This is a genomic window from Bradyrhizobium xenonodulans (genome assembly GCF_027594865.1).
GTDB classification, from domain to species: domain Bacteria; phylum Pseudomonadota; class Alphaproteobacteria; order Rhizobiales; family Xanthobacteraceae; genus Bradyrhizobium; species Bradyrhizobium xenonodulans.
On the sequence record NZ_CP089391.1, the window covers coordinates 3956906 to 4187591 of the forward strand.

Genomic DNA, 230686 nt, shown 5'->3' on the forward strand with positions numbered 1-230686 from the left:
GCCATTCCGGCGTGTCAAACTACGGTTTCTTCGACCGGCTGTGGATCGGCATCATGGATCTCGCCGGCGTGTGGTGGCTGATCCGCCGCAAGAAGCCGACACCAGATGTGACTGAGGTGAAGGCATGATCATTCAATACGGTCAGGCGTTGAGCAATTATTTCTACGACGTGTTCGTCGCCAAGTTCGATTTCTGGCTCGCCTTCGGCCTGGTCGCGCAACTGTTCTTCACCGCCCGCTTCCTGGTGCAGTGGATCGCGAGCGAGCGGGCCGGCAACAGCGTGGTGCCGATCGCGTTCTGGTTCTGCTCGATGGGCGGCGGCCTGATGACGCTGGTCTACGGCATCGTGAAGCGCGAGCCGGTCATCATCATCGGACAGCTGTTTGCGACCATCATCTACATCCGCAACATCATGCTGATCTGGAAGAACCACGGCACCGCGTCGAAGACGCTGGATAGCTGATCTAGCGCGGCAACGCCGAGGCCGCGCTAGACACTGGCAGGGCGGCCTGTTCCGCCTCGCTCCGGCGATAGGGCTCGCCCGCGGCGTCCAGCACGGGATAGGCGACCGAGCAGATGTGCGAGTGGATGCGGCGCAGATCGCGCAGCACGTCGAGATGCAGCGAGGTGGTCTCGATGGTCTCGGGCCGGCCTTCGCGCAGGCGATCGAGATGGCGCTCGATGGCGGCAAGCTCGGTGTTCTTCAGCGCGGTCTTCTCCACCAGCAGCTTGCGCGCCTCGTTGGGGTCGCCCGACATGAAGACTCCGAAGGCGATGCGCAGCGAGTCCATCGTGCGCTTGTGGAAGGCGGCGAGCTCCTCGGCACCCTCGGCCGAGAACTGGAAGCGGCGCTTGATCTTCTTGGTGGCGAGCTCGCTCAGATTCTTGTCGATGATGTCGCCGATATGTTCGAGATTGATGGCAAAGGAGATGATCTCCATGGCGCGCCGGCCTTCGCTCTCGTCGAGGCTGCCGCGCGTCAGCTTGGTCACATAGAGCTTGATGGCTTCGTCGAGGCCGTCGACGATATTGTCCGTCTTGGAAACCTGGTCGACCAGCGCGCGGTCGCCGGTCATCATCGCGGCCATCACCTTGCGCAGCATGACCTCGACGAGGTCGCCCATCCGCAACGTCTCGCGGGCGGCGTCAGTGAGCGCCAGTGACGGCGTCTCCAGCGCGGTCTCGTCGAGATAGCGCGGCCGGGCCGGGTCGGCCTCCTGCACCCGATCCGGCAGGAAGCGGGTCAACAGGCGCGACATGGTGTCGAGCAGGCCGATGAAGAGGGCGGCCGTGCCGACGTTGAAGGCGATGTGGAAGGCCGCCGTCATCCTGGCGAGATCCGGCTGCCAGGCATGCATGTGCTCGGCGATCGCGCCAAGGAACGGCAGCACCAGCGCGATCCCGATCACGCGGTTGACGAGATTGCCGACCGGCAGGCGGTAGCTCGCGGGATCGTCGCGCCTGGCGCCCTCGAACACGGGATTGATGGCGCTGCCGAGATTGGCCCCGAGCACCAATGCGAGCGCTGCGTAGGGGGTGATGAACTGCGAATAGGCCAGCGACATGATCAGCAGCACGCTGGCGACGCTCGAATGCACGGCCCAGGTGACGAGCGCGGCGATGGCGATGCACAGGACGGGATCGCCCGTGATCGACGCCATCACGACGCGGGCGCCGGGCGCATTCTCCGCCGGCGCCAGCGTGTCGAGCAGGATGTGCAGCGACAGCAGCATCAAGCCGAGGCCGATGCAGACGCGGCCGATATCCTTGATCCGCGAGCGCGGGCCGGTGCGGAAGGCGACGAGGCCGAGCACGAACAGGACGGGAGCTATGGCCGCGATGTTGAACGACAGCACCTGCACGATCAGCGTCGTGCCGACATTGGCCCCGAGCATGATGGCGAGTGCCGCAGCGACGCTGACGAGGCCCTCGGCCGCGAAAGAGCTGGTGATCAGCGCCGTCGCCGTGCTGCTCTGGAGCAGTGCGGTAAGGCCGAGGCCGGCGGCAAAGGCGTTGAAGCGGTTGCTGAGTGCCTTGCCGAGCAGCCGCCGCAGGTCCGGGCCGAACGCGCGCAGAATCCCGCTGTGGACCATGTGCAGGCCCCACAACAACAGCGCAACGCCGCCCATCAGATCGAGCAGAACCAACGTTCCCATGCTCCGTGTCCGGATAAGAGTCGATCGGTGAGGCTAGCGCCAAATGCTTGAGGATCAAACCCTTTGTTGGTGCATCTGCGCTAACGTTTGCGCGGGTTGCTCGTTCCCGCGGCGCGATGCCTTGTGAGCAGGCTCACATTGCCGCCTTAAGGGCAGCAAAGCCGAGATCGAGATCGGCCTTGAGGTCGTCGACGCTTTCGAGGCCGATGTGGAGACGCAGCGTCGGGCCGCCGGGCGACCATTTGGTGGCAGTGCGATAGGCATCGCAGTCGAAGGGAATCGCAAGGCTCTCGAAGCCACCCCAGGAAAAGCCCATGCCGAACAGTTTGAGCGTGTTGAGCATGGTGTCGACCGCCGTCTGCGGCGCCGGCTTCAGCACGATGCTGAACAGGCCCGAGGCGCCGGTGAAGTCGCGCTTCCAGATGGCGTGGCCGGGATCCGTCTCCAGCCCCGGATGCAGCACGCGTGCGACCTCGGGACGGCCCGCGAGCCAGCGCGCCATGTCGAGCCCTGAGCGATGGTGCTGTGCCAGGCGCACCGACAACGTGCGCAGGCCGCGCAGCGCGAGGAAGACGTCATCGGGGCCGGCGCAGACGCCGAGCAGGCGGATGCCTTCCGCGATCTGCGGCCACGCCTTGGTATTGGCCGAGATGGTGCCGAACATGATGTCGGAATGGCCGCCGATATATTTGGTGGCGGCCTGCATGCTGATGTCGACGCCCTGCTCGAGCGAACGATGATAGAGCGGCGTCGCCCAGGTGTTGTCGTCGATGACGAGCGCGCCGCGCGCATGCGCGACCTCGGCGATGGCGCGGATATCGGGCATCTCGAACGATTGCGAGCCCGGCGCCTCCACCAGCACGGCGCTTGTGTTGGGCTTGAACAGTTTGTCGATGCCGGCGCCGATCATCGGATCGAAATAGGTGGTCTCGATGCCGAGGCGGGCGAGCATGCCGTTGCAGAAATTGCGCGAGGGCCGATAGACGTTGTCACAGACCAGGATGTGGTCGCCGGTCTTGAGCACCGAGAGCAGGGTGGTGGAGATCGCCGACAGCCCCGACGGCACGATGCCGACACCGGCGCATTGCGGCCCCTCCAGCGCCATCAGCGTCTCCTGGAACGCCTTGGTGGTGGGGCTGCCGTGGCGGCCATAGGTGAACTCGCCGCGATGGGCGTGCAGGTCCTCGGCGGTCGGATAGAGCACCGTCGATCCGTGGAACACCGGCGGATTGACGAACCCCTTCTGCGCCTTGGTGTCGCGGCCGGAGGTGACCAGCCGGGTCTCGGCCTGCTGCGGGGAGGGGGGCGAGGAATCCATGCGTCTGCTTTCAAAACCGCGTTTCCGCGCGGCGCCTGACGCCTGCGGGCCGGCCCGAAAGGCCGCTGCCGTTAATAACAGAACACAGAAGAGTCCCGTCAACCCCTTGACCCGGCTCGCCAGTCGTTCTGAGATGCGCAGGTGCTATTCAGTCGCCGCATGTTGAGGGGCAGCCGCGACCTTCGATCCATCGTCTGACCGGACCTTGCGCCACAGCCACAATGGCGGGCGCCTGCGGCGGGGATTAGGTTATGGCCTCTCGGGATGGGCGGGTGTTCGGCAAGGTTTTCCAGCATGACTCTTGCAAGGTTCACCCTGGCAGAGACGATCCTGAGACAACATTCCTGACCTTGAGACGACCTTGAAAGGCCCTCAGCCCATGAAACGCGTAACCCTGGCTCTCACTCTCGCTCTCGCCGCCGGCCTGACCGCCCAAGCCGCCGATGCGCAAACGCTCAAGACCATCAAGGACCGGGGCACGCTGTCCTGCGGCGTCAGCCAGGGCCTGCCCGGCTTCTCCTCGCCGGACGACAAGGGCAACTGGACCGGCCTCGACGTCGACGTCTGCCGCGCCGTCGCGGCGGCCGTCTTCAACGATCCGACCAAGGTCAAGTTCGTGCCGCTGTCCGCCAAGGACCGCTTCACGGCGCTGCAATCCGGCGAAGTCGACGTGCTCTCGCGCAACACCACCTGGACCATCTCGCGCGACACCTCGCTCGGCGCGAACTTCACCGGCGTGACCTATTATGACGGGCAGGGCTTCATGGTGAAGAAGTCGCTCAAGGTGAATTCGGCGCTCGAGCTCAACAGCGCCTCGGTCTGCGTGCAGACCGGCACCACCACCGAGCAGAATCTCGCCGACTACTTCAAGGCCAACAACATGAAGTACGAGGTGATCGCGTTCGGCACCAACGACGAAACCGTCAAGGCTTACGAAGCCGGCCGCTGCGACGTCTTCACCACCGACCAGTCGGGCCTGTACGCCAACCGTCTCAAGCTTGCCAATCCCAACGACCACATGGTGCTCCCCGAGATCATCTCGAAGGAGCCGCTCGGACCGATGGTACGCCACGGCGACGACCAGTGGTTCGACATCGTGAAATGGACGCTGTTCGCGCTGATCACCACCGAAGAGCTCGGCGTGACCTCGAAGAACGTCGACGAGAAGGCCAAGATGGAGAACCCGGAGCTGAAGCGCGTCCTCGGCACCGACGGCAATTTCGGCGAACAGCTCGGCCTCACCAAGGACTGGGTGGTCCGGATCACGAAGGCGGTCGGCAATTACGGCGAAGTGTTCGATCGTAACGTCGGCGCCGGCTCGCCGCTCGCCATCAACCGCGGTCTCAACAATCTCTGGAACAAGGGCGGTCTCCAGTACGCGCCGCCGATCCGCTGATCCCGCCTGACCCGCTGGCATCGGCGATGAGCAACGAGGCTCGAAAACCGCCGGCCCAGATCGCGCTGAAGATCAGGCGCATTCTGGGCGGCAAGACCGGCTGGAACGGCGTCGCCGTCCAGTTTGCCTTCGCGGCGGTTTTGGGCTGGATCGCTTACGAAATCGTCTCCAACACCCGCGCCAACCTCGAGAACCAGCACATCGCCGCCGGCTTCGGTTTCCTGCGGAACAACGCCGGCTTCGACGTCAACCAGACCCTGATCGCCTACACCGGCTCGGACACGTTCCTGCGCGTGTTCATAGTTGGACTCCTCAACACGCTCGTGGTCTCGGTGGTGGGCATCGTGTTCGCCACCGTGATCGGCTTCATCGTCGCGCTGTGCCGGCTGTCGCCGAACTGGCTACTGTCGCGCGTCGGCGAGATCTATGTCGAGATCATCCGCAACCTGCCGGTGCTGTTCCAGATCCTGTTCTGGTACCTGGCGGTGCTCGCGGCCCTGCCCAATCCGCGGCAGAGCATCTCGCTGCTCGGCATCGCCTTCATCAGCAATCGCGGCCTCGTCATTCCCAGCCCGATCGGCGGGAGCGGCTTCGCGCCTTTTCTGGCCATGCTGGCGCTCGGCATCGTCGCCTCGCTGGCGCTGCGCTTCCATGCCCGGCGTGCGCTGTTTCAGGAAGGGCGGATGATCCGGATCTGGCCCTATGTGCTGGGCCTGCTGTTCGCCCTGCCGCTCGCGACCATGCTGGTGTTCGGATTGCCCTTCACCTTCGAGCTGCCGCAGCTCAAGGGGTTCAACTTCGCCGGCGGCTCGCGCATCATCCCGGAGTTCGTGGCGCTGACGCTGGCGCTGTCGACTTATACCGCCGCCTTCATCGCCGAGATCGTGCGCGCCGGCATCCTGTCCGTCCATACCGGGCAGATGGAGGCGGGGTCGTCGCTGGGGCTCAGCCGCGGCACCACGCTGCGCCTGATCGTCGTGCCGCAGGCGATGCGCGTGATCGTGCCGCCGCTGACCAACCAGTACCTCAACCTCACCAAGAACTCCTCGCTGGCGGTCGCGATCGGCTATCCCGACCTCGTCTCGGTGTTCGCCGGCACGTCGCTGAGCCAGACCGGGCAGGCGATCGAGATCATCGCCATGACGATGGGCGTCTATCTCCTGATCTCGCTGCTGACCAGCGCGGTCATGAGCGTCTACGGTTGGCGCGTCAGCCGGAGTCTGGGCGCATGAGCGACATCACCTCGTCCGCCTATGTCCGCCGGGACCTGCTCACCGAGCGTCCCGCACCGGTCAAGACCACGGGCTTCATCGGCCTGATGCGCACGCGCCTGTTCAATTCGCCCACCAACATCCTGCTCACGATCGTGGGCGCGTTGCTGCTCTGGTTCACCGTCGTTCCCGCCGTCAAATTCCTGATGGTCGATGCGGTCTGGACCGGCCAGGACCGCGCGGCGTGCCTGACCGAGAATGCCGGCTTCGCGGTCGGCGCCTGCTGGCCCTACATCCAGGCCAAGCTGCCGCAACTGATCTACGGCTTCTATCCCGAGGCCGAGCGGTGGCGGGTCAATCTCACGCTGGCGCTGTCGGTGGTCCTGCTGGTGCCGCTGCTGATTCCGCGCCTGCCGGCGAAGGGGCTCAATGCCGGCCTGTTCTTCTTCGCCTTTCCGGTGGTCGCGTTCTTCCTGCTGCATGGCGGCGGCATCAAGGGCTTTGGCCTGAGCTGGACCGCCGACTTGCTGCAATTGTTCGATGACAGCATCGTCGGCGCCGGGCAGAGCCTGCTCAGTCTGAGCAAGACCTCAGCCATCGCGCCGCTGCTGTGGGTCGCCGGCAACCTCGTCATGCTGGTCGGCACGGCGATCCATTGGCTGGTCTTTCCGCTGACCTGGCTGCGCGACCAGATCCAGGGTTCGGGGCAGTCGGTGTGGGCCGACTTCGCCATCACGACCGTCGTGGTCTCCCTGATCGCGTTCTTTCTCGGCGGCGGCCTGCGCACCGGATGGCGTGCGCTCGCATCGAGCATCGCCACCTTCATCGCCATCGCAATCGTGATCAAGCTGATGGGCCTCGATCATGGCGGGCTGCCGATCGTGCAGACGAATTTGTGGGGCGGGCTCCTGGTGACGCTGGTGGTCTCCGTCACCGGAATCGTCACCTCGCTGCCGATCGGCATCGCGCTGGCGCTCGGCCGCCGCTCGACCATTCCGCTGATCCGGATCTTCTCGATCGCCTTCATCGAGTTCTGGCGCGGCGTGCCGCTGATCACCGTGCTGTTCTTCGCCACCTACATGCTGCCTTTGTTCCTGCCGGGCAATTTCACGGTCGACGGTCTCGTCCGCGCGCTGATCGGCATCGCCCTGTTCACGGGCGCCTATCAGGCCGAGAACGTTCGCGGCGGCCTCGCCGCGATCCCGCGCGGGCAGGGCGAGGCCGCCGCGGCCCTCGGGTTGTCCTGGTGGAAGACCACCTCGCTGATCGTGCTGCCGCAGGCGCTGCGCCATGTCATCCCGAACCTCGTCAATAGCTTCATCTCGCTGTTCAAGGACACCTCGCTGGTCTCGATCGTGGCGCTGTTCGACCTGCTCGGCTCGCTGCGGGCGTCGTTCTCGGATCCGAAATGGTCGACGCCGTCGACCGCGTTCACCGGCTTTGCCTTCGCCGGCATCATCTACTTCCTCTTCTGCTTTGGAATGTCGCGCTACTCGCTCTTCGTCGAGCACCGCCTCAACGCTCACCGTCGCAACTGATCGAGGTCACCATGTCCGACCCCATCGTCAAGATTTCCGGCCTCAACAAATGGTACGGCGAATTTCACGTGCTGCGCGACATCGACCTCGAGGTTCGCAAGGGCGAACGCATCGTGATCTGCGGCCCCTCGGGCTCGGGCAAGTCGACGCTGATCCGCTGCATCAATGCGCTGGAGGAATTCCAGGAGGGCGAGATCGTCGTCGACGGCATCGCGCTCGGGCCGAACCTCAAGCACATCGACGCGGTCCGGCGCGAGGTCGGCATGGTGTTCCAGAGCTTCAATCTGTTCCCGCATCTGACCGTGCTGGACAATTGCACGCTGGCGCCGATCTGGGTCCGCAACATTCCCAAGAGGGACGCCGAGGCGACCGCGATGAAATTCCTGGAGCGGGTCAAGATCCCGCACCAGGCCAACAAGTTTCCGGGACAGATGTCCGGCGGCCAGCAGCAGCGCGTCGCCATCGCCCGCGCGCTGACGATGAATCCGAAGGTCATGCTGTTCGACGAGCCGACCTCGGCGCTCGACCCCGAAATGGTCAAGGAGGTGCTCGACACCATGGTCGACCTCGCTGAGGAGGGCATGACCATGCTGGTCGTGACCCACGAGATGGGCTTTGCCCGCGAGGTCGCCAACCGCGTCGTGTTCATGGACGCCGGCCAGATCATCGAGGCGAACACGCCGAATGAGTTCTTCGCCGCGCCTCAGCATGCGCGTACGAAGCTGTTTTTGAGCCAGATCCTGCGGTGAAGCGATCTGCCGTAGGGTGGGCAAAGCGTAGTGTGCCCGCCATTCCGTCCGCGCTCGGAAAGCGATGGTGGGCACGGCGCAAGCGCACCGTTGCCCACCCTACGACACTTCGCCACTCGCTCCCTAAACGAACGGCGGCTTGATGTTGCTGCGCTTCTCGAGCCATTCCGGCACGGGCAGGTTCTTGGCGCGCATGAAGTCGGCATTGAACAGCTTCGACTGATAGCGGCTGCCGGAATCGCACAGCACGGTGACGATGGTCTTGCCGGGCCCGAGCTGTTTTGCCAGCCGCATCGCGCCCGCGATGTTGATGCCGGTCGAGCCGCCGAGGCACAGGCCTTCGTGCTGGAGCAGCTCGTAGATCACGGTGACGGCTTCGGCATCGGGAATGAGATAGGCCTCATCCACCTTCGCGCTCTCGACGATCGCGGTCGCGCGGTTGAGGCCGATGCCCTCCGTGATCGAGCCGCCGGGCGTCGCCTTCGCATCGCCGCTGCGGAAATATTCGAACATGCCGGCGCCATGCGGATCGGCGCAGGCGATACGGACGTTCTTGTTCTTCTCTTTCAGATAGCGGCTGGTGCCGGCGAGGGTGCCGCCGCTGCCGACCGAGCAGACGAAGCCGTCGACCTTGCCGCCGGTCTGCTCCCAGATCTCGGGGCCGGTTGACTCGTAATGCGCTTTGGCGTTGTCGAGGTTATTCCACTGGTCGGCGAACAGCACGCCGTTGGGCTCGGTCTTGCGCAGCTCGTCGGCGAGGCGGCGGCCGACATGCTGATAGTTGTTGGGATTGGCGTAAGGAAGCGCCGGCACTTCGATCAACTCGGCGCCGCACAGCTTCAGAAAGTCCTTCTTCTCCTGGCTCTGCGTCTCCGGGATCACGATCAGCGTGCGATAGCCGCGGGCGCTCGCCACGACGGCAAGGCCGATGCCGGTGTTGCCGGCGGTCGCTTCCACCACGAGGCCGCCCGGCTTCAGCTCGCCGCGCTTCTCCGCTTCCAGGATCATCCATTTGCCGGCGCGGTCCTTGACCGACTGGCCCGGATTCATGAACTCGGCCTTGCCGAGGATGGTGCAGCCGGTCGCCTCCGAGGCGCGCTTGAGCTTGATGAGCGGGGTGTTGCCGATGGCTTCGACAACGTCGTTTTTGATGGTCATGTCAGGCAATTACCGGCTGGTTCACAAGGTGGGCGCGACCCTAAAGTAGGGGGGCTGGCCTTACAAGCGACCCCTTGCAGGCCACCCCCGCAAACTCTTATTGCTGCTTTGCGAAGATGACCTGCCGGACGTCGATATTCCCGGACAGGAAGCCGGCCTCGCAATAGGACAGATAATACTCCCAGAGCCGCCGGAACCGGTCGTCGAAGCCCAGCGGCACGAGGCCCGGCCATGCGACGTGGAAGTTATTCCGCCAGGTGGCCAGCGTCTTGGCATAATCTTGCCCGAAGATGCGCTCGCGGATGACGGGCAGTCCGAACCTGTCGCCGAGCGACTTGAGCACGGCGGGCGAGGGCAGCATGCCGCCCGGGAAGACGTAACGCTGGATGAAGTCCACCTCGCGCCGGTAGCCCTGGAACAGCCGGTCCTGGATGGTGATCGCCTGGATGCCGGCAAGTCCGCCGGGCAGCAGCCGGTCACGCAACTGTGCGAAATATTTCGGCCAGAACTGCTCGCCGACGGCCTCGATCATCTCGATCGAGGCGATACGGTCGTAGCGATCGCGCTCGTCGCGATAATCCTGAAGACGGATCTCGACCTTTTCGCCAAGGCCTGCCGCGTGAATGCGCTTCTGCGCGAAATCGCGCTGTTCGGTCGAGATCGTCAGCCCGACCACGCGCGTGCCGAACGTCTTTGCGGCGAACTCGGCGAAGCCGCCCCAGCCGCAGCCGATCTCGAGCAGCGTCTGGTCCGGCTTCAGGTCGAGCGCCTCGGCGAGCCGACGGTATTTGTTGGTTTGGGCTGCCGCGAGATCGGAGGTGCTCTCCTCGAACAGCGCCGAGGAATAGGTCATGCCGGGATCGAGCCAGGCCGAATAGAACGCGTTGCCGATGTCGTAATGGGCGTGGATGTTGCGCCGGGCCTGGCGGCGGGTGTTGCGGTGGAGCCAGTGCTGCAGCACCTGCACGAAACGCATCAGCGGCTTGTCGTCTAGCATGGCCTGGATCAGATCGTGATTGACGCAGAACAGATAGAGGAATTGCGTCAGGTCCGGCGTGTCCCAGTCGCCGGCGAGATAGGCCTCCGCGATGCCGATGTCACCGGCGTTGATGAGACGCGAAGCGAAGCCGTAATTGTGCAGCCGCATCGCGGCATTCGGGCCCGGCTCCTGGCCGCCGAGGCGGATCACGCGTCCGTCAGGCAGCGTCACGTCGAGCGTTCCGCGCCGCAGCCGCGAGCCGAAGCTGAGTGCAAGGCGAACCACGCGCGGCAGATCGGCGAGCACTGTGTCGATGGTGTCTGACGTCACTGAAATGGTATGCGACATCGGCGGATCCATCACCTGAACGGATACTGTCCGGCCACAAGCCAGGCGCGCGCCTACACCTCATATCGCTGCACCCGAGCGCGCCCCGCAAACGGTCAGCATCGAATCATATAGGTGCGCGTTGCGCCGGCCGCCAAGATGCTCCCGGTGCGGGGATTGCGTGCGCCAGTGCTGCCACGGCCGGGCCAGCTGCGGTGCGCTGCGGCGCAGGTTTCAGTGGAGCGCTGCCGCGACCGGTGGTCCTGGCGCCGGCGCGGCGGCAATATCACATGAAATCTTGGTAAGCTTGAATGCGCCTCGGAGCGGCGCAGGAATGCGGAAAACCCCTGCGACACAGGCATATCTTGTCTTTTCGTGATCTCGTGATCGGCGTATTCGGGCGCGCATTTCGCACTTGCGGGACTGTCCCGCTGTTCCGCGCCCCGCTAGTATGGATGTCAGGTTCCGCAGAAAGCATCACCGCCGTGAGCGAGTTACATCAAGGCCCCCGGCCATCCGCCCGCGAATCGGTTAATCCGGCTCTGCGGTGGCGGCTCGATCTGCCCGGCGGGGGGTGGATGTGACACAGCACGGTCCTGCGGTCGCCATGCGGCGATCTCCTGGCCTGACGTCCCGGCCGCTGCGTGCGGCGCGCTGGATCGCGGTGCTGTGCGTTGCCGCCAGTTCAGGGGCCTGCGTGCTGACGCAGGATCTGCCTGATCCCGCGCTCGACGTTCCCACCAATTACAAATACGCCGGCAAGGTGGATGCGCCGCCGACGCTGGATTGGTGGCGCGGCTTCCGCTCGGCGGAGCTGACGCAGTTGATGGAGGAGGCGCAGACCGTCAATCTCGACATCGCCGCCGCGGTGGCGCGCATCGTCCAGGCCGACGCGCAGGCGCGGCAGGCGGGCGCGGCGCTGTTGCCGAGCGTGTCGACAGGCGGATCGGAGACGTATTCGCGCACCTCCGGCTCGAGCGCCTCGGGCCTGTCCATCGGCGGCCGCGAAGTCGTCAACTATTCGGCCTCGCTGAGCGCGAGCTATCAGCTCGATTTCTGGGGCCAGAACCGCGACGCGCTGCAAACGGCGGAAGAGACCGCAAACGCCAACCGCTTCGATCGCGACACGGTCGCGCTGACGACGCTCGCCGCCGTCGCCAACGCCTATTTCCAGGTGCTGGCCTCGCAGGACCGCTTGCGGACCGCCCAGCGCAATATCGCCAGCGCGCAGCGCATCCTCGATGCCATTCGCGAGCGCCGCAAGGCCGGCACCGGCACCGATCTCGACGTCGCGCAGCAGGAGAGCGTGCTCGCCAACCAGAAGGCGCTGGTGCCGCCGCTGCGCCAGACGCTGGACCAGAACGTCAATGCGCTCGCCGTGCTGGTCTCGCGCCCGCCGGAGAGCGTGCGCGTGCTCGGCGGCTCGCTGAACGGAATCGCGATTCCGCGCGTGACGCCCGGCCTGCCGTCGGAGCTTCTGACGCAGCGGCCGGACATCCGCCGCCAGGAGGCGCAACTCGCGTCCGCGACCGCCAACATCGGCAATGCCCGCGCGCAGTTCTTCCCGACCATCCAGCTCACCGGCAATGGCGGCTATCAGAGCTCGGCACTGGTGTCGCTGTTCCAGCCGCATGCGGCGTTCTTCCAGCTCGTCGGCAGCGCGACACAGCCGATCTTCGACGGTGGCAAGATCCTCGGCAATTTCGAACTCGCCAAGGCGCGGCAGGACGAATTGCTCCAGACCTACCGCAAGACCATCATCCAGTCGTTTGCCGACGTCGACAATGCGCTGTTCTCGATCAAGCAGACCACGATCAAGCTGCAATTGCAGCGTGACGTGCTCAACGCTTCGCGCCGCGCCTTCGACCTTGCCGAGCAGCAATTGCGCGCCGGCACCGCCGACATCGTGACCGTGCTCAACACCCAACTGACCCTGTTCCAGGCGGAAGACGCGCTGTCGCAGGCCCAACTCGCACGGCTTCTTGCCATCGTGAGCCTGTATCAGGCGCTCGGCGGCGGCTGGGAGCCGCGCATGGAGAAACCGGTCAATGCTCTTTAAGCCGGATACCAAGGAAGGCGCGAAGGAGGGCACGGCGAAGCGATCGCGCGGCCGCGGCTTCGTGATGACCCTGATCACGCTCGCGATCCTCGGCGGTCTCGGCTATTTCGGATGGACCGTCTGGCATCAGCAGCCGCAGCAGGCGAACGGCCGCAACCAGCGGCCCGATCTGCCGGTGCCGGTGCTGGCGGCAACCCCGCGCGTCCAGGACGTCCCGGTCTATCTCGACGGCGTCGGCGCGATCCGCGCGCTCAACACCGTCACCGTACGCTCGCAGGTCGACGGCAAGCTGATCGCCGTGAAGTTCACCGAAGGCCAGGACGTCAAGAAGGGCGACGTGCTCGGCGAGATCGATCCGGCGCTCTACCAGGCGACCTATGACCAGGCCGTCGCCAAGAAGGCGCAGGACGAGGCCCAGCTCGCCAACCAGCGCATCGACCTGACGCGCTACGAGCAGCTCGCCGCATCCAATGCCGGATCCAAGCAGCAGGCCGACACCCAGCGCGCGCTGGTGGCGCAGACCGAGGCACTGGTCAAGGCCGACCAGGCTGCGATCGACAATGCAGCGGCGACGCTGAGCTACACCAAGATCGTGGCGCCGCTCTCGGGGCGCGCCGGCCTGCGCCAGGTCGACCAGGGCAACATCATTCACGCCTCCGACACCACCGGCCTCGTGGTGATCACGCAATTGCAGCCGATCGCGGTGTGGTTCAGCCTGCCGCAGCAGCAGATCATGCGCGTCAATGCGGCGGCGTCGAAGGGCACGCTCGCGGTCGACGTGTTCGGCAATGACGGCATCACCGTGATCGACACCGGCAAGCTCACCGGCATCGACAACCAGGTCGACCAGACCACCGGCACGCTCAAGCTCAAGGCCGAGTTTCCCAACGCCAATTACCAGCTCTGGCCGGGCCAGTTCGTCAATGTCCGCCTCAAGGTCGAGACCCTGATGCAGGCGCTGGTGGTGCCGACATCGGCGGTGCAGCGCGGCCCGATCGGCACCTTCAGCTATGTCATCGGCGAGGACAATGTCGTCGCAGCCAAGCCGGTGACGGTGACGCAGCAGAACGAGCATGACGCCGTGATCGCCAGCGGCCTGTCGCCGAACGACAAGGTCGTCACCACGGGTTTTGCCAATCTGTCCGACGGCTCCAAGGTGGTCGTCGGCCGCGACGACCAGACCCCGTCGGCCGATCTCGCCCCACGCAAGCGTTCGCGCGGGCCGGACGCTCAGAAGAAGGATGGTGCCAAGGAAGGTCAGAAGGAAGGCCAAAAGGACGGTCAGAAGGACGGACAAGGCAAGGACGGCGAGTTCCGGGCCAAGCGGAAGAGCAGCGAAGGGGACCAGAAGGGGCAGACCGGGCCGGCACCGGGGCCGGGCGCATCGGGAAGTGGAGCCAAGCAGCCATGATCCCGACAACAGCCGCCTGAGCGGCAGGCATATCCCATGGGTGTCTCCGAACCCTTCATCCGCCGCCCGATCGCGACCTCGCTGCTCGGCATCGCGCTTCTGATCGGCGGGCTGCTGGGCTATTTCGCACTGCCGGTCTCGGCACTGCCGCAGGTCGATTTCCCGACCGTGCAGGTGACGACGCAGCTGCCGGGCGCAAGTCCCGACGTGATTGCCTCGCTGATCACCGCGCCACTGGAACGCCAGCTCGGCCAGATCCCGTCGCTGACGGCGATGAACTCGACGAGCTCGTTCGGCGTCAGCCAGATCTCGCTTCAGTTCGATCTCAACCGTGACATCGACGGCGCCACGCAGGACGTGCAGGCCGCGATCAACGCGGCGGCCGGAGTCTTGCCCAAGACGCTGCCTTATCCGCCGACCTACGCCAAGGTGAACCCGGCCGATGCGCCGGTGATGACGCTGGCGCTGCGCTCCGACACGATCTCGCTGCGCGCGATGAGCGACATCGCCGACACCATTCTGGCGCAACGCCTGAGCCAGATCTCCGGCGTCGGACGCGTCACGGTGCTCGGCGGATTGAAGCCGGCCGTGCGCATCCAGGCCGACCTCGCGCGGCTGGCCGCCTACGGCATCGCCATGGAGGACCTGCGCACCGCGATCGCCAATGCCAACGTCTCCGGGCCAAAGGGCTCGCTCGACGGCGCGCAGCAATCCTACATCATCGCCGCCAACGACCAGATCGCGGCCGCCGAGGCCTACAAGCCCATTATCATCGCCTACCGCAACGGCTCGCCCGTCGCCATCGCCGACGTCGCGCAGATCGTGGATGGCCTCGAGAACGACCGCACCGGCGGCTGGTACCAGGGCACGCCGGCCGTCATCATCGACATCCAGCGCCAGCCCGGCGCCAACGTCATCGATGTCGTCAGGCAGATCCGGGCTGAGATCCCGAAGGTCCAGCGCGCGATTCCGGCCGGCGTGAACCTCACCATCGTCTCTGACCGCACCGTCACCATCCGCGCCTCGGTCCGCGATGTGCAGTTCACGCTGATCCTCAGCGTCGTGCTGGTCACGCTGGTGGTGCTGCTGTTCCTGCGCTCGCTGCGGGCCACGCTGATCGCCGGCGTCGCGCTGCCGCTGTCGCTGATCACCAGCTTCGGCATCATGTATTTCGCCGGCTTCAGCCTCGACAATCTGTCGCTGATGGCGCTGACGATCGGCACCGGCTTCGTCGTCGACGACGCCATCGTCATGATCGAGAACATCGTCCGCCACATGGAGAACGGCGACAGTGCGATGGAGGCTTCGCTGAAGGGCGCCAGCGAAATCGGCTTCACCGTGATCTCGCTGACGGTGTCGCTGATCGCGGTGTTCATCCCACTGCTGTTCATGTCGGGCCTCGTCGGGCGCATGTTCCGCGAATTCGCGCTGACGCTGACCATCGCGGTCGTGACCTCGGCCGTGGTCTCGCTGACGCTGACGCCGATGATGTGCTCGCGGCTGCTCAAGCATGCGCATGAGGAGCTGGCGGTGCCGGGGCTGGCGGCGATCAGCCGCTTCATCGACCGCACCGTCGAGTTCTATCACCGGACGCTGCTGTGGGTGCTGGAGCGCCAGCGCGCCACGCTGCTCGTGACCTTCGCCACGCTGGTTGCGACGCTGGTTCTTTACGCCGTCGCGCCGAAGGGCTTCCTGCCGCTCCAGGACACCGCATCGATCACGGCCGTCACCGAGGCCGGGCCCGACGTCTCGTTCGCGGAGATGCAGAAGCGGCAGGCCGCGGCGGCCGATGCCATCAAGGCCGACCCCGACGTGGTCGGCGTCGTCTCCGTGATCGGCGCCGGCTCGGTCAACCCGACCACCAATGTCGGCCGCCTCGTCATGTCCTTGAGGCCGCGCGGCGAGCGGCGGGACGATGTCAGTGAGGTCGTGACCCGGCTGAAGCAGCGCGTCTCGGGCATTCCCGGCATGACCGTCTATTTCCAGCCGGTGCAGGACGTGCAGATCTCGACCCAGTCGAGCCGTTCACAATATCAGTACACGCTGACCGGGACCGATGCGGCGCAGGTGTCGGAATGGGCCGGCAGGCTGGTTGCGGAGATGCGCCGCGATCCGCTGTTCCGCGACGTTTCCTCCGAAGCGCAGGAAGGCGGCCTGCGAGCGCAGCTCACGGTCGACCGCACCCGCGCGGGACAGCTCGGCGTGAGCCTGCAAGGGATCACCGACACGCTCAACGACGCTTTTGCACAGAGGCAGATCTCGACGATCTACGGCCAGGCCAACCAGTACCGCGTGGTGCTGGAGGCGCTGCCGATGTACCAGCGCGATCCCTCGATCCTGTCGAAACTCTATCTGCCGGGCGCCGCGAGCAGCGTCGTGGGCGCGCCCAACGCGCAGGTGCCGCTCTCCGCCGTGGCGACGCTGACGCGCACCACCGCGCCGCTCGCGATCTCGCACCAGGCGCAATTCCCGGCGATCTCGCTCAGCTTCAACCTCGCGCCGGGCGCGGCGCTCGGCGATGCGGTCGAGGCGGTGAAGACGATCGAGACCCGGATCGAGATGCCCAACAGCATCGTCGGCGTCTATGCAGGCGATGCCGCCGAGTTCGCCAAGGCGCTCGCCGGCCAGCCCTGGCTGCTGCTCGCCGCCGTGATCACGATCTACATCGTGCTCGGCGTGCTCTATGAGAGCTACATTCACCCCATCACCATCCTGTCGACGCTGCCCTCGGCCGGCGTCGGCGCCATCCTGGCGCTGGTGCTGTGCGGGCAGGACCTCTCGGTGATCGGCCTGATCGGCATCATCCTGCTGATGGGCATCGTCAAGAAGAACGCGATCATGATGATCGACTTCGCGCTGGAGGCCGAGCGCGGGCAGGGGATGCCGCCCAACGAGGCGATCGTGCAGGCCTGTCTCCTGCGCTTCCGTCCCATCATGATGACGACGCTGGCCGCGCTGTTCGGCGCGCTGCCGCTGGCGATCGAGAGCGGCACCGGCGCCGAGCTGCGCTTCCCGCTCGGCGTCTCCATCATCGGCGGCCTGCTGCTCAGCCAGCTCTTGACGCTCTACACCACGCCGGTGATCTACCTCGCGCTCGACCGCATCAACCGCCGTCTCGAACAGGCGCTGCCGCCGGCCGCGTCAGGCGGCCCACCGGTCGCGGGCGCGACCGAGGGGATGCAGTGATGGCATCGATCTCGGAGCCCTTCATCCGCCGCCCGGTCGCGACCACGCTGCTGTCGATCGGGTTGTTCCTGCTGGGTGTCGTTGCCTACGATTTCCTTCCCGTTGCTTCGGTCCCGAACGTCGACTTCCCCGCCATCTTCGTCTCAGCCAGCCGGCCCGGCGCCGACCCGTCGGTGATGGCCGCAACGGTGGCTTCACCATTGGAGCGCCGGCTCGGCGAGATCGCCGGCATCAACCAGATCACCTCGACCTCGACGCTCGGCAACACCAGCATTCAGCTCCAGTTCGACATCGGCCGCAGCATCGACAAGGCCGCGCGCGACGTGCAGGCGGCGATCAACGCCGCCATGGTCGACCTGCCGAGCGACCTGCCGACGCTGCCGCGCTTCCGCAAGGCCAACACGGCCGGCGCGCCCGTCTTCGTGCTGGCGCTGACCTCCACGACGCTTGCTGCCAGCGCGATCTACGACGTCGCCGACACCGTGCTGGCGCAGCGCATCTCGCAGGTCCCAGGCGTCGGCAACGTGGCCATCAGCGGCGCCGATCAACCGGCGGTCCGCGTCCAGCTCAATCCGGTGGCACTCTCGAACGCAGGCATTGCCACCGACGACGTCCGCACCGCGATTATCAACGCCAATCCGCTCGGCCCGGTCGGGATCTTCAACGGCGAACGCCAGAGCGAAACGCTGGCGCTCAACAAGCAGATGCGCACGGCGAAAGAATTCCGCGACATCGTCATCAAGAGCTCGAACGGCAATTTCGTGCGGCTGTCCGACGTCGCCGACATCGAGGACTCCGTCCGCAACGCTCGTTCCATCGCCTGGTTCAACAAGCAGCCGGCCGTGCTGATCCAGATCACAAAGCAGGGCGATGCCAACGTGATCGACACCGTGGACCGCGTGAAAGCGCTGATCCCCGAGCTGAAGCAATGGATTCCGGCCGGCGTGGAAGTTTCCACCCTGGTCGACCGCACCAGCACGATCCGCGCCAGCGTGCTCGACATGCAGTGGACGCTGCTCGCGACGGCCATATTGGTGATGGTCGTGGTGTTCGTGTTCCTGCGGCGGCTGACGCCGACGATCGCGGCCGGCATTTCGGTGCCGCTGGCGCTGGCCGGCACCTGCGCCGGCATGTGGGTCGCGGACTTCTCGATCGACAATCTGTCGCTGATGGCGCTCGCGATCTCGGTCGGCTTCGTGGTCGACGACGCCATCGTCATGATCGAGAACATGTACCGCAATCTCGAGCACGGCATGCGGCCGATGCAGGCGGCGCTGGAGGGCGCGAAGCAGATCGGCTTCACGGTGGTTTCGATCAGCCTGTCGCTGATCGCGGCCTTCACGCCGCTGATCTTCATGGACGGCATCGTCGGCCGTCTCCTGCGCGAATTCTCGCTGACGCTGACCTTCGCGATCGTGGTCTCGACGCTGGTGTCGCTGACGGTCACGCCGATGATCTGCGCTCATTACATCCGGCAGACCACGTCCGGCACGGCAACGCTGTTCGATCGCATCATCGAGGGCTCGCTGTCCCGCATCGTCGCCTTCTACGCCCGCACCTTGCGCACCGCGCTGGAATATCCGTTGCTGACGCTGCTGGTGTTCTTCGCCACCATCGGCCTCACCGTGACGCTCTACATCAAGGTCCCCAAGGGCTATTTCCCGACCGACGATTCCGGCTTCGTGATCGGAGCGACGCGCGCCTCGGCCGATATCTCGTTCCAGTCGATGCTCGGCCTTCAGCAGCGGCTAGCCGACATCGTGATGAAGGATCCGGCCGTGGCCGGCATCGGTTCGACCGTCGGCGCGGGAGGCGGGCCGGGGGGAGCGACCTCCAACCGCGGCATCATGTATATCAGCCTGAAGCCGCCGGAGGAGCGCGACCACGTCTCGACGGAGGTCGTGATCGACCGTCTGAGACGCGCGCTCTACCCCGTGGCCGGCATCCGTCTCTTCATGTTCGCCGCCCAGGACGTCCGCGCCGGCGGGCGGCAGAGTGATTCCGACTACCAGTACACGCTGACCAGCACCGATCTCAGCCTGCTGCAGAAGTGGGCGCCCATCGTTGCCAAGCGCATGGAGAGCGTCGAGGGCATCACCGACATTTCCAGCGACCGCGATCCTGGCGGCCTTCAATTGACCCTGAGCATCGACCGCCAGAAGGCCTCGGCACTCGGCGTCCGCGTCCAGGACATCGACAACGCGCTCAACAACGCGTTCTCGCAGCGGCAGATCGGGATCATCTACACCCAGCGCAACCAGTACATGACCGTGCTGGAGATCGACCCGAAATTCCAGGTCGATCCGTCCAACCTCGAGCGCATCTATGTCGCGGGCGCGGGCGACGCGCAGGTGCCGCTATCCGCTGTGGTTCACGCCACGCGCGGCCTCGCCGCCCTCGCGGTCTATCACTCGCAGTCGTTTCCCTCGACCACGGTGTCGTTCAATCTCTTGCCGAACGTGCAGCTTCAGGCGGCGACCCAGAACATCCAGCGGGCGGTGGAAGAACTGCACATGCCCGAAGGCATCCGCGGCAGCTTCGACGGCAATGCCGGCGATTTCGCCAAGACCAGCGGCCGCCAGCCGCTGCTCATCCTCGGCGCACTGGTGGCGATGTATATCGTGCTCGGCGTGCTCTATGAGAGCCTTGCCCATCCGCTGACGATCATCTCGACGCTGCCCTCGGCGGGCCTCGGCGCGCTGCTGGCCTTGCAGATCACCAACACGCCGCTGACCGTGATCGCCTTCGTCGGCATCATCCTGTTGATCGGCATCGTCAAGAAGAACGGCATCATGATGGTGGACTTCGCGCTCGATGCCGAGCGTCAGCGCGGCCTGTCGTCGGCGGAGGCGATCTTCGAGGCCTGCCAGGCGCGCTTCCGCCCGATTCTGATGACGACCATGGCCGCCTTGTTCGCCGGCATCCCGCTGGTGGTCGCGACCGGTCCCGGCACGGAACTTCGACGCCCGCTCGGCATCACCATCATCGGCGGCCTGTTCGTCTCGCAGGTCCTGACGCTCTACACCACGCCGGTGATCTACCTCCTGATCGACCGCCTGCGCCGCCGCTCCGAGCCGCGGCCGGTGCCAGCGCCGGCTGAATAGGCGGGTTGTTGAAGGCCCGCGCAAAGCGTATAGCGGCGGCCATGTCAGACCCCACCGCCGCGCCGGCCGATCCGATCCCTGAATGCCCACACTGCCAGAAGCCAATGCCGCTGTGCATCTGCGACAGTGTCACGCCGATTGAAAACCGGCTCTCGCTGCTGATTCTCCAGCATCCGCAGGAGCAGGACAGGGCGCTCGGCACCGCGCGGCTGCTGGCGAAACATTTCGAAGATGCCACGGTCCGCGTCGGCCTGTCCTGGCCGAGCCTGTCCAAGGCGCTGGGGCAGCCGGTGGAGAACGCCTCGCATTGGGGCGTGCTCTATCTCGGTTCAGCCCGCGCGGCCGACCTCGAAGCCGAGGCCGAGATCGTCGCGCTGAACCGCAAGGGCGAGGTGGCGGACAATCAGCGCACGCGCCTCGGCAAGCTCGAAGGCGTGGTGCTGCTCGACGGCACCTGGAGCCAGGCCAAGGCGCTGTGGTGGCGCAATCCCTGGATGCTCAAGTGCCAGCGCGTGATCCTCAACCCGGCGCACCCGTCGCGCTACGGCCGCCTGCGCAAGGAGCCTCGCAAGGACGGCCTCTCGACCATCGAGGCGGCCGCGTCGATTCTGGCCGGTCTCGAACGGCGCCCTGATATCGCCGAGACCCTGCACGCCAGTTTTGAACGAATGTTGACCCGCTACCGCGAGGTCCAGGCCGAGCTGCCGGAACTGGCGCCAAAGCCGGCTGCGAAGGACCGCCGGCGCGGTGTCCGGCGGCGCAAGCGCGCCTGACTTCGGCCCTTCACCCATACGGTTGATTGCTCGACGACGGGGTGGCGGATAGAGACGATTGGCCGATAAGCCTGCTATCCTGGATCGGCATCGGATACCGGACGCGGAAGGGCAGTCGAATTCAGCTCGCAACGAAGGAGATCCTGGCACAGGCGACGCGGCTCGATCGTTGGGGCACGCTCGCGCTGATGGACATTTCGCTGCGCTACCGGCGTACCGTGATCGGCCCGCTCTGGATCACGCTGACCCTCGCGGCGACGATCGGCAGCGTCGGCACGGTCTATGCGGCGTTGTTCAAGCAGGACATCGCCAGCTTCCTGCCGCCCTTCGCCGTCGGCCTGATCGTTTGGACCCTGATCGCGACGACACTCCAGGAGGGGTCCAACATCTTCGTGGCCTCGGGCCATCTGATCAAGGCGGTGCCGGCGCCGCTGATCGTGCATGTGCTCCAGATGGTCGCGCGCAACGTCCTCATCTTCGCGCATCATTTGGTGATCGTCGTCCTGCTCTACATCGTGATGGCTTGGCCCTTGCAGTGGAGCATGCTGCTGGTGCTGCCCGGCTTTGCGATCCTGCTTGTGGTTCTCGTCGGCGGTTCGGTCGGACTCGGCTTGCTCTGCGCGCGCTTTCGCGACATCGGGACTGCAATCGTCAGCGGCCTGCAATTCATCTTCTTCCTGACGCCGATCATCTGGACCGAGGACACCGTGCGCGGAACCGCGTTCGCCTGGCTGACCCGCGCCAATCCGTTCGCGACGCTGCTCGATCTCGTGCGCAGGCCGCTGCTGTCGCAACCGACCGATCCGGAGCAATGGCTGCTCGGAATCATCTACGCGACCGCGGTCGCCGTGATTGCCCTGTTCGGCTACGCCCGCTATCGCCATCGCGTGGCGTATTGGCTGTGAGGCGCGCATGAGTCTTGCTGCCCACATCCTGCTCCGCAACGTGGCGGTGACCTTTCCCGTGCTGTCGTTCCGCGACCGTTCGCTGCGCAGCCGGCTCGTCAACGCGGTGACGCTGCGAAGGGCAGCGGCCGTCCCGCGCATCGTCTCTGCGCTCAGCGACGTCAGCCTCGACATCCGCGCCGGCGACCGGCTCGCCATCATCGGCGCCAACGGCGCCGGCAAGACCACGCTGCTGCGGGTGCTCGCCGGAATCTACCATCCGACCGCGGGCAGCGTCGACGTCGCCGGCCGCTGCCTGTCGCTGTTCGACCTCCAGGCCGGATTCGACGAGGAGGCGACCGGCTACGAGAACATCGTGCGGCGCGGGCTCGTGATCGGCGCGCGGCGCGCCGAGATCGACGCCCGGCGGGCGGAGATCGCCGAATTCACCGAGCTCGGCGACCGGCTCGACCTGCCGCTGCGCACCTATTCCAGCGGCATGATGCTGCGCCTGATCTTTGCGGTCGCAACCGCCGTGGAGGGCGAGATCGTGCTGCTCGACGAATGGATCGGCGTCGGCGACCAGCAATTCCGTAAGAAGGCGCGGCAGCGGCTGGATGAGATCGTCGCCCGCGCCGGCATCCTGGTGCTGGCCTCGCACGACGTCGAGCTCATCAAGAGCACTTGCAACCGTGCGATCCTGCTGGAGCAGGGGAGGATCACCGCGGCCGGCACGACCGATGAGATTCTCGACCGCTATCTCGGCGGAGCGAAGGCGTAACCACCCGGTCGGGGTTGCTTAAGCCATTGATCCCCTATATTGGTCCGCCCTTACGGGGCCACGTGGCGGAGTGGTTACGCAACGGTCTGCAAAACCGTGTACACCAGTTCAATTCTGGTCGTGGCCTCCATCACAAGCTTCTGAATTTCCAGCACAAATTCGATTTTAGCGCGGTTCCGCGGCTCCCGCCGGCAATGCTGCCGCCCCGCGCGGCCACCGGGTTTGCCCGGGGCTTGGCGGAAACCTGCGATTCAGGTCCGCTGGCACAGACTTCGCATCTGCGAAGTGATGCGTTTCCCATCAACGAGCGTTGGAGCATCCGTGGGCGACATCGTCCGACTGGTCCCGAAATCCGAGCTGGAGCGGGCTCGCCTCATTCGCGAGGCCCGTGCGATCTATGACAGCATCTTTCCGCCGGCCGCGCCCGACCGGGCGCCGCAGGACGGCGAGGATCGCGTCAAGACGTGATCGGATAGCAAAACGCCCGCAGATCGCGGGCGCTTTCGGTTCACGGTGAAAGTGGCCTCAGCAGGCCGCGTACCAGCCGTCCGGAAACGGCAGCATGGGCCAGGCGCCCTCATTGTCATTGGCGGCCCTGAGCGTGCCCTGGGGCGTTGCGGCGTACGACCACGAGCGGGGCACGAATTCCTCCTCCGGCCCGGGCGCGAAATCTTCATTGATCATGGCGTCCCGGACGGTATCCAGCAGCAAATTGAATTCGGCTTCGCTCATCACACCCTCGCAGAACGCGGATGGCGCAATGTCGCAAAGCCGGTTTGTTACCCGGTTGAGCCGATCGTTCGCATTTTAACGATCGCCCGATCGGGGTCCATTTGGTTAGCGATTTGTAAAAATCCCCGCGGGAACCCTAGGTGCCTCGGGCTGGCCCTCCGTGTGAAAGAGATCACATTCTCTGCAGTTTATTTCTCCTACCCCTTCACGCCAGGGCGGGCAGGCAGAACGGAGACGGGTCATGAAGGCGAGGTTCTTGCGGTTTGCGGGTGTGAAGAGCCGGGCGCGCCGGGCCTCGACGGTCGGGCTGTTCCTGACGTTGTTCGCCACAGCCGCCAATGCGCAGCAGGGGACGCCGGAGCAGCGCCGAGCCTGCACCCCCGACGTCTACCGGCTTTGCGCCGGCGAGATTCCCAACGTCCGCGCCATCACGGCCTGCCTGCGCCGTAACAGGTCGAGCTTGAGCGAGGCTTGCCGCACCGTGTTCGATCAGGCCGGCGGCTGACATACCTGGCCTGTGGGTTTGTGCGCAGCAAGTGGCCCGCGCGGGCTCGCGAATCCGGCATGGTGGGCCTGTGGATATGCTGCGGACAGGCTGTGGAGGGCTTTGCAGTACTGCGGGCGCAGAATTAGATGTGCCGGACCATCGTCATATCTCTGTCAAATGATCTCACGTTATAATTCGCTGATAGTGCAGACTGCTGCGTAGCGCGAGATCATTTGGTTCCTCCGAATTCGGAATTACATTCGCTTCGCCCCTCACGCGCGAACAGTTTTTGTGCAGTCGCCTGCCCAAATCGCAGGCCCCTCCATCCAATTTTTTGTACGCCCGCGGACAAGCTTCCCCTGCGCACTCCACCTAGGCTCGCTCCCGAGATCTGGAACATGGCCCATGCCATGGCAATTCGAAGGAGTGGGACGATGGAGAGACGGGTATTGCCCCAGGCGCGGGGAACGGCGCGCGCATCATTGTCATGGCGCAAGGTCGCGCTCGGCGCCGCCATCGCTTTCGGACTGGTCGCCGCTGCGCCGCTGAGCGCGAAGGCCGCGGCGCCTGCGGCCTGCGCCGCGCTCCAGGACAAATATCCGGACTGGAAGGGCAAGACGCTGGTCAACGCCATCAACCCGCACACGCCGGGCTACGAGACGATCGACCCGAAGGATCCCGGCAAATATATCGGCTTCGACATCGATCTCGGCGAGGCCATCGGCGAATGCCTCGGCTTCAAGCTGACCTACAAGCCGGTGACGTTCGCCGCGCTCCTGACCACGCTCGCCGCCGGCCAGGCCGACATCGTGATCTCCGACATCTACGCCACCAAGGAGCGCGCAAAAGCGGCCGACTTCATCACCTATTCGAAAGTGTTCGACGGCGTGCTGGTCGCCAAGGGCAATCCGAAGGGCATCAACGGCATCAACATGTCGATGTGCGGCACGGCGGCCGCCGAGAACACCGGCTATGTCGAGGTGCCCCTGATCCAGGCCCTGATCCCGGAGTGCAAGAAGGCCGGCAAGGCGGAGCCGACCATCCAGCTCTACGACAACAACGCCAACTGCATCCAGGCGATCCTCGCCGGCCGCGCCGACACCTACATCAACGACGTCAACACCGTCGACAGCGCGGTGAAGGCCTATCCGGACAAGCTGGAGAAGGCGCTCGCGGTGACGATCCCGTATTCGGTCGGCATCGCAGTCCCGAAGGACAAGCCGAAATTCCGCGACGCCGTGATGGCGGCACTGATCGAGGTGCAGAAGGCCGGCACGCACATGGAGCTTCTGAAGAAGCACGGCCTCGACGTGAACAACTTCAAGGAGCCGGACATCCTGACGGCTGACTGAGTGCGGTTTACCTCTCCCCGACGAGGAGAGGTCGGCGCGAAGCGCCGGGTGAGGGGGGCGGCAAACACGGTGCAGCGTAAGCCCTCACCCGGATCGCATCGGACGATGCGATCCGACCTCTCCCTACGGGCGAGGTGCCGGTGCTCGCGGCGCGCGCCCTCAACCAAACCTGATCCCACTCTGATGACGGCTGGCTGATGTCGCTGTTCCTCCATTATCTGAGCATGCCGTATCTGCTCGAGGGCATCGAGCTCACTCTCGAGGTGACCGCCCTCGGGCTCGGCGGCGGGTTGATCCTCGGATTGATCCTGGCCGGCATGCAGCTCTCGCGCTTCTGGCTGCTGGCGGCGATCGCCAGGGCCTATACCGTGATCTTCCGCGGCACGCCGCTGATCCTGCAAATGGTGTTTGCCTACGACGCGCTGCCCCATATCGGCATCAAGCTGCCGGCAGTGCTCGCTGCGGGCCTTGCGCTCGCCTGCAACGAGGCGCCGTTCATCGCGGAGATGTTGCGCGCCGGCGTGCTCGGCGTCGACCGCGGGCAGGTGACGGCCGGCCAGGCGCTCGGCATGACGCCCCGGATTTTGATGTGGCGGGTGATCGCGCCGCAGGCGATCCGCACCATGATTCCTGCGTTTGGCAACGAGGCCGTCAGCGCGCTGAAGAATTCCTCGTTGGCCTCCGTCGTCGCCGTCCAGGAGCTGACGCTGCGCTCGACCCAGCTGGCGTCCTCGACCTTCGACTTCTTCTCGATCTTCTTCGCTTCGGGCCTTTTGTATCTCGTGCTGACGGCCTCCATCAGCGTCATCCAGCTCTTCGTCGAATGGCTGCTCGACCTCGACCGCAACAAGGGCCGCCAGCGCAAGCTCGCCGATTACCTGCCGTGGCGCCGCGTCGACCTCGGTACGAAGCTCGACCTTGCCGTAGCCACCGTCGATGCTCCCGAGCCCGCGCAGCCAGAGCTCACCGATACGCCGCCGCTGGCCTTGACCCGCGAGGAGCGCACCCGGCGCGCCGCGACCATCGCGCGCAACAACATCGCGGTCGAGACCAAGGACCTCACCAAGAGCTACGGCCCGCAAAAGGTGCTCGGCGGCCTCGATCTCACCGTTCGCGTCGGCGAGGTGGTCGCGCTGCTCGGGGCCAGCGGCTCCGGCAAGAGCACGCTGCTCCGCTGCATCAACCATCTCGAAGGTTGGGATTCCGGCACCGTGCGCGTCGGCGGCCGCCGCCTCGGTTTTGGCGACGACGGCAAGCTCTTGTCGCCGAGGGCGATCGCCAACGAGCGGGCAACCGTCGGCGTCGGCATGGTATTCCAGCAGTTCAACCTGTTCGCCCATCTTTCGGCCAAGGAAAACATCGCCGGTCCTCTGCGATGGGTGCACGGCATGACCCGCATCGACGCCGAGCGCCGCGCCGCCGAGCTGCTCGACCGCGTCGGTCTCTCGCATCGCGCCGACGCGCTGCCGCGCCATCTCTCCGGCGGCCAGCAGCAGCGCGTCGCCATCGCCCGCGCGCTGGCGCCCAATCCGAGCGTGCTGCTGCTGGACGAGCCGACCTCGGCGCTCGATCCCGAGCTCGTCAACGAAGTGCTGGAGGTGATCCGTCGCCTCGCCATCGACGACGGTCTCACCATGATCATCTCGACCCACCAGATCCGCTTTGCCGATGAGGTCGCCGATCGCGTCGCTTTCCTGAGCGGCGGCGCGATCATCGAGGAGGGGCCCGCGCACGAGGTGCTCTCCAATCCCCGCAATCCGCTGACGGCGCGTTTCCTCAGCGTGATGGAAGCCGACAAGACGCCGGAGGCGGTGCGATGAGCGCCGTCTCCACAAGGTTCAAGACTCCCGAAGAGGCCACCTCATGACGCATTTCACGCTGCCGGTTTCGCCGAAAACCGTCCACTGGGGCTATTTCTCCAAGACAGTCGCGCCGGCCCTGACGCTGCGCTCGGGCGATCGCGCCACCATCGAGACGCTGACCCATCACGCCAATGACGATTACGAGCGCATGATCCAGAGCGACCCCGGCGCCGAAAGCGTGTTCCAGTGGACGCGCGAGCACAAGGCGGTGGCGCGGCGCGGCTCAGGCCCGGTCGAAGGTCCCTTCATCCGCGGCGCAGGCGAGGGGATCGGCGTGCATCTCCTCACCGGTCCCGTGGCGATCGAAGGCGCCGAGCCCGGCGACATTCTGGAGGTGCGCATCCTCGATATCAGGCCGCGGCCGAGCTGCAGCGCCTGCCACGCCGGTCGCTGCTTCGGCTCCAACGTCGCGGCGAACTGGGGCTTTCACTATCACGATCTGATCGAGGAGCCGAAGCCGCGCGAGGTCGTCACCATCTTCGAGCTCGACACCTCGGGTGAGCCCTACGCGAAAGCTGTCTACAACTACGTCTGGACGCCGCAGACCGATCCCGACGGCATCGTGCATCCGACCATCGACTATCCCGGCGTCCGCGTCGACCACGCCACCATCAGGAAGCGCGAGAACATTCTCGCCAGCGTGAAGGTCCCGGCGCGGCTGCATTTCGGCACCATGGGGCTCGCTCCTTCCGAGGCTGACTTCGTCAGTTCGATCCCGCCGGGCTATACCGGCGGCAACATCGACGACTGGCGTATCGGCAAGGGAGCGCGGATGTTCTACCCGGTCGCGGTCCCCGGCGCCTATTTTTCGGTCGGCGATCCCCATGCCGCGCAAGGCGACAGCGAGCTCGGCGGCACCGCGATCGAGACCTCGCTGACCGGCGATTTCGAGTTCATCCTGCACAAGAAGGCCGATCTCGCCGGCACCCATCTCGAAGGTCTCGATCATCCGATGCTGGAGACCGACCACGCCTGGTCGTTCTACGGCTTCACCTATCCGAACTATCTCGCCGAACTCGGCGCCGATGCACAAACCGAGATTGCCAATCACTCGAGCCTCGACCGTGCGATGCGCGATGCGTTCCGAAAGCTGCGCCGGTTCCTGATGACGGTGCACGGCCTTAGCGAGGACGAGGCGATCTCGCTGCTGTCGGTCGGCGCCGATTTCGGCGTCACGCAGGTCGTCGATGCCAATTGGGGCGTCCACGGCACGATCCGCAAGAACATCTTCCGGTGCGACTAAAGCGTTGAGACACATTTCGTTTCTGGGATGAGCGCGTGAAGGACGAACCATATCTGCGGCCCGTGGCGGCGACAGATGACCGCGTGCGTCTGGCACAGAGGTTGCTTCGATCGACCGCAATCTGGGTCGATCCGATGAGCTTCCGTCCCTTCACGAGCGAGTCCTACGCGCAAGACGACCGGCCCGAGGCGTGGCGGGACGTGCTGGCCGCCGTCGGCCTGCAACCGGCGACCGGACATTCCTTCCTCGACGGGCACGCGACGGCGTCGCATCGCCACGCCGCAGGCGTTGCGCTGACGCGCATGGCCGCGGGCGCGCAGAGTGTCGGTCCGCTCTCGCAAGCAAGCGAAGATCTTCCGATCGCGCTAATGCCGGTCGAGGACGGCATGGTGCTCAAGAGCGCCGGCGGCCATCGCATCGTTCCCGTCGGCCATCTCGTGTTGCTGCCGCGGAGCGGGGACTGGAGCATCGTCTTCCAGCGCGACATGCGCGCGATCGTGCTGTCGGTGACCTCCGAGGCGCTGCACGGACGTCTATCGGGTAAGCCGCGGCTGGGCGAGCCCCGCGTCGTCGCGCCCAACGGCTTTTCCGATGTGTTCTCGCGCCTGCTGGATGCTACCGCGCGCACGCTCGACACGCTCAGCGACGCCGAATGGAATGCGGTCGCGCAGAGCCTCGTCGATCTGCTCCTGACGCTCGCGCATCAACTGGCCGCTTCGACCTCAGATGCGGGATCGAGCGCGACGCAGGCCGCGCTGCTGCACCGGATCTGCCAGACTATCGAGCGTCGGCTCGACGATCCCGATCTGGTGCCGGCGCGCGTCGCGCAGGCCGAGGGGATCTCCGAGCGGTACTTGCAAAAGCTGTTCGAGACGGTTGGCGATAATTTTACCCATTACGTCCGCGAGCGCCGACTCCAGCGTGCCTGGGCCGATCTATCCAATCCGAACGAAGCACATCGCTCGATTTCGGAAATCGCCTACACCTATGGCTTTGGCGATTCCGCGCATTTCAGCCGTGCCTTCCGCCATCGCTTCGGCCTGCCGCCGCGCGAATTTCGCCAGCAGGAGGCGGAGCGGGCGATCGCGCAGCACGGCCTGGCCGGACAGCGCGGCTGGCCGCAAGAGGCGCTGGCGCAGCTTCGCTCGCATCAGAGCGTGGAGGCGCGCAGCGGCGTCGCCAGTGCCGGCGGCGAAGAGCGGACGACAGCGGAGCGCAAGCATCATCACCTCCCGGTCGGGGCGGACCGCGTCCACTGGGGCTATTTCAGCCGCTCATTGCCGCCGCAGATCGAGATCGCCTCGGGCGATACCATCACCATCGAAACGCTGACACAGCACGCTTCCGACGCGCCCGAGTTGATGATTGCCGGCGATGCCGGCGCGGAAAGCGTATTCGGCTGGACGCGGGACCAGAAGAACGTCGACCGCCGCGGCGCCGGACCGATGGACGCGAGTGTGTTCGGCCGCGGCGCCGGTGAAGGCTTTGGCGTCCACATCTGCACGGGCCCCGTGGCGGTGAAGGACGCCCAGCCCGGCGACGTGCTGGAGGTACGCATCCTCGACATGGTGCCGCGCGCCAGCCGCAATCCGGGCCATGCCGGCCGCGTGTTCGGCTCCTCGGTCGCGGCGTGGTGGGGCTATCATTACAACGAGTTTCTTGCGCCCAAGCCGCGCGAAGCCGTCACCATTTACGAGATATTCGACCACGCGGAGACACCGCACGCCCGCGCGCTCTATTCCTACCGCTGGGAGCCGCAGACCGATCCTTCCGGCGTCGTGCACGCCACGTACGACTATCCCGGCGTTCCCGTTGCGCCCGCGACGATCAAGCGCCGCCACGCCGTGCTCGATGGCATCCGCATTCCGCTCCGTCCGCATTTCGGCGTGATCGCGGTGGCGCCGCGCGAGGTCGATTTCGTCGATTCCGTGCCGCCGTCCTATTTCGGCGGCAATCTCGACAATTGGCGGCTGGGGAAGGGGTCGGCAGTCTATCTCCCGGTCTCCGTTCCCGGGGCGCTGCTGTCGGTCGGCGATCCCCATGCCGCACAGGGCGACGGCGAACTCAGCGGTACCGCGATCGAATGCTCGATGACCGGCACGTTCGAGGTGATCCTGCACAAGAAGGCCGATCTTGCCGGCCAGCCTTTCGCCGATCTCTCTTATCCCCTGATCGAGACCGAAACCGACTGGGTGCTGACCGGATTCAGCCATCCCAACTACCTCGCCGAATTCGGCGCGCAGGGGCAGAGCGAGGTCTACGCAAAATCCTCGCTCGACCTTGCCATGAAGGACGCGTTCCGCAAGATGCGTCGCTTCCTGATGAACGTCAAAGGCCTCAGCGAGGACGAAGCGATCGCGCTGATGTCGGCGGCGGTCGATTTCGGCGTCACCCAGGTCGTCGACGGCAATTGGGGCGTGCACGCCATCCTGAGCAAGCGCCTGTTTCAGCAGGCGCCTTAACAAGGACATCCAAAGTGAAATTCCACATGATCGCCGGCGGTCCGAAGCCGGTCGCGCCCTTCAGCCACGCCGTGGAGACCGACGGTTTCGTCTTCGTCACCGGCCAGATGCCGGACACGCCACAAGCGCCGGGCGTGCTGCCCGACGGCATCGTCGCGCAGACCCGCGCTGTGATGGAGAATTTGAGGGTGGTTCTCGCCGGCCTCGGTCTCGGTCTCGAGCATGTCGTGATGACGCGCATCTATCTGACGCGTTTCAAGGAAGACTACGCCGCGATGAACGAGACCTATCGCAGCTTCTTTCCGCCGGACCGCCTGCCGGCCCGGACCTGCGTCGGCGTCACCGGCCTGGCTTACGACGCGCTGATCGAGATCGATCTGGTCTGCCGCCGGCCGTGAGCCCGGCTTTCGGGACTGACGCTCACACGAATCCCGGATGTCGCTCCGCTCATCCGGGCTACAAGACCTTGTGTTGCCCGACAGGCAAAACACACAACCTCAGGGTCCACCCGTCCGCGCTAAAATATTCCACTTTACCGAAATTCTGTTTTGCCGTAGATCGACGTCACCTCATCCCAGTCAGAGGGGCGGATCGCGATCGTCACGAAACGCGGGATGAGTGGCGGTGGACGCGGGCGGCGTCGGCGCGAAAGGTGGTTTGCAGGGCGGGTCACTCCGTGAGCAACGGCCTGCGCGCACACGACCGGTGCAGCCCGCGTACGGCAAAATCGTGTGGTCCTGACGCCCGGGGTCTGTGCGTCAAGTCTTGCGGTGATGTAGCGGCCCGACCGGGTCCGCGCATCAGCTATCGGCAAGGCGACGGGGGCAATAGTGCATCGCTCCCCGGGGAGAGCACGGCATAAGCCGTCAAACCACTGCGCAGGGAAGGCCGGATGTTTGGCTTCACCTGTATGCCGCTGTGCAGATTTTTGTAGCGCAACCTTCGCACAGTGGACCGTGGGTGCCCCGCCGGCACCCGGTCTTCCCTGCGCCCTCTGACAAAGGAGGGTGACGTGACCAGGCAAAGCTCGGGCGAAACAAGCCGCGAGAATGCGAAGTCGTGCGCGCTCCTTCAACGATATGAAGAGGAACGCTCAAGGCGTCGACTATCCGATAACAGTCGGACGATCTGCAGGGTGACGAGATTGAGCTAATCCGCTTCCTTTGGTTTCGTCTCAAATTGCAACCCGCAGGTGCAAGAAGTCTTGATCGGTCGTGACCTAGAGGTGATCGCCCGACTTGAACGCAGGCCTCAGCCGCTGCGACTAACCCAGAGAGTGCATAGGGATCAGTGGAACGTGATCGCAACCCCTCTTCCTAAAGCACCAAAATGGTGCTTTAGTGCTTTCCATGAACCCATCGCCCAAAAACGCGCCGTCCGCGCTGCGTTACAGGCTTGCCCCTGACCCGGCCGCCAAGGCCGCGCTGGAGGCGACGTTCAGGGCCTATGACCGCATGATGGAGATTCTCGACGAGGTCGCGCGGAGCCATAATGTCGGCTCCAACGTGGTCCTGCTCCATGCCCACGCCTATGAGCCGATCCGGAAGCAGACCGCGCTGCCCTCGCGCCTGGTGACGCTGGGTCTGCGCGACCGCATGGACTATCGCACAGCGCAGGGCCGCCGCCTGCCGCTCGACGACAAACTCGCCAAGATCAAGGGCCCGGCCACCATTTCGATTGCGACCGTGGAGGGGCGCTTCAGCGTGCCCTTCGACTACGCCGGCTATGCCGACGGGTGGGGACAGAGCGTGCCCGCGCGCCTGGTCCGCACCGACGCCGGCTTTGAAGTTCACTACGGCGTCACGCCGAACAGTCTGCCAGAGGAGGAGAACGCCATGGATACCATCGCTGCCGCCCCCGACAATTTCCTGTCCCGGGTCGGACGTCTAATCGCCGGGATCGCCTATGACGCGATCGAACAGGCGGAAGGGAAGAACAAGCTGAAAGTGGTTGGCCAGGCCATCCGCGAGATCGAACGCGCCGAGAGCGAGGCACGCGACGCGCTCGCGGCCGCGCGCGCCGAGGAATACCGCCTCAACGCGCGCCGCACCGAGATCGAGCGCGAGATGACCGATCTCGCGCCCAAGATCGAGGGCGCGATTGCTGATAGCCGCGACGATCTCGCGCGCGCCGGCATCGCCCGGCAGATGGATCTGGAGGCGCAGTTCGAGGTGCTCTCCCGTGCCATCGACGAGAACAACGAGAAGATCGAGCAGTGCGTCACCTCGCTGCGTGCCGTGCTGTCGGCGCTCCAGGATGCCGAGCAGCGCCGCGCCGATCTCGAAAAGAGCGAGGCGGCCGCAAGCCACCAGGCCTCGACGTCGCCCCGGAAGCCGGGCGGCGCGTCGGCGGCCGCGAAGGCGCTGCGGGCGGGCAGGGCGGTCGCGCGCGCCACCGGCGTGCCGGCATCCATCCCGTTCTCAAGCGACATCGACGAGCTCAGCACGTTGCATCGCGACAAGGAGATTGCAGCGAGGCTGGCGCGCTTGAAGTCGCGCTCCTGAGTCATGTGTCATGAGCGCTCTGCTCGAACACGTCATGTCGCCGGAGGTCAGGCCGTTCGCAATCGCGGCGGCCATGATCCTCATCGTCGGGTCGGTCGAGGTGATCTCGATGCTGGTCGGGGCCTCCTTGAGCGAGATGCTCGGCACCAACATCGATTTCGGTCACCCCAGCGACAATGGCGTCATCAACGCCATTTCCTGGATCAATGTCGGCGGGGTGCCGCTGCTGATCTTCCTGCTGCTGCTGCTCGGTGCCTTCTCCATCACCGGCTTCCTGATCCAGGACGTCGCGCGGATGGTGGCGGGCCCCTTGCCGGCGACGCTCGCCTCGGTCGGGGCGGTCGCGGTGTCGGTTCCGCTGGTCCGCGGCGCAAGCAGGGCCATTGCGCGGGTCATTCCCAAGGATGAGAGCTACGCGGTCGGCCTCGGTGATCTCGTCGGCCGTGTCGGCGAGGTCGTGATCGGTCCGCTCGACCAGGGACCGCCCGGCCGCGTCAGCGTCGCCGACGTCCACGGCAACCGCCATTTCGTTTGGGCGGTGGCCGCGCCCGCGTCGTCGCCTTTGCCGCAAGGAACCATGGTCCTGCTGGTCGATCGCGACGGCACCCGCTTCGTCGCGGTGAAGGCCGACGATGAACTCAAACCTTCCAAGCCGACTCTAAGCAACAGCTAGCAAGTCATTATCGGAGAAAGTCATGTTCGACATCGCAGTCCCGGCCATGATCGGCGTCGCGCTGATCGTCGTCCTCGGGATCGTCTTCACCATCCTCTACAAGCGCGCCACCCGTGACGAGGCCTTCGTGCGCACCGGCCTCGGCGGCAAGAAGGTCGTGCTCGACGGCGGCGCCATGATCCTGCCGATCTTCCACTCCTATGCCAGCGTCAATCTGAAGACGCTGCGGCTCACCGTCGAGCGCAAGGAGCGGGAATCGCTGATCACCAAGGACCGCCTGCGCGTCGACATCGTCGCCGAGTTCTACGTGCGCGTCCGTCCCGACGATGAGAGCATTGCGCTGGCGAGCCAGACGCTGGGCGCGCTGACCAACGATGCGGAGGCGTTGCGCAACCAGGTCGAGGCGAAGTTCGTCGACGGCCTGCGCTCGGTGGCCGCGACAATGTCGATTTTGGAGCTGCAGGAAAAGCGCAGCGATTTCGTCAAGCACGTGCAGGCGACCGTCGAATCCGACGTCAAGTCCAACGGGCTCGAACTTGAATCCGTCTCCCTGACCAAGCTCGACCAGACCGACGTCAAATTCTTCAACCCGGAGAATTTCTTCGACGCCGAAGGTTTGACCCAGCTCAAGACCGTCACCGAAACCCGCCGGCGAGATCGCAACTCGATCGTGCGCGACAACGAGGTGGCGATCGCGCAGAAGGACCTCGAGGCGCGCCAGCAGACCTTGACCATCGAACGCACCAAGAAGGAGGCGGAGCTCTCGCAGGAGCGCGACATCGCCAACAAGACCGCGAGCACCCGCGCCGAGGTTGCAACCGCAACCCAGACCGCGCGCCTGACCGAGGAGAACGCCCGCATCGATACCGACCGGGCCGTTGCCGAGAAGGAGGCCGGTGCCAAGCAGGTCAAGGAAACCGCGGTGATCGAGTCGGATCTGGCGATCAACAAGCGCAAGACCGACGCCCAGCGCGAAATCCAGATCGCCACGCAGGAGAACGAGATCCAGATCGCGGCCAAGAGCAAGCAGACCTCGGAAGCCGTCGCCGAAGCCAAGACGGCCGAAGCGCTTGCCGTGTCCGCCGAGGAAAAGGTCGTGACCGCACGCGCGGTCGAGGTCGCCGATCGTGCCCGTGTGACCCAGGTGCTCGCCGCGCGCACCGAGGCCGAACGCAAATCGACCGAGGTGATCGTGGCGGCCGAAGCCGAGAAGAAGGCCTCGCTCGATCGCGCCGAGGCCGTCAAGACGCTGGCGACGGCCGAAGCCGAGTCCAACAAGATCAAGGCGGTCGGCGTCAGGAACATCGGCGAAGCCGAGGCCGCCGTCATCACCATGAAGAATGAGGCGCAGAACAAGCTCGGCGCCAACGTCATCGATTTCGAGATCGCCAAGAAGCGGATCGAGACCATGCCGTCGGCGCTGGCCGAGATGGTCAAGCCGATCGCCAACCTCAAGGACGTCCGCATCCTCCATACCGGTGGCGCGTTCGGCGGCAATGGTGCCGGGGGAGGCAATGTCGGCTTCGGCGAAGGCCTCGCCGGCGAGCTGCTCAAGGTGCACGCGCTGCGTCCGATGATCGACGAGATCCTGCGCCAGAGCGGCTTTGCGCCAGGCGAAGATCCCGTGAAGGCGCTGATCGGCGCGGTGACGGGAAAGAGCAATGGTGCCGCAGCGCCGGCACCCGCGCCGGAGAAAACAAACTCCGCCGATCTATGAATGCCGGTTCATTGCTACGGAGAATTCGAAACGATATGAACTGGCGCGTTGCGTGTCTCACGTCGCGCAACGCGCCAGAACACTGATCGATCGCGTGTTGGTCTCTCGATCATGGTCCGGGCGCCGGAGCCTGTTTCGATCGGGAGAATTTCAAATGAAGTATTTTCTGTCTGGACTGATCGCGATCGGTCTTTCAATCGCTGCCGCGCCGTCGTTCGCCGCCGACGCCCGCAACGTCACCGTCGTCAACGAGACCGGCTATGCCATCAAATTCCTGGGCTTCAACGCGCCCGACGATGGCCTGGACGAATGGGAGAACGAGCTCGAGAAGGTTTTGCAGAACCAGGCCAGCACCTATGTCGAGTTCGACGAGGACGACGAGGGCTGCGTCTGGAACATCCGCGTCGACTGGCAGAGCTATGACGAGGCCGTGCTCTGGAAGAACGTCAATCTCTGCAAAATGACCGCGCTGCGGCTGCGCTACGATTCCGGCACCAAGACCACGTCGTTCATCGCCGAGTAGGACGGCCTGACCTGACCCGAGGAGGGGCCTTCCGGCCCTTCCTCCACGCTTTGTGCCAGATCGCGAATTCGTCCTTTGCAAGCGCAAGCGGCTTTGTTATACGCACCCGCGCGCGGACGACTTGTTCGCCTTTTCCTCGGTAGCTCAGCGGTAGAGCATCCGACTGTTAATCGGATGGTCGCTGGTTCGAATCCAGCCCGGGGAGCCAAAATCCAATAAATTCAAAGACTTGATTATGTTGCGCTTGCGCAACATTGCCCTCGCCTGTGCCTTGGGGAAGCGCCCGCGGGCGATTTCCCGCGCGAATCCCTCGAATTGGCGCGGCCCTGAGCACGGGGCTGGGTGCCTAGAATTCGTGTCCGGACGGTTCGAGATTCTGGCGGGGGGCTCCGCCTCCCAGCGTCTGCGACGGGTGCTCGCCGAACATTGCGAAGTAATACTGCGAAAAGCGCCCCAGCTCGTAGAAGCCTTGCTCCATTGCCACCGCTGCGACGGTCGTCGAGCCCGGGGCGCTCGCGTGCAGGATGGAATGGGCCGTGCAAAGGCGCTTGTGCCTCAGGAACGTCACCGGGCCCAAACCGAACACCTCTTGAAAGGCGCGATGGAGGGTGCGGCGCGACACACCGAGGGCGGCACAGATCTCCGAAACATGCACCGGCCGTGTGCCGGCCTCGTCGAGATGCTGTTCGACCCGCCGGATCAGCCGCCTGGCCGAAGGCAGCCAGCCGGTGTCGTCGGGCGGCAGTGACGACATGACGTTGGCCGCCATGCATTCGACGATCGATCGTTTCCAGAAATCCGCCGTCGACGGCGTCAATCCGTGCGTGTTGCTGCGCAGGTGCGACATGATCCGGACCAGGCGGCGTGAGGCAATCGCGCCGCTCTCGCGGTCCGCACGGAAATGGCCTCGGCTGCGCCAGGTGTCGGGATCGCCCAGCCGGGCCTCGCCGCCGAACAGGGACGCGACCTCGGTGAGGTCGAAGCGTATCGCGGCGTACGCGGACGGGCCGTGAAAGACGCCGTCATGCTCGAGCAGCGGCGGAATGACCAGCACGTCATTGAGCTGCATGTCGAACGACCAGTGGGCGACGCGCTCTTGCGCCGCCAGCAGCATTCCGATGATCAGCTTGTTGTCACTGGAGACGCGCTGCGTGCGCATGCCGACGTTGAAGGTACCGATGCTGAGCGAGAAATCGCCGATACCAACATGCGACAGGGTTCCGCGCAGACGCCCGCGTCCGAGCTGCATCACGTCGACATGCGAGCCGTGAACGGCCTGGTGAAGGCCTTCGAAACCGTCCAGCTTCCGCGAATCAACCAGAAGGAACTGCCCCATGGTTGGACTCTGTTATTGAAGCACGACAATTCTGCGGCGGTAGCGGCGCCACCACGACGCGAAGTGGACACGACAGCTCGACGTCACGACATGCGTCGTGGAGTCGCGTGGATCGCCGTGCTGGCACAAACTGCACATCACAGCCGTCAGATCTTCGGATAGCGTTTGCGACCTGGCGATATCGGTGGTGTTCGCGCTGCGGCACCGGATTTCGCACCTTTGACGCCGGGAAGAGGGGGACCTGACCATGCGTCCAACATGCCGGGCAATGTGCCGTCGTCGGCATCTGGTGAAGTCGGCACCATAGCAGCGGGAAAGCGCGTATCGGAGTTTTCACCATGCTGCGGGCGGATCCGGGTCACTGCGAGTGGTTGCCGGACGACGTGAAGACCGGCGAGATGGTCTTCATTCCCGGCGGGACCTTCCGCATGGGATCCGATCACCATTATCCCGAGGAGGCGCCGAGCCATCGCGTCTTCGTCGACGGATTCTGGATCGACCGCACGCCCGTGACCAACAGGCAGTTCAGGCAATTCGTCGACGCGACCGGCCATGTCACCGAAGCGGAGATCGTTCCCGATCCAACGGACTACCCCGGCGCACTGAACGAAATGCTCTACGCCGGTTCGCTGGTGTTCTCACCGCTGCCCCGCATTACCGATCTCACCGACTGGAGCCAGTGGTGGTCCTTCATGCGCGGCGCCAACTGGCAACATCCCTATGGCGCCGGCAGCAACATCGGCGACCTCGACGACCATCCGGTCGTCCACGTCGCCTATGGCGATGCGGCCGCCTACGCCCACTGGGCCGGCAAGGACCTTCCAACGGAAGCGGAATGGGAGTTCGCCGCCCGCGGCGGCCTCGACGGCGAGGAGTTCGCCTGGGGCGATGCCCTGATGCCCGGCGGCAGGCACATGGCCAACATCTGGCAGGGCAATTTTCCAATCCAGAATCTCGGCGAGGATGGGTTCCAGCGTACCTCGCCAGTCCTGGCTTTCCCGCCGAACGGTTACGGCCTCCACGACATGATCGGCAATGTCTGGGAGTGGACCTCGGACTGGTGGTCACCGCGCCATCAGGCGAACGCGGCAAAATCCTGCGGCATCCCGAAGAATCCCCGGGGCGGTCGCGAGGACGCAAGCTACGACCCGCGTCAGCCCGATATCCGCATTCCGTGCAAGGTGCTGAAGGGCGGCTCGCATCTCTGCGCACCCAATTACTGCCGCCGCTACCGTCCCGCCGCGCGCCACGCCGAGCCGGTCGATATTTCGACCAGTGATGTCGGCTTCCGTTGTGTGGTGCGCACACCTCTTGCCGTCGATCGCACACGAGAAAGAATGGCCGCGAGCGCGCTCGCGTAGATGCTCTGCCAGTCGGAGCGAGACGCGAATGGGGTGCAATTCTCCGTATTTTCAATGCTTTGCATTCGCATTCTGACGTGACGCACGATATTGCTTCAAGCGACATCGCAACATGGCTCCGCTCGAATCCGGCAGGATCGCGGTCGAGCGCAGGATCGCGTTCAAGTGCTTGTGTGCGTGTGGGCCGCGGTCGGGTCATGAGGGCGACGCCAATTCGACTTATTTCACATCGAGCCTGGCGGGTGCCGGAATTTTACGGAGCTGATTCCCATGCCAGACATCCAGGTCGACCGTTTCCAGATGGCCCCCTCGATTCTGCCGGCAGACGTTCCCGAGCTCAGCGATGACGAGTGCCTGGCCTGTCTCGCGCGCGCCGTCGGCGAGCCCGATTCGGCGCGGCTCGACGAAGTCGCCGCGCTGATCGGCCGCCTCGCGGTCACGATCGAATAGGTCCATCGCCTTCAATGCCGTGAGTTGCGCGGGTCTGGTCCGTCCGGGCCAACGGACGTGTTGCGTTTTAGCGGAGCCTGTTCCAAAGATGCCGCCAACTTTCGTCCGCGGCATCGTCCGCATTTCAGGGTCCGCAAATGTCCGGTTTCTCGACCGCGCGCCTCAAAATGGTCGATGGCCAGGTGCGCACCAACGACGTCACTGATCGCCGCATTCTCGACGCCATGCTCACGGTTCCGCGCGAGGCATTCGTGCCGGCGGCTAAGCAGGCTTTGGCCTATCTCGACCTCGATCTCGACGTGAGCGAGGGAGCCGCCAAGCGCTTCCTGATCAAGCCGCAGCTCACCGGCAAGCTGCTCCAGGCCGCCGAAATCGGCGAGGGTGACAACGTGCTGGTGGTCGGCTGCGCCACGGGCTACCTCGCCGCACTGACGGCCAAGCTCGCCCGTCAGGTTACCGCGACTGAATGCGATTCGGCCCTGGCTGCGAAGGCCAAGGATGCTTTTGCTGCCCTTGGGCTCGCCAACGTCACCTGCAAGGCCGCGGCCTGCGCTGAAGGTGATCCGTCAGCTGCCCCCTATGATGTGATCGTCCTCAACGGCGCCGCCGAGGTGGCGCCGCCGGAATCGCTGCTCGGGCAGCTCAAGGAGGGCGGGCGCCTGGTGGGGGTGTCTGCCCAATCCAGGCCGCCGCGGGCCATGATCGTGACCCATACCCACGGTGAATTCGGCCATCGGGCACTGTTCGATGCCGCAGCCCCGGTCCTTCCGGGGCTGGAGCGGGCCGCCGCCTTCGTCTTCTGACGGCCCAAACCCCGTTAAAATCCCGTTCGGAATCAGAAGTGTGGCCGGGATGCTGCACGTGAAGAGTTTCCACTGCGAACTACCTTGAGGTAGTTCCGTCGCGCCGTTCCGCGTCCTATGTTGCGACGGGGCAACGACTCCACTCGGATACGGTAACCCAGCTCGCGGGCACGAGCCGGGCGTTAGAATGAACGGAATTTTTGGGATGCATGGGGTGAAGCTCTTCACCGGAGCTGCGGTTTCGGTCCTGCTGCTGGCACTTGCCGGGCCGACGCCTGCCTTGGCGGATACGATCGAGTCCGCGCTGGTGCGCGCCTATCAGAACAATCCGCAACTCAACGCACAGCGCGCCCAGGTGCGCTCGACCGACGAGAACGTGCCTCAGGCCTTGTCGGGCTATCGGCCCAGGGTCAATCTGACGGTCAGCAGTGGGACTCAATATCAGGATATCCAACAGGTCCAGAAGGGCCTGCCAATCAATAGCGTCCCGCCGCTTCAGCCCAACAGCGCCAGCCTGACCATCAACCAGACGCTCTATAACGGCAATCAGACCGCCAACCGAACGCGCGCGGCGGAGAGCCAGGTCTCTGGGTCGCGCGAGGCGTTGCGAGTGCTCGAGCAGTCGGTTCTGCTGCAGGCCGCCACGACCTACATGGACTACCTGCGCGATTCGGCGACTCTCGAAGTTCAGCGCAGCAACGTGCGCGTGCTTGAACAGACGCTCAAGCAAACACGCGATCGCTTCAACGTCGGCGAGGTGACGCGCACCGACGTCGCGCAGTCCGAAGCGCAGCTGGCTGCCGGCAGAACGCAGGCGCTGACCGCCGAATCCAATCTCACGACGACGCGAGCGAACTTCCGCCGGATCATCGGAAACGAGCCGGCGGCCCTTGCCCCGGGCTCGCCGGTCGATCGCTTCCTGCCCACGACGATCGCTTCCGCGGTCAATCTCAGCCTGGTCGAGAACCCCAACGTCACGGCTGCGATGTTCGGCATCGACGTCAACTATCTCCAGGTTAAGATCAACGAAGGTGCGCTGCTGCCGACGGTCACGATCCAGGCTGGCGTCTCCCAGGCGTATCAGCAGACCCTGACGGTCTTCCGGACGACGACTGCTTCCGCCATCGCGACAGCCTCCGTGCCGATCTATCAGGGCGGCACGGAATATTCGCTGATCCGCCAATCGAAAGAGAACCTGGCGCAGCAGCGCCTGAACCTCGAAACCACCCGCGACCAGACCCGAGCCAACGTTGTGCAGGCCTGGGGTCAATTGGAAGCCGGCAAGGCGCAGGTGAAGTCTGCGCAGGCGCAGGTGACGGCGTCCGAGATCGCGCTGAACGGCGTGCGCGAAGAAGCCAAGGCCGGCCAGCGCACCACGCTCGACGTGCTCAACGCGCAGCAGGCGCTGGTGAACGCGCGCGTTGCGCTCGTCACTGCCCAGCATGACCGCGTGGTGGCGTCCTATTCGGTGCTCAACGCGGTCGGCCGTCTCGCACCTCAGGTGCTCGGTCTCAACACCACGGTGTACGATCCCAGCGTGCACTACCAGCAGATCCGCGACAACTGGGCCGGCGTACGCACGCCCGACGGACGCTAAAGTCCCGTAGTCATCCGGTCGGCCTCGCAAACAGTCGAGGCTGACCGGCGCTTTGCTTGCAATCATCAAAATCCCTGACATAGCCTTGTCAAGAAGATGCGGGTCGATTCGTCCCGCACCCGATGTCGTGTGCGTAAAGCTTGAGTGCCGAGGGCAGGGGCGCACCGCCGCACGTTGAGCCGTGAACTGGGGACAAGTCGGGTTGCCGCGACGAAAATGTCGGGGCGTTCGTCCGGAACCGGCCAATCCTGTCGTGCTTGGTGTAAAACAACGCATGCGAGGGCGTTGATGATGTGGAGTCGGAGATGACGCAGCCTGCAAAGGTCACAGAACCCTCGATGGAGGAGATTCTGGCCTCGATCCGGCGCATCATTGCCGACGATGAGGCCAAGCCGCCGCCGGCTGAAGCTGCGAAGCCCGCGCCAACGCCCGCCGCGCCGCCAAAGCCGCAGGCTGTGAACGACATTCCACCCTCCAAGGCTGCTCCCGCCGCCAAGCCGGCCGCCGAGAAGCCCGCGCCACCGCCGGCAGCAAAGCCCGCCGCGCCGCCACCGCCTGCGGCCGATGCCGGCCCCAACAGCCAGGACGATATCGACGCGTTGCTGGCGGGGCTCGACACGGCCACGCCTGCGCCCGAGGTCAGCGCTCCGGAACCGGAGCCCGAGCCTGAACCCGACGTGCTCGAATTGACCGACGAGATGGCGATGGACCCGACGCCGCCACCGCCGCCGCCGAGCTTCCGCAAGGTCGAGCCGCGCGACGATCTGGAATTCGCCGAATCGCCGCCGCCGCGTCCGACGCCGGCACCGTCCTATGCACCGGTAGACTTCGATGCGCCGCCGATGCCGCCACAGCAGCCGATCCTGGCGCAATCGACGGTCTCCGCAGTTGAATCCGCCTTCAACTCGCTGGCCCACACGGTGCTCAGCAGCAATGCGCGGACGCTGGAGGATCTGGTCAAGGAGATGCTGCGTCCGATGCTGAAATCCTGGCTCGACGACAATCTGCCGGGCCTCGTTGAACGCATCGTGAAGGCCGAAATCGAGCGGGTCTCGCGCGGCGGCCGGTAAGACCCCGGCCAGAGCCCTCATAAAGCCCCGCTTGGGCACGATGTTCGGTCTTCGGGCCGGGCCGGGAAGCCGTTTCGCCGCCGGGCTTTCCCGTTGACTTGCCCCCCGCGCGCGGCTTTCTAGCAGCCCATGATCGAGAAAAATTACCAGCCCGCCGATATCGAAGCCCGCATGTCCGTCGTGTGGGAGGACAGCCTTGCGTTCAAGGCCGGCCGCCCCGACCGCCGCGACGCCGTACCCTTTACCATCGTGATCCCGCCGCCGAACGTGACGGGCTCGCTGCACATGGGCCACGCCCTCAACAACACGCTCCAGGACATTCTGTGCCGGTTCGAGCGCATGCGTGGCCGCGACGTGCTGTGGCAGCCCGGTACCGACCATGCCGGCATCGCCACTCAGATGGTGGTCGAGCGCCAGTTGATGGAGCGCCAGCAGCCCGGCCGCCGCGAGATGGGCCGCGAGAAGTTTCTGGAGCGGGTCTGGCAGTGGAAAGCCGAGAGCGGCGACACCATCATCAACCAGCTCAAGCGCCTCGGCGCCTCCTGCGACTGGTCGCGCGAGCGCTTCACCATGGACGAGGGCCTGTCCAAGGCCGTCATCAAGGTGTTCGTCGAGCTGCATCGCGACGGCCTGATCTACAAGGACAAGCGGCTGGTGAACTGGGACACCAAGCTCTTGACTGCGATCTCCGATCTCGAAGTTCAGCCGACCGAGGTCAAGGGCAGCCTCTGGTATCTGCGCTATCCGATCGAGGGCAAGACCTTCAGCCCCGAGGATCCCGCGAGCTTCATCGTCGTCGCCACCACGCGTCCCGAGACCATGCTGGGCGACACCGGCGTTGCCGTGCATCCCGACGACGAGCGCTATCAGAAGCTGGTCGGCAAGAACGTGATCCTGCCGCTGGTCGGCCGCAAGATTAAGGTCGTCGCCGACGAATATTCCGATCCGGAAAAAGGCTCGGGCGCGGTCAAGGTGACGCCGGCGCACGACTTCAACGATTTCGAGGTCGGCAACCGCCATGGCCTCGGCCGGATCAGCGTCATCGACAGGGAAGGTTGCCTCGATCTCCTCGACAACGAGGATTATCTGCGCGACCTGCCGGAAGGCGCTTCGCAATTCGCCGAGGAGTTTCACAAGGTCGATCGCTTCGCGGCGCGCAAGCGCATCGTCGAGCGTCTGGAGTCGTTCGGCTTCATCGAGCGGATCGAGCCGCACACCCACATGGTGCCGCATGGCGATCGCTCGGGCAGCGTGATCGAGCCGTATCTGACCGATCAGTGGTATGTCGACGCCAAGACACTCGCCAAACCCGCGATCGCGGCGGTGCGTTCGGGCGAAACTTCGTTCGTGCCGAAGAACTGGGAAAAGACCTATTACGAGTGGATGGAGAACATCCAGCCCTGGTGCATCTCGCGCCAGCTCTGGTGGGGCCATCAGATCCCGGCCTGGTACGGTCCCGACGGCAAGGTGTTCGTCGCCGAGACCGAGGAAGAAGCCGTCAGCCACGCGCTCGGCTATTACGTCGAGCAGGAGGTCATCACGGTCGAGCAGGGCCGCGAGATGGCGCTCGACCGCAACAAGCGCGAAGGCTTCATCACGCGCGACGAGGACGTGCTCGACACCTGGTTCTCCTCGGCGCTGTGGCCGTTCTCGACGCTCGGCTGGCCCGAAGACGCGCCCGAGGTGCAGCGCTATTACCCGACCAATGCGCTGGTGACCGGCTTCGACATCATCTTCTTCTGGGTCGCCCGCATGATGATGATGGGCCTGCACTTCATGAAGGAGGTGCCGTTCTCGACGATCTACATCCACGCCCTCGTCCGCGACGAGAAGGGCGCCAAGATGTCGAAGTCGAAGGGCAACGTCATCGATCCGCTCAACCTGATCGACGAGTATGGTGCCGACGCACTGCGCTTCACGCTGGCCGCGATGGCGGCACAGGGGCGCGACATCAAGCTCGCCACCAGCCGCGTCGAGGGTTACCGCAACTTCGCGACCAAGCTCTGGAATGCGTCGCGCTTCGCGGAGATGAACCATTGCGCCGTGCCCGACGGTTTCGAGCCGGCGAAGGCGAAGGAGACGCTGAACCGCTGGATCGCGCATGAAAGCGCGCACACCACGCGCGAGGTGACCGAGGCGATCGAAGCGTACCGCTTCAATGACGCTGCCGGCGCGATCTACCGCTTCGTCTGGAACGTCTATTGCGACTGGTATGTCGAGCTCGCAAAGCCCGTGCTGCTCGGTCCAGATAGCCCGGCCAAGGACGAGACCCGCGCCATGGTCGCCTGGGCGCGCGACGAGATCCTGAAGCTGCTGCACCCCTTCATGCCCTTCATCACCGAAGAGCTGTGGGAGGTGACGGCCAAGCGCGACGGCCTGCTCGCGCTGGCGGAGTGGCCGCTGAAGCCGGCCGAACCGACGCCGGAGCAACTCGCGATGCTCGCTGCGGCCGCCGGGCCGACCGATCCGCTGATCTCGCCGGCGCTGGTCATGCCGATCTTCGACCATGCCGATTTCACCGATCCCAAGGCGGAAGCCGAGATCGGCTGGGTGATCGACCTGGTCACGCAGATCCGCTCGGTGCGCGCCGAGATGAACATCCAGCCGGCAACGCTGACGGCGCTGGTGCTCGCAGGCGCGTCGGCCGAGACCAGGGAACGCGCGCCACGCTGGACCGATGTCATCAAGCGCATGGCGCGGCTGTCCGACATCTCCTTCGCCGACCGCGCGCCTGACGGTGCAGTCCAGCTCCTGGTGCGCGGCGAAGTCGCTGCGCTGCCGCTGAAGGGGGTGATCGACGTCGCCGCCGAGCGCACCCGCCTCGACAAGGAGATCGGCAAGGCCGACGCCGACATCAAGCGCGCGGAGTCCAAGCTGGCCAACGAGAAGTTCGTCGCCAACGCGGCCGAGGAGGTCGTCGAGGAAGAGCGCGAGAAGCGTGAGGCGGCGCTGGCCCGCAAGGCCAAGCTGCTGGAGGCGCTGGAGCGGCTGAAGCAAGCGTCTTAGGTCCAGCTTTGGGCCTATTTCGGAAACGGCTTGCTGAGGAATTTCGAGCCCCTGACGCCATAGCGCCAGGGCAGTTCGACGGCCTTGGTGATGCCGATCCGGATGCCGGTCACCACCTCGACATCTTCGGTCCGCGCATGCAGCGCAATCGGCGGCCGGTCAAGCGGCAGGGTGTTGTGCGCGATAGTGATGCCGAGTGCTTCGGTCAGCTTGCCCGGGCCCGAGCAGAGCGCATGCAAATCCTGGAGATGGCGGCGGCGGCGCATCGCGGCGATTCCGTGCGTCGGCTCCAGCGCGCGGATCAGCACGGCGCTCGCCGAGCCTTCCTCCTCGCAGACGAAGTTGACGCACCAGTGGATGCCGTAGGAGCGGTAGACATAGGCAAAACCCGGCGGGCCGAACATGATCTGGTTCCGCGGCGTCGGACCGTTGTAGGAGTGCGCCGCCGGCTCGGTATGATGATAGGCCTCGACCTCGACGATGAGGCCGCCCACGCCGTCGACCAGCATGGTGGCACCGATCAGGTCGTGCGCGACCTCGCGGACGTTACGGTCGAAGAAGGCACGCTTCAGGGCTTTGCCGAGCCGAGGTGCGGAGGCTTTCGAGGCTGGAGCCATTCGAGGTGAGAATCGCCTGAGAACAGAGCAGGATATTGCCCATATCTGCCATGTTCCCCGAGGCGGCGCGAGCCGGGTTGCGGCAGGCAGCCAGACCGACTAGGTAGGACCTGAACAGACCGGACAGCCCATGGTCGTTATTGTCGACACTATCTCGAACCCGTTGCGCCCGCGTCACCCCGAAAAGGTGAATCGCCCCGATTCCGCTTCGCCGCCGAAGCCGGACTGGATCCGCGTGCGCGCGCCCAATACCCGCGGCTATGCCGACACCCGCAACATCGTGCGCGCCAATGGCCTGCACACGGTGTGCGAGGAGGCGGGCTGCCCGAACATCGGCGAGTGCTGGGACAAGAAGCACGCGACCTTCATGATCATGGGTGACACCTGCACCCGTGCCTGCGCGTTCTGCAACGTCAAGACCGGCATGCCCAATGCGCTGGATGCGGCCGAGCCGCAGCATGTGGCGGAGGCGACGGCCAAGCTGGGCCTCGCCCACGTCGTCATCACCTCGGTCGACCGTGACGACCTCGCCGACGGCGGCGCCGAGCATTTCGCCCAGACCATCCGCGCGATCCGGGCCGCATGCCCCTCGACCACGATCGAGATCCTGACGCCGGACTTCCTGCGCAAGGAGGGGGCTCTGGAAGTCGTCGCTGCGGCGAAGCCCGACGTCTTCAACCACAATCTCGAGACCGTGCCGTCGCGCTACCTGACGGTCCGGCCCGGCGCGCGCTACTTCCACTCGATCCGGCTGCTGCAGCGGGTCAAGGAACTCGATCCCACCATCTTCACGAAGTCCGGCATCATGGTCGGCCTCGGCGAGGAGCGCCACGAGGTGCAGCAGGTGATGGACGATCTGCGTTCGGCCGACGTCGACTTCCTGACCATCGGGCAATATCTCCAGCCGACCCGCAAACACCACGCCGTGATGCGCTACGTGCCGCCGGACGAGTTCTCGTCCTACGAGAAGGTCGCCTATACCAAGGGCTTCCTGATGGTGTCTGCGAGCCCGCTCACCCGTTCGTCGCATCATGCCGGCGAGGACTTTGCGAGACTGAAGGCCGCGCGGGCAGCCAGCGCCCGCTGAACCGCCATGCCCAAATTTTCGAGCAAGCGCCGTGTCAATCACAGCGCATCCGAGATGTTCGATCTGGTCGCCGACGTCGAGCGCTACCCGGAATTCGTGCCGCTGTGCAGCGCGCTGAAGGTACGCCAGCGCATGGCCAAGCCCGACGGCACCGAGGTGCTGATCGCCGACATGACGGTGTCGTTCAAGCTGGTCAAGGAATCCTTCACCAGCCGCGTGACGCTCGACCGCGCGAACTTGAAGATCCTGGTCGAATATCTGCAAGGCCCGTTCAGCAATCTCGAGAACCGCTGGACGTTCGAGCCCAAAGGTGAGGGCGTCTGCGACGTCGGATTCTTCCTGTCTTACGAATTCAAGAGCCGCATGCTGGCGATGCTGATGGGCTCGATGTTCGATGCGGCCTTCGCGCGGTTCTCCATAGCGTTCGAGAAGCGGGCGGACGCGATTTACGGCCGGCCGAAGCTGGCGTCGTCGTAGGGTATTCTCCCTCCACCGTCATTGCGAGGAGCGAAGCGACGAAGCAATCCAGATTGCTTCAGCGGAGACATTCTGGATTGCTTCGCTTCGCTCGCAATGACGGCGGCACTCAATCCACCGCTTTCACCACGTCCGGCGGCTGCGAGGCGTAGTACGCGGCGGCGGTCTCGATCTCCTGCGGCGTCATCGCGCGTGCGATGTTGCGCATCTGCTGGCTGATGTCATTGCGGCGCTCGCCGGTCGCGAAGGCCTGGAGCTGCGCCTTCATGTAGGCCTCGGACTGCCCCTCCAGCCACGGACTGCCGGTCTTGTTGTCGAGACTGCCGTGGCAGGAGCCGCAAGGTGCGATGCCACGCATCGGTGCGCCGTAGATGACGATGTTGGGTTTCGGCAGTTGTGGCGTCGGATGATAGGCCGGAAGCCGCGGCAGATAGGCGTAATAGTTCGAGAGATCGGCGATCTCCTGGTCCGTCAGATTGACGGCGAAGGGTGACATCACGGCATTGGTGCGCGCGCCGGACCGGAAATCGTGCAGCTCCTTGTAGATCACCGCCGCATACTGCCCGGCGAGATTGGGCGAATCCGCACGGCTGATGCCGGTCGGGCCGTGGCAGATCGCGCAGCGCTGCGCCAAGGTGGCGCCGCGGCCGATCGCCTCCTGGCTCGGACGCGACAGCGTGCGGGAGGTCAGCACGACCCCCGAGAGACGTTTTGTCTGTTCGGGCGCCGTCACGCTCGCCGCGCGCTGCGGCACGCCAGCCGCGCTGCAGATCGCATCCCAGACGTTTGCGAACTGGACCCAGGGCTGCGCGAAGGGCAGCACGATGAAGCCGGCAATCGCCGTCACGATCAGGATCGCCGCGGTGATGCCGACGCCAATGGTGAAGTGCCTGTTACGGAAGGTGAAGAGGTCGCGCGTGCTCATCACTGCGCTCCCACATAGACAGCCGGCACGGATGTGCCCTCGCTCAGCGCCAGGTTCAGGATCGGATAGCCGTAATTGGTGAGCGTGAGGCCGATCATCAGCGCCACCCACAGTCCGTGGGTGTTGAGCGCGACCGGGACGGTTGCCGGCTGATGCACGGCCAGCGCGAAGCGATACGGACCGGCGTCGGCCTGCGGCGCGCGCATGCCGCGCGCCAGGATGACGATGAACATGATGCCCGACGCCAGCAGGATAAAGCCGCCGATCGCCGAGAACGTGACCGAGAGCGCCTGCGGCGCGATCGCGGGATCGCCAAAGTCGAAATAGGCCATGCGGCGCGGCATGCCCAAGATGCCGACCCAGTGCCACGGGAAGGTCGTGACGATCATGCCGATGAACCACAGCCAGAGCTGGGTGCGGATCAGGCGGAGATCGATCAGCTCGCGCCCGGTCAGATGCGGCCACAGATCATAGGCGATCGCAAAGTACATGATCACGATGGCGCCGCCGAAGATCAGGTGGAAGTGGCCGGTGATCCACTGCGTGTTGTGGATGGAGGCGTCGAGCTGATAGCTCATGTTGATGAGGCCGCCGGCGCCGCCGAAACCAAGCATGACGAACGAGAACGCCAGCGCCAGCATCATCGGATTGTCCCAGGGCAGGGCCTTGATCCAGCCGAACAGGCCGCGGCCACCGCGCAGGCGCGCCGCGATCTCGACCGAGGCGCAGATCGTGAACACGGTCAGCAGCGTCGGCAGCGCAACCAGCGCCGTAAAGGCCGAATGGATGAACTTGAAGCCGGCGCCGACCTGTGGATCGGCAAAGGTGTGGTGCATGCCGATCGGCATCGCCACCACCAGGAACAGGATGAAGGAGATCCGCGCCATGCTGTCGGAATAGACCCGGCCGCCGATCGCGCGCGGCACGATGGTGTAATAGGCGATGTAGGTCGGCATCAGCCAGAAATAGACGATGGCGTGCAGCGTCCAGGAGAAGAACACGCGGGCGAGGCCCGCATCGATGGTGGCCTTCAGCCCCGCCGCGACGGGAATGATCTGGAGCAGCAACTCGAGCGCGGCACCGACCGCGGTCCACGCCCACAAATATGAGCCCGCGACATTGGCAAACATCGCCAGCGGTACCGGCGCGCCAGGATGGGCCTTGCGCCAGACGTGCAGGTTGATCGACATCAGCGCGACCCAGATCCAGGAGCCGACCACGACCAGAACGACGCCGAGGTAGTAGAAGACGTTGCCGATCAGCGGCGGATAGAAGGTGTAGAGCACCGAGGCGCGCCCCATTGCGATCGGGATCACCGCCATGACGCTGCCGATGACGATCAGCCAGAACCCGGTCCAGGCCCAGCGCACGCCGACCAGGCGCTGCTGCAGCGCGGACTCGCTGATGGCATAGCCGAAGCCCATCGCGACCAGGGTCGGGAACACGTAGCCCATCACCGTGCCGTGCGCGGTCAGCGAGCGGTAATACAGCTCTGGATTGGACAGCCATGTGCCGATCGGGCTGCGGATGAACATCTGCCAGGCGCCGAGCGTAAGGGCGATGCCGAACACGGCGAAGGCCAGCCAGAAATGGGCGAGGATGAGCTTCCTATTGACCAACACAGCTCAGCCTCCCGCCACCCTTCGCGCGATCGGCGAATTCGGCCTTGTCGATCACCTTGACCTTGCCCCACATGCCCTCGTGGCCGAAGGAGCAGAATTCCTGGCAGGGCATCAGATAGTCGCCGGTCTTCGCGAAGCGCATCAGCTGCTCTGAGATGTAGCCCGGCACCAGCATGGTGTTGACGTTGGTGCCCTGGATCAGGATGCCGTGCACGACGTCGGCGCTGGTGGCGCGCAGCGTGATCGGCGTATCCGAGGGCACCACGATGCAGGCCGGCGTGAAGGAATATTGCTGGCCGATCGCGCGCACGGTGACATTGCCGTTGGCTTCGAGCACGCTGCCGAGATTGCTCTCGACGAATTCGCCGGACAGATGCAGCCGCGAGGGATCGGTGGTCTCGACACGCGGCTGCGGCATGGTCGCACGATGAATCCCGGCGAACGCGGCGAGCAACGCCATCATCACGATGATGATCACGGCAATGGTGGCCCAGCGCCGCTCGACGCGGGCCGCGACCTCGGCGCTGGCGCTGCCGTCGCTGTGGGCTTGCTCGGCACTCATTGCAGCGGCCCGCGCGGCAGGAAGACGAACAGGTAGAAGGCTAGCCACATCGCGACCACGCAGGCCGTGGCAATGCCGGCAAGCACGATCGCGCCGGACGGTCCCTGCGCAACGACCTCCTCGACGGCCTGGTCGGCGGCGGCTGGGCTGGTCGGCGGATCGGAGTTGATCATGACGGTTCTCTGGCGCCTCTCAGTTCAGCGGTGCGGAGCGCAGCTCGTTGGCCTCGCGCGCCGAGACCGGCGTGCCGCGATTGCCCCAGGCGGTGCGGATGTAGGAGACGACGGCAGCGACCTCGTTGTCGGAGAGAAGGCCGGCGAACGGCGGCATGCCGTAGGGCATCGGATTGCCCTTGGTGCCCGGCGGATAACCGCCATTGAGCACCATGCGGATCGGATTGACCGCCGATTGCATCTCGATCGACTGGTTGTTGGCGAGCGGCGGCCAGTGCGGCGGCTTGCCTTCGCCCTGGAGGCCATGACAGCTCGCGCAGCTCTTGTCGTAGACGGTCTTGCCGAGACTGATCAGCAGGCTGCTCTCGGTGGTCGGCAGCGTCGAGCTCGCCGGTGGCGGCGGTGAGGGCTCCGCGATGCCCTTGAGGTACACCGCCATGGCGCGCGTGTCCTCGTCGTTGAGATATTGCAGGCTGTTGTGCACGACCTCGGCCATCGGACCGTAGACCACGCCGCGCATGGATACGCCGGTCTGGAGCAGGTCGGTGATGTCCTTGATGCTCCAGTCGCCGAGACCCGCCTCGCGATTGGACGTCAGCGAGGGCGCGTACCAGTTCTGCATCGGGATCAGGCCGCCCTTGAACGCGTCCGCTTGCGAGGTGCCGCCGAGCGCGTTGATCGGCGAATGGCACATGCCGCAATGGCCGAGGCCCTCGACCAGATAAGCACCGCGATTCCATTCCGCCGATTTTTTCGGATCCGGCTTGAACTCGCCCTCGCTGAAGAACAGCGTGCGCCAGCCGAGGATGAGCTGGCGATTGTCATAGGGAAAGCGCAGCTCGTGCGGCTTGTTCTTCTGGTTCACCGGCTGGATCGCGCGCAGATACGCGAAGATCGCGTCGCTGTCGGCGCGCGTGACCTTGGTGTAGGACGCAAACGGCATCGCCGGATAGATCAGCCCGCCGTCCGGGAAGCGACCGCTGTGCATGGTCTTGTAGAAATCGTCGGCGCTCCACTTTCCGATCCCGGTATCCGCATCAGGCGTGATGTTGGAGGTGTAGAGCGTGCCGAACGGGGTCGGCATGGCACGGCCGCCGGCGAACAGGCGGCCTTCGGGTGCGGTGTGGCAGGCGGTGCAGTCGCCGGCGCGGGCGAGATATTCGCCGCGCGCGATGATATCGCCGGCCTTGTCCTGCGCTTGCGCAGCCGTGGTGAGCGCGGCGAGAGCGAACAGCGTGATCGACAGTTTCGAGCCCATCATCCGCCTCGTCAGTTGGGCTGGCTGCCGCAGCCGAACGGCAGCGCATAGGTGCCTTTCGGAACGGGAGCCGGATTGGCGGGCGCCGTCCGCGTTGCAAGCCAGGCCGCGACGGCGGTGACGTCGGCCTCGGTCAGATGGCCGGCGACGAGCTGCATGCAGTCGGGCGATTTTGCCGTGCGGGTGCCGTAACGCCAGGCGCCGAGCTGGGCGCTGATGTAGTTGGCGCGGAGGCCAAGCAGGCCGGGGATGCCGGGCTGCATGCCCGTGAGCCCCGGACCGTGGCAGCTCACACAGGCCGGAATGTTGCGGCCGGCATCGCCGCTGGTCGCAAGCAGCTCGCCCTGCGCCAGCATGTCCTTGCTGACCTCACTCGGCGAGGGTTGCGGCAGTGGCGGGTGCTCGCTGGCAAAATATTCCGCCATCGCCTCCAGATACGGATCGGGCAGAAACTCCAGCAGATAGTTCATCGGCGGGTATTTGCGCCGGCCGCTGCGGAAGGCGAGGAGCTGGTTGTAGAGATAGCCGGCCGGCTTGCCGGCAAGGCGCGGGAAATAGACGTCGCTAGTGCCTTCGCCCTTGTTGCCGTGACAGGGCGTGCACGCTTCCACCCGCGCCGCCATCGTATCGGGCGGCTGGTTGGCCGTTTGTGCGACCGCACCATCCATGGCGGCCAAGGTGGCAATGGCGAAGGCCAAAGCAGGGTAGCGAGCGAACACGCCGTCGCCCTCCAGAAAGCAGGACCGGGTTGATTCCTGGCCACAACGTAGAGCGGCATTATTGCGCCAATATAGTCGCGCGCAAGACGGGAAGGGACCAACGACGTTTGGTCGCGGCTGCACATTTGCGATCCCGATCGATTTCGACAAAATTTGCGTGCTTTCTGAAAAGCAGATGCAACTCGCGAATCCGCGGTTTTCTCCCGGCTGGCGCCGTGGCAAGTGCAGTTTGTGCCAATACGTCCCTTACTGACGCAACACCCCTTGCCGCATGCGGCACACCCTGATCAGCTGCATGTTCTGCAGTGCCCAACTACTATGTCCGGGGGCTCGGCTCGCTGGATCGACGGACATGGCACGCTGGAAGCAATCGTGGAGCGAGGACGATCTTCGCAGGCTTAGAAGTCTGGCGGGCACCAAGCCGGTCACGATGATCGCGAAAGAGCTCGGCCGAACCACCGGAACGGTTTTGGCAAAGGCGATTGAACAGAAACTTCCCGTCATGCACCGGATTGACGGACGAGGCCGTGATCGTACCCGGCCAATCCGTGGAACCTGCAGCGATCGGCGGGATCGCTGAGGGATCGTTTCGCGCTGCGGCGAGTTCTCTCCGGATTGTCCGGGTTGGAGACCTCATGACCATCAATTTCGACACGCTGAAAGCGTCGCTCGTCCTGTATGGGCTGAACGCGATCTACGCGATCCTGCTGCTGGCGATCGGCTGGTATCTGTCCGGCGCCATGCAACGCTTCGTCACGCGCGTGCTGAACGTCGGCCATCGGGTCGATCCGCTGGTGACCTTGTTCGTGTCCAGCGTCACGCGTTACGGTGTGCTGGCGGTGGTCGGCATCGCCGTGCTTCAGCTGTTCGGCATCCAGACCGCAAGCCTCGTCGCCGTGCTGGGCGCGACTTCGCTCGCCATTGGCCTCGCATTGCAGGGGACGCTGTCCAATCTCGCCGCCGGCGTGATGCTGCTGCTGTTCCGGCCCTTCCATATCGGTGACGACGTCGAGGTCGGCGGCAAGGCGGGGAAGATCAGGTCACTGTCGCTGTTCATGACCGAACTGGTCGCGCCCGACAACACGCAGATCCTGTTGCCGAACGGGCAGGTGTGGGGCGCTGCGATCATCAATCACAGCGCCTATCCCGGCACGGGCGAGGTCAAGGTGACGTTCCCGGTCAGGGCTGGCTCGGCCAATGCACTGGCGGACCGGATCCTGAAGGAGTTGCGCGAAGATCCTCGCGTCGACGAGGGGGCCGCGCCGTCGGTCAATGTATCGAAGGTGATCGCCGCCGATCCCACGGCGCCCGTCGTGGAATTGACCGTGAGCGCAAAGGTGAAGCCGTCCGACGCCGATGCGGTCAAGCAGCGCGTGCTCGACCATGCGAGCGCGCTGCTCGCGGCGGCGTGAAGAGCGTGGTGTCCTTGTGTGCGATATCGTAGAAGGGATCTGAACAGGAGACACGCGCAAGATGGCGGGGGACACGAACGTTCGGACCGGGCGGTGCCATTGCGGCGCGGTGTGCTTCGAGGCGACGCTCAGCGATGGATTCAATTCGATCCGCCGCTGCACTTGCTCCTACTGCCGCATGCGAGGCGCCGTCGTTGTCATGGCTGAAATGGGCGGGATCAGGTTCCTCGATGGCGAGGATGCGCTGACAAGCTACCGCTTCCATACCGGATCAGCGCAGCATTTCTTCTGCTCTCGCTGCGGAATATATACGCATCATCAGCGACGGTCCGACCAGTCGCTCTATGCCGTCAACGTGGCTTGCCTGGACGGGGTCAGCCCGTTCGATTTCTCTGACGTGCCCGTCATGGATGGCATCAATCACACCAACGACACGGGCATGCCAACGCGCCGGGCAGGCACACTCCGCTTCATCCCGGCTGACTGAGGATGCCGCTCAGCCCCGCGGCGAGCGCGGCGGTCTGCGCTTCACGGCGTGCCGGCGCGGCGAGCGGGTCACGCGGGGACGCAGGCGGGTTGCGGCAGCGGCGCGGCGCGGTTTGGGCTGGGCCTGCGGGCCGCGGGCGAGGTCCATCAGCATGCGCAACGCCTCGACCACCGAGCGGGCGCGCACCGCGGTTCGGCCGATTGCGCCAAAGCGATGCTCACGATGGATGATGCGGCCGTCGCGCGCGGCGGCGGCGAAATGAACGAGGCCGACCGGCTTGCCCGGCGTCGCGCCGCCGGGGCCGGCGATGCCGGTGATGGCGACTGCAAGGTCGACGCCTGCGCGCTCCAGCGCGCCCACCGCCATTGCAATTGCGGTCTCCTTGCTGACGGCGCCGAAATTGGTGAGCGTGCCGGCCTCGACGCCGAGCATGGCGCGCTTGGCGTCGTTGGAATAGGTGACGAAGCCGCGGTCAATCACATCGGAGGAGCCGGGGATATCGGTCAGTGCGCCTGCGACGAGACCGCCGGTGCAGGATTCAGCGGTCGCGATCGTCAGCTTGCGCATCCGGCACAGATCGAGCAGCGAGCGGGAGAGGGCGCGTGCGTCGCTGCCGCCCATGGCCTAGACGCTCCAGGGGAGGCGGATGGTGGCGCTCGCGGTGGCCGCGATGCCCTCCTCGCGGCCGGTGAAGCCGAGCCGCTCGCTGGTTGTTGCCTTCACGGCGACGCGGGAGATGTCGACGCCGGAGATCTCGGCGATGCGCGCGCGCATGGTGTCGCGCAGCGGGCCGATCTTCGGCCGCTCGCAGATCATCGTCACCTCGAGATTGGCAACGCGGCCGCCGCGCTGGGTGACGCGCTCGATGGCGTATTTCAGGAACTGGTCGGAGGAGGCGCCCTTCCACCTCGCATCGCTCGGCGGAAAGTGCGAGCCGATGTCGCCGTCGGCAAGCGCGCCGAGAATGGCGTCGACCAGCGCATGCAGGCCGACATCGCCGTCCGAATGGGCCAGGAAACCCTTGCTGTGAGGCACGCGCACGCCGCAGAGCATGAGATGGTCGCCTTCGCCGAAGGCGTGCACATCATAGCCGGTGCCGGTCCTGATGTCGCCGAGCAGGCTGGCGAGGCGCGCTTCCTCGCGCACGAAGTCTTCGGGAGTGGTGAGCTTCATGTTGGCAACATCGCCTTCAAAGGTTGCAACCGTCAATCCCGCCCATTCGGCAATCGCGGCATCGTCGGTGAAATCAGAGCGCCCGTCCTTTGCCGCGCGACGATGCGCCTCGAGGATGACGTCGAAACGAAAGGATTGCGGCGTCTGCGCGATTCGCAAGCGCGCTCGGTCCGGCGTGTCCTCGACATGGCCGCTCTCGCCGGTGACCTTGATGGTGTCAGTGACGTGAACGACGGGGATCGCGGCGCCGGTGCGGCTGGCCGCTTCGATCGCACGCGAGATCACGCCTTCCGAGACGAAGGGACGCGCGGCGTCGTGGATCAGGACGATGTCGGGCTTGTGCTTGGCAAGCGCTTCGAGACCGGCGAGCACGGACGCCTGACGCGTCGCACCGCCATTGGTCGGCGCCTCGTGCTTCAATCCTGCGACCGCTGCCGTGAACATGGCGCTGTCGTCGGGGTTCACCACAGGCTGCACCGCGAAGACATCGGCATGGCGGCTGAAGGCTTCCATGGCGCGATAGATCACGGGCACGCCGCCGATCTCGCGATATTGCTTCGGCCCGCCCGCGCCGGCGCGCAGGCCGCGTCCGGCCGCGACAAGAACGACTGCGGTGCGCTGTGATTTCGCCATAGGACTCAGATACCCGGTTGGTGATGACGAGAGTCGGGGGAGAGGGGTGATTGCCGGCATGCCTCTAGCACGGCAGGCCCGCAAAAAAAGGGGGTTTCCCTGCATTGTGGGAAACAGCATTTTGCTGCACTGCACTTGAAAGATTTGCAGAACTGTCTAAACTGTAGGCATGACGCTTGACTGCACAAGAATTGTGCGCAAGATAGGTCATGGCAGGCGCGATGAGGCCCTGCCTACGCAACGGGACCCCTGTGACCGGCTCGGCAGTATCAGGCTCTAAGCCATTGAAGATAGGCGATATTGATGTCGCCACCCCGGTCTTCCTGGCGCCGATGTCGGGGGTGACGGACTCGCCCGTCCGCCGGCTGGCCGCCGAGCTCGGGGCCGGTCTGGTCGTGTCCGAAATGACCGCCAGCGATGAGCTCGCGAATGGTCATCGGATGTCGCGGTTGCGCTGCGAAGCGACGGGCATCGGACCGCACGTGGTGCAGCTCGCCGGCTGCGAGACGCACTGGATGGCCGAAGGCGCCCGGATCGCGGAAGCCGAAGGCGCCGACATCATCGACATCAACATGGGCTGTCCGGCCCGCCATGTCACCGGTGGCCAGTCCGGCTCCGCCCTGATGCGCGACCTCGACCATGCCGTCAGCCTGATCGAGGCGACGATCGCCGCGGTGAAGGTCCCCGTGACGCTGAAGATGCGGCTCGGCTGGGACGACCGCACCCGCAATGCGCCGGAATTGGCGCGCCGCGCGGAAGCTGCCGGCATCCAGCTCGTCACCGTTCACGGCCGCACTCGCTGCCAGTTCTACAAGGGCGAGGCCGATTGGGATGCGATCCGCGCGGTGCGCGAGGCCATCTCCATTCCGCTCGTCGTCAATGGCGACATTACCACTTACGAGAAGGCGCTCGCGGCGCTGGAGGCCTCCGGCGCCGATGCCGTGATGATCGGCCGTGGTGCTCAAGGCCAGCCCTGGCTCCCCGGCGAGATCGGCCGGCGCCTCAAGGGCGGGGCAGAGGAAGCGACGCCCTCGCTCGAGACACAGCTGCATTACGTCCGCACCCTCTATGAGGGTGTCTGCGCGCTCTATGGCCTGCGCATAGGCCTCAGGCACGCGCGAAAACATCTCGGCTGGGCGCTCGACGTCGCCGCCGATGTGAGCCGTGCGCCGGCCGAGAAGCTGAAATCCTGGCGCCAGAAGATCCTCACCTCGGAGGATCCGCGTCTCGTCCACCGGTCACTGCAAGATGCCTTCGACGACTTCGCATGGAGCGCCGCTGCATGAGCTCAGCCGTTGAACATCGTCGGCCGCTTCCGTCCGACAGCGACGCGATCCTGGACGCGCTGCCCAACCCCGTTCTGATGATCGGGCCGGACGGCAAGATCGTCGCCGCCAACATCGCGACCGAAGCCTTTTTCGATATCTCGACGCAGTTCCTGAAGCGGCAGTCGTTGAAGGAGCTGGTCCCATTCGGCAGCCCCTTGCTGGCGCTGATCGACCAGGTGCGCTCGTCGAACTCGCCGGTCAACGAATACAAGGTCGATCTGGGCACGCCGCGCATGGGCGGCGACCGCCAGGTCGATCTGCATGTCGCCCCGCTCACGGAGCGGCCCGGCCATATCGTGGTGATGCTCCAGGAGCGCTCCATCGCCGACAAGATGGACCGCCAGCTCACCCATCGCAGCGCCGCGCGCTCGGTGATCGCGCTCGCCGCGATGCTGGCGCATGAGATCAAGAACCCGCTCTCGGGCATCCGCGGCGCGGCCCAGCTCCTCGAGCAGCAGGCCTCGTCCGAGGACCGCATGCTGACGCGCCTGATCTGCGACGAGGCCGACCGCATCGTCACGCTGGTCGACCGCATGGAGGTATTCGGCGACGAGCGCCCCGTGGTGCGCGGCCCCGTCAACATCCATTCCGTGCTCGATCACGTGAAGCGGCTGGCGCAGTCGGGCTTTGCCCGCAACATCCGCTTCATCGAGGACTACGATCCCTCGCTGCCGCCGGTGCTGGCCAACCAGGACCAGCTCATCCAGGTGTTCCTCAACCTCGTGAAGAATGCTGCCGAAGCCGTGGTCGACCTCGGCTCGGACGCCGAGATCCAGCTTACCACCGCGTTCCGTCCCGGCGTGCGTCTGTCAGTCCCCGGTCAAAAAACGCGGGTATCTCTGCCGCTCGAGTTCTGCGTGAGGGACAACGGACCAGGCGTGCCGGATGATCTTCTGCCCAACCTGTTCGATCCCTTCGTGACCACAAAGCAGACCGGCTCGGGTCTGGGCCTCGCGCTGGTCGCCAAGATCATCGGGGATCACGGGGGCATCATCGAATGCGAGTCTCAGCCGCGCAAGACCACCTTCCGCGTGCTGATGCCGATGTATTCCACATCGGCGAAACATGCCGATCACAGCAGTCGCGACGGCTCTGCCGGGAAGTCGTCGTCTGCATCACAGGGGGCAAAATGAGGATTAACGATGCCCGCAGGTAGCATTCTCGTTGCTGATGACGACACCGCCATCCGCACGGTTCTCAATCAGGCACTTTCCCGGGCCGGCTATGAGGTCAGGCTCACCGGCAACGCCGCAACGCTTTGGCGCTGGGTCAGCCAGGGGGAGGGCGATCTCGTCATCACCGACGTGGTGATGCCCGACGAGAACGCGTTCGACCTGCTGCCGCGGATCAAGAAGATGCGGCCGAATTTGCCGGTCATCGTCATGAGCGCGCAGAACACCTTCATGACGGCGATCCGCGCCTCCGAGCGCGGGGCGTACGAATATCTGCCAAAACCCTTCGACCTGAAGGAGCTGATCGCCATCGTCGGCCGTGCGCTGGCCGAGCCGAAGGAACGGGTCTCGACGCCGGACGAGGACGCCGAGATGGAGGCGATCCCGCTGGTCGGCCGCTCGCCGGCGATGCAGGAAATCTACCGCGTGCTGGCGCGCCTGATGCAGACCGATCTCACCGTGATGATCACGGGCGAGTCCGGCACCGGCAAGGAGCTGGTGGCACGCGCGCTGCACGATTACGGCAAGCGCCGCAACGGCCCGTTCGTCGCGGTCAACATGGCGGCGATCCCGCGCGACCTCATCGAATCCGAGCTGTTCGGCCATGAGCGCGGCGCCTTCACCGGCGCCAACACCCGCGCCTCCGGCCGGTTCGAGCAGGCCGAGGGCGGCACGCTGTTCCTGGACGAGATCGGCGACATGCCGATGGAGGCGCAGACCCGCCTGCTGCGCGTGCTTCAGCAGGGCGAATACACCACCGTCGGCGGCCGCACCCCGATCAAGACCGACGTGCGCATCGTCGCGGCCTCCAACAAGGATTTGCGCGTCCTGATCCAGCAAGGCCTGTTCCGCGAGGATCTGTTCTTCCGCCTCAACGTCGTGCCGCTGCGGCTGCCCCCCTTGCGCGAGCGCATCGAGGACCTGCCGGACCTGGTGCGTCACTTCTTCACCCTGGCCGAGAAGGACGGCCTGCCGCCGAAGAAGCTCGACACGCTGGCGCTGGAGCGGATGAAGCAGCACCGCTGGCCGGGCAACGTGCGCGAGCTGGAAAACCTCGCCCGGCGCCTTGCCGCGCTCTATCCGCAGGACGTGATCACAGGCTCGGTCATCGACGGCGAGCTGGCGCCGCCCACGGTCAGTCCGGGTGCCGCGGTCCAGCAGGGCGTCGACAATCTCGGCGGCGCGGTGGAGGCGTATCTGTCCTCGCACTTCCAGGGGTTCCCGAACGGGGTGCCGCCGCCGGGCCTCTATCACCGCATCCTCAAGGAGATCGAGGTGCCGCTGCTGACGGCCGCGCTCGCCGCCACCCGCGGCAACCAGATCCGCGCCGCCGATTTGCTCGGCCTCAACCGCAACACGCTGCGGAAGAAGATCCGGGATCTCGATATCCAGGTCTACAGGAGCGGGGGCTAGTCTTTCCGAAAGGACGGTGGCTCAGCTCCCCCTACCAAAGCGGAGCTGAGCCTGTCCGGATCGCGCTGGCCTTCGTGGCTGACGCGGTGAGCAAAAGTCCCAATCGGGCCGAAACGTTCCGCCGGAACATACGAATTGGTGGTTCGACCGCGAGACGCGGCGTCGCACTCACCTGATCAGCCGGACTGAGACCGGCTGGGCACTGGCGACGTTTGCCGCCGGCGGCTGAAGGCCAGGGCCGTTGACCAGCAGATCCGAGGCCACGATCAGCAGCAGCACGGCCGACACCATTATCGCGAGAAACAACCTGTCCATCCCCGTCAAGCCGAAGGGGCCGGAATCCGTTCCCGCGAACTAGGTCTGCCAGATCAGCACCCTGTGAATGCGCCGGTCCGTCGCGCGGGGGCGCCGCGGAATTGTCGCAATTCGGCAACAATGTGGTACGAATACATCAGTATCCGCCCCGCCGCGGACCCCTTTTCAGCAGCACCATTGCCGGAATGACCAGCGCAGACACCTCGGCCGCACACTTCGACACGGCCCCAGCGGAAGAGCCCCGGCGTTGGTCGGCGCGGCGCTGGCTGGCACCCATTGCCGTGGCGCTGGCGCTGGGGTCGGCCTTCCTGACCTTTGTCGTCCTGACCGGCCTCACCACGATCGAGCCGACGCCGGAGATCGTCCGCTCGTTCTATCTGATCAATGCAGGCACGATCCTGCTGCTGGTCGGCATCATCATCCGCGAGCTCTGGCAGATGATCTTGGCGCGGCGGCGGGGCAGGGCGGCGGCGCGCCTCCATGTCCAGATCGTCAGCCTGTTCTCGATCGTGGCCGTGCTGCCGGCCGTGCTGGTCGCCGTCGTCGCCAACGTCACCATCGAACGCGGCCTCGACCGGTTGTTCTCCGGTCCGACCAAGGAAGTGATCCAGAACTCGCTGACGATCGCGCGCGCCTATATGCAGGACCACGCGCAGCTCATCCGGGGCGACATTCTCGGCATGGCCAACGACATCGCGCATGCCCGGCCGCTCTACGACCAGGACCGCCGCTCGTTCCGCGAGCTGCTGACGGCCAGCGCCGGCTCCCGCAATCTGCCGGGCGCGATGATCATCGACAAGAGCACCAATATCCTGGAATCGGCCGACACCGGCATGCGGCTGGCCTATTCGCCGCCGGCGCCGGACTTCCTCAGCAACGTCAACGAGAACGAGCCCGAGATCGCGGTGTTGCCGGACGCGAGCTTCGTCGCTGCTGTGATCCGCCTGCGCGCCTTCAACGACACCTTCCTCTACGTCGCACGTCCGCTTGATCCGAATGTCGTCAATCAGCTCAAGCAGACGGAAGTCAGCGTCGCCGAATACGCCCAGATCGAGTCGCGCCGGCTCGGCATCCAGGTCGCGTTCGCCTTGATGTTCGCGGTGATCGCGCTGACCATCCTGATGGCCTCGGTGCTGATCGGCCTCAACTTCGCCAACTCGCTGGTTTCGCCGATCCGGCGGCTGATGAACGCAGCCCATACGGTCTCGACGGGCGACCTCAATGTGAAGGTGCCGGTGCACCAGTCCGAAGGCGACCTCGCCCAGTTGGGTGAGACCTTCAACAAGATGACGCAGGAATTGCGCAGCCAGCGCGACGAGCTCGTCAACGCCAGCGATCTCATCGACAGCCGCCGCCGCTTCATCGAGGCCGTGCTGTCCTCGGCCAGCGCCGGCATCATCGGCGTCGATCATTCGGGCAGCGTCGGCATCCTCAACCGCTCCGCCGAGAAGCTGATCGGGCACTCCGAAGCGGAAACGCTCGGCCATCCGCTCTCCGACGTGCTGCCCGAGCTCGACGAGATGATGAAGGCGGCGCGGGAAGGGACCCAGCGCCTGGTGCAGGGCCAGATCACGATCACGCGCGACGGGCAGGAACGCAATCTGTCGGTCCGCGTCAGCGCCGAGAAGACCAGCCAGCCGCACGACAGCTACATCATCACGCTCGACGACATCACCGAGCTGGTCTCGGCGCAGCGCACCTCGGCCTGGGGCGACGTCGCCCGCCGCATCGCGCACGAGATCAAGAATCCGCTGACGCCGATTCAGCTCTCGGCCGAGCGCATCCGCCGCAAGTTCGGCAAGGACATCACCGAGACCAAGGACAAGCAGATCTTCGAGCAGTGCACCGACACCATCGTGCGCCAGGTCGACGACATCAGGCGCATGGTGGACGAGTTCTCGCGCTTCGCGCGGATGCCGAAGCCGGTGATGGAGGGCGAGGACGTCGCCGACACCGTGCGGCAGGCGGTGTTCCTGATGAAGGTCGCCCATCCCGAGATCGACATCGACGCCGAGTTCAAGGAGGATCCGCTGCGGGCCCAGTTCGACCGGCGGCTGATCTCGCAGGCGGTCACCAACATCGTCAAGAACGCCACCGAGGCGATCGAGCAGGTGCCGCCGGAAGAGCTCGGAAAAGGCCGCATCGACGTCGTGGTCTCGCGCGAGGGCGAGGACGTGCTGATCGACGTCATCGACAACGGTATCGGCCTGCCCAAGGTCGCGCGCTCGCGGCTGCTGGAGCCCTACGTGACCACGCGCGCCAAGGGTACCGGCCTTGGCCTCGCAATCGTCGGCCGCGTCCTCGAAGACCATGGCGGGCGCATCGAGCTGAAGGACGCTTCCGACTTCCGGGAAGGCCAGCGCGGCGCCTGGATGCGGATGCGCTTTGCGATCTCCGGCGCTCCCCCGAAGAGCGAGGGGACCGAGCAGGCGCCGACGGCCAAGGAAGCGGTGAACGAAGCGGCCAGCGCCCCGGTCAAGGACACGGCGCCGGAAACAAAAGAGCCGGCGGGCGAAACCAAAGAGCCGGCTGAAAAGACCAATGATTCAACGAAAATCGAAGCCTCGACAGGCATCTGACAAGACAGGCGCGACCCATGGCAAGTGAAATTCTGATTGTCGATGATGAGGCCGATATTCGGGATCTCGTCGCGGGCATTCTCGAAGACGAGGGTTTTGTCACGCGGACCGCGCGCGACAGCGACTCCGCGCTCGCCGAGATCGCCAACCGCAGGCCGCATCTGGTGTTTCTCGACATTTGGCTGCAGGGCTCCAAGCTCGACGGCTTGCAGCTCCTGGAACAGGTCAAGAAGGACAATGCCGATCTGCCGGTCGTGATGATCTCCGGCCACGGCAACATCGAGACCGCGGTCGCCGCGATCAAGCGCGGCGCCTATGATTTCATCGAGAAGCCGTTCAAGGCCGACCGGCTGATCCTGGTCGCAACCAGGGCGCTGGAGAATTCGCGGCTCAAGCGCGAGGTCAAGGAGCTGAAGCAGCTTGCGCCGAGCGCAAGCTCGCTCGTCGGCCGTTCGCCCAGCATGAACCAGCTGCGCCAGACCATCGAGCGCGCGGCCAAGGCCAACAGCCGCATCCTGATCGTCGGCCCCGCCGGCGCCGGCAAGGAGCTGACCGCGCGCACGCTGCACACGGCCTCGGGCCGCGCCGACGGCCCCTTCGTCGTCATCAATGCCGCCGCGATCACGCCCGATCGGATGGAGCATGAGCTGTTCGGCATCGAGCAGTCCAACGGCGAGCACGCGCGCAAGCCCGGCGCGCTCGAGGAAGCCCATGGCGGCACGCTGTTCATCGACGAGATCGCGGACATGCCGCGCGAGACCCAGAACAAGATCCTGCGCGTGCTGGTCGAGCAGTCGTTCCAGCGCGTCGGCGGCACCGCCAAGGTGCAGGTCGACGTCCGCATCATCTCCTCCACCGCGCGCAATCTCGAAGAGGAGATCGCGGCCGGCCATTTCCGCGAGGACCTCTATCACCGGCTCTCGGTGGTGCCGATCCGCGTGCCCGCGCTGTCGGAGCGGCGCGAGGACATTCCGGAATTGATCGACTACTTCATGGAGCAGATCTCGGCCGGCAGCGGCCTGCCCAAGCGCCAGATCGGGCAGGACGCGATGGCCGTGCTGCAATCGCATGTCTGGCCGGGCAATGTGCGCCAGCTCCGCAACAACGTTGAGAGAGTCATGATTCTGGCTGCGGGCGGGCCCGAGGTCATCATCACCGCGGACATGCTGCCGCAGGACGTCGGCTCCATGGTGCCGGCCATGCCGACCAGCAACAATGGCGAGCACATCATGGGCCTGCCGCTGCGCGAAGCGCGCGAAGTGTTCGAGCGCGACTATTTGATTGCACAGATCAGCCGTTTCTCAGGAAATATTTCTCGCACAGCCGAGTTTGTTGGCATGGAACGTTCGGCGCTGCATCGAAAGTTGAAGGCGCTGGGCGTTGGCTAGCGCCCCAAGGTCGCAGATGGGCCTCAGCGATAAGCGAGGAAAATCATCGATTTCCGTAGTTTTTCGGGGCAATAGAGCACGGCCTGCCGCGTGAAGCGGCTTGCCTAATAAGCCCACCTGCCCTCTAATTGCACAGCCGTTCCTTCCGAGGGGGATCTCATGAGGAGCGGCAACCGGGAGAGGCTCCGAACGTCACAATGAGGGCCGCAACCGGCGCAATAAAAAGAAACTCAAAGCGAGAAAAAAACAATGGCGGCAGACCGCGCACAAAACCTACAGGACACCTTCCTCAATCACGTTCGCAAAACCAAGACGCCACTGACGATCTTTCTGGTCAACGGAGTGAAGCTCCAGGGCATCGTGACCTGGTTCGACAATTTCTGTTTGCTGCTTCGGCGCGACGGTCACTCGCAGCTTGTCTACAAGCACGCGATCTCGACCATCATGCCGGGCGCTCCGATCCAGCTGTTCGAAGGCGGTGAGGATCAGCCGGCTTGAGAGTGCTCTGATTGGAACCCCGGAATTTCGACGGGGAGGCCGATCGTCCGCGATCGGCAGGGGCTAAGCAAACGGGGCGGGTGCTTGTCATCGGCCCCTACTTGCGAGTGCGTGCGGGCAGTGCCGACGCGCAATCGGAAGGTCATGTCCCAAGTCAAGTTCAACGCGACGCCGAGGCCCGGCTCGATGAAGCCGCCGGCCTCGCGCGCGCGATCGACCTCGTCATTGCGGACGCCATCATCGCGCCGATCGGCCAGATCAGGCCCGCCACCTATATCGGCAAGGGCAAGGTCGAGGAGATCGCCGGGCTGATCAAGAGCCTCGATGTCGAGCTCGTGGTGATGGATTGTGCGCTGGCGCCGATCCAGCAGCGCAATCTCGAGAAGGAGCTGCAGGCCAAGGTGCTCGACCGCACGGGCTTGATTCTGGAAATCTTCGGCCGCCGCGCCAAGACCAGGGAAGGCTCGCTCCAGGTCGAGCTCGCGCATCTCAACTACCAGCGCTCGCGCCTGGTTCGGTCGTGGACCCATCTCGAACGCCAGCGCGGCGGTTTCGGATTCATGGGCGGCCCCGGCGAGACGCAGATCGAGGCCGACCGCCGCCTGATCCAGGAGCGCATCTCCAAGCTCGAGAGCGAGCTGAAGAAGGTGCAGGCGACGCGCCGCCTGCATCGCGCCGGCCGCCAGCGCGTGCCATATCGCGTCGTCGCGCTGGTCGGCTACACCAATGCCGGCAAGTCGACGTTGTTCAACCGCCTGACGCGCGCCGACGTGCAGGCGGCCGACATGCTGTTCGCCACGCTCGATCCAACGCTCCGCGCGCTCACCCTGCCGCATGGCGGCAAGGCGATGCTGTCCGACACGGTCGGCTTCATTTCCAATCTGCCGACCCAGCTCGTCGCCGCCTTCCGCGCCACGCTGGAGGAGGTGCTGGAAGCCGACGTCATCCTGCATGTGCGCGACATCTCGCACGAGGATGCCGAGGCCCAGCAGAGCGACGTCGACGCCGTGCTGCGCCAGCTCGGCATCAATCCCGATGACTCAGGCCGCATCATCGAGGTCTGGAACAAGATTGATCGTTACGATTCCGAGCAGCGCGAAGGGCTTTTGAACATCGCCGCGCGCAGGCCGGAGGATCATCCGGCGATGCTGGTCTCGGCCGTGTCGGGCGAGGGCATCGACGCACTGCTCGCCGCGATCGAGGAGAGGCTCGCCGCCAAGCGCACCACGCTCGACCTCTCCATCGACGCCGCCGATGGCGCCGGCATTTCCTGGCTGCACCGCAATTCCGAGGTGCTGGCGAAAGAGCTGCACGACGGCCGCTTCGACATGACCGTGCGGGTGGACGAGACCAAGCGGGATATCGTGGTGTCGAGATTCGATGCGGTGCCGCGCGTGGCTTGAGCCCGTGGCGGCAAGCTGAGGGCGTTCACCTGGACAGGTCGAGCCTCATGAACTGGTTGTGCGGGCTCGCCTGATAATCGGCGAACGGCTCACAGGGGACGAAGCCGGCGCTGCGGTAGAGCGCGACGGCGGGAGCGTGCAGCGGTGCCGTACCCGTCTCCAGGCTGAGGCGCGCATAGCCTCGTTCGCGCGCTTCAGCGACGATGTGGTGCAGAATCGTGCGACCGACGCCGGTCCCGCGTGCTGCAGGCGCAGCGCGCATCGACTTCGCCTCTCCATGCGTCGCATCGAGCTGCTTCAGAGCGCCGAACCCAGCCAGCACATCGCCCTGCCAGGCCGTCCAGAACGTCACGGCCGGAGCCGAAAGACCGCTCGCGTCCAGCGCCTGCGCGTGCTCGCCCATGACGCTGCGCAGCTCTTCCAGATGATGCGCCAGCAAGCCGGCGACATGGGGCGCCTTCGGATCGTCCTGTCTGATGTCCACTGCGTGTCCTTGTTACTGCATTCAATCAGTTAGCACCGTAGCCCGGATTGCCCGTCGCTCCATCCGGGCTCCGCACTTTCCGCGCAAACCGACGACAGCGGGTTAGCGGCGGACTTGCTTGCGTGCCTCTGATGCGTTGCCACTCAGGACACTAGAATGGAATGGTCAGGCCCGGAGTTTTCGCTTGCGCCTTGGTGTAGGCGACGCCGTGAATTTTGACCCCGCGTTCGTCCAGCAACGAAATGATGCCGCCCTGGTTCGATAGTTCCATCGGCTTCTGCACGACGACGGCGAGCGTGCCCGGCCGCGATCTTCCCTGAGAGAACCATTTTGTTCTTCTGCTTGTCGGCCAGCATCCAGCCGGTGAGATCGATATCGCGATCGGCCGTGTTGAGCAGCGTGACGACTTCCCGCTCGGGCGTCTTCACGGCGTTGACGAGGGCCGCAATGATGCGCACGAGGCCATCGGGCATTTCCTCGGTCGGAGGAGTCGTCGGATCTGGCGGCGTCGTCGGCGTGCCTCCGCCGAGATCGATGGGATGACCGGTCCTGTCATCGGTGTGCCAGGCCTGCGTCTGGAATTTCAGGAAGACCGCCGTCCATAGATTCTGATCCGGGAATTCGAACACGAGCCCGCCGTCCTGCCACGGCCCGTTGTCGCCCGAGAATTTTCCGATCGGATTTCCCTGGTTCATATGGATATCGTGAATGCCGCGTCCCGGCCGGAAGCCAAAATAATTGTCCGCCTTCGTCTCCGGCCCCCACGTCTCGCCGAATGCGTACACCATCGCGCTTTCATTCGAGAGCGCGCGCTGGACGAACTGGTCGAGCTTCTCGTTGAGGTCATTGTCCGGTCCGGGCAAGGACAGCGGCAGTGGGACCATCTCCTGCGGTTGCATCAGATTGCCGCGAATGAAGTCCAGCGCCGTGCTGCCCGGCTTCGGCGACTGCGGGTGCAGGCCCTCCGGCAGCGCCGCGAGTTGATCGGTGATCGGATGGACAAAATGCGATCGCACCAGGTACTCGACTTCGCTGCCATCCGCCGACTGCACGTTGACGGCGATGCGGAAATCCGCGTTGTCGGCCACGACATGGACTTGATAATGCGGTGACTGGCCGGTGCCGAAACGCATCGCGATCGGGCGTCCCTTGAGGACCGAATAGTGTTTCAGGGGCATTGCACTCACCTGCCGTGGGGTTGCGGCTGCGCTGGCGCCGGTGTTCAACTTTAGACTGCAGGTCGTGACGGTTTCATGGCTTGAAAGGTGACCCCGGTCGCCGCTGCGGGCCTCACGCTTTGGCAAGATCGCCTCGCGGCGTTCAGGACAAAGTGCTGACCTATATCTGGATCAAATGCGTACAGGGCTAGCGCCGGGCCTCGCGGCGGGTCTCCGATATCGTTTTCTCCTCGCCCTTCGCCGCATTCCACAGCGCATCCATCTCCACCAGCGAGGCCTGCTCCAGCGTGCGGCCCTGCGCCTCCAGCGCCTGCTCAATATAGGCAAAGCGCTTTTCGAACTTCGCATTGGTCGCGCGCAGCGCGGCCTCCGGATCGGCATCGACATGGCGGGCGAGGTTGACGAGGGCGAACATCAGGTCGCCGGTTTCGTCCGCGATCTCCTGCTTGTCGTTGCGGTCGAGCGCGGCCTCGATCTCGTCGGCTTCCTCGCGGATCTTTTGCAAAACCGCGCGCGGGTCGTTCCAGTCGAAGCCGACGGTGGAGGCCTTGCGCTGAAGTTCCATCGCGCGGGTCAATGCGGGTTGGCCCGCTTTCACGCCCCCCAGCAATGATTTGTGCTTCGGCGTCTCTTCCGGTGGCCGGCGCGCCGCGCGCTCAGCCTTCTCCTCGGCCTTGATGCGGTCCCAGACTTCCTTGACGTGGGAGGAGGCGAGATTGCCGTCCTTGTCGGCGAAGACGTGGGGATGACGGCGGATCATTTTGCGCGTGATGGCCTCGACCACATCACCGAACGCAAAAGCGTTCTGCTCTTCAGCCATCTGGGCGTGGAACACGACCTGGAGCAGGAGATCGCCGAGCTCCTCGCGGAGATCGTCGAGATCGCCGCGGCTGATCGCCTCGACCACCTCATAGGCTTCCTCAATCGTGTAGGGCGCGATGGTCGCAAAATCCTGCTCGAGGTCCCAGGGGCAGCCGGTCACCGGCGTGCGCAGCGCCGCCATGATCTCGATCAGGCGGGAAATGTCACGGGAAGGGGTCATTGCGGGGCAGTCTCCTGGGTCCAAAACCTTATGCCAAAAGCGGGCCGCCGTTCCCAGCGGGACGCGGCGGAACAGGGTGATTTCCACCGATTGGCGGGCGAAGTGCACAGTGCTAAAGCGCGGGACATGAGCGACGCATTTTCATCACAAACCGCGCTGGTGTTGTTTTCCGGCGGCCAGGATTCCACCACCTGTCTTGCCTGGGCACTGAGCCGCTTCGCGCGGGTGGAGACGCTGGGGTTCGACTACGGCCAGCGCCATGCGGTCGAGCTCGACTGCCGCGCGCGTCTGTTCGACGGCATCAAAGACCTGCGCGCGGACTGGGCCGCAAAGCTCGGCGAGAGCCATACGCTGTCGATCCCGACGCTGGCCGCTGTGTCCGAGACGGCGCTGACGCGCGACGTCGCGATCGCGATGGGCGCCGATGGCCTCCCCAATACTTTTGTCCCCGGCCGCAACCTCGTGTTCCTGACCTTCGCCGCAGCGCTGGCCTATCGGCGCGGCATCACCCACATCGTCGGCGGCATGTGCGAGACCGACTATTCCGGCTATCCCGATTGCCGCGACGACACCATCCGCGCGATGCAGGCCGCGCTCTCGCTCGGCATGGCGAGGACGTTCGAACTGCATACGCCGCTGATGTGGATCGACAAGGCCGCGACTTGGAAGCTCGCGCATGACCTCGGCGGCGAGGGGCTGGTCGATCTCATCCGCGAGCAGTCGCACACCTGCTATCTCGGCGAACGCGGCGCGCAGCATGAGTGGGGTTATGGATGCGGGGAGTGCCCGGCGTGCAGCCTGCGGGCGAAGGGGTGGCGGGAGTTTGTGGCGGGGCGCTAAGACCACATACTCGGTGTCATCACCGCGAAAGCGGCTGATCCAGTATCCCAGAGACTATTTGAGCCGAGGGCCGCGGCCTACTGGATTCCCCGCTTTCGCGGGGAATGACAGCGGAGGGCTTGGCATGATCGTGCCTTCTACCGAGCTAGCCAAAATCCTCCGGCTTGAGCTCGATCGGTTTGCCGTGCGGGGTGCGGTCGGCGGCGTGGTCCCAGGCGTCGCGGTAGCGGTGCAGCGTCTCCGTCGATGCCACGCCCTTGCGCGCAACCAAGCCCTCCAGCGTCGCGAGCCAGTGCAGATAGTAGGTCTCGCCCGTATCAGGGTCGCCGGCGGCCTGCGCGCGCTTGATCTCGTCGGCCAGGCTTGCTGCCCATTCCGGCCAGGTGAACACGCCACGCTCGTGCAGCGTCAACGCCATGGCGAACGCGTGCGCCTCCCAAGGGGCGCGGAATACCGGACCGTCGTCATCGCGCGGGATACTTGGAATCGCCGCCGTCGCGGCGGCTGCTAGCCCGCTGCCCATCACGCCGGGTCCAGATAGGGCTCGAACGCGTCGATCGAGACCTTCAGCGTCGGATCTCCGTCCGCACCCCAGAGATCGCGGCCTTCGAACACGACGGTGTAGAGCCATTGCGGATTCTCGCCGCGCTCCATCGCCGCGGAATCCGGAAACACGTGGCAGCCGTGGTTCAACTCGACGATTCCGACATGGCCGCGCACATAGCGCGGCAGCCGCGTGTGCGTTGTCGGATGAATGTTCTTCGCCCGCACGCGGTCGCCGACGTTGAATTTGGCGGGTGCAGGCGCAGGGCGGGCGAACTTGCCGCGCACCATGATGCGCTCAACCTGGCCAAGGTCGAACTTGCCGTGCTTGAGCGCCTTGCCTGGCTGCATCGCGTGACCGGCGGCGACTTCCTCCCGGGTGAGGTAGCCTTTCTCGATCAGCATCTCCTCGAGCCCGAGAAACCATTTCTTGTAGTAGGAGCTCGACAGATAAACATGCGGCGGCAGCGTCTCGCGATAGAAGCGCGAGGTGTCGATGTTAAAGGCGCCGGCCGCGCCCATCGCGCGGACCATGGCGAGGACGCGGGATTCCCACTCCTCGTGAAACATCGGCTCGTTCGGCTCGGGCTCGACCTTGCCGAACCCGTCCATGCCGCCCATGTCGTGCACGCCGTTCACGACGGCGCTCCGGGCGCTTTGGGAAAGCCGGTGCCGATCATGGAATCGCGGGTGACCAGCTCGGCGAGTTGCTCCTCGCTCCACCCTTCCGTGCCCGCGGGCCGCATCGGTAGCACCAAAAAGCGCGTCTCGGCGGTGGAATCCCATACCCGGATTTCCATGTCCTTCGGCAGGCTGACGTCGAAATCGGCGAGCACGCCGCGCGGATCTTTCACCGCACGCGAGCGGTAGGGCGCGGCCTTGTACCAGACCGGCGGCAGCCCCAGCATCTCCCAGGGGTAGCAGGAGCACAGCGTGCACACGACCATGTTGTGGCGCTCAGGCGTGTTCTCGACCACCACGAGATGGTCGCCGACGCGGCTGACATGACCGAGCGTGCCGATCGCCTTGGAACCATCCTCGAGCAGCGCCTGCTTGAACGCCGGATCGGTCCAGGCCTTGGCGACGACGCGCGCGCCGTTATGCGGGCCGATCTTGGTCTCATAGGCCTGAATGATGGCGTCGAGTGCAGCCGGCTCGACATAGCCCTTTTCGGTCAGGATCGTCTCCAGCGCGCGCACGCGTAGCTCGGTTTCCGACAGTTCGGAATGATCGTGATCGTGATGGTGGTCGTGATCGTGGCTCATGCCACAAAGATAGGCGCAATGGTCCCCGCCTGTCGAGCCGTCGTTGCAGCGCGGCCGGGCCAACTGTTCGTGACACCATTTGGGCCTGCTGCACGACCGGCCTGGAAACGGCCATTGATTGCACCATGACGTGTGCCGTAATACGGCGTCGGGACCAAGCAGGCTCGGCCAACGGGCCGCATGACGCGACGACAATCGAGGGGGAAGGGCCATGACCGCCAATTCGCAGGCGCCTGAAGCGAAAGGGTTTCGCTGGAAGCTGATCGCGCCACTCGTGGTGTGGCTGGCGATCTATCTGTGGCCGGTGCCCGCAGGCCTCAACGCCAATCAGTGGCACTATTTTGCCGTGTTCGCGGCCGTCATCACCGGACTGATCCTGGAATCGATGCCGGTCGGCGCGGTCGGCTTCATCGGCCTGACGGTTGTCGGTGTCAGCGGCTATATCGAAGCCGATCCGACCAAGTCGCTGCGCTGGATGCTGGCGGGCTTTGCCGAGAGCACGGTGTGGCTGATCGTCGGCGCCTTCGTGTTCTCGATCGGCTATCGCAAGAGCCAGCTCGGCCGGCGCATCGCGCTGGTGCTGGTGCAGCGGCTCGGCCGCAACACGCTCGGCCTCGGATACGCGGTGGCGATGTCGGATTTTTTGCTGGCGCCGGCGACGCCGTCCAACACCGCGCGCAGCGGCGGCATTGTCTATCCCATCATCAGCAACATCCCGCGCATCTACGGCTCCGAGCCGGGGCCGACCGCCGGCCGGATCGGCACCTACGTGATGTGGACGGCGTTCGCGGCCACGGCGGTGACGAGCTCGCTGTTCTTCACCGCACTCGCGCCCAATGCGGCGGCGCTGGCGATCGCCAAGAAGACGGTCGGGGTGGAGGTGAGCTGGGGTCAGTGGTTCATCGGCTTTGCGCCGCTCGGTATTGTCCTGATGATCCTCGTTCCGCTGCTCAGCTATTTGGTCTGCCGTCCCGAGGTGAAGCGCAGCCCTGAGATCTCCGACTGGGCGGCAAAGGAGCTCGGTGCGATGGGCCCGATGTCGCGCAACGAGTGGATCATGCTCGGCCTGATCGTGCTGGCGATGTTCCTGTGGATCGCGGGCTCGAGCCCGGACATCCACGTACCGCTGCTCGGCTCGAACTTCGTCAACGCCACCACCGTCGTGTTCATCGTGATCTCCTTGATGCTGGTGACGGGCGTGATCGAATTCGCCGACATCGTCAGCGAGAAGAGCGCCTGGGAGGTGTTCTTCTATTTCACCTCGCTGCTGACGCTGGCCTCGGGCCTCAACGAGATCGGCTTCATCAAATGGTTCGCGACCGAATACGCCAAACCGCTTGCGGGACTGTCGCCGTCGACCGCGATGCTGCTGCTGGTCGCGCTGTTCTTCTGGATCCACTATTTCTTCTCGAGCATCACCTCGCATGCGGCTGCCGTGCTGCCTGTCGTGCTCGCGGTCGGTTCCGGCATTCCCGACCTGCCGGTCACGACGCTTGCCATGCTCTGCATGTACTCGCTCGGCCTGATGGGCGTGATCTCGCCTTACGCCACGGGACCCGCGCCGATGTATTTCGGCAGCGGCTATATCGGGAAGGGCCAGTTCTGGGGCTTTGGGCTGATCTTCGGGCTGCTGTATTTCGCGGGGCTTCTGCTGATCGTGCTGCCCTGGTTGCAGGTCCACTGAGCCGGGGAGGAGGGCTGACATCCGGCAGATGATTTTTCTCCGCAGGCGAGGGTTTGGAGACGTTCGTCCCACACCTCGCAGATCTCTGACATTGCAAGAATGAGCCGAACAGGCGATGGTGCATGCTGCGATGCAGCGCGCTCCATCTGAGGCCCTCATCGCCGTTCCACTTCCCCGTCGCGTGATGCGACCTGGCTTGCCGCACGCTTTGCGGGGCAAGCGAATTATTGCGCATGAAGGCCGTCCCCATGAATGCCCACCCATCGCTCGCGATCGGACAACCGGTCGAAACGCTTGCAGCGATTCCACCTGCCGCGTCCGCGCCTGATACGATGGTCCGCTTCGAAGCCGTCTCGAAGACCTATCCGGCCTATCGCGGCAAGCCCGGCGTCAAGGCGCTCGCGAACATCGACTTCGCGATTCCGCGCGGCTCCATCACCGGCGTGATCGGTCGCTCCGGCGCCGGCAAGTCGAGTCTGGTCCGGCTGATTAACGGGCTGGAAAAGCCGACCACGGGTCGCGTCATCGTCGACAACAGGGATATCTCGGCGCTGGCCGGCCGCGAGCTGCGGCTGGCGCAGCGCTCAATCGGCATGATCTTCCAGCACTTCAACCTGCTGTCCTCGCGCACGGCGGCCGACAACATCGCGCTGCCGCTCGAAATCGCAGGCTGGGCCAAAGCGGACATCAAGGCCCGCGTGACTGAGCTGCTGGCGCTGGTCGGAATCGCCGACAAGCATGACCGCTATCCGTCGGAGCTCTCCGGCGGCCAGAAGCAGCGCGTGGGCATCGCCCGTGCCTTGGCGACGCGGCCGAGCGTGCTGCTGTCGGACGAGGCGACCTCGGCGCTCGATCCGCAGACCACGCGTGCGATCCTCGATTTGCTTGCGAACATCAACCGCGAGCTGGGCGTGACCATCGTGCTGATCACCCACGAAATGTCCGTGGTGCGCCAGCTCGCCAGGGACGTCGTCGTGCTCGACGCCGGCCATGTCGTCGAGAGCGGCCACGTCGCCGACATCTTCACCCATCCGAAGCACCCCATCACGCAATCCTTCCTGGCCGAGGTGATCGGCGACAGCCTCCCGGTCTCGCTGGCGAGCCGGATCGTGGCGGAGCCGACTGCCGGCCAGCAGGCCGTGATCCGCGTTCAGGTGCGCGGGGCAGGGGCCGGCGACACGCTGGTGGCGCGGCTGGCGCGCGAGCTCGACCTCGATGTCGCGCTGCTGTCGGCGCGCATCGACGAGATCGGCGGCCAACAAGTCGGCTCGCTGACGCTCGGCATTCCTCTCGGAATTTCTGGCGGCGAGGACGCGGTGACGCGGACGCTCGCCTGGCTCTCTCAACATCAATTTCCGGCGGAGCACCTCGGCCATGTCGCCTGAACTCATCAACCTAATCATCCAGGCCACGGGCGAGAGCCTGTACATGGTCGGCATCGCGGCGCTGCTCGGCACCGCCTTCGGCCTGCCGCTCGGCGTCTTCCTCGCAACCAGCCGGAAGGGCGAGCTGTTCGCGGCGCCTATCATCAATCGCGTGCTCGGTGCCGTGGTCAATGCGACGCGGTCCACGCCCTTCATCATCCTGGTCGTCGCCATCATCCCGTTCACCCGGCTCGTCGCAGGCACCTCGATCGGCTCGACGGCGGCGATCGTGCCGCTGACCATCGCATCGGCGCCGTTCATCGCGCGCCTGGTGGAAGCCGCGATCCGCGAGGTCGATGGCGGCCTGATCGAGACCGCATCCTCGTTCGGGGCCTCGCCGATGCAGATCGTGCTCAAGGTGCTGATTCCCGAGGCGCTGCCCGGCCTGCTGCTGGCGCTGACGCTCGCCGTGGTCAGCCTGCTCGGCTATTCCGCCATGGTCGGCGCCGTCGGCGGCGGTGGCCTTGGCGACCTCGGTATCCGATACGGCTATCAACGCTTCATGCCGGAGATGATGCTGGCCGTCGTCGTCGTGCTGATCGCGCTGGTGCAGCTCGTCCAGAGCGCGGGCGATTATCTGGCGCGCCGCGTCAACCGCCGGCTGCGGCACCGCTGAGGCCGTTTTCAGACGTTGCGGACCGGACGTTTTTGTCCGTCTGGAAACATTCCAAGGTTCGAGACACGACTGAGTGCATTCGCCGCACGTGCTGCGCACAGGTCTGGAGACATTCTAACGCTGTTCCTATCGCACTCCGAAATCGCCTGCGTTAGGGCGAGGCATCAAGAACGATACCGGCAAAGCCGGCAGTGCGTGGGGCCTCGACAGACGTGACCGACTTTCAGCTTTCTTCGCGCTCCGACACGCGTCGTCGACAGATGCAGGTGTTTTTCCTCGGGGCGGCCAGCACATTTTCGCTTCTTGTTCCCTTCGGTGCCGTGGAAGCGCAGACGCAGATTCCCGCCGTCACCGTCGAAGCGCCCGCGCAGCGCGCCCGTCCTGCGACGGTCAGCTCAACGCGGCAGTCAGCGGCGACACGTACCGCACGCGCCAATCGCCGCTCCCCTGCGCAGCAGGCCACGCCCAGCCAGTCGGCATTATCGGACCGCAACACGGAACGCGCCAACGGTCCGGTGCGTGGCTTTGTCGCCACGAGGAGCGGCACTGCCACCAAGACCGATACGCCGCTGATCGAAACGCCGCAGTCGGTCTCCGTCGTCACCACCGACCAGGTCAGGAACCAGGGTGCGGTCTCGATCGGCGAGGCCTTGCGCTACACCGCCGGCGTCAGCGGCGACGTCAATGGCGGCTCGGACACCCGCTTCGGCGCCCTCCAGATCCGCGGCTTCGACACGACCATGGCGGGCCTCTATGTCGACGGCTTGCGGATTCCCTCCAGCAATTACGTGCACTTCAACGGCCTCGATCCCTATGGCGCCGAGCGCATCGAGGTGCTCAAGGGCCCGTCCTCGGCGATGTATGGCGGCAGTGGCACCGGCGGCATCCTCAACTACGTGACAAAACTGCCGACAGCGCAGCAGTTCGGCGAGGTCTCGATCTCCGGCGGCAGCTTCAACCGCTATCAGGGGCAGTTCGACATGGGCGGCTCCGCCAACAGGGAAGGCACCGTGCTGTGGCGCCTGACGGGCGTCGTCCGCGACGGCGAGACTCAGGTCGACTTCACCAAGGACAACCGCGTCTTCATCGCGCCCGCCGTCACCTTCAAGCCGAACGAGGATACGACCATCACGATCCTGGCCAACTACCAGCGCGACCGGGCAGGGTGGGGCCTCCAGTTCCTGCCGGCCTCGGGCACGGTATGGCCGAACAACGGCCGCACCATCCCCGTCTCGTTCTTCGCGGGCGTGCCGAGCTTCAACGCCTTCAACACCGAAATCGCGACTGCCGGCTACCAGCTCTCGCACAATTTCACGGACAACATCACCTTCCGGCAGAACCTGCGCTACGCCTATCAGCACAACGAGGAAAAGACCTTCTACGGCACCGGATACACCGACGAAGCGGCGGGGCAGCTGGGACGTTTCGGCAGCTACAGCAACTCGTACATCAACTCATTTGCGGTGGACAACCAGCTTCAGGGCAAGTTCACCACCGGCATCCTGAGCCACACCACGCTGGTCGGGATCGACTATCGCAACACCACGTTTCGCGATACGGCCTTTGCCGTCACGACGTCGGCGCCGGAGATCAACGTCTTCAATCCGGCCTACAGCTACGACTGGACCATGGGCGCCATGTACGACAACACCGGCGTCAAGCAGTCGCAGGTCGGCCTCTACGCGCAGGATCAGATCAAGCTCGGCCGGCTCTCGTTCCAGTTCGGTGGCCGCCAGGACTTCGTGACGACGCAGCTCGACAGCGGTATCACCAACACGTCGGTCTCGAAGGATGCCTCGGCCTTCACCGGCCGTGCCGCCGTGATGTACAATTTCGACAACGGCATCGCGCCGTATTTCAGCTACTCGGAATCGTTCCTGCCGGTGCTCGCGACCGGTCCGGCCGGACAGATGCTCAATCCTGAAACCGGCGTCCAGTACGAGGTCGGCGTCAAGTACCAGCCGCTCGGCTGGAACGCGCTGTTCACCTTTGCCGCCTTCGACCTGACGCGCGACAACGTCGGCGTCTACGTGCCTGCAACCACCTATTACGAACAGATCGGGCAGGTGAAATCGCGCGGCATCGAGCTCGAAGGCACGATGTCGCTCGCCGACGGCTGGAACCTGCGCGCGGCCTACGCCTATGTCGATGCCATGGTCACGCAGGATCCGGTCAATGTCGGCAAGGCGCCAGTCACCGTGCCGCTCAATCGCGCCTCGCTGTGGAGCGACTACACGCTTCAAAATGGTCCGCTTGCGGGTTTGCAGTTCGGCGGCGGCATCCGTTATGTCGGCGCGACCTGGGGCGACGATGCCAATACGTTCAAGGTGGGGTCATCGACGGTGCTGGACGCGTTGCTGGCCTACACCCGCGACAATTGGCGCCTGTCGTTGAACGTGACCAACCTCGCCGACACGCGCTATGTCGCCGCCTGCTACGGGCTGTCGAGCTGCATGTATGCCGAGGGACGCAAGGCCATCGGCAAGCTGACCTACCGCTGGTGAGTTCAAACCGACAGACGATCGGCAATGGGAGCCGGGCCTCCGAAGTGAGATTCGAACGATGAGAGCGATATTCGGCAGGCTGCATCGCTGGGCGGGACTGCTGACGGCCGGATTCCTGTTCTTCTCCGGCATCACCGGTGCGATCATCTCGTGGGATCACGAGATCGACGACGTCCTCAACAGCCATTTGTTCGACGTCACCAGCAAGGGCCCGGCGATTCCTTCGATCGAGCTCGCCAAGATGATCGAGCAGCGCGATCCGCGGGCACGCGTGGTCTATCTCTTCATGACGCCGGAGGAGGGGCACTCGCTGTGGTTTTTCGTGATGCCGCGGATCGATCCTTCGACCGGCAAGCGCTTTGCGATGGACTACAATCAGGTTTTCCTCGATCCCAACACCGGCGCAGAGCTCGGCCGGCGTTACTGGGGCGCGGTGTGGCCGGTGACGCGCGAGAACTTCGTCTCGTTCCTCTACAAGCTGCACTACACGATGCACATCCCGGAATTCTGGGGCAGCGACCGCTGGGGCATGCGCGTGCTCGGCGTCATCGCGATCATCTGGACCATCGACTGCTTCGTCGGCTTCTATCTGACGCTGCCGTCGCGACGGCGCGCCAAGGCCGCGCGAGCGCCGCAAGTCACGCGCCAGCTCGAGCGCGGTTTCTGGGCGCGCTGGGCGCCGGCCTGGACCATCAAGACCTCGGGCAGCGCCTACCGGATCAATTTCGACATCCACCGCGCCTTCAGCCTGTGGACCTGGGGCCTGCTGTTCGTCATCGCGTTCACGGCGTTCTCGCTGAACCTCTATTTCGAGGTGTTCTCGCCGATGATGAAGATGGTGTCGAATTACACGCCGACGCCCTATGAGCAGCGGCCCTACCGCGATCTCGACGATCCCATCGAGCCCAAGGTCACCTTCGCCGACATCGCCGCACGCGCGGCCGCCGACGGCAAGGCGCGCGGCTGGACGATCCCGGTCGGCTCGATCAATTACGGCCCGGCCCACGGCGTCTATGCCGCGGCCTTCTTCCATCCCGGCGACGACCACGGCGCCGGCGGCGTCGGCCCGGCACAGCTCTATTACGACAGCGAGGACGGTCGTCCGATCGGCGAGCGGCTGCCCTGGGTCGGCACCGCCGCCGATATCTTCGTGCAGGCGCAATTCCCGCTGCATTCGGGCCGCATCGTCGGGCTGTTCGGCCGCATCCTGATCTCGGTCATGGGGCTGGTGGTGGCTGCGCTCTCGGTGACCGGCGTCGTGATCTGGTGGCGCAAGCGCCGCGCCCGTGTGCGCGTCCGCGAGACCGCGGCGATGCGCCCGGGCCGGCAGCAGCTCACGCCGGCGGAGTAGGGCCTCACTCAGCGATCGAGAACCGATGTTCCGGAAGGCCCTGTCCGACGCCGTGAATGGCAAGGAGATGACCGGCCTGAGGCTCGACGTGGAGCTGCTGCCGATCCAGGAATTTCCTGGCCGTCGTCACAAACAGCGTCCTGAGATCGCTTCCCCCGAAGCACAGACAGGTGGGATTGGTCACAGGTAGCGGAATGACCGTGTCGATCTTCCCGTCAGGCCGATAACGCACCAGCCGACTGCCTGCGAAAAAAGCCGTCCATAGCCCGCCGTCGACGTCGACGCAGGCGCCGTCAGGTCTTTCCTGGGACGCGCTATAATCCGCAAACACGCGCTTGTTCCGGATCGCGCCGTGATCGAGATCGAACTCGAACATCCAGGTGCAATATCGCCGCGTATCGGTGAAATAGAGCGTGCGATTGTCGGGCGAGAACGCAATCCCATTCGTCACGATGACGTCGCCGAACAGGCGCATCACCTGACCGTCTCCGGTGACGCGATACAGCGAGCCATTCGGACGATGCAGCTGATTGTCCATGGTGCCGATCCACAACCGGCCGCGCGCGTCGACGCGGCCGTCGTTGAGGCGGTTATCCAGGCCGCTTTCGACCTCAAACATCCGGTTCTGAAGACCGCCGTCGGGAGCGCGACGGGAGAGACGCAGATCCTGCGCGAGCAGATGCGAGCCATCCGCGGTCAGGGCCTGGCTTCCAAGGAATTGGCAGTCGTAGGAAGATATGGAATGAGCGCCCGTGGCGGGATCGAAGGATTGATGGCGCCTGCCGTCGATGTCGAGCCACCACAGCTTTCGGGACCGGTCGCACCACAAGGGGGTTTCGCCAAGAATATCCGCCGCGGCGACCGCGGTCTCGACTCGATGCGCGGGGATCGTATCTCGAGTCATCCTGGAATTCGCTTGCGTGTGATCGCTGACGTGAGGCTTTGGCGGGGACGGCGGTCAGCTGACCTTCCAGGCGGAAAGGGCATGCGCGACGCAGCCATTGATATGGTCGGTGAGGACGGTCCTGGCGCGTTTGATGTCCCGCTTGAGTGCGCATTCCAGCAATGCCTTGTGCTGGTTGATCGTCTCCGCGCCGCGATAGCGAAGCGCGTAGCGGAAGTATTTGTCGAACACGACCGAGTGCGCGTGCATCAACTCGCGGGATCCGCAGCTCGAGATCAGCGCCTGGTGGAACTCGCCGTCGTAGCGCTTGCGCAGCTCGGGATCGTCGCCCTCGGCGAGGAGGGTGCGTTCGGTGGCCGCGAGCTTGTGATGCGCGGACACCACGCGGCCTTCCCACTCGACATCGCCGGCACGGAACGACTCGGCCATCGCATGGTGCTCCAGCAGGATGCGCAGATCGGCGAGCTCCCGCAGGTTCTGGATCGAGACGGGCGCCACCTCGAATCCACGCTGGCCTTCGGCGACCACGAACCCCTCGGATGCCAGGCGGTTGAGGATCTCGCGCAGCGTGGAGATGCTGACGCCGTAATCTTCCTTCATGGCATCGAGCTTGAGACGGCCGGACGGCGTGAGCACGCCGAAAATGATGTCGGACCGAATGCGCCGATAGCCGCTGTCGCCCGCCGACAGAGGCCGTTCCTCGAGTGCCGTCATGCCTTCTGATCCCGCTTGTCCGGTTCGTCCGCCCTTGGAGGCGGCCGATCCATCAATGTTGCCAGCACTATAGCAGACTTCCAAAAATGAGATATTGGAAGTAATATCATATGATTTCTATTTTATCATTTGACGAGGAAATATATGTATGATGTGTAAATAAGCGGAGGGCGCGGAAAGTAATGGCTTAAGCCGTGGTTCGTGCCCGATCGAACAGGGAGGGAACGATGAGCTTGTTGCTACGGGCGCTGTCCGCGACGGCAATCTGCGTGGCGCTGACGGTCGGCGCATCTGCCGAGGACATTCAGGAGCGGACGATCAGGTGGGGGCACCTGAACAATACCGATCATCCCGTCAGCTTTGGTGTGAAGAAGTTTGCCGAGATCCTGCTGGCGAAGAGCGGGGGCAAGATGAAGGTCCGCGAGTTCGCGGCCTCACAGCTCGGCAACGAGTTGCAGCAGCAATCTGCGCTGCGCGGCGGCACGCAGGAGATGCTTTCAGCCTCGACGACATCGCTCGCAACGGTCGTCCCTGAATTCGGTCTCGTCGATTTCCCGTTCCTCTTCAACACGACCGAGCAGGCCGATGCTCTCGCGACGGGCAAATTCGGCACGGCGATGCTCGACACGCTGCCGTCGAAGGGGCTGATCGGTCTCGGATATTGGGGCCTTGGCTTCCGCAACGTCACCAACAGCACCCGCCCGATCACCAAGGTCGAGGACTTCAGCGGCCTCAAGCTTCGTGTGATTCCGAATCCGGTCTATCTCGAAAGCTTCAGCGCCTTTAAGGCCAATCCGGTCCCGATGGCCTTCGGTGAGCTGTATTCGGCACTGGAGACCCGCACCGTCGACGGCCAGGAGAACCCCTACACGGTCATTCTCTCGAACAAATTCTACGAGGTGCAGAAATACGTTTCCGCCACGAACCACACTTTCACCCTGAACATCATTCTGGTGAGCAAGGCGTTCTGGGACAAGCTGTCGCCGATCGAGCAGCGCCTGATGCGCGAGGCCTATGACGAAAGCCGGGGCTATCAGAAGGAGCAGACCCGCCTCCAGACGGACAAGGCCCTGGCGGAGTTGCAGGCCAAGGGCATGCAATACAATGCGATCGCTCCCGAGGAGACCGAGCGCATGCGGAAGGCGGTGCAACCGGTCGTGGACAAGATTTCCGCCAATCTTCGCCCCGAGACGGTGAAGATCTTCAACGACGAAGTCGCGCGCATCCGCAAGGACGTGAAGTAGCGAACGTCTTCGTCACGCAGGCGGCCGAGCCGGGCAATGACCGGCTCACGCCCTCATTGCCTGGACGTCCCGCATGGCGCGAGCTCTCGACCTCTATTGCACGTTCTTGAAAGCCGTCATTGCCGCGTGTCTCGCGGTCATGGTGGTCCTGGTCTTCGGCAATGTGGTGCTGCGTTACGGATTCAACTCCGGAATCACGATTTCCGAGGAGCTCTCGCGGTGGCTGCTCGTCTGGCTGACCTTCCTCGGCGCCATCGTCGCGCTGCGCGAGCACGCCCATCTCGGGGTCGACTCGCTGGTTCGGATGCTGCCGGCCTCCGGCAAGCGCATCTGCTTCGTCATCAACTATTGCCTGATGCTGTTTGCCGACTGGTTGCTGCTCTCGGGCAGCTGGCGCCAGACCCTCATCAACGTCGACGACCGCGCGCCGGCCACCGGTCTTTCGATGGCCATCTTCTACGCGGTCGGCGTGATCTTCGGCGCGTCAGCCGCAATTATCCTTCTCCACGACCTGTACCGGGTCATCAGCGGGCGGGCGCGGGAGGAGGACATGGTGGCAGTCCGGGAATCGGAGGAGCCGTAATGTCCTCCATCGCGGCTGCTCATCCCCTTCGCATCACGAGGATCACGGCATGACGATCGCCGTTTTCACCTTCTCGCTGCTCGGCGCCATGGCGCTGGGGATGCCGATCGCCTTTGCGCTCCTTATCTGCGGCGTCGCCCTGATGAGCACGATCGACATGTTCGATGCCCAGATCGTGGCGCAAAACGTCATCAACGGCGCGGACAGCTTTCCGCTGATGGCCATTCCCTTCTTCATGCTCGCAGGCGAAGTCATGAACAAGGGCGGTCTGGCGAAGCGTATCGTCAATGTCGCGCTCGTTGCCGTCGGACATGTCCGCGGTGGGCTTGGCTACGTTACGATCCTCGCGTCCTGCATTCTGGCATCGCTTTCCGGCTCGGCCGCAGCCGATGCGGCAGCGCTTGCGGCCCTGCTGGTGCCGATGATGGTGGCGGCCGGCCACAAGAAGTCCTACGCGGCCGGCCTGGTGGCGGCCGGCGGCATCATCGCCCCCGTAATTCCGCCCAGCATCGGGTTCGTGATCTTCGGCGTCGCCGCGGGCGTCTCGATCTCGAAGCTGTTTCTGGCGGGCATCGTGCCCGGGCTTTTGCTCGGGGCAGGGCTCTGCCTGGCCTGGGCGTGGGTGGTGCGCCAGGAGAACCTGACGCCGCCGCCGCGGGCATCCATCTCCGAGATCGTGAGGGCCGTCGTCGACGGGTTCTGGGCGCTGATGATGCCGGTCATCATCGTGGTCGGCCTGCGTTTCGGCATCTTCACGCCGACGGAAGCCGCGGTGGTGGTCGCCGTCTATTCGCTGTTCGTGGCGACATGCATCTATCGCGAGCTCGAGCTGTCGCAGCTCTACGAGGTATTCGTCTCCTCCGCGGTGACGACAAGCATCGTGATGTTCCTGGTGGCGGCAGCGCTGGTCTCATCCTGGCTGATTACGGTTTCGGAGATTTCGGCGCAGGTCGTCCAGCTGCTGAAACCCTTCATGGGCAACAACACGCTGCTGATGCTCGCGATCATGTTCGTGGTGGTGATTGTCGGAACTGCACTCGACATGACGCCGACGATCCTCATCCTCACGCCGATATTGATGCCGATCGTCAAGGCGGCCGGAATCGATCCCGTCTATTTCGGCGTTCTCTTCATCATCAACAATTCCATCGGCCTGATCACGCCACCCGTCGGGATCGTGCTCAATGTCGTCTGTGGCGTCTCCAGGATCAGCATGGAGGACATCATCAAGGGCGTCTGGCCTTTCATGATCGCACAACTGATCGTCCTGTTCGCGATGGTATTGTTCCCGGGACTGGTGACGATCCCGGCCAAATGGTTTGGCGGCTAGTCGCGCAGCGTTGGCAAAGGAGAGGCGAAAATGGCCGCGAACATCATGATCCTCAACGGACCCAATCTCAATTTTCTCGGGATCAGGGAGCCGCACATCTACGGCCGGACGACGCTGAAGGAGATCGAGGCGAGCTGCCAGGCCTTGGCCGATCAGCTTGGCATCTCGATCTCGTTCCATCAGTCCAACATGGAGGGTGAGCTCGTCAACCTGATCCAGTCCGCCCATGGCAGCGCGGATGCGATCATCATGAATCCGGCGGCCTATTCCTTCACCTCCATCGCGCTGATCGATGCGCTGAAGATCTTCGAGGGCGTCAAGATCGAGGTGCACATCTCGAACATCCACGCGCGCGACGAGCTGCACCGCCACTCGATCACGTCGAGTGCCTGCACGGCCGTCATTTGCGGCCTGGGTCCGTATGGCTATCTCGCCGCGATCCTGGCGGCCGTTCAGCGGCTCGGACAAATGCCTGAAACGATCCCGCCGGCTCTTCACGGGCTTGCGGCCGCCGGCAAAACGTAAGCAGGGAGGGCGCCATGCGCGGCACAGGATTTCTCGCCATCTGGAGCGACGTCGAGGCTCACGACCTGACCGACTACCGGCACTGGCTGACGCGCGAGCACACGATGGAGCGCGTGACGACCAGGGGTTTTCTTGCATCGCGGGTCTTCCGCGCGGCGAGGGACGACCTCGACCGGTTCTTTATCCTGTACGAGCTGGAAGCGCCCGAGGTTCTGGATGGCGAGGCCTATCTGGCGCGCCTCAACGCACCGACGCCGTGGTCGCAGCGCATCATGCCAAAGCTCGGCAACTTCATGCGGGGCGGGGGCGCTATGGTTGCGCGTGCGGGGCGGGGCGAGGGGGCCACGATCGTGGCGCTGCGCATCGAGAAGTTGCCCGCAGCCCCCATGAAATTTGCCCAGGCGCTCGCTACGTGCGACGGCGTCGCCGCCGTGCAGGTCGGGGCGACCGACGAGGTGCGGACGTCGGTGCGGACTGCTGAAAAGGGCATGCGGAGCAGCGAGGGCTTCTTCGCTGGGCTTTTGTTGATCGAGGCGCTCGACGAGGCCTCCTTGCAGGGCGCACTGAAGCAGGCACGCGCGATCGCCCCTGACGTCCTGAACCGGGCGAGCGAGGCGGAAGTCTATCAGTGGATGTTTGCGCTGGACGCCCGCATCGCCGATTCTTCGGGCTGCGACTCTGCCCCCAAATGCTAAGTAAGCTGTCGGTAGAAGGAGCCAGCCTCGCGGCATGAACCTTCGCGCCCGGCCCCGGCACAAAGACTGGAGGTCGCCTCCAGCCTTCCGGACATTGCAATGAGATCGCTTGCCTTGCTCTGCCTGCTCGCCTTGGCCACGCCCGCGCATGCGGCCGGTCCCGAGCAGCATTATCTCGACCTGCGCGATCGCTCGATCGCAAAGTTCTCGAAGGCCAAGGAGAACGACGAGATCTACAAGCAGCACGATGCCGCCTTGAAAGAGCTGGCCGACGTGCTGCGTGGTTTGGTGGGATCTGTTACGATCAAGGGGCTGCCGGCAGAGGGCAGGTCGAACGCCGATACGCTGTTCAAGAACGACATCGGCTTCGGCCATCTCGACGGGCTCAGCTTTGCCTCGGAAGGTTACAAGACGCAAGCGGTGGTGACCACGACTGCGCTGCTCAAGCACTGGCTGGGCGAGCACCGCGCCGACGGCATGCCGCAGGAGATCGGCGCCGCGCTCAAGTCGGATCGCTTCTACTATCACGCGATCCAGGACGCCGCCTTCGCCATCTACGCGGAACTGCCGATCACCAGGCCCGCGACGGTCAGCGCCGCAGCCGCCGTGCTCGGCGTCCGCGGCAATGGCGGCCTCAAGGGACCGCCGCATGAGATCGACGTGGTCGCGATCCAGGGCGACAAGGTCTTCTTCATCGCGACATCGGACGCCGCGAAGACGGGCGAGATTCCGGCCTGCGAAAAAGTCTGGAAGCAGATGATGGCCAGGAAGAGCCTGCAGGACGCCATGGCCAGGGAAGACCATGCGATGGACGCCTACACGAAATGCTTCGCCAAGGAAGCGCCGGGGCAGGAGTGGTATGCGGCGGCGGTGAAGAAGGCGCAGAGCCAGCTGGAGCTGTTGCCGCTGCGCTAGGACCGCAGGGCGCGCCGACGACTGCCCTTGGGCACTCGCGTTGCCGGATGGCCGGCCCGGCCGGGCTTTCGCACCTGCACCACCCTGGCGCGCTGTCCATCAAGGGAAATGACTCAGGTTTTTGAATAGGTTAGATTTTGGCCGGGGCGGCCGGGCCGAACGCCATGTTCGGCGAATGCGACGCGCGAGCTTTCACCTTGTGCTCAGCAAGCGTAGGCGGGATACTGTGAATATGTGTGATGCCTTGCGGCATCCGGTCTGGCACCAGCTGGGGACCGCGCTTGCTGTTCGGCAACGAGTTGGCTGCAACCGACGATGAATATGCAGACCCGCGACCCGAAAGGCGAACGTCATCGATTGACGGTGCTTTTCTCTGACCTCGTCGGGTCCACCGCCCTGGGCAGAGATATCGAGTCCGAGCACCTTTCCGAACTCCTGAGCCAACTGCGCGAGATCTGGCATCGCGCGGTGACCAAGCACGGCGGCCGCATCATCAGAACGCAGGGAGACGGTGCCCTCGCTGTGTTCGGCTATCCCCGGTCGGGCGAGGATGACGGTCGTCGCGCCGCAGAAGCGGCACTCGATATTCACCAGTGGGTCGGGCAGTTGCGGCACGACGGCGTGTCGCCGGCCCTGATGCCGCTGCGAATGCATTCCGGTATCCACGCCGGCACCCTGCTCCTGACCGAAGGAGATATCGAATCCGGCCGGTACGACCTGATCGGCGACGTCGTGAACACGGCGGCGCATCTGTCACGCCACGCTGCGCCGGGCCAGATCCTGGCTAGCGTCGATGCCCTTGGTCCGCACGCAAATTTCTTCGAGCTCGGCGGCTGTCTTGAGGGTGCGGCGCCTGGAATGCCGCAGGCGCGGGTGGTGCTGAGACGAAGCTCCGTCACCCGGCGGTTCGAGGCAACGTCGCGTCGCGGTTTGACGCCCTTTATTGGTCGCAACGAGATATTCGACTTTCTGACAGCCTTCCTCGACCAGGCACATCCGGCCACGCAACGTTGCGTGGTCGTGGTCGGCGGTCCCGGGCTCGGGAAGACGCGCCTCCTGGAAGAAGTGTTGCGACACTGCGGTACCGAACAGTTCACGCTGCTGCGGGGCAATTGCGAAAGTTATGTCGGTGCCGAGGTCCTGCAGCCTTTCCTGCAAATGCTGCGCGCCTACCTGGGAATCCGACCGGACGCATCCATCGTCGAGGCCGACGAGATCGCCCGTTCCGGCCTCGAGCCATGGGCCGCCCAGCTCGGTCCGCGTGCTGAATCGATCCTCGGGCTGGCATCAACCGGCGCCGATGCGCGCGGCGGCCGGATGACGGTCGATGGCGTGGTCGGTGACCTGCTCGGGTTCTTTACGGCCCTGTCCGCGCAGGGTGCTTTGGTGCTGGCGATCGATGATTGGCAATGGTCCGACGACGCGAGCCGGCAGTTGCTGGAGGCACTCCTGCAATTGACCAACGGACCGCGCGTGATCCTTGCCAGCCGGCCTCGCGACGACGGCACGGAGTGGATTTCGAGCGCGCCGCACCTGCAGCTGGAGCCGTTTCAGGGCCCGGAAACTGACCTTGCCGTACGCCGCTGGGTGCCACAGGCCGATCCCTTCCTGGTGGCCCGCATTCATGCCTATGCCGGCGGAGTGCCGCTGTTCATCGAAGAGCTGTGCCACTCCGTCGCGGCCAACGATCCTGTTTCGTTCGAAGCGCGCAGCAAACAAGGATGGATCGGAACGCTGGTCGCCTCGCGGCTGGCGCGCTTGCCGCCCGATGAGGTGAGCGTCGTACGCGCCGCCGCGGTGATTGGAAACACGATGCCGCATGGATTGCTGGTGTCGGCCTGCGGCAGCGAACCTGACCCGGCGACCATGCGGGCACTGGCCGACGCGGATTTTCTCTATGCCGATCCAGCGGGGGGAATCCTTCGCTTCAAGCACGGCATCACGCGGGACGCGGTGTACGACACGATCGGCCTGCACGAGCGTCAGGCATTGCACAAGCGCATCGAAGCCACGTTATTGGCACGGTCCGAGCAGGCCGATCGCGAAGACGCGCTGGAAGCGCTGGCCTACCACTCGCGCGGCGCAGGTCATTGGGAAAGCGCGGCGCATTATGCCGAACGCGCCGGCGACAAGGCCATGGCTGCGTTCGCGCTGGATCGTGCCCGTGTCCAGTATCAGGTTGCCATGCAATCGCTGGATCGCGTGCCGGATCGCTCGCGCGAGCAGTCCCTGCGCTGGTGCTTGCTAGCCAACAAGTTGGGCATGGTCACCATATTCGACCCGCTATCGCTGACCGATGACATCACTGTGTTCGAGCAGGCGGTTACGATCGCCTCCTCGCTCGGCGACCCCAGCGCAATGGTTAGTTCATATGAATGGCTTGGCTGGATGTGCTATGCATTCGGCCGCTTTCGCGCTGGTGTGACACACACAAGGACAGCGCTGGAGCTCGCGCGCAAGCTCGGTGATCACCGCCTGATCGCCCACATGGAAGCGACGCTGGGCCAGATTCTCGCCGCGAGCTGCCAGTACGACGAAGCCATCGCCTTGATCGACGCCGCCATCTCGACCAAGCAGAAACGCAGCCGGCGGCATGGCGCCATATCCTTCGGCGCGGCCTATGCGCTGTCGTGCAAGGGCGGCGTACTGGCCGATCGCGGCGATTTCGACGGCGCTCACGAATGTTTCAGTGAAGCGATGGCCCTGGTCGAAGGCTCGACCCATCCGGTCGTCAATTCGGTGCGCAACTGGATCTCGGTCGCGCTGGTCTGGCAAGGCCGCTGGCAGGAGGCGGAGCGGCTCGCCGTTGAGGGCACACGCGTCGCCGAAAACACGCGTAGCCTGCTGCTGCTGGCGGATTGCCGCGCCGCGTCCGGATTTGCCCGCTGGTCGGCGACCGGCGATGCCGATGGTTTGCAGCAGTTGCGGAACGCCGCGCAATGGATGGAGCGGCGCAACTTTCACTTCTACACTTCCGTTCAATACAGCTGGCTGGTCGAGGCGGCGACAGCCGAAGGCGATGTCGATACTGCACGGCGGTACGCCGCCCATATCCTGAGCCGCGCGCGTGAAGGCGAGCGGCTGGGCGAGGCGGTGGCGTGCCGCTCGCTTGCGAAGCTCGCAGCCCTGCGCCAGGATTTTGGACGAAGCCAACGCTGGTTGCGGCGCGCCGAAGCCTCCGCCAGCTGGCGGGGTTCGCTGCGCGAAGCGGCCCTGAATCTGGCCGCGCGCAGTGAGGTTCTTGCGCCGCAGGGGCAGGGAGAGGCGGCCCGCCAGACCGCAACGGAAGCAGCCGAAAAACTGCACGCGCTTGGCATGCGCTGGCACGCGGAACGGGCGATCCGGTCCGTCACCGGAGCGCCCGTCATTAGCGCCCATGATCAGCATAAGCTGCTGGGTGGCGGCCAGCATTATGCGATCTAGCTAAAGCGCGATGAGAACTCGTCATCGCACTTCAGATTGTTATTTGAGCATGAGCTCCGCCCAAACCGTTCGGCGTTTGTCGCGAGTGAAAACCGCTGCGCGCTTTTCCGGATACTGCTCTAGGAGGAGCCCAGCGGCGCAGGAACCCTTCCATCCGTCGTCAAGCTCAGTGGAATGGGGCCGGCACGCAAGGGCAGCGGCGTCTCCACCAGTGCACTGAAGAAACCGAGCATCACGGCCAGCGCCGGATCTGCTCCGGGACAAGAATGCGTGGGATGACCCTCGACTCTGCGGTTGCCGCCGAAGGCGTGATAGATGTCCTGACGGCCCTCGACGAGGTTTTGCTGGGTCGCGGAGACCGCGCCGGCGACGATGACGTCTCCCGGCCTGATCTCGACATCTCCGATGGTGTGCGAAACGATGGCTGTCCGCCAGATCAGTTCGGGCACTGCGCGCAGTTGCATGGCCGGGATGAAATCGTCTCTGAGCCGGTTGCGGGCATCCGTGTAGTCCTTTGCCACCGTGCCGGCGTAGCGGGCGCGCAACGCCCACAACGTTCCTTCACGCAACCATTCGTTCAATATCCTGCGTAGGTTTCCATCGACGGTCGGAATGAAGCCCATCATGGCGCCGGCGATCGTGCGCGCCACGAACGGAATGTCGCCAGTGCCCCGCGACGAGTTGTAAACTGCCTTCGTGACGGGTCCGTTTGTCGGCCCGAACTGCGTCAGGAAACCTTCCATGGCGCGGCGTGCAGCGTCGCCATGTGCCGCGCCGACCTCCTCCACCTTCTTGTTCGGATGGGGTTGGAAGATGTAGCGCGAAGGGGAGAGGAAATGGCCGGGATAACCGGGCGGCTCGCCTTGCTTCCAATCCCAGCGATAGCCGGCGCGGCGGAAAAAGCCGCCGGCCTCGCTCAATCCGAACCACGCTTCGCAGAAGGCGCCGAGCAGGGGATCGACCAATTCATGCACATCGACGGTCAGTTCCCAGCTCGCTTCGCCGTCGGCGGCGGCATAACCAATCGTCTCCTTGACCATGATGCCCAGCACCTTATGTACGACCGCACGCGCCAGCTCGAATGTGGCGAATTGGTCGAGGGCCATGATCGCAGCGTTGCAGACGGCAGATTCCTGCTCATAGACTTGGTCCGGCTGTCTGGCGTCGCGGCCGAGATAGAGGATGCCGAAAGACCGCGTCATGCGGGGCAGGTAGCCGGTGATGGTCAGCTTGGTGTCGGAATCGGCAAAGACCTGGGAGACCAAGTCGCGGTCGGCCACCAGGACCCCGAAGGGCGTGCGGAGCGCGCCGCCGTGGCGCTCGCGGATCGCAGCCCAGATCGACGCGTTGACGAAATGCGAGGCTGAATCCGGATCTTCGAGCGCCGTCTTCCACGCGTCCATCGCCGCAGCTTCGCCCTGCCGCCTCTCGATCAGACGCAGACGCGCGATCTCTTTTTCGCCCTCATTCGCGCACCACGTCACCGCCGGTTTGCGCCCCTGGCTCGCCGCCCATTGCTGCAGATCGGCAAGCGCCTTTTTCGATGGCGCAAAGAAATACGCCCCCCATTCCAGACGGACGAACGGACGAGGTTCGTCGTGGAGCCGGTCCGAGCCGTCCAGCGCCACGCGAACGGTCTGGCCGCCATGCTCGAAACGGAAATGTCGAAGCCGGCCGGGTTCGGCGAGGCCGAGGAAAGGATCGCTTTCCCCGGAGGACGAACCCGAGCTGTTGCCGCCGGCGAGCCAGCTCTGCACCACCTCGAACTGCTCGCCGAGGCTGGCATTGTAGGCCATGAAAACCAGGCCGCGCTCCGGTGGCGGGGCCGATGTGGCGGCTTGCGGGTCGAAGGGCGGACCATAGGACATGCCGCGCCTGACGATCCGTGGGGGCCGGACGCCGGCATCGGCCTCGGTGATCAGGACGCGCGGATTGGCGCGCCGTATGTGCGCGTGAAACGGGCACAGTTGCGCCTGCGCATCGGCATCGTAGTTGAAGTCGTTGTATTGCGGGCCGGGAGGCGGAGCAGGGGTCAGGGGTTGGCCGGCCTGGGGATGACCGGTCGGCCAGCGTCCCATCATCTTGGCCATCAGCATCTCGCGCGTCAGTGCAGGTGCGTCCGGGCCGGCCGCCTTGGTTGCCTGCTCCGTGGCGCGGGACAGGACGTCCGCGAGTTGCTCGACATCCTGTCGCAGCTTACGCAGCGCCATGAAGCTGCCGTCGCGGAGCATCGCGTGAGCACGATTGGTCTCGTCGCCGAGCGGCGCCGTCTCGTCGGCGAGGTTCGGGTAGCCGCACAGAATCTCGCCGAGATGCACCTGATTGGAATAGCTCTTGCCGGCCTGGTGCGCGTTCAGCACCGGATTCGAACTGCCGTCGGCGAAGCCGAAATGGTCCTGCATGTTGTCGAACTTATCGCGCTGCCGTTGCATCCACTGAATCGAGAGCGGCCTGACGCCCGCATCCACCTCGACCAGCCGGTTCATTTCGGCCATCAACGCATTTCTCGCATCGGCCGTCGTCCGTGCATCCTTCGACCGGAGCAGGCGGAGCTGAAGGACGGCATGGACGGAGCTCATGCTGATGCGCGGCGCAGGATCGGCTTCGCACAGGTCCGGCGCGTCGATGCCGCGTGCCCAGTTGCTTGCCGGAAGGCGCCAGCGCTGGGGATGATTCCAGCGCACGTCGCCGAGCAGGCCGGCGCGTCTTTCCATGCCCTGCAAAAACTCTTCCGGCAGCGTGCGCACCTCTGCGTCGGTCAATCCGGCGTGACGCAGCCCCTCGACCGTGAATGCGATATTGGTGACGATCTGCCCCGGCGTCAGAACGTCGGCCTCGGACGTCACCTTCGGAACCAGAACGTTGAGAAACGCGGCCAGCGCGGCCGGATTGGCGAACTGCAACAGCAGCAGGCAGCCGTGTTCCGAATCCGGGTATGGCGATAGAATTCCGCCTTGCACGTTGCCGGGATTCTGCAACGGCGGCTCGGGCGGCAGGGCGAGCGGCAGGTTTTGCCGTACCGGCGCCACGTCGGGCGGGGTTAGCAACCAGTTCAGGGCTTCTTCATAGCGCCGGCGGGCGCGCTTGACGCCTTCCGCATAGGGAGGGGCATTGATCATGATGACGAATTCCGGCAGCAGCTCGTGGGCGGCCCGATGCAGAACCACCCCGTCATGCGTGCCCGGCGGATAGAAGTCGGCCAGACGGTAAAGCCCCGCCAGCGCGCGTATGCCGTGGTAAAACGCGGGCCGCCCGGCGGCTTCGATGGTGAGCGGTTCGCTGAAGCCGGCATTGGTAGGATCGACGCCTATCTGGTCGTCGACCTGGAATATCGAGCGCCGCGCAATGTCTTCCGGCGACGGAATCCTGATCTGCGTGACGATCCGATCGGCGCCGGCGCCCGAGGCTCGCCGATAGACCCGCTCCTCCATCCGCAAGAAGCGCGTGTCATCCACGGTCAGGTCGGGGGTGGCATAGAGGAAATACGCTTCGGTCTGCTTGCTCTTGAGCCAGATGCCCCAATTTTCGTAGGTGTTCTCGTGACCGAACACATAGCCGTCGGTATTGCAGAAGATGAGGTCGAGCAGCCGCGCGGCCTTCTGCCAGATGACACGCACATAGGCTTCCCAGGAGCCGTCGAATGTCGCGGTCAGCAGCACGTAGTCCACGGCGTCCTCGGTCTCGTCCTCGGGTTCGAGCACGGCGATCCCCACGGAGTGGATGCGTCCCACGCGCTCCACGGAGTCGGACAGCACGCGGGCGAGCTCGTATTCATATGCGCTGACGCGTCCGCCATTCAGCGCCCGCAACACGTATTTGACGCGTGTCTTGTAGGTGGTCGCATCCAGGCACGGTACGAACCCCTTCTTGATCGGAGCCATCACCCTGAAGTCGGAGGTGCCGGCCATGCTGCCGGTCTTGATTGTCAAATCCCGACGCATGTCTCAATCTCCCTGGTGCGAGCGGCCGCCTGATCGTCGCGCCCTCGCTAAAAATGCAACTATTACGTGTTTTCTTCGGCGAGTATGTAATTTGGCTCACAATTGCCGCGACTAACTCTGCTGCTCCGGCGCGCGTCGCTCTATGAACTGGCCCACAATCCCGAACTTTCCTTCGCAGCCCGCAGAACGGAAAGTCGCCCGAACCGATCGCATCGCGTCGCTCGTCGCGCGCAGCATGGGACGAGGGCGGCGCACTACCGGCGCGGGCCACTCAGCCCGGCGAAGACCGATTAGCGCCGACGGCACCGTCTCCTTGTCCTTCAGCGCGTCCGGCCTGCGAAAAGTCTGGAAGCAGATGGTGGCCACGAAGAGCCCGCAGGACGCCATGGCCAGGCGATGGACGCTTCGCCAAGGAAGCACCGGGGCAGGGATGGTATGCGGCGGCGGTGAAGAAGGCGCAGAGCCAGCTGGAGCTGTCGCCGCTGCGCTAGAACGCACCGCCACCCAGATTCCACCCGCGGCCACCCTCGCCAAAAATCTCGTAGCCCGCCGCGGTCACCGCGACCGTGTCCTCGAGCTTGATGAAGCCGCGCCTCGGATGCTTCATCGTGGTCTCGATCGACACCACCATGCCTGCTTCGAGCGGCAGCCGGGCGTCGGTGTCGTCGTAGGGAACCGGACCCGTGGCGGTCAGGTGAGGGACCTCGTGGCTGACCAGGCCCATGCCGTGGGCGAGGAAATCGGTGCAGTCACGCTGAGTGATCTGGGCGAGTTGCCGTTCGGCCGCGACGTAGATGTCGCCGCCCAGGGCGCCCGGCCGGACTGCGGCAAAGGCGGCGCGCTGGACGGCCTCGATCTCAGCCAGGCAGTCCTTCAGCTCTGAATCCGGGTCGCCCAGCACGGCCATGCGCGCGAGGTCGCCGATATAGCCGTGGTAATTGCCGCCGGAGTCGAGCGACAGCACCTCACCTTGCTCCCAGGGCTGCGCCGACGGCGCCCGGTTGTGGCTGCTGCCGCAGGCCAGCAGGCAGTATTCGAAGGTCAGCCCGCGGTTGGCTTCTGCGATGCGCAAGGCGTTGGACAATTGCTGCTTGGTGGTGCCCGGCCCGTGTCCGGCGATCACCTCCAGCATCGATGCGATGACGAGTTCGGATGCGGTCTTGAGCTTGGCCAGCTCGTCCGCCGACTTGACCGCACGCAGCCGCTCCAGCACCAGCAGCGCGTCCTTGAGCTCGGCACCGGGCAGGGCGTCGGCGAGCGCCCGGCCCGCATCCATCGGCAGGAACGCCATCTCGACCCCGACCCGCTTCATGGGCACGCCGGCGTCCCGGATCAGGCCCACGGCGCGCGTGACCGCGTCGACCGAGCCGTTGGACTCGGTCCGGACCTGTGGCACCCACGGCGGCGCGACAGCGCGCTGATGGGTCTCCAGCCGGTGGCCGATATAGACGGCTTTCTCGGGCGCGCCTTTGGGATAGACCAGGACCGGCAGATAGCGGCTGATGCCCACGGCGTCCATGTAGTCGAAGAAGATCGCGCGCTCGGCGCCGAGCAGGTACTGCACATTGTGCTTGGAGGTCGCGACCAGGACGTCGAGGCCGGCGGCCTCCATCAGACGGTCGAGCTTGACGGTATCGAATGGAATGGCGCGCGAGCGTCCTGCGCGGGCGGTGTTCTCCTGCATGACGAAACTCCCATGGCTAGCGCGCCTTCAATGGCTGCGTCTGTTGGCTGGGCTTGCTGGGAGACAATTCTGAGCCGGAAGCGGGGTTCTCGGTAGCCTTCGATTAGGCCGGGCTGATCTGCGCACGACCACATCCGTAATTCGCATAAGGTATATTATGGAATATATTTATCTACAATTGGATCAGCCATTTAGCCGAAACTCCTGCCATCATGCCTTCGCTTGAGCCCCATTTCCGGTCCGCGCCGCGACCATCACCTCAGCCCTTGACGGCTACTGTGCATGGGGTTGTTTTTCAGTTTTCTGAGTCCGGCCATCTCTCCGAAAGCCGATATTGCCGCAACGATGTCCGGCTGCAATAAGCGTGGCCTCGCGAGATCGCAGATGACCTTCAGGCCTTCCGTCCGTATAGGTTTGCATCTCACAACAAGAACAAACTTCTGAGGAAGCAGACCCCATGAGCTTTTCCCGACGCACGCTTCTCAAGGCCTCCGCCGCGACTGCCGTCTTTGGCGGCGTCAGCGCGCCCTATGTGGCCCGTGCCCAGGCCGCCGAGTTCACCTACAAATACGCCAACAACCTGCCGGACACCCATCCGCTGAACGTGCGCGCCAAGGAGATGGCGGCCGCGATCAAGAGCGAGACCGGCGGCAAGTTCGACCTCCAGATCTTCCCGAACAACCAGCTCGGGTCCGACACCGACATGCTGAGCCAGATCCGCTCCGGCGGCGTCGAGTTCTTCACGCTGTCCGGCCTGATCCTGTCGACCCTGGTGCCGGCCGCGTCCATCAACGGCATCGGCTTCGCGTTCCCGGACTACGACACGGTCTGGAAGGCCATGGACGGCGACCTCGGTGCCCATGTCCGCGGCGAGATCAAGAAGGCCGGCCTCGAGGTGATGGACAAGATCTGGGACAACGGCTTCCGCCAGACCACGTCGTCGAGCAAGCCGATCACCGGGCCTGACGACCTCAAGGGCTTCAAGATCCGCGTGCCGGTGTCGCCGCTGTGGACCTCGATGTTCAAGGCGTTCGACGCCGCGCCCGCCTCAATCAATTTCAGCGAGGTCTATTCGGCGCTCCAGACCAAGATCGTCGAGGGCCAGGAGAACCCGCTGGCGATCATCTCGACCGCCAAGCTCTACGAGGTGCAGAAATACTGCTCGCTGACCAACCACATGTGGGACGGCTTCTGGTTCCTGGCCAACCGCAGAGCCTGGGAAAAGCTCCCACAGGACGTGCGCACGATCGTCGCCAAGAACATCAATGCCGCCGCCGTCAACGAACGCGCTGACACCGCCAAGCTCAATGCCAACCTCCAGCAGGAGCTGGCCGGCAAAGGCCTGACCTTCAACCAGCCGACCGTTGCGCCGTTCCGCGACAAGCTGCGCTCCGCCGGCTTCTATGCCGAGTGGAAGGGCAAGTATGGCGATCAGGCCTGGGACCTGCTGGAAAAGGCTGTCGGCAAGCTGTCGTAACGCGTTGGGGCCGCCGAGGTTCGTATCAGGATGGCTCATGTCGAGGTCGAAGTGATCGAAGTGGCGGGCGAGGCGACTGCTCGGTCCCCTCGCCGACCTTCGCTGCTGACTTCGCTCGAACGCGCGCTCGGCCTCCTCGTCGAAATCCCGGCGGCGATCCTGGTCATCGCCGAGATCGTGATCCTGTTTGCCGGCGTGGTCGCACGCTACGGTTTGCACCGGCCGCTGATCTGGTCGGACGAGCTCGCCTCGATCCTGTTCCTGTGGCTCGCCATGCTCGGCGCGGCGGTTGCGTTCCACCGCTCCGAGCACATGCGCATGACCGCGATCGTCGCCAGCGCACGGCCTGCGATGCGGGCCTGGCTCGATCTGGTTGCGACCTGCGCGGCGCTGGCGTTTCTGGTGCTGATCGTCTGGCCGTCCTGCGACTATGCCTACGAGGAAAGCTACATCACCACGCCGGCGCTCCAGATCTCGAACGTCTGGCGCGCCGCCGCGCTGCCGGCCGGCATCGGCCTGATGGTGGCCTTTGCTATGCTGCGGCTGCTGCGCGCGGCCGATTACCGGACGGTCGCGGCGGCCGTCGCCACCGTTGCCGTCGTGATCGGCCTGTTCTGGCTGGCGGAACCGTTGTTGCGACCGCTCGGCAATCTCAACCTCGTCATCTTCTTCGTCGGCGTCGCCGGCTTCTGCGTGTTTGCTGGCGTTCCCATTGCGTTTGGCTTTGGCCTCGCGATCTTCGGCTATCTGGCGCTGACCACGCGCACCCCGGTGATGGTGCTGGTCGGGCGGATGGACGAGGGCATGAGCCACCTCATCCTGCTCTCGGTGCCGCTGTTCGTATTCCTCGGGCTCCTGATCGAGATGACCGGCATGGCGCGGGCCATGGTGGCGTTCCTCGCAAACCTGCTCGGCCACGTCCGCGGCGGCCTGCATTACGTGCTGGTCGGCGCCATGTACCTGGTCTCCGGCATTTCCGGCGCCAAGGCCGCCGACATGGCGGCGGTCGCGCCGGTGCTGTTCCCGGAGATGAAGCAGCGCGGCGCCAAGCCGGGCGATCTCGTCGCGCTGCTTGCGGCGACCGGCGCCCAGACGGAGACCATTCCGCCGAGCCTCGTGCTGATCACGATCGGATCGGTCACGGGCGTGTCGATCGCCGCCCTGTTCACCGGCGGCCTGCTGCCCGGCGTGGTGCTCGCGATCACGCTCTGCATGCTGGTGTGGTGGCGCTACCGCCACGAGGACATGAGCCATGTCCGCCGCGCCAGGGCGTCCGAGATCGGCAAGACCTTCATCATCGCCCTGCCCGCGCTCGCGCTGCCCTTCGTGATCCGCTACGCCGTGGTCGAGGGCATTGCGACCGCGACCGAAGTCTCCACGATCGGCATCGTCTACGGCGCCCTGGTCGGCCTCCTCGTCTACCGCCGCTTCGACTGGCGGCGGCTGTTTCCGATGCTGGTCGAGACCGCGGCGCTGTCAGGCGCGATCCTGCTGATCATCGGCACGGCGACCGGGATGGCCTGGGGCCTGACCCAATCAGGCTTCTCGCGCTCGCTGGCTTCAGCCATGACCGGATTGCCCGGTGGGCCTGCCACCTTCATCGCGGTCTCGATCCTGGCCTTCGTGATCCTCGGCAGCGTGCTGGAGGGCATCCCGGCGATCGTGTTGTTCGGGCCGCTGCTGTTTCCGATCGCGCGCCTCGTCGGGGTGCACGAGGTGCACTATGCCATGATCATCATTCTGGCGATGGGTATCGGGCTATTCGCCCCGCCGTTCGGCGTCGGCTATTATGCCGCCTGCGCCATCGGACGCGTCGATCCGGCCGAGGGCATCAGGCCGATCTGGGGCTATCTGCTGGCGCTGCTGGTGGGATTGATCATCGTCGCGATCTTCCCCTGGATTTCGATCGGATTCCTGTAAGGCGGCCTCGAGGAGGATGTCGATGAGCGAGCGGCAGAACCAGTACGATATCGGCCTCGACAAGACCCCCGCCAACTACGTGCCGCTGAGCCCGCTGAGCTTCCTTGCGCGCAGCGCCGCCGTCTATCCCGACCAATTCAGCACCGTCTATGAGGGCCGCAGCTTCACGTGGCACCAGACCCATGAGCGCTGCAAGCGCTTTGCGTCCTGGCTTGCCGGCAAGGGCATCGGCGTCGGCGACACCGTGGCGGCGATGCTGCCGAACATTCCGGCGATGAACGAGGCGCATTTCGCGGTGCCGATGACCGGCGCCGTGCTCAACGCGCTCAACATTCGCCTCGATGCGCCCTCGATCGCGTTCCAGCTCGACCATGGCGGCGCGAAGATCATTCTGGTCGATCCGGAATTTTCAGGCGTCATCACCGACGCGCTCGCGCAGATGAAGGGGCCGAAGCCATTCGTCGTCGACGTCGACGATGCCGCGTTCAAGGGTGGCAAGCGCATCGGCGAGATCGAATATGAGGCCGCCGTCGCGCAAGGCGATCCGGCGTTCACCGCCATCCTGCCGCGCGACGAATGGGATGCCATCGCGCTGAGCTACACCTCGGGCACGACAGGAAATCCCAAGGGCGTCGTCACCCACCATCGCGGCGCCTACCTCAACGCCGTCAGCAACATCCTTGCCGGCAATCTCGGCCAGCATCCGGTCTATCTCTGGACGCTGCCGATGTTTCATTGCAACGGCTGGTGCTTCCCCTGGACCATCGCGGCCGCGGCCGGCGTCAATGTCTGCCTGCGCAAGGTCGAGCCGACGAAGATTTTCGAACTGATCAAGCAGCACGGCGTCACCCACATGTGCGGCGCGCCGATCGTCTACAACACGCTGATCAACGCGCCCGATGCACCGAAAGGCGATGCCGCCCGCCGCGTCGTCGGCTTGATCGCCGGCGCCGCGCCGCCGGTCGCGGTGCTCGAAGGCGCCGAGAACATCGGCATCAAGCTGACCCATGTCTATGGCCTGACCGAGGTCTACGGCCCCGCCTCCGTCTGCGCGGAGCAGCCCGGCTGGGACGATCTGCCTGCCGCCGAGCGCGCGCGCATGAAGCGGCGGCAGGGCGTGCCCTACCCGCTCGAGGAAGGCGTCACCGTCATCGACCCGCAAACGATGCGAGAGGTGCCGCGCGACGGCGAGACCATCGGCGAGGTCATGTTCCGCGGCAACATCGTGATGAAGGGCTATCTCAAGAACGAGGAGGCGACGAAGGAAGCGTTCGAAGGCGGCTGGTTTCACACCGGCGACCTCGGCGTGCTGGACGCGCAGGGCTACGTCACCATCAAGGACCGCTCCAAGGACATCATCATCTCCGGCGGCGAGAACATCTCGTCCGTCGAGGTCGAGGACATCCTCTACAAGCACCCGGCCGTGCTGTTCGCAGCCGTGGTCGCAAAGCCCGATCCGAAATGGGGCGAAGTTCCTTGCGCCTTCGTCGAGCTGAAGGACGGCGCCAGCGCGACCGAGGCCGACATCATCGCCTTCTGCCGCACGCATATGAGCGGCTTCAAGACGCCGAAGGCCGTCGTGTTCGGACCGATCCCGAAGACGTCCACGGGCAAGATCCAGAAATTCCTGCTGCGCAACGAGGTTGGATCGGTGAAGGCGATCTCGGCCTGACTGCCGCGGACTCAGAAACATTTGGAAACATTTAGTCGGGCCTGTGCAGCGATTGCGCGTTGTTCCGAAACCGATCGTGCAGGTTCGACGACGTTCGGACACGACAGGAAAAGATTGGAAAACATTAGAGACGCATTTACGATTCCGCCTCGTCGGATTCGCTGATTCCAGATGATTCGCCGCGCGGGCTGCGTGGCTGGCGACCGGCGCTGTTGGGGCGCTTCATGCGGTTCGTGTCTTGAGCGCAGACGTGTGCGCGCGTCTGGCGCTGCTGCTATTGACGGCCGGATTGCTGCTGCCGCGCGCGGCTGAGGCGCAAGTCATGCGCGAGTTCGGCTTCGGCGCCCCAGCGGGCATGCCGGGATATGCCGCCGCGGGACCGAATGCGCCCGGCTATGGCTTCGACAATTTTGCCAATCCCGCGTTCGGCGGCGCCGCATTCGGCGGGCCGCAGACATCGGCTTTCTCCGGCGCCTGGTTTGGCAACGGCGGCAGCGGCGGTGGCATGCAGCCGGGTTATGGCTGGAGCGGCGAACCGCAGCAGGGTTTTGCCGGCGGAGGGCGATTCGTCGGCATGCGGCTGTCCTTCAGCGGCGGCACCGATAGCGCCTCGCGGCCCGAGACGGCGCAGGCCACGTTCCTGGCGATGACGCAGTTCACGCAAGCTTTGCTCGATCCCGCCATCGACGGCCGCGGCATCGGCCCCGCGGAGCTTGACGCGGAGCTCGCGGCCTACGCCGATGTCGGCAACGACCCGACGCATGGCGGCATCGGACGCGAAGCCTATGGAGCGATCTACGGCAGACCCTCGCTCGCGTCCGCGCACTGGAACGTCTGGGCCACCGGCTTCGGCGGCTCGCAGGTGTCGACCGGCGGCAGCGGCTCCGCCAGCCGGAGTTTTGGCACGGTGGTCGGCGCGGACTACTCACTATCGCCGCAGACGCGAATGGGCTTCGCGCTCGCCGGCGGCGGCACCGGCTATGCCAACAACTTCTCCAGCGGCCGTTCCGATCTTTTCCAGGCCGGCACCTTCGTCAGGCATTCGGTCGGACCGGCCTATGTCGCAACCGCGCTCGCCTATGGCTGGCAGGCCATCACCGGCGACTATCAGGTCACGCCGGCCGGCACGAGCCAGCTCAACGTGGCGGTCAATGCCAATGCCTATTCCGGTCGCCTCGAAGGCGGCTATCGTTTTGCCATGCCCTCACTCGGCGTCATACCCTATGCGGCTGCGCAGATCACCACCTTCCGCTTGCCCTCCAATGCCGCGCAGCCAGCCTACGCCGATCCGTCTCCCTCGGCGGCCGGCAACGACAGCTTCACCGACACCCGCGCCGAGCTCGGCCTGCGCACGAGCACGTCCTTTGCGCTGCTTGGAGGTATGATGAGCCTGCGCGGACGGCTCGCGTGGGCGCACGATTTCAGCGCGGGGCAGTCGATCCCGACCGCGTTCCGGTCCCTGCCCGGCCAAGGCTTCATCGTCGGCGGCACGGCATTGGCGCCGAACGCGGCGCTGACCGGCGTTGCAATCGAGCTGCGCGACCTGAACGGCTGGTCGGCCTCGGCGAACCTCGACAGCGAAGTGTCGAGCCTGGTCCGCTCCTACACCGGCAGGGCCAGCCTGCGCTACGCGTGGTGACCCAGCCGCGATCGACGAAAGACGTCCGCCCGCACGCCGGACGGCGGCGAGCGGACGCCCTCTCCGTCCTCACATCTTCTTGTAGGCGTCAATCAGCGCCTGGCCATCGGGCCCTGCCTTCTTGAGCCAATCGGCAGTGAGCTGCTCGCCGATCTTCTGGAAGCCGGCCTTGAGTGCCGGGCTCGGCGGCTCGACCGTCATGCCCTTGGCCTTGAGCTGATCGATGTACCAGGTGCTCTTGTCCTGCCAGGCCTTCCAGCCGCGCGTCTCCGCCGTTGCCGCAGCTTTCAGGATCGCCTCCTGGGTCGGCTTGTCGAGCGCGTCGAACGCGGCCTTGTTGACGAAGGTATAGTCCTTCGGGACCCAGGCCTGTACGTCGTAGAAGTACTTGAGCGACTCCCAGGCCTTCGCGTCGTAGCCGGTGCCGCCCGACGACATGAAGGAGTTCACGACACCGGTCGCGAGCGCCTGCGGCAATTCGGCTGCCTGGATCGTGACCGACTGCGCGCCGACCAACTCGCCGATACGCGCGGTTCCGACATTATAGGCGCGCCATTTCAGGCCCTTCATATCTTCAATCGTCGCGAGCGGCTTGTTGACATAGACACCCTGCGGCGCCCACGGCACGACGAACAGCAGCTTGAGGCCCTGCGCCTCGAGCTTCTTCGTAATCGCGGGCTTGGAGGCCTGATACAGCTTCATCGCGTCCGGGAAGCTGGTTGCCAGGAACGGCACGACGTCGACACCAAAGAGCGGATCCTCGTTCTCGTGAATCGACAACAGCACCTCGCCCATCTGCGCCTGCCCGGTCACCACCGCGCGCTTGATGTCGGGCGCCTTGAACAGCGAGGCGCCGGGATGAACCGTGATCTGGAGTTTGCCGGACGTGGCGGCATCGACGTCCTTGGCGAAAGCGACCAGGTTTTCAGAGTGCGGATTGTCGGCGGGATAGGCTGCCGGCAGATTCCATTTGGTCTGGGCCAAAGCGGGCGTCGCGGCCAGCATGGCGCCGGCGATCAGGCCTGCGCGGACGAAACGAGACTTCATCGGACTTCTCCTCACAGTCAATTTGAATACAGGTACGCTCAGTCTGGGAAGGCGAGCTTGGGCAAAAACATCACGATCTGCGGATACTCCGTGATGATGAATACGGAGGCAAGCAGCAGGACGAAGAACGGAAACGCGGCCCGCGCGACCGTGAACGTGTCTCGGCCGCTCATGTTCTGGAGCACGAACAGGTTGAAGCCGACCGGCGGCGTGATCTGCGCCATCTCGACATGGATGATGAGATAGACGCCGAACCAGACCAGGTCGAGACCGGCCTGCTTGACCATCGGCAGCACGATGACGGCGGTCAGCACGATCATCGAGATGCCGTCGATCAGGCAACCCAGGATAATGTACATGATGCTCAGATACAGCGCGAGCATGCCCGGCGTGAGCTGCTGTCCCTGAACCCAGGTGGCGAGCGCGGCCGGAATGCCCGTATAGGCCATCGCGGCCGTGGTGTAGGCGGCGCCTGCGAGGATCAGCATGATCATGCAGGTCAGGCGCGTCGCGCTCATGATGCTCTCGAGGAAGTTCTTGCGCGTCAGCGTGCCGCTCCACCACGCCAGCAGCAGCGCGCCAGTGACGCCCCACGCGGCGCATTCTGTCGCGGTTGCAAAGCCCAGCACGAGCGAGAAGAAGACCGCCATGATCAACAACAGGCAAGGCGCGAGCTTGGCCGACTCGCGCAGCTTCTGCCGGAATGGCATCGGCGGATCGCGCGGTGGAACCTTTTTCGGGTTGAGCAGCGACCAGATGATGATGTAGCCGGAATAGAGCACCATCACGAGCACGCCCGGCAGGAAGCCGCCGAGGAACACCTGAAGCACGGAGACGTTCGCCGTGACCGCGTAGACCACCATCGGAATCGACGGCGGGATCAAGAGGCCGAGCGTACCGGAGCCTGCGAGCGATCCGAGGCTCAAGCCCTTGTCGTAGCCGCGCTTGTCGAGCTCGGGCAGCGCGATCTTGCCGATGGTCGCACAGGTCGCGGCTGAAGAGCCCGACACTGCCGCGAAGATGCCGCAGCCGATCACGTTCACATGCGTCAAGCGCCCGGGCAGCCACTGCACCCACGGCGACAGACCGCGGAACATCTCTTCCGACAATTTGGTTCGGAACAGGATCTCGCCCATCCAGATGAACAGCGGCAAGGCGGCCAGCGTCCAGGACGAGCTGGCGCTCCAGGTCGTGGTCGCAAGCACAGAGCCGAGCGGCAAGCTCGTGGTCAGTGCCATCGCGACGAAGCCGACGAGCCCGAGCGAGACCGCGATCCAGATGCCGCTTCCCAGCAACAGGATCATGACCCCGAGCAGGATGAAGGACAGCTCGATCATGCCGAGATTGGCCATGGTCAACCGCCCCCGCCTTGCGAGATGCGCTCGATGAATTCGTCCGGCGTCTCGTCGGGCGAGCCCTTCTCATAGCTCGGCCGGTTGCCGGCGATGACATTGACCATTTCATCAATCAGCGCGATCGACAGGATCACGAGTCCGCCGGCAAAGCCGAGCTGGGGAATCCAGAGCGGAAGCGCGACTACACCCTGCGCCACGTCGTTGAAGCGCCAGGAGTCGTAAGTCATCTGAATCGCATGCCGGGTGAAGTAGAGAATGAAGGCGGTCGCAATGCCGAGCGCCACGATCTCCGCGATCTGCTTCGTCCGCCCGTGCAGGCGCTCCAGCAGCAGGCCGACGCGGATCATCTCGCCGCGCTTGAAGGTGTGGGCGAGGCCGAGAAACGCCATCGCAGCCATGCACCAGGACGCGAAATCATCGCCGGCGGGAATGTTGATCGCAAACTGCCGCCCGACCGACATGATCATCATGATGGCGAAGATCGCAACCATGAAGACGCCGGCAGCGTAGCCCGCTCCGAGATAAAGGAGATCCAGAGCGCGCCGCACTGGTCCCTGCTTCGTTACATCGTCTCCTGCCAACGCGACCCCATCCTCGTCCGAGGCGATTCAACCGGCTCCCGTGATCACGTGTCACCAGCCCCCGTTTGCATATCGCCCTGCCCAACGCCTGTCCTTCAGACGTTAGATCAACATGACGGAGCCCGCGCTAGCAAGGGGTATGCCGCCCCGTGCCGGAATTTCCACCTCAGGTTCAGTGCGTCTCCAGCCGCATCCCGTCATAGGCCGGCACCACGCCCGCGGGCAGCGACTGTCGGATTACCTCGTAATCAACGTCGGCCGTCATGTTGGTGATGACGGCACGCTTCGGCTTGAAGCGCTCGATCCAGGACAGCGCGTCGTTGATGCTGAAATGGCTGGAATGCTGGGTGTAGCGCAGGCCGTCGACGATCCAGACATCGAGATTTTCCAGCGCGCCAAAACTCTCGCGCGGGATGTCGTTGAGGTCGGGCGTGTAGGCGGCATTGCCGATGCGATAGCCGAGCGCGGGGATCTGGCCGTGCTGAACCAGGAAGGCGGTCATCGAGACGTCCCCGCCCTTGCCGCTGATGATCCGGCTCTCGCCGGCCTCGATCGAATGCCGGTGCAGGATCGGTGGGTAGTCGCTTCCTTCCGGCGAGATGAAGCAATAGGAGAACCGCGCCATGATGTCTTTCGCGGTCGACTGGTTGAAATAGACCGGAATGCGCTTGCGCATGTGGAGCACGACCGAACGCAGATCATCCATGCCATGGGTCTGGTCGGCATGCTCATGGGTCAGAAACACCGCATCGATGTGATCGACATTGGTGTCGATCAGTTGCTCGCGGAGATCCGGCGCGGTGTCGATCACGATGCGCGTGGTGCCGTGGTGTGATGTCTGTTCGACCAGCAGCGAGCAGCGGCGGCGGCGGTTTTTTGGATTGTTGGGATCGCAGGCACCCCAGCCGAGCGCCGGGCGCGGCACGCCGGCGGAGGAGCCGCAACCCAGGATCGTCAGTGTCAGCGTCATGTGGCTCCCAACCTTAAGCTTTCACCTTGGAGAACAGCCGGAAGAAGTTGTCGGTGGTCTGGCGAGAAATCTCTTCGAGGGTCACGCCGCGGGTTTCGGCCAGCACCTTGGCGACCTCGACCACATAGGCCGGCTCGTTGCGTTTGCCTCGGAACTTGCCGGGCGCAAGATAGGGTGAATCTGTTTCAACCAGAATACGGTCGGACGGCAGTTCGGCCGCAAGCGCGCGCAGGGCTTCCGATTTCTTGAAGGTCAGGATGCCGGTGAAGCCGACATAGAGCCCGAGCGCCACCGCCTTCAGCGCCAGCTCGCGCCCGCCCGTGTAACAATGCAGCACGGCCCGAAACGATCCCTTGGCCGCCTCCTCCTCCAGGATGCGGCCGCAATCCTCGTCCGCCTCGCGGGTGTGGATCACGAGCGGCAGGCCGGTCGCGCGCGCGGCGGCGATGTGAGCGCGAAAGCCCCTCGCCTGCGCCTCCGGCGAGCCGTTGTCGTAGAAATAGTCGAGCCCGGCCTCGCCGAGCGCGACGACCTTGGGATGCTCCGTCAGCCCGATCAGCTCGTCCGGCGCGATGCCGTCTTCCTCATCCGCGTTGTGCGGATGAGTGCCGACCGAGCAATAGACGTCGTCGAACCGCTCGGCGATGGCCAGAAGCTGATTGAGCTTTCGCACCCGCGTCGAGATCGTGACCATGCGCCCGATACCGGCCGCACGCGCCCGCGACACGATCCCGTCGAGATCTTCCGCAAAGTCGGGAAAATCCAGATGGCAGTGGCTGTCGACCAGCATCGGGCCAGCACCTTACGCCGCAGGCTCGATGTAGCGCGGGAACGCCGGTGTCGGCGCCGGCAACGTCGAGCCGGGCGCGATGCGCTTGGCACCACCGAGCATCGCGAAGGTCCGCTCGCCCTCGGGAATGCCGAGGCTGTCGAGCAGCAAGCTAGATGCGGTCGGCATCGCCGGCTGGGCCAGGATCGCGATCTGACGCACGACTTCCGCGGTGACGTAAAGCACCGTCTTCTGCCGCGCAGGATCGGTCTTGGCGAGTGCCCACGGCGCCTCGCCCGCGAAATAGCGGTTGGCCTCCGCGACCACGGCCCACACGGCATTGAGCCAGTGATGGATCTGCTGCGTCGCCATCGCCTCGCGCGACCTGGCGATCATGCCGTCGGCCATCGCCAGGATCGCCTTGTCGTTGTCGCTGAACGCGCCGGGCTCCGGCAGCACGCCGCCCAGTTGCTTGGCGATCATCGACAGGGAGCGTTGCGCGAGATTGCCGAGATCGTTGGCGAGATCGGCGTTGATGCGCGCGACGATGGCTTCGTGGTTGTAGTTGCCGTCCTGTCCGAACGGCACCTCGCGCAGGAAGAAATAGCGCATCTGGTCCACGCCGTACTGGTCGGCGAGGTTGAAGGGGTCGACGACGTTACCGACCGACTTCGACATCTTCTCGCCCCTGTTGAACAGGAAGCCGTGGGCGTAGACCCGCTTCGGCAGCGGGATCCCGGCCGATAGCAGGAAAGCCGGCCAGTACACCGCATGGAAGCGGATGATGTCCTTGCCGATGATGTGCACATCGGTCGGCCAGTAGCGCCAGTTCGTGTCGCTCTCGTCGGGGAAGCCGACGCCGGTGAGGTAGTTGGTGAGCGCGTCGACCCAGACATACATCACGTGCTCTTCGTCGCCCGGCACCTTGACGCCCCAATCGAACGTCGTGCGCGAGATCGAGAGGTCGCGCAGGCCGCCCCTGACAAAGCTCACCACCTCGTTCTTGCGGGAGTCCGGACCGATGAAGTCGGGCTTCGTCTCGTACAGCTTGAGCAGCTTGTCCTGATAGGCGGACAGGCGGAAGAAATAGCTCTTCTCCTCGACCCATTCGACCGGCGTGCCCTGCGGCCCGAGCCGCACGCCGTCATCGTTCAGGCGCGTCTCATCCTCGGCGTAATAGGCCTCATCACGGACCGAGTACCAGCCGGCATAGGTGTCGGCATAGATGTCGCCGTTCGCCTCCATGCGCCGCCAGATTTCCTGGGTCGAGCGATGGTGCTGCGCCTCGGTGGTGCGGATGAAGCGGTCGAACGACACGTTCAGACGCTCGTCCATCTCCTTGAAGCGGCCGGCATTGCGGGTCGCGAGCGCAGCCGGCGTCAGACCCTCGTTCTGAGCGGTCTGGACCATCTTCAGGCCGTGCTCGTCGGTGCCGGTCAGGAAGAACACTTCCTTGCCGTCGAGCCGTGCGAAACGCGCCAGCACGTCGGTCGCGATCGCCTCATAAGCGTGACCGATATGCGGGCTGCCGTTCGGGTACGCGATCGCGGTCGTGATGTAGAAGACATTATCGCGCGCGGGGGCTGAAACGGGCGCGGCTGCCTGCGGAGCTGCGACCGGCTTCGGCGCAGGCGGCGCCTTGGGCTTCGACACCCTGGGCTTCACAGCCTTCGGCGGCGCGGCAACGGGAGCCGGTGCGGCGGTCACGGCGGGCGCTGCGGCCTTCTTGGCCACCTTCTTCGCCGGAGCCTTGGCGGGCTTCGTAGCGGCGTTTTTCTTCGAGACCTTCTTGGCGACGACCTGCTTCTTCGCAGCCTTCTTGCCGACTTTCTTGGCCGTCTTCGCAGCGCTCTTCTTCACGCCCTTCTTGACGGCCGTCTTTTTGGTCTTCGTGGCTTTCTTGACCTTCTTGGCACCTTTGCGCGCAATGGCCTTCACAGCCTTCTTCGCGGCCTTTTTAGCAGCCTTCTTCTTGTCCTTGCTGCTCTTGCCCTTGGCAGTTTTCTTAGCTCGCGTTGCCACGACGAATTCCTTTACCGGCTTCTCGAATTTGGAAACGAACCTGCGCCTAGCGCGTTGCGTCCGCCAGCCAGCCGAACACCGAGAAGACCAAGGGCTTTCGCTCCAGATTGTAGGTTTCGGTGTCGCGCGCGGCGCGGACGATCTTTTCCCATACCTCAGCTAGGCGCGCAAGGCGCGGCAGGTTCTGATTGGCATTGGCCTCGTCGGTGTGCAGGCGTTCCGCGATCCAGCGATCGATGCCGTCGACGAAGGCGGCAAGCGCGACGCGGTCGTTGGTGGGAAGCGAATCGCCGAGCGTGTGTAACTCGCGCGGGTCGACCTGTGGCAGTCGCGCCAGCATCGCCGCCGTGCGTTGCTGGAGCTTGAGTGCATCGCCGCCGAGCAACGTCAGCGCCCGCGCGACGCTGCCTTCGGACGCTTCCGCGGCCTCGCGCAACGCCGAATCATTCGGGTCGAGATCGGCGGTTGCGGCGGCTGCACCAATCACATCGTCGGTCGCGAGCGCGCGCAGGCGCAGCTTGCGGCAGCGCGACTGGATCGTGGCGAGCACGCGTGCGGGCGCGTGGCTCACCAGCAGGAACAGCGATTGCTGCGGCGGTTCCTCGAGAATCTTCAGCAGCGCGTTGGCCGCATTCGGATTGAGCTCGTCGACGGTGTCGACGATGCAGACGCGCCAGCCTTCGGCCGCAGCGGTCGAGCCGAAGAAACCGATCGTCTCGCGCGTCTCGTCCACGGTGATCACGGTGCGCATCACGCCGCGGTCGTTGGCCGTGCGTTCGAGCGTCAACAGCCCGCCATGCGAGCTCGCCGCGACCTGCCGCGCCACGGCGTCGTCAGGGTCGATCGCGAGGTCTTCGGCGCGCTGCACGAAGGGCGCCAGCGGCTGGCCGTGGGCGAGCACGAAGCGCGCCATGCGATAGGCCAGCGTCGCCTTGCCGATCCCCTGCGGCCCCCCGATCAGCCAGGCATGCGGGATACGCCCGCTGCGATAGGCCGCGAGCAGCGCCGTCTCGGCCTCGCGATGGCCGAACAGCGTCGACGTCTCGCGCGGATGCGGAATGGCGCTCTCGCGCCCGGCCTGACGCGGGCTCATGCGGACACCACCGAGGCCGGCGTCGGAAGCAGGCGATCGCGCAGCGCGGTCCAGACGCGCCCTGCGACCGTGTCGGGGTCGGAATTGGCGTCGATCAGCACGCAACGGCCGGGATCGTCCTCGGCAATCTTGCGATAGGCCTCGCGCAGGCCCTGGTGGAAGCTGAGCTGCTCGCCCTCGAAGCGGTCAGGCGTGCCGCTGCCACGGCGCACGGCAGCACGCTGCAATCCGATCTCGACCGGCAGATCGAGGATGATGGTGAGGTCCGGCTTGAGATCGCCGATCGTGACCCGCTGCATCGCGTTGATCAGCGCCACCGGCACGCGGCCGAGGCTGCCCTGATAGGCCCGCGTCGAGTCGGCGAAGCGGTCGCACAGCACCCAGGCGCCCCGATTGAGCGCGGGTTGGATCACGGTACGCACATGATCGTCGCGCGCGGCGGCGAACAGCAGCGTCTCGGCTTCGGGCCCGAGCAGCTTGCCCATCCCCGACAGCACCAGGTGGCGCATGATCTCGGCACCCGGCGAGCCGCCGGGCTCGCGCGTGACGAGGGTCCGCATCCTGGCCGCCTTGAGGCGGTCGGCGAGCTTCTTGATCTGGGTCGACTTGCCCGTCCCCTCACCGCCCTCAAAGGTGATGAAACGTCCGCGTCCGGACGGGCGCTGTACCGCGTTCTCACTCATGATCAGAGCTTCTCGGCGCCTGCTCGGAACATACCGATCACAAGCTCGCTGGCGCCGTCAATGGCGCGGCGCATGGTCGAACCGGTGCCGATCGCCTCGGCCGCATAGACCGGCGTCTCCACCGCGATGTTGCCGCTGCGCCAGACCTTGACCACGCCGACCTTCTGGCCGACCTCGATCGGCGCGCGCACCGGGCCACTATAGACGATGCGCGCGATCAGCTTGTCGCTGCCGTTCTTGTGCACCATCACCTTCACGGGCGTCTTGGCGACGAGCTTGACCGAACGGCTCTCGCCGCCGAACACCTTGGCGTAACCCACCTGCTGATCAGCTGCGATCAAGGTGCGGGTCTCGAAATTGCGAAAGCCCCATTCCAGCATCTTCTTGGCTTCCGTCGCGCGATCCTCAGGATCTTCCAGCCCGTTGACGACCACGATCAGCCGCGTGCCGTTTTGCACCGCCGAGCCGACCATGCCGTAGCCGCCCTCCTTGGTGTAGCCGGTCTTCAGCCCGTCAGCGCCTTCCATCGAATTGAGCAGCGGATTGCGGTTGGGCTGGCGGATCTTGTTCCAAGTGTACTCCTTCTCGCCGAACAGTTTGTAGAATTCGGGGAAGTCGAGAATGATGTGCCGGGCAAGGATGCCGAGCTCACGCACGGTCATCTTGTTGCCGGGATCGGGCAGGCCGTTGGAATTGCCGAAGGTCGACTTGGTCATGCCGAGCTCGCGGGCGCGCTTGGTCATGAAATCGGCAGCGAAGATCCGCTCATTGCCCGCCATGGCTTCGGCCAGCGCAATACAGGCATCGTTGCCGCTCTGGATGATCGCACCATGCAGGAGATCGTCGACCGAGACCTTGCTGTTGATGGCGGCGAACATGGTCGAGCCGCCTGAGGGCGCCCCGCCCTTGCGCCAGGCGTTCTCGCTGATCCGGTACTCGTCGGTCAGCTTCATGTCGCCCTTCTTGATGGCGTTGAAGACGACCTCCGCCGTCATCAGCTTCATCATGCTGGAGGGCGCACGCAGCTCGTCGGCGTTCTTCTCGAACAGCACGCTGCCGCTGGAGGCCTCGATCAGGATCGCGGTGGGGGCATCACCATCGAAGCCGGAATCTTCCGTCTTCTTCGCACCCTGGATGCTCTGATTGGCGGCGTAGAGCGCCCCGCCCCAGGCGATGCCCGCCACCAGAATGGTCGCAATCAGCCCGCGCACCAGCGCTCCGGCGGAGAACCGGCTGCGACGGAGCGGAAAAAGACGAAATGCCATGGCCAAGCCCTGAGAGCGGCGTTCTAACAGCAGGAACCGATGCGAACAACACGAGGCTGGCCGCCGGAACCCGAGATTGCACGATTCTCGCCGCGCCCCTATCGTGGCACCTCATATTTCTTGACCAAACCCCTGAAACAAGGCGGAAAAGCGATGTCGTCCACTCGCGTGATCAAGGCCAACGGGATCGATCTGTTCATCCGCGAAGCCGGCCAAGGTCCGCTGGTGGTGTTGTGCCATGGCTGGCCGGAACTCTCCTATTCCTGGCGTCACCAGATCCCGGCGCTCGCGGACGCCGGCTTCCACGTTGTCGCTCCCGACATGCGCGGCTACGGCCAGAGCGCGGCGCCGGCGGACGTTGCCGCCTATTCGATCTTCGACACGGTCGGCGACGTCGTTGGCCTCGTGCAGGCGCTCGGCGAGCGCAAGGCGATGGTGGTCGGCCACGACTGGGGCGCGCCGGTGGCCTGGCACGCGGCGCTGTTCCGGCCCGACATCTTCACCGCCGTGGCGGGCCTCAGCGTGCCGCCGCCATTCAGGGGGCGCGGCAAGCCGCTCGATCTGCTGCACCAGAACGGGGTCACCAATTTCTACTGGCAATACTTCCAGCCGCCCGGCGTCGCCGAGGCCGAGTTCGAGCGTGATGTCGCCCGCACCATGCGTGTCGTGCTCGGCGGGCGCGGCCTTGCGGATCCCAGCGCTGCCATGTTCGTGCAGGAGGGCCGAGGCTTCCTCGACCACGGCACTCCCGGCGAGCCGCTGCCGGACTGGCTGAGCGAGGCTGATCTCGCCTATTTCACCGAGACCTTTCGCAAGTCCGGTTTTCGTGGCGGGCTGAACTGGTATCGCAACCTGGACCGCAATTGGGAGCTGACGGCGCCCTGGCAGGATGCGCAGATCCATCAGCCCTCGCTGTTCATTGCCGGCTCGAAAGACGCCGTCATCACCGGCCTGATCGGCGCCAAGCGCGTCAACGAGCTCGAGCGCGTGCTGCCCAATCTGACGCGAAAGCTGATCATCGAGGGCGCCGGACATTGGGTTCAGCAGGAGCGGCCCGACGAGGTCAACGCTGCGCTGCTCAAGTTCCTGCGCGAGGCAGCTGCGGACTAGGCGAGGTCTTTCTCATTGCGATGTGGGAGGCCCCCGCCTGCCCGACCTCGGCAAATCCCTGCCGCAGGTAGAACCGGCGTGCCGCTCCATTGGTTGCGAGCACCATCAGCGTCAGCGCTCCGACACCTCGCTGCCCTGCGCCCGCTTCGAGAGCTTCGATGATCCTGGTCCCGATGCCGCGCCCGCACGCGGCCGGCAGCAGTGCGACATCGATGATATGCCAGCGCTCGCTTGCGCAATCGAGCAGCAGCCGGCCGATCGCAGCATCATTTCGTGTGACGATAAACGAGATCGCGCCCGGAAATTGTGCGGCGTAGCCGGCCGTCTGGCTGCGGAATTGTTGTTCGATGATCTGCTCGAGGATCGGCCCGGACAGTCCTGCGGCTATGAATTGCTCGCCCCTGACCTCGCGGAAGAGCTGCCGTGTGAACGGCTCGTCACCGGCGTTGGTCGGCCGCAGTCGCAAATCCGGATCGCTCGGGACAAGGCCGAACGGCACGCCGTCGTCGCTCATGCCCACGCGTTATGGGAAGCTCGGATATATTCCCCCAGAGGCAATGCAGTAGATCAGGGCCTGGGTCGGCTGCATATTGTCGTGAGGCAGCCCCTGCCCGGTGATCGTGACTGCGTTGACCGAAAAGGTGAGATTGCCGGGCGGATCCACGAAGCCGTTGAACGCCGGATTGAGCGCCACCATGTTCATTCCCGTCCCTGGGCCGGGCGCGGCGTTTTGCGCCGAGCTGCTGCCTAGCTGCAGCGCGTGCGTGTGCATCGCCATGTTGTCGCTGATCAGGCTGACTTGTGAGCTGCCGACGGTCTCGCCGAGGATGCGCGGCTGCAAACCCGCTCCTGTCCCCTGACTGATCGCGACCGAGCCGTTCAGATTGGGCAAGGCAAAGTTGGTCGAGCCGTTGCCGCCATAATTGGTGCCGATCAGCGAGAACAGCGTCGTAAAGGCTTGAATGGCGAGGAGCTGTCCGAAGCAAGGCAGCCAGACATTGTTGAAGCCGCCAACCGCAAAGGCAAACGGAAATACCTGAATTTCGCCGACGTATGGATCTGACATGTTGCTTTCCTCAAAACAGTGCGGGCGTGACCTAGCCCGAAGACGGAAAAATGCCGTCGATGCAGATGCAGTAATTGGCGACGACGGTCGGCATCATGTTGTTATGTCCGATGCTCCTGCCTGCCGGGACGACACAGGGAGCCATCGTCACGTAGGGAGCGGCATTCGCAATCGGGGCATAGAGATTGCCGGATGAAGACGTTGCCAGATGCACGCTCGACCCCGGCGTTGCCGTGTCGGCGGTGGCCGTCGACGACATCAGCGAATGGCTGTGCACCGGCATTTCCGCTTCAATCAGCGTATGCTCCTCCTCTCCCGCAATTTGGCCGATCGCATAGATGGGAAGGCCCGGGCCAGCACCTTGGCCGATCGGCACGCGACCACGCAAATCAGGAAGATTGAAGGTCTGCACGCCGTCGCCGCCATAGGTCGTGCCGATGACCGTATAAAGGGCCTCGTATTGCGAGATCGGCAGCGACTGTCCGGCACAGGCCAGCCAATTAATCGGAATCCGGGAAAATCCGAACAGACGTATCTCGCCGATAAACGGATCTGCCATCGCGAAACGTCCCTCTCTCTGTGCGCGCCGGCCCGGCTGTGCCGATGGACAAGACGCGCGATTGGTTCGAAGCGTTGAAGTTGGATCTGGTCCGTGGATGTGCGCTCCGGAGAGCTCCTAGTTTCGCGATGGGTAGAGGCCTTGCATCGCGATCAAATAGCTGATGACGAGATAGGGCTGCATGTTGTTGTGCGGCTGACCGCCGCCCTCGTTCACCAAATTCGTGCCTGTCGCCAACGGAGTCTCGGCATTGCCTGCGGCCAGGAAGATGTTTTTCCCGACGGGGGCCGTGCTTGTCGCGAAAATATTGTTCTCGGGCGTAGCACCGCGTCCCTCGCCGTTCGCAGCCGTCGCCTGGATCATGTGATTGTGCTGCGGCAGTTGGAGGCCGGTCATGTTGACCGAAACCGATCCACTTATCATGCCGACCGGATACGCGCCGGCGCCGCCGCTCGAACCAAGAATGGCACGGCCGCGCAGATCGGGAAGCGCAAACGTCGTCACGCCATTGCCGCCATAAGAGGTACCGATCAACGAGAACAGTGCTTGCCACTGCTGGATCGCCAGCTGCGCGCCGTTGCACAGCGCCCAGCCTCTGGGAATCATGGTGCCCGCAAAAGGCATGATTTGGCCGAGAACCGGCTGATACGGCATGACCCCTCCCCCAAAAAAAATCAGGTGACCTGTCGTGTGATGATGCGATCGACGACGGCGAGACTTAAATTAAAGAATGAATTCGCGACGGCCTACTCGTCGAGATTGTGAAACAGCCTGCGCTGACAGTCAAGCGCGATCACAACCATAAGTCGGCTCGACTATTCAAGCACGCATTTGTTGCCGCAATGCAACGGTTCGCCGAAAAGTAGTTCTCCAAGGCGGGTTTTCGAAACGTTTGAGGCCTGCGCACGCTTGCATTTGTTTGCGGCGTCCCCTCCTAAATACACGCAAGAATATACGCGAATAATTACACAATCAGGGATTTCAGGGCGGAGGCTCTTTTCTTGAGAGCTGCCGCGAGGGGGGCCGGTGAGTCACGCATTTGCTGTGGCCGTGCCAGAAGTATCCGGGGAATTGGCGGACTCGGCGCACAGCGGCCGGACCGGACAACGGCGCATATTGCGGACCCTTTGGCGAGCGGTTCAACGCATCGGCTTCGCGTCCGTCTTGATGCTCGGTGCCATCGCGGCGGCGAATGCGGCGTGCAATGTCACGACCGGCTCGGCAACCGGTGCGACCATCACGATCAACGGCACGGGCGGCGGCAACACCGTCGGTCTTTGCGTCACCGACAATTCCGTGGCGTGGGGTCTTTACGGCACGTCGAACGGCAGCAACCCCAACGTCGATGCCTTCAACAATTATCCGATGACGGCGGGAGGCCTTACCCCGACCAATCTGAGCTACACGTCGAGCAAAGGAACTTACACGCTCGTTCCCGTGCCGGATGGTGGTTTCACGTCGTTCCCCGAGTATGACATCACGCTCAACTCGCAATCCGGCGGCGGCACCGACACGATCACGATCTGGTACGCGAGCGCCTGCACGGTGGCCAACCAGTGCGGCTTCACGACTCAAACGACCAACACGTCTTTTACGATCACCATCAACCTTCCCACGCCATCGGTCACGTCCGTCTCTCCGACCTCGGGGCCGACCGCGGGCGGCAATAACGTCGTCATCAACGGCGCGAATTTTACCGGGACGACCGGCGCCGGCGGCGTCAAGTTCGGCGCCACCAATGCAACGAGCTACACGGTCAACTCCGCCACTCAGATCACCGCGACTGCACCCGCCGGCTCCGCAGGCACCGTCGATGTCACCGTCACCACCAACGGCGTGACCTCTGCAACTTCAGCGGCCGATCAGTACACCTACGCCGCCCCACCGACCGTCACTTCGATATCGCCGACAGCCGGTCCGCAGACCGGCGGCACGGCAATCATCATCACCGGCACGAATTTGTCGGGTGCGACGGCTGTCACATTCGGCGCAACGGCGGCGACGGGTTTCACCGTCAATTCAGCGAACCAAATTACCGCAACGGCGCCGGCCGGCACGGGCACCGTTGACGTCACCGTCACGACACCTGGGGGGACGACCTCGACTTCGGCCGCCGATCAATTCACCTACGTCGCCGCACCAACCGTCACCTCGATTTCACCGACCAGCGGGCCTGGAGGTGGCGGCACGATAGTCACCATCACCGGCACCAACTTCTCCGGCGCGACGGCCGTGGTTTTTGGCGCGACCGCGGCTGCTGGATATACCGTTGTTTCACCAACGACGATCACGGCGACATCTCCGGCAGGCACCGGCACGGTGGACGTCCGGGTCACGACCGTTGGCGGTACGTCGGCAACATCGGCGGCTGACCAGTTCACCTATATCCCCGCCCCAACCATCACTTCGATTTCGCCAACCGCAGGTCCCATTGCCGGCGGCACGACGGTGACGATCACCGGCACCAACTTCACGGGCGCAACAGCCGTGACGTTCGGCGCCACGTCGGCAACGGGCGTGACTGTCAACTCTGCGACGTCGATCACGGCGAACTCGCCGGCAGGCACCGGCACCGTTGATGTCAGGGTCACGACCCCGGGCGGAACGTCGGCGACGTCGGCGGCAGACCAGTTCACCTATGTCGCGCCGCCAACCGTGACCTCGATCTCGCCGACCGCGGGGCCGCAGACCGGCGGCACGACAGTCATCATCACTGGCACGAATCTGTCCGGTGCGACGGCTGTCGTCTTCGGCGCGACGTCGGCGACCGGCTTCACCGTCAATTCGGCGACCCAGATCACGGCGACGTCGCCAGCCGGGACCGGCACCGTCGATGTCAAGGTCACAACCGCAGGCGGGACCTCTGCGACGTCGGCTGCCGATCAGTTCACCTACGTTGCTGCACCGACCGTCACCTCGATCTCGCCGACCTCGGGTCCAGGTGGAGGTGGCACCACCGTCACCATCACCGGCACCAACTTCTCCGGCGCCACGGCCGTGACGTTCGGCGCGACCGCCGCAGCCGGCTTCACCGTCAATTCGGCAACACAAATCACCGCGACCTCACCGGCCGGCGTCGGCACGGTGGACGTCCGGGTCACGACCGTTGGCGGCACGTCGGCAACCTCGGCGGCGGACCAGTTCACCTACATCCCCGCGCCTACGATCACATCGATCTCACCCACCGCAGGTCCCACTGCCGGAGGCACGTCGGTGACCATCACGGGCACCAATTTCACGGGCGTCACAGCCGTGACATTCGGTGCGACGGCAGCAACCAGCTTCACCTTCAACTCCGCGACGTCAATCACCGCGACCTCGCCGGCCGGCACGGGCACCATCGACGTCAGAGTGACGACGCCCGGCGGTACGTCGGCGACGTCGGCGGCTGACCAGTTCACCAATATCGGCCCCCCGACGGTGACGTCCATCTCGCCCACGTCCGGCCCGCTGGCCGGCGGCACGACGGTGATCATCACCGGCACCAATCTATCGGGAGCAACGGCGGTCGTATTCGGCGCAACAGCGGCGACGGGCTTCACTGTCAATTCGGCAACCCAGATCACGGCGACCGCGCCGGCCGGCACCGGGACCGTGGACGTCAGGGTGACGACCACGGGCGGCACGTCGGCAAGCTCCGCCGCGGATCAATACACCTACGTCGCAGCACCGACGGTCACGTCGATCTCGCCCACGTCCGGCCCGAGCACGGGTGGCACCACGGTGACGATCACAGGCACCGGATTCCTGGGGCGACGGCGGTCACCTTCGGCGCAACTGCCGCGACCGGCTACACCGTCAATTCAGCCACCCAGATCACCGCAACGTCGCCGGCGGGGAGCGGCACCGTGGACGTCCGCGTGACCACCACGGGCGGCACGTCGGCGACTTCCGGCGCCGATCAGTTCACCTATGTCCCGGTGCCAACGGTCAGCGCGATCTCGCCGACCTTCGGTCCGGCCACCGGCGGCACCATAGTGACGATCACGGGCACCAATTTCACTGGGGCGACGGCGGTCACGTTCGGTGCCGCGCCTGCGACCGGCTACACCGTCAATTCAGCCACCCAGATCACGGCGACATCACCGGCCGGGACGGGTGTCGTGGACGTCAGGGTGACCACCACGGGCGGCACGTCCGCGACCTCGGCGGCCGACCAGTTCACCTATTTCGGCACACCGACGGTGACGTCGATTTCGCCGACGGCCGGCCCGCTCGCCGGCGGAACGTCGGTGACGATCAGCGGCACCAATTTCACCGGCACGACAGCCGTGAAGTTCGGTGCGACCAACGCAACCGGCTTCACGGTCAACTCGGCGACCTCGATCACGGCGACGTCCCCTGCCGGAACGGGCACGGTTGACGTCACAGTCACGACGCCGGGCGGAACGACGGCCACCTCCGCTGCCGATCAATTCAGCTACGCCGCAGCGCCGGCGGTGACGTCGGTCGCGCCCAACGCCGGGCCGGCGACGGGCGGCACCTCGGTCACGATCACCGGCTCTGCGTTCACGGGTGCGACCGCGGTGAAATTCGGCGCAACCAATGCGGCGAGCTTCACGGTCAATTCGGCAACCTCGATCACGGCAACCTCGCCCGCGGGCACCGGCACGGTCGACGTGACCGTGACGACACCGGGCGGAACGTCCGCCCCATCGGCGTCCGATCAATTCAGCTTCACGCCCGCGCCGTCCGTCACCTCGATCTCGCCGACGTCCGGCCCCGCGCTTGGCGGCACCTCGGTGGCGATTACGGGTACAGGCTTCACGGGGACAACGGCCGTGAAGTTCGGCGCCAACAATGCAACCAGCTTCACGGTGAACTCGGCGACGTCGATCACGGCGACCTCGCCGGCCGGCGTCGGCACCGTCGACGTCACGGTGACGACGGTCGGCGGGACATCGCCGACCTCGGCCGCAGACCGGTTCAACTATCTCTCCGCCACGACGGCGACGGGGCTCACCTCGTCGCAAAATCCGAGCAGCTACGGCCAGTCCGTGACCTTTACCGCGACCGTGAGCAGCTCGGGCGGCACGCCGACGGGAACGGTGACCTTCAATGACGGCGGCGCGCCGATCGGCACCTCCGCACTATCGGCCGGCGTCGCCACCTTCGCGACGACGACGCTCGCCGTCGGCAATCACACCATCACCGCGACCTACAACGGCAGCCCCGCCTTCAACGCCTCGACCTCTCCGGCCCTGAACCAGTCTGTCGACATTCCCGCCGACAGCGCCAAGCTGCGCGCGCTCCAGCTCAACGTCACCAAGATCGTGGCGCAGAGCTCGGGACAGGCGATCACCGGTGCGATCGACACCGCGATCTCCGAAGGGTTCAGCGACGGTGGACAGTACATCACGCCGGGCGCCGGCGGCCTGCGCGTCAACTTCGCCGCCGCGCCCGACGGCGACGAGGACGACAAACCTCAGTCGGCGTCGCGAAGCGCCGATGCCTATGCCGGCACGGGAAGCTCCGGCCGCACCGGCCGAGCCGCGCGGGGCTCCTCGCGGATCGATGATGCCTTCGCCGCGATCGACCGGGCGGCACCGACCAAGGCGCCGATAGCGCGCTTCAAGCAGCAGAAGGACTGGCTGTTCTGGATCGACGTACGCGGCACCGGCATCGACCGCTGGGGCTCGTCCGGCAATATCGGTCAGGGCGCAACCCAGGCCACGCTCTACGGCCAGCAGATCAATCTCCTGTCGGGCCTGACCTACCGTGCGGCGCCGAACCTGCTGGTCGGTGTGACCGGCGGCTACGAGAATTTCAGCTACACCCAGACCGACATCAACGGAAAGCTGAAGGGCGACGGCTGGACCGTCGGCGCCTACCTCGGCTGGAAGATCATCCCGACGCTGCGCTACGACGCGGCGGTGACCTATTCCGGAATCGGCTATGACGGCACCGCCGGCACGGCCCAGGGCAATTTCAACGGCAATCGCTGGATGTTCGCGACCGGCTTCACCGGCAGCTACAATTGGGCCAATTTCAACATCGAGCCGTCGGCCAAGGTCTACGCGCTGTGGGAGCGTGAGAACGCCTATACGGATTCGCTCGGCACCCTCCAGGCCGCCCGCACCTTCTCGAGCGGCCGCGCCTCTGCGGGCAACAGGGTCTCCTATCCCGTGCCGTGGCTCGATAGCATGCTGCTGATGCCCTATGCCGGCGTCTATGCCGACTACTACTTCACCCAGGACGACGCGGCCGCGATCGTCGCCGCGGGCGGGGTGCCGCTGGCCTCGACCCCACTGCTCCAGGGCTGGTCGGCACGCGTCACCGGCGGCATCGGTGCAAGGCTTGCGAGCGGCGCCACAGTCGGCTTCGGCGCCGAGCTCGGCGGCATCGGCGGCAACACGCAGATCTGGACCTTCAGCGGACGCGCGCGCATTCCGTTCTGATATCCGCAACGCAGCGTCGCTGCGCCGCTCGGGGGATTTGCCTGCTTAGTAGAGGCCGCGACCGCTGAGGATGCTGCGGGCTTCTGCGGCACCGTCAGCCGATGACGGTGCGTTCTCGGCGGCGTAGCGGCCGTCCGCATCATAGGACACGGCGCGGGCGTTCTGGAGCGCCCGGCCCCGGCTGCGGCTCGAGGCTGACATTTCAGAGGTCGCATTGAGCGAGGCCATGTCGGCGGAGGTGGTGCCGAGATTGTAGGGCCGCCCTTCCGGCATCGGAACCTCACCGCGAATGGCGCCGCGGTTCGAGGACGGCAATTCCGGCACAAAGGGCCTGGCCGAAGCGACCCGGACCATCGAGGGCGACGGCGCCGGAATCCCGGTCCGCAAAGTCGCCATCAACTGCCGGTCGTCCGAGCCTTCGAGCGGCGCCCGGCCGACATATTCGACCCGGACCTTGGCGACGCCATTGCCTTTGAATTCAAGGAGTTCGGCGGCTTTGTTCGAGACGTCGATGAGCCGGTTGCCGTGATAGGGCCCGCGGTCGTTGACGCGCACGATCAGCGACTTGCCGTTCGAGACGTTGGTGACCCGCGCATAGGACGGCATCGGCAGGGTCGGATGCGCCGCCGTCAGCGAGGTCATGTCGAACACTTCGCCATTGGCGGTCAGGCGGCCATGGAAATCGTCGCCGTACCAGGACGCCATACCCTCGGCGCGGTAGTTGACGTCCTCCTCCGGCACGTAGGTCCGGCCCGCCACCACATAGGGCTTACCAACGCGGTACGTGCCGCCGCCCTTCGGGACCGGATCCCCGAGCGCCACGACCCGGGGGCTCGAGGACACGCCGTACTTGGGATCGACCCGGCTGGCGAACTTGCTGGACGAGGCGCAATTGGCGAGCGCAAGGCAGGTCGCCACCGCCGCAACACCGCGTGCGGCCCGCAAAACCGAATCTGACCGTCGGATCCCCATGCGCCCCAAATACCACTTCGCCGGAGGCGTACCCAACCCGCTTTGGCTGCGGGTGAGCGCTGTCCGGCCCTTCTCAATCCGAGGCGGCCCACCACCGCGTCGGATGCAGTAACGATAACGCAACCCGAACACGGCGGAAATGGGGAGCCCACAGCGATCACGCCGGGATGGTAAACGGGAGGTTCGTGTCCCTCCGTTGATCTACGGAACGCGGGCCCCCGTGCTCTGTACCACTCCCGGACATTCTGTTGCGCCAAATCCTCACTCCACCCCCATTGTCGCAGGCTTCACTGGAATTCTTTTGACTGTGCAAGGCCGCCCGCGTTTTCTCGGCTGGCAGGGGCGGATTGGAATTTGAGATGATCGAGACGGTTTCGGCACTGATGGGTCTGGTAAGCGCAGGGATCTTCCTGGCCCATGCGTTTGAAGGTTACCGTACGAGGGCCTGAGGGCATTCGCGCGGACGGCAAGCATCACCTCTTTCAAGGCAGCGTTCGGACCATTTTGATCGATCCGACCGAGCATCGAAGACGAGAGCGGCAGGTGTCTCATGCGCAACCATGACCTCGTATCCGATAGCTTCCTGGCATTGACCGCCGGCGGCTTGGTTCTGCTCTGCTCGAGCCTTGTCGCACTGGCTTTCGGCTGAGCACGACCACCACTTTCCTCTTTTCTAACTACAACTACACCGCGATGCAGCATGCGATCCGTTTTGGATTGCCCTGCTCCCATTTAGTTGATTGAATTTCCAAGTACGGCGCCTCGACTCATTTCAAGAGGCCATCACCAACGAAGGTGACGCAAATGCTTGCTGAGAAATTCTTTCTCGTTCTGGAATCGCTGATCCGCGGCGACCGCACTTATCCCGACGGAAGCCCCCGCATCATCAGCACCTCCGCGCACATACCAGTGAAGCTGCCAGGCCAGAAATAGCCGGCGCGTCCTGAACCTCGAATCGCGCTGCTCAGCGCAGGCCCAGTAGCGAGCGGCGATAGAAGCTGTCGCGGGCCTCGCTCAGGCAGACGAAGCTGCCGTCGAAGCCCTGGCCGTACCGCTTCTGGCCCTTGCGGTAGTAGACGCCTTTCCTGAAATCGAGCCAGACCACGTGGTCGTGCGGGCAATGACGCTGCGCCTGCGCCTCGTAGCGAAACGGGGTCAGCGGCGTTGCCGAAACCTCCGCGCCGCCGGCACAAACCATGACCGCGGCCGCGAGCACGACCAGGCCGGGCCAATCGCCGAAGCCGCTCCAAGACACTTCCCGCCTCCCGATCCAGGCCGCCGCAGGACGACCTTTCGGTACGCTAGCATGAGAGGCACGATCCACCGAAGGTAACAAGCGCGCCTCGCGTCTTCCGACGGCCATCTTGCCGGGCTACATGAACGCAAGATCGTCTTGCCAGCGAGGATATTGCCTGAATGTCGGTTGAGCCAGCACCCGGGACCGAACCCCGCCCGCCCTTGCCGCGGCTGGGCCTGCTGCCGATGATCATCTTCGGCTCTCGCTGGCTGCAACTGCCGCTCTATCTCGGGCTGATCGTGGCGCAATGCGTCTACATCGCGCTGTTCCTCAAGGAACTCTGGCATCTCTCCTGGCATGCGCTCGACCTCACCGAGCAGCAGATCATGATGAGCGTCCTCGCGCTGATCGACGTCGTGATGATCTCCAATCTGCTCGTGATGGTCATCGTCGGCGGCTACGAGACGTTCGTCTCGCGGCTCGACCTCCAGGGCCATCCGGACGAGCCGGAATGGCTCGGTCATGTCAATGCGAGCGTCCTGAAGATCAAGCTCGCCATGGCCATCATCGGCATCTCCTCGATCGCGCTGCTGCGCACCTTCATCGAGGCCGGCAATCTCGGCTCAGATCGTGCCGGCTTCACCGAGACTGGCGTGATGTGGCAGGTGCTGATCCACATCACCTTCATTCTCTCGGCGATCGGCATTGCCTATGTCGACAAGCTCAGCGATTCAGGCATGCGCAAGCATGCCGAGTGAGCCGCAACGCCGGTCTTATTCTTTGTCTGCTTCGAGTTGCGCGAGCGCCTGATGCAGGCATTCCTGAAGCTTGGCTGCGACCTGCTCGCGCGCCACGCCCTTGGCGGCGAGATCGCCCGACACCTTGCTCACGATGTCGTCGATGGTCCGGCTCTCCAGACTGTCCGTGACCAGCGCCGTCGCATAGCTGGCCGCGGCATCACCGCTGAGTCCAAGCTGGCCTGCGGCCCATAGCCCGAGCAGCCTGTTGGACCGGGCCGCGGCCTTGAACATCAGCTCCTCGTCGTGGACGAATTTGGCTTCAAAGCCCTGCTCGCGCTTGTCGAACGTGGTCATGGTCAGCTCCATTGCGCTTACGCTGATGGGGGTGGCGGACTTGGCTGGGAGCGAACGTCTCCGTGGTTCTCGTCAGTTTAGGATCATTTGAAGCTTCCTCCCGGAAGGCAAACGCCGTCAAGCCTGCCGGCGCCGGAGGCCGGGCGGATGCGCGGCAGGCATCAGCCCCGCGCCAGCCAATCCGGCTAGGGAGAGATGTTTACCATCCGTTAAGCAGACTCAGCGCCGCATGGCGTGGGGGACATCGAGAGCTGACGCATGAACAAAGAGCTGCGGGAGTTTCGACGGCTTGAGCGGGTCTGCCTGGAGCAGGCCGCCCTCTCCACCATGGATCTGGCGCGAAGCGGATTGCTCAAGGTCGCCGACGATTGTCGTATCGCAGCCGAAGCGATCGAGGCGCAAGCGCCCCGCGGTGCGTTCGCAGGCGCCGTTCAGGCGCTCAAGCTAGCACTCGGCGCAACGCGCGCGCCCAACCGGCACTAGGCGCCGGCATCGTCGGAAGATCAGTCCAAGAGATATTGGAACGTCGCCCGAGCGCGGTCAGCCCTTCGGCGCCGCCGCTTCACGCGCGAGCCGTTCGGCTTTCAGCCGTTCCTTATTGGCGTAAAACGCCTTCTGCGCCTCTTCATGATCGCGCATGGCTTTTTCCGCCTCGATCCGGCGTGCGGCATCGCGTGCCTGGCGCTGTTCGGAGGTCAAGGGTTTGCGTCGGAAGGAAAGGTCTTCAGTCATGGCGAGACAACGCAGACGCAGCGAAAAGGTTCCACGACATGAACCCGATGCGCCGGGGTACTCGACCAAAACCCTAAAATATCAAAGGATTAGGCGAGCCACCTGACCTATTGCTTCGATCCCGGCGGCTTTACGCCGACGAGAGGACATTGCGGCGCGGGCGGGATTGCGCTGCGGACGGGCGGATCCGGATAGTATTGGGTGTTTTGCTGAACCTCACGCGCCAGCTCCGTGCCGCCAAGCAGCGTGATCAGCATCAGCGCCTCGTCGAGCCCGGCCGAGATTCCGCCTCCGGTCAGGCGATTGCGATCGAGCACGAAACGCGGATGGCCGTCGGCAACCTTCACCTTCGGAAAGAGCGTCGGGAAGCACTCCAGGAAGGCCAGTGCGTCGTCGCAAAGTAGCCGTCGAGAAGACCGGACGAGGCGAACAGCATCGCGCCCTCGCAGACCGAGCACATGTACTTCGCACCGGGCGCCTGCTTGGTCAGGAAATGGAAATAGGTCCGGTGCGGATCGTTGATGATCTCGGTGAGCGCGGCCCGGTCTCCGCCGGGGATCCAGACGGCATCATACTGGGCGCACTCCGCAAAGGATTTTGCGACCTCGAACGGAAATCCCCGGTTGCGAAACCGCTTCATTCCCGGCTTTGCCGCGACGATCTCGACGTCGAACCCGGCCCAGTCGAACATTTCGAAGGGGCCGGCGACGTCGAGCATGTCGACGCCGTCATAGACGGGGATTCCGATCTTCATCGCGCGCCATGCTCCCTGCTGACCTCGGACCTCAATGTTTGTGGCCTGCCGGCGTTGCCGTCGGCTGCTTGGCATGGCGCATGCCCGCCATCCCAAGTCCGCCGCCGGGCGCGTTGAGGTCGGGAACGATTTCGATGTTGGCCATCATGCCGGCGTCCTCGTGGTCGAGGATGTGGCAATGCAGGACGTACTCGCCGATATAGCGGTCGTACCGTGTCCTGACGCGGATCTGATAATTGTTCTCGACGATGATCGTGTCGCGGAACGTGTGCCACATGCCGCAATACTGGTTGGCGAGTTGCTGCTTGTCGGCATAGACGATGTCCGGTTTGCAGGTGCCGTCGGGATTGTAGATCGAGATCTGCTGACCGTTGGTGTTGGTGGTGGTAACGTCGATCACCTGGAACGGATTGACGTGGATGTGGAAGATGTGCGGCTCGCCTTGCGCGGAGAGCAGCCAGTCGTCCGTGGTGTTGACCTCGCGGGTGAAATTTACGACGTCGGGATCGTAGGACTTGTTGTTGACCGTGAAGGCCGGGAAGTTGATCGCAAAGGCAGCCTGCTGCTCCTGGCTGCCCGCAGCGGGCGGTGCGAGGTTTTCGAACGGCGCCCACGGCCGCAAATCGCCGTCACGCAATCCGGTGCGGACGGGATCCGGCAGCGTCGGATTGGCATCGTACAGCGCCTTGCCGACATAGGCCTGCAAATCGCCGGTCACGGGCTGGCCTCCGCGCACATGGATGTAAGCCAGCAATTGCGGTGTCGACGGCCCCTGCCCGCCGCCATTGCCGTTGGACACGCGCTCGGCCGGCGGCGCGGCCTGGTAGCAATAGTCGCCATCCGAGGGAAAGACGACGAGGACGTCGCTGCGATAGCCGGGCTGCATGTAGTTCGATTCCAGCACGCCGCCGACCTGCGATGCGTGCACGGTCCGCAACCTGGTTCGGGTCAGACCATCCGATGCGATCTCGAATTGCGGGATCAGCGTGCCGGGCGAGGCGTTGCAGGCGGCCAGAAGATCGGCCTTCTGCTGCTGGCGGTTGCCGCTCAGCGCCGAAGTCGCGATCAGGTTCGTCGTGCCGACCGGCGTTGCGCGCACGACCTGAACGTTGATCGTGTCGTGAATGCCGGCATGGACGAAGCGCCAGCGCTGGATCTCGCCGGCCGGCAAGGTGAGCGTCGGCTGCACGATGCCGTTGACGCTGGTGAAGCGGCCGTTGGTGTCCCAGATTGTCGCGGAATCCAGTTGCAGGCCGAAATTCTCGACGACTCCGGGGCTGACCGGATTGCCGGGGGTCGCGAGCGGACACGTCCACGGCGCGTTGGCGATGTTGCCAGGGCTGTTGGCGTTATAGAGACCTTGCGTCGTGTAGATCTGTTGCCATGGGCCACCCGACTGGTTTGGCTGGTTCTGGAAGCAGGCATAGGCGATCTGCTGGAACAGGAAGAGCTGCTCCTTCAGCGGCGCGCCGTTGACATCGTGCAGCACGGTGTCGATATCGGCGATCGGCTTCGGGTTTTGCGGCGTCGGCGGCGTGTAGGGACGCTCGCCCTTCACGACGAGAACACCCGAAGCGCCGCTTGCCACCTGAACCGCCGTCGAGCCGTGGCGATGCGCATGATACCAGAACGTTCCCGCCGGATGGTCGTTCGGGATGTTGATCTCGTAGGGAAACTTGGTTTGCGGCGCGATGTTGAGCAGGACGTTGTCACTGGAGGCCGCGGGCGAGATCGGAATCCGTCATGCTGGCGAAGGCGCGCCTACCCTCGCCCAGCGCCAGTGTGTACCACCAGCCATCCTCAAAGGCCTCGACGAGCAACTCCGGCGCGGCCGGTCCGAAAGCCACGGCGCAGGCGCTCGAGCTGCGGCTCGCTCATGCAATCGATGTTCATGCGTCGCCTGGGCTCGCCGACCCCCGCGGCCGGCGAATAGCCATCGGCATCCACCGCAAATTCGGCAATCTCGCTGACACGCACGGTCGCGGTCTTCGCCGGCTTGCCGGGCGCTAGCTCGACCGCGACACTGGTCGCATCATCAGGGCAGCCCGCATCGATCCAGTCGGCGACGCGATCGATGTCGGCAGGAGCGACCGCGTGGCCACCCCACGGCAGCGCCGGAAAGCGGCCGCCATCGAATGGCGCCTCGCCGCGCAATCCCTTGATCAGTCCGGATGCGTCACTGCGCGCGTGCGGCGGGATGCAGCAGGCATGCCCCTCTGGAGGCGGCGCAACCATCCTGATGCCGAAGATCTCGGCCGCCTCGAGCGCCGGCGCACCCTTGTCCCAGAACCGTCCCGCGCCGCCATAATCGGCGGTGCTGTCGCCCGCGGCCTCGTCCAGGATCGCCTTCACGCGCGCATAAGCAACGGTCAGTGCTTCGGTGTCCATTCGGGCCCCCGGGGCGAGCGAGACGGAGAAGGCGGCCGGAAACTAACCACAACTTTGGGGTGTTGTCATCTAAACACGCACCTGCGCGCCAGCGCGGGGAAATTATTTTTCTCGGGTTGCGTGATCTATTTCATACGTCCGCCATTCAAGGACGCGTTCCTTGCCGGATGGGAAGAGCGCGGACTGCGCTGAAGGACAGAGGTCACTTTATGAAGATTTCTCATTTCATCGCGTCCCTGTCCTGGCTGCTGCTGTTCAGCCTCCAATCAGACGCGCTCCACGCCGCCACGAGTGCAGACCAGACCGCGCTGGCGCAGAACATCTCCAATTTCGTCGAGGGCGTCCGAACGTCGGACCTTGCGAAAGTGCAGTCGACGACGGCGCGAGGCTACCGGCCCGACGCTCAGCCCCAATACGCGATCCTTTCGCGATTGGGACAAGTGACGCAGGTCGAGATCGGAGACGAGCGGCGTCTCTCGAAACAAACCATCGTCGAGGCGGAACTGCGACATGCCGACGGTGTCTCTTCCTGGAACTTCAGTATTCAGGATGGAAGCAGGATTCTGGCCGCAGAGATGACGAGCGCCGACGTCTATGGCACCAGGACGCAGGCGGCGCCGCCGAAGAAAGGCGGTGGTGGCTATCACCACGGATATTCGAGAAGCCGTCCGAACCGAACGGTGGTGCTGTCCTGTGAGTTGGCTCCGAGTTCCTGCAATCAGGATGCCCGGCTGGTCGAGTTCTTCTTTGCGACGGATCGCAACATCAAGATAACGAACAACGTCTCGACGCTTGATACGGATGCGCCGCGATCGGGCATCTTGAGCTATGGCGTTGCCGGGGTCCGTATTCCGGAAGACCATAAGCCGGGCCAGATCGAGCTTCCGTCCGAGTGGCACTTCCTGAGCTTCGACTACAAATCGGCGACGGATGAAACCAAGCATTTCTCCATCAAGCGGCTCGCGGCGACGTCGTACGACGACTGGAAAGAGCTGGTCAAAAGACAAGCCGATCAATCGCAAAATCGCGCCCTCATCTTCGTGCACGGCTTCAACACGGGGTTTGAGGACGCGCTCTACCGAAACGCGCAGATCGTCTGGGACCTGCAGTACCGGGGCGTGTCAGTGCTCTTCTCCTGGAGCTCGAGAGGAAAAGTGCGCGATTACAATTATGACCAGGACAGCGCGGACATCGCGCAAGCCGAGTTTGCCGAGCTCCTGACCAAACTGCACGACAGCGGGATCGAGCATATCGACATCATCGTCCACAGCATGGGAAACCGCGTCGTACTGCCGGCGCTGGATCAATTGGCGCAGCGGTCCAATCCCGTCAGGGTGCGGCAGCTGGTCATGGCCGCGCCCGACGTCGCCCGCGACAAGTTCATGATCCAGCTGCCCCTGGCACAGAAGATCGTTGACGGGGCAACGCTGTACGCGTCGTCCGCCGACAGGGCCCTGATCGCATCGGCCGAGTTGAACGATTTCCCGAGAGCCGGGATGGTCTTCGCCAACGGCCCGGTCCTGCTCCCCAACCTGGACACGATCGACGTGACCGCGATCGGTGAGGAGATCTTCGGATTGAACCATACGGTGTTCGCGACCAACCGCGCCGTGATGGACGACCTCAAGCTGCTCCTCATCAACGGGATGAAGCTGCCGCGCCTGTCCCAGGTGCACAAGTTCCCGGAGCCGCCGCTGGCGTCGACCTATTGGAAGTACCAATGAGGGCATGCCGCAGCGACGGACAGGTACGCGGCCCACCCCACGATCTCATGAGGATCCGGACACGCCTCTTAAAATTGTCGAAAACAACCCCATGCACAGTAGCCGATGCGTGTCGGATCAAGGGCTTGCATGACCAACCCCGCGCGTCCGCATATCCATTTGACTCGTCGGGCAAAACAGCGGCATAATGCCATTATTCCGAAATCCATCGCGCCTGTCGTGGGCGCGTCTCCGATGTCGGTGTAGCTCGGTTGAGCGAAGCCGCGCGGACTCGCCGATCGCTTCATCCAGGTCGTGAACTTTGCTCTTCGCAGCAAGCTCTCCGTCGCCGCCTCTCCCGATGTCCCCGCCCCTCCCCGATGCATTCAGCTTCCCTTGGGAGCGGTCCCTGACTGCCCGCCAAGGCCGGGATTGATGGCCAGCGACGCGCCGGCAGCGCCGCCGGCTTCATAGGCCGTCATTGACACCATCCGGCCGCTGCTGCGCTGGGTCCGGAGCTTGAGGTCGAGCTTGTCGAATTCTGCATCGACCACCGAGGTCTTGAGCACGACCAGCCCGCGGCCGGCGCCTTCGTTGATCTGATCGCGACCGGCCTTGATCGCCACCAGCCTGTTCGCGATCGACGCCACCATCCCGAGCGCGAAGGAGGCATTGGCCAGATGCCGCTCCTGGTGCCGGAACCTGCTGTAGTCGACCGAGGTCTTGAAGCGGCCAAGTTCGGCGCGCACGGCGCCGTCGATCAACTCGGCCAGATAGTGCGCGACCTCGACGTCTGCGCCGAGACCGAAGAACACATAGCTGCTCTCGCCGGCCGCGCTCTTCTCGCGCCAGACCCGGCAATCGCAGAAATGAGCGATCGCGCCGATGCAGTCGTCCAGGGGAATTCGCTTCTTGCGATGGGTCTCGTAGACCCTGCGCTCGCACGGCGAAGCGCGCAGCTCGACGTCGGAGAGCGACAAATCGTGGCGATCCAGCAGCTCGGCGACCTTGGCGGCGGCAGACAGCGCCTCGTCCTCGGTGCAGCCATTGGCGATCGTCTTGGCGCGCAACGCCTGAATGCGGAGCTTCAGCTTGTCGAGCGCGGCCGGATTGAACGTCTGATTCACCGATCACCTGCCCGGAAAGCCCAACCGACAGACCCCGGTCGGATCGATTGGCGGAAGGGGTGTCCTGTCAACCTTGTTGAAATTACTCGGCTTTTTGGGCGTCGCCGAGACCTATCCACGGTACTAACCACGGTCCTCCGGCCAACCTCGCGACCGTAGTTTTCGGCCAACTCGAGCGGCGCGCCGGCCTCGCCGGGCACCCTGCTCTGCTCTGCAAGATCGCGACACAGCCCCTCCATGCGTGCGAGTTCGTCGATGTCGTGCTGATATTGCCCCATGGGCGCGGGGATCAGACTTCGGCCGGCGTACACCATCAAGCCCACGACTGCCTACCCCTTTTTAGCCGTAGCCTTTTCGACCGCTTGAGGTCAGGTTCGGGTCCTGAAGAGAACTCTAGTCAAGAGCGTCTCATGGCCCACTCTCCATCCATCGTGCCGCAGAGTGCGGGCAACCGCGATGTCTACATTGTGCTTGAGGACTTCGGCGGCCGTTTGGGGCGGGCCTGGTCCGAAACGGCAGAAGAGGACGGCAATCGTGCGACTCTGCTGCGGCACCTGATCGAAGGCCATTACATTCGTCCAGCTCGCATCGTCGCCTTCAACACGACCGAGGGATGGTCGCGCGATGTGACCGCGGATATCGCGGATGAGCTGCGCCGTCGCTTCGTCGAATTCGAGGACGTGGCGCCCTCCATGCTGGAATTCCTTGAGAGAGCGGCAAAGCACTAGCGACAGATGCGTAAAAGCGCAGCTTAAGTGTTTCCTTTGCCTGCCCGCTTCTCCACACCCACGAAGCGCAGTAGCTCACGCGCGTTCCGGGACCCAAGCGATTGACCATTCGACTCTCGCCAGCGGCGCGCTTCGATAGCGCTCATGAACAAGGCAGAGAACCGAGCAGTCGCGAAGGCCTATCACCAGAAGCGGATGCGACAGCGCGTCGAAGCGACGCGCGAAAGCTCGTCGAGATCGCTGGCATCGAAGCCGCCCAAGACGGCCGTAGACGCGCCATTCTTATTCAAGCTGAAGGCCACTAGCAGCGAGTTCGGCGCCGAGTTCAAATACGCCGTCGCGCAGGGCTGGCTCGAACTGCACGAGAGCGGCACCTACGTGCGGCTGCTTGCACCCGGCGCGGACCTGATCGGTCAATAGATCAGCGTCAAAGACAACCATCCCGTCAAGAGCACGCAGAAACCAATTCCCAGATAGGGCAATGCCAGGCGCATCGGGCTTCCCTCCGAAACGCGTAAATATCGCTAAGCCTCGCATGCGGCAAAGCACATAGCAACGAATCTGGAGTTGTAATCGACTTGGCGGGCTGCCGGACGTTGGAGCTGAGCCGCCTGTCCCGAACCAATTCCGCGAGAGTCGCAACCTATGTAAGTATTGCCGCCCTAAACATTGCTTCTGGCCATTGACGCTCAAATGATTGCCCCCGCAACCTGCCGTGACGCATCAGAACGCTACAAAGCGCTTTCCAAAGCACCGGGCATTTCCGCCGTCCGAGTGTCCGTTTTGAAGAATATCGCGAGGAGCTTTGCCGGCTTGTCCACGCAGTTGGATAGACTGGCAGCACTCACGAGAGACGAAGCGCTGACGGATAATCGGCTGCAGTCTGTCCATCTAGGAGATTTCAGGAACGAAGTTCTGCCGACCAGATTATGAGTCTCGCTGGCTCCCGCGGAGCCGGCCGAGCGGCCCCGGCCTACCTCAAAAGCCCCCCTGCCAGCCGGGGCCGTCTCTGCGCCTTCGGTAGTATCGGAGTACGCGCATGCGTTCCTCGCCGTCGATTGGGCCGACCGATCGTCTCGATCGCGAGATCTATCTGGTGCTGGAAGACTTCGGAGCGCAGGCCGGCTGCGCGTGGCGAGAGACCGACGAGCAGGACACCGATCGCGAGACGGTGCTTCGGGACATCATCTCCGGCCAATACGCCTACCCACTTAGGATCGTCGCGTTCAACGCGGCCGAGGGCTGGTCCCGCGACGCCACTGAGGACATCGCGAATGCTCCGGCGGACCTAGTCTAGCTGGCCGCGATGGGCTTGGCCTTTTACCCGCGCGGCAAGCTTTCGTCCAAGCCAATTCCTCGCGTCCGTACGGCTTGCAACTCGCGCTGCCGCTGCGTGAAATCGCCTGAGCCTGCCCATGGATGAGCGAGACTGGGGCCGGTTTGTTCCCCAATGACCCGCCATGAAACCATTTTCCTGCGTCGTGAAGTCAGCCTGAAACAAACGAGGCCCAGCCTTATCTCTGCCAGCGCACGCCCCATAAAGGGAACTACCTCTATGATCAGCCCAACGTGGACTCGCAAAGCGCGCAAGCTTGTTATCGCAAATTTGCTGATCGGCGCGGCCGCCCTGTTAGGATTGACCGCTTACGAGCCAGTCTCGACTGCCGCCCTCGGCAGTGAATGGCACTGCAGCAGAACGGCATTTGTCGTAACGACGTGTCATCACGTCGCAGACCAAGTTGTAACACAAAAAACGGCAGCTCTCGATTAACCGGGCCATCTGCCCAAGCGCTGATTGTCTATGCCCAAATTCGGCGACGCGACTGAATAGAGCCAACGCGGGACGTAGCCCCGCGCTGTTGTTGTCATCGCTTCAACCTTCGACGATGCGTCATGAGCCGCTGCCGGTCGCGCTTCCTATGCGGTCTGCTCGCTGTTCCAGCGCTCATCCTCACGCAGCCTCGCAGGCTGGTTTCCAGATCTCGGAAGGCCTGTGCGTGATGTCGTTCGATGTTGACCTCGGAGCGGTCGGGCACCAGGTCGATGATGTTGCTCATGCCGAGCGCTCCCGGCACTGGCAATCGCGGGCGATCAGCCGGGAATGCGGTGCGATTCAGAGCAGACCTTTGATTTTTCCGTGATTCCGAACAGTTGCAAACAGGGGAGAACAGCATACTGGCGGAAGGGGTGGGATTCGAACCCACGGTACCCTTGCGGGCACGCCGGTTTTCAAGACCGGTGCCTTAAACCACTCGGCCACCCTTCCTTGCGAGCAGGATCAGGCACTTAGCCTAGCCCGCATCCGAACGCAACGCGAACTTGGGGACAATCTGGGGCCAAGAGCTATTTCCCCGCTCGATGCGCGCTTTTCCATGCTGCTGGTTTGGGCTGCCCGTCACAAATGCGCTTGAGTTGCCGCAATGGGGACAAGGCCGACCGTAGGATCGATGAATTGGCTCACCAAATAGACTTGGGTGCAGACGGGGCAGATAAACGCCGCATTGTTACCATGCCAATCGGCGTCGCGCGCTGAGGCGCCGTCCGCGTGCTGCTTGGAGTCAAGATGTCGGACCTTCATCTAGACTTCCTTTGTCAGGGCTTGAGGAAGCCCGCCGCAAGCACCGTGAGCGTCGACAGCGATCTTCGTCGCGTCGCACCAAGACCGTCTTATTCATTTCGGCAGGCATTCCACATTGTATGCGATGATAACCTGGGCCGGATCAGCTTTGCCCAAGCTCCTCAGATCCTCCAAGCCGCTTCTGAGCCTGGCGCCCGCTTCGCTCAAGCTTCCTTCAAGCGTCGCCTTGGCCTTCCTGCATCGTTCCTCACTGGAAAATTCCTGGAATACGACCGTCGGAAGAAGCCGCCAATCCGCCTTGTCGTTCGTCGCGGCCGGACTGATGGAGTAGGAAAAAACGTACATCAGCACCCACATCGACTTTACTCCAGCGTTGGCCGGTTCGATCACTGAGCCTGACTTGGATGGTCGCGCCTGGGCACACCTGAGCAAACCACTCCCGTCATCTCCGCTTTACTTGGACGACTTAAGATCAAGCCGTGATCGCTGCGCCCTCATGCGCTTGATCTCTCGACGCAGCTCTTCACTCTTTTCGTCGCGCTGCTCTTTGCTCGATTTGATCTGATCATCTTGACGCAACTTTTCGAGAGCTTTCTCGACCGACAGCTTGTTCGTTCCGGCCATAGCTGACCTCGCTCGTTCTTTGCGTTCATCAATAAGGATAGTAGGGATTACCCTGCGGGCAGATCCAGTTGCCCTGAGTGTCGTAGTAGCAACCTTGGTTGTAGTAGCCGCTTCCGTAATAGGCGCCTGCCGCAACGGCTCCAGCTGCTGCGCCATAGGCGAGACCGCGCCCTGGATAATAGGGATAGCGCCCGCCATAACCGGGATAACCGGGCCGGCCTGCGATCGGATAGCCCGGACGTCCTGGCCGCCCGGCAACCGGATGGGTCGGACGCCCCGGTCGACCTGCAATGGGTCGACCCCCGGGTCGACCGGCGATGGGATGGCTCGGACGCGGTCGCCCGGCATAGCGGTGTCCGCCCCCGCCATGGAAGCGCCCGGCGTGGCCGCCCCCGGCGAAATGTGCGCGCCCGCCGCCGCCATGGAACCCACCGCCACGACCGCCGCCGCCCCTGCGAGCATAGGCGTCATCGGGCACGAGCGTAGCGCCGACAAGAATGAGAATGGCAAACGCTGCCGGCAGATATTTGAGCATGATCCGTCCTCCTTCTAAGAACGTAAATCCCCCGTCCTCTGACATCGACAGCGCGTCAGGCCTTCGGACTGAACATGCCTCCCGCCGCCTTCATCGCAGACTCGCTCATGGCCCGGCCCTGGTCGGTCAGCGAGCGCATCTGCTCCTGGAAGAAATCGGCTTGAAGCTTGAGCGCATCCTGCATGTCCTTCGCGCCGACCAGTTTGTCGCCCAGATCGAAAGTTGCGGTGACATTGCGCTGCATGAAGGCACAGAACTCCTTTGCCTGGTTCGCGATGGGCACCGGCGACGAGCCGAGAGCACGTTCCAGCAGTTCGAAATAGTCCGAATTGGCCTTGCGCAAGCGATCGAGCGCCTCGCTCAGTGACGCACGCATGCCTTCGGCGGACACATTGATTTCGGCCATGATGTCTCTCCTTTCGGACGGTTTCGCTTATGCTGGAAGTCCTCCAAACCAGGCGCCGAAATAGCCGGCATAGAGTGCCGGCCGTTCGAGATTCATCGAGTGCCCGATGCCGGGCACAATCACGAGCCGGCAATCCGGCATCGCCTCAGCCATGACACGTAGGTCGGCCGGAAGAATCCAGCCGTCCCATTCGCCCCACAGCACCAGATGCGGATGCCGCAGCTCCGGCATCCGGCGCTCCAACTCGTGGCTTTCCTTCTCCCGCGTGAGGTTGACCGGGGTCCCGATCCAAATGCCTGCGGAGACGCCAAACGTCTGGTCGATAATGCGATCGAACAGAGCCTCGATATCAGGCAGTCCTTCGCGAAACCGCGGAACAGCGTTCGGCGCCATGCTCTCGGGCACGAACAGCGAGGACGCCGCCGTTGCCATGATCGTTCGTGTCAACTCCTTGTTCGCCATCATCGCGCGGAACAGCCCGATCTGATCGGCATTGAAGGCCATGCCGAGCGGCGTCACCGGATCGAGCGCGAACACACGGCCGAAGCGTTGCGGCTGCATCAAGAGCATGCGCGCGGCGATGATGCCGCCCGTCGAATGCGTCGCGAGATGGCAATAGCCGATTTCGAGCTCATCGAGGGCGGCCAGCATGTCCTCGGCATGCTGCCGCATGGAATAGTTGGTGTAGTCCGCGGTCGGCTTCGGCCGATCGCTGTCGCCACAACCGCGCCAGTCGATGGCGACGACGCGCAGGCCCGTCGGAAACAGGGGCGCGGCAAGCTCGATCCAATCCTTGCTCGCGAGATTACCGTGGATGAAGACGACAGTGACGTCGCCCCGCCCCCACTCTCGCCAGCCGAGCTGGACCTCACCTGCCCGCACCCTTGCCATGTGCAGCCCTATTTGTTCAGGCCGGCTGTGGGCGCAGCCCCCGGCGGGGTCGGTGCCACCGGCAAGGCCGAGACCACGGCCCCCTTGATCATGCGGTCAATACCGGCCGGCGACGAGGTATCGACGCTGCCCTTGGTCACGAAGTCCACGACGTCGACCGAAAACTCGACCGGATTGTCGGTGTGGATGAAATGCCCGGTCTCCGGATAGATCTTCAGGATCGGCCGGTTGCCAACATTGGTCATCCGCGTCATGAACGGCGAGATCACGTCGCGCCCGAGATCGGTCAGCCCGTTGAAGGCCGGCGTCGGAATGAAGGGCTCCTTGTCGCCGAAGGCAAGGAAGATCGGTGCCTTGATCTGGGTGAGCCGCTCATAGAGATTCTTCGGATCGTCCTGCTGGAGCTCAGCCCCGATGGTGTAGATGTCGAAGATGAAGACGTTGCACCATTGATCGAGCTCTTTCGGATTGCCCTTGATGAGGCCGACGCGCTGCTCGGTATGGAAGCGGGCATATTCGCTATCGCTGAAGAAGTACCCGCTCTTCGCCGCCGACAAGGCGCCGGTGTTCGGGTCTCGCTTCTTGAAATAGAAGAAATCGCGGACGCTCTGCTCGTCGCGGGCCTTTTCAGCGGCGAGAATGCCAGTCTGATCCCAGATCGACTTCCACTTGTCGAAATCGCGGCCGAGATCCGGGTCGAACAATTTTGCCTTCTTGTCCTTGGCTATCGTAATGTCGCGCGGATATTCCTCGAGGCCTGAGGGGGCTTCGAGAACCAGCGCCTGCACGGCGTCTGGCCAGGTCAAGGCATAGCCCATCGCGAACTGACCGCCGAGCGAGTGGCCGAGATAGACCGCCTTCTTCACTCCGAGCTGGTTGACGACGAGGTCATAAATCACCTCGCGCATGTCTTGCATGGTGCGCGCCGGACTCTTGTCGAGATTGCCGGGCCCGGACATCCCATAGTGCGGCAGGTCAGGCACGATCACGCGTACCCCGCTCCGCAGCGCATGTTGCATGACATTGCCGTAGTGGCCGCCGAAGGCGCCCTTGCCGTGGATGACGACCAGCACCTTGGGATCCCTATCGGTGCCGTTGTATTCATCCATGTAGCCGATCTGCCAGGATTTGCCGCTCTTGTCCTTGGCGTTGGAGAATTTGACCGGATAGGGATATGTCACAAAATCTTTCCAGAAGGATTTTTCCGGATCGATCTTCTCGGCAACACCGGGCACGCGATAGTTTTTGTCGGCAAATTTCTGCGCGCGATCGAGGCTTGCAACATCGTCCATGAAAGCGACGAATTTCGGATCGTTCTTGCGCTGGTTGATGATCGGGAACACGCCGTAATGCGCGACCGGGCTTTCCTGCGCGATCAGGTCCGCACCCGGCACGCGATCGACCGCCTGCTGCGCCAGCTTGAAGTTGAGCCAGAGATCGTTGGTGATGTGCATCACCAGCGTGCGGGCCTGGATCCGGCCGAGGTAGGGATTGACGTTGTGGGTCTCGCCAACTCGGTTGCGCCAGACGAGATCGACCGCGTCATAGAGCTTGGCGCGATTGATGACGTTCAAACCGGCCTTCTCGTTCGGCGGATCCCAGTAGAAAATTTCGGGCTGCACGGCACCCCAGTTCTGGGTTGTGCGGAATGCGAAGTCATAGCCGGTCATGCCAAGGATCGACCAGCCGAACGCGACACCCGGCACCGGATGCTTTTCCTTCGGGAGCTTGTAATAGTCGCCCTTGGTCTCTTGCCAGACCGGATCGCCCTGGATCGCGGCCGTCATCATCTGGAACGTCCAGTTGCCGACGGGATCCTCTCCATCCGACTGCGTCGTGCCGCCGATCGGCATCAAGGCGCTGACATATTCGGGATGCATGACACCCCAGACATAAGTCTGCGTGCCGCCCATGGATACGCCTGTGACCAGCGCGACGCGCGCAACCTTCAGCTCATCGCGCAGCAGTCGATAGTTTGCCTGCACCATGTCGTAGTAACTGTATTGCGGAAACTTGATACCGAGGCCGTCTGACGGCTTGCTGGCCCCCCAGGTGCCGAGCGGATCGACCATGATGACATAATAGCGGTCTGTATCGATCGGCCTGCCCGGGCCGATGATCGGGACGCCACCCGACAGGGCAGCGCCCTTGACCCACTGCTCGTACATGTCGGTGGAGTCGCCGGAATAATAGGAGTTGATCACGATGGCATTGGTGATCTCGCCGGCCGCGTTGCGCCGGGCGTTGCCGATGGCGATATAGGCGGTGCGCAGCTTACCCGCGCCGAGCGACTCGAGCGTGATACCACCCTCGCCGCCATCCTCCCATTTGGACGGATTGTAAAGGTCGTACTTGCCGCCAAGGCGGAAGTTGGCGATCTCGTAGGTCTTCTTCAGCCCGTCATGCTGCACCTGCGATGAGCGGCGAGTGAAGGGTTGTGCAACTGCCAGAGCGGTGCCGACCAGCAGTACAATCAGGCTGACGGAGCAACGTTTCACGAAACCAGTCGCGGACATGACGGATTCCTCCCTGGGCAGTTTTTGAAACGCTAGGAAGGTCGCAACGGGGAGCTTTGATCTAGCTCAACGGAATCCGCTCGCGACAGTTGAGCATCGTGGCCAACCATGTCGGTAGTCTTATGCGATGCCTTTTCTCAGTCACGGCTCGTATCGAATACGCTATGAGCTCGATGGGCCGGCGAGAGCGCCGGCCTATGTTTTCGTCAATGGACTGACACAATATTCCGAGCTATGGAGCGCCTATCGCGAGGCGCTGCTGGCACGAGGCTTTCGCGTGGCAACCTTCGATCTCCTCGGTCAAGGGGTCTCCGACAAACCGACGCTCTTTATCAGTCAGGACGACCAGGTTTCCGCGCTGAGGCTTCTGATCGAAGCGCTTGGCGAGGGGCCGGTGTTCCTGAGCGGCATCAGCTTCGGCGGCCTGATCGCGCTCCGTTATGCGATCGAGCATGGGCGGCGGCTGTCCGGACTGGTGCCCATGAGCTGCTTCGCCGAGCTGACGCCGCAGCTTTTGCTTCTCGGCAACGCCCTGCGGACCGGCCTGATCCTGGGAGGAACAGGCTATCTCCAGGATTTGCTGCTGCCTATGAACCTGTCTGATCAGTGGTTGAAGCCATTGTTGGACAGGCTCGACAGCGTCAAGCGCCAGGGCTGGCTGGTGAACGATGTCTACGCGCTTCAAAATCTGATGGAGTCTTTTCTCGACTTCCAACCGCTCACGCCGCGCCTGTCAGCGATCTCGGCTCCGACCATGATCCTCAATGGTGAGTTCGATTTTCTGACCCCGCGTCATCTGCACGAGACCCTCCGGGTTGAGATCCCGAACAGCTCGCTGGTGATCATTCCCAAGGCATATCACGCCTTCACGCTTGAGAAGGGCGCGCTGACGGCCGATCTTCTGGCGCGCTTTGCCGACGATGTGCTGGCCGGCCGCTGGCAAGGCAATCAAGCCGTATGGGTCGCGCCCGATGAGCCCGGCGGCCCGCTGACACCATTTCCTGACGGTTACGATCACCTGCGCGCTATCCCGGTCAGGCGGGCGCTGACATGAGCGGATTCCTCGGTCCGCTAGACTCAGACGGACGTGTCCCGCCGGGTCAGCAGACGCGGATCGCGGCATTCCTGATCTCGGCATATGGCGCCCTCGCCCGGCAATTCGCCTTCACGCTGCCTGTTAGGCTCGACGCGGCGTGGCAGACCGAATTGAATGCGCAGTTCTATCGCGAGACCGAGATTGTTTCGCTGCTGATGCGCGCCACCTCTTGGGCGCCGGATTTTGCCCTGGGGTACATGGTTGCGTCCTGGGAGACCGCCTGGTTGCCCGCCCCGATCGACGGAATTTCGGATCCGCGCCTCGGCCAAGCGGTTCACCTTGCGACGCTTGCCCATGCCGTGCATGCCGGTATTCGGCCCGCCGCGCTGCTCCCGATCGAGGCCAATGCGCAGGATCCCTTTGTCATGGCACTGCGGCGTATCGAGTTCGAGAGCAGCCGGCTACTCCAGGCCCAGATTCTGCTCCTCAAGGGCACGGACCTTGCGCCGCATCGCGATGCGTTGACTGCTGCCCTCGAGCAACGTCATGCCGCCGTTCGCAAGCTCTGGCGCGAGGTACAAGCGAGCATCGGTATCGACGCAGCCGGATCGGAATGACCGGAAGCCTTGACGCAGATCAAAGGAAGAGAGTCGCCCGGCACCAACATCCGCCCACTGCCGCCCTTCTGAGATCGTCGGCCGAACCCGGAGTTTCAAGCATGAAGGCCGTTTCCGTCGAAGAAGCTGTTGCAAAGATTCCGGCGGGCGCAAGCGTCATGGTGGGCGGCTTCATGGGCGTCGGGACGCCGGAGCGCCTGCTCGACGAAGTCGTGCGCCAGAACAAGACCGGCCTGACCTTGATCTCGAACGACGCGGCGACGCCCGGCAAGGGCGTCGGCAAATTGTTCGATCAGGCATTGGTGTCGAAGCTGACCGCAACGCATATCGGCCTCAATCCGAAAGCGCAGCAGCAGATGCTGGCGAACCAGATTGCGGTCGACCTGATTCCGCAGGGTACCTTTGTCGAGCGCATCCGCGCCGGCGGTTGCGGTCTCGGCGGCGTGCTGACGCCGACGGGCGTCGGGACGCTCGTCGCTGAAGGCAAGCGTCAAATCGAAATCGACGGCCGGTCATTTCTTCTGGAAACGGCGCTACGGGCCCAGTTCGCGCTGGTCCATGCTTTCCTCGCAGACTATCTCGGCAACCTTTCCTACGCGCTCACCTCGCGTAATTTCAATCCAGTCATGGCGATGGCAGCCGACACCGTCATTGTGACAGCCGAGCACATCGTGCCCGTTGGCGTGATTGCGCCCGACCACGTCGTCACCCCCGCGCCGCTCGTTGACTATCTCATCACCAATGGGTGACATCATGGATCCCCAGATCATCATTGCCCGCCGCGTCGCCAAGGAGCTGAAGAGCGGCGATCTGGTCAATCTCGGCATCGGCATTCCGACCCTGGTCGCGAACTACGTCCCGTCCGACCTGAAAGTGTTCTTTCAATCGGAGAATGGCCTGATTGGCACAGGACCGATCCCTGAGCAGGGCATGGCTCATCCCACGCTCACCGACGCAGGCGGGCGTCCAATTAGCGCGCTGCCAGGCGCCTCGACATTCGATAGCGCGATGTCGTTCGGCCTCATCCGCGGCGGTCATGTCGATGTCACGGTGCTTGGCGGGCTTCAGGTCGACGCGCATGGCCATCTCGCCAACTGGATGATCCCCGGCAAGATGGTGCCGGGCATGGGCGGCGCCATGGATCTCGTCAGCGGCGCCAAGCGCGTCATCGTCGCCATGCAGCATGCGGCCAAGGGTAAGTCGAAGATCGTGGCAAAATGCTCGCTGCCGTTGACCTCGGCGCGGCCCGTCCACCTTGTCGTGACCGACATGGCCGTGATCGCCTTCCCTGGTGGCAGGGCGACCCTCTTGGAAACGGCGCCCGGCATCAGTGTCGGAGAAGTCATGGCTGTCACCGAGGCCGAACTGGCCATTCAAGACACCGTCCCGGAAATGAGACTTTGAGCAGAACAATCATGCGCATGTTCAGCGATCTCAATGAGATCAAATCCTCTATCGGCACCGAGATCGGCGCCAGCGAATGGATCGAGATCACCCAGGCACGCATCAATCAGTTCGCCGAAGCGACCTGCGACGAACAATGGATCCATGTCGACCAGGAACGTGCCAGCCAGGAGATGCCCGGCGGCAAAACCATCGCCCACGGCCTGTTGTCACTTGCCCTGGCGCCGCTCTTCATCCGCTCTGTCATCGGCCTGAAAGGCCTTCGCAACACGCTGAACTACGGCGCTGACCGGATCAGGTACCTCGCCCCGGTGCCGGCGGGCTCAAGACTGCGCGGCCGCGTCACGGTCGCCGAAGCCGAGGACGTGCCGCCGGACGGACTGCGCGTGAACTATCACCTCGTGATCGAGATCGAGGGCGGTAACAAGCCCGCCTGCGTCGCCGAGCTGATCGCCCTGCACTATCGCTGAAAACGACATGCCGGAAACAGCCTCATGCCTGATCAATCGATAATGTGATACCCGCCATCGATATAAAGCACACCACCGGTGATCAGCTTGGCGCCGTCGAGTGCGAGAAAGGCGGTCGCGTTGCCGACATCGTCGATGCTGACCAGACTGCGCGACGGTGCCTTGGACTGCGCCTTGTCCATCAGCTCGTCAAATTCCGGAATGCCTGACGCGGCGCGGGTCGCGAGCGGTCCCGGCGAGATCGCGTGCACACGGATGCCTTTCGGACCCAGTTCGGCAGCAGCATAGCGAACCGAGGCTTCGAGTGCCGCCTTCGCGACGCCCATGATGTTGTAGTTCTCCACGACCATCTGGCTGCCATAATAGGTCATCGTGAACATCGTGCCGCCGTTCTTCATCAGTGGCTCGGCGAGATGCGCCATCCGCAGGAACGACCAGCAAGACACGTCCATCGTCTTCAGAAAGCCGTCGCGGCCGACATCAACGACGCGCCCGTGCAGGGCCTCCTTGGGCGAAAAGGCGATGGAATGAAGCAGAAAATCCAGCTGCCCCCATTCCGACCTGATGCGTTCGAACACCGCTTCGGTCTGACCTTCGACCATGACGTCCAGCGGCAGGAATATCGGTGCCTCCAGGGCTTGGGCGAGCGGCTCGACGTGTTTCTTGGCTCTGTCGTTGAGATAAGTGACGGCGAGCCCGGCACCAAGCCCACGGAATGCCCTGGCGCACCCCCACGCGATCGATTGGTCATTGGCGATACCAACAACGAGGCCTTTCTTCCCTTTCAAAGCAACCTTGCTGTCCGGAAATACTGGGATCATGACACCCTCTCATTTCTTGGTTTAGGAGAATGACCCTTCATCAGCAGCGACAGAGTATGCTGCGCAATCATCAATTCCTCGTCCGTGGGAATAACGTAGACGGGAATAAGGCTGGACTTTGCCGATATCAGGCGCGAGTGGCGCGCGTTCTCAGCTGTGTCGATTGCTACACCTAGCCAGCCGAGCTGCTCTGCCACACGCGCGCGAATGCCGCTCGAATTTTCGCCGATGCCAGCGGTGAAAACGAAGGCATCGAGGCCCTGAAGCGCAGCCGCAAGCATGCCGGCGTTGAGACCGATGCGATACGTGAAGTAATCGACTGCGAGCTTTGCTTGGGGATCGGCGCTCGCCTCCAGCTCGCGCATGTCGTTGCTGATGCCGGATAGACCTTTCAAGCCGCAATCGCGATAGAGGAAATCCTGCAAGTTCTCGGCAGCCATTTCCTTTTCTGACATGAGGTACAGCACGACGCCCGGGTCGAGCTGGCCGGGACGCGTGCCCATTGGCAGCCCGTCGAGCGCCGTGAAGCCCATCGTGCTCTCGACACTTAGCCCGTCCTTCATGGCGCACATCGATGCACCGCTGCCGAGATGAGCGACGATGACCCGACGCTTTGCGATATCCGGTGCGATCTGCGGCATTATTCGGGAAATGTACTCGTAGGATAGCCCGTGAAAGCCGTAGCGCCGTACCCCCTCGGCGTGGAGCTGGTGCGGGATTGCGTAGTGATCGGCGAGCGGGCCATGCGTGCGGTGAAATGCAGTATCGAAGCAAGCGACCTGTGGCACCGCCGGGAAATTAGCTAGGATCGAACGAATCGGAGCCAGATTGTGCGGCTGGTGCAATGGCGCCAACGCAACGAACCGCTCTAGCCGCGACACCACACCATGATCGACCAGAACCGGCCGCTCATAGTCCGGCCCACCGTGGACCACGCGGTGCCCAACGGCGAGAGGATTGACACGAACCTCGCTCCGCAGCCACTCACCTGCCACGTTCATGGCTGCCGGAACGTCGGGAATCGCCTCGATCGGATAGGCCCGGTCGGCCATGGGATCGCCGCCAGAGCCGTTCGCGCGCAGACGCGGACGGCTACCGATACCCTCCACCTGGCCCTTGATCATCCGAAGAAGCCGGCCTTCGCCCTCGACGACAAAGACCTGAAACTTGACGCTTGATGAGCCGGCGTTGACCACGAGGATAGTGTCCATAGCCGTCAAGCCGCAACCGTTGGCGCCTTTTGGCGGCGTGCGTGAGCGTAGAGCGCAGCCACCGCGCAGGAGGCAATCCGTGCCCGCGGAGAATCCGCGCGCGAGGTCAGGACGACGGGCACCCGGGCGCCGAGCACGATGCCGGCACCGTCCGCCTTGGCGAAATATGCCAGGTTCTTGGCCAGCATGTTGCCCGACTCCAGATCCGGAACCATGAGGATCTGGGCCCTGCCGGCAACTTGGGACGTGATGCCCTTGATCCTCGCAGCCTCGGGGTCAATGGCATTGTCGAAGGCCAACGGACCGTCGAGCAAGCCGCCGGCAATCTGGCCGCGATCGGCCATCTTGCAGAGCGCCGCGGCCTCGATCGTAGAGGGGATTTTCGACGTCACCGTCTCGACTGCTGACAGGATTGCAACCCGCGGAGTCTGGCCGAAGCCGGCTTGGTTGAAGAGATCGATCGCGTTCTGGATGATGTCGCGCTTTGCATCGAGATCGGGGAAGATGTTGATGGCTGCATCCGTCACAAAGATGGTCTCGGCATAGGCGGGTACGTCCATGACGAAGACATGGCTGATGCGCCGGTCGGTCCGCAGGCCGCCAACCTTGGCCGTCACCGCTCGCATCAGCTCGTCGGTATGCAGGCTGCCTTTCATCAGCAGCTCGCCCCGCGCGGCATGGATTAGCTCGACGCCCTTGGCCGCGGCATCATCGCTATGAGCGGCATCAACGATCTCGAAGCCGGATAGGTCGAGATCGAATCTGGCGGCGGCATCTTTGATCTTCCCCTCCGGTCCAACCAGGATTGGCCGAATGATCCCGGCACTCGCGCTGTCGACGGCGCCGCGCAGCGAGGTTTCGTCACAGGGGTGCACGACCACGGTCGGCGTCGGCGGCGCGGCCCTCGCCGCCGCTATCAAGCGATCATACTTGCTGCCGGATTGAACGTCCGTTGCCTCAGTCAACATCCTGTCACTCCCGCTTCCGCCAATGCGCATCACGACGCTCTGGCTTTGGGGTCGAAAGGGGCGACGTTTGACGTCAACTCTTTTTCCCCTTCTAGCCCAAACAACTCGGCAACTTGCTTCAGGCGGTTGGCGCGCTCGCCGGTAAGGTCCTCGCTCGCCGATAGCACCTCGCGCATCGCGACGAAGGCCGCGCGGCGCTGGTTCATGTCGTCAGGCAGCAGCTTGGGGATTGCCGCGAGCGAGGCACCGCGATCGAGCAGCAGCATGAAGAACTGCTCGCGCACCAGCATCTTGAACTCGGCGAGCGTCACCCGTGGGCCGGCATGGTCACGCCGGACCCGCCGCAGCGCCTCGATGCTGCGTTCGTCGACCATGCTGCGCGCCGAGCCGACATAGAGCAGCGCCCGAATCGCCGCCTCGCGCAGGCCGCCCTCCTCGATGTGTGACTTCAGCTCGGCAATTCGTTTTGCAAGCATGGCCTGATGCTCGGCGGACATCTCGCGGCGGCGGGACAGTACCGAGTTAGGGTCAATGCCTACCGCGGCCTGAAGCAGCGGCGAGCCATAGACGTTCAGGAAGACAGTCTCGCTCAGCGCTTCCTGCGCATCACGCCAGCTATCCAGCGCATGGACGATCTGCTTGGACATCTGCTCCTGGAATGCCAGGAACGGATTGTCTTTCGATACCGGCTTGCGCTCATCCTCGACCCGATCGGCAGCCGCCTTGATCGTGGACATCCAGGGATTTTGGCTGCTGAAGAGCTCATATTGCAGTCGCAGCGGGTGCATGTTGCGCGCCCATTCCGCCAGCTGCGGCGTCACCATGCCCTTCACGAAGGGCCGCAAGAACTTCTGATAGGCCGCGAGATTTAGCTCCGAGACGCGCTTGGCAGCAGCAAATCGCCGCTCATCGTCTGGAGAATTGCCGCCCATCGCTCGGATGTCGTCCAGCGTCCGTGCTTCGCAACGCATCACCCATTGCCCTGCCGCAAGATCGGCGTTGAGTGTCTCGTTACCGCGGGCCTCGAAAGTGGCCTCATAGAGCCCGGGCGGCAGCACGTCGATCAGGTCAATGTTGCTGGAGAATTCCGCGTGCTCCTTCTTGGCCACCCCCCCGGACACGAAGATGCCGAGATGACCGATGCTGTCATGAACGGTATACACGATGGTTTGACCGTAGGCCCTGATCTCGTCGACACTGGAATAGCAGTCCAGGATCCAGTCCAGCGCCTGCTGCGGCGGAGTGACGTTGTCACCCTTGGAGCAGAAAACGACGATCGGCGAGCGGATGTTGCGCAGATCGACTTTCTGCCCGTCTGACATCTCGATCCGGCCTGCGGCAAGATTGTTGCCGATAAACAGCTCATCGACGATGAACTGGATCTCTTCGGCATTGAGGTTGACGTGCCCGCCCCACCAGCGCTCGAAGTCGAGGTAACGGTCCGCCTCGGTATCGACCTTGGAATAGACGTTGTACTGCTTGGTCCAGAGCGTATTCGATGGGTTCTGGTTCTCGAAATTCTGCACCAGCCAGGCACCGTCAAACTTGCCAGCGCCGAGATCACTCGCGAGCGCGGTGAGCCAGCTTCCGCCCAACAGACCGCCAGAATAGCGCATCGGATACTTTCCGTGCACGCCTGCCCAATAGGCAAGCGGCGCGCCGGCGATGATAAGAGGGCCAAATAGCTCAGGTCGCAACGATGCCAGAATCATGACGGCCCAGCCGGCCTGGCAATTGCCGATCACACAGGGCTTGCCGTCCGCTTCCGGATGGCGGTCGATGACGATCTCGATGAATTTCGCTTCCGCCCGCGCAATGCGCTCGATGGTCTGGCCGGGCACGGGCTCGGGCAGGAACCCGATGAAGTAGCAGGGATGTCCCGCTCTCATCGCGACGCCAATCTCGCTGTCCGCCTTGAAGCCGCCGATTCCGGGACCGTGGCCGGCGCGCGGATCGACCACGACAAATGGCCGCCGGCTCATGTCGATTTCGATGTCCTTGGGCGGAACGATGCGCACCAGCGCATAGTTGACCGGCTCATCAAGCTTCCGGCCATCCGTGATTAATTCAGCGGCATATTGCAGGACGTGCGGCGCGGTTTGCGCGACATGCTCGCGATACTGATCGCCGCGCTGGCGCATGATGTCCAAAAAGAGGACGCTGCGCTGTCCCGCGTCGACCATGTATTCCACGGCCGAAGCGACCAACCCAGACAGCGGGCCGTCGGGGAGCTTCAGATTTTCAATCGCATGTTCGACCTCGTCGTCGCGCAAGGCATTCAAGAGGCGCCGCCATCGCCGAGACGTTGATTTAAGTCAACGGTCAGCGACAAGCTGCGCAGGCGGCACGGCCCGGTCGATCCGTAACCAGGCCGCTGCAAGTTCCCAGGCGACCGAGAGAATGATCGGTCCGATGAACAGACCGATGATCCCGTGCGCGAGCGTGCCACCGATCACTCCGATCAGGATGACGAGCGCCGGCGTGGAGAGGCCCCGTCCCATGACCAGCGGCTTTAGGATGTTGTCGAGAAGACCGACGATGACGAGAAATACGGTCAGGAGCAGCGCCGTGGTGACGTCCTTGTCCATCCAGATCCAGATGACGACCGGAATGAAGACGATCGCCGCACCGATCTGCACGATCGACAGCAGCAGAACAATGACGGCGAGCAGCCCCGCGCTCGGGATGACCGCCAGCTTGAAGCCGATGCCGGCGAGCAGCGCCTGGATAATGGCGACGCCGATGACGCCCTGCGACACCGCCCGGATGGTCCCAGCCGCCAGTTCGAGGAAATGTTCGCTCTGTTCCGGCACGATTCGAAACAGGAAGCCGCGGATCGCGCTGACGAGCTGCGGACCGTATGGAAAGAGAAACCCGGCGACCAGCACCGACATCAGAAATTGCAGCGTGCCGAGGCCGGCGCTGCCTGCGAATGACAGCATCATGCCGGCAATCGGCTTCAGATATGGCGCAACCTCGCGCACAGCCGCGCGGATGTTGGTGTAGGCCTCATTCCAGAGATCGTAGAGCTGCGGACCGACCAGCGGCCAGTCCTTGATCCGCTCCGGCGCCGCCTGCAGCACGAGATCGCCGCTGCCGAGTTGCCCTGCGAGCTCCCTGACCCCCTCAACCGCACTGAGGCCGAGCCAGGCCGCCGGACCGATGACGATGCCGAGCATGGTGAAGGTGAGGAGCACCGCCGCTGTCCGAGGGCGGTCGCCCAAACATTTCGCGAGCCAGCTGAAGACCGGATAGAACGCCACGGCAAGCACCGCGCTCCAAGTCAGGATCGGCACGAAGGGACGGATGATCAGGAGCGTCCACAGGGTCAGCAGCGCAAGCAAGCCGAGCCGGATCACGAGCTGAACGACGTCGCTGATGGAAAACAGTTGGCGAAGTGTCTTCAAGGTCTGAGGCCTGCGCCCGGCTGATTGGCTCCGTGCGGAAAGCCTAGCCGCCGGACCGGGACTGCAGGCTTGATCCAAATCAACCGGCAAAGGACTGAAGGCGGTCTGATCGAACGGGTGCCGCGGTCACGTAGCGGCTCAACAATTGCGACGCGAACGAATGTCGAATGCAGCAAATTACGCGCGAAACGAACGGCTCCGCGACGGTACGGCCGTGGAGATCCGTGGCATCCGGCCAGACGACCAGGCCGCCATGCTGGCCGCGCTTGGTCAGGTGGGCACACAGTCCCTTCAGCGCCGCTTCTTCATGCTAAAACGTCATTTCTCCGAGAAGGAGCGCGCCTTTTTTGTCGAAGTCGACTTCAAGAACCATGTGGCGCTGGTCGCGTGCGTGGCGAATGCAGGTCGGAGCACCATCGTGGGCGGCGCGCGATATGTCGCAGCCGGGCCGGGCTGCGCCGAGACGGCCTTCATGGTGATCGACGCCTGGCAAGGACGCGGTATCGGCGGACTGCTGCTGCGTCACCTGATCAGCCTTGCCCGCGAGGCCAAGCTGAAGGAACTGACCGCGGAGGTGCTGCCGGACAACGCTGCGATGCTCAGGGTTCTTGGCAGATTTGGGTTCGAACGCGCAGAACGATGCGAACCTCATACAGTCCATATGGCACTGACGCTGACCTGACAGAATCTCTCGGACGACGCCTCAAACTTCGCGCAAAACACTGCCGCGCTCTGGCCTTTGGTACATGTAGCTCGGCAACAACCCCTGCCTTACCGTCCATGGCGGACCGTTCACGCATTCAGCGGAAGAGTATCCACCCACGTACACGTTCATCACACGCACGCGACACATCGTCTAGGAGTTTTCTATGGCCAAGACAGATGTAATGCCCAAGCATGAGCCTGAAGTCACTCACTGGCGAAGACTTTCCTCGAATGACGCGAATATGTCGATAGAGCCGCCGCCATCGATCGAAATCTGGGACGTTGCCACCTTCGACGCAAATTCGTGGCTTAGCGCCCGGGCAATCTCACGCAATTCGAGAAAATGACGTGACCACTTTGCGCTATAAGCATTGGCGAACCGGCCCTCACCCGGAAACTCCCCAAGACGCGGGTTGCCCTGTCCATGGTAGCATTCTCGTCCGCTGACAGGAGGACGAGCATGACGACTTCAGGCGAATGTCGGAAACTTGCGCAAAGGCGCATCAGCTAGAGATGCTAGACTCTGCGTCCGAGAGGAACGGTCGCAAATCCGCTCGCATGACGTTCCCTGCGGTCCAATATCTTGGTATCGCTCATGGAATGGCAACTTAATGGCCCTGGTTTTTCCTAACCCTTCGGCGGGCCAAACCGTCGACAATCCGCCTTCGTGCAAGAACGGAGATGCGCTCAAATGGCGCCAGGCGCTGCATTTTCGCCTAAAGCCGGCCTATTTGCCCGAGGTCTTTCGGTCAGCTTAGGGAGCAGACTCAGACGGACCCCGAACACGTTGCCGCTGGTGGGCACGCGGTCTTGACCGACGCAGCGTCACCGCGTTGCTATCATCGAGCAGCGCCAGCACCGGGGCATCGGTACGGAGTGCGGTCGAGCTTTGTGATTCCCAGCTCGCGCGTCTGCTTGTTTGCGGGCATTTCGATCGTGAGAACGATGACGCCGCCCGCGCCGAGTTTCGCGTCCACGATCTCGTAGTTGTCCTGGGGATCGTCGTTGCGACGGTAGAGCAGCTTGCCCTCGCGGGGTGCCTCATAGGCAATCAGATTGTTTCGGCCGCCCTGCTTCACCGTGTTCGCGCAGTCGACGTCCCATCGTCCAAGCAGTCCCCACTTGCGCGCGACGTCGACCGGCGACGCAGTGGCGGCCGAGCCGGCGGTGATCGAGGCAAGCAGGGTCAGCGGAATAAGCAAACTTCGGACGGTCATCGAACCTCGCAGCGGCTCCGAGAAACTGGAGCGGCCTGGTCGTGCCCGAATATCACGAATCCGGTGCGGCTGACGGCTCGCCGTCAACCGCATCTGGCTCAACTCAGTCTCAATATCCGCAGGAGGCGCAGCCCATCTGGACCGGGGCGTAATAGGAATAGCCGGGCGAGACCATCTCGGTGCGCTGGCGCGTGGCGTATTGCGGCGGGATGCGTTCGTACTGGACGCCCGGGGGCGCCACCATCACGGTCTGCGGCACCATCACGGTGCGGTACTGCGCCGGCGTGCGATGCGCGACGACGGAGCCGGGCGACACCATCACGGTTTCGTCGACGGTGCGGTATTGCGGCTGCACGTATTGCTGCTGGTAGCAGGTCTGGCACGGCGGCGGCGTGTAGCAATTGTAGCAGCCGGCGGAAGCCGCGCCCGTCATCGAAATTGCAGCGACGACTGTTCCGAAAACAACAGCAAGAGTACGAGACATTGTGGTGGTGCCCCAGTTGCCCGAAATGGATTGGCGAAGATCGATGGCAGTATACGCGGCAAAATCGCGAGTTGCCGAACTTCGTCGGGGCATCCTTAATGCGAACGGCCGACTTGCGCCGGCCGTTCAGAACTTGTTGACCATGCGCGCGCCGCGCGAGGCGGTGCAGCGTTTAGTTCGAGCGCCGCTTCACCTCGCGCACCGCGCCGCGTGCGGCGCTGGTGGTGAGCGCTGCGTAAGCCTGAAGCGCGGTCGAGACGTTGCGCTTGCGCGCGGCGGGCTGCCAGGCGGCATCGCCCTTCGCCTCCTCCGCGGCGCGGCGCTTGGCGAGTTCCTCGTCGGAGACTTCCAGGCTGATGCTGCGGTTCGGAATGTCGATCGCGATGCGGTCGCCGGTGCGCACCAGACCAATGTTGCCGCCTTCGGCCGCTTCCGGCGAGAGATGGCCGATCGACAGGCCAGACGAGCCGCCCGAGAAGCGACCGTCGGTGACGAGCGCGCAGGCTTTGCCGAGGCCCATCGATTTCAGGTAGCTGGTCGGATAGAGCATCTCCTGCATGCCGGGGCCGCCGCGCGGGCCCTCGTAGATGATGACGACGATCTCGCCGGCGACGACCTTGCCGCCCAGGATGCCTTCAACGGCCGCGTCCTGGCTCTCGAACACGCGTGCGGGACCGGAGAATGTCAGGATCGAGGCGTCGACGCCGGCGGTCTTCACGATGCAGCCGTCCTGCGCCAGGTTGCCGTAGAGCACCGCGAGGCCGCCGTCCTTGCTAAAAGCGTGCTCGAGATTGCGCACCACACCCTTCTCGCGGTCGGCGTCGAGCTCGTCGTAGCGGCGCTCCTGGCTGAAGGCGACCTGGGTCGGGATGCCGCCGGGCGAGGCGCGGAAGAAGGTACGCACCGACTCGCTCTTGGAGCGCTTGATGTCCCAGCGCTCCAGCGCGTCGTTCATGGTCGGCGCGTGCACGGTCGAGACCGAGGTGTCGATCAGGCCGGCGCGGTCGAGCTCGCCGAGAATACCCATGATGCCGCCGGCGCGATGCACGTCCTCGACATGCACGTCGGCGACCGACGGCGCGACCTTGCAGAGCACGGGCACGCGGCGCGACAGCCGGTCGATATCCTGCATGGTGAACTTCACTTCGCCTTCGTGGGCCGCCGCAAGCAGATGCAGCACGGTGTTGGTCGAACCGCCCATCGCGATGTCCAGCGTCATCGCGTTCTCGAACGCCTTGAAGTTCGCGATGTTGCGCGGCAGCACGCTGGCATCGTCCTGCTCGTAAAAGCGGCGAACGATATCGACGATGGTGTGACCCGCCTCGACGAACAGTCGCTTGCGGTCGGCATGGGTCGCGACCACGGTGCCGTTGCCGGGCAGCGCGAGACCGAGCGCCTCGGTCAGGCAGTTCATGGAGTTGGCGGTGAACATGCCCGAGCAGGAGCCGCAGGTCGGGCACGCCGAGCGCTCGATCACCTTGACGTCCTCGTCGCTGACCTTGGAATCGGCCGCGGCGACCATGGCGTCGATGAGGTCGACGGCCTTGGTCTTGCCCTGAAGCTTGACCTTGCCGGCCTCCATCGGCCCGCCCGAGACGAACACGGCGGGGATGTTGAGCCGCAGCGCGGCCATCAGCATGCCGGGCGTGATCTTGTCGCAATTGGAGATGCAGACGAGGCCGTCGGCGCAATGCGCGTTGGCCATGTACTCGACGCTGTCGGCGATCAGCTCGCGCGACGGCAGGCTGTAGAGCATGCCGTCATGGCCCATGGCGATGCCGTCGTCGACCGCGATGGTGTTGAACTCCTTGGCAACGCCGCCGGCCTGCTCGATCTCGCGGGCGACGAGCTGGCCGAGGTCCTTGAGGTGGACGTGGCCGGGCACGAACTGGGTGAAGGAGTTGACGACCGCGATGATCGGCTTGCCGAAATCGCCATCCTTCATGCCGGTCGCACGCCAGAGGCCGCGGGCGCCCGCCATGTTGCGGCCGTGGGTGGTGGTACGAGAGCGATAGGCTGGCATGGCGGTTTCCGTCCTGGGTTTGGGTGCCTGAGCGGAAAATATGGAAGCCGCCTCAGGCCTTTCCGGCCGGATAGCGCACGGGATGGGCGCGCGCAACGGGAACTTGCCCCAAAACGGCCCAGATCGGCCCCGTGCAGGCCTCCCCTGCTCCCGGCGCGGTCTATTGCAGGGTCGGATCGAGCCGGTCGCGCAGCCAGTCGCCAATCACGGAGACCGCCAGCGTGGTGATCACGATAGTGGTCGCTGGCGCCAGCATGATCCAGGGCGCCCGAGTCAGGTACTCGCGGCCGTAGCCGACCATGTTGCCGAGGCTGGTCATCGGCGGCTGCACGCCGAGGCCGAGGAAGGACAGGCCTGACTCCATCAGGATCACCTCGGGGAAGACCAGCGTGGTCGAGACGATCAGGGTCGAGGCGATGTTGGGCAGGATGTGGCGCAAGTAGATCCGCGACGGCGTCGCCCCTAACTGGCGGACCGCGGCCGCGTAGCCTTGCGCATTGGCGGAGATGGCGAGGCCGCGGGCGATGCGGGCATAGCGCTCCCAGCCGAACAGCCCCATCAGGCCGATCAGCAGCGGCAGCGAATTGCCGAAAAAGGCGAGCACTGCGAGCGCCATGATCAGGAACGGCATGCTGGCCTGGAAGTCGGTCAGCATCAGCACGATCTGCTCGACGACCCCGCGAAAATGCGCGGCGAGGAAGCCGAGCGTGGTGCCGACGATCGCCGAGATCGCGGTCGCGCCGAACGCGATCAGGAGTGAGATACGGATGGAGACGAGCAGGCGCGACAGCACGTCGCGGCCAAGCTCATCGGTGCCGAGCCAGTGCGCGACATTGCCGGGCGCCGAGAGCCGGTTGCGCAAGTCGAGCTGGGTGTAGCCATAGGGCGCGATCTTCTCGGCGAAGGCGGCGATCACGAGCATCGCGACGATCCAGGCGATCGCGATGGCGACCGAGACCGGGATCGCCGGCAGGCTGATGCGGCGACGGATGGCCGTGTCCTTTAGCGTCGCGTCCGTCATGCGTGCGCTCCTTTGGCGCGCAAGCGCGGGTCGAGGAAGCCGTAGAGGAAATCGACGATCAGGTTCGACGTGACCATGGTCATCGCCACCAGCAGCAGGATGCATTGCACGACGGCGAGGTCGCGGTTGGCGACGGCAACGACGAGCAGGCGGCCTACGCCCGGCCAGGCAAACACGCTCTCGACCACGACCGCGCCCGCGATCAGCGTGCCCACCATGAAGCCGAGAATGGTGACGGTCGGGATCGCCGCGTTCGGCAGCGCGTGCGACGTCACCACCTTGCGCCACGGAACGCCCTTGGCGGAAGCCGTGCGGATATAGGGCTGGCCCAGCACCTCCAGCATGGCGCTGCGGGTGAAGCGCGCCAGCACGGCGGCACCGCCGAGGCTCAGCGTCACAATGGGAAGGATGGCGTGGCGCCAGCTGTCCTGCCCGCCCGACGGCAGCCAGCCGAGTTGCACGGCAAAGACGAGCACCAGCAGCAGCGCAAGGACAAAGCTCGGCACGGTGAAGCCCGCGACCGCCGTCATCATCACGGCGCGGTCGATTCCCGATCCCCGATGCAACGCGGCGCAGATGCCGGCGGGAATGCCGAGCGCCACCTTGAAGAAGAAGGCCGGCAGCGTCAGCGCCAGCGTGGCCGGAATCCGCTCCAGCACGAGCTCGATCGCAGGTCGCCCGTCCCGCATGGACCGGCCGAGCTCGCCCTTGGCGATGGCGCCGAAGTAATCGAGATACTGAAACCAGATGGGATCATCGAGACCCCAGGCCTTGCGGAATGCCGCGAGCACCTCTGGCGGCGCTTCCGGTCCCAAAATCATCAGCGCGGGATCGCCGGAGAGCCGCAGCACGACGAAGGCGAAGGTGACGACGAGCACGATGGTCAGCGCCGCGCGTCCGATCCGAATGGCGAAGTAACGTCCCATCAGGCTGCGTCCCGCGTCTCGGCGCCCGTGACGAGATGGCAGGCAACCTGGCGGTCGCCGCCGACGGCGGCTAGCGTCGGCACCTCGCTCGCGCAGCGCGCGATCGCCCGTGCGCAGCGCGGATGGAAGGCGCAGCCTTGGGGACGTGCTGCCGGGTTCGGCGGATCGCCTGACAGCACGATGCGGCCGGCGCTGCGGCGGCCGGGTGCGGGCGAAGCCGAGACCAGCGCCTGCGTGTACGGATGCTCCGGTCGGGCAAAGAGATCGTCAGCGCTGCCGATCTCGACGATGCGGCCGAGATACATCACGGCGACAATGTTGCTGATCTGCCTGACGACGCGCAGATCATGACTGATGAACAGCAGCGTCAGCCCAAGCTGCGCCTGGAGATCGCAAAGCAGGTTCACCACCTGCGCCTGGATCGAAACATCGAGTGCGCTGACCGGCTCGTCGCAGACGAGGAAGTCAGGCTTCGAAGCGAGAGCCCGCGCCAGAACGATGCGCTGGCGTTGCCCGCCGGAGAGCGCGCCCGGATAGCGCACGCCATGCGCCGGCGTCAGCTCGACCGCGCGCAGCAATTCGCGGACGCGCTCCTCGCGCTCGGCAAGCGTCCCGACGCCGTGAATGTCCAGCGGCTCGCGGATCTGGGTTGCGACCGGCAAGCGCCGGTCCAGCGCGCCCAGCGGGTCCTGAAAGATCATCTGCATGCGGGCGCGCTGTGCACGCCATGCAGCCGTTCCGGGCGCAGCCATCGGCCTGCCGTCGAACCGCACCTCGCCGCGATCGGGCGGCTCGAGGCCGAGCACGATGCGGCCGGTGGTGGACTTGCCCGAGCCGGACTCGCCGACGAGGCCGAGCGTCTCGCCCTTGGCAATCGTGAGCGACACGCCATCGACGGCGTGCACGGCGGTGCTGCGACCGAACATTCCGGAACGCATGGAATAATCGCGCGCGATCGAGGACACCTCGACGAGCGGCGCGCTCATTCGGCGGCGATCCCGAGCAGTGCGCGGCGTGAAGCTTCGGCGCGGATGCAGGCCACAGTGCGATCGTCGGCGATGGGCGCCAAGGTCGGGGCCGCAAGACCGCACGGCTCTGCTGCCAGAGAACAACGCGGCGCAAACGCGCATCCGCTTGGCATATGCGCGGGATCGGGCACGGTGCCGGGAATGGCCGTCAGTCGCCGGCGCGGCCCGTCGAGCGGCGGCAGCGCCCCGATCAGGCCCTGGGCATAGGGGTGCACGGGATCGGCGAAGAGCTGGTTGGCCGGCGCCTGCTCGACGATCCGGCCGGCATACATCACCGCGACGCGGTCGCAGTTTTCGGCGACGACGCCGAGGTCGTGGCTGATCAGGACCATCGCCATGCTCATCTCGCGGCGGATGGTGGAGAGCAGCTCAAGGATCTGCGCCTGAATGGTGGCATCGAGCGCGGTGGTCGGCTCGTCCGCGATCAGGAGATCGGGGTTTCCGGCGAGCGCCATCGCGATCATAATGCGTTGGACCTGGCCGCCGGAGAATTCGTGCGGATACGCCGACAAACGCCGCGCTGCGTCGGGAATGCCGACCAGATTGAGCAGCCGCAGCGCTTCGGCCTTGACGGCCTCCCCCGAGAGGTCGCGATGCAGTGCCAGGGCTTCGCAGAGCTGCTTGCGAATGGTCAGCACCGGATTGAGCGCGCTTGCCGGATCCTGGAAGATCATGGCGACGCGGCCGCCCCGCACCTGGTCAAGCTCGGCAGCCCGCGCACCAAGGATCTCGCGCCCGTCGAGCCGCACCGAGCCCGAGACATTCGCATGCCGCGGCAGCAGGCCAAGCGCGGCAAGCCAGGTCACCGATTTGCCGGAGCCGGACTCGCCGACGAGGCCGAGGGCCTCGCCCTTCTGCAACGTGACATCGACACCGCGCAGGACCGGCACGCCGCCAAAGGCGACGCGGAGGTCCTGGATGCAGACCAATGGCGTCACGGCCTACGCCTCGAAATTGCCGGCGCGGAAATCCATCGCGAAGGCCGGCGATGCCTTCCACTTGATCGACTTCGGCTTGGCCGTGAAGGTCGCGTTCTGGTGCAGCACGGTGTAGGCGGGATCCTCGCGCTCGGCGATCTCCAGCATACGATGGAACGCCTTCTTGCGGGCGGCGCGATCGGTCGAGGTCTCCAGGAACTCCGAGAGCTTGTTCAGCTCGACATTGGTCCACTCGCCGATCTGCTGCTGCTGACCGTTCGGGCCGTGCTGGGCAACCAGCGACGAGACGGGATCGTTGAAGGCGGCCGAGTTCGACCAGTCGCGCACCGCGCGGGTCGGCGCACGCTCCATGATCTGCGACCAGTTCTCCTTGGTCTCGATCTGGACGTTGAGGCCGACCGACTTCCACATCTCGACCAGCACCTGCGCGGTCGCGACCTGGTTGGTGTAGTAGTTGTTGAGCAGGCGATAGGGAATCGGATCGCCCTTGTAATTGGCCTGCTTCAACAGATCCTGCGCAAGCTTGGGGTCATAGGCCGGCACGCTCCAGTCGGCGTTGAACATGTCGCCGTAGAATTCCCACTGCAGCCCCTTCGGCACGCGGGTGCGGCCGGCCCACAGGCTGTCGACGATCGCCTGGCGGTCGATCGCGTGGGTGAAGGCGCGACGCACCAGCGGATTGGCGAGCACGGCGTGGTTCTTGTCGAACACGGTCAGGCGGTGGTTGAGAATGGTGCCGCCCTGCACTTCGAACGCGGAATTCTTCTCGATGCCGGCGATCTGGTCCGGCGGGATGTCGCAGGCGAACTGGTATTCGCCCGACAAGAGCCCGTTGATGCGGCTCGCGACTTCAGGGACTTCGAGGAAACGGATGCGCTTGAGCGGCGGACGGCCGCCCCAATATTCGTCATGGGCTTCGAGGGTCAGCGACACGTCGGGCTTGAGCTCGACGACCTTGTACGGACCGGTCGTCACAGGCTTGCGCGCCCAGTCGAGATAGCTCGCGGCCTGCTCCCAGGCCCGGCGGTTCATGATGTCGGAGCCGTAGCGCGAGAGGCGGCCTTCGATCGTGACGTCGGGCGTCGCGTTGTAGAAGCGCACCGTGTACTTGTCGACGGCATCGACGCGCACGAGGTCGGGCCAGATGCGGCGGGCAACGGCGGGCACGTCCGGCGGCAGCTCCTTGCCCGGACGCGGCGTCGGGATCTTCTCGAAGGCCTGGATGGTGGAGCGGCTCTTGGCCTCGCTCTCGCCGAACATGCGCTCGCGGCTGAAGGTGAAGACGACGTCTTCGGCCGTGAGCTCGTCGCCGTTGTGGAACTTGACGCCCTGACGCAGTTTCACCTCGACGGTCTGATCGTCGATGCGGCGCCATTCGGTGGCAAGGCCCGGCACGGCCTCGAGGCTGCCGCGCCAGTTCTTGGAAATCAGGCCTTCCCAGATCGAGGAGAAGAACACGCGCTCGCCGACATTGGACTGCTCGCGCAGCACGTCGAGCACGTTCGAGTTCGTGACCTTCTGCACGGCGATCGTCACCGACGGACGATTGTCGGCCTGCCCGATCGCAAAGCGCGGCAGCAGCAGCGTGCCGGCGGCAGCGCCGCCGGACTTCAGGATGGTGCGACGGGTGAGTTTGCTCATGACGGGAATCCCTGCCCTCTGTGATGCCGTTTATTCAGCGAGACCGAGCGCGGCGAGATGGGCTGCGCCGGCGCGGACGTCGTCGTGGTTGCGGAGCTCGAGGATCAGCCGCGGGTTGGAATTCAGCCGGCCAAGTGCGCGGAACACGGCGACCCACGGAATATTGCCCTCGCCCGGCGCCCAGTGCCGGTCGGCGAAGCCGTCGGTGTCCTGGAGATGGACATGCGTCAGCATGTCGCCGGCGGTCTCGACGTAGTAATCGACCGGCGGCGCACCCGTGGAGACATGGGCGTAATTGGCGTGTCCGGTGTCGAGCGAGACGCGGACCTCGCTGCTTTCGAGCGCCTTGGCGAGGCGCACGCGATCGCGCGGATCCTTGTCCTCGATGTTCTCGATCACGATCTCGCAGCCGATCGTTTCGGCACGCGCAATCACCTCGGCAAGCGTCGCCTTGACGCGCTCGACCAGATTGCCGCGGGCGTCCGGATAGAGATCGAGATTGTTGTGGTCCCAGGTCGTGAACGGCGAATGGATCACCATCTGCGTCGCGCCGAGGAATTCGGCGGCGTCGAGGCCCTGAAGCAGGCGCTTGGTCACCGCCTGGCGGATCAAGGGATCATGGCTGTCAATCTTGAAGCCCCAGAACGGGCCGTGAATGCCGAGCCGGCCGGTATGGCCCGAGAGCATCTGCTTGATCTCGCTGGCGGCACTCCGCCAATCGCCGTCGAGCAGATCCGCGCGGAAAAAATCCTGGATTTCGAGATCGCGCTGCCGTTCCAGAAGCCAGTCGCGGTGGGCGGGGATCGACTTGATGGATAATGCGGCGCCCAACACCGGCTTCGACATGGCTTGCTCCTTGACCGTCGACGATGACGGGAGCAGCGCTAGACCAGTTCAATGACAGGCCCGTGAAATACGGGTTTCGCAGCGCTGGGGAGATGTGGACATCCGGCCGCGTGCTGGGGATTCAGGCAAGCGCGACCACAACGCTGATGCCGAACGAACACAGGGCAAGCGGTATGTGTGTCCGTAGTGATCCGGAATGGAATCCTAACCATCCTTCGCGTACATCGCGGGACATCGATCGGCGGCCACTTCCACGGGCATCACCCTCTGATCGCGCTACATGGGGTTGGGGGACCACATGGGGCGGGGGAATGAAGGCTGGGGCAAGGTGACGAGGTCCGGACTCCTAGGCACTCCGGACCTCGAAACTTTTTAGATTGAACGCAATTTCGCGCCGCCGGCTCCATGAGCCGCGCGGCGCGAAGTCGTTTTGGACACCTGCCCGATTGCCCGTTAGTTCGGCACGTTCCGCTCGAGATCTTCCAGCCAGGCCGCCGCACTCGAATCCGAAGGCGCACGCCAGTCGCCGCGCGGCGACAACGAGCCGCCGGCGGAAACCTTAGGCCCGTTCGGCATCGCCGAGCGCTTGAACTGGCTGAACGCGAAGAAGCGGCGCAGGAACACCTCCAGCCAGCGGCGGATCTCGGGAAGATCGTAGGCCCTGCGCTTGTCGGTCGGGAATGCCGGTGGCCACTCGCCCTTGGCGACGTCCTTCCAGGCCTGGAGCGCCATGAAGGCGATCTTGGAGGGACGCATGCCGAACCGCAGCGTGTAGAACAGATTGAAATCCTGAAGCTCGTAGGGACCGACGGAGGCTTCGGTGCTCTGCGGCTTTTCGCCGGGCTTGACTGGAACCAGCTCGGGCGAGATCTCGGCCGACAGGATCGAGCCAAGCGTCCGGTTCACGTCGCCGCTGAATTGCTTCGAGGCGATCACCCAGCGGATCAGATGCTGGATCAGCGTCTTCGGCACGCCGGCGTTGACGTTGTAATGCGCCATCTGGTCGCCGACGCCGTAGGTGCACCAGCCGAGCGCCAGCTCCGAGAGATCGCCGGTTCCTATGACGATCCCGCCGTGATGGTTGGCGAGGCGGAACAGGTAATCCGTACGCAAGCCTGCCTGCACGTTCTCGAAGGTGACGTCGTAGACCTTCTCGCCCTTGCCGAAGGGATGGCCGATGTCCTTCAACATCTGCGTCGCCGTGGTGCGGATGTCGAGCTCCTGCCAGCTCGTCTGCAACGCCTTCATCAGCGCCAGCGCGTTGGTCTTGCTCTCGCTGCCGGTGGCAAAGCCCGGCATGGTGTAGGCGAGGATGTTTTCACGGGGCAAGCCGAGCAGGTCCACGGCCTTGGCGGCGACGATCAGCGCATGGGTGGAATCGAGACCACCCGAGACGCCAATCACAACGCGCTTGGTGCCGGTCGCGCGCATGCGCTGCACGAGGCCGGCGACCTGGATGTTGTAGGCCTCATAGCAATCCTGCTCGAGCAGGCTCTCGTCGCTCGGCACGAACGGAAAGCGCTCGACCTTGCGCAGGAAGCCGATATCCGCGGCCGGCGGCTTCAAGGCGAAAGTGATCCTTCGGTAGAAGCCTTCACGCTGGCGGCGGTTGTCGTCGAACGTCCCCATCAAGGCGCGTTCCTGCCTGAGCAGGTCGAGATCGACATCGGCCGTCGTGATCTGGCCGCCCTGGCGGAACCGCTCGCCCTCGGCCAGCAGGACGCCGTTCTCGTAGATCGAGGTCTGGCCGTCCCAGGCCAGATCCGTGGTCGATTCCCCTGCCCCGGCGGCAGAATAGACGTAGGCCGCAAGGCAGCGTGCCGAGGTCGACTGGCACAGCAGCGCGCGAGAGCGCGCCCGGCCGATCGTGATTGGGCTGCCTGAGAGATTGATCAGCACGCTGGCGCCAGCAAGTGCGAGTTCGGACGCCGGCGTCACCGGGATCCACATGTCCTCACAGATCTCGACGCCGATGGTCAGGCCCGGCACGTCCTCGGCCGCGAACAGAAGGTCGGTGCCGAACGGTGCGTGCAGCCCGCCGAAGGCGATCGTCTCGCCGGCGATGCCGGCGCCGGAGGCGAAATGCCGTCCCTCGTAGAATTCGCGATAGGTCGGCAGATAGGACTTGGGCACGACACCCAGGACGTTGCCGCGGTGAATGACGACGGCGCAATTGTAGATTCGATGACCGAAGCGCAGCGGTGCGCCGACGATCAGGACGGTCATCAGGGCCGAGGAGGCCTCGACGATCGAGGCCAGCCCGCGCTCGACCGCATCGAGCAGCGGGTCTTGCTTCACGAGGTCTTCGATCGCATAGCCGGACAGGCACAGCTCGGGAAACACGGCGACCGCCACCGACTGCTCATGGCAGGCATTCGCCGCCGCCAGGATCGCCTTCGCATTGGCCGTGGGATCGGCCACATGGGAGGTGGTGACGCATGCCGCCACGCGCGCAAAGCCGTGGGCGTAGATCGAGTGGAACGTCATCGAGCGCAGTACCCTTAATCTTGTCGCGGCCGCAGCCGTCAGTTCCGGATCATATGTAGCCCATCGACCGGGTCCGGTGCAGGCCATCCGCCGTCATGCATAACGGATTTGCGTGTTCGCCGGCCCGACCGGGCGACGTCAGGCACTGCGGGCCAGCACGCTGGAGAGGTCGTCGCGCAGCCATTCGGCGATCCGGGGCCAGACATGGGCGTGGGTGCGCGCGCCCATGAACAGGCCGAGATGATTGCTGGGCTCGGAGGCCACCGCAATGAAGGCCGGCGGCGTGCCGAGCAGAGCAGCGGTGGCAAGTGCCTGTGTGGCCGGCACGACGTCATCGTCGAGCCCGGCCAGCAGGAAGACCGGCGCCTTGATCGCCTTCAGATCGACCTCGCGGCCGAGTGCGACGAAGCGCCCGCTCGCGATCCGGTTGTCCCGGAAGATCCGGTTGACGATCTCCAGATAATACGCGCCGGGCAGATCGAGCGTCTCGGTATTCCAGCGGTCGAACCGCGCGAGCAGTGCTGCGCCCTCCTCGTCCGAGAGGTCCTTCTGCAACGCCACCGCGATATCGTCATGGCTGGGCGTCTTGGACCAGAAGCGCAGCATCTCCTCGCCGCTGACATTGCCGCCGCCGCGCGCAACGAGCTGGTCGTAGACCGCCTCGGGCGCGTTGCGCACCAGCCGCGACAGCGCGGAGTCGATCGAGAGGTCGACGGGCGCGCCGACCAGGACCAGCCGCCGCACCTTGGCGGGAAAACGCGCCGCGTAGAGCAGCGATAGCCAGCCGCCCTGGCACAGGCCGACCAGATCGACCGGCGCGCCGATCTCGTCGATGGCAACGTTGAGATCGCCGAGATAGCTGTCAATCGTGAGATGGCGCATGTCCGGCGTGGCGGAGCGCCAGTCAGTGAGATAGACCCGGTCGATGCCTCCCTCTTGCAACGACTGCACCACGCTGTGGCCGGGCGCGAAATCCGCGATCAGGGCACGATGCAGCGCATAGGGCGCGCAGACCAGGGCCGGCTGACCGGACTGCTTCCGCGTATAATCGCGCAGACGCATGGTTGTGAGCTCCAGCGCGACGGAGTTTGGCGTCGTCCATGGCAACGTGCCGGCGGCCGGCTCCGGCGAGCTGCGATCGACCCACCAGAGACATGCGTCCATGGCGAGCCGCGCCGCCGCAAACGGCCATAGCAGCGGATCACCCGGAGCATGCTCCGGTCCGCCCTGCCGTTTGCCGCTCTTCTCCACCATGCTTATCCTGCAATCCTCACAGGAACGCCTCGAGACTAACGACCGAGATGCCGCGCTCGCGAAAACTCTGATGGGTCGCGGCCACCGAGCCTTCGAGATCGATGCCGCGGCATGCGTCCTCGATGACGGCGACCTCGAAGGCTGCCTTGCGGGCATCTTCCGCCGAGAAGCGGACGCAGAAGTCCAACGCGAGGCCAGCAACGAACACGGTCTTCAACTCGCGTTCGCGCAGATATCCGAGCAAGCCGGTCGGCGTCTTGTGGTCGTTCTCGAACAGCGCCGAATAGGAGTCGATGCCGCGGCGAAAGCCCTTGCGTACCACGATATTTGCTCCGATGACGTCGAGCTCCCGGTGGAATTCGGCACCCGCCGTGCCCTGCACGCAGTGTGTCGGCCAGAGCACCTGGGTGCCGTAGTCGAGCTCGATGGTCTGGAACGGCTGCTTGCCCGCATGGTTCGCCGCGAACGAGACATGGTCCCCCGGATGCCAGTCCTGGGTCAGCACGACATTGGTGAATTTTTGGGCGATTCGGTTGATGGCCGGGACAACCTTCTCGCCGCCGGGGACGGCGAGCGCTCCGCCGGTGCAGAAATCGTTCTGCACGTCGATCGCCAGCAGCACGTCGCGGTTGGAAATCTTCATCGTGAGGTCCCATTCCAGCCGTCCGGCGCGACAGGCACCGAAGCGCTCCTGTCCAATGTCGATCTTCCCGCGCCGCTTCGCAACCACCGACGACGTGCGCCGATGTCGCGCAAACGGCGCCCCTCGTCACTGGGATGCAACGGTTTGGCCTCATCCGAGTTGACTAGGTCCACCCAAGGACGGAATCTAAATACCGTTCGCAATCTGCGGATCGGAATGGAGCGGAGGAAACGGTTCCCGCAAGCCTGCACGGCGCGGCAGCCTCATGGTCATGACTATCGGCAAGACAGGGCAAATTCTTCTCGCCGACATCGGCGGCACCAATGCGCGTTTCGCGCTGAGCCGGAGCGACTCGGGCAATGGCGACCAGACCGGCCCGATCGACTATGTGAAGGTCGCCGACTTCCCGACCGTTCGGGAGGCCATCACCGACGTTCTCGCGCGGCGATCCGAGGGTAAGCAGCCCGCACGGGCCGTGCTGGCCGTCGCGGGACCCGTGACCAACAACCGCTGCGTCATGACCAACAGTCCATGGGTCATCGACGGCAACGAGCTTCAGCCCGCCCTCGGCTTCGACAGCGTGCACGTGCTCAACGATTTCGAGGTGGTGGCGTGGTCCCTGCCCGCCTTGCAGCCCGCCGACCTGATCTCGCTCGGCGGACAGGATGGCCTTCCCGGGGAGCCGCTGCTGGTGGTCGGCCCCGGAACCGGCTTTGGCGTCTCCTGTCTGGTCGAACGCCATGGCGCCCGGCTGGCGGTCGTCACCGAGGCCGGGCACGCGACTTTGCCGGCGGAGAACGAGCGCGAAGAGCATGTGATCGCCTGTCTGCGCAAGCGTCTCGGCCATGTCTCCATCGAGCGCGGCGCGCTCTCCGGCTCGGGCTTGCAAAGCCTCTACGAGGCCCTGGCGGAGGTCGACGGCGCCCAGGTGCCGCACCGCGATGCGGCCGCCATCACCAAGGCGGCACTGGAGGGCAGTTGCCCCGTCAGCCGCGCGACGCTGGAGATGTTTTGCGCCATCCTCGGCTCGGTCGCGGGCAATCTCGCGGTGACCTTTGGCGCGCGCGGCGGCGTCTATATCGCCGGCGGGATCGCGCCGCGGTTTCCGGACTTCCTTGCGGCCTCGGCCTTCCGCGCGCGCTTCGAGGCCAAGGGACGCTTCCAGGATTACTTGCGCAACATCCCGACCAGGCTGGTCACGAAGCCCGATGCCAGCTTCCTCGGCCTGAAGATGTTTGCCGACCACAATCCGGATTGAGGCACAAGCGCCCTCCGGTTCCAGTCATGCACAGCTGATTGCAGCGCACGCGCGGTTCCACGCAGGATCGTGCTTGCCCGTTTGTGTCCGATGAGAAACAATTGCCGGAGTGTGTGGCGTAGTTGCGGGGGCGTGACATGCGTAAGCAGGATCTGGGTTTCGACTATCACCGCTATCATCGCCTGCTGACCGAGGCGGACGACGACGACAAGCGGCTGGCCCTGATCGAGCTCCTGATCGAGGAGAAGGCGCGCGACCGCCTGGCCGCACAGCGCGCCTCGGATCGCGCGGCCATGACGGCCCATACCATCGCCACGGTACTGAGGAACGGCCGCAACTGAGACTTGCAGGGCCGTTCGCCGCTCGCGGCAAACACGCAACCGATTGCGATTCCATTAACGATCCCTCGAAAGCTGACGTCAAACCTTTTGCTCTAAGAGTTCCCTCACCTGATGCAATTCAGGGATCAACAAAGGGGGGAATGAACATGAGCATGATTTCGCTCGCCGCGATGCCGGCTGCCGTCGAAACGCGTTTTACCAATTCGTCGTTCAAAACCATCTTGCTGTTCTGCTGCGTGGGCCTGGTCGCCTCGCTCGGCCTGATGGCGCACGGCATCGACCTCGGCGCCGGCCTGATGTGAGATTGCAACACGTTCTTTCGCCAAATGGCCGCCCCTTACGGGCGGCCATTTTCATTGGCGATCTCGATGAGCGGTCCTCTCAACGCGGTGCCTGCTCAATGCGGCGCCTTGCCGGCCGCCCCCGGAAACAGCGAGTCGATCATCGTCTTGAGCTGATCGAGGGAAATCGGCTTGCGCAGGATCGGCCGGCGCCGGAGCAAGGACGGCAGCAGCTCCGGCCCGTAGCCGGTGGCAAACAGGAACGGCTTGCCGCGGCGCTCGATCAGGTCGGCGACGGGATCGACGTAGAGGCCCTTCAGATTGATGTCGAGGATGGCGAAATCATATTGCGCGGTCATCGCAAAGGCGCTGGCGTCCCTGACATTGTCCGCTTCCGCAACGACATGGTGGCCGAGTTCCTCCACCATGTCGGCGATCATCATCCGGATCAACGCCTCGTCTTCGACCAGGAAAACGGAGAGTCCGTCCGCCATATCAACCCCGCAGTCAGCTTGCGAAGCTAATCATAACCGAAATGCGGAGAGGATTCACGAATTCGTGGCGGGCGCCGTTAATTCAGACGTCCGCAATCGGATTCAACTTGATCAATCCAGCCCGCGCTCGTGGCTGAGGCGCACCATCTCCTGGATGAAGACCTGCTTCTGCTTGTCGTCTAGGCTCGAATAAAGCGGCTCGGCGGCGTCGGCGACGTTACGCTGGTCGGCGGCACGGTCGATCAGGAACTGCGACTCGTTGCGCATCTGCTCGATGATGTCGTCCGGCGGATCCCGCTTGGCCCGCGCAACCCGAAGGTTGAGCCGCTCCGCGCCATTATGCCCCAGGTAGTGCATGGCGCTCGAGAAGCCGAACCAGTGCTTCTCCTGATCGGGCGTCAGGTTCAATTCGGTCTTGATCCGCTCGATATAGGAATCACTGTTGGCGACGATCTGCTCGGCGGTCTGTTGCGGCGCGCCGGTCTGGGTGAGGACGGTGACATCCTTATTGTCTTGCGGCGCGTTCTTGGCTTCCTTGCTTGCCTTGGCGCCCTTGCCCGCCTTGCCACTCTCCTTGGCGCTCTTGGCATCCTTGTCCTTGCCGGCGCCCGGCTGCTTGGAATCCTTGCTGGCGTCCTTGTTTGCGTCCTTGGCAGCCGGAGCCGGCTGATTGTTGTTATTGACGCCGAGCACGCCGGTGAAGACGCCGACAACGCCGCCGATCGCACCGCCCAGCACGCCGCCGACCGGACCGGCCGCCTTGTTGCCCGCAGCAGCCCCGTCCTGAACGCCCTTGACCAGGCCTTGTGCATGCGCAACTGCGGCTGCGCCAAGCAGCAGCGCGAGCACGGAGCCCAGCACGAACCACCGCCGCAGGTGAAGCCGCGCAGGCGGCGCCGGGTTGATCATTCTGGTCTCCATCGTCAATCCGATTATCCTCTCGGGTGGGAGCCACCCGCCGGTTGCAACTCTATCGTTGTCGCCGCTTCGAGGTCCAGACGCAGCCAATTGCTGTCCACGCCCGAAAAGTGTTTCGCGCGAAGCGGTTATGAAGGCTTATTCGAAACTGCGGCGTAATTGCGCACGAGGCGTTCCTAGGCCGGTTCAGGCGACGTGTGCGTCGCAAAAAGCCGGCGATCGCAGCTCACCACCGGCGCAGCTCGCACGATCCAGGACACAACGTTAGTTCTATGCGCGAGCCCTCCGGCTTTCTCGACAGACGCGATCAATCATGATCTGATCGCGCTACCAATTTGTTGCTGCGGCTTGGTGAATTGCCATTGTAGCCGACGGCATCAATAAGAAAATCGAACAACAAGAACTCGGAAAAGACGTCTTAGAGGAAACTCCAACAACAAACACCCAGGCGAGGAAACGAGATGTCACGCAAGAGACTGACGCGGCGTCAATTTGTGGCTGCCACTGCAATGTCCTCCGCGGCGCTGATCACGGCGCCCTATGTCCGGGGCGCTTACGCCGCCGGCAAACTCTCCATCGGCTTCTGGGACCACTGGGTGCCAGGCGCCAACAAGGCCTCTACCGACCTCGTCAACGAATGGGCCGCCAAGGAGAAGGTCGAGGTCTCCATCGATTACATCACCAGCAATAACAAGAAGCTCGAACTGACCGTCGCCGCCGAAGCGCAGGCGAAATCAGGTCACGACATTCTCCAGATGCCGACCTGGTGGCCGCATGCCTATGCGGAGCAGCTCGAGTCGGTCAGCGACATCATGGAGCCGATCGTCAAGCAGAACGGCGAGGTCAACGGCACGACCAAATATCTCGGCCAGGCCGGTGGCAAATGGCTTGCCGTCCCTGCCACCGTCGGCAGCCAGATCAAGGGCCCCTGCTCGCGCATCGACCTGATGAAGCAGCATGCCGGGATCGACGTCCAGGAGATGTATCCGGCGGGCAGCACGCCCAAGGACGAGAACTGGACGATGGAGACCTTTCTCAAGGCCGCCGAAGCCTGTCATAAGGCCGGTTTCCCGTTCGGGATCGGCCTCGGCGAGACCACCGACAGCGTCGATACCGCCGGTGCGATCTTCCAGTCATTCGGCGCCGAACTGGTCAATGCCAAGGGCGACATCACGGTGAAGACCGACGCGGTTCGTCAGGCCCTCGAATTCTACAAGAAGCTGATCGCCGTGCTTCCGACGGACGCGCCCTCCTGGGATGACGCGTCCAACAACAAATGGTTGATCTCGGGCCGCGGCGCGCTGATCCTGAATCCGCCGAGCGCGTGGGCCGTTGCCAAACGCGACGCACCGCAGGTCGCCGAGCAATGCTGGACTCACGGCATGCCGGCCGGCCCGAAGGGCCGCTTCGCACCGTTCCTGCCCTATTTCTGGGGCGTCTGGGCCTTCGGTAAGAACAAGGAGGCCGCCAAGAGCCTGCTGACCCATCTGTCGCAACCGTCGTCGATCGAAAAGTTCGTCGCGGCGAGCGGCGGCTACGACCTCCCGGCTTTCGCGAACATGACCAAGCTGAAGACGTGGGCCGAGGAAGGGCCGCCGAAGGGCACGCTCTATAGCTACCCCGACCCGCATGGCCGTCAGACGATGTCGATCGCGGCCTCGCCGGCGCCGCCCAAGATCGCACAGCAGATCTACAACCAGGCCACGCTGACCAAACTGGCGTTGCGCTATGCCCGTGGCGAGACCATGGAGCAGGCGCTCGCCTGGGCCGAGGGCGAGTGCGAAGGCTTCATGCGGAGCTGATGCCGGCATGTGCCATGGCGGTTCGCGCGTTCGCGCGTGAGCCGCCGGGGATTCCATCCGTACCATCCCCTTCCGAGCGAAGCCGACCGATGCGGCCGGCTTCACCGTTGAACCTTCCGTAAGAAAGTTTGACCATGGCCGATGTCGTCGTTGAGCAAGGTCGCTCCGTCCGCGCTGCGAGTCCGCGCAAACGCGCCAGCCTGCGCAATGCGCTGAGGCGGAAGTCGACGATGGCGTTTTTCCTGACGCTACCGCTGATTCTCCTGATCGCGCTGCTCGTGCTCTATCCCGCCTTCTATTCCATGCATCTGGCAACGCTGAACAAGTCGATGCAGAAGTTCGTCGGCTTCGGCAACTTCACCTTCCTGTTCAAGCGTGACACGTTCTGGATGGTTGTGAGGCAGTCCTGCATCTTCGCCCTCACCGCCGTATTCTTCAAAGCGCTGATGGGCTTCATTGTCGCGCATTTCGTCCACAATCTACCGGCCAAGGGGCAGCGTAAATGGCGCGGCATGCTGCTGGTGCCGTGGGTGATCCCGCCCGCGATGAGCACGCTGGCCTGGCTGTGGCTGTTCGACCCCTCCTACAGCGCCTTCAACTACACGCTCTCCTTCTTCGGCATCGGGCCCATTCCCTGGCTCGGCGACACGTTCTGGGCGCGCTTCTCCGTCATTCTCGTCAACGTCTGGTACGGCGCACCATTCTTCATGATCATGTACCTGGCGGCGCTGAAATCGGTGCCCGACCAGCTCTATGAAGCCGCGTCGATCGACGGCGCCAATTGGTGGCAGAAGATCTGGCACATCACCTTGCCGATGATGCGCAACATCATCGCCATCACCACGCTGTTCTCGCTGATCGTCACCTTCGCCAATTTCGACATCGTGCGCATCCTGACCTCCGGCGGCCCGCTGGATTCGACGCATCTGTTCGCGACCTGGGCGTTCCAGGTCGGCATCCAGAGCAGCGACATTCCGCTCGGCGCCTGCGTCTCGCTGTTCATGGTGCCGATCCTCGCAATCGCGGCGATCTTCATCCTGCGCGATGTCAACAAACGTGGGAACGAAGCCTGATGAGCACGCTGGCAATCGATAAGGGCGGTCCTACGCGCAAGGTCAAATACCGGAGCATGAGCCGGGATCGCGCCTGGGCGCTGCGTTGGTCCTACTTCTTCCTGGTGCTGTTTGCGATCTTCTCGCTGACGCCGCCGATCTACATGCTGATCACCTCGCTCAAGAGCAGCGCAGAAATCTCGGCGGCGACCAATCCCTGGTGGGTGTTTCATCCCACCCTGTCGAATTATGTCGAGCTTCTGTCCTCGAACCAGTTTTTGCGCTTCTTCTGGAACTCGGCGATCGTCTCCATCGTGGTGGTGACGATCACGATGCTGATCAGCATTCCCGCGGCATTCGCACTCGCGCGGATGAAGTTCTGGGGCTCGACGACGCTCGCGACCGGCGTGTTCCTCACCTACCTCATCCCGGACAGCCTGCTGTTCATCCCGCTGTTCAAGATGCTCGCGGTGTTTCAGGACCTCACCGGCATCACGCTGCTCAATCGCTGGTACGTGCTGCTGTTCATCTATCCGACGCTGACGGTGCCGTTCTGCACCTGGATCATGATCGGCTATTTCGCCTCGATCCCGAAGGAGCTCGACGAGGCCGCGCTCATCGACGGCGCCTCGTGGCTGCAGACCCTGACGCGGATATTCATTCCCGTGGCGCTGCCCGGCCTGATCGCGGCGACGATCTTCGCCTTCACGGTGTCCTGGGCCCAGTTCCTTTATCCGCTGGTGTTCACGACATCGATCGACCAGCTCGTGCTGCCGGTCGGCATCACCACCACGCTGATCAAGGGCGACGTCTTCAACTGGGGACAGATCATGACCGGCGCGCTGCTCGGCGCGGCGCCACCGCTGATCATCTACGCCTTCCTGATGGACTACTACATTGCCGGCCTGACCGCCGGCGCGACAAAGGGTTGAGAACGAGGGGTTGAAGTGCAATGGCCGACGTTTCCCTGCGTAAGGTGATCAAGCGTTACGACGATGTCGAAGCCGTGCGCGGCATCGATCTCGACATCGCCGATCATGAGTTCATCGTGCTGGTCGGACCTTCCGGCTGCGGCAAGTCGACGACGCTGCGCATGATCGCAGGCCTCGAGGACATCAGCGACGGCGACATCATGATCGGCGGCGACGTCGTCAACGACGTGCCGCCGAAGGACCGCGACATCGCCATGGTGTTCCAGAACTACGCGCTCTACCCGCATATGACGGTCGCCGAGAACATGTCGTTCGGGCTGCGCCTGAAGCACTATCCGAAGGCCGAGATCAAGGCGCGGGTCACGGAAGCGGCCCGCCTTCTCGACATCACCGAGCTGATCGACCGCAAGCCGAAGCAGCTCTCGGGCGGCCAGCGCCAGCGTGTCGCGATGGGCCGTGCCATCGTGCGCAACCCGAAGGTCTTCCTGTTCGACGAGCCGCTGTCCAACCTCGACGCCAAGCTGCGCGTGCAGATGCGGATCGAGATCAAGAAAGTGCACCAGAAAGTGCGCACCACCACGGTCTACGTGACCCACGACCAGGTCGAGGCGATGACGCTGGCCGATCGCGTCGTGGTGATGAACAAGGGGCGGATCGAGCAGATCGGCACCCCGAACGAGCTCTACCACAAGCCGGCCACGCGTTTCGTCGCGGGCTTCATCGGCTCGCCCGCGATGAACTTCATCCCGTGCCGACTCGAGGATTCCGGCGGCGCGCTCCAGATCCGCCTCACCGACCGCATCGCCTTCGCGCTGCCGCCGGCCCGCGCCGCACACTACAACGCGCTGCCGCGCACCGAGAAGCTGCTGCTCGGCATCCGGCCCGAGCATCTCACCGAGTCGCACGCGTATCTGGGCCCGGGCGTCGAGACCTTCGACACCGTGCTCGACGTCACCGAGCCGATGGGGATGGAGACGCTGGTCTATTTCGGGCTCGATGGCACGCCCGTCTGCGGCCGCGTCGATCCCAATGCCGGCGCCAAGGACGGAGCACCCATGCGTTTGGCGATGGACCTCAACAACATGCACCTGCTAGACGAGTCCTCCGGCGCCGTGTTGTAACGGGCCGGACAAGAAACTCGCGCAGGCAGGGACGATGGCGACCAACAAGAAGAAGATTTTCGTTACGCAAACTTTGTCGCAAGGGGCACGCGCCCTCCTCACCCAGCGGGACGATATCGAGCTCGTCGAGTTTCCGAACCTGATCTCGGCGAAGGACTTCGAGGCCCTGCTGAAGAGCCATGCGCCGGTCCACGGAGTCGCGCTCGGCGCCACGGCCTTCGGCGAGACCGAGCTCGAGGCATCGAGGGACATGAAGGTGGTGACACGGATCGGCGTCGGCTACGACGCCGTCGACGTGCCCGCCTTATCCCGCCGCAAGGTGCCGCTGATGATCGCGGGCAGCGCGAACTCGCCCTCGGTCGCGGAAGCGGCGCTGTTCATGATGCTGACGCTGGCCAAGCGCGCCCAGGAGATGCACGGCTGCGTCAAGGACGGCAAATGGGCCGACCGGCTCGGCATGCTGCCGTTCGATCTCTACGGCAAGACCGTGCTCGTCATCGGCTTCGGCCGCATCGGCAGCCGCACCGCCAAGCGCTGCCTGGCGATGGAAATGAACGTCCAGGTCTACGATCCCTACAAGGGAGCTGCCGACATCAAGGCCGCCGGCTGCGAGCCCGTCGCCGATCTCGACGCCGCCCTGCCCCAGGCCGAGTTCGTCACCATCCACTGCCCGAAGACGCCGGAAACGGTCGGCCTGTTCGACGCCGCACGGATCGGCCGGATGAAGCCGAGATCCTATCTCATCAACACCGCGCGTGGCGGCATCGTGAAGGAAGCGGCGCTGTACGACGCGCTCGTGTCCGGACAGCTCGCCGGCGCCGGCATCGACGTGTTCGAGGTGGAGCCGCCGCCGGTCAGCAATGCGCTGTTCGCGCTGCCCAACGTCATCATGGCGCCCCACGTGGCCGGCGTCACCGTCGAGGCGGTGAGCCGCATGAGCGAGCAGACCGCGCGCAACATCCTGAGTGTGCTGGACGGCGATCCGATCCGGCAGAACATCATCAACCAGGACGTGCTCGGCTGAGCCAAACCTTCGGGCGGACGGCCCCCGTCCGCCCGCCTTCGGGACGCCAGAAAGCGTCCCATTTTGGTGCAGATCGAGCCCCAACTCAGCCTTAATCAAACGCGCCTAATGTTCCCTGCCGCGGCGGCAGTGGGACAGACTTGCCGGCCGCGTCGAGCTGGAGGATGGACCTTGTCAGAGATCGACCCGACCGACCACGCGCTCGCGACCATCGCGAGCATCCTGGAGCACCCCGAGCCGACCCTCGTTGTCCGCGAAACCGAGATCATCCGCGAGACCGAGATCGTCGTCGTCGGTGAGCAGGCGGCCGTCGAAGACCATCATACGGTCGACGAGCATCCAGTGGTCGACGAACAGCCGCTGGTGCCTGATCACACCGATGCCGACGGCTACAGCAAGGTCGGTCCCGGACCGATGGTGGCGATCCGCCTGAAATGGACGGTCCATCGCGGCGACGACGGCCAGTTCTACGTCCACGAGACCATCGGCGAACAATCCGCCCCCGTGGTCAGTGGCCCGATGACGAGCGAAGCGGCCGTGCATTTCGTCGACACGCAGGAAGACGAGGCACATCGACGTTTCGAGCTGCTGCGCAGCGAGATCGCCGGCCGCAGCTCGCTGGCCGATTACGAGCGCAAGGGCGAGGCTTAAGGCCTATCGTTTGAGCATGATCTTATCGGAAAACCGCTTCGCACTTTGCCCGATCATGCTCTACTTCCTCCCGAGAAAGTCCTTCTTCACGAGCTCGACGCCTGCGTGCCGCAACAGGTCGTAGGCCGTCGTGACGTGAAAGAAGAATTGCGGGACGCTGTTCGTCAGCAGCAGCGTCCGCCCGGTGAAGGGCAGCTCGGTCCCGTTCTTCAGCCTGAAGAAGACCTTCAGCTCCGCAGCCGCATCGATCTCGGCGCGCGGCAGGCTTTCAATGAATTCGATTGACGTCGCGATCCGGGCCTGAAGCCCGGCCATATCGTGCTCCAGCGGCGGCAGCGCCACCGGCTCGCACTGCGCCAGCAACGCCGGCGCAACCGTAGCATGGCGGCAAGCCTCGCCGATCTGCTGCGCCAGGTCGTACATGTTCGGGGCCATGCGCATGCCGAGCAGGACCGCCGGATTGAACTTGCGGGCCTCCGCATAGGCGACGCCCTTGTCGAGCAGGACGGACAGGTTGCGCAAGTACGGCACGAAGAGGCCGACCGAGGCCTCGTACATCGAGATCGTCACGTCAAAATTCCCTTCAATTCCGTCTCGCCAGGAACTGGCATCTGGTCTAAATCCACCCTCGAAGGGCTGCACAATGACAGCTCGCGCAGGGGTAGAGAAGAGATGATCGTTCGAATGGCTGTTCGAATCGTGGCGGCTGTGGCCGTGATGCTGCTGGCAAACCTTTCGGTCCTCGCGCAGCAGCCGGCGCCCTCGCGTCTCGACGAGATCGTCAAACGCGGAACCCTGCGCGTCGGCATGACCGGCGACTACAAGCCGTTCACTTATCTGGACAAGGCCACGCAGCAGTTCAGCGGCTTCGACGTCGACATGGCGGAAGCGCTCGGCAAGGCGCTCGGCGTCAAGGTCGAATACGTCGCCACGGCCTGGCCGAAGCTGATGAAGGATTTCGAGGCCGACCAGTTCGACATCGCCATGGGCGGCGTCTCGGTCACGCTCGATCGGCAGAAGAAAGGCTTCTTCTCGATGCCGATCATGCGCGAGGGCAAGACGCCGATCACGCGCTGCGCCGATGTCAGCAAGTATCAGACGCTCCCCGAGATCGACAAGAAGGGCACCCGCGTCATCGTCAATCCCGGCGGCACCAACGAGCGTTTCGCGCGCGCCAACATCAAGGACGCCGACATCACCGTCTTCCCCGACAACACCGTGATCTTCGACGAGATCGCCAAGGGCAACGCCGATCTGATGATGACGGATGCCTCCGAGACCCGCTATCAGCAGAAGCAGCATCAAGGTGTGCTCTGCGCGGTGCATCCCGAAAAGCCGTTCGATTTCTCCGAGAAGGCCTACTGGCTCCAGCGCGACATGGCGCTGAAGGCGTTCGTCGACCAGTGGCTGCACATTTCCATGGAAGACGGCAGCTACAGGAAGATCTACGCCGCCTGGTTCGACTGACGGGGCCGGCCTTGCGACAGGCCATGCAGGATCACAAATGCGACGATTGATGGTGCTCGCGGCAGCGCTTGCGATGGCCGGGGCTGGCGGCGCATTCGGACAGACACAAATCACGGCCGCAACCGGCCCCGGCTGCAAGGACCAATCCAAGGAAGGGGTCGGGCTATGGACCTGCCCCGGCCCGGCCGGCTACGTCGTGCGTTTCGCTGATGAAGGCAACATCGTCTCGCTGACGATTGCGCCGAAGCGCGCGATCGAGAAGCGGCGCGGGCCGACTGCGCAATGGCGCGGCGCCGGCAAGGTGTTCGGCGACAAGATGCAATGGATCGTGCGGGACGGCAGGCCCAGGGCCGCCGTGATCCGCACCTGGCGCCGGCCCGAAGGCAGCGACGACGGCGAAGTCCAGGAGCTCTCCGTGTTCGCGATCAATGGCGAGACAGCCTGCCTGTTCGGCGCGATCGAGATTCACGCTGACAAGGCGAACGAGGCTGCCCTCGCCCGTGCCCAGCAGGCCGCAGATTCGCGCTGTCCGGAGAAGTAGGCCGGAAGGATCGGCCTCCAGTCGCGGCGGCTGGCCGCATCCAGACCGCCTCGTCCAACTCTGGACCGAGTTCGGCGTTATTGAACCGGAACCGGAGCGAGCACGACTCATACGGACAACAGTGATCTAGATCACTTTTTGCGATCGAACCGGGGCGTAAGCGTCGGTGCGGGGACCACCTGTTAGGAGATGCGAAATGAGGAAGCTGTTGGCCACGGCCGCATTCCTTTTGGCGAGCACCGCTGCCCAGGCGCAGTACACGTTCGAATATGGCGGGCGCACCATCCGCATCGACCCGGACCGCGGCACGGTGCAGATTCCCGGCGTCTACGACAACACCGGCCAAGGTAAGGCGAAGAAGGCCAAGACCGACGCCAAGAATGACGTCAAGAACGACGTCAAGGGGACTCCGAAAGCGGACCCGCAGGCACCGCAACAGGCCAAGGCCGATCCGCAGACGCCGGCTAATCCCGCGCCGGCACCCGCCCCCGTCGTCGCACCTCCGGCAGCCGAGCAGGCTCCTGTCCAGGCTCCCGTGGCCACACCTCCGGCTCCGCCGGCGCCTTCGGCCACCACCGCAAACAATGCGCCGGCCGAAGAGGCGCTGGTGCCCCCACCTCAACCGGCGCCAAGCACTGCCCCGGCGGTTGCCGCGGTCCCGCCCGCACCGCCTCCGCCGCCGGCTCCGACGGTCGCTGCCGCTCCGCCCGCGCCTGCGGCACCGCCCCCCGCTCCGGCGCCCGCCGCCGCACCCGTTCAGTCCGCCGCCGTCGCGCCACCTGCTCCTGCGACCGCGCCGACGCGCAATCTCAATTCACCGCTCGGCATCTGGCTGACCGAGGAGAAGGAAGGCAAGGTCCGCATCGAGCAATGCGGCACCAATCTCTGCGGCTATTCGGTCGACAGCAAATCGAACCAGAACGGCGAGCAGGTCCTGATCAACATGAAGCCCGCCAAGGACCAGAAGGACCAGAAGTGGTCCGGCCGCATCCTCGATCCCAACACCGGCTCGACCTACGATTCCACGATCGCGCTGAAGGGCACCGACCGTCTGCGCGTGCAAGGCTGCGCCTTCGGCGGCATGTTCTGCGGCGGCCAGACCTGGACGCGGGTGAACTAGGTCCAATTTAAGTCGGCGAGAGCTGCCGTTTGCGCGCGGCAACGATCGGCTCGCGGCCGGCGCCGACCTGGGACAGCGCTTCGACGAAGATCGGCTCCCACGCCCTGATATGGTGGCGCAGAAGGTTCGTCAGCGCCTCTTCTTTTCCTGCGCTGGCCAGTTCGATGATCCGGAAATGCTCGGTCGCGGACTCGTTCTGCCGGGCAAGACCCGCGCGGGACGTGATGCCGTAGAGCCGCATCTGATCGCGCAGTCCCATCACCATCTCGGTCAGGCGCGGATTGTCAGCCGCGGCCGTCAGGACCTGGTGAAAGCTTCGATCGGCCTCGAGGTAGAGCTTCATGTCCTCGGTCCGGACCGCGCGCGCGATGTCTTCGGCCCAGGGAACGAGCTCGCTCAGATCCTTGTCCGGCTTGCGCGCGACCAGTGTCGCGGCGTGGAGCTCCAGGACCTCGCGCAGATCGAAGAGATTGCGGAGCTCCGTCAACGTCGGCTCGACGACCTTGAAGCCGCGGTTGCGCACCGGCTCGATCAGGCCGCTGCGCGACAGCTCGAGGAGCGCTTCGCGCACGGGCGTCGTCGATACACCGAGACTGGCCGCCAGGGTCGGCACCGAATACATCGTCCCCGGCATGCTCTGACCGGAAATGATCTCCGCGCGCACCTGCTGCACAACCTGCTCGCGCAGATTCTGGTCCATGTCTCCTCCAACCCGACGATTGCCGCCCGATCTATCAGCACCGCCCAAACAATGCACTTGACATGAAGGTGCCCTCGACGAAGCATGTAGCGCGTTACTCTAATGCGCTACAATTGGGCTGTCCATGGCAGAACGCTATTCCGGCTATTGCACGCTGTGCCGTTCGCGGTGCGGTTCCACGACCGTGGTCGAGAACGGCCGCATGGTCGCCGTGGAGAACGCGCCCGGACATCCCACCGGCGGCGCGCTGTGCTCGAAGGGCCGCGCTGCGCCCGAAATGGTGCACAGCCCGCGCCGCCTGACCCACCCGCTCCGCCGGACGGCGCCGCGCGACGCCGCCGACCCGGGCTGGGTACAGATTTCCTGGGACGAAGCGCTGCGTGAGATCGCCGAGAGGCTCGGACGGATAAGCAGCACCACGGGCGCGGAATCGGTTGCCTTCGCCGTGACGACGCCGAGCGGCACGCCCATGGTCGACAGTTTCGAGTGGGTCGAGCGGTTCATCCGCTGCTTCGGCAGCCCCAACCTGATCTACGCCGTCGAAGTCTGCGGCTGGCACAAGGATTTTGCCCACGCCCTGACGTTCGGCCGCGGGATCGGCTTTCCCGACTATGACCGGGCCGACACCATCGTCCTCTGGGGCCACAATCCCGCGCGGACATGGCTTGCACAGGCAACCCGTGTTGCGGACGCGCGACGGCGTGGCGCGCGCGTGGCCGTCGTCGACCCCAAGCCGAACGGATCGGGACAGCAGGCCGATCTCTGGCTGCGCATTCGCCCCGGCGCAGACGGCGCTCTCGCGATGGCAGCGATCCGGCATCTCATCTCGACCAGCACGTTCGATACGGATTTCGTGATGCGCTGGACGAATGGCCCGTTCCTTGTCGACACGAACACCGGACGGTTTGTCCGAGCGAACGAGCTGTGGCCGGAACATTCGCCGGAAGCCTTCGTGGTGCTGGATCGATCAGGAAAGCCCCAAACGCACGATCCCCGCGTCGAGGTGCTTGATCCCGCGAATTGCACGCTCGATGCCGAAGCGACGCTCGATGGCGTGGGCGGACGCGCGATCGTCGCGAGGACTGCGTTTTCGCGGCTCACCGCCGAGGCCGCGTCCTACACGACATCCAGTGTCGCCGCGACGACCTGGCTGGATGAAGCGGAAGTCGCCGCGTTCTGCGCGCTGTTCGAGAACAGTCCGAAACTCGCCTATCATTCGTGGACCGGCGTCGGCCAGCACACCAATGCGACCGCCACCGAGCGGGCCATTACGACGCTCTATGCCCTCACCGGCGCGTGCGACCGGCCTGGCGGCAATGTCTGGCAGGTCCCGCCGCCGACACGCGCGGTCAACGACATCAGCCTGCTGCCGCCGGGGCAAAAGGAGAAGGCGCTCGGCCTCGACGAATTGCCGCTGGGCCCGCCGAGCCGGGGCTGGATCACCGCGCGGGATTTCAGCCGCGCGGTGCTCAAGGGCAAGCCTTATCGCGTCAACGCGCTGATGAGCTTTGGCACGAACTTCGTGGTGTCGCAGGGACATTCCTCGCGCAATCGCGAGGCGTTGCGCGCGCTGGACTTCCATGTCCATGCCGACATGTTCATGAACCCCACGGCCGAGAATGCCGACATCGTGCTGCCCGCCAACATGCCCTGGGAACGGGATGCGCTGAAGATCGGCTTCGAGATCACGCAGGAGGCCGTCGAGACGATCCAGTTCCGGCCGCAGATGCTGCCGCGGCACGGCGAGAGCAAGGCCGACTACGAGATCGTCGCGGAATTGGCGCTGCGCATGGGCATGGCGGAGCAATTCTTCGACGGCGACATCCATGCCGGCTGGAATTACCAACTGGCGCCGCTCGGCATCACCGTCGAGGACTTGCGCAAGCAACCGGATGGCATGCGCTTCCCTCAGCCGTTCAATCACGAGAAATACGCCGACACGAAGAGCGACGGAACGATCGCTGGGTTCGTGACGCCGACACGGCGCGTGGAGATCTATTCCGAGCTGATGCTCGATCATGGCTACGCGCCACTCCCGAGCCACGTCGAGCCGGCCGAGAGCCCAATGACAACGACGTCGGACAAGCGTTTCCCGCTGGTGCTGACGACAGCCAAGAGCGGCTGGTTCGTCCACAGCTCGCATCGGCATGTGGCCTCGCTTCGCAAGAAATCGCCTGATCCTGCCGTGGAAATCAGCTGCTCGCTCGCAGCACGGCAGGGGCTCGAAGACGGCGATTGGGCGATCGTGGAGACACCGTCCGGCCAGGTCCGGCTCCGGGTCCGATTGAACGACTCCCTTGACGACCGTGTCGTGCTCGCGGAGTTCGGCTGGTGGGAAGATTGTCCGCCGCTCGGACGTGGCGCCACGCCGTCTGCCGGTGTCGCGACCTCGAACATGAACGATGCGTTGAGCGACGCGTCGCGCGACCCGGTCAGCGGCTCGGTGCCGCTGCGCGCCACGCTCTGCGATATCCGGCGCGATCAGTCCGCCAACCGCGGCCGCTGGACCGGACGGCGCGCTTTCTCTGTTGCTGGCGTTCGCCACGAGGCCAACGACGTCGTCGCAATCCACCTGGCTCCGAAAGGCGGCGAAGCGCTTCCTGCCTACCGGCCGGGACAATATGTTCTACTGAGTTTGCCTCGCCTGGATGTGGCCCGCGCCTACTCGTTGACGGGACAAGGCGGCGACAACGTATTGTCCGTCGCCATCAAGAAGCAGCCCTCCAGCGAAGGTGTTCATCTCTCCGAGCACGTCCATCGCCTCACGGTTGGCGACGAGGTTTTCCTCGAAACTCCCGGCGGGATCTTCACGCCGCCCTTGCAGGGACCCCGCCCTGTCATATTCCTCGCCGCCGGCGTCGGCATCACGCCGTTCATGAGCCATCTGGAGTCGTTGCTGACGCTGCCTCCGGCCGAGCGGGTCAACGACGTCCTGCTGCTCTACACGTGCCGCAACGGGAACGAACATCCCTTCGCCACGCGGCTGCGAGAGCTCGAGGCGCAGCTGCCGCAATTGAAGCTGGTGACGGCGTTCACGGCACCTCGCTCTGTTGACCGTCTGCACCGGGATTACGACCATGCCGGGCGCCCGGATCTGTCGGCGATCGATCCGCTGCTTTCCAGACGTCCCCTCGCCTATCTCTGCGGCTCGCCGGACTTCACGTCCTCGATGACCGCGCGTCTTGTCGAGCGAGGCATTCCGCAGTTCGACATCTTCGCGGAGGCCTTCGCCTCACCGCCTGAAGTGCCGGCAACGCTGGAGCCGCAGACAATTCACCTCGCCGGCAGCGACAAAAGCTTCGTCTGGTCGCCCGAGCTGGGAACACTTCTGGACGCCGCGCATGCCGCAGGCGTGCCGCTACCCAGCGGCTGCCGCGTCGGCCAGTGCGAGAGCTGCGCCATGCGCATCGTCGATGGCTGCGTCGCACAGCTCGGCGGCGGCGATAGCTCGTCCGAACACTGCCTGACCTGTCAGGCCGTGCCGCTCTCGGAGCTCACGCTCGCGCTCTGACCGCACACCACGACTTTCAACCACGACCAACACTGCCAGAATTGGGGGCTGACGATGACGACTGTTTCCGGAGATTCTCTCAACGAGAATGCATCCACCGAGACCAATCTGCTGGCGAGGTTCTCGCAACGCCTCGTGGTGTTCTCCGAGCGCTGGTTTCCGGACGCCTATGTCTTCGTCCTCATCGCGGTGATCGCGATTGCCATCGGCACGATCGTGCATGGCGGGTCCCCGCTTGCCGTCAGCCGCGCGTTCGGCGACGGCTTCTGGAACCTCATCCCGTTCACGATGCAGATGGCGCTGGTCGCGATCGGCGGCTACGTGGTGGCGATGTCGCCGCCCATTGCAGCCGCGCTGCGGCGGCTCGCCGCCGTGCCGTCCACCGGCCGCGGCGCGGTGGTGTTCGTCGGCGTCTTGAGCATTCTCTTGTCGCTGGTCAATTGGGGCCTGAGCCTGATCTTCTCCGGCCTGCTGGTCCGCGAGATCGCGCGGCGCACGGACATCAAGCTCGACTATCGCGCCGCTGGAGCCGCCGGCTATCTCGGCCTCGGCTGCGGCTTCACGCTCGGCATCACCTCGTCGGCCGCACAGCTCCAGGCCAATGCCGCCAGCATTCCGAGCTCACTGCTGCCCATCACCGGCGTCATCGGCTTTTCCGAGACCATCCTGACCTGGCAGAATCTGCTGACGACCGTTCTCGTGACGGCCGTGTCAGCCGTCATCTGTTACCTGACTGCGCCGAATGCGGCCCAGACGAAGACCGCAGAGGATCTCGGCGTCTCGCTCGAAGACGACACGATCAAGCCCAAGGCCGCGGCACGGCCCGGCGACTTCCTCGAATTCAGCCCGATCCTGACCATCCTGATCGTTGTCCTCGCGCTTGGCTGGCTGTGGCAAACCTTCCAGTCCGGCAATCCGCTCATCACGCTGTCGGGCCTCAACACCTACAACTTCGTGTTTCTGATCCTCGGCATCCTCCTGCACTGGCGTCCGCGCAGCCTGCTCGAAGCGTTCTCCAAGGCGATGCCGAGCGTCTCGGGCGTGCTCCTGCAGTTTCCGTTCTATGCCGGCATCGCCCAGATACTCACCAAGGTACCGAACGCCAAGGGCGTGACGCTGTCGGACACCATCGCGCACTGGTTCGTCGATGCCTCCGCCAGCACGACCGTGTTCTCGTTCCTGGTCGGTATCTATTCGGCTGTGCTCGGATTCTTCATTCCGTCGGCGGGCGGAAAGTGGATCATCGAGGCGCCCTACATCATGAAGGCGGCGAACGCCGTCGGTGCGCATCTCGGCTGGACCGTCATGGTCTACAACATCGCCGAGACGCTGCCGAACTTCATCAATCCGTTCTGGATGCTGCCGCTGCTCGGTATCCTCGGACTGAAGTCGAAGGACCTGATCGGCTACACGTCGATCCAGTTCTTGATCCACTTCCCGATCGTGATGATCGTGGCGGCGATCCTGATGTCGACCTTCACATATCACCCGCCGGTCCTGCCGTGAGGCTCGGAAAAGCGTCGGCAGCGGGACGTCCCACTGCCGATCTGTGCTGTTGCGCACAGAAAGGGGGCTCCCGGGCCGAGGTTAGCCGGGAACCGCGTGACAGCCCTCACATCCGCCCGCCCCGGGCTCATGACACCATGCACGCAAGGGTTCAACCATCGAGGCGTGTCATGAACGGCTTTCGCAAGGGTCTCTTCGCCACCATCATCGCCATCGCGTTCCCGCTCGCGCAGGCCGACGCTGCGGGCTCCACCTTCGACGGCGCGTGGAATGTGCGCATCTCATCGTCGAGCGAGACTTGCGGCAACGGGTCGACCGTCTCGATCGGCATCAACAACGGTCAGATCGCATCGAGCAGCGCGGCCGTGACGGCATCAGGCCGCGTCGCGGATGCCGGCAGCATCAACGTCACCCTGAGCACCGGCATCAAGCGCGCGGTCGGCTTCGGCCGGCTCAGCGGCACCTCCGGCTCCGGCACCTGGCGCGGGGCGATGTGCACGGGCACCTGGACGGCTGAAAGAATGTAGCAAAGGATGCGGGTTTCGTGTCCCTGATCAGCGGCGCATCGCCTTGCGGCGATGCGTCTCGTCCAGGACACGAGAACTAGCCGAGCGCCGCACCGTACTCCGCGTCCGTGACCGGCTCCAGCCAGGTCGAATAGACGCCGTCGAGCGCTTCCTGCATGGCGATGTGGCACATGCCGTTGGTCGGGGATGCCCCGTGCCAATGCAACTCGCCCGGCGGAATCCAGACGGTGTCGCCGGGACGGATTTCCTGGACCGGGCCGCCCTTGGTCTGAACGCGGCCGACACCCGAAATCACGTAGAGCGTCTGCCCGAGCGGATGGTGGTGCCAGTTGGTGCGTGCACCCGGCTCGAACGCAACGCGCGAGCAGTTCAGCCGTGCCGGCGCGGGCGCCATGATGACGGGGTCTTGCCACACGGTGCCGATGAAGTTTTCCTTGGGTGCGCGGCGGGTCGGCCGCGTGCCTGCAACAGTGATCTCCATGGGGGGTCCTCGCTTCCGTTACTTCTTGCTGGCGGCGTAGCGCGCCTTGGTTTCGGCGTTCATAGGATAGAGGCCCGGAAGCGCCGCGCCGTTGTTCACCTCGTTGACGATCCAGGCTTCCATCCGCTCCTGCTCGACGCCCTCGTTGAGGACGTGATCGAGCATCGCCTGCGGGATCAGCACGCAGCCGTCCTGGTCGGCGACAACGATGTCGTTCGGGAACACGGCGACGCCGCCGCAGCCAATCGGCTCGCCCCAGCCGACGAAGGTGAGGCCCGCAACCGACGGCGGCGCGGCATAGCCGTCGCACCACACCGGCAGATTGGTGCCGAGCGTGCCCTCGACGTCACGCACCACGCCGTCGGTGACGAGCGCGGTGACGCCGCGCTTCATCATGCGGGCGCAGAGGATGTCGCCGAAGATGCCGGCATCGGTGATGCCCATGGCGTCCACGACAGCGATACAGCCCTCCGGCATGGCCTCGATCGCGGTGCGGGTCGAGATCGGCGAGGACCAGGATTCCGGCGTCGCCAGGTCCTCGCGTGCCGGCACGAAGCGAAGCGTGAAGGCCGGTCCCACCAGGCGCGGCAGGCCCGGACGCAGCGGACGCGCCCCGCGCATCCACACATTGCGCAGGCCCTTTTTGAGCAGGACCGTGGTGATGGTGGCAGTGGTGATGCCGGCGAGGGTCTTGCGGGCTTCGGGGGACAGCGACATGGAAACAGACGAGCTCCGGATGGCGGGAAAGAACGCGCGCATCTTGCGAGCCGCGGGCTTTGCGTCAAGGCCCAAGAACGCAGGGCCGGAGGGCTGTTATGCGCCGCGATAACAAGGCTTTATCACGTCCCCTTGCATTAATTTATTGGACTTGCGGGCGCATTTACGCGAAGCAGGGAGAAGGCGGAACTCAAGGTCGAGCCCGCGCATTTCCTCAAGGCCCGATTTTCGACAGCTCATGGCCGCGACGCTCCCCCCGCCCCGCCTTCTGCCCAGTGGCGACAGCGCCGTCACGGTCGAGTTCAGCCGCACCATCGACGACGCCGCCAACGAGCGCGTGCTCGCGCTCGACAAGGCGCTCGTGGCAAAACCCATCGACGGCATCAGCGAGACCGTGCCGACCTATCGCTCACTGCTGGTGCATTACGACCCCGGCAAGATCGGCTTCGACGCACTCGGCGAAAAGCTCCTTGCGATCGCCGGCCCGCCGCTGCCGCCGGCTACCAAGGCTCGGCGCTGGCGCATTCCCGTCGCTTATGGCGGCGAGCACGGCATCGACCTCGAGGACGTCGCCAAGGCGCTGAACACCACGCCCGACGACATCATCGCCCGTCACGCCGGCGGCGATTATCGCGTCGCCATGATCGGCTTCACGCCGGGCTGGTCCTATCTCAGCGGCCTCGACAAATCCCTGCACATGTCGCGGCGGCAGAGCCCGCGGCTGTTCACGCCGGCCGGCACCATCTCGATCGGCGGCATCCAGGCGGGCATCCAGTGCCTGGCCGCGCCGAGCGGCTGGCACCTGCTCGGCCGCACGCCGGTCAGAACCTATCAGCTCCACCGGAACCCGACCTTTCTCACCGAACCCGGTGATCGCGTGACGTTTTTCGCCATCGACCACAAGACGTTCGAGGAACTGGACCGCGCCGCCGAAGCCGGCGAGATCATCGCCGAGCAGGTGGTCGCATGAGCCGGCTCGTGATCGCCAGCATCGGGCCTGCAAGCTCCGTCCAGGACGGCGGCCGCTACGGCGCGCAGCGCTACGGCCTGACGGTCAGCGGTGCGATGGACCGTTTGTCGCTCGCGGCAGCGAACACGCTGGTCGGCAACGAGCCGTTTGCGGCCGCGGTCGAGATCGGCCCGTTCGGCGCCACGTTCACGGCCAAGGACGGCGCCGTGCGCGTCGCGATCGCGGGCGCCCCGCGCAATGCTGATGTCGCCGAGAAGCCGGTGGCGATGGACACGTCTGTGACGCTGAAGGACGGCGAGACGCTGACGCTGGGCTTTGCCCGCGGCGGCGCATTCACGTACCTCGCCATCGAAGGCGGGATCAAAGGCGAGCCGGTGTTCGGCAGCCTCGCGGTGAATGCCCGCGCCGGGCTCGGCAGCCCCTACCCGCGCCCGCTCCAGGCCGGCGACGAATTCACGGTCGATGCCGCGAGCGGTGCACCTGAGCTGCGCATCGAATTGCCGAAGCCTGCGAGCGGCCCGATCCGCGTCCTGCTGGGACCGCAGGACGACGAGTTCGACGACGCCAACAAGGCGCTGTTCCTGGGTAGCGAGTGGAAGATTTCGGCGACCTCCGATCGCATGGGCTATCGGCTCGAGGGCCCCGCGATCAAACATCTGCACGGCCACAACATCGTCTCCGACGGCACCGTCAACGGCAGCATCCAAGTGCCCGGCAACGGCTCGCCGATCGCGCTGATGATGGATCGCGGCACCTCCGGCGGTTATCCCAAGATCGCAACCGTAATCACGGCCGATGTCGGCCGCCTCGCGCAGACCTCGGCGGGAACGGCGTTCCGCTTCCTTGAGGTCACCATGGCCGAGGCGCAGGACGAGGCGCGCAAGTTCGCGCAAGCGATCCGCAACCTGCCCGATCGCCTGCGCTCCTCCGACACCGTCGCCCTCAACATCGAAGCGCTCAACGATGCTAACGTTGCGGGCCATGCGGTCAGCGCGGTGGATGCCGGGACCTGGCAGGTCGCGGCGGAGCCGTAAGCGACAAGACGACCAGAGGCGGAGAGCACCCCATGAAGACGATCGATCTCAATTGCGACCTTGGCGAAGGTTTTGGCGCGTGGGAGATGGGCAACGACGCCGCGATGATCGACCTTGCAAGCTCGGTCAACGTCGCCTGCGGCTTCCATGCCGGCGACCCCGACATCATGCGCCGGACGGTGGAGCTGGCGAAGGCCCGCGGCGTCTCGGTCGGCGCACATCCCGGCTACCGCGACCTGCACGGCTTCGGCCGGCATCCGATCGCAGGCCTGAAAGCCTCCGAGATCGAGAACCTCGTCGCCTACCAGATCGGCGCACTTCAGGCGATTGCGACCGCGGCCGGACACAAGGTCACGCATGTGAAGGCGCATGGCGCGCTCTCCAACGTCGCCTGCGAGGACGACATGACAGCGAAGGCGATCGCTGCCGGCATCAAGGCGGTCGATCCCGGACTGATCTTCGTCGCGCTGGCCAATTCGAAGCTGGTGAAGGCCGGCGAAGACGCCAACCTGCCGCTGGTGCACGAGGTGTTCGCCGATCGCGCCTATGAGGACGACGGCAATCTCGTCTCGCGCAAGAAGCCCGGCGCGGTGCTGCACGACGCCAAGGCGATCGCCGACCGCGTGGTGCGCATGGTGCAGGACGGAGCGGTGGTCTCGGTCACAGGCAAGGTCATCAAGATGCGCACGGACACAGTCTGCATCCACGGCGACACGCCCGGCGCGGTCGACATCGCGCGGGGCCTGCGTCAGGCGTTGAAGGATGCCGGGATCGAGGTCGCGCCGTTCAAGCGGGGGTGAGGTAGAAAAGGTACCGTAGGGTGGGCAAAGCGAAGCGTGCCCACCATCTTCGTCGTATCAGAGAAAGCTCGTGGGCACGGCGCTACGCGCCTTTGCCCACCCTACGAGAGCGTCGAGCTTCGCTAAAACGGGTGCACCGAGAGCGTGCCGAACACGATCGCGGCGATGACCGCGAACGCACTGTAGAGCCCAATGTGATGGACGCTCGCCCCGGTCCGACGCGAGAGCGAGCGCGCGTAGAAGTGCAATCTGGCTTCCGCCGATAGTTCGCGCATGGTCGATCTCCAACGCCCCATTGGTGCGATTATGAAGGATCAACCCTGGCGGGAGGCAAGACCGCGATGGAAATAGCGATGCGGGTCCTCTGAGGAGGCCACATCGCAGATGCAAATTCTCCCGAGGCCCGGGTTCCGAGAATCTTATTCGTTAGAATCCGACGCAGCTGGAACCAGCGGGGATGACGATGAGATGACAGTCGGATGGGGCCTGCCGGACCAGTCCAACAAAAAAGTCGAAAACAACCCCATGCACAGTAGAACCGTAACGCCCGGCGGTTGCTCCGCCGGGACGATTCACCTTGGTCCTGCCGCGCCTTAGTAGACGTCAGCCTGGAAGCGGCCGGTCTTCTTGAGTTCGGCGACAAAGCTGACGGCCTCGTCGGTCGATCGGGCCCCGAACTGGGCGACGATGTCAACCAGCGCGCGCTCGACGTCCTTGGCCATGCGCTTGGCATCGCCGCAGATGTAGAGATGCGCGCCTTCGGCGAGCCACGTCCACAACTCGCGGCCGACCTCGCGCATGCGGTCCTGCACGTAGAACTTCTTCTCGCCGTCGCGCGACCAGGCAAGCGACATGCGCGTCAGAAGCCCAGAGGTCTTCATCGCATTGAGCTCGTCCTGGTAGAAGAAGTCGCAGTCGCTGCGCTGATGGCCGAAGAACAGCCAGTTCTTGCCGGGCGCGCCGGTCGCCTTGCGGTCGAGCAGGAAGGCGCGGAACGGCGCGATACCGGTGCCGGGGCCGATCATGACGACAGGCGTCTTCGGGTCCTGCGGCAGGCCGAAGCCATGCGCCTTCTGCACATAGACCTTCAGCTTCTCGCCCTCTGCGATGCGCTCGCCGAGGAAGGTCGAGGCGACGCCGAGGCGCTTGCGCTTGCCGATGATGTAGCGCACGGAATCCACCGTCAACGACAGCTTTCCGGGCGTGGCGTTGTGCGACGAGGAGATCGAATAGAGCCGCGGCTGGAGCGGCTCCAGCGCCTCGACGAAGGCTTCGGGATGCGGCCGCGTGCCGGAGAACTTCTGCAGCGCCGCCATCACGTCGAGCGTCGCGGCGTCACCATCGGGATCCTCGCCCTGCGCCAGCGCACGCGCCTTCTCGCGCTGCGCGCCACCGGTGATGAAGGAGAGCAACTCGAACAGCGTGTCGGGTGCCGGCGACAGCGAGACGTCGTCGATCAGCACCTCACGCAGCGTCTTGCCGTTGACCTTGGTGGTGTGGGAGGCGCCGAGCAGCGCGATGATCTGGTCGACGAGACCGACCTCGTTGCGCGCGAACACGCCAAAACTGTCGCCGACGATGTAGTCGAGCTTGCTCTCGGAGAGATCGAATTCGACGTGATAGGTTTCTTTCTCCGACTTGCCCTTGTTGAGCAGGCGCCGCGACAGGAACGTCGCCGCGACCGGGTTGTCGCGCGAGCGGCCGGGCTCGGCAATCGTCACCGTCACGGCCGGGGCTGCCACCGCGTCCTGCTTGTCGGCCGTCTTGGCCGCCGGCGCCTTGTCCAGCTCCTCGTACAGCGACTTCAGCATCCGCGCGGTTTCCTTGCCGCCGGGGACGCAGAGATTGAGCCGAGCTTCGCTGCGGCCCGCAATCGCCTCCGAATAGTCGTGGCAATTGTAGCCGCACTGGCCGCAATCCTGCTGCGCCATCGCGGCCATCATCTTGCGACGCACGGGGCGGCCTTCGGCAAGCTTCATCCGGTCGGCGATCGGCATGGTCTGGTCGTGCCACGGGGCTTCGCCGTCGTCGCCGTCACCGGCCTGCATGACGGCAGCGCCCTGCTCCGCCGACAAAGGCGATGCCACATCAGGCGACAGCAGCCCGGCAAAGAAGCCGTTCAGCCAGGAGCGCTGCGCGTCGGAGAACGGCGCGCTGGCGGGAATGATGTCGAGTTTCGGCGGAGGCGTGATCTGGTTCATGCGGACACCTGTGCATCGGCAAGCTTGCGCAGGGTTTCGCCATCATGGCGGCGCGCAAAGGACAGGAAAGTTTCATCGGGCGACGAGCGATGGGCCATGTAAGCCTTGAGCAGCCCCTCGACCGTCTTCGGCGCGTCCTCGGCCTTGAGGTCATGATAGACCTCCTGCCCGACATCGGCGTCGGGGCCGAACCCGCCACCGGTGAAGAGATGATACCCCTCCACCGTGTCCTCCTCGTTGACGGGCACCCGCGCGCCGATCAGGCCGATATCGCTGATGTAATGCTGCGCGCAGGAATGGTGGCAGCCGGTGACGTGGATGTTGACCGGCTTGTCCATGGCGACGCGCGGCTCGCACCAGTCACCGATCTCTTCGGCATTGCGCTTGGTATTGGACGCCGCGAAGCGGCAGCCGGCATTGCCGGTGCAGGCGATCAGGCCGGCGCGGATATGCGAGGCCTCGACCGCGAGCCCGATCTGCTTGATCGCGGCAATGGCGAGCTCGACATTCTCGTCGCGCACGCCTGAGATCAGCAGGTTCTGCCAGACGGTGAGGCGGATCTCGCCATCGCCGAGATCGCGCGAGACCTTTGCGAGGCCCCGCATCTGGTCGCAGCTGATCTTGCCGAGCGTCAGCGACACGCCGATCCAGTTCAGCCCGTCCTGCTTCTGCTTGTGCACGCCGATATGCGCCATGCGGTCGGCGGCAGGCCGGGGCGCAAACGCTTCTTCCGGCACGCGGGTGAACGGCGTCTTCAGCCGCTCCTCGACAAGCTTGAGGAAGCCGTCATGGCCCATGCTATCGAGCACGTATTTCAGCCGCGCCTTGTTGCGGTTGGTGCGGTCGCCGTGCTCGATGAACACGCGCACGATGGCGTCGGCAACGGCGGTCGCCTGCTCGGGCTTGACGATGATGCCGGAATATTTCGCAAAATCCTTGTGGCCGGTGATGCCGCCGAGGCCGAGGCGGAACCAGACACCGGGCTCGACGCCGAACCCGTCCTTCACCTCGAACGCGGTGAAGGCAATGTCGTTGGTCTCTTCCAGCACCGCGATCCTGCCGGCGCCGTCGAAGGCGACGTTGAACTTGCGCGGCAATCCGTAGAGCGAGCGATCGTTGAGGATGTGGTAGTGCCACTCCCGCGCATAGGACCGCGTATCGAGGATTTCCTGCGGATCGATGCCCGCGGTCGGCGTCCCCGTCACGTTGCGGATGTTGTCGGCGCCGGAGCCGCGCGAGCACAGGCCGAGATCCTGAATGCCCTCGATCAGCTTCACGGCGTTCTTCGGCGGAATCTCGCGAAGCTGGAGATTGGCGCGCGTCGTGACGTGGCTATAGGGGCCGCAGAGTTCGTCGGCGAGATCGGCAAGGCCGGACAGCTGCCAGTGCTTCATGATGCCGTTCGGAATGCGCAGGCGGCTCATGTAGGAGTCCTGCGTCGGCGCGACGTAGAAGATCCCGTAATAGCGCCAGCGGAAATTGTCCGCGGGGCTCGGCGGCGCATTGTCGAGCGCTTGCTGCCGCAGCCGCGGATAGGCATCGAACGGATGCTCGTCGCGCTTGAACTTCTCCTGATCGGCGAGCTTCTTGCCCGACGCGATCACCTTGTCCTGCGCCTTAATGTGCACGGCGTCGGGACCAACAGGCTCCGCATTGGCCTTGCCGGCGCCACCGCCGAGACCACGACCGACCCGGCTGATCTGCAAGCCAGTCGTGAAGCCTTCGAGATAGCGTTTCTGCTCGTCGGAAAAGTCGACTGAGAGCGTATCGATTTTCATGGTCGGTAACGAAGCTCCTGCGGCCACCCTGGGTGGCATCGACGGAATTGGCGCGACCCGCGAGCAACTCGGCTGGCTCAGAAGCCTGCTCTTTTGCCCAACGGTCCGATCAGCTTCGTTGCTGCGGGACTTGGCTCAGCAGGCGTCTGTGACAAGCTGGCCGCAGTGCAACATACAAGTTGCGTGCCAGCTTGCTCAAAATCGGAAATGTCATTATTTCAGTAGTTTAGTGAAGTTCCCGGAACAGGTCGGATTCGGAACTCTCACGAAATTCGAGCAGGCGGCTCAAAATTTAGCCGACGACCCCTTCCGCCCAAAAACGATGCAGGGCCGAATCAGGCCTTCCAGCGCCCGACCTCGAAGGCCTCCAAATGCCCCCGGATGTTGGCAGGATCGAACGTGGGCCCGGCAAATGCTCCGAACGCCGCGGGAGCTTCCTCGGGCGGCCGTTGGCCGAGGGCCGCGTCGTAAAGGTCGGGCCTGAACACGGCCATCGCCGTCTTGACGCCATCGGGCGTCAGCGCCGTCTGGCCCCAGCGCACCATCTGCGCATAGAGCCAGGCGGCCTGGACAGGCTCGGGGCGCCCTGCCCCTTCGCGTCCGACCAGGAGATAGCGGCCACTCTCGCGGAAGGTCCCGTCGGGCGAAATCTTCAGACGCCCCGTCAGGGTCCGCTGAATGACTTCGGCATCGACGCCGATCCGTTCGGACTGCGCCAGGATCTGCGCGGCCTCAGCGAGATTTGCGGGCTGCTCGATGAACGCGGCCCCCTTCACCGCCGCACGCACCAGGGCTGCAACCACATCCGGATTCTTGTCGGCCCAGGTCTGGCGGACGGCCAGGACCTTCTCTGCTGCCCGCACGAGAATGTCGGAGACGAAATGCAGGATGTGGCCGATGCCGAGATCGACCGCGACCGAATTCCAGGGCGCGCCGACGCAAAACGCATCGACATGACCGCTCCTGAGGCTCTCGACCATGTAAGGCGGCGGCAGCACCACGAGGCGCACGTCCTCGTCCGGATCGACGCCGGCCGCCGCCATCCAGAACCGAAGCTGATAATTGTGGGTCGAGAACGGGAAAGTCATGCCGAAGGTCAGCGGATCGGCCCCTGCCTTGCGCCGCCTGGCGACCACCTTCGCGAGCGCCTTTGCGGTGGCGAGCGGATCGAAGCGGTCGCCGTCGATCTCTTCCATCAGCGCGGCATGCAGCGCCGGCGAGACCGTGATCGCATTGCCGTTGATGCCGAGATTGAAGGGCGCCGCGATCGGCACCTTGACGTGGCCGAGCCCGAGCGAGGACGCGATCGCCACGGGTGCGAGCAGATGCGCGGCGTCGAACAGGCCGATATTGAGCTTGTCGCGGACGTTGGACCAGGAGACCTCGCGCACCAGCTCGATCTCGAGACCCTCGGCGGCGGCAAAGCCCTTGTCGACGGCGACGATCAGGGCGGCGGCATCGACCAGCGGAATGAACCCGATGCGAAGGGGAGCGGTCATTTCAGCATCTCCGACGCGGTGATGATCGACTGGGCGATCTCGCCGATCTTTTTCTTCTCGCGCATGGCGGTGGAGCGCAGCAGCACGTAGGCCTCGTCCTCGTTGAGGCCTTTGACCTTCATCAAAATGCCCTTGGCCTTCTCGATGATCTTGCGGTCCTCGAGCTGCGACTTGGTACGCTCCAGTTCCTCCTGGAGCTTGGCGAAGGCGTTGAAGCGGGACACGCAGAGGTCGAGGATCGGCTTGATGCGCTCCTTCTTCAGGCCGTCGACGATGTAGGCCGACACCCCCGCCTCCACCGACGCCTGGATCGAGGATGAATCGCTCTGGTCGACGAACATCGCGATCGGCCGCTTCACGGCGCGGCTGACCTGGAACATCGCCTCGAGCACGTCGCGGCTGGGGTTTTCCAGATCGATCAGGATGATGTCGGGGTCCACCGCATAAATACGGGCCAGCAGGCTCTGCATCTCGCGGATATGGACGATCTGCGTGAATCCGGCCTCCCGCAACCCTTCCTCAAGGATCGCAGCCCGGATCGGGCTTTCGTCGACAATCACGATTTTGGGCGACTGTTCGGCGCTCATAGCTCACTCACGGCAGGTGATTCATCCATAGCACGCCCGCCGGCCATGCAAAGGGTTGTAATTATGGGCAATTGGGACTAGCTCAGGCCCGTCAATCAGGCAGATCAGATATGGATCAGACGGCTGCGCCCAAGGTCAGCTTCGTGTCGCTCGGGTGTCCCAAGGCATTGGTGGATTCCGAGCGCATCATCACGCGCCTGCGCGCCGAGGGCTACGAGCTCGCCCGCAAGCATGACGGGGCCGACATCGTCATCGTCAACACCTGCGGCTTCCTCGACAGCGCCAAGCAGGAATCGCTCTCGGCGATCGGCGAGGCCATGGCCGAGAACGGCAAGGTGATCGTGACCGGTTGCATGGGCGCCGAGCCCGAGCAGATCGAGCAGGCCTATCCCGGCGTGCTCTCCATCACCGGACCGCAGCAATATGAGAGCGTGCTGGACGCCGTGCATCGCGCGCTGCCGCCCGCGCACAATCCGCATGTCGACCTGGTTCCGCCGCAGGGCATCAAGCTGACGCCGCGCCACTACGCCTATTTGAAGATCTCCGAAGGCTGCAACAACCGCTGCACCTTCTGCATCATCCCGAAGCTGCGCGGCGATCTCGTCTCGCGCCCGGCCAATGACGTGCTGCGCGAGGCCGAGCGGCTGGTCGGCGCCGGCGTCAAGGAGCTGCTGGTGATCTCGCAGGACACCTCGGCCTATGGCGTCGACCTCAAATATGCCGAGAGCCCGTGGAAGGATCGCCAGGTCCGCGCCAAATTCCTCGACCTCGCGCGCGAGCTCGGCGAGCTCGGCGCCTGGGTCCGGCTGCAATATGTGTACCCCTACCCGCATGTCGACGAGGTCATCGCGCTGATGAACGAGGGCAAGGTGCTGCCCTATCTCGACATCCCGTTCCAGCATGCAAGCCCCGAGGTGCTGAAGGCGATGAAGCGCCCGGCGGCGCAGGACAAGACGCTGGCGCGCATCAAGCGCTGGCGCGAGGAATGTCCGGATCTCGCGCTGCGCTCGACCTTCATCGTCGGCTTCCCCGGCGAGACCGACGCGGATTTCGCTTATCTGCTCGACTGGCTCGACGAGGCCGAGATCGATCGGCTCGGCTGCTTCAAATACGAGCCGGTTGCGGGCGCGACGTCGAATGCGATAGAGAACCCGGTGCCGGAAGAGGTCAAGCAGGAGCGCTACAACGCGCTGATGGCCCGCCAGCAGAAGATCTCTGCACGCAGGCTCAAGCGCAAGGTCGGCACGCGCCAGCAGATCATCATCGACGAAGTCGGCCCGACGGTTTTAAAAGGCCGCTCCAAGGCCGATGCGCCGGAGATCGACGGCGCGGTGTATCTCTCCAGCCGCCGTCCGTTGCGCGTCGGCGAAATCGTCACCGCGAAGATCGAGCGCGCGGACCAATACGATCTGCACGGCAGCGTCGCGGGGTTCTGAGGTCCTTGCCCCCGCGTGATGGGCAAAGCGCCGTCAGAACCTTTCGGCCAACTCTGCCAGCTCCGCGCCGGTTAAGCGGAAGAACCGTTTCGCCGGCAACGCCTGCCCGCCGAGCATTTCGTAGAAGCTTTGAAGCCGCAGATCGTCTGCATCGACAGTCCAATCGATGCGAGCGTGCCCGTCCTGCCGGGCGATGGCGGCGAGGCGCGCCATCAGCTTTCGACCCACCCCACTCCCGCGCCAATGGTCCCGGACGTAGAGTTCTTTCAGAAAGAAGCCCGAGGTCAGGCCGGGTCCCGGGTAGACGGCGCTGAAGCATGCAAAGCCCGCGAGCTCGTCATGTTCATAGGCCAGCAGAATTCGTGATCCCGCGGGCCTCGATCTCAACCCTTCGATGATCGCGTCGCGCGTGGGACAATGGACCCGATAGTGCGCCTGCATTTCGATCAGCGCATCGGCCATCGCTCCGAAATCGGCCTGCTCTATCTCCCGCAGCGTGGTCACAGCTTATGGCTCATTCGTGCATCGATCCGCATCGCTGGCCGACGTTCTGGCCGACTGAACGCGCAGAAGTTTGGCACACGCCATCCTGATCAGGAAGACGCCAGCCATTTCGGCACCCAACGCTCAGGGCGCGGTGCGCGGGCAAGATCCGCCCTGGCTTCCGACAGCTGCGCCGGCTCGCCGTCGATAGTCGGACGCAAGTCGTATTCGAAATTCGGCATGGCGCGGCCGTCGGCAGAGAGGCCGAACTTCATCGCGTACCACAGCCCGAGTTCGGGCTGCGCACGGCGCATCTCCTCGCGCAGATCGCGCAGCAGGGATTCGATCGAGGCGGCTTCCTCGAACGGCTGCGGTCCGCGCGACAGGACACGCGCCTCGTACTGCTTGCCGACAATGGCGACCTCGAAATGGGTCTTGTCCCAGGGCTTCTTGCCCTTGGGCAGATGAGCGGCGAGGCGCCAGCCGAGCTCGGCCATCAAGCGATGATTGGCCCAATAGTCTTCGCGATCCCGGCTCCATTTCTCCACGAAGCCGCGAAAATCGGGGAGCTCCGGCACGCCGTCATCGCAAATCGTCTTGTCGCCAGCCGGCCGTCGGGCAAGCCACTGCGCAAGCTCGACGGTCTGGCACTCGACCTCCTCGTGCGGTTTCAGATCGCTCCAGGCGTTATCGAATTGTTGCGACGTCAGCTTCGCCAGCAAGGCGTCGAGGCTCGGCGCGAGCAGCTCGTAATCGCCTTCGGAGCCCAGCCCCACGATCGGCGGATTGTCGCGGTCGAGACCGGCGCCGTACCAGCCGCCGACGGCCGAGCCGTCCGGCAGGCGCATGAAGAGCGAGAACCTGTCGCGCAAGGGACTACCGTCGAAGATCGGCGCCTGATCGGAGAACTGCCCCAGCAGCGAGAAACAGCCAACGCTGCCCCACGGGCGCCCGTTCAACCAATCGGCAAAGTCGACCAGCAGGGATGGCGCCTCGATGCCCGGCGGAAACGCGCCGCGAATGCTGTCGAGGTCGATCGGGTATGACGAATCGGACAAGGCAAAAAACTGTCTGGTTGATCCCGCCCCTCTTGGTCTGTCCGGCCATGTGTCCGGTTCGAAACCAATTCGCGTTCATCGATCACAAACGCGCTAGGGGCGTGATGGTTTCCCTGGAGATGTTCCGGGCACGCTTTAACACAGCGTCATCCCGTATGCTCGGCTACGCGCACAAGCATATGAAATTATAGTGCATTCACGCAGAGGTCACGGACTCGGCCTAACTCTCCGCGCGTTTTTTCAACGCGAGCGAGGAATGAGGATGAGCCGCCTCCCGGACATGCTGCGCACGCAGCGCTTCGACGATTACCGCTTTTACCACCAGAGCACCGTCAATCAGACGCTGCACCTGCTCAGCGCGATCATCTTCCTCGGCTGCTACGCGCTGCTGTTCAGGGATCCGGCACTCGCCGGTCTCGTCGGCTGGCTCGCGATGCTGACGCGGCAGACCGGGCATTTCTTCTTCGAGCCGAACGGCTATGATTCCGTCAACGACGTCAGCAACGCCTACAAGGAAGCGGTCAAGGTCGGCTACAACCAGACCCGCAAGATCATCCTGCTGCTGGTCTGGGGCAGCGCGCCGATCGCACTGTGCGCCGATCCGACGCTGTTCGGACTCTTTGATCCCCCCACGACCCGCTTCGACTTCATCCGCCATGTCGGCGCACTCTGGCTCGCCATCGGCATCGGCGGCGGTCTTGCGCGCATGCTCCAGCTCTTCGCGACGCGCGACGTCACCACCGGACTGGTCTGGGTGTTCAAGGTGCTGACCGATCCCTTCCACAACATCGCCCTGTACTGGAGATCGCCGCTCAAGCTGATGCGCGGCGAGCTGATCGACACCGCGATCGCGGAGGCGGATTGGGGCGACGCGGAAGCCGAAGAGGCCGCGCATCTGACCTGACCGATGCACGCGCGGCGGGCATTTTGCAAAACGCCCGCTTGACAAGCCCTGCCATTCGGCTGTACGGACGCGCCCCATGATCAACGCTCGGACCCATCAGCGCACCGAAATGCTCCGTCGTCGCTTCCGCGACGATGAGAGGGTGCGCCATGTCCGAAGACGCCGCTGAACCGATAAATTCAGCTCAAGTTTTCGAGAAGGCCGCACCTGCAAAGTGCGGCCTTCTTGCTTTTTGCGTCTGTTTTTCACCCGCCTCCAGAGGAGCTCGACATGACCACCGCCACCCATCCGTATGACGCGCTGATGGACATCACCGCACGGCCCAAGTCCGTGTTCGTCCGCGGCGCGGGCTCCTACCTCTGGGACGACAGCCGCAAGCGCTATCTCGATTTCGTGCAGGGCTGGGCCGTGAACTGCCTCGGCCATTCCCCGCCGGCCATCGCCGACGCGCTCGCCGCGCAGGCCAGGCGGCTGCTGACGCCGAGCCCGGCGTTCTACAACGAGCCGAGCCTGAAGCTTGCACAGGCGCTGGTGGCAAACAGCGCGTTCGACCAGGTGTTCTTTGCCAATTCGGGCGCGGAAGCCAACGAGGGCGCGATCAAGCTCGCGCGCAAATATGGCAGCCTGCACAAGAGCGGCGCGTTCGAGATCATTAGCTTCGAGGGCGGCTTCCACGGCCGAACTCTGGCGACGATGTCGGCGTCGGGCAAGAAGGCGTTCGAGCCGCTGTTCGAGCCCAAGGTTGCCGGGTTCAAGAAAGCGAAGCTGAATGACATCGCTTCGGTCGAAAGGCTGATCAACGACAACACCGTCGCCGTGATGCTCGAGCCGATCCAGGGTGAATCCGGCGTGTGGCCCGCGACCGATCAGTTTCTGCAAGCACTGCGCGCGCTGACCGAAGCGCATGGCTTGCTGCTCATTTTTGACGAGATCCAGACCGGCATGGGCCGGACCGGAAAGCTCTTCCACTATGAGCACACTGGAGTTGCGCCCGACATCATGACGCTCGGCAAGGGCATCGGCGGCGGCGTGCCGCTCGCGTCGCTGCTCGCGACCGAACGCGCAGCCTGCTTCGAGCATGGCGACCAGGGCGGCACGTTCAATGGCAACCCGATCATGTGCGCGGCGGGGCTGGCGGTGCTGGAGGAAGTCAGCAAGCCGGATTTCCTGAAGACGGTGGGCGAGACCGGCCTCTTGCTCGAAAGCGAGTTGCAGAAGGTCTCGGCCCGGCACGGGCTCGGCGGCGTGCGCGGACGCGGCCTGTTGCTCGCGCTCGACCTCAAGCTCCCGATCGCGCCCGGGATCGTCGCGCAGGCGTTCGAGGCCGGCGTGCTCCTGAATGCGCCGCAGGTCGACGCGCTGCGCTTCATGCCGGCGCTGAATGTCGCGAAGGGAGAGATCGCCGAGATGATCGACTGTCTCGACGGGATTTTGACCAGGGCCGGCGCGGCAAGACGCGTGGCGTAAGCGGAGGCGCCGTAGGGTGGGCAAAGCGAAGCGTGCCCACCATTCAAAGCCGTCGCGGGTAAGATGGTGGGCACGGCGCAAGGGCGCCTTTGCCCACCCTACGAAAGCTGTCTCAACCGTTACGACAATACAAAGAACTACGGCTTCAAAATCGAAGCCCCCGTCGTCTTGCGGCTTTCGAGATCGATATGCGCCTTCGCGGCATCCTTGAGCGCATAGGCGTGATTGATCGGCACGTGCAGCTTGCCGTTGATGACGGCGGCGAACAGCGTGTCGGCGCCTTCCAGGAGCTCCTTGCGCGTGCCGATGTAGTCGTTGAGCTTCGGCCGCGTCGCAAACAGCGAGCCGTGCGTGTTGAGCTCGGCGATCGAGAACGGCGGCACCGGGCCGGACGCATTGCCGAACGAGACGAACATGCCGCGCGGCTTGAGGCACGACAGCGAGCCCGGGAAGGTCGCCTTGCCGACGCCGTCATAGACGACGTCGCAACCTTCGTTGCGGCTGATCTGTTTGACGCGCGCGACGAAGTCCTCCTCGTTGTAGAGGATGACGTGATCGCAGCCATTGGCTTCGGCAAGCTCGGCCTTCTCGCGCGAGCCGACCGTGCCGATGACGTGGGCCCCTAACGCCCTCGCCCATTGGCACGCGAGCAGGCCAATGCCGCCGGCCGCGGCATGGATCAGCACGCGGTGATGCGGCTCGACTTTGAAGGTCTTGTGCAGGAGGTACCAGACCGTCAGCCCCTTCAGCATCAGCACGGCACCCTGCTCGTGCGTGATATGGTCGGGCAGCTTGACCAGCTTCTCCCAGGGGATGTTGCGCTCGCCGGTATAGGCACCGAGATTGTGGTAGTAGGCGACGCGGTCGCCGGGATGGAAATTGGTCACGCCCGGCCCGACCGCGACGACCTCGCCCGAGGCCTCGTTGCCGGCGATGAAGGGCAGCCCCGGCGCCTTGTAGAGGCCGGTGCGGTAGTAGACGTCGATGAAGTTCAGCCCGACCGCATGCTGGCGGATGCGCACTTCGCCGGGGCCCGGCGCCGGAACATCGACGCTCTCATAGACCAGGGCCTCGGGGCCTCCGACCTTGTGCACACGGACGGCTTTGGTCATCAGCTGACCTCCTCTTCTTGCCGACAAGCGAAAGACATCGCGCCCGCCTTGTCAACTCGACGCACAGAACGGAACGACTACTTGCCGGTTTTCCTGCGGTTGCGCTTCGCCAGCACGTTGAAGAATTCGACCGCCGCCGAGAACGCAATTGCGAAATAGATGTAGCCACGCGGAATGTGGAATTGGAATCCGTCCGCCACCAGCGCGACGCCGATCAGCACCAGGAACGCCAGCGCCAGCATCTTCGTGGTCGGATGTTCTGCCACGAATCGCGACACCGGGCCGGACGAAATGTACATGATCAGGCAGGCGATCACGACGGCCGCGATCATGATCTCGATATCCTGCGCCATGCCAATCGCGGTAATGATCGAGTCCAGCGAGAACACGATGTCGATGATGATGATCTGGACAATCACCCAGAAGAAGGCGTTGCCACCGGATTTCTGCTCACCCTCGCCGTCATCGGCTTCGACCTCGGCGTGGATCTCATGCGTCGCCTTCGCAATCAGGAACAGGCCGCCGCCGATCAGGATCAGGTCGCGCCAGGAGAAGTGGTAGTCCGAAACCGAAAACACCGGTGCGGTCAGGCCGATCAGCCACACCAGCACGCTGAGCAGGATGATGCGGAAGACCAGCGCGAGCGCCAGTCCGATCTTGCGGGCGCGGTCCGCCTGCTGCTCGGGGATGCGCGAGACGATCACCGACAGGAAGATGACGTTGTCGATGCCGAGCACGATCTCGAGCGCGGTCAAAGTGAGCAGCGCGGCCCAGGCTTCGGGGCTGGCGAGAAGATGCATCATGTGAAGGATCTTGCGAAGCGGATCAACGCGTCGCTGAAGCTGATCCAGAGCGCGATGGCACAGAGCGCGACCGTCACGCCGGTGCCGGCGTGGAAATCCATCCTCAGCGCATAGAACGCGAGCAGCCCCCAGATCACGACCAGCGACATGGTCAGCCAGCGGAGCCGCACGACGCGGACCGGATGCAGTACATGGAACGGCACGAAGGTCAGCACGACCAGAGTCGCGACCAGCAGCGTGGACCATAGCGGCGGCCAGTGCAGCAGGAACAGGTAGAACGCCGCCGCATTCCACAGCGCCGGAAATCCGCGAAAATGATTATCGTCAGCCTTCATGCGCAGATCGGCGAAATACAGTGCGCTGGTGACGATGATGGCGACGCCGAGCAGCGGCGCGGCAACCGGCAGCAGCAGGCCGCTGGCCACGATCGCATAGGCCGGCACGAACACATAGGTGACGAAATCGACCACGAGGTCGAGCACGTCGCCCGACCAGTTCGGCTGCACATCCTTGACTTTGAGCCGGCGCGCGATCGGACCGTCGATCGCATCGATGATCAGCGCGATCCCCAGCCATCCAAACATCGCCGCCCAGTGCTCGCGCACGGCCTCCAGCATCGCCAATAGCGCGATGGCCGCGCCGAAGGCGGTGAAGATGTGCACCGAGAAGGCCGCGGCGCGGATCGCCGGTCTCGGCTTCAGGGAATCTTCGTGGGTCTCCATGGCTTCTGCTATCAGAACGGGGCCGTTTTGCACATAAGCCAATGCGGCGCCCGGTCGCACAATTCGTCATAAAATCAGGGAAATATAGGTGGGCTTGAATTTGCCGCGGGGCGTGTCAAATGTCGTTCCATGACAGACGCATCGACACTCCATGACGCAGCCGTGATCGGCGGCGGGCCGGCGGGACTGGCTGCGGCCATCGCGCTGGCGCAGGCGGGCGCACGGACCGCGCTGGTGGCGCGGCGCGTGCCTTATGCCGACAACCGCACCACCGCCCTGTTAGGTGCCTCCATCGAGCTGCTGGAGAGCCTCGACGTCTGGCCGCGCTGCAAGGACAAGGCGGCAGCCCTCGAAATCATGCGGCTCGTCGACGACACCGGCCGGCTGTTCCGCAGCCCCGAGGTCCGGTTCTCCTGTCACGAGATCGCGCTCGACGCGTTCGGCTACAACATCGACAACCGCTCGCTGATGCTGGCGCTGGAGGAGCGCGCCGCCGAATTACCCAACCTCGTCCGCTTCGACGACGAGGCCGAAAGCGTCGTCATCGAAGCCGATGACGTCGCGATCCGCACGGCCTCCGCGCAATTCCTCTCGGCCCGGCTCGTGGTCGGCGCCGATGGGCGGCATTCGCTGTGCCGGGAGGCCGCCGGCATCGCGGTGACACGGCGCGAGCTGACGCAGACCGCACTGACCTTCAACGTCGCCCACACGCGTCCGCACCGCAACGTCTCGACCGAGTTCCACACGCCGCACGGCCCTTGCGTGTTCGTGCCCCTGCCCGGCGACCGCTCCAGCATCGTCTGGGTCTCGGCACCAGCGGAAGCCGAACGGCTGCGTGCTTTGAGCGATGCCGAGCTGTCCGCCGCGATCGAGAAGCAGTCGCATTCCATTCTCGGACGCATGAGCGTCGAGCCCGGCCGCAACCTGTTCCCGCTCGCGATTGAGCGCCCCAAATCCTTTGGCCGCGACCGTGTTGCGCTGGTCGGCGAAGCGGCCCATGTGGTTCCCCCGATCGGGGCCCAGAGCCTCAACCTTGGCCTGCGCGATGCCGCCGATATTGCCCGCCTTGCGGGCGAGGCCATCGCGTCCAGCCAGGACCCCGGCGCGGACGAGGTGCTGAAGCGCTACGACAGGGCGCGGCGTCCGGACATCCTGAGCCGGACCTTTGCGATCGACCTCGCCAACCGCTCGCTGCTCAATGATTTCCTGCCGCTGCAGCCGATCCGCGCGGTCGGCATGCACCTGCTCGGCGCCATCGGCCCGCTCCGGCGTTTCGCGATGCGCGAGGGCCTGACGCCGACGTGGCGAAGGTAAAGCTCCGGATCACGGAAACGCCAGCCGCCCCGTCTGGATCGCCCACATCACGCTGGTCAGCGTGACCACGGACGCGAACGTGCCGAGCAGCACTGCGACGGAGGCGGATTCGATCCAGGCCTCGTTCTGACGGGCGATCACGAACACGTTCAGCGCCGGCGGCAGCGAGGCCATCAGCACGGCGGTGGCGGCCCAGGGCTGCGCGAACGGCCCGAACGCCAGCATCAGGCCGAACGCTGCAAGCGGGTGGATCAAGAGCTTCACCGCGATGACGCCCGGCACCTCCCACGGCACCCGGTTGAACGGGCGGAGCGCCACGGTCACGCCGAGCACGAACAAAGCGGTCGGCGCGGCTGCGTTCTGGAGGAAGGTGATGGTGCGGTCGAGCGCGACCGGCAGCTCGATATGCAGCGCCGCCACGGCCGCGCCAAAGCAGGCCGACATGATCAGCGGGTTGAGCACGATCTGCTTCAGCACGACGCCGAAGGCATGCACGATCGAGGGATGATCGCGGTCGGAGAGCTCGATCAGCAGCGGCACGATGGTGAACAGGAAGATGCTGTCACAGCAGAAGATCAGCGCGGTCGGCGCTGACGCTTTGGTCCCGAGCACGGCAAGCGCCAGACCCGGTCCCATGTAGCCGATATTGCCGTAGCCGCCGGAGAGGCCCGCGAGCGTCGCCTCGCGCAGCGTCAGCCGTCCCAAGACCTTGCCGACGACCAACGCCAGGGTGAACGCGGCGACCGTCGACAGCGTGGTCGCGACCAGGAACGGCGGGTTGTTCAATTCCGCGAACGGCGTCTTCGACATGATCGCAAACAGCAGCGCCGGCAGCGACACGTAGAGCAGGAAGAAGTTCATCCAGGTGAGGCCCGATTCCGGCAGCGATTTGGCCTTGCCGCAGGCGAATCCGACGAAGATCAAGCCGAAATAAGGTAGAGCCAGATTGAGGATATCGACCATTGATGAAGTGTTTTCTGAAGACTTGGGGGCTATCCGCCCCGGAAGCGAACGTTAATTCCGAATGAGGCCACTAGCATCGGCCACAATCCTGGTCTATCGACGACGGATGATTAAAGCGCGGACCGCCAAATTCCAGATCGGACAGGTCGTACGCCACCGGATCTTCTCGTTCCGGGGTGTGATCTTCGACATCGATCCGGAATTCAACAACACTGAGGAGTGGTGGCTGTCGATCCCCGAGGAGGTGCGGCCCCACAAGGACCAGCCGTTCTATCACCTGCTCGCGGAAAACGCGGAGTCCGAATACGTCGCCTACGTCTCCGAGCAGAACCTGTTGCCGGACGAGTCCGGCGAGCCGATCCGGCATTCCCAGGTGGCCGAGATCTTCATCAAGAACAAGGACGGCGGCTACCGTCCGCGCAATCCGTCGCTGAACTGAGTCTCTCCGGCAGAAGGCCAGCAAAAAAGGCGCTCGAACCGAGCGCCTTTTTCATGTCCGGGATCTGGTCCCCGATTACTTCTGGCCGGCCGGCGGTGCGCCGGGAGCGCCGCCCTGCTGCTCGAGCTTCTTGCGCTGCTCTTCGGCCTTCTTCTGAAGCTCTTCCTGGAGCTTCTTCTGAGTTTCCTCGAACACCTTCGGATCGGTCGGCGGACCGTCATAGGCCTTCTGGAATTCGCCGGCGAGCGGCAGCGGCAGGGTCAGCGGCGCGCCGTTGGCATTGATCGCCTGCACGACGAGATTCTGGCCCTTCTTCATGCTGTTGATGAGTTCGGGTGTGGCCTCGTAGTCGGACATGCAGCCGTTCTGGAAGCAGATCACATACGGTTGCTGCAGCGGTGCGTTGCTGTCGACGATGATGCGGGTGCCGTGCACGAGCTGCATGCCGAGCGGCAAGGTCACGCGCAGGATCTTCTTGGGCTCGCCTTCCGGCTCGATGATCACGGCGGCGATGACCGGCTGGCCCGACTCGATGCGACCATCCTTGCCGGTGAAACACACCTGCTTGGCGTTGGCGTCCTGGCCCTTGAGGCAGAACTTGGTCCAGGGGGCGTAGATGAGCTGGATCTGCTGGTCAGCCGGCTGGGCCGCACCCTGCTGTGCGGGGGCGCCCTGAGCCGGAGCCTGCTGCGGCGCGGGTGCCTGAGCGGCGGGAGCCGGAGCCTTCGGGGCCGCCTTCGGAGCGGCCTTCGGAGCCGCCTTGGGTGCGGCGGGCGCGCCGGGAGCCGGCGCCGGGGTCTGGGCCTCGGCGGCAAACGGAACGGCCAACGCCGTCGCCGTCAACAAGGCGAGAAGTCGCCCGCGCGGCCGGACGGACGCGGCCAAGTAACGGAAATTCATTGCGGAAAACCCTTTCTGAACGGGAAGTGCCCGAACCGCTCCGAAGCGCCGAACCTGGCCGCCTTGGGCGCGGCTCTCTCCCCGTCAATTGAGGCGGATAAGTGACGGGCTCGACGCTCTTGCGCGATTGCGTGCCTTCTTAGCGTGGCCGACGAAAAGATCAATGCCGACAAGCGTCTTTGACCGCTCTGGCGCCAGCGTCCCACCAAATTCCCTGTGATAGGATTCAAGCCCTGCCGGTCCTCGAATCAACGTGTGCCGATGTTCATGTTCCAGCGCCTTCTCGAGGGCCTTCTTGAGAGGGTTGGCGTCCGCCTCTGCGTCCTCGGCGTTCTCCTTGCCTTGGCCCTGACTGCCGGGCTTCCGGCAAGCGGCGCACGGGCCGAGGAAGCCCACGCCATCGCCATGCACGGCAAGCCGGCGCTGCCCGCTGATTTCGCCCACATGCCCTATGCCAATCCTGGCGCCCCCAAGGGCGGTCGGCTGGTCTGGGGCATTCTCGGCACCTTCGACAGCCTCAATCCCTTCATCGTCAGGGGACTGGCGGTACAGCCGGTGCGGAACTACGTCGTCGAGAGCCTGCTCGCACGCGGCCAGGACGAGCCGTTCACGCTGTACGGCCTACTGGCCAGGACGGTCGAGACCGACGACGAGCGGAGCTACGTCACCTTCCGCCTCGATCCCCGTGCCCGCTTCTCCGACGGCAAGCAGGTCACGGCCGAAGACGTGCTGTTCTCCTGGCAGCTGCTGCGCGACCACGGCCGCCCCAACCACCGGCAGTACTATGGCAAGGTCGCCAGGGCCGAGGCGCCCGATCCCCTCACCGTCCGCTTCGACCTCACCGGCGCCAATGACCGCGAGCTGCCGCTGATCCTCGGTCTGATGCCGATCCTGCCGAAGCATGCAGTGGATGTTGCGACCTTCGAGGAGACGACGCTGACCGCCGCGGTCGCCTCGGGCCCGTATCGCGTCACGGCAGTGAAACCCGGCGCCAGCGTCACGCTCACGCGCAATCCCGATTATTGGGGCCGCGACCTGCCGATCAATCGCGGGCTCTACAATTTCGACGAGATCAGGCTCGACTATTTCCGCGAAGCCAATGGCCAGTTCGAAGCCTTCAAGCGCGGCCTCTACGATTTCCGCGTCGAGCACGAGCCGCTGCGCTGGCACGACGGCTACGATTTTCCGGCCGCCAGAACCGGCGAGGTGATCCGCGACACCGTCAAGCCCGGCGTGCCGCAACCTTCCGAATTCCTGGTGTTCAACACCCGCCGCCCGATCTTTGCCGACATCCGCGTGCGCCAGGCCCTGACGCTGTTGTTCGATTTCGAACTGGTCAACCGCAACTACTTCTTCGGACTCTATTCGCGCGTCGCCGGCTATTTTGCGGGCTCGGACCTCTCGGCCTATGGCCGCCCTGCCGATGCGCACGAGCGCGAGCTGCTGAAACCCTATGCCGCGCAGATCCCGCCCGACATCATGGACGGCAGCTACCGCCTGCCAGTGACCGACGGCTCGGGGCGCGACCGCACCACGCTGCGCGCGGCGCTGAAACTGTTGTCGGATGCCGGCTACGATCTCGACGGCACCGTGCTGCGCAACCGCGCGACGAAAGCGCCCTTCACCTTCGAGATGCTGGTGACGACCCGCGATCAGGAGCGCATCGCGCTGTCGTTCCAGCGCGACCTCAAGCGCGCCGGCATCGAGCCGAGCGTGCGCGCGGTCGATCCCGTGCAGTTCGACCAGCGCCGGCTCGGTTACGAATTCGACATGATCCAGAACCGCTGGGACCAGTCGCTGTCGCCCGGCAACGAGCAATCTTTCTATTGGGGGAGCGCTGCCGCCGACAATCCCGGGACCCGCAACTACATGGGTGCCAGAGATCCCGCGGTCGACGCCATGATCGCGGTGCTGCTGGAGGCCCGTGAACATACGGCTTTCGTGTCGGCGGTGCGGGCGCTCGACCGCGCCTTGATCGCCGGTTTCTATACAATCCCCCTGTTTAACGTATCCGAGCAATGGATCGCGCGCTGGAATCGGATAGAACGGCCAAAGGCCACTTCGCTCTCCGGCTATTTGCCGGAGACCTGGTGGTCGAAGGGGCAGCCGCAAGCCACGCAAGCAAAGTGACGCCGTGAACCAGACAGCCGTATCGCCGACGCTCGACACGCTGTTTCAGCGCACGCTGATGCGGCAGCCGCACGCGCCCGCTTTGCTCGATCCCATCAACAAGGCCCGCGTCACCGGCCACGAGCCTCGGCGGATGACCTATGCCGAGGCCGATACCGCGATCGAGGCGCTGTCGGCGCATTTCGTCGAAGCGGGCCTGCCGGCCAATTCCGTCATCGCGATCCAGCTCCCCAACACGGTCGAGTTCGTGCTGACCGTGCTCGCCGCCCATCGCGCCGGCCTCGTCGTCGCCGTGCTGCCGCTGCTGTGGCGGCATGCGGAACTGACCGCTGCGCTGAACCGCACCGCGGCGCGCGCCATCGTCACCATGAGCAAGGTCGACGGCGTCAGCTACGCCGACCTTGCGATGCATGCGGCCGCAGAGGCCTTCTCGATCCGTTACGTCTGCGGTTTCGGAGGCGACCTGCCCGAGGGCATGGCCTCGCTCGACGACGTGCTGGCCCGTCCGGCCGGCACCGCACGCGCCGTGATCCAGGACGGCCGCAAAGCCGCGATGATCTCCTTCGACGTCACGGCGGAAGGCTTTCGTCCGGTGCCGCGGCCGCATTTCAGCCTGATCGCCGGCGGCCTCGCGATGTCGCTGGAAGCCGACATCAGGCAGGGCGCGACCCTGATGGCGGCGTTCACGCCGATGTCGTTCGCGGGTCTCGCCTCCTCGCTCGCGGTGTGGCTGCTGTCCGGCGGCGCGCTGGCGCTGCATCATCCGTTCGAGAACGACGTGCTGGAGCAGCAGATCAACGAGCACGAATGCGAGGTGCTGATCGCCCCCGCGCCGCTCGCACTGCGGCTCGGCGATTCCGGCCTCGCGGCGCGGATGCCGAGCTTGCGCAATGTCATCGGGCTCTGGCGCGCGCCCGAGCAGGTCGCCACAAGCGAGGCTTGGACCGCGCCGCATGCGCCGCTGACGGACGTCTATCTGTTCGGCGAGGCCGGCCTGTTCGGCGCCCGCCGCGGCGAGGACGGCATGCCTGTGCCCGTCATGCCAGGACCACACGGCGCTCCGCGCGAGCAGTCGGGGTCCTCCATCGCCGGCGAGATCCTGCTGACGCCGAAAGGCACGCTCGGCCTGCGCGGCGCCATGGTGCCGATTGCGGCATACGCGCCGCCGCAGCCGGTCGGCGACACCCTGATCGCGCAGCCGCCACGCGACTATGTCGACACCGGCTATGCCGCGCGGCTCGACCGTCCGAGCGGCGCGATCTGCATCACCGCCCCGCCCTCCGGCATCATGGCCGTCGGCGGCTACCGTTTCCTCTCCAACGACCTCCAGGAATGGGCGCGCCGGCTCGGCCAGGGCGCCCTGCTCACCGCACTGCCCGACCGGCTCTCGGGTCACCGGCTGGCAGGCCGGGCTCAGGACAATGCCCGCGCCCGCGAGGCGCTCAGCGAGCTCGGGCTTAACCCCCTGATGGTCGAGGCTTTTCGCGACCGCTCCGGGCCGGTCTAGGCGCAGTTTCGATTCATTCATTGACGCTGCATTAAGGCGGCCGGACTAGATTGCGCGGCATCTGTTGCGTGATCAGAGTTTCCTTGATGTCCCAGGCGGGCCCGATCCTGTTTGTGTCCAACGCCGAGCGGCCGCCCTTCATTGCGGCGCTGGACGAGGCCCGATTGTTCCCCGTCGTCGACACCGACTGGGCCAGCGCGGCGCGCGCGGTCGAGCAGGTGCAACCGGCCGCGATTCTCGCCGCGATGCATGCCGGGCACGAGCCGCACATGGCGCCGCTCGCCAGGAAGATCGCGGATCAATCGCCCTATCTGCCCTTCGTGGCGCTGGATGCGGCGGGCATGCTCCCGCACAACGCCCTGCCCTTCTCCTCGCGCGGCGGCAATTCCGACCGCCTGGTCGCGCGGCTCCGCGCCGCGCTGCGCATCCGCACGCTCCATGCCACCGTGCTGCGCCGGCTGCCCGAGGTGAAGGTCGCGCTGCCGGACGGTGATCCGGCACGCGACGCCACCGTGCTCCTGATCGGCCGTGGTGCAACCTATCCCGCGCTGTCCGTCGCACTCGGCGAACGCGTTGGCGTCGTCGGCGCGCTCTCGATCGAGGCCGCCGCCAAACATCTCAACACCCGCGACCTCGACGGCGTCGTGCTCGCCGAGGGTTTTACGGCGCGCGTGACCGATGCCTTCCTCACAGTACTCGCCGAGGACACCCGCTTTCGCAGCCTGCCCGTGGTCGTCACCGCGCACCAACTCACGCAGAGCTACGATCTGCCCAATCTCGAGCTGATCCCGGGCGAGCCGGCCAAGGTCGCCGCCAATGCACTGCCGCTGATCCGCCAGCATGCGATGGAAGCGCAATTGAGCCGCACACTGCGCTCGATCGATGCCGGCGGCTGGCTCGATCCGCGCAGCGGCCTGCTCACGGTGGAAGCGTTCGCGCGTGATTTTGCCAAGGCCGTGGAGCAGACGCTCGCCCGCGGCGGCGGCCTCTCCGTGGCGCGCTTCGCCTTCGATCCCGGCAACTCCCGCGCCCAGCTCGACGCCGCGCGTATCCTGAGCCGCCTGATGCGGCAGATGGATTTTGGCGCGGCGCAGAAGGACGGCTCGGTCATCGTCGTGTTCGCGGAGACCGATTTCCGCACGGCGCATATGATCGCCCGCCGCCTGTCGGCGGTGATGCGGCACACGTCGAACGGCAAGCACGAGATGCGCAGCGATCCCGTGGTCAGCGTGGACTCGCTGTCGCCGTCGGATACGGCGCGGTCGCTGCTGGCGCGGCTGTCGGCGGACGCGTCAAGGGCAGCGTCGTAGCTACACCCTCACTGCCGTAGGGTGGGCAAAGCGAAGCGTGCCCACCATTTTCATTACGATCTCGGAAAGATGGTGGCACGGCGCAGAGCGCCTTTGCCCACCCTACGGCAGCGCGGCTCTTATGAGCGCTCGCCCCTAGCCGCCGCCCTTCGTCCCTGGTTGCGCGTTGGTCGCAAGAGCGGGAGCAGGCGTAGCGAGGAGAAAGCCAACAGTCTCGTTCAGAAGCTCGTGGGCACGGTCGACGATGTCGTCCAGCGAGATCGTCTTCGCGAACATGCGCTGTGCTTCAGCCAGCAGCTGCTCCCGGGTCGGCATGCTGGCCAGACGCAGATCGGCATGGTGCTGCAACTGAACGAGCGTATCCCGCACCGACAATTCGGTCTCGTGGATCGAGGTCCTGATCGCCTGCGCGATGTGCTCGGGATTGAAGCGGGCGGCGAGCTGCTCGGCCGCCTGCTTGACCACGCGCGAGCCCAACCGATGCTCGTTGCGCAGGACCTGCTTCGGGGGCGCCTTCAAATCCCGGACGATCCCGAACCAGGACAGGGCCACCAGGATATAATAGGTGAAGTCGATCTCGTACCAATAGAAGCCCTGCCGCGCGCTGGCCTGATAGGCGTGGTGATTGTTGTGCCACCCCTCACCCATCGTGAAGAATGCGAGCAGCCAATTGTTGCGGGAGTCATCGCCGGTCACATACCGCCGGCGGCCGTGAACATGCGCGAGGGAATTGATGCAGAACGTGGCGTGATACACCAGCACGGTGCTCCAGAGGAAGCCGACCACGAGTCCTGACCACCCCGCAATGAGGAAGCAGAGGCCCGCGAGCACGAAGGCCGGCAGAAGCTCCAGCCTGTGCAGCCACATCAACTCGGGATAGGCCGCCAGGTCCGACACTTTCACGAGATCGGTCGCATCGTGCTGCCGGTAGAATATCCAGCCGAGATGACTGTAGACGAAGCCCTTGTGCCGCGGTGAATGCACATCATGCGCCGTATCGGAATGAAGATGATGATGGCGATGCTTGGCAGCCCACCACAACACGCTTTTCTGGGCGCTGCTCTGGGCCAGGAAGGCCAGGATGAACTGAAACAACCGGCTGGTCGCGTAGGCCCGATGCGAGAAGTACCGATGATACCCGGCCGTGATCCCGAACATGCGCAGCCAGTACAGAACCACGCAAATGGTCACCGCTTGCCACGAAATTCCCGACCAGATCGCCGCGACACATCCCACGTGGACCAATACGAACGGCAGGACCTGCGGATACATGACGTCGTCGTGTTCGTCGTCGGTGTCCTGGTCTCGCTCGATATTGATGGGCACGCTCGTAACCTCGGTTGTTTCAATGGGCGGGTACAAAAAACCCGCGGCCGGTAAACCAGTCGCGGGTCGCACGAACCAGAGGCTCTGTGACGTGGCCAAGTCGTTTGGCCGAAACTCCACGAATCGAACATGGCTGTTGTTCGATCATTCTGCAAGTGGCCAGATGTCGCTGTTTTCGTATCCAAATACCGCGTTAGTGGCCCCGGGAACCACTACGCCGCCTTCTTGCTCTCGGCAAGCTGCGCCAGCTGCCGCATGATCTCGGTGGTTCCGGCGAGACGCTCTTCCGGCGTCTCCCAGTCCTGTAAAAATACGACCTTCATGTCGGGCCGTACTTTTGCGGCCTGGCCATGGCTCTTGATGAACGACACCAGGCGTTCGGGATGAGCAAAGGAATTGTCGCGGAAGGCGATGACCGCGCCCTTCGGGCCGGCGTCGATCTTCCCGACATTGGCCCGGCGGCAGAACGCCTTGATTGCGGCGACCTTGAACAGGTAGCGCACCTCGTCGGGCAGCACGCCGAAGCGGTCGCGCATCTCGGCGCCGAAGTTCTCGATCTCCTCCTCGGTGTCGAGATCGGCGAGGCGCCGATACAGCGACAGCCGCACCGAGAGATCGCCGACATAGTCCTCCGGAATGAGCACCGGCATGCCGATGGTGATCGACGGCGACCAGCGGTCGGCGGCAGGCTCGGAGACGCCGGCCTTGAGGTTGACGATCGCCTCCTCCAGCATCGATTGATACAGCTCAAAGCCGACCTCCTTGATGTGGCCGGACTGCTCCTCGCCCAAGAGATTGCCGGCGCCGCGGATGTCGAGGTCGTGCGAGGCGAGCTGGAAGCCCGCGCCCAGCGTCTCCAGCGATTGCAGTACGGTGAGCCGGCGCTCGGCCTGCGCCGTGATCTTCTGCTGCGCCGGCAGCGTGAACAGCGCATAGGCCCGCAGCTTGGAACGGCCGACGCGGCCGCGGAGCTGATAGAGCTGCGCGAGGCCGAACATATCGGCGCGGTGCACGATCAACGTGTTGGCGTTGGGGATGTCGAGGCCGGATTCGACGATGGTCGTCGACAGCAGGATGTCGAACTTGCCGTCGTAGAACGCGGTCATGATGTCCTCGATCACGGCGGGCGGCATCTGGCCGTGGGCGACCGCAACCTTCATCTCCGGCACGTTCTTGTCGAGGAAGTCCTTGACCTCGGCGAGGTCGTCGATGCGCGGCACCACGTAGAACGCCTGGCCGCCGCGATAGCGCTCGCGCAGCAGCGCCTCGCGGATCATCAGCGGATCGTGCGGGGCGACGAAGGTACGGACCGCGAGACGGTCCACGGGAGGCGAGGCAATGATCGAGAGCTCGCGGACGCCGGTGAGCGCCAGTTGCAGCGTGCGCGGGATCGGCGTCGCCGACAGCGTCAGCACGTGCACTTCGGAACGCAGCGCCTTCAGCCGCTCCTTGTGAGTGACGCCAAAATGCTGCTCCTCGTCGACGATGACGAGGCCGAGATCGCGGAACTTGATGGCCTTGCCGAGCAGCGCGTGGGTGCCGACGACGATGTCGACCGAGCCGTCGGCAATGCCCTTCTTTACGAGGTTGAGCTCCTTGGTCGCAACCAGACGCGAGGCCTGCGCCACGTTCACCGGAAAGCCCTTGAAGCGCTCGGTGAAAGTTTTTGCGTGCTGGCGCGCCAACAGCGTGGTCGGCACCACGACCGCGACCTGCTTGCCTTCGAGCGCGACGGCAAACGCCGCGCGCAACGCCACCTCGGTTTTGCCGAAGCCGACGTCACCGCAGATCAGCCGGTCCATCGGACGGCCGAGCTCGAGGTCCTTCAGGGTGGATTCGATGGCCCCTAACTGGTCCTCGGTCTCGTCATAGGGGAACCGCGCACAGAACTCGTCGTAGAGGCCCGGCTGCACTGGCAGCTTCGGCGCCTCGTGCAGATGGCGCGCGGCGGCGATCTTGATCAGCTCGCCCGCGATCTCGCGGATACGGTTCTTGAGTTTTGCCTTGCGGGTCTGCCAGCCGGAGCCGCCGAGACGATCGAGCTCGACGGTGGTCTGGTCGGAGCCGTAGCGCGACAGCAGCTCGATGTTCTCGACCGGCAGGAATAGTTTTGCGTCAGCGGCATAATGCAATTCGAGACAATCATGCGGCGCGCCGGCGACGTCGAGCGTCTGCAAGCCGACAAAGCGGCCGATGCCGTGGTCGGCATGGACGACGATGTCGCCGGCCGTGAGGCTCGTCACCTCCGAGATGAAATTGTCGAGCTTGCGGCTCCCCTTGCGCGGCCGCACCAGGCGGTCGCCCAAAATATCTTGCTCGCTGATCAGCGCGATCTCGTCGGTCTCGAAACCGCTTTCGAGGCCGAGCACGGCCAGCATGGTCCCGTTGCGCGGGGTCGCCTGCACCGTGCGCCACGTGTTCACGCTGGTGGTGTGGGTCAGCTTGTGGTCGCGCAGCATCGAAGTCATGCGGTCGCGCGAGCCTTCGCTCCAGAGCGCGATCACGACCTTCTTGCGCTGGGCATGCAGCGCCATCACGTGACTGACGACGGACTCGAACACGTTGACGGTGGTGTCGTTACGTTCAGGCGCGAAGTCGCGGCCCTTGCGCGCGCCGGCATCGACGATGGTTGCGCCGTCGGCGGGCACCGAGAACTGCGTCAGCCGCACCAGCGGCATCTCGCCCTCGCGCTTCGTCCATTCGGCGTCGGTCAGATAGAGCCGGTCAGGCGGCAGCGGCTTGTAGATGGCGCCGCCGCCGGGATGCTCCATCGCATCGCGGCGGGCCTCGTAATAGTCCTGGATCTGCTTGAAGCGCTCGCGGACGGCGTCCTCGGCCTGCGGCTCGATCGCGATCGGAGCCCCTTGCAGATAGTCGAACAGCGTGTCCATCCGGTCCTGGAACAGCGGCAGCCAGTGCTCCATGCCGGGATGGCGGCGGCCTTCGCTGACGGCCTCGTACAGCGCATCGTCGCGCTCGGGCGCGCCGAACTCGGCGACATAGCCCATGCGGAACCGGCGGATCGTGTCGGTGACCAGCTGGAATTCCGAGACCGGCACCAGATTCAGCGCCCGCATGTCCCGCAGCGTGCGCTGGGTCTCGGCGTCGAAGGTGCGGATCGATTCCAGGCTGTCGCCGAAGAAGTCGAAGCGCACCGGCTGCTCGAGGCCGGCCGGAAACAGGTCGAGGATGCCGCCGCGCACGGCATATTCGCCGGGCTCGCGCACGGTGGACGAGCGATTGTAGCCGTTGTGCTCCAGCCAGGCGACGATGGTGTCCATCGGCACGACATTGCCCGGCGCGACCGACAGCGCCTGCGCCGCGACGAGCTCGCGCGCGGGCACCCGCTGCACGACGGCATTCACGGTCGTCAAAACGATCAGCGGCTTGTCGCTGCCGGTGAGCGAGGCCAGTCGTGCCAGCGTGGTCAGGCGTTGCGCCAGGATGCCGCCATGCGGCGAGACGCGGTCATAGGGCTGGCAGTCCCAGGCCGGGAAGGTCAGCACCGGCAGATCCGGCGCGAAGAATTGCAGCGCGCGTTCGAGCTGCTGCATCCGCGCGCCGTCGCGGCAGACCACGGCAAGGCTGACGGCCGGCTTCTTCGGCCGCGCCGCGATGGCGCGCGCGAGATCGGAGACGACGAGGCCCTCGGCGCCTTCCGCGACATTGGCAAGCGTCAGCGCGCGGCCGGGCGTGAGCAGCTCGGCCGGCGACTTCAAACCCGGTTTCATAGATCGCCGTCCGTAATCGGAAACGCCTTGATGCGGGCAAACAGCGCGCCGGTGACATCAGGTGGCAGCACCTTGTCGCCGGTGATGGCAGCATAGAGATCGGGATCGTTGGCCTCGAGCAGGGCCTCGAGTTCGGTCAATTCAAGCTCGGACAGATTGCCGATCTCGGCATCCGCGAACCGGCCGAGGATCAAATCCATCTCGCGCGTGCCGCGGTGCCAGCAGCGGAACAGCAGCCGCTTGCGGCGGTCGTCCAGCCCGTTGCTCGATCGTGTCGTTCCCGTCATGTCTCAAATCCAGTCAAACGCCAAAAGCCCGGACGTGCCGGGCCGGGGTGATATAGCCACTCGAACCTGCCGTGTCAGCCCTCGATTTGTCATGCCCGCCGCTCGCGCCGGGACGCGAAAAAAGACGTGGATGCCGGGCATAAAGCCGGGCATGACGGGCCAAAACGATCCTAGATTCGCCCCCATGCGCCCCAGCCTGCTCAATCCGCTGTTTGCTGCCGTGACCAGCCTGCCCGGCGTCGGTCCGAAGCAGGACAAGCTGCTGCAATATTTGCTCAGCCGGAGCGAGACGCCGCGGCTGGTCGATCTGCTGCTGCATCTGCCGAGCCAGGTCATCGACCGTAGGGCCCGGCCGAAGATCCGCGACGCCGTGCAGGGAACCATGGTGACGCTGGAGGTCACCGTCGACCGCCACCGCCCACCCCCGCCACGCAACGCGCGCGCGCCGTATCTGGTCTATGCCAGCGACGACACCGGCGACGTCGTGCTGACCTTCTTCCGCGCCAAGCCCGGCTATGTCGAAAAACTGCTGCCCGTCGGCGAGAAGCGCTACGTCTCCGGCACGCTGCAGATGTATGACGGCATCCCGCAGATCGTGCATCCCGACCGCGTGCTGGACGAGGAGGCGATCTCAAAGCTCTCGGGCATCGACCCCGTCTATCCCCTGACGGAGGGCCTCGCGCTCGGCTCGCTCCGCCGTGCGATCGCGCAGGCGCTGCAAAAGCTGCCGGCCCTGCCCGAATGGATCAGCCCTGAGGTGCTGCGCCGTTGCAATTTCCCGCCGATCACCGAAGCGCTCAACCGCGTACACCAGCCGGTCGAGCTCACGGACATCCTGCCTGACCAGCCGTTCTGGTCGCGGCTCGCCTTCGATGAACTCTTGGCCGGCCAGCTTGCGCTCGCCCTGATCCGCGCGCAACTGCGTCGCCCCGCCGGCGTGCGCAATGCCGGCGACGGGCACTTGCGCAACCAGATCATCGACGCCCTGCCCTATGCACTCACGCCCTCGCAGCGCAACGCCGCGGCGGCCATCGCCGAGGATCTGAAGCAGCCGGTGCGCATGCTGCGGCTGCTCCAGGGCGACGTCGGCTCCGGCAAGACCGTGGTGGCGCTGCTCGCGGCAGCCGCTGTCGCCGAGGTCGGCAAGCAGGCCGCACTGATGGCCCCGACTGAAATTCTGGCGCGCCAGCACATCAAGACCATCGCGCCGCTGGCCGAACGCGCCGGATTGCGGGTCGCGATCCTCACCGGCCGCGAAAAGGGCAAGGAGCGGCGCGAGCTGCTGGCGCAGCTTGAAGCTGGCGAGATCAATCTCCTCGTCGGCACCCACGCGCTGATCCAGGACGACGTGATCTTTCATGATCTCGCCCTCGCCATCGTCGACGAGCAGCATCGCTTTGGCGTGCGCGAACGGCTGGCGTTGACATCGAAGGGCGAAGCCGTCGACGTGCTGGTGCTGAGCGCCACGCCCATTCCGCGCACGCTGGTGCTGACCTATTTCGGCGACATGGACGTCAGCGAGCTCCGCGAGAAGCCGGCCGGCCGCCAGCCGATCGAAACCCGCACCATCTCGATGAGCCGCCTCGACGAGGTCACGGAGAGCATCGGCCGCGCGCTCCAGTCCGGCAAGCTGGTCTACTGGATCTGCCCGCTGGTCGATGAGTCCGAGGCCGAAGGCACCGAGCATCTCACCAATGCGACCAAACGCTTCGAGAGCCTGCAGAAGCGTTTCGGCGACCGCGTCGGCCTGGTTCACGGCCAGATGAAGGGCGCCGAAAAGGACCGCGTGATGGGCCAGTTCGCTGCCCACGAGATCGGCCTCTTGGTTGCGACCACCGTGGTCGAGGTCGGCGTCGACGTGCCGGCCGCCACCATCATGGTGATCGAGAACGCCGAACGCTTTGGTCTCGCCCAGCTGCATCAGCTCCGCGGCCGCATCGGGCGCGGCTCGGAAGCCTCGACCTGCCTGCTGCTCTATTCGGAGCCGCTCGGCGAGATGTCGAAGGCCCGGCTGAAGGTGATCCGCGAGACCACCGACGGTTTTCGCATCGCCGAGGAAGACCTGAAGCTGCGCGGCGAAGGCGACGTGCTGGGCGTGCGCCAGAGCGGCCTGCCCGGCTACCGCATCGCGCGCTCGGAGGTGCACGGCCAGCTCATCACCCAGGCTAGAGACGAAGCGCTGCGCATCCTGAAGGACGATCCGCAGCTGAAAGGCGAACGCGGCGAGGCGCTAAGATGCCTGCTGTATCTCTACGAGCGTGACGAGGCGATCCCGCTGATCGGGGCGGGTTAGCTCGCCGCCCTTTGCCGCCCGATCTCGTAGGCCGCCACATGCGCGCGGGCCAGATCCAACAGCGGCGTGTCGATGCCGAGCGCACGGGCCCGGTTGGCCATGTCACCGAGGATGTGCTCCGCCTCAGTGATTGAACCGCGCTCGATGTCGCGCAGCATCGACGCCTTGAGCGGCGAGTTCACCGTCGTGAAGAGATTTCGGTCAAATTCAATGAAAGCTGTGCGTGGTTCGAAACCGGAAGCCGTCGCGACGGAGCAGCATTCCGCAAACAGGCGGAAGATAAACGCCTCGCCGTTCGGCACCGTCAGGATGTCTCCAATGCTGGCGCGCATCAGGCAGGTGATGCCGGCGAGCGTCGAGAGCTGGACGAATTTCTCCCACATGTCCTGCATGATCTCTTCGCTCGCGCGCACGTCGATACCGGGCACCCGCAGCAGCGTCTCCAGCGCGAGCACGCGATCGCTCAGCGCTCCCTTGGTCTCGCCGAAAACGATCGTCTGGTTGGCCATGAACTGAACGACACGGCCATCAGCGTCGAGCCCGGCACTGACGTTGGCGAGCCCGCCGAGGACGCAGCTCGCGCCGAACCGCGCGGTCAGGGCGTCGATATGCTTCAACCCGTTGAGGATGGGCAAGATCATCGTGCTACCGCCGACGGCCGGAGCAAACTGGCTCATGGCATCGTCGAGCGAATAGGATTTCACGCCGACCAGCACGACGTCGAAGGCGTCCTTGAGATCATCCGCCACGAGGATCTTCGGCTGGAGCGCAAAGTCGCCATGCGGGCTCACGACCTGCAATCCATTCCGCCGCAATTGCTCCGCACGTCCAGCCCGCACCAGAAAGGTCACGTCGCGGCCGGCTCGGACCAGGCAAGCTCCGTAATAACCACCAAGCGCGCCCGCGCCGATCACCAGCACTCTCATTCGAACTCCCATTGCAGAGGAACTGCCTCCGCGGAAGCAATAGCAGATGGGCCTCCCGCCGTCTCCTCCTCGTCATTGCGAGGAGCAAGGCGACGAAGCAATCCGGAGTGCCTCCGCCGAGGCCGCCTGGATTGCTTCGCTTCGCTCGCAATGACGATGGGTGTAGAGCCCGGCACATGTCGACCGAGTCATTCGTGGCAACGCCCCCTCACCCCCTATGCGCCTGCAAGAACTTCCCGTGCTCGGCCTCAGTCACTTCGTTGGCGGGGAACATGCATTCGAGCCGGAGTTCTTCCGCGGTCACTGTCTGCGGCGTTCCGACGGTCGTGATCAGGGAAAAATAGTCCAGCGTCACACCATCCTTGACGAAGCTGAGCGGGATTATCGGCATCGCATCGGAGGTCGACGGCGCGCGCCATTCCGGCTTCACGTCGGGATATCGCGACAGCTCCTCCAGCAGCGCCTTGGTCCTGAGATCGACGACGTGCCCGACCGCTTCGCGATGCACCCGTGCGAGCAATCCGCGCGCGGTCTGCGGCCAGTTCGCGATGAAGGGACGCATGCCGTCCGGATCGAACATGAGGTGCAGCAGGTTCCGCGGAGTCGGCCGCGCCGACATGTCGATGAAGCAGTTGAACAGAAGCGGCGCGGCCTCGTTGGTCATCAGCACGTTCCAGTAGCGGTCCATGACGATGGCCGGGAACGGCTCGTGCTGCTGGAGCATCCGTCGCAAGGCGCGGTTGATGCTCATCATGGCCGGCGTGTCCAGCGCGGGATCGGCATAGGACGGCGCGTAGCCCGCGGCCAGCAACAGCTCGTTCCGCTCGCGCAAGGGCACGTCGAGAGCCTGGGCCAGATCGAGCAGCATCTGGCGGCTCGGGATGCTGCGACCGCTCTCGACGAAGCTGATGTGCTTTTGCGAGACGCCGGCGTCGAAAGACAAATCGAGCTGCGTCTTGCCGCGAATGTCCCGCCATTGACGCAGCAGCGCGCCCGCGGACGTCGCGCGTGTCTTGGGGGCGCTGGCTGTGGCTTTCATTGTCGAACGATCCTTTCGATGGTGCCGCGTCGTCAACCCGCGAGCGCCGGTGCCCCGGGATCAACCCCGAGGCACCATTTGGGTCGCCAATGGCGGACAATCAACCGAAGGCGACCGGACCGACGGCCCCGACCCAGCGCTTCACCTTGGTCTCGTCTCGCTCGTCCATGTAGAAGAAGTGCGTCATGGTCGGATGCACCGTTGCGGATGCGCGATCGTCGGGCGTCATGTCGACGACACCGCGAAACACTTTCAGCGAGCCGGCATCCCAATATTCGGTGACGTGATGCAGCGCCGTGAAACCGGTGTCGATGAAGGCCTTCAGATTGGCGCGGATCGTCTCACGCCCCTTCCAGTCGGCGATGCCGAGATTGCAGACGGCGTCCTCCGCAAAGCAGTCAAACCCCTTCCCGAAGGTCTTGTCGTCGATCTCCCGCCACATGTCGAGCAGCCATAGCGGCGGCTCCTTCTTCGTAAATACAACTTGCATGGCTCGCTCCTCATTTGGTGACACACGCCTGGCAGAAGGCTTGAAATCCTCCCGGCGGGCAGATGAGCGGGAGACTAGTCGGCCGGCGGATCGGCTCAATTACATGGGAGGTAATAAAGCGGAGCCTGGAAGGCGTGACCTTTCGCCCAGGCCGATTTCGTGAAAACCTTCCTGCCATGCGCCGGATCATCGTCGTTGGCTGCCAGGGAAGCGGAAAGACGAACCTCTCCCGGAATCTCGGGCGAAAGCTCACCCTGCCGGTGGTGCATCTCGACGTGCTCTACTGGCGGCCGGGCTGGAAGCCGTCCGACACGGCGAGCTTTCGGGCACGCGTCACGGAAGCGATTGCAGGCGAGGAATGGGTCGTCGACGGCAGCTTCGCGGGGCTGGCCTTCGATCTCACGCTCGCGCGCGCCGATACTCTTGTTATCATCGACCGCCCACGCTGGCTCTGCCAGTGGCGTATTCTCTGGCGCTCGGCGTTCGATCGTGACACGACGCGGCCAGATCTGCCGGAAGGGTGTCCGGAACGGTTCGACTGGAAGCTAATGCGCGAAGCGTGGCGCTACGACACCGAGCGTGCGCCTGTTATCGAGGCCGAGCGTGTGCAGCATGGCGCTGACGTCCCGGTCGTGCACCTGAAAAGCGACCGGGACATCGAAGGTTTTCTGGATTCCGTTTCACGCGCCGCGTGATCAATCACGGTGACGCGACACGCGACGACGGCGAAGTGCGCCCCGCTGCGCTATAAAGCTGTGGGCGCAGGCGCTTAGAACGGCGTGTCGCGATGCCGAGCAAGCTTTGGCCGGCCGATGAGACGACTTACACTTCGTGACCAATCTGCAGCACTTTTCAAATCAGCAAGTCGTGGACCAAAAGTCCTTTGCCATGATGCTGACCGGCGCTCGCCGCGTGTTCGTCCACGACGACCTTTGCTACTTCCAGAACTGCCGCGAGTTCGACGTCGTGACCGAGCAGACCAGACAAATCATTAGGTACTTCCAGCTCAACGGCCGCGGTGGGAGAAGGAGTAGCCGGGTTATTGAAGCGGAATACCGGTTCTTGGCCGGCGCCGCCGGTCTCGGACGCAGCTTCAGCCGGCTGGGCATCTGATGCGTTGAAAACAGCGGACTGTGGAACGTGCTGCGAGTTACCTTGGCTAGCACTATTACCGGGTGCGCCGCTCGTTTCGATCGGCTCGGCTACCCCCATAGCGCTTGCAGAGGCCCTATTTGTAGGTAGCTCCGAGTTGCCCTGCCCGGGGTCGACGTTTGGTTCTGACATCTCGGAGGCCGTGGGCGCCTTCGCAGCGGCCGAGTTCGAGTCTTGCGGCTCGGTGCCATGCCCAACATCGTCGCCCGGTATGATACCGGATTCGGCCAGCTCGGTGACTGCTGCCTTTGTGGAAGCCGGCTCCGAAGCGTGCTCCGAGTGACCCTGCCCCGGGCTCTTACCAGGCGCGACGCCAGTTTCGGTCGGCTCGTCCGTTCCGTCAGCGCTTGCAGACGCCGTGTGCGAAGGGGCCACCGATTTGCCGTGCGTGGGGTCGACGTCAGGTTCTGTCATCTCGGAGACCGTGGGCGCCTTCGCAGCGGCCGAGTTCGAGTCTTGCGGCTCGGTGCCATGCTCGACATCGTCGCCCGGTATGATACCGGCTTCGGCCAGCTCGGTGACTGCTGCCTTTGTGGAAGCCGACTCCGAAGCGTGGTCCGAGTGACCCTGCCCCGGGCTCTTACCGAGCGCGACGCCAGTTTCGGTCGGCTCGGCCGTTCCGTCAGCGCTTGCAGACGCCGTGTGCGAAGGGGCCTCCGATTGGCCGTGTGCGGGGTCGACGTCAGGTTCTGTGGAGGCCGTGGGTGCCTTCGCAGCGGCCGAGTTCGAGTCTTGCGGCTCGGTGCCATGCCCGACATCGTTGCCCGGTATGATGCCGGATTCGGCAACTTTGACTGCTGCCTTTGCGGAAGCCGACTCCGAAGCGTGCTCCGAGTGACCCTGCCGCGGGCCATTACCCGGCGCGACGTCAGTTTCGGTCGGCGCGGCCATTCCTTCAGCGCTTGCAGACGCCGCGTGCGAAGGGGCCTCCGATTTGCCGTGCGCGGGGTCGACGTCAGGTTCTGTGGAGGCCGTGGGCGACTTCGCAGCAGCCGAGTTCGAGTCTTGCGGCTCGGTGCCGTGCCCGACGCCATTGCCCGGTATGATTCCAAGTTCGGCAACTTTGACTGCTGCCTTTGCGGAAGCTGACTCCGAAGCGTGCTCCGAGTGCCCCTGGCCCGGGCTCTTACCGGGTGCGACGCCAGTTTCGGTCGACGCGGCCGTTCCGTCAGCGCTTGCAGAAGCCGTGTGCGAAGGGGCCTCCGATTTGCCGTGCGCGGAGTGGACGCCCGGTTCTGTCATCCCGGAGGCCGTGGACGCCTTCGCAGCAGCCGAGTTCGAGTCCTGCGGCTCGGTGCCATGTCCGACGCCGTTGCCCGGTATGATTCCAAGTTCGGCAAGTTTGGTGACTGCTGCCTTTGCGCGGACCGGCTCCAAAGCGTGCTCCGAATTACCGTGGCCCGCGCTGTTACCGGGTGCAAGGCTAGGTTCGATGATCTCGGCGGCAGCGACCGGGGTCGAGATTGCGGCGCTTTCCATGCCGAGATCGAAAAACTCGGGTCCAGCGGTTGCGTGCGCCGCACCGTGTCCGGTCGACGAAGCGCCGGCGTTCGCCTGGATCGGCTCCTTTTTGAATGTGAGACTTTCCTCGGCCGGGATCGTCGCGCTGCTGTGAGCAAGCTGGATTGATAAAACGTGGGCCGACACACCAGCCGCACCATCGCCCTCTTCCGTCGCATCAGCAGAGCCGTCGCCGTGACTGGCGAGCCGAGCCGAAATGTTGGACCCGACCCGCTCCCGCCCGAAATGAAACCTCAAGCCGTCGTCAGCAGCGATCGTCCAGACATCAGCGCGTGCCTTCGCTTCGATAGCATCACCGCTGTCCGTGCTCAGAACGGTCCCATCGCTCGCGGTCGCCACCAGCAGCGCAGCATCGATTCCATCGAAAGCCACCGCCACAGCCGCCTCTTCCCGCTGGTAGACGAAATCCGACTCTGCAACGGACACAACTCCCTGCAAATGGATTTCCACAAGACCGGCATCGCCGATATCAAGGCTGCGATCCGTCGAATTCACATAGACGATCGTCTCATTGCTCGCGGGGTTGTAGATCCAGGCAAGGGTATGCGGCGGCACTGACTGGCTTGCCGACGTCATGTGCAGGAACGCCAGCGCGCCGAAGGCCGCCAGGTTGATCCTGTCCGCCCCCGATGTGAAATCCATGATAACGTCGGACTTGGTAGAGTTGGAACGGGTCGCGGAACGATAGACAAAAATGTCATCGCCGTTGCCGCCCGTCAGCTGGTCACCGCCATATCCGCCGATGATGATATCGTCGCCGTTGACGGTGGGGGCGTCACCGGCGTCGCCATGAACGATCTGGCCCGCGTTTGCTTCTTCAGTGACGCTGTCGTGTCCAAGGGTCCCAAACCCCAGCGGCGGATGGAAGTCATGGACGACGGCCCCCGGAGCCGTCGCCACTTTTGTGGTGCCATCCATAGTGACGACCGTGGAGGTGTCGATCAGCGTTTCACCCGGACCGGCCGACTGCACCGCGGCATGGGAGTGGTCGAGCGCGTAGATCCACGCTCCGACGGTCATAGTGAAGGCGCCATACCCGCCATGATTCTTCATCGGATTCGGGGCAAACTGCGGCGGCGGAAACTGCTGCTGCGCCGTGAGGCTGCCGATTTGGCTATCGTTGATCGCCTGAAGCAGCGGCGAAATAAAAAAAGAGGGCGTGCCGGATCCAATCGGACCGTAGCTTCTCCCGAGACCGGAAAGGACAGCTTGCTCAGCCGCGTGCGGTACTTCCATTCTCGCCGCCGAGTTCGTGACTTGTCTTACCTCAGTGGAAGAGCCCTTCTGAGTGAGCACGCCCGTCTCGCCGGGATCAACAACGATGGTGTGCCGGAGAATCGCCTTCTTCCAGATTTCAAATCCCGGATGCTCACGATCGTTGTTGGCGGTGCTGTCGTCATCCTGGAAGGTGTCGTTGCTGTCCGACGCCCGGACGTCGTCCAAAATCGCGAACGCCAGTAGGGCGAGGGAGAGCGTGCCGAAGCCGCTGGGTCGTTGCAACAACGCGATCGTAGCGAGCACGGTCCTGTTACTGATTTCAAGCTTCTGAAATATGTTGTGAAGGTGCACTTTGACCGTGCCGTAGGAAACGTTTAGCTGCCGAGCAATTTCTTTGTTCGACATGCCTTCGGACACCAGTCGTACAATTTGGCGCTCCCGGTGCGTCAGCCCCCCCAGCATTTTTTCGATTTTGGCGCCGTTTGCTTCTTTCCCGCGCGGTGAGCCGTATTGGGACTGTTCCGGTGACGCACTGCGCTCCGCTATCAACCTCAGGGATCGCAGCATAATGTCGGGGTTCGCGTACTTCGAAATCGCACCGCAAGCGCCGGCGGCAATTGCCGCGCTGAGGTCGTCGACGCTTTCCGATTCGGTAAAGAACACCAACCGCGTGGAAAGATTCTCGGCTTTCGCAATGGCGAGGAGCTCGGATGCCGTCAGGTTCGGCAAGGTGTCAGCAAGAAACACGACATCGGGCGCCAGATTCCGAATTGCTTCGAGACAGCTCGTCCCGTTGCTACACGACGCGACAATCTGGAAGTCGTGCTGTGCTGCGAATGCCGACCTCAACCCCTGTAGAACGATCGGTTGCCGATCTGCGATCACCAGCCGGAAGCAGGGCGTGGATGTTTCGTGGGCCGCGGACACATCTACCATGGGCATGATCTCGCCTGCGCAGCGCGGTGCCCTTAAAGGGCCCGCGTAAAAACAATCAGCCGGTCAGTACTGACGCCCCGGCCCCAAATCCTCGTCTCAAATTACTTGCTACCGCTGTGGGTATAATCATACGTCACTGGAACGCCGCAATTACGTCGCAGCCCGACCATAGTCGTTTCTAATTCAATTCGATGCAATTAATGCTTGTATACTTAGTAGTAACGTAAATGGCGAGACGTCCCGCGTCATTGGCGCAAGTGGCGCCACTTGGTCAGGCCAATTTTCTCAGCGATTCCAGCTATTTGCTGCGCCGCACTCCGCGTAACGCCCCCCGAAACTGAATAGCTGGCATCACCGCTTCGGCCGTAGCCCTAATTTTCCGTCTATAGCTGCGGTTATATTGCCCGACAAAGGCTGGGCCGTTTTTATGGCCAAGCAGCACGGATCCCGACGGATTGGTGCAATGCCGAGATTAAGTTTTGCCTGATTGCACACCGTCAGATCTTGAAGACCAAATGATCGAGTCATCTCAGCGATACGAGGCGATTTGAAGAGCGGCAGATTTTGAAACCAACTGATTGACCAGGGGCGAAAACCAGAATCACTCAACAACCAACCGACGCCGGGCAACGCGTGGAGCTTGGCTCGGGATCGGCAGGGTACAAAGCAGCGCAGGGGCACGCTGGGGCAACGATCGGGCACGATCAAATCACGAATTGATTTCTGGATTTCCGCCACCTTGCGGTGGCGGATCGGTGGCCTGCGGCCTCAAACAGCGCTGATGTCCCGCAAGGACAACAGACTTCACGACCTGCGATCTGCCACTAGCGGAGCGACAGCGGAATTGAGCCGACGCCCGTCGGAGCAGCGATACTGGGACAAGAAGAGGAGGATCGAGCAGCTAATCAATGCAAGCGTAGAGCGGCAGACGGCAACTCGAATGTCGACGTGCTTGGCGCGGAGTTAGCGTTACCGGCACCCAAGCATGCCGAAACCAATAATCCGGTTCCTTGATTTTACATTTGGAGATTAAGACTATGGCCGACATCACGATGACGACCCCTGGCACGTTGGACCTGTCGAACGAAGCGAATACCGACGGCAACAGTGCCAACACCAACGACACCATCGTCGGGAGCAACGGTTCCGATACGATCATTGCCGGTGCAAGCACCGAGCAGACCTACATTGTCAATCCATCCGCGCCGGCCAATCACCAGGTAACGGGCGTCGTGCAGGACAACGACACGATCGTCGAGGCATCCGGGACCAACACGCTCACTGGTGGCTACGGCAACGACCATTTCGTGTTCAATATCGACTTCAGTGAGCAGACGACCCTGCACACAGAAACCTACGGTGTTGCCGCGCCAACCCAGCTGAGCGGCGCCAATACCAATGGTGTCTGGAACTCGTATGTCTCCAATCTAAACGAGTGGCGCGCCGACCTGGCGGCGCAACACGGCGCTGACGAACAACAGTCGTCCACTGTCGTCGATTACACCTACAGCTCCGGCAAGACGGTGAAATCGGGTGAAGTCAGCTATGACAACACCTATGCCTGGACCGAGACCACGACGCACACCAACACCAGCACCAACACGATCACCGACTGGGGCAATGGCAACGACTCGATCGTTCTTGCCGGTGTCACCAAGGAAGCATTCGACAGCCACGGCGGCAGCGTGGTTTATGACTCGGTCAACAACCTCACCACGATCCACATCGGGACGTTCAGCATCACGGTGCTTGGCGCCAACGTGAGCGAGAGCGACCTCACGTTCCAGGCCTCTGCCTGGACCTGATCGGCGATCGACGAGGAGGCGCGGTCCATTGGCCGCGCCTCCTTCTCCAAACGTGAGTACTGCCAATGCATGATCATGAGCGCCTCAACTTCCTCGAGCTTGCGCTTCGGCGATCTCGACGGGCTTTTACATGGGCAAGCATCATCGGATTTTTGATCAACCTGCTCGTGCTCACGGTCCCGCTATACATGATGCAGATCTTCGATCGCGTCGTGATCTCCAAGAGCTTCAGTTCGCTCGCCTATCTGACGCTGATCGCCGTCTGCGCCTTGGCCGTCTACGGCGTCTTCGAGACGTTGCGCGGACGTATCCTGGCTAAAACCAGCGTCTGGATCGAGAACGCCGTGGCGCCGCGGCTGCTGCGCCTCAGCATCGAGGCAAGCCTGACCGGGCATCCTTACAAAAGCGAGGCGCTGCGCGATCTCACCACCATGCGCCAGTTCCTGGGCGGCGGCGGCATGCTGGCGTTGCTCGACGCGCCCTGGGCGCCGCTGTTCCTGGTCCTGATTTTCATGCTGCACCCGATGCTCGGGATCTTAAGCATCGTTGGCGGTGTCGTGCTGTTTGTGCTGGCCTGGTTTACCGAACGGTCGTCGCATGCCGATCTTCGCGCGGCCAACAAGCTGTCCGTGCAGTCCTTCCGGACGGCCGATATGGCGATCCGCAACGCCGAAGTCGTCGAAGCCATGGGAATGGCCACGGCCGTCATTGCGAGATGGCTCAGCCTGTCGTGCCAGACCACCGATCTGCAGTCGACGGCGAGCGACCGGGTGGCCGCTATCCATTCGGCCTCCAAAGCGCTGCGGCTGATCCTTCAGATCGCGGTGCTCGGAACGGGGAGTTTTCTGGTGGTGGCCGGCGACCTGTCCGGCGGAGCCATGATTGCGGCATCGACCATCATGGCCAGAGCGCTCGCGCCGGTCGAGATGGCCATCGGCTCCTGGCGTCAGGCCACGTCCGCGCTTGACGCTTACCGGCGTCTGCAAAAATTCGTGACTGCGGTTCGCCCGCGCAGAAACTCCATCGAATTGCCGCGTCCGCAGGGACTGCTGACGGTCGAGAACCTCGGCTACACTGTGCCCGGTATGCCTCGGCCGATTGTCAGCGACGTATCGTTTCAGCTTGATCCCGGCGTTGCGCTCGGAGTTATCGGCCCTTCGGCGGCCGGAAAGTCGTCCTTGATACGGCTCCTGACCGGCGCGATGCGCCCGACGCGGGGAAGCGTGCGACTGGACGGCGCGGAGCTCTGGTCCTGGGATCGCGAGTTGGTCGGGCAGCACGTCGGTTACCTGCCCCAGGATATCGAGCTCTTTGACGGCACCGTGGCCGACAACATCGCCCGGTTGGCAGCCGGCGATCCACGGGCGATCGTCGCTGCGGCCGTGGCCGCGGGCGCCCACGAGATGATCTTGCGGCTGCCAGCAGGATACGAAACCGACATCGGTGAGACCGGCGTGCGCTTGTCCGGTGGACAGCGGCAACGCATCGGGCTCGCGCGCGCGCTCTACGGTTCGCCCGCGCTGGTCCTCCTCGACGAGCCGAATTCGAATCTCGACGCGGACGGCGAGCAGGCGCTCAACGAGGGAATCAGGAAGATCAAGGAGAATGGTGCGACCGTGGTCGTCGTCGGCCACCGGCCCAGCATCATGGTTCACATGGACCGGCTGCTCGTGATGCATGACGGCCGCATCCAGATGTTCGGCTCCAAGAAAGACGTTCTTGACCAACTCGCCAGGCAGAGCATACCGCCGGTCCAGCCGATCCGGGCTCGCCTGCAGACCCCCCAAAGCGCGAGCTGAGCCATGACCGATCACAGCCACGTCGTGCCCGCAGCCCGCATCTCATATGAGACATTGTTGCATGAAGGTCCGAGGATCGTGCGACCGGTGGTCACTTTTCTCTGCGTGACCGCGCTCTTCTTCGGTGGATTGGCCGTTTGGTCAGCGATGGCGCCGTTGGCGTCCGGCGCAGTAACGCAAGGCATGGTCAGGGTCGACACCAACAAGAAGACGATCCAGCATCTCGAGGGTGGGATCATCCGGGAGATCCTGGTGCGCGACGGCGATCGCGTCCGCGCTGGCCAGACCCTGGTCAGGCTCGATCCAATGGCCGTTCAGGCCGATCAGGCCGTGTTGCAGAATCAATCATGGGCGGCGCAACTCGAGGAAGCCAGGTTGCTGGCCGAGCGTGCCGGCCAGGACGATTTCAACATCCCGGCCGCGCTCAAGCCCGTCGCCTCTCGGCGCGACCTGGCGGCGTTGATCTCTGTTCAGCGTAACATTATTCGCAGCCAACGCTCGGCGATGCAGGGCGACATCGACGTGCAAGGCAAGAAAATCGCGCAGCAGCAGGCACAGATCGAATCGCTGAACACGCAGATCGTCTCGACCCAGGAACAGATCAGGCTGTTCAAGGAAGAACTAGCCACCGCGCAGGATCTGCTGGCCAGAGGCTACGAGCGCAAGCCGCGCGTCCTCGGTCTGCAGCGCAGCATTGCGCAGGCCGAAGGCGACCTGAGCTCGCTGAACGGAAGGCTCGAGACCGCCGGCCAGACCATTGCGGAAGTGCGCGCGCAGATCGAGGCCATTCGCAGGCAACGCGACAAGATCATCTCCGACGATCTCGAAAAGGCGCGCTCCAAGAAGGAGGAGGCCGAGCAGCAGCTGCGCAAGGGCGCGGACAAGCTGCGGCGCATCGACGTCGTC

200 protein-coding genes, 3 tRNA genes and 2 pseudogenes (2 of these 205 cut by a window edge) are annotated in these 230686 nt (G+C 64.4%); 106 read left to right on the forward strand and 99 right to left on the reverse strand.

The genetic code is table 11. The features are described from left to right. Both I3J27_RS18625 and I3J27_RS18630 read left to right on the forward strand, forming a co-directional pair. Positions 1-128: the end of a glycosyltransferase family 2 protein gene (locus tag I3J27_RS18625; RefSeq protein ID WP_270172200.1), read on the forward strand. Its footprint begins 610 nt before the window's first position; the window shows 128 of its 738 coding nt (coding positions 611-738); its start codon lies beyond the left edge, outside the window; it ends in the stop codon at positions 126-128. Beyond that, positions 125-463, forward strand: coding sequence for a lipid-A-disaccharide synthase N-terminal domain-containing protein (locus I3J27_RS18630; protein ID WP_270172202.1), 339 nt, complete (start codon positions 125-127; stop codon positions 461-463). Before I3J27_RS18625 ends, I3J27_RS18630 begins: the two co-directional genes overlap by 4 nt. A gap of 1 nt (position 464) precedes the next feature. Here I3J27_RS18630 and I3J27_RS18635 read toward each other — a convergent pair whose 3' ends face one another. Both I3J27_RS18635 and metC read right to left on the reverse strand, forming a co-directional pair. Next, the gene (locus tag I3J27_RS18635) at positions 465-2156 is read right to left on the reverse strand and encodes a Na/Pi cotransporter family protein (protein WP_270172203.1); all 1692 of its coding nucleotides are present in this window, start codon (positions 2154-2156) and stop codon (positions 465-467) included. A 133-nt stretch (positions 2157-2289) separates the two neighbouring features. Further along, complete coding sequence (gene metC / locus I3J27_RS18640; protein WP_270172205.1) at positions 2290-3474, reverse strand: cystathionine beta-lyase; 1185 nt, start codon at positions 3472-3474, stop codon at positions 2290-2292. 379 nt (positions 3475-3853) lie between these two features. Between metC and I3J27_RS18645 the strand changes: the two genes are divergently transcribed. From I3J27_RS18645 to I3J27_RS18660, 4 genes are read left to right on the forward strand one after another with little or no spacing between them, the layout of a single operon-like run. After that, entirely contained in the window at positions 3854-4870 is a 1017-nt protein-coding gene (locus tag I3J27_RS18645; RefSeq protein ID WP_270172207.1) for an amino acid ABC transporter substrate-binding protein, read from the forward strand. A 26-nt stretch (positions 4871-4896) separates the two neighbouring features. Further along, positions 4897-6102, forward strand: coding sequence for an amino acid ABC transporter permease (locus I3J27_RS18650; RefSeq protein ID WP_270172209.1), 1206 nt, complete (start codon positions 4897-4899; stop codon positions 6100-6102). After that, positions 6099-7619 (forward strand): amino acid ABC transporter permease, encoded by a 1521-nt coding sequence (locus I3J27_RS18655; RefSeq protein WP_270172211.1) that lies wholly within the window; start codon positions 6099-6101, stop codon positions 7617-7619. The genes I3J27_RS18650 and I3J27_RS18655 overlap by 4 nt, the downstream gene beginning before the upstream one ends. Positions 7620-7630: 11 nt before the next feature. Continuing rightward, positions 7631-8368: an amino acid ABC transporter ATP-binding protein gene (locus I3J27_RS18660; RefSeq protein ID WP_270172218.1), complete on the forward strand. Its 738-nt coding sequence runs from the start codon at positions 7631-7633 to the stop codon at positions 8366-8368. Positions 8369-8491: 123 nt separating this feature from the next. On the opposite strand, the gene I3J27_RS18665 is transcribed toward I3J27_RS18660, so the two are convergent. Together I3J27_RS18665 and I3J27_RS18670 are read right to left on the reverse strand one after the other, a co-directional pair. After that, the gene (locus tag I3J27_RS18665) at positions 8492-9526 is read right to left on the reverse strand and encodes a cysteine synthase A (RefSeq protein WP_270172220.1); all 1035 of its coding nucleotides are present in this window, start codon (positions 9524-9526) and stop codon (positions 8492-8494) included. Positions 9527-9623: 97 nt separating this feature from the next. Beyond that, positions 9624-10853: an SAM-dependent methyltransferase gene (locus tag I3J27_RS18670; protein ID WP_270172222.1), complete on the reverse strand. Its 1230-nt coding sequence runs from the start codon at positions 10851-10853 to the stop codon at positions 9624-9626. 586 nt (positions 10854-11439) lie between these two features. Between I3J27_RS18670 and I3J27_RS18675 the strand changes: the two genes are divergently transcribed. From I3J27_RS18675 to I3J27_RS18715, 9 genes are all read left to right on the forward strand, one after another. Continuing rightward, complete coding sequence (locus I3J27_RS18675; RefSeq protein ID WP_270172224.1) at positions 11440-12891, forward strand: efflux transporter outer membrane subunit; 1452 nt, start codon at positions 11440-11442, stop codon at positions 12889-12891. Beyond that, complete coding sequence (locus tag I3J27_RS18680) at positions 12881-14302, forward strand: efflux RND transporter periplasmic adaptor subunit (RefSeq protein WP_270172226.1); 1422 nt, start codon at positions 12881-12883, stop codon at positions 14300-14302. Before I3J27_RS18675 ends, I3J27_RS18680 begins: the two co-directional genes overlap by 11 nt. A 36-nt stretch (positions 14303-14338) precedes the next feature. Further along, positions 14339-17488, forward strand: coding sequence for an efflux RND transporter permease subunit (locus tag I3J27_RS18685; RefSeq protein WP_270172229.1), 3150 nt, complete (start codon positions 14339-14341; stop codon positions 17486-17488). After that, positions 17488-20592 (forward strand): efflux RND transporter permease subunit, encoded by a 3105-nt coding sequence (locus tag I3J27_RS18690; RefSeq protein WP_270172231.1) that lies wholly within the window; start codon positions 17488-17490, stop codon positions 20590-20592. The genes I3J27_RS18685 and I3J27_RS18690 overlap by 1 nt, the downstream gene beginning before the upstream one ends. 41 nt (positions 20593-20633) lie before the next feature. After that, positions 20634-21365: a tRNA-uridine aminocarboxypropyltransferase gene (locus tag I3J27_RS18695; RefSeq protein WP_270172233.1), complete on the forward strand. Its 732-nt coding sequence runs from the start codon at positions 20634-20636 to the stop codon at positions 21363-21365. A gap of 41 nt (positions 21366-21406) precedes the next feature. Beyond that, the gene (locus I3J27_RS18700; protein ID WP_270172235.1) at positions 21407-22270 is read left to right on the forward strand and encodes an ABC transporter permease; all 864 of its coding nucleotides are present in this window, start codon (positions 21407-21409) and stop codon (positions 22268-22270) included. 7 nt (positions 22271-22277) lie between these two features. Next, a complete protein-coding gene (locus I3J27_RS18705; RefSeq protein WP_270172237.1) occupies positions 22278-23030 on the forward strand; it encodes an ABC transporter ATP-binding protein in 753 nt (250 codons plus the stop codon). A 56-nt stretch (positions 23031-23086) separates the two neighbouring features. Further along, positions 23087-23160: transfer RNA gene (locus tag I3J27_RS18710), tRNA-Cys, on the forward strand. A gap of 191 nt (positions 23161-23351) precedes the next feature. Then, positions 23352-23498 (forward strand): hypothetical protein, encoded by a 147-nt coding sequence (locus I3J27_RS18715; RefSeq protein WP_270172239.1) that lies wholly within the window; start codon positions 23352-23354, stop codon positions 23496-23498. A 57-nt stretch (positions 23499-23555) separates the two neighbouring features. On the opposite strand, the gene I3J27_RS18720 is transcribed toward I3J27_RS18715, so the two are convergent. Beyond that, a complete protein-coding gene (locus I3J27_RS18720) occupies positions 23556-23762 on the reverse strand; it encodes a hypothetical protein (protein WP_270172241.1) in 207 nt (68 codons plus the stop codon). 241 nt (positions 23763-24003) lie between these two features. On the opposite strand from I3J27_RS18720, the gene I3J27_RS18725 reads away from it, so the two are divergent. From I3J27_RS18725 to I3J27_RS18775, 11 genes are all read left to right on the forward strand, one after another. Beyond that, on the forward strand, positions 24004-24267 hold the full coding sequence (locus I3J27_RS18725) for a hypothetical protein (protein WP_270172243.1): 264 nt from the start codon (positions 24004-24006) through the stop codon (positions 24265-24267). A 416-nt stretch (positions 24268-24683) separates the two neighbouring features. Next, a complete protein-coding gene (locus I3J27_RS18730; RefSeq protein WP_270172245.1) occupies positions 24684-25601 on the forward strand; it encodes an ABC transporter substrate-binding protein in 918 nt (305 codons plus the stop codon). A gap of 197 nt (positions 25602-25798) precedes the next feature. Beyond that, on the forward strand, positions 25799-27421 hold the full coding sequence (locus I3J27_RS18735) for an amino acid ABC transporter permease/ATP-binding protein (RefSeq protein ID WP_270172247.1): 1623 nt from the start codon (positions 25799-25801) through the stop codon (positions 27419-27421). A 43-nt stretch (positions 27422-27464) separates the two neighbouring features. Further along, positions 27465-28706 (forward strand): acetamidase/formamidase family protein, encoded by a 1242-nt coding sequence (locus I3J27_RS18740; RefSeq protein WP_270172249.1) that lies wholly within the window; start codon positions 27465-27467, stop codon positions 28704-28706. Between the two features lie 134 nt (positions 28707-28840). Next, positions 28841-31168, forward strand: coding sequence for an acetamidase/formamidase family protein (locus tag I3J27_RS18745; RefSeq protein ID WP_270172833.1), 2328 nt, complete (start codon positions 28841-28843; stop codon positions 31166-31168). A gap of 14 nt (positions 31169-31182) precedes the next feature. After that, a complete protein-coding gene (locus I3J27_RS18750) occupies positions 31183-31566 on the forward strand; it encodes a RidA family protein (protein WP_270172252.1) in 384 nt (127 codons plus the stop codon). 942 nt (positions 31567-32508) lie between these two features. Beyond that, positions 32509-33672 (forward strand): PspA/IM30 family protein, encoded by a 1164-nt coding sequence (locus I3J27_RS18755; protein WP_270172254.1) that lies wholly within the window; start codon positions 32509-32511, stop codon positions 33670-33672. Between the two features lie 10 nt (positions 33673-33682). Continuing rightward, the gene (locus I3J27_RS18760) at positions 33683-34345 is read left to right on the forward strand and encodes an OB-fold-containig protein (RefSeq protein WP_270172256.1); all 663 of its coding nucleotides are present in this window, start codon (positions 33683-33685) and stop codon (positions 34343-34345) included. 22 nt (positions 34346-34367) lie between these two features. Further along, a complete protein-coding gene (locus I3J27_RS18765) occupies positions 34368-36062 on the forward strand; it encodes a flotillin family protein (RefSeq protein WP_270172258.1) in 1695 nt (564 codons plus the stop codon). Positions 36063-36216: 154 nt separating this feature from the next. Then, a complete protein-coding gene (locus I3J27_RS18770; RefSeq protein WP_270172260.1) occupies positions 36217-36585 on the forward strand; it encodes a hypothetical protein in 369 nt (122 codons plus the stop codon). A gap of 133 nt (positions 36586-36718) precedes the next feature. Beyond that, positions 36719-36793: transfer RNA gene (locus tag I3J27_RS18775), tRNA-Asn, on the forward strand. Positions 36794-36931: 138 nt separating this feature from the next. On the opposite strand, the gene I3J27_RS18780 is transcribed toward I3J27_RS18775, so the two are convergent. Beyond that, a complete protein-coding gene (locus I3J27_RS18780) occupies positions 36932-37921 on the reverse strand; it encodes an AraC family transcriptional regulator (protein ID WP_270172262.1) in 990 nt (329 codons plus the stop codon). A 338-nt stretch (positions 37922-38259) separates the two neighbouring features. Here I3J27_RS18780 and I3J27_RS18785 point away from each other — a divergent pair, with 338 nt between their 5' ends. From I3J27_RS18785 to I3J27_RS18810, 6 genes are all read left to right on the forward strand, one after another. Beyond that, complete coding sequence (locus tag I3J27_RS18785) at positions 38260-39282, forward strand: formylglycine-generating enzyme family protein (protein ID WP_270172264.1); 1023 nt, start codon at positions 38260-38262, stop codon at positions 39280-39282. A gap of 270 nt (positions 39283-39552) precedes the next feature. Then, positions 39553-39732, forward strand: a complete 180-nt coding sequence (locus I3J27_RS18790; RefSeq protein ID WP_270172266.1) for a hypothetical protein — start codon at positions 39553-39555, stop codon at positions 39730-39732. A 137-nt stretch (positions 39733-39869) separates the two neighbouring features. Beyond that, the gene (locus I3J27_RS18795) at positions 39870-40535 is read left to right on the forward strand and encodes a protein-L-isoaspartate O-methyltransferase family protein (protein ID WP_270172268.1); all 666 of its coding nucleotides are present in this window, start codon (positions 39870-39872) and stop codon (positions 40533-40535) included. Positions 40536-40740: 205 nt separating this feature from the next. Next, positions 40741-42132 (forward strand): TolC family outer membrane protein, encoded by a 1392-nt coding sequence (locus tag I3J27_RS18800; protein ID WP_270172834.1) that lies wholly within the window; start codon positions 40741-40743, stop codon positions 42130-42132. A gap of 305 nt (positions 42133-42437) precedes the next feature. After that, positions 42438-43202, forward strand: coding sequence for a PopZ family protein (locus tag I3J27_RS18805; RefSeq protein WP_270172270.1), 765 nt, complete (start codon positions 42438-42440; stop codon positions 43200-43202). A gap of 129 nt (positions 43203-43331) precedes the next feature. After that, positions 43332-46208: a valine--tRNA ligase gene (locus I3J27_RS18810; protein ID WP_270172273.1), complete on the forward strand. Its 2877-nt coding sequence runs from the start codon at positions 43332-43334 to the stop codon at positions 46206-46208. Between the two features lie 14 nt (positions 46209-46222). Here the strand turns inward: I3J27_RS18810 and I3J27_RS18815 are convergent, their stop codons facing one another. Then, on the reverse strand, positions 46223-46825 hold the full coding sequence (locus tag I3J27_RS18815; RefSeq protein WP_270172275.1) for a DNA-3-methyladenine glycosylase: 603 nt from the start codon (positions 46823-46825) through the stop codon (positions 46223-46225). A gap of 130 nt (positions 46826-46955) precedes the next feature. Here I3J27_RS18815 and lipA point away from each other — a divergent pair, with 130 nt between their 5' ends. Together lipA and I3J27_RS18825 are read left to right on the forward strand one after the other, a co-directional pair. After that, complete coding sequence (gene lipA, locus I3J27_RS18820; protein WP_270172278.1) at positions 46956-47912, forward strand: lipoyl synthase; 957 nt, start codon at positions 46956-46958, stop codon at positions 47910-47912. A gap of 6 nt (positions 47913-47918) precedes the next feature. Next, positions 47919-48389, forward strand: a complete 471-nt coding sequence (locus I3J27_RS18825; protein WP_270172280.1) for a type II toxin-antitoxin system RatA family toxin — start codon at positions 47919-47921, stop codon at positions 48387-48389. A gap of 109 nt (positions 48390-48498) precedes the next feature. On the opposite strand, the gene I3J27_RS18830 is transcribed toward I3J27_RS18825, so the two are convergent. Genes I3J27_RS18830 through I3J27_RS18855 form a run of 6 tightly spaced genes read right to left on the reverse strand, consistent with a single transcriptional unit; the run spans position 48499 to position 53597 of the window. Continuing rightward, on the reverse strand, positions 48499-49314 hold the full coding sequence (locus I3J27_RS18830) for a c-type cytochrome (protein WP_270172283.1): 816 nt from the start codon (positions 49312-49314) through the stop codon (positions 48499-48501). Then, the gene (locus I3J27_RS18835; RefSeq protein WP_270172286.1) at positions 49314-50936 is read right to left on the reverse strand and encodes a b(o/a)3-type cytochrome-c oxidase subunit 1; all 1623 of its coding nucleotides are present in this window, start codon (positions 50934-50936) and stop codon (positions 49314-49316) included. The genes I3J27_RS18830 and I3J27_RS18835 overlap by 1 nt, the downstream gene beginning before the upstream one ends. Then, a complete protein-coding gene (locus I3J27_RS18840; protein WP_270172289.1) occupies positions 50923-51498 on the reverse strand; it encodes a cupredoxin domain-containing protein in 576 nt (191 codons plus the stop codon). Before I3J27_RS18840 ends, I3J27_RS18835 begins: the two co-directional genes overlap by 14 nt. Next, a complete protein-coding gene (locus tag I3J27_RS18845; protein ID WP_018641890.1) occupies positions 51495-51671 on the reverse strand; it encodes a hypothetical protein in 177 nt (58 codons plus the stop codon). Before I3J27_RS18845 ends, I3J27_RS18840 begins: the two co-directional genes overlap by 4 nt. 19 nt (positions 51672-51690) lie before the next feature. Then, on the reverse strand, positions 51691-52929 hold the full coding sequence (locus I3J27_RS18850; protein WP_270172835.1) for a cytochrome c: 1239 nt from the start codon (positions 52927-52929) through the stop codon (positions 51691-51693). An 11-nt stretch (positions 52930-52940) separates the two neighbouring features. Further along, a complete protein-coding gene (locus tag I3J27_RS18855) occupies positions 52941-53597 on the reverse strand; it encodes a c-type cytochrome (RefSeq protein ID WP_270172836.1) in 657 nt (218 codons plus the stop codon). A 403-nt stretch (positions 53598-54000) separates the two neighbouring features. On the opposite strand from I3J27_RS18855, the gene I3J27_RS18860 reads away from it, so the two are divergent. From I3J27_RS18860 to I3J27_RS18870, 3 genes are all read left to right on the forward strand, one after another. Beyond that, a complete protein-coding gene (locus I3J27_RS18860) occupies positions 54001-54228 on the forward strand; it encodes a hypothetical protein (protein ID WP_270172294.1) in 228 nt (75 codons plus the stop codon). Between the two features lie 55 nt (positions 54229-54283). Next, a complete protein-coding gene (locus tag I3J27_RS18865; RefSeq protein ID WP_270172297.1) occupies positions 54284-55060 on the forward strand; it encodes a mechanosensitive ion channel family protein in 777 nt (258 codons plus the stop codon). 61 nt (positions 55061-55121) lie between these two features. Beyond that, positions 55122-55547 (forward strand): GFA family protein, encoded by a 426-nt coding sequence (locus I3J27_RS18870; protein WP_270172300.1) that lies wholly within the window; start codon positions 55122-55124, stop codon positions 55545-55547. Positions 55548-55556: 9 nt separating this feature from the next. Here I3J27_RS18870 and I3J27_RS18875 read toward each other — a convergent pair whose 3' ends face one another. After that, positions 55557-56168 carry a CinA family protein gene (locus I3J27_RS18875; protein WP_270172303.1) on the reverse strand — a complete coding sequence of 204 codons (612 nt, stop codon included), beginning with the start codon at positions 56166-56168 and terminating at the stop codon, positions 55557-55559. Between the two features lie 3 nt (positions 56169-56171). Beyond that, positions 56172-57353 carry a bifunctional 2-C-methyl-D-erythritol 4-phosphate cytidylyltransferase/2-C-methyl-D-erythritol 2,4-cyclodiphosphate synthase gene (locus I3J27_RS18880; RefSeq protein ID WP_270172306.1) on the reverse strand — a complete coding sequence of 394 codons (1182 nt, stop codon included), beginning with the start codon at positions 57351-57353 and terminating at the stop codon, positions 56172-56174. 284 nt (positions 57354-57637) lie between these two features. Between I3J27_RS18880 and dusB the strand changes: the two genes are divergently transcribed. The 3 genes from dusB to ntrC are packed head-to-tail and all read left to right on the forward strand — an operon-like array spanning position 57638 to position 61266. Beyond that, positions 57638-58639, forward strand: coding sequence for a tRNA dihydrouridine synthase DusB (dusB, locus tag I3J27_RS18885; RefSeq protein WP_270172309.1), 1002 nt, complete (start codon positions 57638-57640; stop codon positions 58637-58639). Next, positions 58636-59814, forward strand: coding sequence for a two-component system sensor histidine kinase NtrB (locus I3J27_RS18890; RefSeq protein WP_270172312.1), 1179 nt, complete (start codon positions 58636-58638; stop codon positions 59812-59814). Before dusB ends, I3J27_RS18890 begins: the two co-directional genes overlap by 4 nt. Before the next feature lie 9 nt (positions 59815-59823). Next, complete coding sequence (gene ntrC, locus I3J27_RS18895) at positions 59824-61266, forward strand: nitrogen regulation protein NR(I) (RefSeq protein WP_008133472.1); 1443 nt, start codon at positions 59824-59826, stop codon at positions 61264-61266. 168 nt (positions 61267-61434) lie between these two features. On the opposite strand, the gene I3J27_RS18900 is transcribed toward ntrC, so the two are convergent. Further along, positions 61435-61572: a hypothetical protein gene (locus I3J27_RS18900; protein ID WP_270173042.1), complete on the reverse strand. Its 138-nt coding sequence runs from the start codon at positions 61570-61572 to the stop codon at positions 61435-61437. A gap of 194 nt (positions 61573-61766) precedes the next feature. On the opposite strand from I3J27_RS18900, the gene I3J27_RS18905 reads away from it, so the two are divergent. From I3J27_RS18905 to hflX, 4 genes are all read left to right on the forward strand, one after another. Beyond that, on the forward strand, positions 61767-64160 hold the full coding sequence (locus I3J27_RS18905; protein ID WP_270172315.1) for a sensor histidine kinase: 2394 nt from the start codon (positions 61767-61769) through the stop codon (positions 64158-64160). 17 nt (positions 64161-64177) lie between these two features. Beyond that, entirely contained in the window at positions 64178-65548 is a 1371-nt protein-coding gene (ntrX, locus tag I3J27_RS18910; protein ID WP_270172317.1) for a nitrogen assimilation response regulator NtrX, read from the forward strand. 249 nt (positions 65549-65797) lie between these two features. Further along, positions 65798-66046, forward strand: coding sequence for an RNA chaperone Hfq (hfq, locus tag I3J27_RS18915; protein ID WP_007591126.1), 249 nt, complete (start codon positions 65798-65800; stop codon positions 66044-66046). A gap of 11 nt (positions 66047-66057) precedes the next feature. Beyond that, positions 66058-67449, forward strand: coding sequence for a GTPase HflX (gene hflX, locus I3J27_RS18920; RefSeq protein WP_270172349.1), 1392 nt, complete (start codon positions 66058-66060; stop codon positions 67447-67449). A gap of 25 nt (positions 67450-67474) precedes the next feature. Here hflX and I3J27_RS18925 read toward each other — a convergent pair whose 3' ends face one another. The 3 genes from I3J27_RS18925 to mazG form a co-directional block, all read right to left on the reverse strand. Further along, complete coding sequence (locus I3J27_RS18925; RefSeq protein ID WP_270172351.1) at positions 67475-67933, reverse strand: GNAT family N-acetyltransferase; 459 nt, start codon at positions 67931-67933, stop codon at positions 67475-67477. Positions 67934-68076: 143 nt separating this feature from the next. Further along, on the reverse strand, positions 68077-69159 hold the full coding sequence (locus I3J27_RS18930) for a DUF2278 family protein (RefSeq protein ID WP_270172353.1): 1083 nt from the start codon (positions 69157-69159) through the stop codon (positions 68077-68079). 139 nt (positions 69160-69298) lie between these two features. Then, entirely contained in the window at positions 69299-70153 is an 855-nt protein-coding gene (gene mazG / locus I3J27_RS18935) for a nucleoside triphosphate pyrophosphohydrolase (protein WP_270172355.1), read from the reverse strand. 126 nt (positions 70154-70279) lie between these two features. On the opposite strand from mazG, the gene queC reads away from it, so the two are divergent. After that, the gene (queC, locus tag I3J27_RS18940) at positions 70280-70993 is read left to right on the forward strand and encodes a 7-cyano-7-deazaguanine synthase QueC (RefSeq protein WP_270172357.1); all 714 of its coding nucleotides are present in this window, start codon (positions 70280-70282) and stop codon (positions 70991-70993) included. 145 nt (positions 70994-71138) lie between these two features. On the opposite strand, the gene I3J27_RS18945 is transcribed toward queC, so the two are convergent. Genes I3J27_RS18945 through nthA form a run of 3 tightly spaced genes read right to left on the reverse strand, consistent with a single transcriptional unit; the run spans position 71139 to position 72801 of the window. Next, positions 71139-71516, reverse strand: coding sequence for a nitrile hydratase accessory protein (locus I3J27_RS18945; protein WP_270172359.1), 378 nt, complete (start codon positions 71514-71516; stop codon positions 71139-71141). After that, positions 71516-72175: a nitrile hydratase subunit beta gene (nthB, locus tag I3J27_RS18950; protein WP_270172361.1), complete on the reverse strand. Its 660-nt coding sequence runs from the start codon at positions 72173-72175 to the stop codon at positions 71516-71518. The genes I3J27_RS18945 and nthB overlap by 1 nt, the downstream gene beginning before the upstream one ends. Beyond that, positions 72172-72801 (reverse strand): nitrile hydratase subunit alpha, encoded by a 630-nt coding sequence (gene nthA / locus I3J27_RS18955; RefSeq protein ID WP_270172363.1) that lies wholly within the window; start codon positions 72799-72801, stop codon positions 72172-72174. Before nthA ends, nthB begins: the two co-directional genes overlap by 4 nt. A gap of 211 nt (positions 72802-73012) precedes the next feature. On the opposite strand from nthA, the gene I3J27_RS18960 reads away from it, so the two are divergent. The 5 genes from I3J27_RS18960 to fsrB all read left to right on the forward strand — a co-directional run bounded on the left by I3J27_RS18960 (position 73013) and on the right by fsrB (position 80380). Beyond that, a complete protein-coding gene (locus I3J27_RS18960; protein WP_270172366.1) occupies positions 73013-74485 on the forward strand; it encodes a DASS family sodium-coupled anion symporter in 1473 nt (490 codons plus the stop codon). A 248-nt stretch (positions 74486-74733) separates the two neighbouring features. Continuing rightward, positions 74734-75870 carry a methionine ABC transporter ATP-binding protein gene (locus tag I3J27_RS18965; protein ID WP_270172368.1) on the forward strand — a complete coding sequence of 379 codons (1137 nt, stop codon included), beginning with the start codon at positions 74734-74736 and terminating at the stop codon, positions 75868-75870. Next, positions 75860-76525, forward strand: coding sequence for a methionine ABC transporter permease (locus I3J27_RS18970; protein WP_270172370.1), 666 nt, complete (start codon positions 75860-75862; stop codon positions 76523-76525). The genes I3J27_RS18965 and I3J27_RS18970 overlap by 11 nt, the downstream gene beginning before the upstream one ends. Positions 76526-77040: 515 nt before the next feature. Beyond that, positions 77041-79029 carry a TonB-dependent siderophore receptor gene (locus I3J27_RS18975; RefSeq protein WP_270172837.1) on the forward strand — a complete coding sequence of 663 codons (1989 nt, stop codon included), beginning with the start codon at positions 77041-77043 and terminating at the stop codon, positions 79027-79029. 58 nt (positions 79030-79087) lie between these two features. Beyond that, a complete protein-coding gene (gene fsrB / locus I3J27_RS18980; RefSeq protein ID WP_270172373.1) occupies positions 79088-80380 on the forward strand; it encodes a siderophore utilization protein FsrB in 1293 nt (430 codons plus the stop codon). A 4-nt stretch (positions 80381-80384) separates the two neighbouring features. On the opposite strand, the gene I3J27_RS18985 is transcribed toward fsrB, so the two are convergent. Together I3J27_RS18985 and I3J27_RS18990 are read right to left on the reverse strand one after the other, a co-directional pair. Next, positions 80385-81284: an SMP-30/gluconolactonase/LRE family protein gene (locus I3J27_RS18985; protein WP_270172375.1), complete on the reverse strand. Its 900-nt coding sequence runs from the start codon at positions 81282-81284 to the stop codon at positions 80385-80387. 54 nt (positions 81285-81338) lie between these two features. Beyond that, positions 81339-81998, reverse strand: a complete 660-nt coding sequence (locus tag I3J27_RS18990; protein ID WP_270172377.1) for a GntR family transcriptional regulator — start codon at positions 81996-81998, stop codon at positions 81339-81341. Positions 81999-82225: 227 nt separating this feature from the next. Between I3J27_RS18990 and I3J27_RS18995 the strand changes: the two genes are divergently transcribed. The 7 genes from I3J27_RS18995 (at position 82226) to I3J27_RS19025 (ending at position 90713) form a co-directional block, all read left to right on the forward strand. Continuing rightward, positions 82226-83242 (forward strand): TRAP transporter substrate-binding protein, encoded by a 1017-nt coding sequence (locus I3J27_RS18995; protein WP_270172379.1) that lies wholly within the window; start codon positions 82226-82228, stop codon positions 83240-83242. 73 nt (positions 83243-83315) lie between these two features. After that, the gene (locus I3J27_RS19000; protein ID WP_270172381.1) at positions 83316-83825 is read left to right on the forward strand and encodes a TRAP transporter small permease; all 510 of its coding nucleotides are present in this window, start codon (positions 83316-83318) and stop codon (positions 83823-83825) included. Positions 83826-83874: 49 nt separating this feature from the next. Next, positions 83875-85155: a TRAP transporter large permease subunit gene (locus I3J27_RS19005; RefSeq protein WP_270172383.1), complete on the forward strand. Its 1281-nt coding sequence runs from the start codon at positions 83875-83877 to the stop codon at positions 85153-85155. A 30-nt stretch (positions 85156-85185) separates the two neighbouring features. Continuing rightward, complete coding sequence (locus I3J27_RS19010; protein ID WP_270172385.1) at positions 85186-85680, forward strand: type II 3-dehydroquinate dehydratase; 495 nt, start codon at positions 85186-85188, stop codon at positions 85678-85680. A gap of 14 nt (positions 85681-85694) precedes the next feature. Then, on the forward strand, positions 85695-86375 hold the full coding sequence (locus tag I3J27_RS19015) for a hypothetical protein (RefSeq protein ID WP_270172387.1): 681 nt from the start codon (positions 85695-85697) through the stop codon (positions 86373-86375). Positions 86376-86474: 99 nt separating this feature from the next. Then, a complete protein-coding gene (locus tag I3J27_RS19020) occupies positions 86475-87290 on the forward strand; it encodes a hypothetical protein (RefSeq protein WP_270172389.1) in 816 nt (271 codons plus the stop codon). A 315-nt stretch (positions 87291-87605) separates the two neighbouring features. Beyond that, entirely contained in the window at positions 87606-90713 is a 3108-nt protein-coding gene (locus I3J27_RS19025) for an ATP-binding protein (protein WP_270172390.1), read from the forward strand. A gap of 119 nt (positions 90714-90832) precedes the next feature. On the opposite strand, the gene I3J27_RS19030 is transcribed toward I3J27_RS19025, so the two are convergent. After that, the gene (locus I3J27_RS19030; RefSeq protein ID WP_270172392.1) at positions 90833-94654 is read right to left on the reverse strand and encodes a Dyp-type peroxidase; all 3822 of its coding nucleotides are present in this window, start codon (positions 94652-94654) and stop codon (positions 90833-90835) included. 487 nt (positions 94655-95141) lie between these two features. Continuing rightward, on the reverse strand, positions 95142-96338 hold the full coding sequence (locus tag I3J27_RS19035) for a M24 family metallopeptidase (RefSeq protein ID WP_270172394.1): 1197 nt from the start codon (positions 96336-96338) through the stop codon (positions 95142-95144). A 457-nt stretch (positions 96339-96795) separates the two neighbouring features. On the opposite strand from I3J27_RS19035, the gene I3J27_RS19040 reads away from it, so the two are divergent. The 4 genes from I3J27_RS19040 (at position 96796) to I3J27_RS19055 (ending at position 103046) form a co-directional block, all read left to right on the forward strand. Beyond that, positions 96796-97815, forward strand: coding sequence for a TRAP transporter substrate-binding protein (locus I3J27_RS19040; RefSeq protein ID WP_270172396.1), 1020 nt, complete (start codon positions 96796-96798; stop codon positions 97813-97815). Positions 97816-97845: 30 nt separating this feature from the next. Next, the gene (locus tag I3J27_RS19045; RefSeq protein WP_270172398.1) at positions 97846-99735 is read left to right on the forward strand and encodes a TRAP transporter large permease; all 1890 of its coding nucleotides are present in this window, start codon (positions 97846-97848) and stop codon (positions 99733-99735) included. Positions 99736-99757: 22 nt separating this feature from the next. Further along, positions 99758-101407, forward strand: a complete 1650-nt coding sequence (locus I3J27_RS19050; RefSeq protein ID WP_270172399.1) for an acyl-CoA synthetase — start codon at positions 99758-99760, stop codon at positions 101405-101407. A 238-nt stretch (positions 101408-101645) separates the two neighbouring features. Then, positions 101646-103046 (forward strand): autotransporter outer membrane beta-barrel domain-containing protein, encoded by a 1401-nt coding sequence (locus tag I3J27_RS19055; RefSeq protein ID WP_270172401.1) that lies wholly within the window; start codon positions 101646-101648, stop codon positions 103044-103046. Positions 103047-103115: 69 nt separating this feature from the next. On the opposite strand, the gene I3J27_RS19060 is transcribed toward I3J27_RS19055, so the two are convergent. The 9 genes from I3J27_RS19060 to I3J27_RS19100 all read right to left on the reverse strand — a co-directional run bounded on the left by I3J27_RS19060 (position 103116) and on the right by I3J27_RS19100 (position 112831). After that, on the reverse strand, positions 103116-104093 hold the full coding sequence (locus I3J27_RS19060) for a TRAP transporter substrate-binding protein (RefSeq protein WP_270172403.1): 978 nt from the start codon (positions 104091-104093) through the stop codon (positions 103116-103118). Positions 104094-104131: 38 nt separating this feature from the next. Beyond that, positions 104132-105445, reverse strand: a complete 1314-nt coding sequence (locus I3J27_RS19065) for a TRAP transporter large permease (protein ID WP_270172404.1) — start codon at positions 105443-105445, stop codon at positions 104132-104134. A gap of 2 nt (positions 105446-105447) precedes the next feature. Beyond that, positions 105448-105996, reverse strand: a complete 549-nt coding sequence (locus I3J27_RS19070) for a TRAP transporter small permease (RefSeq protein WP_270172407.1) — start codon at positions 105994-105996, stop codon at positions 105448-105450. A 205-nt stretch (positions 105997-106201) separates the two neighbouring features. Next, positions 106202-106999 (reverse strand): MBL fold metallo-hydrolase, encoded by a 798-nt coding sequence (locus I3J27_RS19075; protein ID WP_270172409.1) that lies wholly within the window; start codon positions 106997-106999, stop codon positions 106202-106204. A 13-nt stretch (positions 107000-107012) separates the two neighbouring features. Next, positions 107013-107789 (reverse strand): TatD family hydrolase, encoded by a 777-nt coding sequence (locus tag I3J27_RS19080; protein ID WP_270172411.1) that lies wholly within the window; start codon positions 107787-107789, stop codon positions 107013-107015. Between the two features lie 12 nt (positions 107790-107801). Further along, positions 107802-109790, reverse strand: a complete 1989-nt coding sequence (gene metG, locus I3J27_RS19085) for a methionine--tRNA ligase (RefSeq protein WP_270172414.1) — start codon at positions 109788-109790, stop codon at positions 107802-107804. A 46-nt stretch (positions 109791-109836) separates the two neighbouring features. Then, positions 109837-110883, reverse strand: a complete 1047-nt coding sequence (locus I3J27_RS19090) for a DNA polymerase III subunit delta' (protein WP_270172416.1) — start codon at positions 110881-110883, stop codon at positions 109837-109839. Beyond that, positions 110880-111566, reverse strand: a complete 687-nt coding sequence (gene tmk, locus I3J27_RS19095; RefSeq protein WP_270172418.1) for a dTMP kinase — start codon at positions 111564-111566, stop codon at positions 110880-110882. The genes I3J27_RS19090 and tmk overlap by 4 nt, the downstream gene beginning before the upstream one ends. Before the next feature lie 2 nt (positions 111567-111568). Then, positions 111569-112831: a D-alanyl-D-alanine carboxypeptidase family protein gene (locus I3J27_RS19100; RefSeq protein ID WP_270172421.1), complete on the reverse strand. Its 1263-nt coding sequence runs from the start codon at positions 112829-112831 to the stop codon at positions 111569-111571. A gap of 153 nt (positions 112832-112984) precedes the next feature. Here I3J27_RS19100 and I3J27_RS19105 point away from each other — a divergent pair, with 153 nt between their 5' ends. Next, complete coding sequence (locus tag I3J27_RS19105; protein ID WP_270172423.1) at positions 112985-113941, forward strand: alpha/beta fold hydrolase; 957 nt, start codon at positions 112985-112987, stop codon at positions 113939-113941. Here the strand turns inward: I3J27_RS19105 and I3J27_RS19110 are convergent. From I3J27_RS19110 to I3J27_RS19125, 4 genes are all read right to left on the reverse strand, one after another. Continuing rightward, positions 113910-114455 (reverse strand): GNAT family N-acetyltransferase, encoded by a 546-nt coding sequence (locus I3J27_RS19110; protein ID WP_270172425.1) that lies wholly within the window; start codon positions 114453-114455, stop codon positions 113910-113912. The two genes, I3J27_RS19105 and I3J27_RS19110, sit on opposite strands and share 32 nt — an antisense overlap. Positions 114456-114464: 9 nt before the next feature. Further along, positions 114465-115007 (reverse strand): phage tail protein, encoded by a 543-nt coding sequence (locus I3J27_RS19115; RefSeq protein ID WP_270172427.1) that lies wholly within the window; start codon positions 115005-115007, stop codon positions 114465-114467. Positions 115008-115038: 31 nt separating this feature from the next. Beyond that, entirely contained in the window at positions 115039-115566 is a 528-nt protein-coding gene (locus I3J27_RS19120) for a phage tail protein (protein WP_270172429.1), read from the reverse strand. Between the two features lie 117 nt (positions 115567-115683). Continuing rightward, on the reverse strand, positions 115684-116220 hold the full coding sequence (locus tag I3J27_RS19125; RefSeq protein WP_270172431.1) for a phage tail protein: 537 nt from the start codon (positions 116218-116220) through the stop codon (positions 115684-115686). A 513-nt stretch (positions 116221-116733) separates the two neighbouring features. Between I3J27_RS19125 and I3J27_RS39315 the strand changes: the two are divergent. Next, positions 116734-121964, forward strand: a pseudogene (locus I3J27_RS39315) (beta strand repeat-containing protein). Positions 121965-122009: 45 nt separating this feature from the next. On the opposite strand, the gene I3J27_RS19140 reads toward I3J27_RS39315, so the two are convergent. Both I3J27_RS19140 and I3J27_RS19145 read right to left on the reverse strand, forming a co-directional pair. Next, a complete protein-coding gene (locus I3J27_RS19140) occupies positions 122010-122936 on the reverse strand; it encodes a septal ring lytic transglycosylase RlpA family protein (protein ID WP_270172437.1) in 927 nt (308 codons plus the stop codon). A 964-nt stretch (positions 122937-123900) separates the two neighbouring features. Beyond that, positions 123901-124191, reverse strand: coding sequence for a hypothetical protein (locus tag I3J27_RS19145; protein ID WP_270172439.1), 291 nt, complete (start codon positions 124189-124191; stop codon positions 123901-123903). 161 nt (positions 124192-124352) lie between these two features. Between I3J27_RS19145 and I3J27_RS19150 the strand changes: the two genes are divergently transcribed. Beyond that, positions 124353-124931, forward strand: coding sequence for a TIGR00645 family protein (locus tag I3J27_RS19150; protein WP_270172441.1), 579 nt, complete (start codon positions 124353-124355; stop codon positions 124929-124931). Between the two features lie 15 nt (positions 124932-124946). Here the strand turns inward: I3J27_RS19150 and I3J27_RS19155 are convergent, their stop codons facing one another. Continuing rightward, on the reverse strand, positions 124947-125267 hold the full coding sequence (locus tag I3J27_RS19155) for a DUF1476 domain-containing protein (RefSeq protein WP_270172443.1): 321 nt from the start codon (positions 125265-125267) through the stop codon (positions 124947-124949). Between the two features lie 258 nt (positions 125268-125525). On the opposite strand from I3J27_RS19155, the gene I3J27_RS19160 reads away from it, so the two are divergent. Next, positions 125526-125750 carry a hypothetical protein gene (locus tag I3J27_RS19160; RefSeq protein ID WP_270172445.1) on the forward strand — a complete coding sequence of 75 codons (225 nt, stop codon included), beginning with the start codon at positions 125526-125528 and terminating at the stop codon, positions 125748-125750. 57 nt (positions 125751-125807) lie between these two features. Here I3J27_RS19160 and I3J27_RS19165 read toward each other — a convergent pair whose 3' ends face one another. The 6 genes and pseudogenes from I3J27_RS19165 to I3J27_RS19190 form a co-directional block, all read right to left on the reverse strand. Next, positions 125808-125999, reverse strand: a complete 192-nt coding sequence (locus I3J27_RS19165; protein WP_270172447.1) for a hypothetical protein — start codon at positions 125997-125999, stop codon at positions 125808-125810. A gap of 107 nt (positions 126000-126106) precedes the next feature. Next, positions 126107-126346, reverse strand: a complete 240-nt coding sequence (locus I3J27_RS19170; protein WP_270172449.1) for a type 1 glutamine amidotransferase family protein — start codon at positions 126344-126346, stop codon at positions 126107-126109. After that, positions 126343-126753, reverse strand: a complete 411-nt coding sequence (locus I3J27_RS19175) for a DJ-1/PfpI family protein (RefSeq protein ID WP_270172451.1) — start codon at positions 126751-126753, stop codon at positions 126343-126345. Before I3J27_RS19175 ends, I3J27_RS19170 begins: the two co-directional genes overlap by 4 nt. A 31-nt stretch (positions 126754-126784) precedes the next feature. Continuing rightward, entirely contained in the window at positions 126785-128341 is a 1557-nt protein-coding gene (locus I3J27_RS19180; protein WP_270172453.1) for a multicopper oxidase domain-containing protein, read from the reverse strand. A gap of 18 nt (positions 128342-128359) precedes the next feature. After that, positions 128360-128491, reverse strand: a pseudogene (locus I3J27_RS39095) (multicopper oxidase domain-containing protein); the annotation flags it as partial. A gap of 62 nt (positions 128492-128553) precedes the next feature. Then, positions 128554-129141 carry a hypothetical protein gene (locus I3J27_RS19190; protein ID WP_270172456.1) on the reverse strand — a complete coding sequence of 196 codons (588 nt, stop codon included), beginning with the start codon at positions 129139-129141 and terminating at the stop codon, positions 128554-128556. 209 nt (positions 129142-129350) lie between these two features. Here I3J27_RS19190 and I3J27_RS19195 point away from each other — a divergent pair, with 209 nt between their 5' ends. After that, on the forward strand, positions 129351-130865 hold the full coding sequence (locus I3J27_RS19195) for an alpha/beta hydrolase (protein WP_270172458.1): 1515 nt from the start codon (positions 129351-129353) through the stop codon (positions 130863-130865). A 365-nt stretch (positions 130866-131230) separates the two neighbouring features. Here the strand turns inward: I3J27_RS19195 and I3J27_RS19200 are convergent, their stop codons facing one another. Further along, complete coding sequence (locus I3J27_RS19200) at positions 131231-131971, reverse strand: DUF7168 domain-containing protein (protein WP_270172461.1); 741 nt, start codon at positions 131969-131971, stop codon at positions 131231-131233. Positions 131972-132381: 410 nt separating this feature from the next. On the opposite strand from I3J27_RS19200, the gene I3J27_RS19205 reads away from it, so the two are divergent. The 3 genes from I3J27_RS19205 (at position 132382) to I3J27_RS19215 (ending at position 133996) form a co-directional block, all read left to right on the forward strand. Beyond that, positions 132382-132699 (forward strand): hypothetical protein, encoded by a 318-nt coding sequence (locus I3J27_RS19205; RefSeq protein ID WP_270172463.1) that lies wholly within the window; start codon positions 132382-132384, stop codon positions 132697-132699. Between the two features lie 144 nt (positions 132700-132843). Continuing rightward, entirely contained in the window at positions 132844-133119 is a 276-nt protein-coding gene (locus tag I3J27_RS19210; RefSeq protein WP_306417065.1) for a hypothetical protein, read from the forward strand. A 619-nt stretch (positions 133120-133738) separates the two neighbouring features. After that, the gene (locus tag I3J27_RS19215) at positions 133739-133996 is read left to right on the forward strand and encodes a hypothetical protein (RefSeq protein ID WP_270172465.1); all 258 of its coding nucleotides are present in this window, start codon (positions 133739-133741) and stop codon (positions 133994-133996) included. A gap of 568 nt (positions 133997-134564) precedes the next feature. Here the strand turns inward: I3J27_RS19215 and I3J27_RS19220 are convergent. The 8 genes from I3J27_RS19220 to I3J27_RS19255 form a co-directional block, all read right to left on the reverse strand. Continuing rightward, the gene (locus tag I3J27_RS19220; protein ID WP_270172467.1) at positions 134565-134756 is read right to left on the reverse strand and encodes a hypothetical protein; all 192 of its coding nucleotides are present in this window, start codon (positions 134754-134756) and stop codon (positions 134565-134567) included. A gap of 119 nt (positions 134757-134875) precedes the next feature. Then, positions 134876-134965, reverse strand: a tRNA-Ser gene (locus I3J27_RS19225). A gap of 405 nt (positions 134966-135370) precedes the next feature. After that, entirely contained in the window at positions 135371-135634 is a 264-nt protein-coding gene (locus tag I3J27_RS19230) for a hypothetical protein (RefSeq protein WP_270172469.1), read from the reverse strand. Positions 135635-135730: 96 nt separating this feature from the next. After that, positions 135731-135901: a hypothetical protein gene (locus I3J27_RS19235; protein ID WP_270172471.1), complete on the reverse strand. Its 171-nt coding sequence runs from the start codon at positions 135899-135901 to the stop codon at positions 135731-135733. A 28-nt stretch (positions 135902-135929) separates the two neighbouring features. Then, entirely contained in the window at positions 135930-136436 is a 507-nt protein-coding gene (locus I3J27_RS19240; RefSeq protein ID WP_270172473.1) for a hypothetical protein, read from the reverse strand. A gap of 55 nt (positions 136437-136491) precedes the next feature. Further along, the gene (locus tag I3J27_RS19245) at positions 136492-136842 is read right to left on the reverse strand and encodes a phasin (protein ID WP_270172475.1); all 351 of its coding nucleotides are present in this window, start codon (positions 136840-136842) and stop codon (positions 136492-136494) included. A gap of 27 nt (positions 136843-136869) precedes the next feature. Next, on the reverse strand, positions 136870-137733 hold the full coding sequence (locus I3J27_RS19250) for an alpha/beta fold hydrolase (RefSeq protein ID WP_270172477.1): 864 nt from the start codon (positions 137731-137733) through the stop codon (positions 136870-136872). Positions 137734-137741: 8 nt separating this feature from the next. Continuing rightward, positions 137742-140249 (reverse strand): alpha/beta hydrolase, encoded by a 2508-nt coding sequence (locus tag I3J27_RS19255; RefSeq protein WP_270172479.1) that lies wholly within the window; start codon positions 140247-140249, stop codon positions 137742-137744. A gap of 127 nt (positions 140250-140376) precedes the next feature. On the opposite strand from I3J27_RS19255, the gene I3J27_RS19260 reads away from it, so the two are divergent. The 5 genes from I3J27_RS19260 to I3J27_RS19280 all read left to right on the forward strand — a co-directional run bounded on the left by I3J27_RS19260 (position 140377) and on the right by I3J27_RS19280 (position 143776). After that, on the forward strand, positions 140377-141303 hold the full coding sequence (locus tag I3J27_RS19260) for an alpha/beta fold hydrolase (RefSeq protein ID WP_270172481.1): 927 nt from the start codon (positions 140377-140379) through the stop codon (positions 141301-141303). After that, entirely contained in the window at positions 141300-141902 is a 603-nt protein-coding gene (locus I3J27_RS19265; RefSeq protein ID WP_270172483.1) for a hypothetical protein, read from the forward strand. Before I3J27_RS19260 ends, I3J27_RS19265 begins: the two co-directional genes overlap by 4 nt. A 101-nt stretch (positions 141903-142003) precedes the next feature. Beyond that, complete coding sequence (locus I3J27_RS19270) at positions 142004-142651, forward strand: CoA transferase subunit A (protein WP_270172839.1); 648 nt, start codon at positions 142004-142006, stop codon at positions 142649-142651. A 4-nt stretch (positions 142652-142655) separates the two neighbouring features. Continuing rightward, positions 142656-143306, forward strand: coding sequence for a 3-oxoacid CoA-transferase subunit B (locus I3J27_RS19275; RefSeq protein ID WP_270172485.1), 651 nt, complete (start codon positions 142656-142658; stop codon positions 143304-143306). Between the two features lie 11 nt (positions 143307-143317). Further along, positions 143318-143776, forward strand: coding sequence for a MaoC family dehydratase (locus I3J27_RS19280; protein WP_270172487.1), 459 nt, complete (start codon positions 143318-143320; stop codon positions 143774-143776). A 32-nt stretch (positions 143777-143808) separates the two neighbouring features. Here I3J27_RS19280 and fabI read toward each other — a convergent pair whose 3' ends face one another. The 5 genes from fabI to I3J27_RS19305 form a co-directional block, all read right to left on the reverse strand. After that, the gene (fabI, locus tag I3J27_RS19285; protein WP_270172489.1) at positions 143809-144597 is read right to left on the reverse strand and encodes an enoyl-ACP reductase FabI; all 789 of its coding nucleotides are present in this window, start codon (positions 144595-144597) and stop codon (positions 143809-143811) included. Continuing rightward, positions 144594-145808, reverse strand: coding sequence for an acetate/propionate family kinase (locus tag I3J27_RS19290; RefSeq protein WP_270172491.1), 1215 nt, complete (start codon positions 145806-145808; stop codon positions 144594-144596). The genes fabI and I3J27_RS19290 overlap by 4 nt, the downstream gene beginning before the upstream one ends. Positions 145809-145813: 5 nt before the next feature. Next, the gene (locus I3J27_RS19295; protein ID WP_270172493.1) at positions 145814-146776 is read right to left on the reverse strand and encodes a phosphate acetyltransferase; all 963 of its coding nucleotides are present in this window, start codon (positions 146774-146776) and stop codon (positions 145814-145816) included. 29 nt (positions 146777-146805) lie between these two features. Continuing rightward, a complete protein-coding gene (locus I3J27_RS19300; protein WP_270172840.1) occupies positions 146806-148959 on the reverse strand; it encodes a DUF3141 domain-containing protein in 2154 nt (717 codons plus the stop codon). Positions 148960-149091: 132 nt separating this feature from the next. Continuing rightward, entirely contained in the window at positions 149092-150183 is a 1092-nt protein-coding gene (locus I3J27_RS19305) for an AI-2E family transporter (protein WP_270172495.1), read from the reverse strand. 160 nt (positions 150184-150343) lie between these two features. Between I3J27_RS19305 and I3J27_RS19310 the strand changes: the two genes are divergently transcribed. Next, positions 150344-150865, forward strand: a complete 522-nt coding sequence (locus I3J27_RS19310) for a GNAT family N-acetyltransferase (RefSeq protein ID WP_270172499.1) — start codon at positions 150344-150346, stop codon at positions 150863-150865. Between the two features lie 862 nt (positions 150866-151727). Here the strand turns inward: I3J27_RS19310 and I3J27_RS19315 are convergent. The 12 genes from I3J27_RS19315 to pncA form a co-directional block, all read right to left on the reverse strand. Further along, positions 151728-152207 carry a hypothetical protein gene (locus I3J27_RS19315; RefSeq protein ID WP_270172503.1) on the reverse strand — a complete coding sequence of 160 codons (480 nt, stop codon included), beginning with the start codon at positions 152205-152207 and terminating at the stop codon, positions 151728-151730. Positions 152208-152214: 7 nt separating this feature from the next. Beyond that, positions 152215-152538, reverse strand: coding sequence for a hypothetical protein (locus I3J27_RS19320; RefSeq protein WP_270172505.1), 324 nt, complete (start codon positions 152536-152538; stop codon positions 152215-152217). Positions 152539-152761: 223 nt separating this feature from the next. Beyond that, positions 152762-154612, reverse strand: a complete 1851-nt coding sequence (gene ilvD, locus I3J27_RS19325) for a dihydroxy-acid dehydratase (protein ID WP_270172507.1) — start codon at positions 154610-154612, stop codon at positions 152762-152764. Between the two features lie 160 nt (positions 154613-154772). Next, positions 154773-155633 (reverse strand): ABC transporter permease, encoded by an 861-nt coding sequence (locus I3J27_RS19330; RefSeq protein WP_270172509.1) that lies wholly within the window; start codon positions 155631-155633, stop codon positions 154773-154775. After that, a complete protein-coding gene (locus I3J27_RS19335; RefSeq protein ID WP_270172511.1) occupies positions 155630-156559 on the reverse strand; it encodes an ABC transporter permease in 930 nt (309 codons plus the stop codon). Before I3J27_RS19335 ends, I3J27_RS19330 begins: the two co-directional genes overlap by 4 nt. Then, the gene (locus tag I3J27_RS19340) at positions 156559-157545 is read right to left on the reverse strand and encodes an ABC transporter ATP-binding protein (RefSeq protein ID WP_270172513.1); all 987 of its coding nucleotides are present in this window, start codon (positions 157543-157545) and stop codon (positions 156559-156561) included. Before I3J27_RS19340 ends, I3J27_RS19335 begins: the two co-directional genes overlap by 1 nt. Next, positions 157542-158525 (reverse strand): ABC transporter ATP-binding protein, encoded by a 984-nt coding sequence (locus tag I3J27_RS19345; protein ID WP_270172516.1) that lies wholly within the window; start codon positions 158523-158525, stop codon positions 157542-157544. Before I3J27_RS19345 ends, I3J27_RS19340 begins: the two co-directional genes overlap by 4 nt. 3 nt (positions 158526-158528) lie before the next feature. Then, positions 158529-160166 (reverse strand): ABC transporter substrate-binding protein, encoded by a 1638-nt coding sequence (locus tag I3J27_RS19350; RefSeq protein ID WP_270172518.1) that lies wholly within the window; start codon positions 160164-160166, stop codon positions 158529-158531. 30 nt (positions 160167-160196) lie between these two features. Beyond that, positions 160197-161012: a sugar phosphate isomerase/epimerase family protein gene (locus I3J27_RS19355; RefSeq protein ID WP_270172520.1), complete on the reverse strand. Its 816-nt coding sequence runs from the start codon at positions 161010-161012 to the stop codon at positions 160197-160199. Positions 161013-161465: 453 nt separating this feature from the next. After that, positions 161466-163499 (reverse strand): NAD(+) synthase, encoded by a 2034-nt coding sequence (locus I3J27_RS19360; protein WP_270172522.1) that lies wholly within the window; start codon positions 163497-163499, stop codon positions 161466-161468. A 138-nt stretch (positions 163500-163637) separates the two neighbouring features. Beyond that, positions 163638-164753, reverse strand: a complete 1116-nt coding sequence (locus tag I3J27_RS19365) for an alpha/beta fold hydrolase (protein WP_270172524.1) — start codon at positions 164751-164753, stop codon at positions 163638-163640. A gap of 16 nt (positions 164754-164769) precedes the next feature. Further along, positions 164770-165396: a bifunctional nicotinamidase/pyrazinamidase gene (pncA, locus tag I3J27_RS19370; protein ID WP_270172526.1), complete on the reverse strand. Its 627-nt coding sequence runs from the start codon at positions 165394-165396 to the stop codon at positions 164770-164772. A gap of 271 nt (positions 165397-165667) precedes the next feature. Here pncA and glk point away from each other — a divergent pair, with 271 nt between their 5' ends. From glk to I3J27_RS19385, 3 genes are all read left to right on the forward strand, one after another. Further along, positions 165668-166654 (forward strand): glucokinase, encoded by a 987-nt coding sequence (glk, locus tag I3J27_RS19375; protein ID WP_270172841.1) that lies wholly within the window; start codon positions 165668-165670, stop codon positions 166652-166654. A 137-nt stretch (positions 166655-166791) separates the two neighbouring features. Next, positions 166792-166995 (forward strand): hypothetical protein, encoded by a 204-nt coding sequence (locus tag I3J27_RS19380; RefSeq protein WP_270172528.1) that lies wholly within the window; start codon positions 166792-166794, stop codon positions 166993-166995. A gap of 146 nt (positions 166996-167141) precedes the next feature. Next, complete coding sequence (locus I3J27_RS19385; protein ID WP_270172531.1) at positions 167142-167297, forward strand: hypothetical protein; 156 nt, start codon at positions 167142-167144, stop codon at positions 167295-167297. 95 nt (positions 167298-167392) lie between these two features. On the opposite strand, the gene I3J27_RS19390 is transcribed toward I3J27_RS19385, so the two are convergent. After that, a complete protein-coding gene (locus I3J27_RS19390) occupies positions 167393-167770 on the reverse strand; it encodes a response regulator (protein ID WP_270172533.1) in 378 nt (125 codons plus the stop codon). 111 nt (positions 167771-167881) lie between these two features. Next, a complete protein-coding gene (locus tag I3J27_RS19395) occupies positions 167882-168679 on the reverse strand; it encodes a Spy/CpxP family protein refolding chaperone (RefSeq protein ID WP_270172534.1) in 798 nt (265 codons plus the stop codon). Between the two features lie 470 nt (positions 168680-169149). Between I3J27_RS19395 and I3J27_RS19400 the strand changes: the two genes are divergently transcribed. From I3J27_RS19400 to I3J27_RS19425, 6 genes are all read left to right on the forward strand, one after another. Beyond that, positions 169150-170490 (forward strand): ABC transporter substrate-binding protein, encoded by a 1341-nt coding sequence (locus I3J27_RS19400; RefSeq protein WP_270172536.1) that lies wholly within the window; start codon positions 169150-169152, stop codon positions 170488-170490. Between the two features lie 134 nt (positions 170491-170624). Continuing rightward, complete coding sequence (locus I3J27_RS19405) at positions 170625-171563, forward strand: carbohydrate ABC transporter permease (protein ID WP_270172538.1); 939 nt, start codon at positions 170625-170627, stop codon at positions 171561-171563. After that, a complete protein-coding gene (locus I3J27_RS19410) occupies positions 171563-172474 on the forward strand; it encodes a carbohydrate ABC transporter permease (RefSeq protein WP_270172540.1) in 912 nt (303 codons plus the stop codon). The genes I3J27_RS19405 and I3J27_RS19410 overlap by 1 nt, the downstream gene beginning before the upstream one ends. Before the next feature lie 20 nt (positions 172475-172494). Continuing rightward, on the forward strand, positions 172495-173595 hold the full coding sequence (locus tag I3J27_RS19415; protein ID WP_270172543.1) for an ABC transporter ATP-binding protein: 1101 nt from the start codon (positions 172495-172497) through the stop codon (positions 173593-173595). Positions 173596-173629: 34 nt separating this feature from the next. Next, positions 173630-174619 (forward strand): hydroxyacid dehydrogenase, encoded by a 990-nt coding sequence (locus I3J27_RS19420; protein ID WP_270172545.1) that lies wholly within the window; start codon positions 173630-173632, stop codon positions 174617-174619. Between the two features lie 171 nt (positions 174620-174790). Beyond that, on the forward strand, positions 174791-175270 hold the full coding sequence (locus I3J27_RS19425) for a hypothetical protein (RefSeq protein WP_270172547.1): 480 nt from the start codon (positions 174791-174793) through the stop codon (positions 175268-175270). A 60-nt stretch (positions 175271-175330) separates the two neighbouring features. Here the strand turns inward: I3J27_RS19425 and I3J27_RS19430 are convergent, their stop codons facing one another. After that, positions 175331-175828: a DUF1993 domain-containing protein gene (locus I3J27_RS19430; protein WP_270172842.1), complete on the reverse strand. Its 498-nt coding sequence runs from the start codon at positions 175826-175828 to the stop codon at positions 175331-175333. Positions 175829-175954: 126 nt separating this feature from the next. On the opposite strand from I3J27_RS19430, the gene I3J27_RS19435 reads away from it, so the two are divergent. The 3 genes from I3J27_RS19435 (at position 175955) to I3J27_RS19445 (ending at position 178398) form a co-directional block, all read left to right on the forward strand. Next, positions 175955-176737 (forward strand): transporter substrate-binding domain-containing protein, encoded by a 783-nt coding sequence (locus I3J27_RS19435; RefSeq protein WP_270172549.1) that lies wholly within the window; start codon positions 175955-175957, stop codon positions 176735-176737. A 37-nt stretch (positions 176738-176774) separates the two neighbouring features. Beyond that, positions 176775-177278: a hypothetical protein gene (locus I3J27_RS19440; protein WP_270172551.1), complete on the forward strand. Its 504-nt coding sequence runs from the start codon at positions 176775-176777 to the stop codon at positions 177276-177278. Between the two features lie 196 nt (positions 177279-177474). Next, positions 177475-178398, forward strand: a complete 924-nt coding sequence (locus tag I3J27_RS19445) for a DUF2147 domain-containing protein (RefSeq protein ID WP_270172554.1) — start codon at positions 177475-177477, stop codon at positions 178396-178398. Positions 178399-178405: 7 nt separating this feature from the next. On the opposite strand, the gene I3J27_RS19450 is transcribed toward I3J27_RS19445, so the two are convergent. Beyond that, a complete protein-coding gene (locus I3J27_RS19450) occupies positions 178406-179098 on the reverse strand; it encodes a GntR family transcriptional regulator (RefSeq protein ID WP_270172556.1) in 693 nt (230 codons plus the stop codon). Between the two features lie 124 nt (positions 179099-179222). Here I3J27_RS19450 and I3J27_RS19455 point away from each other — a divergent pair, with 124 nt between their 5' ends. The 3 genes from I3J27_RS19455 to I3J27_RS19465 all read left to right on the forward strand — a co-directional run bounded on the left by I3J27_RS19455 (position 179223) and on the right by I3J27_RS19465 (position 184642). Beyond that, a complete protein-coding gene (locus I3J27_RS19455) occupies positions 179223-182609 on the forward strand; it encodes a molybdopterin-dependent oxidoreductase (RefSeq protein WP_270172559.1) in 3387 nt (1128 codons plus the stop codon). A gap of 54 nt (positions 182610-182663) precedes the next feature. Then, complete coding sequence (locus I3J27_RS19460; RefSeq protein WP_270160053.1) at positions 182664-184115, forward strand: short-chain fatty acid transporter; 1452 nt, start codon at positions 182664-182666, stop codon at positions 184113-184115. A gap of 170 nt (positions 184116-184285) precedes the next feature. Next, positions 184286-184642, forward strand: coding sequence for a hypothetical protein (locus I3J27_RS19465; RefSeq protein ID WP_270160054.1), 357 nt, complete (start codon positions 184286-184288; stop codon positions 184640-184642). Positions 184643-184718: 76 nt separating this feature from the next. Here the strand turns inward: I3J27_RS19465 and I3J27_RS19470 are convergent, their stop codons facing one another. Both I3J27_RS19470 and I3J27_RS19475 read right to left on the reverse strand, forming a co-directional pair. Then, positions 184719-185123, reverse strand: coding sequence for a (R)-mandelonitrile lyase (locus tag I3J27_RS19470; RefSeq protein ID WP_270160056.1), 405 nt, complete (start codon positions 185121-185123; stop codon positions 184719-184721). Between the two features lie 18 nt (positions 185124-185141). Continuing rightward, a complete protein-coding gene (locus tag I3J27_RS19475; RefSeq protein ID WP_129275559.1) occupies positions 185142-185840 on the reverse strand; it encodes a ribonuclease activity regulator RraA in 699 nt (232 codons plus the stop codon). Between the two features lie 238 nt (positions 185841-186078). Between I3J27_RS19475 and pxpB the strand changes: the two genes are divergently transcribed. From pxpB to I3J27_RS19490, 3 genes are read left to right on the forward strand one after another with little or no spacing between them, the layout of a single operon-like run. After that, positions 186079-186810 carry a 5-oxoprolinase subunit PxpB gene (pxpB, locus tag I3J27_RS19480; protein ID WP_270160057.1) on the forward strand — a complete coding sequence of 244 codons (732 nt, stop codon included), beginning with the start codon at positions 186079-186081 and terminating at the stop codon, positions 186808-186810. Then, positions 186807-187844, forward strand: a complete 1038-nt coding sequence (locus I3J27_RS19485; protein ID WP_270160058.1) for a 5-oxoprolinase subunit C family protein — start codon at positions 186807-186809, stop codon at positions 187842-187844. Before pxpB ends, I3J27_RS19485 begins: the two co-directional genes overlap by 4 nt. A gap of 32 nt (positions 187845-187876) precedes the next feature. Next, complete coding sequence (locus I3J27_RS19490; RefSeq protein ID WP_270160059.1) at positions 187877-188644, forward strand: LamB/YcsF family protein; 768 nt, start codon at positions 187877-187879, stop codon at positions 188642-188644. A gap of 122 nt (positions 188645-188766) precedes the next feature. Here the strand turns inward: I3J27_RS19490 and I3J27_RS19495 are convergent, their stop codons facing one another. The 5 genes from I3J27_RS19495 to I3J27_RS19515 form a co-directional block, all read right to left on the reverse strand. Continuing rightward, the gene (locus I3J27_RS19495) at positions 188767-188919 is read right to left on the reverse strand and encodes a hypothetical protein (protein ID WP_247983211.1); all 153 of its coding nucleotides are present in this window, start codon (positions 188917-188919) and stop codon (positions 188767-188769) included. 318 nt (positions 188920-189237) lie between these two features. After that, positions 189238-190845, reverse strand: a complete 1608-nt coding sequence (locus I3J27_RS19500; protein ID WP_270160060.1) for a sulfite reductase subunit alpha — start codon at positions 190843-190845, stop codon at positions 189238-189240. Next, entirely contained in the window at positions 190842-192623 is a 1782-nt protein-coding gene (locus I3J27_RS19505) for a NirA family protein (RefSeq protein ID WP_270160061.1), read from the reverse strand. Before I3J27_RS19505 ends, I3J27_RS19500 begins: the two co-directional genes overlap by 4 nt. Positions 192624-192958: 335 nt before the next feature. Further along, positions 192959-194122, reverse strand: a complete 1164-nt coding sequence (locus I3J27_RS19510) for a CmpA/NrtA family ABC transporter substrate-binding protein (protein WP_270160062.1) — start codon at positions 194120-194122, stop codon at positions 192959-192961. After that, positions 194119-194709, reverse strand: coding sequence for an ANTAR domain-containing response regulator (locus tag I3J27_RS19515; RefSeq protein ID WP_129275551.1), 591 nt, complete (start codon positions 194707-194709; stop codon positions 194119-194121). The genes I3J27_RS19510 and I3J27_RS19515 overlap by 4 nt, the downstream gene beginning before the upstream one ends. A 110-nt stretch (positions 194710-194819) precedes the next feature. Between I3J27_RS19515 and rimO the strand changes: the two genes are divergently transcribed. Next, positions 194820-196145, forward strand: a complete 1326-nt coding sequence (gene rimO, locus I3J27_RS19520; RefSeq protein WP_270160063.1) for a 30S ribosomal protein S12 methylthiotransferase RimO — start codon at positions 194820-194822, stop codon at positions 196143-196145. A 33-nt stretch (positions 196146-196178) separates the two neighbouring features. On the opposite strand, the gene I3J27_RS19525 is transcribed toward rimO, so the two are convergent. Together I3J27_RS19525 and I3J27_RS19530 are read right to left on the reverse strand one after the other, a co-directional pair. Next, positions 196179-196649, reverse strand: coding sequence for a GNAT family N-acetyltransferase (locus tag I3J27_RS19525; protein ID WP_370691845.1), 471 nt, complete (start codon positions 196647-196649; stop codon positions 196179-196181). 89 nt (positions 196650-196738) lie between these two features. Further along, positions 196739-197686 (reverse strand): hypothetical protein, encoded by a 948-nt coding sequence (locus I3J27_RS19530; RefSeq protein ID WP_270160064.1) that lies wholly within the window; start codon positions 197684-197686, stop codon positions 196739-196741. A 262-nt stretch (positions 197687-197948) separates the two neighbouring features. On the opposite strand from I3J27_RS19530, the gene I3J27_RS19535 reads away from it, so the two are divergent. Continuing rightward, a complete protein-coding gene (locus tag I3J27_RS19535; protein ID WP_270160065.1) occupies positions 197949-198590 on the forward strand; it encodes a hypothetical protein in 642 nt (213 codons plus the stop codon). A gap of 270 nt (positions 198591-198860) precedes the next feature. After that, positions 198861-200057: an acetylornithine transaminase gene (locus tag I3J27_RS19540; protein WP_270160066.1), complete on the forward strand. Its 1197-nt coding sequence runs from the start codon at positions 198861-198863 to the stop codon at positions 200055-200057. A 137-nt stretch (positions 200058-200194) separates the two neighbouring features. Here I3J27_RS19540 and I3J27_RS19545 read toward each other — a convergent pair whose 3' ends face one another. The 3 genes from I3J27_RS19545 to pcsA form a co-directional block, all read right to left on the reverse strand. Further along, positions 200195-201169: a quinone oxidoreductase family protein gene (locus tag I3J27_RS19545; RefSeq protein WP_270160067.1), complete on the reverse strand. Its 975-nt coding sequence runs from the start codon at positions 201167-201169 to the stop codon at positions 200195-200197. Between the two features lie 77 nt (positions 201170-201246). Next, positions 201247-201972: a TerC family protein gene (locus I3J27_RS19550; protein WP_270160068.1), complete on the reverse strand. Its 726-nt coding sequence runs from the start codon at positions 201970-201972 to the stop codon at positions 201247-201249. Beyond that, complete coding sequence (gene pcsA, locus I3J27_RS19555; RefSeq protein ID WP_270160069.1) at positions 201969-202694, reverse strand: phosphatidylcholine synthase; 726 nt, start codon at positions 202692-202694, stop codon at positions 201969-201971. The genes I3J27_RS19550 and pcsA overlap by 4 nt, the downstream gene beginning before the upstream one ends. Before the next feature lie 129 nt (positions 202695-202823). Between pcsA and I3J27_RS19560 the strand changes: the two genes are divergently transcribed. Then, positions 202824-204008 (forward strand): UbiH/UbiF family hydroxylase, encoded by a 1185-nt coding sequence (locus tag I3J27_RS19560; RefSeq protein WP_270160070.1) that lies wholly within the window; start codon positions 202824-202826, stop codon positions 204006-204008. 9 nt (positions 204009-204017) lie between these two features. Here I3J27_RS19560 and I3J27_RS19565 read toward each other — a convergent pair whose 3' ends face one another. Then, positions 204018-204971 (reverse strand): AEC family transporter, encoded by a 954-nt coding sequence (locus tag I3J27_RS19565; RefSeq protein WP_270160071.1) that lies wholly within the window; start codon positions 204969-204971, stop codon positions 204018-204020. 106 nt (positions 204972-205077) lie between these two features. On the opposite strand from I3J27_RS19565, the gene hspQ reads away from it, so the two are divergent. Then, entirely contained in the window at positions 205078-205410 is a 333-nt protein-coding gene (gene hspQ, locus I3J27_RS19570; protein WP_018317973.1) for a heat shock protein HspQ, read from the forward strand. A gap of 75 nt (positions 205411-205485) precedes the next feature. Here hspQ and I3J27_RS19575 read toward each other — a convergent pair whose 3' ends face one another. Continuing rightward, on the reverse strand, positions 205486-206310 hold the full coding sequence (locus I3J27_RS19575) for an invasion associated locus B family protein (protein ID WP_270160072.1): 825 nt from the start codon (positions 206308-206310) through the stop codon (positions 205486-205488). A gap of 261 nt (positions 206311-206571) precedes the next feature. Between I3J27_RS19575 and I3J27_RS19580 the strand changes: the two genes are divergently transcribed. From I3J27_RS19580 to I3J27_RS19590, 3 genes are all read left to right on the forward strand, one after another. Next, a complete protein-coding gene (locus I3J27_RS19580; RefSeq protein WP_270172844.1) occupies positions 206572-208440 on the forward strand; it encodes an extracellular solute-binding protein in 1869 nt (622 codons plus the stop codon). A gap of 4 nt (positions 208441-208444) precedes the next feature. Next, positions 208445-209947 carry an AMP-binding protein gene (locus tag I3J27_RS19585; RefSeq protein WP_270160073.1) on the forward strand — a complete coding sequence of 501 codons (1503 nt, stop codon included), beginning with the start codon at positions 208445-208447 and terminating at the stop codon, positions 209945-209947. Between the two features lie 86 nt (positions 209948-210033). Beyond that, positions 210034-211257 (forward strand): GGDEF domain-containing protein, encoded by a 1224-nt coding sequence (locus I3J27_RS19590; RefSeq protein ID WP_270160075.1) that lies wholly within the window; start codon positions 210034-210036, stop codon positions 211255-211257. A gap of 135 nt (positions 211258-211392) precedes the next feature. Here the strand turns inward: I3J27_RS19590 and I3J27_RS19595 are convergent, their stop codons facing one another. The 3 genes from I3J27_RS19595 to I3J27_RS19605 all read right to left on the reverse strand — a co-directional run bounded on the left by I3J27_RS19595 (position 211393) and on the right by I3J27_RS19605 (position 216601). After that, positions 211393-212529: an acyl-CoA desaturase gene (locus tag I3J27_RS19595; protein ID WP_270172845.1), complete on the reverse strand. Its 1137-nt coding sequence runs from the start codon at positions 212527-212529 to the stop codon at positions 211393-211395. A 266-nt stretch (positions 212530-212795) separates the two neighbouring features. Beyond that, complete coding sequence (gene mfd / locus I3J27_RS19600) at positions 212796-216314, reverse strand: transcription-repair coupling factor (RefSeq protein WP_270160076.1); 3519 nt, start codon at positions 216312-216314, stop codon at positions 212796-212798. Continuing rightward, on the reverse strand, positions 216311-216601 hold the full coding sequence (locus I3J27_RS19605) for an FAD assembly factor SdhE (protein ID WP_270160077.1): 291 nt from the start codon (positions 216599-216601) through the stop codon (positions 216311-216313). The genes mfd and I3J27_RS19605 overlap by 4 nt, the downstream gene beginning before the upstream one ends. Before the next feature lie 184 nt (positions 216602-216785). Between I3J27_RS19605 and recG the strand changes: the two genes are divergently transcribed. Next, positions 216786-218894, forward strand: coding sequence for an ATP-dependent DNA helicase RecG (gene recG, locus I3J27_RS19610; RefSeq protein WP_270160078.1), 2109 nt, complete (start codon positions 216786-216788; stop codon positions 218892-218894). On the opposite strand, the gene panE is transcribed toward recG, so the two are convergent. The 3 genes from panE to I3J27_RS19625 form a co-directional block, all read right to left on the reverse strand. Next, complete coding sequence (gene panE, locus I3J27_RS19615) at positions 218891-219820, reverse strand: 2-dehydropantoate 2-reductase (RefSeq protein ID WP_270160079.1); 930 nt, start codon at positions 219818-219820, stop codon at positions 218891-218893. The two genes, recG and panE, sit on opposite strands and share 4 nt — an antisense overlap. 208 nt (positions 219821-220028) lie before the next feature. Then, entirely contained in the window at positions 220029-220859 is an 831-nt protein-coding gene (locus I3J27_RS19620; protein ID WP_270160080.1) for a helix-turn-helix domain-containing protein, read from the reverse strand. A 100-nt stretch (positions 220860-220959) separates the two neighbouring features. Next, entirely contained in the window at positions 220960-221349 is a 390-nt protein-coding gene (locus tag I3J27_RS19625) for a nuclear transport factor 2 family protein (RefSeq protein ID WP_270160081.1), read from the reverse strand. A 176-nt stretch (positions 221350-221525) separates the two neighbouring features. Between I3J27_RS19625 and I3J27_RS19630 the strand changes: the two genes are divergently transcribed. After that, complete coding sequence (locus I3J27_RS19630; RefSeq protein ID WP_270160082.1) at positions 221526-222044, forward strand: P-loop NTPase family protein; 519 nt, start codon at positions 221526-221528, stop codon at positions 222042-222044. A gap of 157 nt (positions 222045-222201) precedes the next feature. On the opposite strand, the gene I3J27_RS19635 is transcribed toward I3J27_RS19630, so the two are convergent. Beyond that, positions 222202-226176 (reverse strand): LuxR C-terminal-related transcriptional regulator, encoded by a 3975-nt coding sequence (locus I3J27_RS19635; protein WP_270160083.1) that lies wholly within the window; start codon positions 226174-226176, stop codon positions 222202-222204. Positions 226177-227213: 1037 nt separating this feature from the next. Here I3J27_RS19635 and I3J27_RS19640 point away from each other — a divergent pair. The 3 genes from I3J27_RS19640 to I3J27_RS19650 form a co-directional block, all read left to right on the forward strand. Further along, on the forward strand, positions 227214-227981 hold the full coding sequence (locus tag I3J27_RS19640) for a hypothetical protein (protein WP_270160084.1): 768 nt from the start codon (positions 227214-227216) through the stop codon (positions 227979-227981). Positions 227982-228046: 65 nt separating this feature from the next. Then, positions 228047-229780 carry a type I secretion system permease/ATPase gene (locus I3J27_RS19645; protein WP_270160085.1) on the forward strand — a complete coding sequence of 578 codons (1734 nt, stop codon included), beginning with the start codon at positions 228047-228049 and terminating at the stop codon, positions 229778-229780. 3 nt (positions 229781-229783) lie between these two features. Beyond that, positions 229784-230686, forward strand: the 5' portion of a protein-coding gene (locus tag I3J27_RS19650) for an HlyD family type I secretion periplasmic adaptor subunit (protein WP_270160086.1). The gene runs 444 nt beyond the window's last position; the window shows 903 of its 1347 coding nt (coding positions 1-903); it begins with the start codon at positions 229784-229786; its stop codon lies off the right edge, out of view.

What these genes read in the sequence shown, in the direction of transcription:
- I3J27_RS19090 (WP_270172416.1), bottom strand. Translation starts at nt 110,883, where the DNA reads ATGAGCCCGCGTCAGGCCGGGCGCGAGAGCGCCATTCCGCATCCGCGC.
- I3J27_RS19630 (WP_270160082.1), top strand. Translation starts at nt 221,526, where the DNA reads ATGCGCCGGATCATCGTCGTTGGCTGCCAGGGAAGCGGAAAGACGAAC.
- ntrX (WP_270172317.1), top strand. Translation starts at nt 64,178, where the DNA reads ATGGCAAGTGAAATTCTGATTGTCGATGATGAGGCCGATATTCGGGAT.
- I3J27_RS18670 (WP_270172222.1), bottom strand. Translation starts at nt 10,853, where the DNA reads ATGTCGCATACCATTTCAGTGACGTCAGACACCATCGACACAGTGCTC.
- I3J27_RS19435 (WP_270172549.1), top strand. Translation starts at nt 175,955, where the DNA reads ATGGCTGTTCGAATCGTGGCGGCTGTGGCCGTGATGCTGCTGGCAAAC.
- I3J27_RS18865 (WP_270172297.1), top strand. Translation starts at nt 54,284, where the DNA reads ATGACCATCAATTTCGACACGCTGAAAGCGTCGCTCGTCCTGTATGGG.
- I3J27_RS19330 (WP_270172509.1), bottom strand. Translation starts at nt 155,633, where the DNA reads ATGACGGACGCGACGCTAAAGGACACGGCCATCCGTCGCCGCATCAGC.
- I3J27_RS19025 (WP_270172390.1), top strand. Translation starts at nt 87,606, where the DNA reads ATGAATATGCAGACCCGCGACCCGAAAGGCGAACGTCATCGATTGACG.
- I3J27_RS18630 (WP_270172202.1), top strand. Translation starts at nt 125, where the DNA reads ATGATCATTCAATACGGTCAGGCGTTGAGCAATTATTTCTACGACGTG.
- I3J27_RS19635 (WP_270160083.1), bottom strand. Translation starts at nt 226,176, where the DNA reads ATGGTAGATGTGTCCGCGGCCCACGAAACATCCACGCCCTGCTTCCGG.
- I3J27_RS18870 (WP_270172300.1), top strand. Translation starts at nt 55,122, where the DNA reads ATGGCGGGGGACACGAACGTTCGGACCGGGCGGTGCCATTGCGGCGCG.
- I3J27_RS19320 (WP_270172505.1), bottom strand. Translation starts at nt 152,538, where the DNA reads ATGACGGGCGCGGCTTCCGCCGGCTGCTACAATTGCTACACGCCGCCG.
- I3J27_RS18760 (WP_270172256.1), top strand. Translation starts at nt 33,683, where the DNA reads ATGAGCGCTCTGCTCGAACACGTCATGTCGCCGGAGGTCAGGCCGTTC.
- I3J27_RS18695 (WP_270172233.1), top strand. Translation starts at nt 20,634, where the DNA reads ATGTCAGACCCCACCGCCGCGCCGGCCGATCCGATCCCTGAATGCCCA.
- I3J27_RS19495 (WP_247983211.1), bottom strand. Translation starts at nt 188,919, where the DNA reads ATGCGCGAACTATCGGCGGAAGCCAGATTGCACTTCTACGCGCGCTCG.
- I3J27_RS19015 (WP_270172387.1), top strand. Translation starts at nt 85,695, where the DNA reads ATGCGCGGCACAGGATTTCTCGCCATCTGGAGCGACGTCGAGGCTCAC.
- I3J27_RS18990 (WP_270172377.1), bottom strand. Translation starts at nt 81,998, where the DNA reads ATGACGGCACTCGAGGAACGGCCTCTGTCGGCGGGCGACAGCGGCTAT.
- I3J27_RS19540 (WP_270160066.1), top strand. Translation starts at nt 198,861, where the DNA reads ATGACCACCGCCACCCATCCGTATGACGCGCTGATGGACATCACCGCA.
- I3J27_RS18645 (WP_270172207.1), top strand. Translation starts at nt 3,854, where the DNA reads ATGAAACGCGTAACCCTGGCTCTCACTCTCGCTCTCGCCGCCGGCCTG.
- I3J27_RS18740 (WP_270172249.1), top strand. Translation starts at nt 27,465, where the DNA reads ATGACGCATTTCACGCTGCCGGTTTCGCCGAAAACCGTCCACTGGGGC.
- I3J27_RS19450 (WP_270172556.1), bottom strand. Translation starts at nt 179,098, where the DNA reads ATGGACCAGAATCTGCGCGAGCAGGTTGTGCAGCAGGTGCGCGCGGAG.
- I3J27_RS19390 (WP_270172533.1), bottom strand. Translation starts at nt 167,770, where the DNA reads ATGGCGGACGGACTCTCCGTTTTCCTGGTCGAAGACGAGGCGTTGATC.
- I3J27_RS18655 (WP_270172211.1), top strand. Translation starts at nt 6,099, where the DNA reads ATGAGCGACATCACCTCGTCCGCCTATGTCCGCCGGGACCTGCTCACC.
- I3J27_RS19220 (WP_270172467.1), bottom strand. Translation starts at nt 134,756, where the DNA reads ATGAGCAACATCATCGACCTGGTGCCCGACCGCTCCGAGGTCAACATC.
- I3J27_RS18685 (WP_270172229.1), top strand. Translation starts at nt 14,339, where the DNA reads ATGGGTGTCTCCGAACCCTTCATCCGCCGCCCGATCGCGACCTCGCTG.
- I3J27_RS19155 (WP_270172443.1), bottom strand. Translation starts at nt 125,267, where the DNA reads ATGACCACGTTCGACAAGCGCGAGCAGGGCTTTGAAGCCAAATTCGTC.
- I3J27_RS19010 (WP_270172385.1), top strand. Translation starts at nt 85,186, where the DNA reads ATGGCCGCGAACATCATGATCCTCAACGGACCCAATCTCAATTTTCTC.
- I3J27_RS19340 (WP_270172513.1), bottom strand. Translation starts at nt 157,545, where the DNA reads ATGAGCGCGCCGCTCGTCGAGGTGTCCTCGATCGCGCGCGATTATTCC.
- I3J27_RS19445 (WP_270172554.1), top strand. Translation starts at nt 177,475, where the DNA reads ATGAGGAAGCTGTTGGCCACGGCCGCATTCCTTTTGGCGAGCACCGCT.
- mazG (WP_270172355.1), bottom strand. Translation starts at nt 70,153, where the DNA reads ATGACCCCTTCCCGTGACATTTCCCGCCTGATCGAGATCATGGCGGCG.
- I3J27_RS19215 (WP_270172465.1), top strand. Translation starts at nt 133,739, where the DNA reads ATGCGTTCCTCGCCGTCGATTGGGCCGACCGATCGTCTCGATCGCGAG.
- I3J27_RS19030 (WP_270172392.1), bottom strand. Translation starts at nt 94,654, where the DNA reads ATGCGTCGGGATTTGACAATCAAGACCGGCAGCATGGCCGGCACCTCC.
- I3J27_RS18730 (WP_270172245.1), top strand. Translation starts at nt 24,684, where the DNA reads ATGGAGAGACGGGTATTGCCCCAGGCGCGGGGAACGGCGCGCGCATCA.
- I3J27_RS19640 (WP_270160084.1), top strand. Translation starts at nt 227,214, where the DNA reads ATGGCCGACATCACGATGACGACCCCTGGCACGTTGGACCTGTCGAAC.
- glk (WP_270172841.1), top strand. Translation starts at nt 165,668, where the DNA reads ATGACTATCGGCAAGACAGGGCAAATTCTTCTCGCCGACATCGGCGGC.
- I3J27_RS19510 (WP_270160062.1), bottom strand. Translation starts at nt 194,122, where the DNA reads ATGACCGCTCCCCTTCGCATCGGGTTCATTCCGCTGGTCGATGCCGCC.
- I3J27_RS19125 (WP_270172431.1), bottom strand. Translation starts at nt 116,220, where the DNA reads ATGCCGTATCAGCCGGTTCTCGGCCAAATCATGCCTTTTGCGGGCACC.
- I3J27_RS18690 (WP_270172231.1), top strand. Translation starts at nt 17,488, where the DNA reads ATGGCATCGATCTCGGAGCCCTTCATCCGCCGCCCGGTCGCGACCACG.
- I3J27_RS19410 (WP_270172540.1), top strand. Translation starts at nt 171,563, where the DNA reads ATGAGCACGCTGGCAATCGATAAGGGCGGTCCTACGCGCAAGGTCAAA.
- I3J27_RS19565 (WP_270160071.1), bottom strand. Translation starts at nt 204,971, where the DNA reads ATGGTCGATATCCTCAATCTGGCTCTACCTTATTTCGGCTTGATCTTC.
- I3J27_RS19590 (WP_270160075.1), top strand. Translation starts at nt 210,034, where the DNA reads ATGTCCCAGGCGGGCCCGATCCTGTTTGTGTCCAACGCCGAGCGGCCG.
- I3J27_RS19310 (WP_270172499.1), top strand. Translation starts at nt 150,344, where the DNA reads ATGTCGAATGCAGCAAATTACGCGCGAAACGAACGGCTCCGCGACGGT.
- I3J27_RS18875 (WP_270172303.1), bottom strand. Translation starts at nt 56,168, where the DNA reads ATGGGCGGCAGCGACGCACGCGCCCTCTCCCGCTCGCTGCTCGATCTG.
- I3J27_RS19175 (WP_270172451.1), bottom strand. Translation starts at nt 126,753, where the DNA reads ATGAAGATCGGAATCCCCGTCTATGACGGCGTCGACATGCTCGACGTC.
- ilvD (WP_270172507.1), bottom strand. Translation starts at nt 154,612, where the DNA reads ATGCCAGCCTATCGCTCTCGTACCACCACCCACGGCCGCAACATGGCG.
- I3J27_RS18795 (WP_270172268.1), top strand. Translation starts at nt 39,870, where the DNA reads ATGTCCGGTTTCTCGACCGCGCGCCTCAAAATGGTCGATGGCCAGGTG.
- metC (WP_270172205.1), bottom strand. Translation starts at nt 3,474, where the DNA reads ATGGATTCCTCGCCCCCCTCCCCGCAGCAGGCCGAGACCCGGCTGGTC.
- I3J27_RS19475 (WP_129275559.1), bottom strand. Translation starts at nt 185,840, where the DNA reads ATGTCGCTGTCCCCCGAAGCCCGCAAGACCCTCGCCGGCATCACCACT.
- I3J27_RS19355 (WP_270172520.1), bottom strand. Translation starts at nt 161,012, where the DNA reads ATGTCGAAGCCGGTGTTGGGCGCCGCATTATCCATCAAGTCGATCCCC.
- I3J27_RS19080 (WP_270172411.1), bottom strand. Translation starts at nt 107,789, where the DNA reads ATGCTGGTCGACAGCCACTGCCATCTGGATTTTCCCGACTTTGCGGAA.
- I3J27_RS19165 (WP_270172447.1), bottom strand. Translation starts at nt 125,999, where the DNA reads ATGACTGAAGACCTTTCCTTCCGACGCAAACCCTTGACCTCCGAACAG.
- I3J27_RS18840 (WP_270172289.1), bottom strand. Translation starts at nt 51,498, where the DNA reads ATGAGTGCCGAGCAAGCCCACAGCGACGGCAGCGCCAGCGCCGAGGTC.
- fsrB (WP_270172373.1), top strand. Translation starts at nt 79,088, where the DNA reads ATGAGAGCGATATTCGGCAGGCTGCATCGCTGGGCGGGACTGCTGACG.
- I3J27_RS18650 (WP_270172209.1), top strand. Translation starts at nt 4,897, where the DNA reads ATGAGCAACGAGGCTCGAAAACCGCCGGCCCAGATCGCGCTGAAGATC.
- I3J27_RS18785 (WP_270172264.1), top strand. Translation starts at nt 38,260, where the DNA reads ATGCTGCGGGCGGATCCGGGTCACTGCGAGTGGTTGCCGGACGACGTG.
- nthA (WP_270172363.1), bottom strand. Translation starts at nt 72,801, where the DNA reads ATGAGCCACGATCACGACCACCATCACGATCACGATCATTCCGAACTG.
- I3J27_RS19470 (WP_270160056.1), bottom strand. Translation starts at nt 185,123, where the DNA reads ATGGAGATCACTGTTGCAGGCACGCGGCCGACCCGCCGCGCACCCAAG.
- I3J27_RS18815 (WP_270172275.1), bottom strand. Translation starts at nt 46,825, where the DNA reads ATGGCTCCAGCCTCGAAAGCCTCCGCACCTCGGCTCGGCAAAGCCCTG.
- I3J27_RS18765 (WP_270172258.1), top strand. Translation starts at nt 34,368, where the DNA reads ATGTTCGACATCGCAGTCCCGGCCATGATCGGCGTCGCGCTGATCGTC.
- I3J27_RS19500 (WP_270160060.1), bottom strand. Translation starts at nt 190,845, where the DNA reads ATGAACCAGATCACGCCTCCGCCGAAACTCGACATCATTCCCGCCAGC.
- I3J27_RS19290 (WP_270172491.1), bottom strand. Translation starts at nt 145,808, where the DNA reads ATGGACACTATCCTCGTGGTCAACGCCGGCTCATCAAGCGTCAAGTTT.
- I3J27_RS18905 (WP_270172315.1), top strand. Translation starts at nt 61,767, where the DNA reads ATGACCAGCGCAGACACCTCGGCCGCACACTTCGACACGGCCCCAGCG.
- mfd (WP_270160076.1), bottom strand. Translation starts at nt 216,314, where the DNA reads ATGAAACCGGGTTTGAAGTCGCCGGCCGAGCTGCTCACGCCCGGCCGC.
- I3J27_RS19405 (WP_270172538.1), top strand. Translation starts at nt 170,625, where the DNA reads ATGGCCGATGTCGTCGTTGAGCAAGGTCGCTCCGTCCGCGCTGCGAGT.
- I3J27_RS19265 (WP_270172483.1), top strand. Translation starts at nt 141,300, where the DNA reads ATGAGCGGATTCCTCGGTCCGCTAGACTCAGACGGACGTGTCCCGCCG.
- I3J27_RS19645 (WP_270160085.1), top strand. Translation starts at nt 228,047, where the DNA reads ATGCATGATCATGAGCGCCTCAACTTCCTCGAGCTTGCGCTTCGGCGA.
- I3J27_RS19230 (WP_270172469.1), bottom strand. Translation starts at nt 135,634, where the DNA reads ATGTGGGTGCTGATGTACGTTTTTTCCTACTCCATCAGTCCGGCCGCG.
- I3J27_RS19575 (WP_270160072.1), bottom strand. Translation starts at nt 206,310, where the DNA reads ATGAATTTCCGTTACTTGGCCGCGTCCGTCCGGCCGCGCGGGCGACTT.
- I3J27_RS19465 (WP_270160054.1), top strand. Translation starts at nt 184,286, where the DNA reads ATGAACGGCTTTCGCAAGGGTCTCTTCGCCACCATCATCGCCATCGCG.
- I3J27_RS18855 (WP_270172836.1), bottom strand. Translation starts at nt 53,597, where the DNA reads ATGGATGGTGCGGTCGCACAAACGGCCAACCAGCCGCCCGATACGATG.
- I3J27_RS19385 (WP_270172531.1), top strand. Translation starts at nt 167,142, where the DNA reads ATGAGCATGATTTCGCTCGCCGCGATGCCGGCTGCCGTCGAAACGCGT.
- I3J27_RS18860 (WP_270172294.1), top strand. Translation starts at nt 54,001, where the DNA reads ATGGCACGCTGGAAGCAATCGTGGAGCGAGGACGATCTTCGCAGGCTT.
- I3J27_RS19380 (WP_270172528.1), top strand. Translation starts at nt 166,792, where the DNA reads ATGCGTAAGCAGGATCTGGGTTTCGACTATCACCGCTATCATCGCCTG.
- I3J27_RS19440 (WP_270172551.1), top strand. Translation starts at nt 176,775, where the DNA reads ATGCGACGATTGATGGTGCTCGCGGCAGCGCTTGCGATGGCCGGGGCT.
- I3J27_RS19535 (WP_270160065.1), top strand. Translation starts at nt 197,949, where the DNA reads ATGAGCCGCCTCCCGGACATGCTGCGCACGCAGCGCTTCGACGATTAC.
- I3J27_RS19300 (WP_270172840.1), bottom strand. Translation starts at nt 148,959, where the DNA reads ATGGTCGACGCGGGACAGCGCAGCGTCCTCTTTTTGGACATCATGCGC.
- I3J27_RS19485 (WP_270160058.1), top strand. Translation starts at nt 186,807, where the DNA reads ATGAGCCGGCTCGTGATCGCCAGCATCGGGCCTGCAAGCTCCGTCCAG.
- I3J27_RS18720 (WP_270172241.1), bottom strand. Translation starts at nt 23,762, where the DNA reads ATGAGCGAAGCCGAATTCAATTTGCTGCTGGATACCGTCCGGGACGCC.
- I3J27_RS19625 (WP_270160081.1), bottom strand. Translation starts at nt 221,349, where the DNA reads ATGCAAGTTGTATTTACGAAGAAGGAGCCGCCGCTATGGCTGCTCGAC.
- I3J27_RS18970 (WP_270172370.1), top strand. Translation starts at nt 75,860, where the DNA reads ATGTCGCCTGAACTCATCAACCTAATCATCCAGGCCACGGGCGAGAGC.
- I3J27_RS19035 (WP_270172394.1), bottom strand. Translation starts at nt 96,338, where the DNA reads ATGCAGGAGAACACCGCCCGCGCAGGACGCTCGCGCGCCATTCCATTC.
- I3J27_RS18825 (WP_270172280.1), top strand. Translation starts at nt 47,919, where the DNA reads ATGCCCAAATTTTCGAGCAAGCGCCGTGTCAATCACAGCGCATCCGAG.
- I3J27_RS19005 (WP_270172383.1), top strand. Translation starts at nt 83,875, where the DNA reads ATGACGATCGCCGTTTTCACCTTCTCGCTGCTCGGCGCCATGGCGCTG.
- I3J27_RS19595 (WP_270172845.1), bottom strand. Translation starts at nt 212,529, where the DNA reads ATGTATCCGCAGGTCCTGCCGTTCGTATTGGTCCACGTGGGATGTGTC.
- I3J27_RS18810 (WP_270172273.1), top strand. Translation starts at nt 43,332, where the DNA reads ATGATCGAGAAAAATTACCAGCCCGCCGATATCGAAGCCCGCATGTCC.
- I3J27_RS19040 (WP_270172396.1), top strand. Translation starts at nt 96,796, where the DNA reads ATGAGCTTTTCCCGACGCACGCTTCTCAAGGCCTCCGCCGCGACTGCC.
- I3J27_RS19260 (WP_270172481.1), top strand. Translation starts at nt 140,377, where the DNA reads ATGCCTTTTCTCAGTCACGGCTCGTATCGAATACGCTATGAGCTCGAT.
- I3J27_RS19245 (WP_270172475.1), bottom strand. Translation starts at nt 136,842, where the DNA reads ATGGCCGAAATCAATGTGTCCGCCGAAGGCATGCGTGCGTCACTGAGC.
- I3J27_RS19020 (WP_270172389.1), top strand. Translation starts at nt 86,475, where the DNA reads ATGAGATCGCTTGCCTTGCTCTGCCTGCTCGCCTTGGCCACGCCCGCG.
- I3J27_RS18800 (WP_270172834.1), top strand. Translation starts at nt 40,741, where the DNA reads ATGCATGGGGTGAAGCTCTTCACCGGAGCTGCGGTTTCGGTCCTGCTG.
- I3J27_RS19460 (WP_270160053.1), top strand. Translation starts at nt 182,664, where the DNA reads ATGACGACTGTTTCCGGAGATTCTCTCAACGAGAATGCATCCACCGAG.
- I3J27_RS18985 (WP_270172375.1), bottom strand. Translation starts at nt 81,284, where the DNA reads ATGACTCGAGATACGATCCCCGCGCATCGAGTCGAGACCGCGGTCGCC.
- I3J27_RS19605 (WP_270160077.1), bottom strand. Translation starts at nt 216,601, where the DNA reads ATGACGGGAACGACACGATCGAGCAACGGGCTGGACGACCGCCGCAAG.
- I3J27_RS18725 (WP_270172243.1), top strand. Translation starts at nt 24,004, where the DNA reads ATGAAGGCGAGGTTCTTGCGGTTTGCGGGTGTGAAGAGCCGGGCGCGC.
- I3J27_RS19190 (WP_270172456.1), bottom strand. Translation starts at nt 129,141, where the DNA reads ATGGACACCGAAGCACTGACCGTTGCTTATGCGCGCGTGAAGGCGATC.
- I3J27_RS19160 (WP_270172445.1), top strand. Translation starts at nt 125,526, where the DNA reads ATGAACAAAGAGCTGCGGGAGTTTCGACGGCTTGAGCGGGTCTGCCTG.
- I3J27_RS19205 (WP_270172463.1), top strand. Translation starts at nt 132,382, where the DNA reads ATGGCCCACTCTCCATCCATCGTGCCGCAGAGTGCGGGCAACCGCGAT.
- I3J27_RS18850 (WP_270172835.1), bottom strand. Translation starts at nt 52,929, where the DNA reads ATGGGCTCGAAACTGTCGATCACGCTGTTCGCTCTCGCCGCGCTCACC.
- fabI (WP_270172489.1), bottom strand. Translation starts at nt 144,597, where the DNA reads ATGATCCCAGTATTTCCGGACAGCAAGGTTGCTTTGAAAGGGAAGAAA.
- I3J27_RS19430 (WP_270172842.1), bottom strand. Translation starts at nt 175,828, where the DNA reads ATGTACGAGGCCTCGGTCGGCCTCTTCGTGCCGTACTTGCGCAACCTG.
- I3J27_RS19270 (WP_270172839.1), top strand. Translation starts at nt 142,004, where the DNA reads ATGAAGGCCGTTTCCGTCGAAGAAGCTGTTGCAAAGATTCCGGCGGGC.
- lipA (WP_270172278.1), top strand. Translation starts at nt 46,956, where the DNA reads ATGGTCGTTATTGTCGACACTATCTCGAACCCGTTGCGCCCGCGTCAC.
- recG (WP_270160078.1), top strand. Translation starts at nt 216,786, where the DNA reads ATGCGCCCCAGCCTGCTCAATCCGCTGTTTGCTGCCGTGACCAGCCTG.
- I3J27_RS19415 (WP_270172543.1), top strand. Translation starts at nt 172,495, where the DNA reads ATGGCCGACGTTTCCCTGCGTAAGGTGATCAAGCGTTACGACGATGTC.
- I3J27_RS19235 (WP_270172471.1), bottom strand. Translation starts at nt 135,901, where the DNA reads ATGGCCGGAACGAACAAGCTGTCGGTCGAGAAAGCTCTCGAAAAGTTG.
- I3J27_RS18805 (WP_270172270.1), top strand. Translation starts at nt 42,438, where the DNA reads ATGACGCAGCCTGCAAAGGTCACAGAACCCTCGATGGAGGAGATTCTG.
- pxpB (WP_270160057.1), top strand. Translation starts at nt 186,079, where the DNA reads ATGGCCGCGACGCTCCCCCCGCCCCGCCTTCTGCCCAGTGGCGACAGC.
- I3J27_RS18635 (WP_270172203.1), bottom strand. Translation starts at nt 2,156, where the DNA reads ATGGGAACGTTGGTTCTGCTCGATCTGATGGGCGGCGTTGCGCTGTTG.
- I3J27_RS19050 (WP_270172399.1), top strand. Translation starts at nt 99,758, where the DNA reads ATGAGCGAGCGGCAGAACCAGTACGATATCGGCCTCGACAAGACCCCC.
- rimO (WP_270160063.1), top strand. Translation starts at nt 194,820, where the DNA reads ATGGATCAGACGGCTGCGCCCAAGGTCAGCTTCGTGTCGCTCGGGTGT.
- I3J27_RS19335 (WP_270172511.1), bottom strand. Translation starts at nt 156,559, where the DNA reads ATGGGACGTTACTTCGCCATTCGGATCGGACGCGCGGCGCTGACCATC.
- hfq (WP_007591126.1), top strand. Translation starts at nt 65,798, where the DNA reads ATGGCGGCAGACCGCGCACAAAACCTACAGGACACCTTCCTCAATCAC.
- I3J27_RS19140 (WP_270172437.1), bottom strand. Translation starts at nt 122,936, where the DNA reads ATGGGGATCCGACGGTCAGATTCGGTTTTGCGGGCCGCACGCGGTGTT.
- I3J27_RS19120 (WP_270172429.1), bottom strand. Translation starts at nt 115,566, where the DNA reads ATGGCAGATCCGTTTATCGGCGAGATACGTCTGTTCGGATTTTCCCGG.
- panE (WP_270160079.1), bottom strand. Translation starts at nt 219,820, where the DNA reads ATGAGAGTGCTGGTGATCGGCGCGGGCGCGCTTGGTGGTTATTACGGA.
- I3J27_RS19100 (WP_270172421.1), bottom strand. Translation starts at nt 112,831, where the DNA reads ATGGCATTTCGTCTTTTTCCGCTCCGTCGCAGCCGGTTCTCCGCCGGA.
- I3J27_RS19490 (WP_270160059.1), top strand. Translation starts at nt 187,877, where the DNA reads ATGAAGACGATCGATCTCAATTGCGACCTTGGCGAAGGTTTTGGCGCG.
- I3J27_RS18830 (WP_270172283.1), bottom strand. Translation starts at nt 49,314, where the DNA reads ATGAGCACGCGCGACCTCTTCACCTTCCGTAACAGGCACTTCACCATT.
- I3J27_RS19395 (WP_270172534.1), bottom strand. Translation starts at nt 168,679, where the DNA reads ATGATCAACCCGGCGCCGCCTGCGCGGCTTCACCTGCGGCGGTGGTTC.
- I3J27_RS18880 (WP_270172306.1), bottom strand. Translation starts at nt 57,353, where the DNA reads ATGGCGAAATCACAGCGCACCGCAGTCGTTCTTGTCGCGGCCGGACGC.
- I3J27_RS19000 (WP_270172381.1), top strand. Translation starts at nt 83,316, where the DNA reads ATGGCGCGAGCTCTCGACCTCTATTGCACGTTCTTGAAAGCCGTCATT.
- I3J27_RS19240 (WP_270172473.1), bottom strand. Translation starts at nt 136,436, where the DNA reads ATGCTCAAATATCTGCCGGCAGCGTTTGCCATTCTCATTCTTGTCGGC.
- I3J27_RS19255 (WP_270172479.1), bottom strand. Translation starts at nt 140,249, where the DNA reads ATGTCCGCGACTGGTTTCGTGAAACGTTGCTCCGTCAGCCTGATTGTA.
- ntrC (WP_008133472.1), top strand. Translation starts at nt 59,824, where the DNA reads ATGCCCGCAGGTAGCATTCTCGTTGCTGATGACGACACCGCCATCCGC.
- queC (WP_270172357.1), top strand. Translation starts at nt 70,280, where the DNA reads ATGAGCGACGCATTTTCATCACAAACCGCGCTGGTGTTGTTTTCCGGC.
- I3J27_RS18965 (WP_270172368.1), top strand. Translation starts at nt 74,734, where the DNA reads ATGAATGCCCACCCATCGCTCGCGATCGGACAACCGGTCGAAACGCTT.
- I3J27_RS19150 (WP_270172441.1), top strand. Translation starts at nt 124,353, where the DNA reads ATGTCGGTTGAGCCAGCACCCGGGACCGAACCCCGCCCGCCCTTGCCG.
- I3J27_RS18845 (WP_018641890.1), bottom strand. Translation starts at nt 51,671, where the DNA reads ATGATCAACTCCGATCCGCCGACCAGCCCAGCCGCCGCCGACCAGGCC.
- I3J27_RS18745 (WP_270172833.1), top strand. Translation starts at nt 28,841, where the DNA reads ATGAGCTTCCGTCCCTTCACGAGCGAGTCCTACGCGCAAGACGACCGG.
- I3J27_RS19275 (WP_270172485.1), top strand. Translation starts at nt 142,656, where the DNA reads ATGGATCCCCAGATCATCATTGCCCGCCGCGTCGCCAAGGAGCTGAAG.
- I3J27_RS19065 (WP_270172404.1), bottom strand. Translation starts at nt 105,445, where the DNA reads ATGGCCAATCTCGGCATGATCGAGCTGTCCTTCATCCTGCTCGGGGTC.
- I3J27_RS19360 (WP_270172522.1), bottom strand. Translation starts at nt 163,499, where the DNA reads ATGACGTTCCACTCGATCTACGCCCACGGCTTTGCGCGCGTGGCGGCA.
- I3J27_RS18675 (WP_270172224.1), top strand. Translation starts at nt 11,440, where the DNA reads ATGCGGCGATCTCCTGGCCTGACGTCCCGGCCGCTGCGTGCGGCGCGC.
- I3J27_RS19295 (WP_270172493.1), bottom strand. Translation starts at nt 146,776, where the DNA reads ATGTTGACTGAGGCAACGGACGTTCAATCCGGCAGCAAGTATGATCGC.
- I3J27_RS19210 (WP_306417065.1), top strand. Translation starts at nt 132,844, where the DNA reads ATGAACAAGGCAGAGAACCGAGCAGTCGCGAAGGCCTATCACCAGAAG.
- I3J27_RS19580 (WP_270172844.1), top strand. Translation starts at nt 206,572, where the DNA reads ATGTTCATGTTCCAGCGCCTTCTCGAGGGCCTTCTTGAGAGGGTTGGC.
- I3J27_RS19115 (WP_270172427.1), bottom strand. Translation starts at nt 115,007, where the DNA reads ATGTCAGATCCATACGTCGGCGAAATTCAGGTATTTCCGTTTGCCTTT.
- I3J27_RS19105 (WP_270172423.1), top strand. Translation starts at nt 112,985, where the DNA reads ATGTCGTCCACTCGCGTGATCAAGGCCAACGGGATCGATCTGTTCATC.
- I3J27_RS18995 (WP_270172379.1), top strand. Translation starts at nt 82,226, where the DNA reads ATGAGCTTGTTGCTACGGGCGCTGTCCGCGACGGCAATCTGCGTGGCG.
- I3J27_RS19455 (WP_270172559.1), top strand. Translation starts at nt 179,223, where the DNA reads ATGGCAGAACGCTATTCCGGCTATTGCACGCTGTGCCGTTCGCGGTGC.
- I3J27_RS18660 (WP_270172218.1), top strand. Translation starts at nt 7,631, where the DNA reads ATGTCCGACCCCATCGTCAAGATTTCCGGCCTCAACAAATGGTACGGC.
- pncA (WP_270172526.1), bottom strand. Translation starts at nt 165,396, where the DNA reads ATGAAGATTTCCAACCGCGACGTGCTGCTGGCGATCGACGTGCAGAAC.
- I3J27_RS18790 (WP_270172266.1), top strand. Translation starts at nt 39,553, where the DNA reads ATGCCAGACATCCAGGTCGACCGTTTCCAGATGGCCCCCTCGATTCTG.
- I3J27_RS19280 (WP_270172487.1), top strand. Translation starts at nt 143,318, where the DNA reads ATGCGCATGTTCAGCGATCTCAATGAGATCAAATCCTCTATCGGCACC.
- I3J27_RS19110 (WP_270172425.1), bottom strand. Translation starts at nt 114,455, where the DNA reads ATGAGCGACGACGGCGTGCCGTTCGGCCTTGTCCCGAGCGATCCGGAT.
- I3J27_RS19545 (WP_270160067.1), bottom strand. Translation starts at nt 201,169, where the DNA reads ATGACCAAAGCCGTCCGTGTGCACAAGGTCGGAGGCCCCGAGGCCCTG.
- I3J27_RS19420 (WP_270172545.1), top strand. Translation starts at nt 173,630, where the DNA reads ATGGCGACCAACAAGAAGAAGATTTTCGTTACGCAAACTTTGTCGCAA.
- I3J27_RS18945 (WP_270172359.1), bottom strand. Translation starts at nt 71,516, where the DNA reads ATGGGCAGCGGGCTAGCAGCCGCCGCGACGGCGGCGATTCCAAGTATC.
- I3J27_RS18960 (WP_270172366.1), top strand. Translation starts at nt 73,013, where the DNA reads ATGACCGCCAATTCGCAGGCGCCTGAAGCGAAAGGGTTTCGCTGGAAG.
- I3J27_RS19515 (WP_129275551.1), bottom strand. Translation starts at nt 194,709, where the DNA reads ATGAGCGCCGAACAGTCGCCCAAAATCGTGATTGTCGACGAAAGCCCG.
- I3J27_RS19560 (WP_270160070.1), top strand. Translation starts at nt 202,824, where the DNA reads ATGACAGACGCATCGACACTCCATGACGCAGCCGTGATCGGCGGCGGG.
- I3J27_RS19045 (WP_270172398.1), top strand. Translation starts at nt 97,846, where the DNA reads ATGGCTCATGTCGAGGTCGAAGTGATCGAAGTGGCGGGCGAGGCGACT.
- I3J27_RS18770 (WP_270172260.1), top strand. Translation starts at nt 36,217, where the DNA reads ATGAAGTATTTTCTGTCTGGACTGATCGCGATCGGTCTTTCAATCGCT.
- I3J27_RS19350 (WP_270172518.1), bottom strand. Translation starts at nt 160,166, where the DNA reads ATGAGCAAACTCACCCGTCGCACCATCCTGAAGTCCGGCGGCGCTGCC.
- I3J27_RS18680 (WP_270172226.1), top strand. Translation starts at nt 12,881, where the DNA reads ATGCTCTTTAAGCCGGATACCAAGGAAGGCGCGAAGGAGGGCACGGCG.
- I3J27_RS19505 (WP_270160061.1), bottom strand. Translation starts at nt 192,623, where the DNA reads ATGAAAATCGATACGCTCTCAGTCGACTTTTCCGACGAGCAGAAACGC.
- hspQ (WP_018317973.1), top strand. Translation starts at nt 205,078, where the DNA reads ATGATTAAAGCGCGGACCGCCAAATTCCAGATCGGACAGGTCGTACGC.
- tmk (WP_270172418.1), bottom strand. Translation starts at nt 111,566, where the DNA reads ATGAGTGAGAACGCGGTACAGCGCCCGTCCGGACGCGGACGTTTCATC.
- pcsA (WP_270160069.1), bottom strand. Translation starts at nt 202,694, where the DNA reads ATGGAGACCCACGAAGATTCCCTGAAGCCGAGACCGGCGATCCGCGCC.
- I3J27_RS19075 (WP_270172409.1), bottom strand. Translation starts at nt 106,999, where the DNA reads ATGACGCTGACACTGACGATCCTGGGTTGCGGCTCCTCCGCCGGCGTG.
- I3J27_RS19250 (WP_270172477.1), bottom strand. Translation starts at nt 137,733, where the DNA reads ATGGCAAGGGTGCGGGCAGGTGAGGTCCAGCTCGGCTGGCGAGAGTGG.
- I3J27_RS18705 (WP_270172237.1), top strand. Translation starts at nt 22,278, where the DNA reads ATGAGTCTTGCTGCCCACATCCTGCTCCGCAACGTGGCGGTGACCTTT.
- I3J27_RS19060 (WP_270172403.1), bottom strand. Translation starts at nt 104,093, where the DNA reads ATGAAGTCTCGTTTCGTCCGCGCAGGCCTGATCGCCGGCGCCATGCTG.
- I3J27_RS19365 (WP_270172524.1), bottom strand. Translation starts at nt 164,753, where the DNA reads ATGGTGGAGAAGAGCGGCAAACGGCAGGGCGGACCGGAGCATGCTCCG.
- I3J27_RS18665 (WP_270172220.1), bottom strand. Translation starts at nt 9,526, where the DNA reads ATGACCATCAAAAACGACGTTGTCGAAGCCATCGGCAACACCCCGCTC.
- I3J27_RS19620 (WP_270160080.1), bottom strand. Translation starts at nt 220,859, where the DNA reads ATGAAAGCCACAGCCAGCGCCCCCAAGACACGCGCGACGTCCGCGGGC.
- I3J27_RS19400 (WP_270172536.1), top strand. Translation starts at nt 169,150, where the DNA reads ATGTCACGCAAGAGACTGACGCGGCGTCAATTTGTGGCTGCCACTGCA.
- I3J27_RS19550 (WP_270160068.1), bottom strand. Translation starts at nt 201,972, where the DNA reads ATGATGCATCTTCTCGCCAGCCCCGAAGCCTGGGCCGCGCTGCTCACT.
- I3J27_RS18890 (WP_270172312.1), top strand. Translation starts at nt 58,636, where the DNA reads ATGAGCTCAGCCGTTGAACATCGTCGGCCGCTTCCGTCCGACAGCGAC.
- I3J27_RS19195 (WP_270172458.1), top strand. Translation starts at nt 129,351, where the DNA reads ATGAAGATTTCTCATTTCATCGCGTCCCTGTCCTGGCTGCTGCTGTTC.
- I3J27_RS18780 (WP_270172262.1), bottom strand. Translation starts at nt 37,921, where the DNA reads ATGGGGCAGTTCCTTCTGGTTGATTCGCGGAAGCTGGACGGTTTCGAA.
- I3J27_RS18735 (WP_270172247.1), top strand. Translation starts at nt 25,799, where the DNA reads ATGTCGCTGTTCCTCCATTATCTGAGCATGCCGTATCTGCTCGAGGGC.